This is a genomic window from Phyllobacterium sp. K27, from assembly GCF_054796155.1.
In genome coordinates this window covers 2,000,172-2,230,857 of the sequence record NZ_CM139240.1, presented here as the reverse complement: position 1 = coordinate 2,230,857, position 230,686 = coordinate 2,000,172, and the positions used below count along the sequence as shown (strand labels likewise).

221 protein-coding genes, 4 tRNA genes and 3 pseudogenes (1 of these 228 running past the window's edge) are annotated in these 230,686 nt (G+C 52.2%); 90 read left to right on the top strand and 138 right to left on the bottom strand.

Annotated elements, in window-relative coordinates; genetic code table 11:
* The 5 genes in view from ACYJL1_RS10860 to ACYJL1_RS10840 are tightly spaced (at most 13 nt apart) and all read left to right on the top strand, a layout consistent with a single transcriptional unit that may run on beyond the window.
* A protein-coding gene (locus ACYJL1_RS10860) for a SurA N-terminal domain-containing protein (protein ID WP_460895424.1) crosses the window boundary here: on the top strand, window positions 1-1,690 show its 3' portion. Its footprint begins 197 nt before the window's first position; the window shows 1,690 of its 1,887 coding nt (coding positions 198-1,887); the start codon falls outside the window, past its left edge; its stop codon occupies window positions 1,688-1,690.
* Window positions 1,691-1,703: 13 nt separating this feature from the next.
* The gene (trpD, locus tag ACYJL1_RS10855; RefSeq protein ID WP_460895423.1) at window positions 1,704-2,723 is read left to right on the top strand and encodes an anthranilate phosphoribosyltransferase; all 1,020 of its coding nucleotides are present in this window, start codon (window positions 1,704-1,706) and stop codon (window positions 2,721-2,723) included.
* A 2-nt stretch (window positions 2,724-2,725) separates the two neighbouring features.
* Window positions 2,726-3,541 (top strand): indole-3-glycerol phosphate synthase TrpC, encoded by an 816-nt coding sequence (gene trpC / locus ACYJL1_RS10850; protein ID WP_460895422.1) that lies wholly within the window; start codon window positions 2,726-2,728, stop codon window positions 3,539-3,541.
* Window positions 3,538-4,023 carry a cyclic pyranopterin monophosphate synthase MoaC gene (moaC, locus tag ACYJL1_RS10845; protein ID WP_460895421.1) on the top strand — a complete coding sequence of 162 codons (486 nt, stop codon included), beginning with the start codon at window positions 3,538-3,540 and terminating at the stop codon, window positions 4,021-4,023. Before trpC ends, moaC begins: the two co-directional genes overlap by 4 nt.
* Complete coding sequence (locus ACYJL1_RS10840) at window positions 4,024-5,232, top strand: molybdopterin molybdotransferase MoeA (RefSeq protein ID WP_460895420.1); 1,209 nt, start codon at window positions 4,024-4,026, stop codon at window positions 5,230-5,232.
* Here ACYJL1_RS10840 and ACYJL1_RS10835 read toward each other — a convergent pair.
* The 6 genes from ACYJL1_RS10835 to ACYJL1_RS10810 all read right to left on the bottom strand — a co-directional run bounded on the left by ACYJL1_RS10835 (window position 5,224) and on the right by ACYJL1_RS10810 (window position 11,374).
* The gene (locus ACYJL1_RS10835) at window positions 5,224-6,282 is read right to left on the bottom strand and encodes a Gfo/Idh/MocA family protein (protein WP_460895419.1); all 1,059 of its coding nucleotides are present in this window, start codon (window positions 6,280-6,282) and stop codon (window positions 5,224-5,226) included. The two genes, ACYJL1_RS10840 and ACYJL1_RS10835, sit on opposite strands and share 9 nt — an antisense overlap.
* 87 nt (window positions 6,283-6,369) lie before the next feature.
* Complete coding sequence (locus ACYJL1_RS10830) at window positions 6,370-7,152, bottom strand: ThuA domain-containing protein (RefSeq protein WP_460895418.1); 783 nt, start codon at window positions 7,150-7,152, stop codon at window positions 6,370-6,372.
* A 38-nt stretch (window positions 7,153-7,190) separates the two neighbouring features.
* Complete coding sequence (locus tag ACYJL1_RS10825) at window positions 7,191-8,198, bottom strand: ABC transporter ATP-binding protein (RefSeq protein WP_460895417.1); 1,008 nt, start codon at window positions 8,196-8,198, stop codon at window positions 7,191-7,193.
* A gap of 26 nt (window positions 8,199-8,224) precedes the next feature.
* Window positions 8,225-9,052, bottom strand: a complete 828-nt coding sequence (locus ACYJL1_RS10820) for a carbohydrate ABC transporter permease (RefSeq protein WP_460895416.1) — start codon at window positions 9,050-9,052, stop codon at window positions 8,225-8,227.
* The gene (locus tag ACYJL1_RS10815; RefSeq protein ID WP_460895415.1) at window positions 9,052-9,999 is read right to left on the bottom strand and encodes a carbohydrate ABC transporter permease; all 948 of its coding nucleotides are present in this window, start codon (window positions 9,997-9,999) and stop codon (window positions 9,052-9,054) included. The genes ACYJL1_RS10820 and ACYJL1_RS10815 overlap by 1 nt, the downstream gene beginning before the upstream one ends.
* Window positions 10,000-10,111: 112 nt before the next feature.
* A complete protein-coding gene (locus ACYJL1_RS10810) occupies window positions 10,112-11,374 on the bottom strand; it encodes an ABC transporter substrate-binding protein (RefSeq protein WP_460895414.1) in 1,263 nt (420 codons plus the stop codon).
* Between the two features lie 283 nt (window positions 11,375-11,657).
* Here ACYJL1_RS10810 and ACYJL1_RS10805 point away from each other — a divergent pair, with 283 nt between their 5' ends.
* Both ACYJL1_RS10805 and lexA read left to right on the top strand, forming a co-directional pair.
* Window positions 11,658-12,680, top strand: a complete 1,023-nt coding sequence (locus ACYJL1_RS10805) for a substrate-binding domain-containing protein (protein WP_460895413.1) — start codon at window positions 11,658-11,660, stop codon at window positions 12,678-12,680.
* A gap of 151 nt (window positions 12,681-12,831) precedes the next feature.
* Window positions 12,832-13,548 (top strand): transcriptional repressor LexA, encoded by a 717-nt coding sequence (lexA, locus tag ACYJL1_RS10800; RefSeq protein WP_460895412.1) that lies wholly within the window; start codon window positions 12,832-12,834, stop codon window positions 13,546-13,548.
* Window positions 13,549-13,594: 46 nt separating this feature from the next.
* Here lexA and ACYJL1_RS10795 read toward each other — a convergent pair whose 3' ends face one another.
* Complete coding sequence (locus ACYJL1_RS10795) at window positions 13,595-16,033, bottom strand: ComEC/Rec2 family competence protein (RefSeq protein WP_460895411.1); 2,439 nt, start codon at window positions 16,031-16,033, stop codon at window positions 13,595-13,597.
* Between the two features lie 111 nt (window positions 16,034-16,144).
* Here ACYJL1_RS10795 and gltX point away from each other — a divergent pair, with 111 nt between their 5' ends.
* Entirely contained in the window at window positions 16,145-17,572 is a 1,428-nt protein-coding gene (gltX, locus tag ACYJL1_RS10790; protein WP_460895410.1) for a glutamate--tRNA ligase, read from the top strand.
* Between the two features lie 145 nt (window positions 17,573-17,717).
* Window positions 17,718-19,010 (top strand): citrate synthase, encoded by a 1,293-nt coding sequence (gltA, locus tag ACYJL1_RS10785; RefSeq protein WP_460895409.1) that lies wholly within the window; start codon window positions 17,718-17,720, stop codon window positions 19,008-19,010.
* Between the two features lie 57 nt (window positions 19,011-19,067).
* On the opposite strand, the gene lpxB is transcribed toward gltA, so the two are convergent.
* From lpxB to ACYJL1_RS10715, 14 genes are all read right to left on the bottom strand, one after another.
* Window positions 19,068-20,243, bottom strand: coding sequence for a lipid-A-disaccharide synthase (gene lpxB / locus ACYJL1_RS10780; RefSeq protein WP_460898011.1), 1,176 nt, complete (start codon window positions 20,241-20,243; stop codon window positions 19,068-19,070).
* Window positions 20,240-21,136, bottom strand: a complete 897-nt coding sequence (locus ACYJL1_RS10775) for an LpxI family protein (protein ID WP_460895408.1) — start codon at window positions 21,134-21,136, stop codon at window positions 20,240-20,242. Before ACYJL1_RS10775 ends, lpxB begins: the two co-directional genes overlap by 4 nt.
* Entirely contained in the window at window positions 21,117-21,941 is an 825-nt protein-coding gene (gene lpxA / locus ACYJL1_RS10770; RefSeq protein ID WP_460895407.1) for an acyl-ACP--UDP-N-acetylglucosamine O-acyltransferase, read from the bottom strand. The genes ACYJL1_RS10775 and lpxA overlap by 20 nt, the downstream gene beginning before the upstream one ends.
* Window positions 21,941-22,426 carry a 3-hydroxyacyl-ACP dehydratase FabZ gene (gene fabZ, locus ACYJL1_RS10765; protein WP_460895406.1) on the bottom strand — a complete coding sequence of 162 codons (486 nt, stop codon included), beginning with the start codon at window positions 22,424-22,426 and terminating at the stop codon, window positions 21,941-21,943. Before fabZ ends, lpxA begins: the two co-directional genes overlap by 1 nt.
* Complete coding sequence (lpxD, locus tag ACYJL1_RS10760) at window positions 22,419-23,474, bottom strand: UDP-3-O-(3-hydroxymyristoyl)glucosamine N-acyltransferase (protein ID WP_460895405.1); 1,056 nt, start codon at window positions 23,472-23,474, stop codon at window positions 22,419-22,421. The genes fabZ and lpxD overlap by 8 nt, the downstream gene beginning before the upstream one ends.
* 54 nt (window positions 23,475-23,528) lie before the next feature.
* Window positions 23,529-25,913: an outer membrane protein assembly factor BamA gene (gene bamA, locus ACYJL1_RS10755; protein ID WP_460895404.1), complete on the bottom strand. Its 2,385-nt coding sequence runs from the start codon at window positions 25,911-25,913 to the stop codon at window positions 23,529-23,531.
* 230 nt (window positions 25,914-26,143) lie between these two features.
* On the bottom strand, window positions 26,144-27,280 hold the full coding sequence (gene rseP, locus ACYJL1_RS10750) for an RIP metalloprotease RseP (protein WP_460895403.1): 1,137 nt from the start codon (window positions 27,278-27,280) through the stop codon (window positions 26,144-26,146).
* Window positions 27,281-27,339: 59 nt separating this feature from the next.
* Complete coding sequence (locus tag ACYJL1_RS10745) at window positions 27,340-28,146, bottom strand: phosphatidate cytidylyltransferase (protein ID WP_460898010.1); 807 nt, start codon at window positions 28,144-28,146, stop codon at window positions 27,340-27,342.
* Between the two features lie 17 nt (window positions 28,147-28,163).
* Window positions 28,164-28,883, bottom strand: coding sequence for an isoprenyl transferase (locus ACYJL1_RS10740; RefSeq protein ID WP_460895402.1), 720 nt, complete (start codon window positions 28,881-28,883; stop codon window positions 28,164-28,166).
* A 41-nt stretch (window positions 28,884-28,924) separates the two neighbouring features.
* A complete protein-coding gene (gene frr / locus ACYJL1_RS10735) occupies window positions 28,925-29,485 on the bottom strand; it encodes a ribosome recycling factor (protein ID WP_460895401.1) in 561 nt (186 codons plus the stop codon).
* A gap of 36 nt (window positions 29,486-29,521) precedes the next feature.
* The gene (pyrH, locus tag ACYJL1_RS10730) at window positions 29,522-30,244 is read right to left on the bottom strand and encodes a UMP kinase (protein ID WP_348600307.1); all 723 of its coding nucleotides are present in this window, start codon (window positions 30,242-30,244) and stop codon (window positions 29,522-29,524) included.
* A 98-nt stretch (window positions 30,245-30,342) separates the two neighbouring features.
* A complete protein-coding gene (tsf, locus tag ACYJL1_RS10725) occupies window positions 30,343-31,266 on the bottom strand; it encodes a translation elongation factor Ts (protein ID WP_460895400.1) in 924 nt (307 codons plus the stop codon).
* Between the two features lie 217 nt (window positions 31,267-31,483).
* On the bottom strand, window positions 31,484-32,281 hold the full coding sequence (gene rpsB / locus ACYJL1_RS10720; RefSeq protein WP_460895399.1) for a 30S ribosomal protein S2: 798 nt from the start codon (window positions 32,279-32,281) through the stop codon (window positions 31,484-31,486).
* A gap of 176 nt (window positions 32,282-32,457) precedes the next feature.
* A complete protein-coding gene (locus ACYJL1_RS10715) occupies window positions 32,458-33,243 on the bottom strand; it encodes a cell envelope integrity EipB family protein (protein WP_460898009.1) in 786 nt (261 codons plus the stop codon).
* A 157-nt stretch (window positions 33,244-33,400) separates the two neighbouring features.
* Between ACYJL1_RS10715 and ACYJL1_RS10710 the strand changes: the two genes are divergently transcribed.
* The 4 genes from ACYJL1_RS10710 to ACYJL1_RS10695 all read left to right on the top strand — a co-directional run bounded on the left by ACYJL1_RS10710 (window position 33,401) and on the right by ACYJL1_RS10695 (window position 36,374).
* The gene (locus tag ACYJL1_RS10710) at window positions 33,401-33,865 is read left to right on the top strand and encodes a RidA family protein (RefSeq protein WP_460895398.1); all 465 of its coding nucleotides are present in this window, start codon (window positions 33,401-33,403) and stop codon (window positions 33,863-33,865) included.
* 2 nt (window positions 33,866-33,867) lie between these two features.
* The gene (locus ACYJL1_RS10705; RefSeq protein ID WP_460895397.1) at window positions 33,868-34,587 is read left to right on the top strand and encodes a glycerophosphodiester phosphodiesterase; all 720 of its coding nucleotides are present in this window, start codon (window positions 33,868-33,870) and stop codon (window positions 34,585-34,587) included.
* A gap of 108 nt (window positions 34,588-34,695) precedes the next feature.
* Window positions 34,696-35,880, top strand: coding sequence for a GNAT family N-acetyltransferase (locus ACYJL1_RS10700; protein ID WP_460895396.1), 1,185 nt, complete (start codon window positions 34,696-34,698; stop codon window positions 35,878-35,880).
* A gap of 62 nt (window positions 35,881-35,942) precedes the next feature.
* Window positions 35,943-36,374, top strand: coding sequence for an HIT family protein (locus ACYJL1_RS10695; protein WP_460895395.1), 432 nt, complete (start codon window positions 35,943-35,945; stop codon window positions 36,372-36,374).
* Here the strand turns inward: ACYJL1_RS10695 and ACYJL1_RS10690 are convergent.
* The 5 genes from ACYJL1_RS10690 to ACYJL1_RS10670 form a co-directional block, all read right to left on the bottom strand.
* Entirely contained in the window at window positions 36,369-36,713 is a 345-nt protein-coding gene (locus ACYJL1_RS10690; RefSeq protein ID WP_460895394.1) for an AzlD domain-containing protein, read from the bottom strand. The two genes, ACYJL1_RS10695 and ACYJL1_RS10690, sit on opposite strands and share 6 nt — an antisense overlap.
* On the bottom strand, window positions 36,710-37,468 hold the full coding sequence (locus tag ACYJL1_RS10685; RefSeq protein ID WP_460895393.1) for an AzlC family ABC transporter permease: 759 nt from the start codon (window positions 37,466-37,468) through the stop codon (window positions 36,710-36,712). Before ACYJL1_RS10685 ends, ACYJL1_RS10690 begins: the two co-directional genes overlap by 4 nt.
* A gap of 66 nt (window positions 37,469-37,534) precedes the next feature.
* On the bottom strand, window positions 37,535-40,003 hold the full coding sequence (clpA, locus tag ACYJL1_RS10680) for an ATP-dependent Clp protease ATP-binding subunit ClpA (RefSeq protein ID WP_460895392.1): 2,469 nt from the start codon (window positions 40,001-40,003) through the stop codon (window positions 37,535-37,537).
* A gap of 6 nt (window positions 40,004-40,009) precedes the next feature.
* The gene (gene clpS, locus ACYJL1_RS10675; protein ID WP_460895391.1) at window positions 40,010-40,363 is read right to left on the bottom strand and encodes an ATP-dependent Clp protease adapter ClpS; all 354 of its coding nucleotides are present in this window, start codon (window positions 40,361-40,363) and stop codon (window positions 40,010-40,012) included.
* A 195-nt stretch (window positions 40,364-40,558) separates the two neighbouring features.
* Entirely contained in the window at window positions 40,559-40,891 is a 333-nt protein-coding gene (locus tag ACYJL1_RS10670; protein WP_460895390.1) for a phasin family protein, read from the bottom strand.
* Window positions 40,892-41,175: 284 nt separating this feature from the next.
* Here ACYJL1_RS10670 and ACYJL1_RS10665 point away from each other — a divergent pair, with 284 nt between their 5' ends.
* Both ACYJL1_RS10665 and ACYJL1_RS10660 read left to right on the top strand, forming a co-directional pair.
* The gene (locus ACYJL1_RS10665; RefSeq protein WP_460895389.1) at window positions 41,176-42,510 is read left to right on the top strand and encodes an SPOR domain-containing protein; all 1,335 of its coding nucleotides are present in this window, start codon (window positions 41,176-41,178) and stop codon (window positions 42,508-42,510) included.
* 51 nt (window positions 42,511-42,561) lie between these two features.
* Window positions 42,562-42,831, top strand: coding sequence for a hypothetical protein (locus ACYJL1_RS10660; RefSeq protein ID WP_460895388.1), 270 nt, complete (start codon window positions 42,562-42,564; stop codon window positions 42,829-42,831).
* 224 nt (window positions 42,832-43,055) lie between these two features.
* On the opposite strand, the gene ACYJL1_RS10655 is transcribed toward ACYJL1_RS10660, so the two are convergent.
* Window positions 43,056-43,493, bottom strand: a complete 438-nt coding sequence (locus ACYJL1_RS10655; RefSeq protein ID WP_460895387.1) for a DUF1489 family protein — start codon at window positions 43,491-43,493, stop codon at window positions 43,056-43,058.
* A gap of 72 nt (window positions 43,494-43,565) precedes the next feature.
* On the bottom strand, window positions 43,566-44,966 hold the full coding sequence (locus tag ACYJL1_RS10650) for an L-serine ammonia-lyase (RefSeq protein WP_460895386.1): 1,401 nt from the start codon (window positions 44,964-44,966) through the stop codon (window positions 43,566-43,568).
* A gap of 220 nt (window positions 44,967-45,186) precedes the next feature.
* On the opposite strand from ACYJL1_RS10650, the gene ACYJL1_RS10645 reads away from it, so the two are divergent.
* Window positions 45,187-45,888: a DUF599 domain-containing protein gene (locus ACYJL1_RS10645; protein ID WP_460895385.1), complete on the top strand. Its 702-nt coding sequence runs from the start codon at window positions 45,187-45,189 to the stop codon at window positions 45,886-45,888.
* Here ACYJL1_RS10645 and ACYJL1_RS10640 read toward each other — a convergent pair.
* Complete coding sequence (locus ACYJL1_RS10640; protein WP_460895384.1) at window positions 45,883-47,082, bottom strand: MFS transporter; 1,200 nt, start codon at window positions 47,080-47,082, stop codon at window positions 45,883-45,885. The two genes, ACYJL1_RS10645 and ACYJL1_RS10640, sit on opposite strands and share 6 nt — an antisense overlap.
* Before the next feature lie 196 nt (window positions 47,083-47,278).
* Between ACYJL1_RS10640 and ACYJL1_RS10635 the strand changes: the two genes are divergently transcribed.
* On the top strand, window positions 47,279-48,244 hold the full coding sequence (locus ACYJL1_RS10635) for a heparan-alpha-glucosaminide N-acetyltransferase (protein WP_460895383.1): 966 nt from the start codon (window positions 47,279-47,281) through the stop codon (window positions 48,242-48,244).
* Between the two features lie 4 nt (window positions 48,245-48,248).
* Here the strand turns inward: ACYJL1_RS10635 and ACYJL1_RS10630 are convergent, their stop codons facing one another.
* From ACYJL1_RS10630 to ACYJL1_RS10605, 6 genes are all read right to left on the bottom strand, one after another.
* Window positions 48,249-48,635, bottom strand: coding sequence for a MerR family transcriptional regulator (locus tag ACYJL1_RS10630; protein ID WP_040856683.1), 387 nt, complete (start codon window positions 48,633-48,635; stop codon window positions 48,249-48,251).
* 113 nt (window positions 48,636-48,748) lie between these two features.
* A complete protein-coding gene (mgtE, locus tag ACYJL1_RS10625; protein WP_460895382.1) occupies window positions 48,749-50,161 on the bottom strand; it encodes a magnesium transporter in 1,413 nt (470 codons plus the stop codon).
* Between the two features lie 36 nt (window positions 50,162-50,197).
* Window positions 50,198-51,646 carry an aldehyde dehydrogenase family protein gene (locus ACYJL1_RS10620; RefSeq protein WP_460895381.1) on the bottom strand — a complete coding sequence of 483 codons (1,449 nt, stop codon included), beginning with the start codon at window positions 51,644-51,646 and terminating at the stop codon, window positions 50,198-50,200.
* A 150-nt stretch (window positions 51,647-51,796) separates the two neighbouring features.
* Window positions 51,797-52,393 (bottom strand): anthranilate synthase component II, encoded by a 597-nt coding sequence (locus ACYJL1_RS10615; protein WP_460895380.1) that lies wholly within the window; start codon window positions 52,391-52,393, stop codon window positions 51,797-51,799.
* Window positions 52,390-53,784, bottom strand: a complete 1,395-nt coding sequence (gene pabB, locus ACYJL1_RS10610; protein WP_460895379.1) for an aminodeoxychorismate synthase component I — start codon at window positions 53,782-53,784, stop codon at window positions 52,390-52,392. The genes ACYJL1_RS10615 and pabB overlap by 4 nt, the downstream gene beginning before the upstream one ends.
* A 195-nt stretch (window positions 53,785-53,979) precedes the next feature.
* A complete protein-coding gene (locus ACYJL1_RS10605) occupies window positions 53,980-54,402 on the bottom strand; it encodes an Lrp/AsnC family transcriptional regulator (RefSeq protein WP_122084299.1) in 423 nt (140 codons plus the stop codon).
* A gap of 133 nt (window positions 54,403-54,535) precedes the next feature.
* On the opposite strand from ACYJL1_RS10605, the gene rocF reads away from it, so the two are divergent.
* Both rocF and rocD read left to right on the top strand, forming a co-directional pair.
* Window positions 54,536-55,522 carry an arginase gene (gene rocF / locus ACYJL1_RS10600; protein ID WP_460895378.1) on the top strand — a complete coding sequence of 329 codons (987 nt, stop codon included), beginning with the start codon at window positions 54,536-54,538 and terminating at the stop codon, window positions 55,520-55,522.
* Between the two features lie 24 nt (window positions 55,523-55,546).
* Window positions 55,547-56,755: an ornithine--oxo-acid transaminase gene (rocD, locus tag ACYJL1_RS10595; protein ID WP_460898008.1), complete on the top strand. Its 1,209-nt coding sequence runs from the start codon at window positions 55,547-55,549 to the stop codon at window positions 56,753-56,755.
* A gap of 45 nt (window positions 56,756-56,800) precedes the next feature.
* On the opposite strand, the gene ACYJL1_RS10590 is transcribed toward rocD, so the two are convergent.
* The gene (locus ACYJL1_RS10590; protein ID WP_460895377.1) at window positions 56,801-57,439 is read right to left on the bottom strand and encodes a LysE family translocator; all 639 of its coding nucleotides are present in this window, start codon (window positions 57,437-57,439) and stop codon (window positions 56,801-56,803) included.
* A 422-nt stretch (window positions 57,440-57,861) separates the two neighbouring features.
* Here ACYJL1_RS10590 and ACYJL1_RS10585 point away from each other — a divergent pair, with 422 nt between their 5' ends.
* Window positions 57,862-58,896 carry an LLM class flavin-dependent oxidoreductase gene (locus ACYJL1_RS10585; protein ID WP_460895376.1) on the top strand — a complete coding sequence of 345 codons (1,035 nt, stop codon included), beginning with the start codon at window positions 57,862-57,864 and terminating at the stop codon, window positions 58,894-58,896.
* On the opposite strand, the gene murI is transcribed toward ACYJL1_RS10585, so the two are convergent.
* Genes murI through ACYJL1_RS10570 form a run of 3 tightly spaced genes read right to left on the bottom strand, consistent with a single transcriptional unit; the run spans window position 58,893 to window position 60,841 of the window.
* Window positions 58,893-59,696, bottom strand: a complete 804-nt coding sequence (gene murI, locus ACYJL1_RS10580; protein ID WP_460895375.1) for a glutamate racemase — start codon at window positions 59,694-59,696, stop codon at window positions 58,893-58,895. The two genes, ACYJL1_RS10585 and murI, sit on opposite strands and share 4 nt — an antisense overlap.
* Window positions 59,689-60,555 (bottom strand): RNA methyltransferase, encoded by an 867-nt coding sequence (locus tag ACYJL1_RS10575; RefSeq protein ID WP_460895374.1) that lies wholly within the window; start codon window positions 60,553-60,555, stop codon window positions 59,689-59,691. Before ACYJL1_RS10575 ends, murI begins: the two co-directional genes overlap by 8 nt.
* Window positions 60,542-60,841 (bottom strand): hypothetical protein, encoded by a 300-nt coding sequence (locus tag ACYJL1_RS10570; RefSeq protein WP_460895373.1) that lies wholly within the window; start codon window positions 60,839-60,841, stop codon window positions 60,542-60,544. Before ACYJL1_RS10570 ends, ACYJL1_RS10575 begins: the two co-directional genes overlap by 14 nt.
* On the opposite strand from ACYJL1_RS10570, the gene ACYJL1_RS10565 reads away from it, so the two are divergent.
* Window positions 60,840-62,054: an NADP-dependent isocitrate dehydrogenase gene (locus tag ACYJL1_RS10565; RefSeq protein ID WP_460895372.1), complete on the top strand. Its 1,215-nt coding sequence runs from the start codon at window positions 60,840-60,842 to the stop codon at window positions 62,052-62,054. The two genes, ACYJL1_RS10570 and ACYJL1_RS10565, sit on opposite strands and share 2 nt — an antisense overlap.
* A 157-nt stretch (window positions 62,055-62,211) precedes the next feature.
* A complete protein-coding gene (locus ACYJL1_RS10560) occupies window positions 62,212-63,432 on the top strand; it encodes an aminotransferase-like domain-containing protein (protein ID WP_460895371.1) in 1,221 nt (406 codons plus the stop codon).
* A 62-nt stretch (window positions 63,433-63,494) separates the two neighbouring features.
* Here the strand turns inward: ACYJL1_RS10560 and ACYJL1_RS10555 are convergent, their stop codons facing one another.
* The 3 genes from ACYJL1_RS10555 to recA form a co-directional block, all read right to left on the bottom strand.
* Window positions 63,495-64,106: a hypothetical protein gene (locus tag ACYJL1_RS10555; RefSeq protein ID WP_460895370.1), complete on the bottom strand. Its 612-nt coding sequence runs from the start codon at window positions 64,104-64,106 to the stop codon at window positions 63,495-63,497.
* A 200-nt stretch (window positions 64,107-64,306) separates the two neighbouring features.
* The gene (gene alaS, locus ACYJL1_RS10550; RefSeq protein ID WP_460895369.1) at window positions 64,307-66,964 is read right to left on the bottom strand and encodes an alanine--tRNA ligase; all 2,658 of its coding nucleotides are present in this window, start codon (window positions 66,962-66,964) and stop codon (window positions 64,307-64,309) included.
* A gap of 196 nt (window positions 66,965-67,160) precedes the next feature.
* On the bottom strand, window positions 67,161-68,255 hold the full coding sequence (recA, locus tag ACYJL1_RS10545) for a recombinase RecA (RefSeq protein WP_348600339.1): 1,095 nt from the start codon (window positions 68,253-68,255) through the stop codon (window positions 67,161-67,163).
* Between the two features lie 318 nt (window positions 68,256-68,573).
* Between recA and ACYJL1_RS10540 the strand changes: the two genes are divergently transcribed.
* Both ACYJL1_RS10540 and ACYJL1_RS10535 read left to right on the top strand, forming a co-directional pair.
* Window positions 68,574-69,524, top strand: a complete 951-nt coding sequence (locus tag ACYJL1_RS10540) for a carbohydrate kinase family protein (protein ID WP_460895368.1) — start codon at window positions 68,574-68,576, stop codon at window positions 69,522-69,524.
* 10 nt (window positions 69,525-69,534) lie between these two features.
* Window positions 69,535-70,458 carry a pseudouridine-5'-phosphate glycosidase gene (locus ACYJL1_RS10535; RefSeq protein ID WP_460898007.1) on the top strand — a complete coding sequence of 308 codons (924 nt, stop codon included), beginning with the start codon at window positions 69,535-69,537 and terminating at the stop codon, window positions 70,456-70,458.
* Here the strand turns inward: ACYJL1_RS10535 and ACYJL1_RS10530 are convergent.
* Window positions 70,448-71,110 carry an OmpA family protein gene (locus ACYJL1_RS10530; protein WP_460895367.1) on the bottom strand — a complete coding sequence of 221 codons (663 nt, stop codon included), beginning with the start codon at window positions 71,108-71,110 and terminating at the stop codon, window positions 70,448-70,450. The genes ACYJL1_RS10535 and ACYJL1_RS10530 overlap by 11 nt on opposite strands.
* Before the next feature lie 188 nt (window positions 71,111-71,298).
* Here ACYJL1_RS10530 and ACYJL1_RS10525 point away from each other — a divergent pair, with 188 nt between their 5' ends.
* Window positions 71,299-72,012 (top strand): SDR family oxidoreductase, encoded by a 714-nt coding sequence (locus ACYJL1_RS10525; protein ID WP_460895366.1) that lies wholly within the window; start codon window positions 71,299-71,301, stop codon window positions 72,010-72,012.
* Here the strand turns inward: ACYJL1_RS10525 and ACYJL1_RS10520 are convergent.
* Window positions 71,996-72,703: an ArsR/SmtB family transcription factor gene (locus ACYJL1_RS10520; protein WP_460895365.1), complete on the bottom strand. Its 708-nt coding sequence runs from the start codon at window positions 72,701-72,703 to the stop codon at window positions 71,996-71,998. The two genes, ACYJL1_RS10525 and ACYJL1_RS10520, sit on opposite strands and share 17 nt — an antisense overlap.
* Before the next feature lie 190 nt (window positions 72,704-72,893).
* Here ACYJL1_RS10520 and ACYJL1_RS10515 point away from each other — a divergent pair, with 190 nt between their 5' ends.
* Together ACYJL1_RS10515 and ACYJL1_RS10510 are read left to right on the top strand one after the other, a co-directional pair.
* Window positions 72,894-73,223, top strand: coding sequence for an NIPSNAP family protein (locus ACYJL1_RS10515; RefSeq protein ID WP_460895364.1), 330 nt, complete (start codon window positions 72,894-72,896; stop codon window positions 73,221-73,223).
* Window positions 73,220-73,566: pseudogene (locus ACYJL1_RS10510) on the top strand (antibiotic biosynthesis monooxygenase family protein). The gene ACYJL1_RS10515 and the pseudogene ACYJL1_RS10510 overlap by 4 nt, the downstream one beginning before the upstream one ends.
* A gap of 388 nt (window positions 73,567-73,954) precedes the next feature.
* Here the strand turns inward: ACYJL1_RS10510 and ACYJL1_RS10505 are convergent.
* Genes ACYJL1_RS10505 through ACYJL1_RS10495 form a run of 3 tightly spaced genes read right to left on the bottom strand, consistent with a single transcriptional unit; the run spans window position 73,955 to window position 80,107 of the window.
* Window positions 73,955-76,399, bottom strand: coding sequence for a GcvT family protein (locus tag ACYJL1_RS10505; protein WP_460895363.1), 2,445 nt, complete (start codon window positions 76,397-76,399; stop codon window positions 73,955-73,957).
* Window positions 76,396-78,843 (bottom strand): GcvT family protein, encoded by a 2,448-nt coding sequence (locus tag ACYJL1_RS10500; protein ID WP_460895362.1) that lies wholly within the window; start codon window positions 78,841-78,843, stop codon window positions 76,396-76,398. Before ACYJL1_RS10500 ends, ACYJL1_RS10505 begins: the two co-directional genes overlap by 4 nt.
* A gap of 31 nt (window positions 78,844-78,874) precedes the next feature.
* The gene (locus ACYJL1_RS10495; RefSeq protein ID WP_460895361.1) at window positions 78,875-80,107 is read right to left on the bottom strand and encodes an aromatic ring-hydroxylating oxygenase subunit alpha; all 1,233 of its coding nucleotides are present in this window, start codon (window positions 80,105-80,107) and stop codon (window positions 78,875-78,877) included.
* 151 nt (window positions 80,108-80,258) lie between these two features.
* Here ACYJL1_RS10495 and ACYJL1_RS10490 point away from each other — a divergent pair, with 151 nt between their 5' ends.
* Window positions 80,259-81,170 carry a LysR substrate-binding domain-containing protein gene (locus tag ACYJL1_RS10490; protein ID WP_460895360.1) on the top strand — a complete coding sequence of 304 codons (912 nt, stop codon included), beginning with the start codon at window positions 80,259-80,261 and terminating at the stop codon, window positions 81,168-81,170.
* Here the strand turns inward: ACYJL1_RS10490 and ACYJL1_RS10485 are convergent.
* Both ACYJL1_RS10485 and ACYJL1_RS10480 read right to left on the bottom strand, forming a co-directional pair.
* Entirely contained in the window at window positions 81,157-81,648 is a 492-nt protein-coding gene (locus tag ACYJL1_RS10485) for a thioesterase family protein (RefSeq protein WP_460895359.1), read from the bottom strand. The two genes, ACYJL1_RS10490 and ACYJL1_RS10485, sit on opposite strands and share 14 nt — an antisense overlap.
* A 79-nt stretch (window positions 81,649-81,727) precedes the next feature.
* Window positions 81,728-82,708, bottom strand: coding sequence for a GlxA family transcriptional regulator (locus ACYJL1_RS10480; RefSeq protein ID WP_460895358.1), 981 nt, complete (start codon window positions 82,706-82,708; stop codon window positions 81,728-81,730).
* 78 nt (window positions 82,709-82,786) lie between these two features.
* Between ACYJL1_RS10480 and ACYJL1_RS10475 the strand changes: the two genes are divergently transcribed.
* The 7 genes from ACYJL1_RS10475 to ACYJL1_RS10445 are packed head-to-tail and all read left to right on the top strand — an operon-like array spanning window position 82,787 to window position 89,925.
* Entirely contained in the window at window positions 82,787-83,692 is a 906-nt protein-coding gene (locus tag ACYJL1_RS10475; protein WP_460895357.1) for a beta-keto acid cleavage family enzyme, read from the top strand.
* Between the two features lie 6 nt (window positions 83,693-83,698).
* Window positions 83,699-84,763, top strand: coding sequence for a carnitine 3-dehydrogenase (locus ACYJL1_RS10470; RefSeq protein ID WP_460895356.1), 1,065 nt, complete (start codon window positions 83,699-83,701; stop codon window positions 84,761-84,763).
* A gap of 4 nt (window positions 84,764-84,767) precedes the next feature.
* Window positions 84,768-85,931 carry an acyl-CoA dehydrogenase family protein gene (locus ACYJL1_RS10465; RefSeq protein WP_460898006.1) on the top strand — a complete coding sequence of 388 codons (1,164 nt, stop codon included), beginning with the start codon at window positions 84,768-84,770 and terminating at the stop codon, window positions 85,929-85,931.
* Complete coding sequence (locus ACYJL1_RS10460; RefSeq protein WP_460895355.1) at window positions 85,928-88,003, top strand: acetate--CoA ligase family protein; 2,076 nt, start codon at window positions 85,928-85,930, stop codon at window positions 88,001-88,003. Before ACYJL1_RS10465 ends, ACYJL1_RS10460 begins: the two co-directional genes overlap by 4 nt.
* Window positions 88,000-88,782, top strand: coding sequence for a carnitinyl-CoA dehydratase (locus ACYJL1_RS10455; RefSeq protein WP_460895354.1), 783 nt, complete (start codon window positions 88,000-88,002; stop codon window positions 88,780-88,782). The genes ACYJL1_RS10460 and ACYJL1_RS10455 overlap by 4 nt, the downstream gene beginning before the upstream one ends.
* Window positions 88,779-89,729, top strand: a complete 951-nt coding sequence (locus ACYJL1_RS10450) for an alpha/beta hydrolase (protein WP_460895353.1) — start codon at window positions 88,779-88,781, stop codon at window positions 89,727-89,729. Before ACYJL1_RS10455 ends, ACYJL1_RS10450 begins: the two co-directional genes overlap by 4 nt.
* 49 nt (window positions 89,730-89,778) lie before the next feature.
* Entirely contained in the window at window positions 89,779-89,925 is a 147-nt protein-coding gene (locus tag ACYJL1_RS10445; protein WP_460895352.1) for a hypothetical protein, read from the top strand.
* 79 nt (window positions 89,926-90,004) lie between these two features.
* On the opposite strand, the gene ACYJL1_RS10440 is transcribed toward ACYJL1_RS10445, so the two are convergent.
* The 9 genes from ACYJL1_RS10440 to ACYJL1_RS10400 form a co-directional block, all read right to left on the bottom strand.
* A complete protein-coding gene (locus ACYJL1_RS10440) occupies window positions 90,005-91,666 on the bottom strand; it encodes an ABC transporter ATP-binding protein (protein WP_460895351.1) in 1,662 nt (553 codons plus the stop codon).
* Entirely contained in the window at window positions 91,666-92,490 is an 825-nt protein-coding gene (locus ACYJL1_RS10435) for an ABC transporter permease (protein WP_460895350.1), read from the bottom strand. Before ACYJL1_RS10435 ends, ACYJL1_RS10440 begins: the two co-directional genes overlap by 1 nt.
* A 10-nt stretch (window positions 92,491-92,500) precedes the next feature.
* Entirely contained in the window at window positions 92,501-93,460 is a 960-nt protein-coding gene (locus ACYJL1_RS10430) for an ABC transporter permease (RefSeq protein WP_460895349.1), read from the bottom strand.
* 13 nt (window positions 93,461-93,473) lie between these two features.
* The gene (locus tag ACYJL1_RS10425; RefSeq protein WP_460895348.1) at window positions 93,474-95,063 is read right to left on the bottom strand and encodes an ABC transporter substrate-binding protein; all 1,590 of its coding nucleotides are present in this window, start codon (window positions 95,061-95,063) and stop codon (window positions 93,474-93,476) included.
* Window positions 95,064-95,184: 121 nt separating this feature from the next.
* The gene (locus tag ACYJL1_RS10420) at window positions 95,185-97,188 is read right to left on the bottom strand and encodes a CocE/NonD family hydrolase (protein ID WP_460895347.1); all 2,004 of its coding nucleotides are present in this window, start codon (window positions 97,186-97,188) and stop codon (window positions 95,185-95,187) included.
* A 194-nt stretch (window positions 97,189-97,382) separates the two neighbouring features.
* Entirely contained in the window at window positions 97,383-98,234 is an 852-nt protein-coding gene (locus ACYJL1_RS10415; RefSeq protein ID WP_460895346.1) for an ABC transporter permease, read from the bottom strand.
* Complete coding sequence (locus tag ACYJL1_RS10410) at window positions 98,234-98,947, bottom strand: ABC transporter permease (protein ID WP_460898005.1); 714 nt, start codon at window positions 98,945-98,947, stop codon at window positions 98,234-98,236. The genes ACYJL1_RS10415 and ACYJL1_RS10410 overlap by 1 nt, the downstream gene beginning before the upstream one ends.
* Window positions 98,948-99,065: 118 nt before the next feature.
* Entirely contained in the window at window positions 99,066-99,848 is a 783-nt protein-coding gene (locus ACYJL1_RS10405; RefSeq protein WP_460895345.1) for a transporter substrate-binding domain-containing protein, read from the bottom strand.
* 52 nt (window positions 99,849-99,900) lie between these two features.
* Window positions 99,901-100,719: an ABC transporter ATP-binding protein gene (locus tag ACYJL1_RS10400; protein WP_460895344.1), complete on the bottom strand. Its 819-nt coding sequence runs from the start codon at window positions 100,717-100,719 to the stop codon at window positions 99,901-99,903.
* Window positions 100,720-100,889: 170 nt separating this feature from the next.
* Here ACYJL1_RS10400 and ACYJL1_RS10395 point away from each other — a divergent pair, with 170 nt between their 5' ends.
* Genes ACYJL1_RS10395 through ACYJL1_RS10380 form a run of 4 tightly spaced genes read left to right on the top strand, consistent with a single transcriptional unit; the run spans window position 100,890 to window position 105,185 of the window.
* On the top strand, window positions 100,890-101,762 hold the full coding sequence (locus tag ACYJL1_RS10395; protein WP_460895343.1) for a dimethylarginine dimethylaminohydrolase family protein: 873 nt from the start codon (window positions 100,890-100,892) through the stop codon (window positions 101,760-101,762).
* Entirely contained in the window at window positions 101,759-102,415 is a 657-nt protein-coding gene (locus ACYJL1_RS10390; RefSeq protein ID WP_460895342.1) for a TetR/AcrR family transcriptional regulator, read from the top strand. Before ACYJL1_RS10395 ends, ACYJL1_RS10390 begins: the two co-directional genes overlap by 4 nt.
* Window positions 102,415-103,602: a pyridoxal phosphate-dependent aminotransferase gene (locus tag ACYJL1_RS10385; RefSeq protein ID WP_460898004.1), complete on the top strand. Its 1,188-nt coding sequence runs from the start codon at window positions 102,415-102,417 to the stop codon at window positions 103,600-103,602. Before ACYJL1_RS10390 ends, ACYJL1_RS10385 begins: the two co-directional genes overlap by 1 nt.
* On the top strand, window positions 103,599-105,185 hold the full coding sequence (locus tag ACYJL1_RS10380) for a 5-guanidino-2-oxopentanoate decarboxylase (RefSeq protein ID WP_460895341.1): 1,587 nt from the start codon (window positions 103,599-103,601) through the stop codon (window positions 105,183-105,185). Before ACYJL1_RS10385 ends, ACYJL1_RS10380 begins: the two co-directional genes overlap by 4 nt.
* Window positions 105,186-105,215: 30 nt before the next feature.
* Here the strand turns inward: ACYJL1_RS10380 and ACYJL1_RS10375 are convergent, their stop codons facing one another.
* Window positions 105,216-106,640, bottom strand: coding sequence for an aldehyde dehydrogenase family protein (locus ACYJL1_RS10375; protein ID WP_460895340.1), 1,425 nt, complete (start codon window positions 106,638-106,640; stop codon window positions 105,216-105,218).
* Window positions 106,641-106,918: 278 nt separating this feature from the next.
* Between ACYJL1_RS10375 and ACYJL1_RS10370 the strand changes: the two genes are divergently transcribed.
* On the top strand, window positions 106,919-107,920 hold the full coding sequence (locus ACYJL1_RS10370) for an ABC transporter substrate-binding protein (protein WP_460895339.1): 1,002 nt from the start codon (window positions 106,919-106,921) through the stop codon (window positions 107,918-107,920).
* 40 nt (window positions 107,921-107,960) lie between these two features.
* On the opposite strand, the gene ACYJL1_RS10365 is transcribed toward ACYJL1_RS10370, so the two are convergent.
* Both ACYJL1_RS10365 and ACYJL1_RS10360 read right to left on the bottom strand, forming a co-directional pair.
* The gene (locus tag ACYJL1_RS10365; protein ID WP_460895338.1) at window positions 107,961-110,018 is read right to left on the bottom strand and encodes an oxidoreductase; all 2,058 of its coding nucleotides are present in this window, start codon (window positions 110,016-110,018) and stop codon (window positions 107,961-107,963) included.
* 196 nt (window positions 110,019-110,214) lie between these two features.
* Window positions 110,215-110,299 (bottom strand) — tRNA-Leu (locus tag ACYJL1_RS10360).
* A 228-nt stretch (window positions 110,300-110,527) separates the two neighbouring features.
* On the opposite strand from ACYJL1_RS10360, the gene lipB reads away from it, so the two are divergent.
* On the top strand, window positions 110,528-111,247 hold the full coding sequence (gene lipB, locus ACYJL1_RS10355) for a lipoyl(octanoyl) transferase LipB (protein ID WP_460895337.1): 720 nt from the start codon (window positions 110,528-110,530) through the stop codon (window positions 111,245-111,247).
* Window positions 111,248-111,526: 279 nt separating this feature from the next.
* Here lipB and ACYJL1_RS10350 read toward each other — a convergent pair whose 3' ends face one another.
* On the bottom strand, window positions 111,527-113,539 hold the full coding sequence (locus tag ACYJL1_RS10350; RefSeq protein ID WP_460895336.1) for an acetyl-CoA carboxylase biotin carboxylase subunit: 2,013 nt from the start codon (window positions 113,537-113,539) through the stop codon (window positions 111,527-111,529).
* Between the two features lie 62 nt (window positions 113,540-113,601).
* A complete protein-coding gene (locus tag ACYJL1_RS10345; protein ID WP_460895335.1) occupies window positions 113,602-114,528 on the bottom strand; it encodes a DMT family transporter in 927 nt (308 codons plus the stop codon).
* 182 nt (window positions 114,529-114,710) lie between these two features.
* Between ACYJL1_RS10345 and ACYJL1_RS10340 the strand changes: the two genes are divergently transcribed.
* Both ACYJL1_RS10340 and parE read left to right on the top strand, forming a co-directional pair.
* Window positions 114,711-115,085, top strand: coding sequence for a helix-turn-helix domain-containing protein (locus tag ACYJL1_RS10340; protein WP_460895334.1), 375 nt, complete (start codon window positions 114,711-114,713; stop codon window positions 115,083-115,085).
* 124 nt (window positions 115,086-115,209) lie between these two features.
* Window positions 115,210-117,315, top strand: a complete 2,106-nt coding sequence (parE, locus tag ACYJL1_RS10335; protein WP_460895333.1) for a DNA topoisomerase IV subunit B — start codon at window positions 115,210-115,212, stop codon at window positions 117,313-117,315.
* A 55-nt stretch (window positions 117,316-117,370) separates the two neighbouring features.
* Here parE and ACYJL1_RS10330 read toward each other — a convergent pair whose 3' ends face one another.
* The 4 genes from ACYJL1_RS10330 to yajC are packed head-to-tail and all read right to left on the bottom strand — an operon-like array spanning window position 117,371 to window position 121,284.
* Window positions 117,371-118,207, bottom strand: a complete 837-nt coding sequence (locus ACYJL1_RS10330) for a phytoene/squalene synthase family protein (RefSeq protein ID WP_460895332.1) — start codon at window positions 118,205-118,207, stop codon at window positions 117,371-117,373.
* 27 nt (window positions 118,208-118,234) lie between these two features.
* Entirely contained in the window at window positions 118,235-118,621 is a 387-nt protein-coding gene (locus ACYJL1_RS10325; protein WP_460895331.1) for an Mth938-like domain-containing protein, read from the bottom strand.
* Between the two features lie 2 nt (window positions 118,622-118,623).
* Window positions 118,624-120,891 carry a protein translocase subunit SecD gene (gene secD / locus ACYJL1_RS10320; RefSeq protein WP_460895330.1) on the bottom strand — a complete coding sequence of 756 codons (2,268 nt, stop codon included), beginning with the start codon at window positions 120,889-120,891 and terminating at the stop codon, window positions 118,624-118,626.
* A 57-nt stretch (window positions 120,892-120,948) separates the two neighbouring features.
* Window positions 120,949-121,284 (bottom strand): preprotein translocase subunit YajC, encoded by a 336-nt coding sequence (gene yajC / locus ACYJL1_RS10315; protein ID WP_460895329.1) that lies wholly within the window; start codon window positions 121,282-121,284, stop codon window positions 120,949-120,951.
* A gap of 158 nt (window positions 121,285-121,442) precedes the next feature.
* Here yajC and ACYJL1_RS10310 point away from each other — a divergent pair, with 158 nt between their 5' ends.
* Window positions 121,443-122,306 (top strand): ATP-binding protein, encoded by an 864-nt coding sequence (locus ACYJL1_RS10310; protein WP_460895328.1) that lies wholly within the window; start codon window positions 121,443-121,445, stop codon window positions 122,304-122,306.
* 54 nt (window positions 122,307-122,360) lie between these two features.
* On the opposite strand, the gene ACYJL1_RS10305 is transcribed toward ACYJL1_RS10310, so the two are convergent.
* The 13 genes and pseudogenes from ACYJL1_RS10305 to ACYJL1_RS10245 form a co-directional block, all read right to left on the bottom strand.
* Window positions 122,361-123,614 (bottom strand): peptidoglycan DD-metalloendopeptidase family protein, encoded by a 1,254-nt coding sequence (locus ACYJL1_RS10305; protein ID WP_460895327.1) that lies wholly within the window; start codon window positions 123,612-123,614, stop codon window positions 122,361-122,363.
* Window positions 123,615-123,748: 134 nt separating this feature from the next.
* Window positions 123,749-124,402 carry a protein-L-isoaspartate(D-aspartate) O-methyltransferase gene (locus ACYJL1_RS10300; protein ID WP_460895326.1) on the bottom strand — a complete coding sequence of 218 codons (654 nt, stop codon included), beginning with the start codon at window positions 124,400-124,402 and terminating at the stop codon, window positions 123,749-123,751.
* Window positions 124,399-125,157: a 5'/3'-nucleotidase SurE gene (gene surE, locus ACYJL1_RS10295; RefSeq protein WP_460895325.1), complete on the bottom strand. Its 759-nt coding sequence runs from the start codon at window positions 125,155-125,157 to the stop codon at window positions 124,399-124,401. The genes ACYJL1_RS10300 and surE overlap by 4 nt, the downstream gene beginning before the upstream one ends.
* Window positions 125,158-125,174: 17 nt before the next feature.
* Window positions 125,175-126,458, bottom strand: coding sequence for a serine--tRNA ligase (serS, locus tag ACYJL1_RS10290; RefSeq protein WP_460895324.1), 1,284 nt, complete (start codon window positions 126,456-126,458; stop codon window positions 125,175-125,177).
* Between the two features lie 215 nt (window positions 126,459-126,673).
* Window positions 126,674-127,447 carry a twin-arginine translocase subunit TatC gene (gene tatC, locus ACYJL1_RS10285; RefSeq protein ID WP_460898003.1) on the bottom strand — a complete coding sequence of 258 codons (774 nt, stop codon included), beginning with the start codon at window positions 127,445-127,447 and terminating at the stop codon, window positions 126,674-126,676.
* A gap of 41 nt (window positions 127,448-127,488) precedes the next feature.
* A complete protein-coding gene (gene tatB, locus ACYJL1_RS10280) occupies window positions 127,489-128,085 on the bottom strand; it encodes a Sec-independent protein translocase protein TatB (protein ID WP_460895323.1) in 597 nt (198 codons plus the stop codon).
* A 65-nt stretch (window positions 128,086-128,150) separates the two neighbouring features.
* Complete coding sequence (locus ACYJL1_RS10275) at window positions 128,151-128,378, bottom strand: twin-arginine translocase TatA/TatE family subunit (RefSeq protein ID WP_460895322.1); 228 nt, start codon at window positions 128,376-128,378, stop codon at window positions 128,151-128,153.
* Window positions 128,379-128,557: 179 nt separating this feature from the next.
* Window positions 128,558-129,190 (bottom strand): annotated as a pseudogene (gene scpB / locus ACYJL1_RS10270) (SMC-Scp complex subunit ScpB); the annotation flags it as partial.
* An 82-nt stretch (window positions 129,191-129,272) separates the two neighbouring features.
* A complete protein-coding gene (locus ACYJL1_RS10265; RefSeq protein ID WP_460895321.1) occupies window positions 129,273-130,115 on the bottom strand; it encodes a segregation and condensation protein A in 843 nt (280 codons plus the stop codon).
* 27 nt (window positions 130,116-130,142) lie between these two features.
* Window positions 130,143-131,162 (bottom strand): beta-N-acetylhexosaminidase, encoded by a 1,020-nt coding sequence (gene nagZ / locus ACYJL1_RS10260; RefSeq protein ID WP_460895320.1) that lies wholly within the window; start codon window positions 131,160-131,162, stop codon window positions 130,143-130,145.
* A gap of 78 nt (window positions 131,163-131,240) precedes the next feature.
* Window positions 131,241-133,721 carry an SPOR domain-containing protein gene (locus ACYJL1_RS10255; protein ID WP_460895319.1) on the bottom strand — a complete coding sequence of 827 codons (2,481 nt, stop codon included), beginning with the start codon at window positions 133,719-133,721 and terminating at the stop codon, window positions 131,241-131,243.
* 100 nt (window positions 133,722-133,821) lie between these two features.
* A complete protein-coding gene (gene argS, locus ACYJL1_RS10250; protein WP_460895318.1) occupies window positions 133,822-135,579 on the bottom strand; it encodes an arginine--tRNA ligase in 1,758 nt (585 codons plus the stop codon).
* Between the two features lie 64 nt (window positions 135,580-135,643).
* Entirely contained in the window at window positions 135,644-136,852 is a 1,209-nt protein-coding gene (locus ACYJL1_RS10245) for a deoxyguanosinetriphosphate triphosphohydrolase (protein ID WP_460895317.1), read from the bottom strand.
* A 294-nt stretch (window positions 136,853-137,146) separates the two neighbouring features.
* Between ACYJL1_RS10245 and erpA the strand changes: the two genes are divergently transcribed.
* Window positions 137,147-137,482, top strand: a complete 336-nt coding sequence (gene erpA, locus ACYJL1_RS10240; protein WP_115052915.1) for an iron-sulfur cluster insertion protein ErpA — start codon at window positions 137,147-137,149, stop codon at window positions 137,480-137,482.
* A 194-nt stretch (window positions 137,483-137,676) separates the two neighbouring features.
* Here erpA and ACYJL1_RS10235 read toward each other — a convergent pair whose 3' ends face one another.
* Window positions 137,677-139,167, bottom strand: a complete 1,491-nt coding sequence (locus ACYJL1_RS10235) for a nucleobase:cation symporter-2 family protein (protein WP_460895316.1) — start codon at window positions 139,165-139,167, stop codon at window positions 137,677-137,679.
* A gap of 118 nt (window positions 139,168-139,285) precedes the next feature.
* Between ACYJL1_RS10235 and xth the strand changes: the two genes are divergently transcribed.
* Entirely contained in the window at window positions 139,286-140,065 is a 780-nt protein-coding gene (gene xth, locus ACYJL1_RS10230) for an exodeoxyribonuclease III (protein WP_460895315.1), read from the top strand.
* Window positions 140,066-140,069: 4 nt separating this feature from the next.
* Here xth and ACYJL1_RS10225 read toward each other — a convergent pair whose 3' ends face one another.
* From ACYJL1_RS10225 to ACYJL1_RS10190, 8 genes are all read right to left on the bottom strand, one after another.
* Window positions 140,070-140,864 (bottom strand): tetratricopeptide repeat protein, encoded by a 795-nt coding sequence (locus ACYJL1_RS10225; protein ID WP_460895314.1) that lies wholly within the window; start codon window positions 140,862-140,864, stop codon window positions 140,070-140,072.
* Window positions 140,858-141,208: a hypothetical protein gene (locus ACYJL1_RS10220; protein ID WP_460895313.1), complete on the bottom strand. Its 351-nt coding sequence runs from the start codon at window positions 141,206-141,208 to the stop codon at window positions 140,858-140,860. The genes ACYJL1_RS10225 and ACYJL1_RS10220 overlap by 7 nt, the downstream gene beginning before the upstream one ends.
* A 288-nt stretch (window positions 141,209-141,496) precedes the next feature.
* Complete coding sequence (locus ACYJL1_RS10215) at window positions 141,497-142,762, bottom strand: OmpP1/FadL family transporter (RefSeq protein WP_460895312.1); 1,266 nt, start codon at window positions 142,760-142,762, stop codon at window positions 141,497-141,499.
* 382 nt (window positions 142,763-143,144) lie between these two features.
* Complete coding sequence (locus tag ACYJL1_RS10210; RefSeq protein WP_460895311.1) at window positions 143,145-145,931, bottom strand: valine--tRNA ligase; 2,787 nt, start codon at window positions 145,929-145,931, stop codon at window positions 143,145-143,147.
* A 239-nt stretch (window positions 145,932-146,170) separates the two neighbouring features.
* Complete coding sequence (locus ACYJL1_RS10205) at window positions 146,171-146,317, bottom strand: hypothetical protein (RefSeq protein ID WP_460895310.1); 147 nt, start codon at window positions 146,315-146,317, stop codon at window positions 146,171-146,173.
* Between the two features lie 43 nt (window positions 146,318-146,360).
* Window positions 146,361-147,164: a PopZ family protein gene (locus tag ACYJL1_RS10200; RefSeq protein WP_460895309.1), complete on the bottom strand. Its 804-nt coding sequence runs from the start codon at window positions 147,162-147,164 to the stop codon at window positions 146,361-146,363.
* A 195-nt stretch (window positions 147,165-147,359) separates the two neighbouring features.
* Window positions 147,360-148,787 (bottom strand): TolC family outer membrane protein, encoded by a 1,428-nt coding sequence (locus tag ACYJL1_RS10195; RefSeq protein WP_460895308.1) that lies wholly within the window; start codon window positions 148,785-148,787, stop codon window positions 147,360-147,362.
* 138 nt (window positions 148,788-148,925) lie between these two features.
* The gene (locus ACYJL1_RS10190; RefSeq protein ID WP_460895307.1) at window positions 148,926-149,600 is read right to left on the bottom strand and encodes a protein-L-isoaspartate O-methyltransferase family protein; all 675 of its coding nucleotides are present in this window, start codon (window positions 149,598-149,600) and stop codon (window positions 148,926-148,928) included.
* Window positions 149,601-150,031: 431 nt separating this feature from the next.
* Between ACYJL1_RS10190 and ACYJL1_RS10185 the strand changes: the two genes are divergently transcribed.
* Window positions 150,032-150,583, top strand: coding sequence for a GGDEF domain-containing protein (locus ACYJL1_RS10185; protein WP_460895306.1), 552 nt, complete (start codon window positions 150,032-150,034; stop codon window positions 150,581-150,583).
* Here ACYJL1_RS10185 and ACYJL1_RS10180 read toward each other — a convergent pair.
* From ACYJL1_RS10180 to ACYJL1_RS10165, 4 genes are all read right to left on the bottom strand, one after another.
* The gene (locus ACYJL1_RS10180) at window positions 150,580-151,374 is read right to left on the bottom strand and encodes an APH(3') family aminoglycoside O-phosphotransferase (protein WP_460895305.1); all 795 of its coding nucleotides are present in this window, start codon (window positions 151,372-151,374) and stop codon (window positions 150,580-150,582) included. The two genes, ACYJL1_RS10185 and ACYJL1_RS10180, sit on opposite strands and share 4 nt — an antisense overlap.
* Before the next feature lie 88 nt (window positions 151,375-151,462).
* On the bottom strand, window positions 151,463-152,740 hold the full coding sequence (locus ACYJL1_RS10175; RefSeq protein WP_460895304.1) for a hemolysin family protein: 1,278 nt from the start codon (window positions 152,738-152,740) through the stop codon (window positions 151,463-151,465).
* 310 nt (window positions 152,741-153,050) lie between these two features.
* Window positions 153,051-154,244: a tyrosine-type recombinase/integrase gene (locus ACYJL1_RS10170; RefSeq protein WP_460895303.1), complete on the bottom strand. Its 1,194-nt coding sequence runs from the start codon at window positions 154,242-154,244 to the stop codon at window positions 153,051-153,053.
* Window positions 154,244-154,741 carry an Arc family DNA-binding protein gene (locus ACYJL1_RS10165; RefSeq protein ID WP_460895302.1) on the bottom strand — a complete coding sequence of 166 codons (498 nt, stop codon included), beginning with the start codon at window positions 154,739-154,741 and terminating at the stop codon, window positions 154,244-154,246. Before ACYJL1_RS10165 ends, ACYJL1_RS10170 begins: the two co-directional genes overlap by 1 nt.
* 118 nt (window positions 154,742-154,859) lie before the next feature.
* On the opposite strand from ACYJL1_RS10165, the gene ACYJL1_RS10160 reads away from it, so the two are divergent.
* Both ACYJL1_RS10160 and ACYJL1_RS10155 read left to right on the top strand, forming a co-directional pair.
* Window positions 154,860-155,051, top strand: a complete 192-nt coding sequence (locus ACYJL1_RS10160; RefSeq protein ID WP_460895301.1) for a DNA-binding protein — start codon at window positions 154,860-154,862, stop codon at window positions 155,049-155,051.
* An 83-nt stretch (window positions 155,052-155,134) separates the two neighbouring features.
* Entirely contained in the window at window positions 155,135-155,782 is a 648-nt protein-coding gene (locus ACYJL1_RS10155; protein WP_460895300.1) for a hypothetical protein, read from the top strand.
* A 430-nt stretch (window positions 155,783-156,212) separates the two neighbouring features.
* Here ACYJL1_RS10155 and ACYJL1_RS10150 read toward each other — a convergent pair whose 3' ends face one another.
* The 11 genes from ACYJL1_RS10150 to ACYJL1_RS10100 form a co-directional block, all read right to left on the bottom strand.
* Window positions 156,213-156,632: a hypothetical protein gene (locus ACYJL1_RS10150; protein ID WP_460895299.1), complete on the bottom strand. Its 420-nt coding sequence runs from the start codon at window positions 156,630-156,632 to the stop codon at window positions 156,213-156,215.
* Window positions 156,625-156,810 carry a hypothetical protein gene (locus ACYJL1_RS10145; protein WP_460895298.1) on the bottom strand — a complete coding sequence of 62 codons (186 nt, stop codon included), beginning with the start codon at window positions 156,808-156,810 and terminating at the stop codon, window positions 156,625-156,627. Before ACYJL1_RS10145 ends, ACYJL1_RS10150 begins: the two co-directional genes overlap by 8 nt.
* A 292-nt stretch (window positions 156,811-157,102) precedes the next feature.
* Window positions 157,103-158,422, bottom strand: coding sequence for a hypothetical protein (locus tag ACYJL1_RS10140; protein ID WP_460895297.1), 1,320 nt, complete (start codon window positions 158,420-158,422; stop codon window positions 157,103-157,105).
* A 484-nt stretch (window positions 158,423-158,906) separates the two neighbouring features.
* Window positions 158,907-159,185 (bottom strand): DUF982 domain-containing protein, encoded by a 279-nt coding sequence (locus ACYJL1_RS10135; RefSeq protein WP_460895296.1) that lies wholly within the window; start codon window positions 159,183-159,185, stop codon window positions 158,907-158,909.
* 73 nt (window positions 159,186-159,258) lie between these two features.
* A complete protein-coding gene (locus tag ACYJL1_RS10130; RefSeq protein ID WP_460895295.1) occupies window positions 159,259-159,939 on the bottom strand; it encodes a hypothetical protein in 681 nt (226 codons plus the stop codon).
* A gap of 154 nt (window positions 159,940-160,093) precedes the next feature.
* Window positions 160,094-160,351, bottom strand: a complete 258-nt coding sequence (locus ACYJL1_RS10125; protein ID WP_460895294.1) for a hypothetical protein — start codon at window positions 160,349-160,351, stop codon at window positions 160,094-160,096.
* Window positions 160,348-160,524 (bottom strand): hypothetical protein, encoded by a 177-nt coding sequence (locus ACYJL1_RS10120; RefSeq protein ID WP_460895293.1) that lies wholly within the window; start codon window positions 160,522-160,524, stop codon window positions 160,348-160,350. The genes ACYJL1_RS10125 and ACYJL1_RS10120 overlap by 4 nt, the downstream gene beginning before the upstream one ends.
* Complete coding sequence (locus ACYJL1_RS10115; RefSeq protein ID WP_460895292.1) at window positions 160,524-160,826, bottom strand: hypothetical protein; 303 nt, start codon at window positions 160,824-160,826, stop codon at window positions 160,524-160,526. The genes ACYJL1_RS10120 and ACYJL1_RS10115 overlap by 1 nt, the downstream gene beginning before the upstream one ends.
* Before the next feature lie 50 nt (window positions 160,827-160,876).
* A complete protein-coding gene (locus tag ACYJL1_RS10110; protein ID WP_460895291.1) occupies window positions 160,877-161,494 on the bottom strand; it encodes a hypothetical protein in 618 nt (205 codons plus the stop codon).
* Between the two features lie 507 nt (window positions 161,495-162,001).
* Window positions 162,002-162,075: transfer RNA gene (locus tag ACYJL1_RS10105), tRNA-Cys, on the bottom strand.
* A 195-nt stretch (window positions 162,076-162,270) separates the two neighbouring features.
* Window positions 162,271-162,519: a hypothetical protein gene (locus tag ACYJL1_RS10100; RefSeq protein ID WP_460898002.1), complete on the bottom strand. Its 249-nt coding sequence runs from the start codon at window positions 162,517-162,519 to the stop codon at window positions 162,271-162,273.
* 233 nt (window positions 162,520-162,752) lie between these two features.
* Here ACYJL1_RS10100 and ACYJL1_RS10095 point away from each other — a divergent pair.
* The 4 genes from ACYJL1_RS10095 to ACYJL1_RS10080 all read left to right on the top strand — a co-directional run bounded on the left by ACYJL1_RS10095 (window position 162,753) and on the right by ACYJL1_RS10080 (window position 166,490).
* Window positions 162,753-162,827, top strand: a tRNA-Asn gene (locus ACYJL1_RS10095).
* 245 nt (window positions 162,828-163,072) lie between these two features.
* Window positions 163,073-163,354 (top strand): hypothetical protein, encoded by a 282-nt coding sequence (locus tag ACYJL1_RS10090; RefSeq protein ID WP_460895290.1) that lies wholly within the window; start codon window positions 163,073-163,075, stop codon window positions 163,352-163,354.
* Window positions 163,355-163,924: 570 nt separating this feature from the next.
* Window positions 163,925-165,697, top strand: a complete 1,773-nt coding sequence (locus ACYJL1_RS10085) for an SLC13 family permease (protein WP_460895289.1) — start codon at window positions 163,925-163,927, stop codon at window positions 165,695-165,697.
* A 277-nt stretch (window positions 165,698-165,974) separates the two neighbouring features.
* Window positions 165,975-166,490, top strand: coding sequence for an EF-hand domain-containing protein (locus ACYJL1_RS10080; RefSeq protein WP_460895288.1), 516 nt, complete (start codon window positions 165,975-165,977; stop codon window positions 166,488-166,490).
* A 54-nt stretch (window positions 166,491-166,544) separates the two neighbouring features.
* On the opposite strand, the gene ACYJL1_RS10075 is transcribed toward ACYJL1_RS10080, so the two are convergent.
* Window positions 166,545-166,757, bottom strand: coding sequence for a hypothetical protein (locus tag ACYJL1_RS10075; protein WP_460895287.1), 213 nt, complete (start codon window positions 166,755-166,757; stop codon window positions 166,545-166,547).
* A 35-nt stretch (window positions 166,758-166,792) separates the two neighbouring features.
* Window positions 166,793-167,041, bottom strand: coding sequence for a DUF2171 domain-containing protein (locus ACYJL1_RS10070; protein ID WP_460895286.1), 249 nt, complete (start codon window positions 167,039-167,041; stop codon window positions 166,793-166,795).
* A 129-nt stretch (window positions 167,042-167,170) separates the two neighbouring features.
* Between ACYJL1_RS10070 and ACYJL1_RS10065 the strand changes: the two genes are divergently transcribed.
* Window positions 167,171-168,670, top strand: a complete 1,500-nt coding sequence (locus tag ACYJL1_RS10065) for an NAD(P)H-hydrate dehydratase (protein WP_460895285.1) — start codon at window positions 167,171-167,173, stop codon at window positions 168,668-168,670.
* A 239-nt stretch (window positions 168,671-168,909) separates the two neighbouring features.
* On the opposite strand, the gene ACYJL1_RS10060 is transcribed toward ACYJL1_RS10065, so the two are convergent.
* From ACYJL1_RS10060 to ACYJL1_RS10045, 4 genes are read right to left on the bottom strand one after another with little or no spacing between them, the layout of a single operon-like run.
* A complete protein-coding gene (locus tag ACYJL1_RS10060) occupies window positions 168,910-169,869 on the bottom strand; it encodes a Csu type fimbrial protein (RefSeq protein WP_460895284.1) in 960 nt (319 codons plus the stop codon).
* Complete coding sequence (locus ACYJL1_RS10055) at window positions 169,866-172,295, bottom strand: fimbria/pilus outer membrane usher protein (RefSeq protein ID WP_460895283.1); 2,430 nt, start codon at window positions 172,293-172,295, stop codon at window positions 169,866-169,868. The genes ACYJL1_RS10060 and ACYJL1_RS10055 overlap by 4 nt, the downstream gene beginning before the upstream one ends.
* Window positions 172,267-172,986 carry a fimbrial biogenesis chaperone gene (locus ACYJL1_RS10050; RefSeq protein WP_460895282.1) on the bottom strand — a complete coding sequence of 240 codons (720 nt, stop codon included), beginning with the start codon at window positions 172,984-172,986 and terminating at the stop codon, window positions 172,267-172,269. Before ACYJL1_RS10050 ends, ACYJL1_RS10055 begins: the two co-directional genes overlap by 29 nt.
* A 23-nt stretch (window positions 172,987-173,009) precedes the next feature.
* The gene (locus ACYJL1_RS10045) at window positions 173,010-173,516 is read right to left on the bottom strand and encodes a Csu type fimbrial protein (RefSeq protein ID WP_460895281.1); all 507 of its coding nucleotides are present in this window, start codon (window positions 173,514-173,516) and stop codon (window positions 173,010-173,012) included.
* A gap of 561 nt (window positions 173,517-174,077) precedes the next feature.
* On the opposite strand from ACYJL1_RS10045, the gene ACYJL1_RS10040 reads away from it, so the two are divergent.
* Both ACYJL1_RS10040 and ACYJL1_RS10035 read left to right on the top strand, forming a co-directional pair.
* The gene (locus tag ACYJL1_RS10040) at window positions 174,078-175,340 is read left to right on the top strand and encodes a class I SAM-dependent methyltransferase (RefSeq protein ID WP_460895280.1); all 1,263 of its coding nucleotides are present in this window, start codon (window positions 174,078-174,080) and stop codon (window positions 175,338-175,340) included.
* The gene (locus ACYJL1_RS10035; protein WP_460895279.1) at window positions 175,337-175,696 is read left to right on the top strand and encodes an MmcQ/YjbR family DNA-binding protein; all 360 of its coding nucleotides are present in this window, start codon (window positions 175,337-175,339) and stop codon (window positions 175,694-175,696) included. The genes ACYJL1_RS10040 and ACYJL1_RS10035 overlap by 4 nt, the downstream gene beginning before the upstream one ends.
* A 161-nt stretch (window positions 175,697-175,857) precedes the next feature.
* On the opposite strand, the gene ACYJL1_RS10030 is transcribed toward ACYJL1_RS10035, so the two are convergent.
* Window positions 175,858-176,349: an Lrp/AsnC family transcriptional regulator gene (locus ACYJL1_RS10030; RefSeq protein ID WP_460895278.1), complete on the bottom strand. Its 492-nt coding sequence runs from the start codon at window positions 176,347-176,349 to the stop codon at window positions 175,858-175,860.
* Between the two features lie 150 nt (window positions 176,350-176,499).
* On the opposite strand from ACYJL1_RS10030, the gene ald reads away from it, so the two are divergent.
* A complete protein-coding gene (gene ald, locus ACYJL1_RS10025; protein ID WP_460895277.1) occupies window positions 176,500-177,615 on the top strand; it encodes an alanine dehydrogenase in 1,116 nt (371 codons plus the stop codon).
* Window positions 177,616-177,664: 49 nt separating this feature from the next.
* On the opposite strand, the gene ACYJL1_RS10020 is transcribed toward ald, so the two are convergent.
* The 7 genes from ACYJL1_RS10020 to ACYJL1_RS09990 all read right to left on the bottom strand — a co-directional run bounded on the left by ACYJL1_RS10020 (window position 177,665) and on the right by ACYJL1_RS09990 (window position 184,073).
* On the bottom strand, window positions 177,665-178,138 hold the full coding sequence (locus ACYJL1_RS10020) for a DUF1203 domain-containing protein (RefSeq protein WP_460895276.1): 474 nt from the start codon (window positions 178,136-178,138) through the stop codon (window positions 177,665-177,667).
* An 84-nt stretch (window positions 178,139-178,222) separates the two neighbouring features.
* Window positions 178,223-178,741: a GNAT family N-acetyltransferase gene (locus tag ACYJL1_RS10015; protein ID WP_460895275.1), complete on the bottom strand. Its 519-nt coding sequence runs from the start codon at window positions 178,739-178,741 to the stop codon at window positions 178,223-178,225.
* A gap of 3 nt (window positions 178,742-178,744) precedes the next feature.
* A complete protein-coding gene (gene sseA, locus ACYJL1_RS10010; protein WP_460895274.1) occupies window positions 178,745-179,596 on the bottom strand; it encodes a 3-mercaptopyruvate sulfurtransferase in 852 nt (283 codons plus the stop codon).
* Between the two features lies 1 nt (window position 179,597).
* Window positions 179,598-180,344, bottom strand: coding sequence for an alanyl-tRNA editing protein (locus tag ACYJL1_RS10005; protein ID WP_460895273.1), 747 nt, complete (start codon window positions 180,342-180,344; stop codon window positions 179,598-179,600).
* Window positions 180,345-181,376: a cysteine synthase A gene (locus tag ACYJL1_RS10000; protein WP_460895272.1), complete on the bottom strand. Its 1,032-nt coding sequence runs from the start codon at window positions 181,374-181,376 to the stop codon at window positions 180,345-180,347.
* Window positions 181,377-181,550: 174 nt separating this feature from the next.
* Complete coding sequence (locus ACYJL1_RS09995; protein ID WP_460898001.1) at window positions 181,551-182,894, bottom strand: DEAD/DEAH box helicase; 1,344 nt, start codon at window positions 182,892-182,894, stop codon at window positions 181,551-181,553.
* A 315-nt stretch (window positions 182,895-183,209) separates the two neighbouring features.
* Entirely contained in the window at window positions 183,210-184,073 is an 864-nt protein-coding gene (locus ACYJL1_RS09990; protein ID WP_460895271.1) for a DMT family transporter, read from the bottom strand.
* A gap of 106 nt (window positions 184,074-184,179) precedes the next feature.
* Between ACYJL1_RS09990 and ACYJL1_RS09985 the strand changes: the two genes are divergently transcribed.
* Entirely contained in the window at window positions 184,180-185,592 is a 1,413-nt protein-coding gene (locus tag ACYJL1_RS09985) for an aminotransferase-like domain-containing protein (RefSeq protein WP_460895270.1), read from the top strand.
* On the opposite strand, the gene ACYJL1_RS09980 is transcribed toward ACYJL1_RS09985, so the two are convergent.
* The 3 genes from ACYJL1_RS09980 to ade are packed head-to-tail and all read right to left on the bottom strand — an operon-like array spanning window position 185,568 to window position 189,174.
* Window positions 185,568-186,098: a DUF1697 domain-containing protein gene (locus ACYJL1_RS09980; protein ID WP_460895269.1), complete on the bottom strand. Its 531-nt coding sequence runs from the start codon at window positions 186,096-186,098 to the stop codon at window positions 185,568-185,570. The two genes, ACYJL1_RS09985 and ACYJL1_RS09980, sit on opposite strands and share 25 nt — an antisense overlap.
* Window positions 186,099-186,106: 8 nt before the next feature.
* A complete protein-coding gene (gene ilvA / locus ACYJL1_RS09975) occupies window positions 186,107-187,366 on the bottom strand; it encodes a threonine ammonia-lyase IlvA (protein WP_460895268.1) in 1,260 nt (419 codons plus the stop codon).
* Window positions 187,363-189,174, bottom strand: coding sequence for an adenine deaminase (ade, locus tag ACYJL1_RS09970; protein ID WP_460895267.1), 1,812 nt, complete (start codon window positions 189,172-189,174; stop codon window positions 187,363-187,365). The genes ilvA and ade overlap by 4 nt, the downstream gene beginning before the upstream one ends.
* 250 nt (window positions 189,175-189,424) lie before the next feature.
* Here ade and ACYJL1_RS09965 point away from each other — a divergent pair, with 250 nt between their 5' ends.
* The 11 genes from ACYJL1_RS09965 to ACYJL1_RS09915 all read left to right on the top strand — a co-directional run bounded on the left by ACYJL1_RS09965 (window position 189,425) and on the right by ACYJL1_RS09915 (window position 201,511).
* The gene (locus ACYJL1_RS09965) at window positions 189,425-190,402 is read left to right on the top strand and encodes a tripartite tricarboxylate transporter substrate binding protein BugD (RefSeq protein WP_460895266.1); all 978 of its coding nucleotides are present in this window, start codon (window positions 189,425-189,427) and stop codon (window positions 190,400-190,402) included.
* Between the two features lie 78 nt (window positions 190,403-190,480).
* On the top strand, window positions 190,481-190,942 hold the full coding sequence (locus tag ACYJL1_RS09960; protein ID WP_460895265.1) for a tripartite tricarboxylate transporter TctB family protein: 462 nt from the start codon (window positions 190,481-190,483) through the stop codon (window positions 190,940-190,942).
* Window positions 190,943-190,951: 9 nt separating this feature from the next.
* The gene (locus tag ACYJL1_RS09955) at window positions 190,952-192,454 is read left to right on the top strand and encodes a tripartite tricarboxylate transporter permease (RefSeq protein ID WP_460895264.1); all 1,503 of its coding nucleotides are present in this window, start codon (window positions 190,952-190,954) and stop codon (window positions 192,452-192,454) included.
* Window positions 192,455-192,546: 92 nt separating this feature from the next.
* Window positions 192,547-192,632, top strand: a tRNA-Leu gene (locus ACYJL1_RS09950).
* 143 nt (window positions 192,633-192,775) lie between these two features.
* Complete coding sequence (locus ACYJL1_RS09945) at window positions 192,776-193,534, top strand: competence/damage-inducible protein A (RefSeq protein WP_460895263.1); 759 nt, start codon at window positions 192,776-192,778, stop codon at window positions 193,532-193,534.
* A gap of 70 nt (window positions 193,535-193,604) precedes the next feature.
* Window positions 193,605-194,447, top strand: coding sequence for a universal stress protein (locus ACYJL1_RS09940; RefSeq protein ID WP_460895262.1), 843 nt, complete (start codon window positions 193,605-193,607; stop codon window positions 194,445-194,447).
* Window positions 194,448-194,586: 139 nt separating this feature from the next.
* The gene (gene gpt, locus ACYJL1_RS09935) at window positions 194,587-195,084 is read left to right on the top strand and encodes a xanthine phosphoribosyltransferase (protein WP_115052815.1); all 498 of its coding nucleotides are present in this window, start codon (window positions 194,587-194,589) and stop codon (window positions 195,082-195,084) included.
* Window positions 195,085-195,339: 255 nt separating this feature from the next.
* On the top strand, window positions 195,340-195,771 hold the full coding sequence (locus tag ACYJL1_RS09930) for an NUDIX hydrolase (RefSeq protein ID WP_460898000.1): 432 nt from the start codon (window positions 195,340-195,342) through the stop codon (window positions 195,769-195,771).
* Window positions 195,772-196,332: 561 nt separating this feature from the next.
* Entirely contained in the window at window positions 196,333-200,124 is a 3,792-nt protein-coding gene (locus tag ACYJL1_RS09925; protein ID WP_460895261.1) for a vitamin B12-dependent ribonucleotide reductase, read from the top strand.
* Window positions 200,125-200,381: 257 nt separating this feature from the next.
* On the top strand, window positions 200,382-200,789 hold the full coding sequence (locus tag ACYJL1_RS09920) for an MCP four helix bundle domain-containing protein (protein ID WP_460895260.1): 408 nt from the start codon (window positions 200,382-200,384) through the stop codon (window positions 200,787-200,789).
* 362 nt (window positions 200,790-201,151) lie between these two features.
* Window positions 201,152-201,511: a hypothetical protein gene (locus ACYJL1_RS09915; protein WP_460895259.1), complete on the top strand. Its 360-nt coding sequence runs from the start codon at window positions 201,152-201,154 to the stop codon at window positions 201,509-201,511.
* Here ACYJL1_RS09915 and ACYJL1_RS09910 read toward each other — a convergent pair.
* Together ACYJL1_RS09910 and ACYJL1_RS09905 are read right to left on the bottom strand one after the other, a co-directional pair.
* The gene (locus tag ACYJL1_RS09910; protein ID WP_460895258.1) at window positions 201,508-201,810 is read right to left on the bottom strand and encodes a hypothetical protein; all 303 of its coding nucleotides are present in this window, start codon (window positions 201,808-201,810) and stop codon (window positions 201,508-201,510) included. The genes ACYJL1_RS09915 and ACYJL1_RS09910 overlap by 4 nt on opposite strands.
* A 283-nt stretch (window positions 201,811-202,093) precedes the next feature.
* A complete protein-coding gene (locus tag ACYJL1_RS09905) occupies window positions 202,094-202,561 on the bottom strand; it encodes a hypothetical protein (protein WP_460895257.1) in 468 nt (155 codons plus the stop codon).
* Between the two features lie 245 nt (window positions 202,562-202,806).
* Here ACYJL1_RS09905 and ACYJL1_RS09900 point away from each other — a divergent pair, with 245 nt between their 5' ends.
* Entirely contained in the window at window positions 202,807-203,754 is a 948-nt protein-coding gene (locus tag ACYJL1_RS09900) for a metallophosphoesterase family protein (RefSeq protein WP_460895256.1), read from the top strand.
* 35 nt (window positions 203,755-203,789) lie between these two features.
* Here ACYJL1_RS09900 and ACYJL1_RS09895 read toward each other — a convergent pair whose 3' ends face one another.
* Window positions 203,790-204,053 (bottom strand): hypothetical protein, encoded by a 264-nt coding sequence (locus tag ACYJL1_RS09895; RefSeq protein WP_460895255.1) that lies wholly within the window; start codon window positions 204,051-204,053, stop codon window positions 203,790-203,792.
* Window positions 204,054-204,275: 222 nt separating this feature from the next.
* On the opposite strand from ACYJL1_RS09895, the gene ACYJL1_RS09890 reads away from it, so the two are divergent.
* From ACYJL1_RS09890 to ACYJL1_RS09880, 3 genes are all read left to right on the top strand, one after another.
* Window positions 204,276-204,758, top strand: a complete 483-nt coding sequence (locus ACYJL1_RS09890; RefSeq protein WP_460895254.1) for a hypothetical protein — start codon at window positions 204,276-204,278, stop codon at window positions 204,756-204,758.
* A gap of 310 nt (window positions 204,759-205,068) precedes the next feature.
* Complete coding sequence (locus ACYJL1_RS09885) at window positions 205,069-205,242, top strand: hypothetical protein (RefSeq protein WP_460895253.1); 174 nt, start codon at window positions 205,069-205,071, stop codon at window positions 205,240-205,242.
* A 59-nt stretch (window positions 205,243-205,301) separates the two neighbouring features.
* Window positions 205,302-205,757 (top strand): thermonuclease family protein, encoded by a 456-nt coding sequence (locus ACYJL1_RS09880; protein WP_460895252.1) that lies wholly within the window; start codon window positions 205,302-205,304, stop codon window positions 205,755-205,757.
* Between the two features lie 134 nt (window positions 205,758-205,891).
* On the opposite strand, the gene ACYJL1_RS09875 is transcribed toward ACYJL1_RS09880, so the two are convergent.
* Window positions 205,892-206,065, bottom strand: coding sequence for a CPCC family cysteine-rich protein (locus ACYJL1_RS09875; RefSeq protein ID WP_460897999.1), 174 nt, complete (start codon window positions 206,063-206,065; stop codon window positions 205,892-205,894).
* 137 nt (window positions 206,066-206,202) lie between these two features.
* On the opposite strand from ACYJL1_RS09875, the gene ACYJL1_RS09870 reads away from it, so the two are divergent.
* The gene (locus ACYJL1_RS09870; protein WP_460895251.1) at window positions 206,203-206,325 is read left to right on the top strand and encodes a hypothetical protein; all 123 of its coding nucleotides are present in this window, start codon (window positions 206,203-206,205) and stop codon (window positions 206,323-206,325) included.
* Window positions 206,326-206,674: 349 nt separating this feature from the next.
* Complete coding sequence (locus ACYJL1_RS09865) at window positions 206,675-206,953, top strand: hypothetical protein (protein WP_460895250.1); 279 nt, start codon at window positions 206,675-206,677, stop codon at window positions 206,951-206,953.
* Window positions 206,954-207,375: 422 nt separating this feature from the next.
* On the opposite strand, the gene ACYJL1_RS09860 is transcribed toward ACYJL1_RS09865, so the two are convergent.
* Window positions 207,376-213,330, bottom strand: a complete 5,955-nt coding sequence (locus tag ACYJL1_RS09860) for a tetratricopeptide repeat protein (RefSeq protein WP_460895249.1) — start codon at window positions 213,328-213,330, stop codon at window positions 207,376-207,378.
* A 244-nt stretch (window positions 213,331-213,574) separates the two neighbouring features.
* Here ACYJL1_RS09860 and ACYJL1_RS09855 point away from each other — a divergent pair, with 244 nt between their 5' ends.
* The 3 genes from ACYJL1_RS09855 (at window position 213,575) to ACYJL1_RS09845 (ending at window position 214,644) form a co-directional block, all read left to right on the top strand.
* The gene (locus tag ACYJL1_RS09855; RefSeq protein WP_460895248.1) at window positions 213,575-213,889 is read left to right on the top strand and encodes a hypothetical protein; all 315 of its coding nucleotides are present in this window, start codon (window positions 213,575-213,577) and stop codon (window positions 213,887-213,889) included.
* 22 nt (window positions 213,890-213,911) lie between these two features.
* Window positions 213,912-214,265: a hypothetical protein gene (locus ACYJL1_RS09850; RefSeq protein WP_460895247.1), complete on the top strand. Its 354-nt coding sequence runs from the start codon at window positions 213,912-213,914 to the stop codon at window positions 214,263-214,265.
* An 85-nt stretch (window positions 214,266-214,350) separates the two neighbouring features.
* Window positions 214,351-214,644 (top strand): hypothetical protein, encoded by a 294-nt coding sequence (locus ACYJL1_RS09845; RefSeq protein WP_460895246.1) that lies wholly within the window; start codon window positions 214,351-214,353, stop codon window positions 214,642-214,644.
* A gap of 141 nt (window positions 214,645-214,785) precedes the next feature.
* Here ACYJL1_RS09845 and ACYJL1_RS09840 read toward each other — a convergent pair whose 3' ends face one another.
* Window positions 214,786-215,664 carry a tetratricopeptide repeat protein gene (locus ACYJL1_RS09840; RefSeq protein WP_460895245.1) on the bottom strand — a complete coding sequence of 293 codons (879 nt, stop codon included), beginning with the start codon at window positions 215,662-215,664 and terminating at the stop codon, window positions 214,786-214,788.
* 172 nt (window positions 215,665-215,836) lie between these two features.
* Here ACYJL1_RS09840 and ACYJL1_RS09835 point away from each other — a divergent pair, with 172 nt between their 5' ends.
* Both ACYJL1_RS09835 and ACYJL1_RS09830 read left to right on the top strand, forming a co-directional pair.
* The gene (locus tag ACYJL1_RS09835) at window positions 215,837-216,064 is read left to right on the top strand and encodes a hypothetical protein (RefSeq protein WP_460895244.1); all 228 of its coding nucleotides are present in this window, start codon (window positions 215,837-215,839) and stop codon (window positions 216,062-216,064) included.
* Window positions 216,065-216,572: 508 nt separating this feature from the next.
* On the top strand, window positions 216,573-216,800 hold the full coding sequence (locus tag ACYJL1_RS09830; protein WP_460895243.1) for a hypothetical protein: 228 nt from the start codon (window positions 216,573-216,575) through the stop codon (window positions 216,798-216,800).
* Between the two features lie 40 nt (window positions 216,801-216,840).
* Here the strand turns inward: ACYJL1_RS09830 and ACYJL1_RS09825 are convergent, their stop codons facing one another.
* Both ACYJL1_RS09825 and ACYJL1_RS09820 read right to left on the bottom strand, forming a co-directional pair.
* Window positions 216,841-217,272, bottom strand: a complete 432-nt coding sequence (locus ACYJL1_RS09825) for a thermonuclease family protein (protein WP_460895242.1) — start codon at window positions 217,270-217,272, stop codon at window positions 216,841-216,843.
* A gap of 34 nt (window positions 217,273-217,306) precedes the next feature.
* Window positions 217,307-217,882: a DUF3291 domain-containing protein gene (locus ACYJL1_RS09820; protein ID WP_460895241.1), complete on the bottom strand. Its 576-nt coding sequence runs from the start codon at window positions 217,880-217,882 to the stop codon at window positions 217,307-217,309.
* A gap of 413 nt (window positions 217,883-218,295) precedes the next feature.
* Between ACYJL1_RS09820 and ACYJL1_RS09815 the strand changes: the two genes are divergently transcribed.
* Entirely contained in the window at window positions 218,296-218,529 is a 234-nt protein-coding gene (locus ACYJL1_RS09815) for a hypothetical protein (RefSeq protein ID WP_460895240.1), read from the top strand.
* Between the two features lie 399 nt (window positions 218,530-218,928).
* Here ACYJL1_RS09815 and ACYJL1_RS09810 read toward each other — a convergent pair whose 3' ends face one another.
* From ACYJL1_RS09810 to ACYJL1_RS09795, 4 genes are all read right to left on the bottom strand, one after another.
* Window positions 218,929-219,087: a hypothetical protein gene (locus tag ACYJL1_RS09810; RefSeq protein ID WP_460895239.1), complete on the bottom strand. Its 159-nt coding sequence runs from the start codon at window positions 219,085-219,087 to the stop codon at window positions 218,929-218,931.
* Window positions 219,088-219,550: 463 nt separating this feature from the next.
* Window positions 219,551-220,069, bottom strand: coding sequence for a hypothetical protein (locus ACYJL1_RS09805; RefSeq protein ID WP_460895238.1), 519 nt, complete (start codon window positions 220,067-220,069; stop codon window positions 219,551-219,553).
* A 29-nt stretch (window positions 220,070-220,098) separates the two neighbouring features.
* The gene (locus ACYJL1_RS09800) at window positions 220,099-220,434 is read right to left on the bottom strand and encodes a hypothetical protein (RefSeq protein ID WP_460895237.1); all 336 of its coding nucleotides are present in this window, start codon (window positions 220,432-220,434) and stop codon (window positions 220,099-220,101) included.
* A gap of 32 nt (window positions 220,435-220,466) precedes the next feature.
* Entirely contained in the window at window positions 220,467-220,604 is a 138-nt protein-coding gene (locus ACYJL1_RS09795) for a DUF6966 domain-containing protein (protein WP_460897998.1), read from the bottom strand.
* A gap of 301 nt (window positions 220,605-220,905) precedes the next feature.
* Between ACYJL1_RS09795 and ACYJL1_RS09790 the strand changes: the two genes are divergently transcribed.
* Complete coding sequence (locus tag ACYJL1_RS09790) at window positions 220,906-221,799, top strand: aminoglycoside phosphotransferase family protein (RefSeq protein WP_460895236.1); 894 nt, start codon at window positions 220,906-220,908, stop codon at window positions 221,797-221,799.
* Between the two features lie 219 nt (window positions 221,800-222,018).
* Here ACYJL1_RS09790 and ACYJL1_RS09785 read toward each other — a convergent pair whose 3' ends face one another.
* Window positions 222,019-222,423 (bottom strand): hypothetical protein, encoded by a 405-nt coding sequence (locus ACYJL1_RS09785; RefSeq protein WP_460895235.1) that lies wholly within the window; start codon window positions 222,421-222,423, stop codon window positions 222,019-222,021.
* A gap of 55 nt (window positions 222,424-222,478) precedes the next feature.
* Here ACYJL1_RS09785 and ACYJL1_RS09780 point away from each other — a divergent pair, with 55 nt between their 5' ends.
* Complete coding sequence (locus ACYJL1_RS09780) at window positions 222,479-223,165, top strand: hypothetical protein (RefSeq protein ID WP_460895234.1); 687 nt, start codon at window positions 222,479-222,481, stop codon at window positions 223,163-223,165.
* A gap of 235 nt (window positions 223,166-223,400) precedes the next feature.
* Here ACYJL1_RS09780 and ACYJL1_RS09775 read toward each other — a convergent pair whose 3' ends face one another.
* Complete coding sequence (locus ACYJL1_RS09775) at window positions 223,401-224,225, bottom strand: alpha/beta fold hydrolase (protein ID WP_460895233.1); 825 nt, start codon at window positions 224,223-224,225, stop codon at window positions 223,401-223,403.
* A 434-nt stretch (window positions 224,226-224,659) separates the two neighbouring features.
* On the opposite strand from ACYJL1_RS09775, the gene ACYJL1_RS09770 reads away from it, so the two are divergent.
* From ACYJL1_RS09770 to ACYJL1_RS09760, 3 genes are all read left to right on the top strand, one after another.
* A complete protein-coding gene (locus tag ACYJL1_RS09770) occupies window positions 224,660-225,025 on the top strand; it encodes a hypothetical protein (protein ID WP_460895232.1) in 366 nt (121 codons plus the stop codon).
* Window positions 225,026-225,098: 73 nt separating this feature from the next.
* Window positions 225,099-225,383: a DUF3144 domain-containing protein gene (locus tag ACYJL1_RS09765; protein WP_460895231.1), complete on the top strand. Its 285-nt coding sequence runs from the start codon at window positions 225,099-225,101 to the stop codon at window positions 225,381-225,383.
* Between the two features lie 295 nt (window positions 225,384-225,678).
* Window positions 225,679-225,987 carry a hypothetical protein gene (locus tag ACYJL1_RS09760; RefSeq protein WP_460895230.1) on the top strand — a complete coding sequence of 103 codons (309 nt, stop codon included), beginning with the start codon at window positions 225,679-225,681 and terminating at the stop codon, window positions 225,985-225,987.
* Between the two features lie 93 nt (window positions 225,988-226,080).
* Here the strand turns inward: ACYJL1_RS09760 and ACYJL1_RS09755 are convergent, their stop codons facing one another.
* Window positions 226,081-227,094: a phosphotransferase enzyme family protein gene (locus ACYJL1_RS09755; protein ID WP_460897997.1), complete on the bottom strand. Its 1,014-nt coding sequence runs from the start codon at window positions 227,092-227,094 to the stop codon at window positions 226,081-226,083.
* Between the two features lie 116 nt (window positions 227,095-227,210).
* A complete protein-coding gene (locus tag ACYJL1_RS09750; RefSeq protein WP_460895229.1) occupies window positions 227,211-227,660 on the bottom strand; it encodes a GNAT family N-acetyltransferase in 450 nt (149 codons plus the stop codon).
* A gap of 98 nt (window positions 227,661-227,758) precedes the next feature.
* Between ACYJL1_RS09750 and ACYJL1_RS09745 the strand changes: the two genes are divergently transcribed.
* Window positions 227,759-228,343 carry a hypothetical protein gene (locus ACYJL1_RS09745; protein WP_460895228.1) on the top strand — a complete coding sequence of 195 codons (585 nt, stop codon included), beginning with the start codon at window positions 227,759-227,761 and terminating at the stop codon, window positions 228,341-228,343.
* A 65-nt stretch (window positions 228,344-228,408) separates the two neighbouring features.
* Here ACYJL1_RS09745 and ACYJL1_RS09740 read toward each other — a convergent pair.
* Window positions 228,409-228,929, bottom strand: a pseudogene (locus tag ACYJL1_RS09740) (AAA family ATPase).
* Between the two features lie 100 nt (window positions 228,930-229,029).
* On the opposite strand from ACYJL1_RS09740, the gene ACYJL1_RS09735 reads away from it, so the two are divergent.
* From ACYJL1_RS09735 to ACYJL1_RS09725, 3 genes are all read left to right on the top strand, one after another.
* A complete protein-coding gene (locus ACYJL1_RS09735) occupies window positions 229,030-229,566 on the top strand; it encodes an NUDIX hydrolase (protein ID WP_460895227.1) in 537 nt (178 codons plus the stop codon).
* A 433-nt stretch (window positions 229,567-229,999) separates the two neighbouring features.
* Window positions 230,000-230,512, top strand: coding sequence for a hypothetical protein (locus tag ACYJL1_RS09730; protein WP_460895226.1), 513 nt, complete (start codon window positions 230,000-230,002; stop codon window positions 230,510-230,512).
* On the top strand, window positions 230,488-230,568 hold the full coding sequence (locus tag ACYJL1_RS09725) for a DUF6980 family protein (RefSeq protein ID WP_460897996.1): 81 nt from the start codon (window positions 230,488-230,490) through the stop codon (window positions 230,566-230,568). Before ACYJL1_RS09730 ends, ACYJL1_RS09725 begins: the two co-directional genes overlap by 25 nt.
* Window positions 230,569-230,686: the final 118 nt, after the last annotated feature.

Here is a 230,686-nt window from a genome sequence, read left to right as displayed (position 1 = left end):
GTCGCAGCGCTTCGGTCAACGCCTGACACGCGAACAGGCCGATGCCATCGGTATAAGCAATCAGGTACAGGCACAGCTTGTTGCCGGTGTTCTGCTTGACGAGCAGGCGCGTAAAATGTCTTTGGGCCTTTCAAAAGACCGGCTGGCTCAGCTGGCCGCTGAAGATCCGGCATTTCGGGGCGCAAATGGTCAGTTCAGCAGCGCACAATTTGACGCCGTTCTGCGCAATGCAGGCATGACGCCGCAAAACTATCTGGACAATCGTGCGCAGGTTGCGCGCCGCCAACAAATCGTTGAGGCAGTCGCCGATGGCATCAAGGCTCCGGACACACTGGTAAAAGCCATCGCCATCTATAAAGGCGAATCGCGCACGATTGAATATGTGGCCATGCCGAAAAACTTCGTCTCAAGCGTTGCCGACCCAAGCGATGCGGACCTTAAAACGTATTTTGAAGCTAACAAAGAGATCTACGGCGCACCGCAATATCGCAAGGTCAGCTATGTCAAGCTTGAGGCTTCCGATATCGCAGACCCGGCAACGGTAACGCCGGAAGAGATCAAAGCGGAGTACGAAAAGAATATCGCCCGCTACTCCACACCGGAAACACGTACCATCGAACAGCTGTCCTTTGCAGATGAAGCCGCTGCAAATGCCGGACTGGAAAAGCTCAAATCCGGCATGAGCTTTGAAGATCTGGTCAAGGCAGAGGGGAAAACCATGAACGATGTGCATCTTGGCACATTTCCCAAAAGTGCCCTGCCCGATCAATCCATTGCCGATCCTATCTCTGCGCTTCAAGCCAATGGGATAAGTGATGTCCTGAAAGGGACTTTTGGCCCCGTGATTGTCCGTGTGACTGCGGTGACCCCTGAAGTGGTCAAGCAGCTTCCCGAGGTTGAAAAAGACATTCGTGAGAGTATTGCCCTGGCACAAGCAGCCAATGCTGTGACGGATGTACATGACGCCTATGAGAATGCGCGCGCTGAAGGCCAGACTATGGCCGAAGCGGCCGCAGCGCAAAACCTGAAGATGGTAACGATTGATGCGGTAGACCCAAATGGGCGCGGGCCTGATGAAAAGGACGTTCCAAACCTGCCATTCGATCAAAATCAGATGGCGGCAATTTTTCAGGCGGATGTCGGCTTTGACAATGAGCCATTCAGCCTCGGCACAAATGCCTATCTCTGGTATGACGTGGACAGCATTATACCAGCACGTGAACGGCCTTTGGATGAAGTCAAAGCCAGAGTGATCGAGAACTGGAAAACTGCCGAGCTTGAAAAACAGCTCAATGCGAAAGCTGAAGAGGTTCGCAAACGCGTTGCGGACGGAACTTCACTCGACGCAATCGCAAGTGAGTTCAACTTCACCAAGGAAACCAAGCGTGGCATCACGCGTGAAAGCAAGGATGCTGATCTTGGCCAAGGCGGCGTAGATTCTGTTTTCGATGGACCTCAGGGACTGGTTGGCATGAGCGAATCGGCAAGCGATGGATCGAAGTTGATTTTCAAGGTTACCGAGGCCATTGAGCCCGCCAATGTTGGTCCTGACTCTCTTACAACTGCCGAGAAAGACGCGTTCGGTATGCGTCTTGCTGATGATCTCCTCGACCAGTTGGTAGCGCAATTGCAGACCGTCTATCCGGTGACAGTCAACAAGACAGTCATTGATCAGGCGCTTGCCCGGTAAGAATGTGTGAAGAATGGCTGAGCTAAAGCGTTTTATTGGTATTGCCGCTTCTGGCAAAGCACTTTCTCGGGACGAGGCAGTCGAAGCTTTCGACATCATGATGTCGGGACAGGCCACCCCCGCCCAGATCGGCGCGCTGCTGATGGCGTTGCGTGTTCGCGGTGAAAACATCGACGAGATTACGGGCGCCGTTGCCGCCATGCGCTCGAAGATGCTCAAGGTCGTCACTTCGGTAGATGCAATTGATATTGTTGGTACCGGCGGCGATCAATCCGGATCTTACAATGTTTCGACATGCGCTGCCTTTGTCGCTGCAGGTGCGGGTGTTCCGGTCGCAAAGCATGGCAACCGGGCACTATCGTCCCGCTCGGGTGCCGCCGATACATTGGCTGCACTTGGAATCAATATCGAAATCGGTCCCGAACTTATCGCAGCCTGCATAGAGCAGGCAGGGATCGGGTTCATGTTTGCGCCCATGCATCATCCAGCCATGAAGCACGTTGGCCCGGCGCGCGTTGAGCTTGGAACACGCACGATTTTCAATCTTTTGGGGCCGCTGACAAATCCAGCAGGCGTAAAACGTCAATTGGTTGGTGTCTATGCACATGAATGGGTGGAGCCAATAGCGCAGGTTCTGAAAAATCTCGGCTCGGAGTCTGTGTGGGTGGTGCACGGCGACGGCCTGGACGAAATCACGACCGCAGGAGTGACCAAAGTCGCCGCTCTCGAAAACGGCGCGATCCGCACATTTGAAATCGAACCGGAAGCGTTTGGTCTGAGGCGTGTTGCTCCTCAGGATCTAAAAGGTGGCACAGCCGATGAAAACGCTGTTTCCCTGCTTTCCGTGCTTGATGGCGCACATGGTGCCTATCGCGATATTACATTGTTCAACGCGGGTGCCGGGCTTGTAATAGCCGGCGCTGTGAACGATCTGAAGGCTGGCATTGAGATGGCAGCACATTCCATTGACAGCAGCGCTGCGCGAAATGTGCTAAAGAAGCTCGTCCAAGTGTCAAACAGCAGGACAGCCTGACCATGGTAGATATTCTTCGCAAGATTGAAGCCTATAAGCGCGACGAAATCGCTGCGGCGAAGTCTGCCGTGTCCTTGGAAAATCTCAAAGCGCAGATTGCCGATCAGGATAGCCCCCGCGGATTTCTGGATGCTTTGAAAACGAAACGCGCCAAAGGCGAATTCGCCCTGATTGCTGAAATCAAAAAAGCCAGCCCGTCAAAGGGTCTGATACGCGCAGACTTTGATCCACCCGCTCTGGCAAAAGCCTATGAACGCGGTGGCGCGGCGTGTCTTTCCGTTTTGACCGACGGCCCATCATTCCAAGGTGCGCCTGAATTCCTGAAGACTGCACGCAGCGCGGTGAAACTCCCTGCCCTGCGTAAAGATTTCCTGTTTGATACCTACCAGGTCTATGAAGCGCGGAGCTGGGGTGCAGATTGCATTTTGATCATCATGGCCAGCGTATCGGATGATCTGGCCGCGTCGCTTGAAGACGTAGCCGTTTCGCTCGGCATGGATGTGCTTGTCGAGGTCCACGACGAAGCAGAGATGGAGCGTGCACTGAAGCTGTCATCGCCGCTTTTGGGCATCAATAATCGTAACCTGCGTACCTTTGAAGTTGATCTGGCTGTTTCAGAAAGACTGGCGGCAATGGTTCCGGAATCCAAATTCCTTGTCAGTGAAAGCGGCGTATTCACGCATGACGACTGTCAGCGGCTGGCAAAATCCAATATCGGCTCGTTCCTCGTTGGTGAAAGCCTGATGCGGCAAGCCGACGTAACTGCGGCAACGAAATCACTCCTGTTCGGGAACACATCGCAAACGGATGCGGCATGACAACCGCTAAACTGTCCCATCTTGATGCGACAGGCGCCGCCAATATGGTGGATGTTGGCGACAAGATCGAAACGGTGCGTCTTGCGACAGCCGAGGGTTTCATTTCCATGCTCCCTGAAACGCTGGCGCTGATCCGCAGCGGCAATGCTGCAAAAGGGGATGTTATCGGCACGGCCCGCATAGCAGGCATCATGGCTGCGAAGAAAACACACGAACTCATTCCGCTATGTCACCCCCTGCTTTTGAGCAAAATATCCATCGATATTGAAGATGATGAGGTTTTGCCTGGTCTGCATGTTACTGCGACCGCCAAGCTGACTGGAAAGACGGGCGTTGAAATGGAAGCGCTGACAGCCGTTTCGGTGGCCTGTCTGACGATCTATGATATGGCAAAAGCCGTGGATAAGGGCATGACTATCCAGAACATCCGGCTCTTGCATAAAACCGGCGGAAAATCCGGCGATTGGTCCAGTGAGCGTTGAATGGCTGGACTCCTCCCCGTTGACGAAGCCCTGTCTCGTATCCTCGCTGCCGCCAGCAGGACGGATACGGAAACAGTTGCACTAAGCGAAGCCGGGGGGCGCGTTCTCGCCCAAGATCTTTATGCACAACGGCAACAACCACCATTCGCCGCCTCGGCAATGGATGGCTATGCCGTTCGCGCCGCCGATATTGCTGACGTGCCCGTTACCTTGAAACTGATCGGCCAGTCTGCCGCTGGCCATGCCTTTTCCGGTTCGCTAGGGGCTGGAGAAGCGGTCCGTATTTTCACTGGTGCGCCCGTTCCTGCCGGTGCCGATAGCGTTGTAATTCAAGAAAATACAATTGCTCGCGGTGCAGAAATTGAAATCACAGAAAAGATAGCGCACGGCAAAAACATTCGTAAGGCCGGACTGGATTTCGAAGTCGGTGATCTGCTGTTGAAAAATGGCCGGGTGCTCGATCCTTCAGCACTGGCACTGGCAGCAGCAGCGAACTATCCGGCAGTGCCGGTATATCGGCAGCCAAGGGTTGCAATCCTTGCAACCGGCGATGAACTGGTCAATCCCGGGGAAGCCTTCCGTTCCGATCAGATCATCGCTTCCAACAGTTTTGGTCTGGCGGAAATCATACGGCAAGCGGGTGGCTTGCCTATTGATCTGGGCATAGCAGAAGACCGGCTGGAGGCTTTGAGCGAGGCCATAGACCGTGCGGTAGCGGCTCAGGCGGATATTCTGGTAACGCTCGGCGGGGCTTCCGTTGGAGACCATGATCTGGTCCAGCCCGCTTTGACCGCCAAGGGCATGAAGCTTGATTTTTGGAAGATTGCGTTGCGCCCGGGCAAGCCGCTGATGTTCGGGCAACTGAACGACATGAACATTCTGGGCCTTCCCGGTAATCCTGTGTCCAGCTTAATATGCGGCCGTATCTTCCTGGTACCGCTCATCCGCGCAATGCTGGGGCTGGCGCATCATCCGAATCTGCGTGCGGCGGTTCTGGGATGCGACATGGGCATAAATGACCAGCGTCAGGACTATGTAAGGGCAACGCTCACACGAAATGCTGACGGCACTCTCACCGCCACGCCGTTTCCTTTGCAGGATTCGTCAATGCTGAAATTTTTGAGCGATGCCGAATGCCTTATCATCCGCGAGCCACATGCCCCCGCGCTGAAGGCGGGAACCATGTGCAAGGTGATGTTGCTACGCTAAATTTTCTTCCAGCTTATGCTCCTTACGATCCATTTCCGTGATGGTCGCAAGGTCTATTGCTTTTTGTAATTTTGCCGCGTGGCGGAATGATGGTTCAAGTGTCCTACCCTGCCCAACCGCTTCGACAAAACGCTGATAATTGGTTGAAACAGGCTCGACCTCGATTTCTTTCCATGTTGCCGTCTCAACATCATCACCGAGACAGACCAGAAGTTTCGAGCCGTCGTGCCGGTGTTGAATTTCCAGTGAGCCTTTATCGCCATAAACCCGCAAGCGCAGTTCGTTGACATGCCCAGTCGCCCAGCGACTTGAGTGCACGACACCCAGTGCACCATTGGTAAAGCCGACTGTCATGGTGAAGCTGTCATTCGCGTCCAGATCATATTCGCCAATCCTGTTCCCTTCTGCCTTGTCAAAGGCTTTAAGTCGGCAAAATATTTCGTCAATTTCCGTGTCGGTCGCATAGACCACAAAGTCCAAGATATGGACGCCGACATCACCCAGAGTTCCGTTCGAGCCGTGCTTTTTGGACAGGCGCCAAAGCCAGCGGCTTTCCGTGCGCCATTCGCCCCACATTTTTGCAACGAGCCAGCTTTGCAGATAGGAGGCCTCAATATGCTTGACCTGCCCGATCTGACCGCTGGTCACAAGCTTTCGAGCCGCCTGCAACTGTGCAACATTGCGATAGGTCAGGTTGACCATGCCGACCAGATGCGCTGCTTCGGCAGTATCAGCCATCTCCATCGCATCCTGATGATTGACGGCAAGAGGCTTCTCGCAAAAAACATGCTTGCCAGCACGCAGGCATTGCATGGTCGTGGCATAGTGAATGCTGTCGGGCGTAATATTGGCGACGGAATCGAAATCGCCCCATGCAAGCGCATCGTCGAGCGATGTAAAGGCACGCTCAATATTGTACTTTTCGCGGAATGCTTCGACGCTATTGATATTCACATCGACAGCACCCGCAAGGGTCACGCCCTCTATCTCAGAGAAATTCTTTGCATGGGCATTGGCCATGCTGCCCGTTCCTAGGATCAATAAACGCATTCTTGCGGTCCTTTAAACGCGCGCTGCACTCCCCGAGTGCAAGCGCCGCGATCATCAATATTCATCGTCTGTAACCTTGCCGAAGGCTTAGCGGAAGCCTTCTTCGCCAGCCTCGTGCAAACTTCCGCCCCGAGCCTCGAGTGGTTCCAGCGCCTTTTCCACAGGCACATTCGGAGCTTCCGTAATATGCGGGAACCGATTGGAATTATAAGCCCAATTGACAGCATTCCTCAGGACCAACCCAACCGTTTCATCATGATAGGTAGGATAGGTTTCATGACCAGGACGAAAATAGAAAACATTGCCAGCGCCCTTGCGATAGGTCAGACCCGAGCGGAAAACTTCTCCGCCCTGAAACCATGACACAAAGACAGTTTCCAAAGGCTCGGGAACCGAAAAAGGTTCGCCATACATTTCTTCATTCTCAAGCTCGAAATAGGCTGGCAACCCCTTGGCAATCGGATGTCCGGGATTGACCACCCAAAGACGCTCGCGTTCACCCGCCTCACGCCAGTTCAGGGCACAGGGCGATCCCATCAGCCGCTTGAATATCTTCGAAAAGTGTCCCGAGTGAAGAACGATAAGACCCATTCCCTCCCAAACGCGCTTTGCAACACGCTCAACAATCTCATCTGCAACATCGCCATGCGCACGATGGCCCCACCAGACAAGAACGTCCGTCTCCTCAAGTGCCTTGTCGGTGAGCCCATGCTCGGGCTCCTGCAACGTCGTCGTCTTCACGCTGATGTTGGTATCCTTGCCAATCAATTTGGCGATTTGATTGTGCATACCTTCCGGATAAATTTCGGCAACCGTCTTGTTGATATGCTCGTGAACGTTTTCACCCCAGACGAGCGTACGAATAGGCATGGTTATTTCCTTACTTTAAACTTTGTGCTGCTTTTGCTTCATACCCGGGCTGGGTGGCCCGATTGGTCGAAGCGGTGAACATTGTCGTTAATGGGCGAAACATGGAGCAGATCACCCGGCTGTTGGCGCGCCGACCCATCCTGGCGGACAACCAGCGGCTCCTTTGCGCCAATATCGATATAGAGATAGCTTTCTGAGCCAAGATTCTCGGAAAGGATGAGTTTTCCAGCCCAAGTTCCATCTTTTTCCCGAACTTCGAGATGCTCCGGGCGCACCCCAAGCGTATGCGCTCTATAGGCATCGGCGAATTTTTCCGTCAGGAAGTTCATCTTTGGAGATCCTATAAATCCGGCAACGAAAGTCGATTGCGGTTTCTCGTATAGCTCCATCGGCGTACCGACCTGCTCGACATTGCCATCACGCAACACACAGATGCGATCAGCCAGCGTCATGGCTTCCACCTGGTCATGCGTGACGTAGATCATCGTCGTCTCATGCATTTTCGCGTGGAGCTTGGCGATTTCAAGACGCGTTTGCACCCGCAATGCGGCATCGAGGTTCGAAAGCGGTTCATCGAAGAGAAATACCTTGGGATCGCGCACAATTGCGCGACCGATGGCAACGCGCTGTCTCTGCCCACCTGAAAGCTGTTTGGGCAATCTGTCGAGATATCCGGTGATTTGCAGCATTTCCGCCGCTTCGTTCACCCGGCGTTTGATTTCGTCTGCGCCGCCCTTTGCCAGCTTCAGCCCGAAAGCCATATTGTCGTAAACCGTCATATGCGGATAAAGCGCATAGGACTGGAATACCATGGCAATACCACGCTGGGATGGTGTCAGGCTGTTGACCACCTTCTCATCGAAAGCCAGCGTGCCGGAGGTTATGTCTTCAAGCCCCGCAATCAGGCGCAGAAGCGTCGATTTTCCACAACCGGACGGTCCCACGAAAACCATGAACTCGCAAGGATTGATCTCAAGGTCTACCCCCTTGATAACATCGAAGGTGCCAAAGGATTTGCGTATATTGTTCAAGCGAATAACTGTCATTTTGAAACTCCCCTGAGCGCGAGGCTCTAGCCTTTGACGCCGCCGGCGGTGAGACCGGAAATGATCTTGCGTTGGAAAATTAGCACCAGAACGACCAATGGCACCGTTACGATGACGGATGCCGCCATGATCAGACCCCACGGCACCTCGTGAGCGCTGTTACCGGACAGAAGTGCAATGATGACTGGAACCGTACGTGTTTCTGTTGACGAGGTAAAAGTCAGGGCAAACAGAAACTCATTCCATGCGGCAATGAATGCCAAAAGCCCTGTCGTCACCAGCGCCGGCCACATTAATGGCAGGAATACTTTGGTGATGATGACCCATGGCGTGGCACCATCTACAATAGCTGCCTCCTCAATTTCAATCGGCAAATCCCGCATGAATGTCGTCAGTACCCAGACGGTAAAGGGCAATGTGAAGATCGTGTATGAGAAGATCAAACCCCACAACGTATTATAAAGCCCAAGGAAACGGATAACCTCGAACAGACCCGCCAGCACTGCAATCTGCGGGAACATCGAGACCGAAAGAATCGTCAGCAAGAGCAGCGAGCGACCGCGAAAACGCACACGCGCCAAAGCGAACGCTGCTGTCACCGCCATGAGCAGCGATAAGGCGACAACAAGCCCGGACACGATAAGCGAATTCAGAAGATTGCGGGGGAAGCTTCCCGCTTCAATGACAGTGACATAATTGGCCAGCGAAAACGATGTCGGCCAATATTCAATCGTAAAGAGCGCACTGCCCGTTTTGAAGCTTGTGATGATTGCGTAGTAGAATGGAAACACCGCAAACAGAACGATGAGCACCACCAGTACGTAAAATGCAGTATTCTTGACAGCGACGGGCATTAGCGGTCTCCCCCATCCAGCCGAACCCGACCGACCCAGATAGCCAGGATGGTCATGAGAGCAATGACAACAAACAACAATGTCGATTGTGCCGAACCATAGGCAAATTTGTCGAATTCAATGAGATTTTCACGCGCGAGCACCGACATGGTTTTCGTCTGTGTACTGTTTGGCGTCAGAACATAAATCAGGTCGAAAATGCGCATTGCATCGAGCAGGCGGAAGATAATCGCGACCATCAGGGCCGGTTTGACAAGAGGCAGCGTAATACGGAAAAACTGCTTTACCGGATGCACGCCGTCAATCTTGGCGGCCTCGTAAACATCGCTCGGCACCATTTGCAGGCCGGCAAGGATCAGCAGCGCCATAAACGGTGTGGTCTTCCAAACATCGACAATCAGCACTGCGATCATCGCCGTATCAGAACTTGCGGTCCAGGCAATCGGATTGTCGATGAAGCCAAGGCGCATGAACAGATCGTTGAGAATGCCAAACTGATCGTTGAGCATCCATCCCCACATGCGGGCCGAGACGATGGTGGGTATCGCCCAGGGAATGAGAATAGCTGCGCGTACAATACCCCTGCCCTTGAATTCGGCATTGAGCACAAGCGCGATAATCATTCCGAAAAAGGCTTCAAGCGCCACCGAGATGACCGCAAAGCGCACCGTATTCCAGACCGCATTCCACCAAGCAGGATCAACCAGCAGGCCTGAATAGATCGTGCGTCCGCTTTTAAGCTGAACCCATGAAAGATAATTTTTAAAACCAACCCATTTGGCTCCCCCCATATTTGTGAGCGAGGCATCGGTGAAGGAAAAATAGATGGTACGGATCAACGGCCAGCCGGCAACGATTGCCAGAGCGATGATCATCGGTATGAGGAAAAGTTGAGCCGAACGTGTTCGCTGGCGCAACAAATCCGATCGCAATACTGTTGAGGTCATGTTTGAATTCCTGCCCAGGAAAAACATCGGGATGCGAACTCAGGCAATCGGTGCGAGCTGATTGTCAGGAGGACTCCAACAACTCGCACCGTGCCCTTAAGCTGGTAGAGACCTACCAGCTACCTCCCTGAAGCTCCGCGATTTTGGCTTCAAGTAACTCCAGATTTTCAGCCGCCGTGCCGTTACCGGACAACGTGTCGTGAACAGCGCTCCAGAACATGGAAGAGACCTCGTTATATTTGACCTTTGTTGGAGCGGATGGCCTTGGCACGGCCGTTTCGAACACCGGTTTCCACAATGGGATCAGCGGCTGCGCTGTCGCGATATCCTTGTCATCATAGAGGGATTTAATCGTCGGCAGATGGGAGATATTGATCGCCATTTCCTTCTGCTGCTCGGCGGCAGCAAGGAACAGGGTAAGCTTTATCGCCTCGTCAGGTGATTTCGAGTATTTCGAAACGGCCAGATTCCAGCCACCGAGAGTTGCTGCAGACTTCTCGCCTTCCTTTCCGACCGGAAGCGGCGCTACATCGAACTTACCTTTAACGGCGCTGTCAGCACCTTGGCTCAACGAATAGGCGTAAGGCCAATTTCTCATGAAGACGGAATTGCCCGTCTGCCAGACACCGCGAGATTCTTCTTCCTTGTAGGCCAGTGCACCTTTTGGCGAAATCGTGTCGATCCAGCCTTTGGCGCGATCAATTGCTGCAACCGCTTGCGGGTTATTGACCGAGATCGTACCGTCAGCTTCAACAATCTGGCCACCGCCGGATGATTTTATCCATTCCAATGCATTACAGGTCAGCCCTTCATAGGCATTTCCCTGAAATACAAATCCAAACATTCCTTTGTTTCCGGCCTGACGTTCGCTATCCTGCACTTCCCTGGCGGTCGCAGCCATTTCATCCCAGGTCTTGGGAACGGGCTTATTGTACTTTTCAAGCAAATCCTTGCGATAATAAAGTGCCGGCGCATCCGTATATAATGGCAGGGCTACCAACTTGCCGTCGACCGTCTGGCTCTCAATGATCGATGGGAAATGTTGATCCACAACGTCTTTTGCCGCTTCGGTCAAATCGAGGAATTGCTCCGACAACTGGGGCGCCCAAACGACATCGGTCTTATAGACATCGATATCCGTATTTCCGGCAGCAAGCCAAAGACGATACTGGCCGAAATTATCGGAACTGCTGGATGGCATGGCAACGATGGAAACTTTGTTTCCCGTCTCTTTTTCAAAGCGGTCAAGCTGCTTGCGCAACTCGGCGGTCTCATTGCCAGTTGAGCTATAGACGATAGAAAGATTGGCTGCATAGGCACTGGAAGATAACAGCGCGGTAAGCAATACGCCTGCAAAAACGGAACTCTTCTTCATAAAATCCTCCCAAAAATCTTTGATGGATCACCCTATGCCGGACGGCACACAATCCCAATTGCAAGTCCTCCTCAAACGCGTCAGATGGTCAAATCAACTTATCCAAAGCGCTTTGGATAAAAAGTGTCAAAACGCAAATCGATTGTCAATAAATAGTTTATGAACGCTGGTAATCAGCCAAATAAAATTGTGTAGATCATTTAAAGCGCTTTGAACTATGGTTATACTACGCTGAAACAGACATTTGATTACACGGATCGGAACCTGGTTTGGATCACCCAGCATGAAGCTGAAAGAACTCGCTGAAAAGCTCAACCTTTCCCAGACGACCGTCAGCCGCGCGCTGAATGGTTATCCGGAAGTGAATGAAGCGACGCGCGAGCGCGTCAACAAGGCGGCATTGAAATTTGGCTACAGCGCGAATGCGAATGCGCGGCGTCTTGCCATGGGCCGTGTGGGTGCAATTGGCCTCGTCATCCCTGCAGACTCCAGTCAACGATTCGGTCCACATACGGCAGAATTTCTTGCCGGTCTGGCGGAGCGCCTCTCCCGGGACGAGATTGATTTTTTACTGAGCCCGATTATCGATAATGACGAAATTTCAGTCTATAAGCGCCTCATCTCCAGCAAACGTGTCGATGCGATTATTGTCTCCGGCCCCGTTTTGGTCGACGAGCGTGTATCCATGCTGCTTGATGCAAACTTCCCTTTTGTCCTACATGGACGCACAAATATTGACAGACCTCATGCTTGGCTGGACATTGACAATCAGGGCGCGTTCTATCAGGCAGCAAGCCACCTTCTCGATTTGGGACATCGGCACATCGCCATGATTGATGGCTTGAAGGGCTTCACATTTTCCGAGCATCGAGAACTGGGGTATCGGCAAGCTTTAAATGAACGCGGTGTCGAAGTGGACCCACGCTTTATCGTTCACGACTATTTCTCTGATGAAATTGGCTTTCGTGAAACGCAGCGCTTGCTTTCATGTACACCGCAACCAACAGCTATTATTGCAGGATCGATGATGACGGCTTTGGGCGTCTCGCGCGCCGTCCGCAACAAGGGATATCAGTTGGGCAAGCAGGTATCTCTCATCACCCACGATGACGTCTTCCCCTATCTCAATGCGAGCAACATGGTTCCATCCATGACGACCACACGGTCGTCAATGCGTTCCGCCGCAACAAGGATCGCTGAAATGCTGGTGCGCGTGCTCGATGGCGAACCGGTGGACAATATTCATGAGCTATGGCCTGTCGAGCTCACCGTACGCCAATCCAGTGGCCCTCCAATACGCGGCTAAGCATATTGCTCTCCGTTATTTATCTGATTTTCAGTGTGCGGCGCCTTAAGTAACTGGTTTATACCAGATATTAATCCTTGTGGAACACAACTGGAACATATAGTGTTTGTTCTGGTTTTGTTTTTCCGATTCCACGTTTAAGGATCGCCCTATGCTCACGCGCAAACAACATGAACTTCTGCTCTTCATTCATGAACGGTTGAAGGAAACGGGCATTCCCCCTTCATTTGATGAGATGAAGGATGCATTGGACCTCGCATCCAAATCGGGCATTCACCGTCTGATTACCGCGCTGGAGGAGCGAGGATTTATTCGCCGGCTAGCAAATAGGGCACGAGCGCTGGAAGTCCTTCGCCTGCCGGATTCAATTGCGCCGGGCTTGAACGCACAACGCAAATTTTCGCCAAGCGTTATCGAAGGCAGTTTGGGACGCAATATCGCCCCGCCTCGCCCGCAAGCAAGCACTGCGGACATTGTGGCTGCCAATATGATCAGCATCCCGGTGATGGGACGCATTGCAGCAGGTGTGCCCATCGCCGCAATCCAGAACCAGACCCATATGCTCAACCTTCCGCCAGATATGATCGGTAGTGGCGAGCATTATGCGCTTGAGGTCAAAGGCGACTCCATGATCGAAGCGGGTATTTTCGATGGTGATACTGTTGTCATCAAGCGCGGCGATACGGCAAGCCCCGGTGAAATCGTCGTGGCCCTTGTGGATGATGAAGAGGCCACGTTGAAGCGTTTTCGCCGCAAAGGTGCATCCATCGCTCTTGAAGCAGCAAACCCTGCCTATGAGACCCGAATCTTTGGGCCGGATCGGGTTCAGGTCCAAGGCAAGCTGGTTGGCCTGATACGCCGGTACTAGAAAACGCCAAAAGAACTAAAAAGCCGAGATGATAAGAGGCGCCTGATTACTTTTGTTCACCTGAACGTGGCTCTCTTTTGCTCGCTCGCCGCTCTTCCAGATTTCGTGCGGCACGAGAGTAGATGCGGTGACTATTCCATGGCCGGTTCGGTGTGCCGACTGCATGTTTAATCTCGGATGAAGCCAGGCGTTGCAAAAGTTCTTGTTTTGCCAGGGCCGCTCCAGTCAGTGCAGGATCGGCTTCAAATGAGCCAGGTTGCGAATCTTTGAATCTGATTTCCGTAGCACCCTTGAGCGCCAACATCTGCGCTGTAAGCACCAATGTTTCGGCGTTTGGACAAGTCGCAACCTTCGTGGCAAACGCCAAAATGACGACATGCCCTTCACGGCATGCATCCGCTGCTCTTGTTGCATCATCTGTATAAGCGATAACCAACCCTTTCGGCTCGCGGGCAGTGCAAAGTTTGTCGTTGCACTCAAATTGAGGCCCGCTTGCAAGATCACCCTTCATTGCAGGCTTGATAATTTGCGGCGTTTTATATCCCTGCTGCCAATTATTCAGACTGAACGTACCACCGGCGTGCCTGTTGATTGCTAACTGATCGTCTTCTGTTCTTATAGCGACCAGTTTCCCGTCCTCTGAAATCATGATTGCGGGCTCCGATACCCGACTTGTCAAAACAACGGCCATGACCACAAACGGCAAAGCGAACAGACGCAACCATGTCGAAAGGAATAGAAGAATCAGGAGCGCTATTGCCATGAGAACAAGCGAAATTTCGGGTATCAGTCCGAGATTTCCGCTTGGTGAATGCAAAGCCACAGCTTTTGCTATCGTGATGACGATCTCAATGCCCCATCCCATAACCGTGAACGGAAGCCAGTCCAGGTCAAAAGGCATGGCAAGCATGCCGAGCACTGCGAAGGGCATAACGAGAATCGAAACAACCGGCAGCGCCAAGGCATTCCCGATAAGGCCAAATGGAGCTGTGTTATTGAAATGATATGCGGCAAAGATTGAGCTTGCTGTGCCTGCAACCAGTGAGGTCATGGCGATGCCACCCATATAGGCTGTTATTTTTGACGGAAACAGCCAATTTCCAGCCCTGGCCTTTGTCCGTTGACGTAGGCCGCGTTTGAGTTGGTAACGTGACCACCAGCTATAGAAGGCTATAAGGGCGGCTGTTGCCGAATAGGACATCTGAAAACTTGGTCCAAGAATTTCGTGTGGTGAAACGGCAATCGTAATGCAGGCGGCAATTGCGAGATTGCGCATGGACACCGCTGCGTGGTCAACAGTCAGTGCAAGCAGCATGACCGCAAGCATCACAAAGCTGCGCTGTGCGGCAATATCCGCGCCTGAAAGCAAGAGATAGAATGCCGAGCCGAACAAGGCGATAACCGCCGCAAGTTTTTTGACAGGATAGCGCGCCGATGCACTAGGGAACAAGGCAAACACAGCACGAAGAGAACCTATGATAATCGCCGCCACGAGTGCCATGTGGAAACCGGATATCGACAGAATATGCGCCAGGCCGCTGAGGCGCAGAGCGCTGTTGGTTTCCTCACTGATGCCGTCGCGTTGCCCTGTAATCAGCGATGTTGCGATGTCACCCGGCTCCCCTTTGATGCGGTGCAATATGCGATGCGTCAGCTGCTGGCGAATATTGCTGATCATCAAAAAAGCCGTTGCCCATATTCCGGACTTTGGCGCAATATCGACCTTTTTAGGCAAGCCCAGCAAAAACCCGTTGGCCCCAACGCCGCGATAGTAGTTATAAAAGGCAAAATCATAATTGCCCGGCCGAACCGGTCCAGATTGTGGACGCAGACGGACCAATGCTTTCAGTCCATCGCCGATGCGCAAATCCCGCGGCAGGCGGCGTGCTGAAACTGCAATACGATCCGGCCCAAAACGCAACGAAGGACGTTCCGTTTCTATGACATCAAGGGTCAGTCGCCATCCCCCTTTTGCATCCTTTGCCAAAGCCGAGATGCGGCCGGTCACGCGCGTGGTCACTTCGGAGCCCAGCATGGGTGTCGCCACCCTTATCGTTTCCAGCTTGGCGCAAAGCATGCCAGCGGTGACCGCCATTGCAGCGAGCAATATCAGCCTTATTGTTGGTCTGTTCTGTGCAAGCAGATAGCATCCGACAAGTAACGTGATCCCAAAGACCATCGGACTGAGTCTCGGCTCGCCACTTGCACTGAAATAAATGACAGCTCCAATTCCAGCGAACACTGGCAAAAACAAAAATTTCGTGCCTCGCGCAGCCTCATCACTGATTGCCGCCGGTATCGCATGGGCAAAAGCCTGAAGCTTCCGATCGAAGGACTGTTTGAAAACAGTGATGCCCCTCGTATCAACGCCACGGCCACCCACTGCTTTTGCAGCGGGCGATTTGACAAGTGCCTGCCCTACGCTTTCCGATTGAAACCAGAAGCGCCTTTCGCTCGTTTTCTCGTCGGTTGACGGTTCGGCCATTGATCCCCATTTCTGCCAATGCCCTTGCACGACAGCACCGCTATGGTACATCAACGCCAAATCAATTCGATTGGACGTTCGACTAACAGACCGAACTGCCCTGGAGACCATATGTCATCTTCTGTCATTACCCGTTTCGCTCCCTCTCCCACCGGCTATCTGCATATTGGCGGTGCACGCACGGCTCTGTTCAATTGGCTTTACGCCAAGCATACGGGCGGGAAAATGTTGTTGCGCATCGAGGACACTGATCGCGAACGTTCGTCCGAAGCGGCGGTGGCCGCCATACTTGATGGATTGAAATGGCTTGGACTTGATTGGGATGGCGATGCTGTCTCTCAATTTGATCGTGTTCCCCGTCACCGCGAAGTGGCCGAAGAGCTGGTTGCCAAAGGCAAGGCCTATTATTGCTATGCATCACAGGCCGAACTGGAGGAAATGCGTGAAAAGGCCCGTGCCGAAGGCCGCCCGCCCCGTTATGACGGCCGCTGGCGCGACCGCGACCCGAAAGACGCGCCAGCTGGCGTAAAGCCGGTTATTCGCATCAAAGCACCGCAAGAGGGTGAGACTTTGGTACGCGATCAGGTGCAGGGTGATGTGCGCTTCCCAAACAAGGACCTTGATGATTTCATTATCCTTCGCTCGGACGGCAATCCTACCTACATGCACGCGGTCGTGGTCGACGATCACGATATGGGCGTAACGCATATTATCCGCGGCGATGATCATTTGACAAATGCGGCACGCCAGACCGTTATCTATAATGCTATGGGCTGGGATGTTCCCATTATGGGCCATATTCCGCTTATCCATGGGGCTGACGGCGCAAAACTGTCCAAGCGCCACGGTGCGCTTGGTGTCGAAGCCTATCGTGCCATGGGATATCTGCCTGCTGCCCTGCGCAATTATCTTGTGCGCTTGGGCTGGAGCCATGGCGATGACGAGATCATGTCCGATGAGCAGATGATTCAGTGGTTCGAAATATCCGACATTAATCGCGGCGCATCCCGTTTTGACTTCCAGAAGCTCGAGGCGATTAACGGCCACTATATGCGGATTTCCAGCGATGCCGATCTGGTCAAGGCCATGATCGATATTCTGCCGGAGATCGAAGGTGGCGCTGAGATAATTTCCCGTCTGAATGATACCACCAAGGGACAGCTTCTCGCTGCCATGTCCGGCCTTAAAGAGCGTGCCAAAACCCTTGTCGAACTTGCCGATAGCGCCAAATATCTGTTTACCGAACGACCGCTGCCGCTGGACGACAAAGCCGCCAGCTTGCTTAATGAGGATGGTTTGGCCGTCCTTCAGGGCGTGTTGCCGGATTTGGCTGCAATTACCGATTGGACTGCTGACACGCTTGATGCAGCTATTCGTATTCATGCGGAAAAAACCGGCTTGAAGCTTGGAAAAATCGCTCAGCCATTGCGTGCTGCATTGACAGGAAGAGCTACCTCACCGGGCGTGTTTGACGTACTGGCAGTGCTTGGCCGAGACGAATCGCTCGGCCGGATTGAGGATCAGTTGAAAGGACGATAGTACGGAAGTTTCATCGCATTTTTGCATTGCAACATCGCGCCTTTCCGGTACGGTGCACTGCCTGTAAAAATCACGGAAATAACCTCATTCGAGGAATGATGCTTTTGCGCTGTTCAGCGCAAGTCAAAGCAAGAAAGGAACGGCAATGTCTGAGAACAGCGTAAACATCGATCTCAATGGTCACGAATTCGCTTTACCCATAAAAAAGGGGACCATCGGACCGGATGTCGTAGACATTGGGACTTTATACAAAAACACCGGCGCATTCACTTATGATCCGGGCTTCACCTCGACAGCGTCATGCGAGTCGCAAATTACGTATATTGATGGCGACGAAGGCGTTCTGCTCCACCGTGGCTACCCTATTGAACAGCTGGCCGAGAACGGAGATTTTCTCGAAGCTTGCTATTTGCTGCTTTACGGCGAATTGCCGACAAAGAGCCAGAAGGTGGACTTTGATTTTCGCGTAACGCGCCACACCATGGTGCATGAACAGATGTCGCGCTTCTTCAGCGGGTTCCGTCGCGATGCCCATCCAATGGCCGTTATGGTCGGTTGTGTAGGTGCCCTGTCGGCCTTCTACCACGACTCAACAGATATTTCCGATCCGCATCAGCGCATGGTCGCTTCGATCCGCATGATCGCAAAAATCCCGACGCTGGCCGCTATGGCCTACAAATATCATATCGGTCAGCCATTCGTTTATCCGAAGAACAATCTCGATTTCGCGACCAACTTCCTGCACATGTGCTTTGCCGTGCCTTGCGAAGATTATGTTCCAAATCCTGTGCTTGCACGTGCAATGGATCGCATCTTCATTTTGCATGCTGACCACGAGCAGAATGCTTCGACATCGACCGTTCGCCTTGCAGGTTCGTCCGGCGCAAATCCATTTGCATGTATTGCAGCGGGCATTGCCTGCCTGTGGGGTCCGGCGCATGGCGGAGCAAATGAGGCTGCGCTGACCATGCTTGGCGAGATCGGCACAGTCGATCGCATTCCAGAATATATTGCCCGCGCCAAGGACAAGAACGATCCGTTCCGCCTGATGGGCTTTGGTCACCGCGTTTATAAGAATTATGACCCGCGCGCCAAGATCATGCAGCAGACAACGCGCGAAGTTCTGGCAGAACTGGGTATCAAGGACGACCCACTGCTGGACGTTGCAATGGAGCTTGAACGTATTGCGCTAACCGATGAATATTTCATCGAAAAGAAGCTTTATCCAAATGTCGATTTCTATTCTGGAATCACATTGAAGGCACTGGGCTTCCCCACCACCATGTTCACAGTACTGTTCGCTGTTGCGCGTACTGTTGGCTGGATTGCTCAGTGGAAAGAAATGATCGAAGATCCGCATCAAAAGATTGGCCGTCCGCGGCAGCTTTATACCGGTGCGACACAGCGCGATTATGTGAGCGTTGAAAATCGCAAATAAATGACGACATAAGAAAAAGGCGCCATCCGGCGCCTTTTTCTTTGATATGAGTGGCAATTATCGCTTTACGAGCTCAAGAACCTTTTCCGCTGCAATTTCTCCAGCAGGACGATCCGTTTGCATGAATCGGGCGATCTTATCGAAACTCTCAAGCTGCGCGCTGCGCCGCAAACCTGGCATCAGTAATTGTTCAAGCTGGCGGGCAAGCGACCCTGCGCGCACGAATATGTTGAAATATTCGGGTACAACAGGTTCATCAGCGATAATATTTGGAAGCGCTGCGCTCCATATTTTGATACGCGGCGCAAGGAATGTACGCGCCAACCAGTCTGGTTTGTAGGAGAGCACCGTCGGTATGCGGGCCAAAGCCAATTCCAGGGACACCGTCCCCGATGCGGCAAGTGCCGCATCGGCTTGCGAAAACGCGCGCAGTCGCTCGGCTTCGCCAACAACGATATTGGGGCGAACCGCCCAGTTTGCCGTCAATTCACGGACCATTGCCTCAACCCGCGGCAATGTCGGTATAGTCACATTGATCTTATTGCCGCGGCTCACAAGCAGTTCTGCCGTTTCCCCGAATACCTCAATAAGGCTGGCAATTTCCGACCTTCGCGAACCCGGCAATATCAAAAGATTCTTGATCTCCCGATCACCAAGCCCCGCATCTCGAGCCCGATTTGTCTCCGCAGCTTCCAGCAGTGGTGCATAGGAAACCAGCCTATGCCCGACATAGGTTGATGGAGGACCGTCCAAATCTTTTAATGCCTGCACTTCAAATGGAAGAATAACCAGGACATGATCTATATAGGAACGCATTGCTTTCGCGCGCTCCGGTCGCCAGGCCCATACAGATGGACTGATGTAATTCACGATGGGTATGGAAGGGTCCGCCGCCCGCACCTTGCGCGCCACACGATGCGTAAAATCGGGACTGTCGATAATGACAAGGCAATCCGGCTTCGACGCGACAATTGAAGCAGCAAGCTGTGATATCCGGCGGACAAGCTGAGGCAGTTTGCGTATGATAGCGCTAAGACCGACAAGCGCTATCTCGTGCTGATCAAAAAGACTATCAAGCCCAAGCTCAGCCAGATGATCGCCGCCAACGCCAGTCAGCGTAATCTCTCCATCGTGGCTCTTGCGCAGCGCCCTTACGAGATCGGCACCCAACTGGTCACCAGACTCCTCGCCTGTTATGATAGCCAGACGCAGCGTTTCTCCAGCTTCCATCAGCTTTCCTCCTGCCCAAAAGTCTGGATAAAAAGGCCAGCGGCATTGGCGGCGGCAACGGTGTCTTCGTAGGAAAGAATAAGAGTGCGACCAGCTTCCACCGCAATTCCGTTCAAACCGGCCTTCACCGCATTCTCAACGGTGCTGACACCGATAGCAGGGAGATCCGCCCGAACCTCCTGTTGCGGCTTGGCACATTTGACCAGCACACCACCTTTGCGGTTTATCCGCTTTGCCTGACGCAAATCGGCGACACGTTGCAGCATTGCGTCGGTCCCCTCGACCCCTTCCAGCGCGACCACCCGTCGCCCTACGGCGATAGCTGCCTGACCAATATCCAGTGAACCAATCAATGTCGCAGCCTTGCGCGCCGCTTCAATGTTGTCGCGACCTTCCTGAGTTGGTTTCTTACGTGTAATGCATCCCGGCGCAGGTGCAAGAATATCGGGCACCACTTCGTGAGCGCCAAGCACGCGAAAACCATAGGATTCAATTGTCGAAATAACAGCACGGAGCAGACCATCATCTCCGAGCCTGAATGCGCGCATAAACCGATAGAGCGCCACAAGATTTCCGTTTCCAGGTTTAAGTGCAGCGCTGAACTCCGGCCGGTGCCGGATACCGCCAGCAAGAACAACGTTTGCGATATTCTCCGATTTCAGGATTCTCATCAACCCGCCAAGTTCCACAATGGATATCTCGGCATGTTCACCGGCGTAAAGTTCGGGATCAGCCTCCCCTTTGATTGTTACAATCAAAGGGTTAGCACCTTTCTTTCGCAAACTGGCTGCAACGGCAACCGGCAAAGAACCATTGCCCGCTATGATGGCAGTGCGGCCAAGAATCGGCGCTGAAGTATTTTCCTGTTGTGGTGCTCTAGCTGACGTCACTGTCACTGATCTCGATTGCAGAATCGAGCGGCGGCGTACAGAAGGCGCGCTTTGTGTCCGTGCTGATGAAATCAATCAGGTCAGCCACGGCAGGCGATTCCGGAAATGCGATACGAACGTCATCGGCGCGATTTTTGATCGATTTCGACCGATCGAACAGCATGCGCACAGCATGGCGCAAATTATGGATTTCTGGCCGCGCCATTCCCGAGCGCTTCATCCCGACAATGTTGAGGCCCCCAAGATAGGCATGATTACCGATTGCCATGCCGTAAGGAACGAGATCACTGGCTAAAGCCGCAAGGCCACCAATAAAGGCGTGATGCCCCACCCGCACAAATTGATGAATGCCGGCACCGCCGCCGATGATGACATTGTTTCCGATGGTGACGTGTCCGCCGATCATAACATTATTGGAAAACGTAACATTATCGCCAATGATGCAGTCGTGCGCGACATGGGAGTAAGCCAGAAACATACAATTGTCGCCGACAGTGGTGATGCCTCGGCTTCCATCCGTTCCGCGATGCATGGTGACACCTTCGCGAATAACGCAATTCTTGCCGATCACAAGCGTCGTGTGACCACCCTTATGTTTTGTATTTTGAGGCTCACCGCCAAGCACGGCATTCGGATAGACTCTTGAACCATCTCCAAGCGTGGTCGGTCCCATGATGATGACATGGCTGAGAAGGCTAACACCGTCACCGACAATCGCTTCAGAACCAATATGGCAAAACGGGCCGATGGTTACGCCTTCGCCGATCTTCGCGCCCTGCTCGATGATAGAGGTAGGATGAATGCTCGACATCAAGCCCCGGTCACTTCTTCAACAGGGAAACTGACCATCGCTGCAACTTCAGCTTCAGCTACCTTCACGCCATCCACCTCGGCGATACAAGCATATTTATGAATATTGCCGCGCTGCTTGAGCTTCGTTACACGCAACTTCAATTGATCACCTGGCACGACAGGCTTTCTGAACTTGGCATTGTCGATGGTCATGAAGAAGACCTGGCCCGGCTTACCGCTGCCATTGTTGAACAGTACAATAGCGCCTGCCGTCTGAGCCATTGCTTCAATAATCAGCACACCGGGCATGATCGGGAGTTCGGGAAAATGTCCAGCAAAATGCGGCTCATTAATGCTGACATTCTTGATTCCAGTCGCTGATCTGTCTGCATCAATGTCAACGATCCGGTCTATCAACAGGAATGGATACCGGTGCGGCAGATTGGCCAGAAGTTTCTGGATATCCGCAACGCCAAGGCTTTCTGCTTTTACGGTATCATTCATCTGAACTGCTCTCCTTCTTGGTCCGGGACATGGCGCGAACGCTGGCAATCTCTCGGAACCACTGCTTGAACGGTTGCGCGGGCGCTCCGGCCCACCGCTCACCATCCGGAATATCATTCATAACGCCGCTTGCTGCGGCAATTTCCACGCTCGCCCCAATGGTGACGTGATCCTTAATTCCGACACTTCCACCAAGTCGCGTCATGTCCCCAAGAATAACGCTGCCGGAAATACCGCACTGCGCTGCGATGACGCAATGGCGACCGATTCGCACATTATGAGCAATCTGCACCAAATTATCGATTTTTGTACCTTCGCCAATGACAGTATCCGCCAAGGCACCGCGATCCACGGTCGTATTAGCACCAATCTCTACATTGTCCTGAATGATCACCCGTCCAAGTTGAGGCATTTTGTCGAGACCACCCTTGCCCGGCACATAGCCGAATCCATCCTGGCCGATACGTACACCCGGATGCAAAAGCACCCTGTTACCGAGAAATGAATACTGAACGGAACTGCCCGGTGCAACGTAGCAATCGCGTCCAATCTTGCAACCATTGCCTATAACCACATTGGCGCCGATTACGGTGCCCGAGCCTATGGAAACGTGACTGCCGATAATAGCACCGGGTTCGATTGTCACATCGTCTTCAATTTCAGCCGTTTCGTGAACGATAGCATGAGATGAAATGCCGGTTTGTCCGCTCCACAAATGCGCGTTGACAGCATTCGGATAAAGCGCGCGCCCAATAGCAGCAAATGCTTGCTGTGGATGGCGTGTTACAATGATGGCGACATTTTTGGGTACGCTGGGCCGAACCTCTTCGGTACAGAGAACACACGCAGCATTCAAGCCACTCAAATCCAATGCATTTTTCTTGCTTTCAATGAAAACAAGCGCATCAGGACCGGCATCGTTCAGTGAAGCCAAACGGGAAATGGGCCGATTAGCCAGAGAACTGTCCACAAGAACGCCATTGGTCAGATCCGCGATCTGACCAATGGTTACATTTGACAGTGACTCATAAAAGATCGGATCGGCCATCGACTAACTTTCTCCCCCGGGGAAACTTGCTCCCCCCGGGAGGTCAGCAATCTATCAGAACTTGCTCGACATGCCGAAGTTGAAATTCTGCACCTGATCGCCATCAACTTTCTTGACCGGCACGGCATAGTCGAAGCGCAACGGACCGAATGGCGAAGCCCACATGATGCTGGCACCGACGGATGCACGCCATTCCATCTTTTCGCCTTCTACATCGATACCTTCGCTACCCTTCAAATCACTACCGAACAAGGTCGCCGCATCAGCAAAGAATGCACCACGAATACCAAGACTCTCTGGAATGACAGGCATCGGGAACTGGGTTTCGACGCTGGCATTCAGGTATGTATTACCGCCGAGGAAGCTACCCTTCTTGTCGTCTGTATTGGCGTCACGAGGGCCAATCCCGGCATACTTAAAGCCACGGATCATGTCCTGTGTGTTCTTGAACGTATCGAATACGCGCAGATCATCTCCGCCAAAGCCTTCAATGTGGCCTGCACCTACAGCAACCAAGCCGACAACATCCAACTCATCAAGAAGAGTTTTGTAGTAGCTGGCTTTGACCGTTGTTTTCAGGAAGTTGGCATCACCTCCGATACCTGCATATTCCTGATTAAACTTCGCGTAGATACCATCGCGAGGATTCTTCAGATCATCGATCGTGTTGTAGGTGAGCGACCAACTGACCGAAGATTTAATCCAAGGGCTTTTCTCAGCAGCGTCAGCAAATGCTTTGGATATCTCAGATGGATCATACTCGCCATTTGGTAGCTTGGCATCGTCATCAATCTCATACTCTTCACGCGTGAGATTATAGGCAACACCTGCTGTCAGCTCTTCCGTAATCGGCAAACCGAAGCGGATTGTGCCACCTGTCAGATCTGTCTCATACTTGTCGCGAACGCCTGACTGACGCTTGAAGATATCAAAGCCGGCAGAAATACGCTGACCGAGGAAGTATGGCTCGGTGAACGAAAGCGAGTAGGTGCGATTATTATCGAGACCACCGCCTGCACCGATACGGATATACTGACCGCGGCCAAGGAAGTTACGCTCCGTGATGGAACCTTCCACTGTCGGACCGGGGCTTTCACCACCTGTCGTATAACCACCGCCGATAGAGAATTCACCTGTCGGCTTTTCAATGACGTCAACAACAAGAATGACCTGATCGGGCTGCGAACCGGGCGCAGTCGAGATATTGACGATCTGGAAGAACTCGAGACGCTCAAGACGACGTTTTGCACGCTGAATGAGAACCTGATTGAACGCATCACCTTCGCTCACGTCAAATTCACGGCGAATAACAAAATCGCGGGTCTTTTCGTTACCGCGGATTTCAATGCGTTCAACATAGGCGCGCGGGCCTTGGTCGATTGCATAGGTGACTGAAATCGTGTGGTTTTCAAAGTTACGATCGCCACGCGGCTCTACCTTCGCAAAAGCATAACCCTGACCGGCAACCTTTTCGGAAACCTTGATAATCGAATCTTCAATATCCTTGGCGCTGTAGGTGTCGCCTTCACGTGACTTTACGAGACCATTTAACTGCGAAGTATCAACACCCTCAACAGAACTTTCGATCTGTACGCCGCCAAACGTATACTTTTCACCCTCTTCAACGGTGATATTGATGGTATAATCGTTGGTTTCCGGATCAAGATCAGCAGTTGAAGAAACAACACGGAAGTCCGCATAGCCGCGGTTATAATAAAAACGGCGCAGCGCTTCTTCGTCTGCACGCAGACGATCTTCGCTGTAAACGTCGTTACGGGTCAACCATGACAGTGGGTTGGACTTCTTTGTCGAAATCACGTCACTCAGGCGGCGATTGCCAAATGCCTGATTGCCGACGAAGTTGATTTTGGCAATCTTTGTACGGTCGCCTTCATTAATTTCGAAAACAACATTGACACGCCCTTCGCCCAAATCCATCAAGCGCGAGTTTACAGTTGCGTCGCTGCGGCCAACATTGCGATAGGCTGCGCGGACTGCTTCTGTATCTGCATCAAGCGTTGCCTGATCAAAAGCGGCGCGTGGCTTTAGCTGAACAGCATTTTGCAGCGCAGGGTCTTTGATCTTCTTGTTGCCCTGGAAGATAACCTGGTTCACAACCTGATTTTCATTGACCGTGACAACAAGCGCACCGCCCGATTGGCTGATGCGCACATCGCTGAACAGGCCAGTAGCGAAAAGTCGCTTGGTTGCCGCATCGATATCTGCATTGGAGAATGACTTGCCGGGTGTAATACCAATATTGTCACGCACTGTCTGTGTATCAACACGCGTATTGCCCCGCACTTCAATACGGCTGACAGTTGCCGCCTGCGCTGTAGCCACGCCTGCGACCGTTGTTACGATCGCACCCGAACTGACGAGTGCCGCTGAAATGGCGAGCGCTGACGCCGCACCTACAAATTTTGAACTTGCCGCCATAGGCCTTATGAACCTTCGTTTCTCGTTCTACCCGGGCGAGATCCCGGACTAAGCATTACTCGTACACCGTCATAGCCGGTTTTTATATACACGCAAGGCTTACGGTTAAAAACTGTTTACTTCCCACATAACAGTGGCATCCATGCCACGCCATTCCGCACGTATAGTAAACAGATCATGTCGTTTTGCCATAACACGTCTCAAATTTTCACCAATGTTTAATTTTCAGGTCAGCATGCGAAAAGATCATTGAAGATGACAAATCCCATAAATCCGAGCACCAGGAAGAATCCTGTTCGGAAAAATAACTCCTGTACAGCGGGCTTTACGGGCCTGCCTATAACTGCCTCGGCAGCATAAAAAACCAGATGCCCGCCATCAAGCGGGGGCAAAGGGAAAAGATTGAGGAGACCGATACCGATGGACAGCATGGCGGTAAGCTGGATCAGCCAATCAATTCCCTGACTGGCCGCTTGCCCCGCCATAGTCGCAATCTTGACCGGGCCACCCAACTGGCACTTATCTTCCCTGCCTGCAAAAAACCGGCTGAAGAACTGTCCTGTGCGGGCAATGATAAAGCCGCTTTCACGCACAGCCTGACCGACCGATTCGATCGGCCCATACTCGATGCGGCGAAAATTCCCTGCCTGCAAATTGGTAACAACGCCGATAACAGCGACTTTTACCTTGTTGCCAAGCGCGTCTTCCTGCTCGGAAAGTTCAGGCGTCGCGGTCAGCTGCACCTCTTTGCCAGCACGCTCCACGATGAAACTCAATGAATCTCCGCCTCTTGCTGAGACGTGGCGCTGCACGTCCGCAAACGTTACGACCTTCTCGCCATCAACACTGACAAAACGATCCCCGGGCTGAAAGCCTGCAATGGCCGCCGGGCCGCCGGGCCGCACTTCGGCTACCATGGGATCGGAAACCATCTTCCCATACAGAGCGAAAAACACCGAAAAAATTGCAACAGTGAGCAAAATGTTGAAGGCCGGGCCTGCAAATACCGTTGCGGCACGTTTCCATACCGGTTGCGTATGAAACGCCACAGCACGTTCGGCATCTGTCATGGTCGCTGTATCGGCGGCGGTGGAACTGGTGACGTCCTCATCACCGGCGAATTTTACATACCCGCCCAGTGGAATAGCCGAGAGCTTCCAGCGTGTTCCCCTGGAATCATTAAAGCCAATCAATTCAGGCCCAAAACCGATGGAAAAAGCTTTCACGCCGATACCGCACCACCGGCCCACCAAATAGTGCCCCATCTCATGAACGAAGACGACAACCGTTAAAACGATAAGAAACGGTATGATTGTTCCGACAAGCACGCTTTGAGTGCCAAATACCGTATGCAGCAGGTCTGTCAAATTATCCTCCGGGCCCGCAACGCAATGAATAAGCCAAAAGGCTCCAGCAGCTCAGCCGTCTAGAAAAGTATGTCGTATGGTGTTTCTGGTGTCACCAGAATTGCTCCGATGACGTATAGCAATGCAGCGGCAGCTACAAGCCCATCGACGCGATCCATCACGCCACCGTGACCGGGAATCAACGTGCCTGAATCCTTTGCACCAAACTTTCGCTTCATCCAGGATTCACCAAGGTCACCCAGCTGGGCAATAATTGAGATGAACAATGCAATGAGGGGTAAGGAGATTCCACCACCGGGAGTAATGAACGAAGCGCATGCCACACCGGCGGCAACGCCAGCTGCTGTCCCGCCAATTGCCCCTGACCAGGTTTTATTGGGCGAAAAACGTGGCGCAAGTTTTGGCCCGCCGAGCGCTTTTCCATTGAAATAGGCAAAAATATCTGTTGCCCAGACCACTGCAAACAAAAACAGAATGGCCGCAAACCCATCACCAGTGTCACCGCGCAACAAGGTGAGTGAGATGGCCGGAAATCCCGCATAGATCAGCCCCGCCGCAGGCCAATAACCCGATTGGCGCCCGCCCAACATAGCTATAACCACAGAGCCGACAAATAAAATGAGAAACATTGTCAAAACATGCTGCGTGAATAACAACACGAGCAGGGTGGCAATCAGGAGGGCCCAGGACAAGCCGCCGGTCAAAGCGTTCATCCGGTCCTTCGACATGGATTGCCATTCAAAAAGAATACCGAGCGCAATCACACTGGCAAGCAGGCCAAAGCCGACACCACCTGCCCAAGTGAGAACTACCGCGATGACGATCAGAACAATTGCACTCAGTATGCGCTTTTGCAGATTGGACAGCCCATTGCCGGAAAGTTTCACAGAGCGATGTCCTGTGCCGTAACGCCGCCGAAACGGCGTTCTCGCGATTGAAACGTCTCTATCGCTTCTGACAAATGTGAGGGACGAAAATCCGGCCAGTAACAGGGTAGGAACATAAACTCTGAATAAGCCGCCTGCCAGAGCAAGAAATTGGAAAGCCGCATCTCGCCACTTGTCCGGATAATCAGGTCTGGATCTGGCATCTCCGCCGTATCAAGACGCGCCGATATATCTTCCGCGGTGATTGCAGAGCCCGCAATAATGCCAGCAGCAACATCATCGACCAGCTTTTTCACCGCGCGGGTAATTTCATTGCGCGAGCCATAATTAAAGGCGATTACCAAAGTAAGGCCCTGGTTCTTCTGTGTGAGCGTTTCGGCTTCGGTTAAAAGCCCCAGAATGTCTTTTGCCAGTCCTTCGCGTTCTCCGATAATGCGGACGCGAACGTTTTCCCGGTGCAAATCCGCCAGATCGCGGCGAATGAACAATTTTAGCAGGCCCATGAGATCGGAAACTTCCGAGCGCGGCCTTGACCAGTTCTCAGAGGAGAAAGCAAAAAGCGTAAGGTAGGGAATAGCCATTTTACCGGCAGCGCGGATTGTCTCGCGCAGCGATTCTACACCGGCTTTGTGGCCCGCAGCGCGGGGAAGGCCCCTCGCCTTTGCCCAACGGCCATTTCCATCCATAATGATGGCAATGTGGCGCGGGTTGGACATGGGCTTAAACCTCCGATGAATATTAGAACTGGTGGATAGTTCTAAACCTGCATAATTTCCGCTTCTTTAACAGCCACAACCTTATCCATTTCGGCGATGGTGTCATCTGTCAGCTTCTGAACTTTCTCGGACAACACACGATTATCGTCCTGGCTGATATCGCCGTCCTTTTCGAGCTTCTTCAGCTCGTCCATGCCGTCGCGGCGAACATGACGCGCTGCCACCTTGGCCTGCTCGACATATTGGTGAGCAATTTTAACGAGTTCCTTGCGGCGCTGCTCATTGAGCTCAGGCAAGGGAATGCGCAAATTATTTCCGTCGGTGATCGGATTGAGGCCCAGTCCGGATTCGCGGATGGCGCGCTCCACTTTGCCGACCATCGACTTGTCCCAGACAGATACGGACAACATGCGTGATTCAGGCACGGTAATATTGGCAACCTGGTTGAGGGGCATTTGCGAGCCATAGGCATCGACAGTAATCGGTTCCAGCAGGCTGGCAGAAGCACGTCCCGTGCGAAGTCCGCCCAGATCATGTTTCAACGCTTGCACGGCACCATCCATACGGCGCTTCAAATCGTTCAAATCGAGTGCATCACTCATACTCAATGCTCCTATATTCTTGGGCGATAAGGCTGGTTAGCTATCGGATACGACTGTTGCGCGTCCTTTACCCTGCAACACCTCAGCAAAACCACCTTTTTCGTGGATTGAATAGACGATAATCGGAATGTTGTTCTCGCGTGCAAGAGCGACCGCCGTTGTGTCCATAACCGCAAGGCCGCGATCAAGCACATCCTTGTGGGTCAAATGGTCAAATCGCACAGCATTCGGGTCTTTTTTGGGATCGGCCGAATAAATACCATCGACCTGCGTTCCCTTGAACAAGGCATCGGCGCTGATTTCGGCAGCGCGAAGGGCGGCGGCTGAATCGGTTGTGAAGAATGGATTGCCAGTACCGCCAGCGAATATAACCACCTTGCCCATATCCATATAGGCCGTGGCCAGTCGCTGTGAAAAAGTCTCGCAAAATTCCGGCATGGCAACAGCAGACAGAACAACAGTATCGATACCGAGCTTTACAAGCGATGTGCGAAGCGCCAGCGAATTAATGACTGTTGCAAGCATCCCCATATGGTCACCGGTTACACGGTCACCACCCTTGGAGGCCACTGCAACACCGCGAAAAATATTCCCGCCGCCGATAACGACGCCAACCTCGACTCCAAGCGCCCGCGCCTCAGCAATGTCGCTGGCGATGCGGTCAGCGACCGCAACGTCGATACCAAACCCTTGGTCGCCCATCAGAGCTTCACCGGAGGCTTTCAGCAGAACGCGTTTGTAGACAGCCGTACCAGCCATGGAGTCTCCCTCAGGGTCTTACTAAATTGAATGTAAATTCCGGATACACGAAGGGCATCGCGTTGTCACGCGATGCCCTTCATTTCAACTGTCGATTATTACTTCTTAACAGCTGCTGCAACTTCCGCAGCGAAGTCTGTTTCTTCCTTTTCAATGCCCTCACCCAGAGCAAAGCGGGCAAATGCCGTGATCTTTGCCGGCGCGCCAATTGCCTTTTCCGCATCCTTCAATGCAGCTTCGACAGTCAGGTCAGGGTTGATAACGAATGCCTGCGAAAGAAGCACAACTTCTTCATAGAACTTGCGCAAGCGGCCTTCGACCATCTTCTCAATGATGTTGTCTGGCTTGCCGGACTGGCGAGCGGACTCAGTGAAGACCGCCTTTTCCCGTTCGACAGCAGCCGGATCAACCTCAGCGGCAGTCAAAGCAAGCGGGTTTGTGGCAGCAACATGCATCGCAACCTGACGGCCAAATGCATTTGCTGCATCCGCATTGCCTGCAGTCTCGATAGCAACGAGAACGCCGAGCTTGCCGAGGCCGTCGGAAACGCCATTATGGATGTATGTGGCCACAACGCCTTCGCTGACACTCAAAGCAGCCGAGCGGCGGAATGACAGGTTTTCACCGATTGTACCGACGGCATCCTTGATTGTGTCTACAACCGACTTGCCGGTCGAAGGATAGGTCGCAGCCGAAACTGAAGCCGTCGAACCATCTGTTGTCAGGGCAACATTTGCAACATTGCGAACGATATCCTGAAACGCATCGTTGCGCGCAACAAAGTCAGTTTCGGAATTCACTTCCACAACAACGGACTTCGTGCCGTTTGTTGCTACGCCAACCAAGCCTTCGGCAGCCGTACGGCCGGCCTTCTTGTCAGCCTTGGATATACCCTTCGCACGCAGCCAGTCGACAGCGGCTTCCATGTCACCATTGGTTTCTGTCAGGGCTGTCTTGCAATCCATCATGCCAGCGCCGCTGATTTCGCGGAGTTCTTTTACTTGTGCTGCGGTAATGCTCATTCTAATCGCCTCTTCTCAAAGCAATCCCACGAAAACCGATACGGCTTTCCGTTTGAAACTGCGTGAAAACAAATAGATAAAGTGATTTCAGGATCTGGCGAAACCAAAACCACTTTAAAAACGAAGGCATACTGGTGAACCAGCATGCCAACTACGCGGCGCATCAAGCGCCAGTCGAATCGTTTTTAACCACCCGATAAGACGGGTGTATGAAGCCTCAAGCGGAGGCTTCACCTTCCTGTGCCGGTGTTTCTTCAGCCGCTGCTTCCAGCGCTGGCTCAACAGGAGCTTCTTCCTGTGCACCAACATCGATGCCGAGCGAGCCCTGCTGACGCAGAATGCCGTCGAGTGCTGCCTTGGCAATCAGATCGCAATAAAGCGAGATAGCGCGGGAAGCATCGTCATTGCCCGGGATCGGGAAATCGATCTGGTCCGGATCACAGTTGGAGTCGATCACTGCAACAACCGGAATACCAAGACGCTTGGCTTCCTGAATGGCAATCGCTTCCTTGTTGGTATCGATGATGAAGATAAGGTCCGGAATCGACCCCATGTTCTTGATACCGCCGAGAGCACGGTTGAGCTTCTCGCGTTCGCGGTCAAGGTTCAGACGCTCCTTCTTGGTGAAGCCCTGTGCTTCGCCGGAAAGAAGTTCGTCGAGCTTGCGCAGACGCTGAATGGAATTCGAAATGGTCTTCCAGTTGGTCATCATGCCGCCGAGCCAGCGCGCATTGACGTAATACTGGGCAGAACGGGTTGCGGCATCAGCGATGATGTCCGAAGCCTGACGCTTGGTACCAACGAACAGAACGCGGCCGCCACGGGCAACGGTGTCCGAAACCTTCTTCAGCGCTGTGTTGAGCAGCGGATAGGTCTGGGCCAAATCGAGAATGTGAATATTGTTGCGGGAACCATAGATATATGGTGCCATTTTCGGGTTCCAGCGATGTGTCTGGTGTCCGAAGTGAACGCCAGCTTCCAAGAGCTGACGCATGCTGAAATCAGGCAATGCCATCTTGTATTTTCCTTTTCCGGTTGAACCTCCACGGGAAGAGGCGGGAAACCCGCCACCGGAGGCCATATCGGATTTCTCCCGATATCAACCCAAATCCCGTGTGTGGAATGAAGCGGCTGTTAATGGATAATTACGGCAAACGCAAGGGTGTCCGGCACAAAAGACCTCAACCGCATCTACTTCTTGCACTTCGGTGCATCATACAGCTCCAAATTCACCAGCTTTCCGATCATGGAGAAATCGCCGTAATCCATTTTCAGATCGCGGGTCACACCGTTGCGATACATCTTGAAGTTGATCCGGTAGCTTGGCAGCCCCTCTGCCTTTTCCTTCTCATCGAAGTATGCGATTGACACAGGCCAGGTCGCGTCCTTCGCCAACGGGCCCATGTGCTTTGCCTCGTCATCAGGTTCGGCAATGGCTGATTTGCCGATGACAACCGTCGTTGCCATGATCTTGTTGGCGTCTTCCGAACCATCGAAAAGCTTGGTCTGATAGAAAACCTCGCCAGCAATCGCCTTCTCGATCAATTGCTGCATATGGCGGGTTGGAAATTGGGAAAGATCAAGATCTTCCTTGGAAGCAACCGGCTTCGTTAGTGAGATTTCCGTCTTGTCTTTCAAGAGCGATGCATCACCGCGCACCTCTTTGGTCAGGCTCTGATCGACAAATGTCTTGTTGACGAAGCGAAACTTCTCACCATTTGCGGTTTCGAATGTCGTTGTTTGTTGATCTGTCACCCTTTGCGGCTGCTCTTCCATATCGACGCGCGTCACAAAGCGGAAATTCGTTGTATAACCTTCGCAAGCCGAGCCGTTGAACTCGTAGACCATGCGTCCCGTCAACCCGGTAATGCCGCTGGAATCCTGTGCATTATCCAGTTTCAAGTCATAAATCGCGCGATGAGGAACCAGCGTTGCAGTTCCGGCTGCAAAGGTCATGGTAGAACCACTCAAAGCCATGACGCCGAGACTGCAAACAAGGACGGGTAATACGCGCATTGACAAGATTCTCCACTATTTGAATGTGCATATTAAAAAAACTCTTGGCGGAAGCGAGGCAAAAATCGCAACTTTCATCACAATCAATTGCGATTCCCAAACACAAGGATAATAAATCATGAGCAATCCTGTTGAATCCCGCCTTGCCGAACTCGGCATCACCTTGCCCGTCGCCGCTGCCCCTGCCGCAAATTATGTTCCCTTTTCCCAAACGGGAAACCTTCTCCTGACATCGGGCCAATTGCCATTGGTTGGCGGGAAGCTCGTTCATACGGGATTGCTCGGCGCTGATCTGGATGTGGCTCAGGGTCAGGCTTGCGCTCAGGCATGCGCAGTGAACATTCTGGCTCAGGCAAAAGCCGCGCTTGGTGATCTTGAGAAAATCGTTCGTATCGTAAAGATCACAGTGTTTGTGGCGTCAACACCCGGCTTCACCGAACAGCATCTGGTCGCCAATGGCGCTTCGGATCTTCTCGCGGCAGCCTTGGGTGATGCGGGCCGTCACGCCCGTTCCGCAGTCGGCACAGCGGCCCTGCCCCTTAACGCTCCTGTCGAAATTGAAGCCATTATCGAGGTTCGCTGATTATGCCATCGATTGACTGGTTGAAGCAAACACCGATAGCCCATCGTGGCTTGCATGATTTGAACAATAAGCGCTGGGAAAACACACTGTCAGCTTTTGATGCGGCTGCAAGCGCGGGCTTCGCCATCGAATGCGACGTCCACCTGTCAGCGGATGGCAAAGCCGTTGTTTTTCATGATGGCACCTTGGATCGCACTACAGGCCAAAAGGGCAATATTGATGAACTGACTGCGCAGCAGGCCGGTCAAATCCGTGTCGGGGGAACGAAGGATCACATTCCCACCCTTGCCGAAGCTCTCAAGCTTATCGATGGCCGCGTGCCTATCATCATTGAACTGAAAGGCATTGCCGGACGTGATGACGGCCTGGTCAAGGCTGTCGCAAGCGATCTGGCGGCTTATCAAGGTCAGGCCGCAATCATGTCTTTCGACCACCATCTCATTCGCCTGTTCGGCAAGGATGCGCCGGGCATTCCAGCCGGTCTCACAGCCGAAGGTCTGCGCGACGAGGATATCGAAGCCCACTTCTCCATGCTGGCCTATGACATCGACTTCATTTCCTATAATGTTCATCATCTGGAAAACCGCTTTCTGGAGTTTGTGCGCTCCCACCTCGATTTGCCCTTGATCTCCTGGACTGTGCGCAGCGCGGCGGACAAAGTAACAAGCGATACCCTCGCAGATCAGATCACATTTGAGGGCTTCGATCCTCGCTTGGCATAAGCTTTGCCTTGCCTCTTGTATCGGCAGATCAATCACCTAGCTTAGGGTCAGGACCGGAAAAAATGCCGCTTCCGGTTCACCTTCGCTGATGGAAAGCCAACCCTGCCGATGCAAAATCTTGAACAAGGCAATTTTACCTTGCGTGTCTGCGAAGGCGTCAATGCATTTACGCCTGCCGAATGGTCACAACTGAACCAAACCTCCCGCAATCAACCGGGCTACAATCCATTCATTTCCCATGCCTTTCTCTCTGCGCTTGAAGAGTCAGGCTGCGTGGCCACCAAGGCTGGCTGGCTTCCCCAGTTTTTGCGCCTTGAAGATGAATGCGGCACACTTATCGGTGCTGTTCCCTGCTATCTGAAGAGTCACAGCCAGGGCGAATATGTCTTCGACCACGGCTGGGCCGATGCCTTTGAACGCGCTGGCGGACGCTATTACCCCAAATTGCAGGCAAGCATACCCTTCACGCCTGCCACTGGCCCGCGCCTGCTGGTCAATAGTGATTGGGACAGTGATGCTGTACGAGCAGCTCTGGCAAATGGTCTCCAGCAACTTGCCATCCAACTGAGCGTTTCATCAGCGCATTCCACATTCGTCAATGACACGGATCTTGCATCTTTCAACGAGGCGGGTTTCCTGCATCGCGTCGATCAACAGTTTCATTTCTTCAATGATGACTATGCCAATTATGACGAATTCCTGGACACTCTCGCTTCCCGCAAGCGCAAGGCTTTAAAAAAAGAACGACGGGACGCTGTCGTCAACGGCATTACTATTGAGCGTCTTACCGGCGATCAGCTCACGCCGGAAATTTGGGACGATTTTTATACGTTCTATATGGACACCGGCAGCCGCAAATGGGGCCGGCCCTATCTCAACCGCAAGTTCTATCAGCTGATTGGCGAGCGTATGCCGGATGATATCATGCTTGTCATGGCTCGGCGTGATGGCCGCTATATAGCAGGAGCCATCAATTTTATCGGCTCTGACAGGCTATATGGCCGCAATTGGGGCTGTATCGAAGACCACCGCTTTCTGCATTTTGAGGTTTGCTATCATCAGGCCATCGACTTTGCTATTGAGCGCAAATTGCAGGTTGTTGAAGCAGGTGCACAAGGCGAGCACAAGCTGGCGCGTGGCTACCTTCCCGTCATCACCAATTCCGTGCACTACATTGCCCATGAGGGGTTGCGGCGTGCAGTCAATGATTTCCTCAGGCACGAGCGTGCCGATGTCGCTCTGATGAGCGATGTACTAAGCGAGCATGCGCCCTTCAAGAAATCCGAACAATGAACTTGACCTGCAACTTTGCCTTGATCAAACATCAGACATGACTTTGTAAGGACACGCACAGCATGAGCCAGCAATATGACAACACCAATATATTCGCGCGAATTCTCCGCGGAGAAATCCCGTCTCACAAAGTTTACGAAGACGATAAGACCTACGCGCTGATGGATGTGATGCCACAGGGACAGGGCCATTGTCTTGTGCTGACCAAATCGCCCAGCCGCAACATACTTGATGTAAGTGCAGACGATCTTTCTGCTGCCATCGCCACGACTCAGAAAATTGCCAAGGCAGTCGTCAAAGCCTTCAATGCCGATGGTGTGAACATTGCCCAGTTCAACGAAGCTGCAGCCGGGCAGACGGTTTTCCATCTGCATTTTCACATCATTCCGCGTTTTGAAGGAATAGCGCCCAAGCCACACAACACCACCATGGAAGACAATACCGTGCTGGCAGCCAATGCGGAAAAGATCAGGGCTGCTTTGGCAGACCTATAGAAGCAGGCCTGCAATCAGAATGGCTTCCCCGACGATAACACCGATAATAACCCGTCTGCCGAGATAGAGATAGGCGAGAAATCCCGCCAGGGCGGCGCCTATCCTCAAATATGTGGATGAGTCTGCCAAGGCGCCACTTGGGTAGAGGATCAATTGGGCGATAACGCCTGCGACGAGTGATGTTGCAACAGCGCGCACAACAGTGAGTGCTTCTGAAGCTTCGCTAACGCGTCCGCCAATAAATACGCCGATAAAACGCCAGATATAGGTGGGTAGTGCACCGGCCAGCAGGATGAAAACATAAGGCCACCACCATGTGGAAAAACTTTGCCAAGTCATGTTGAACCGCCCCGCATGCGCACAAGCCGCACATAGATCATAGTCACGAGCCCACCGACAAAGCCTGTCAACAGCAGATCGTAGGCCGGTGCAATCATATGGATCAAAGGAAACAGCAGCAGGCCTGCCACCATGGCAACGTGAACAGAGCGATCACGTGCCGATCCCCATAGTGATGACAGGAAATACATAGGCGTCAGAAAAAACAGGGCAGCAAAGACCAGCGGCGGAAAGCTGGCCGAAAGCCAGTAAACGACAGCAACAACGAGAGCATTGACTGTCGTCAGCGTAACGCCCAGCCCCGCAAAAAATGTCAGGCGCATATCGCGTGGCACATGCTTTAGTTTTTCCATTCCAATCACATAGGCAGTAATCGCTATGAAATGCGCAATGGGAAGAAGCGCTCTTTTTTTGGTTTTGGGTCCACGCACTTCAGGTATGAAAGCCGCAACCATGGGCATCAGACGTATGGACGACAATCCCACTGCAATTGCCGTTGCAATAACCGAATACCCGCCTGAAATAGCACCGATCAAGACAATGTTAGCCGGAAGCGCCCAGATTGTGGCCACCATAAATGTTGCTTGCAACATGGTAACGCCGTTCTCGCTGGCAAAACCAGCGAACCCGACATGAGCCGTCATGAGGATAAGCGCCGGGATGCTTCCGATCAACGAAGCGCCAGCCAGAAACCATCTTAATGGTGTCCGCTCGGCCATCTGTGTTTCTTCGGTGGGGATTCCGGAATCAGCCATGCTTCCAGCGTTAAACAGAACTCTTATGGTCGGCAAGAAAAAGGCCACCCGAAGGTGGCCTTTTCGCTATTTCTTGCGTGGAACCTTTGGCACTGATGCCTTGGGAGTTGCCGGAACAGAACGCTCCTCGCTAACTGCCCCTGCGGAAGCTTTCTCCAGCACTGGCTTTTTAGGTGCCGGCTTCTTTCGTGCCAACGGCTTTTTCTCGACCGGCACTTCCTTCTTCGGCTTCACTACAACCTCATCGGCAATGTAGTCGAGTACCAGTCCGCGTGAACCATCTGGCTTCTCGGCAACAGAAACCTTGACGGTGCCACCCTTCTTGAGCTTGCCGAACAGCACTTCGTCGGCCAATGGCTTCTTGATGTACTCCTGAATGACACGGCCAAGCGGACGCGCACCCATACGATCATCATAGCCCTTGTCAGCCAGCCAGGCGATTGCTTCCTGTTGCAGATCGAATGTTACGCCGCGATCGGCAAGCTGCGCCTCAAGCTGAATAACAAATTTCTGCACCACCTGATGAATGACCGGAACAGGCAGAGGACCGAATGGCACGATCGCATCAAGACGGTTCCGGAATTCCGGTGTGAACAGGCGGTTGATGGCCTCCAGATCATCGCCTTCGCGACGCGAAGAGCCAAAGCCGATTGCTGCCTTCGCCGCATCGGAAGCGCCCGCATTGGTTGTCATGATGAGAATGACGTTGCGGAAATCGATCTGCTTGCCGTTATGGTCTGTCAGCTTGCCATGATCCATGACCTGCAAAAGAATATTGAACAGGTCGGGATGCGCCTTCTCGATTTCGTCCAGCAGCAGCACGCAATGCGGATGCTGGTCAACACCATCGGTCAAAAGACCGCCTTGATCGAAGCCGACATAGCCGGGAGGTGCACCGAGCAACCGCGATACCGTGTGACGCTCCATATATTCCGACATGTCGAAACGCAGGAGTTCCACGCCAAGCGAAGCAGCCAATTGCTTGGCGACCTCGGTCTTGCCGACGCCGGTAGGACCGGAGAATAGGTAAGAGCCGATTGGCTTCTCAGGCTCGCGCAATCCGGCACGGGCCAGCTTGATCGATGAAGATAGCGCTTCGATGGCCAGATCCTGACCATAGACCACACGCTTCAATTCGGCCTCAAGATTCGAAAGGACGGCTTCGTCATCCTTCGAGACGGTCTTCGGCGGAATCCTTGCCATTGTGGCAATGGTTGCCTCGATTTCCTTGACGCCAATCGACTTCTTGCGCTTGGCCTCCGGCAACAGCATCTGGCTTGCGCCCGTCTCATCAATCACGTCGATTGCCTTGTCCGGCAACTTGCGATCATTGATATAGCGCGCCGAAAGTTCCACAGCCGATTTGATTGCCTCCACAGTGTATTTCACCTTGTGGAAGTCTTCAAAATAAGGCCGCAGGCCTTTCATGATCTCGATCGCATCAGGGATCGAAGGTTCATTGACATCGATCTTCTGGAAACGGCGTACGAGCGCCCTGTCCTTCTCAAAGAACTGGCGAAACTCTTTGTAAGTCGTTGAACCAATGCAACGAATTGCTCCTGATGAAAGCGCTGGCTTCAAGAGGTTCGACGCATCCATCGCGCCTCCCGATGTGGCGCCGGCACCGATGATCGTGTGAATTTCGTCGATGAACAGGATCGCACCGGGAAACTCTTCAAGCTCCTTGATGACCTGCTTCAAACGTTCTTCAAAATCGCCACGATAGCGCGTTCCTGCCAGCAATGTGCCCATATCCAGCGAGAACACTGTTGCATCCTGAAGTACGCTTGGCACCTTCTTTTCGACAATGCGCTTCGCCAGACCTTCGGCAATGGCAGTCTTGCCGACGCCAGGATCACCGACATAGAGCGGATTGTTTTTTGAGCGACGGCAAAGAATCTGGATGGTCCTGTTGATCTCCTGATCGCGGCCGATCAATGGGTCAATCTTTCCGGCCTTGGCGCGGTCATTCAGATTGATGCAATAGGCCGTCAGGGCATCCTGCTTTTTCTTTGTCGTTTCATCGGACTCCGAAGCATGTGATTCCTCATTATTGCTCTCGGCGCCCAGCGGCGTACGCGGCTCGGACATGCCCGGACGCTTGGAAATCCCATGGGAAATGTAGTTGACCGCATCATAGCGGGTCATCTGCTGTTCCTGCAGGAAGAAGGCCGCATGGCTTTCGCGTTCAGCAAAGATCGCGACAAGCACGTTTGCGCCGGTCACTTCTTCGCGATTGGACGACTGCACATGGATGACAGCACGCTGGATCACGCGCTGGAAAGCGGCAGTCGGTTTTGAATCTTCATCATAGCCCGTAACAAGATTGTCGAGCTCATGATCAACATAATCGTTCACCGTGCGGGTAAGTTGCACCAGATCGACATTGCACGCGCGCATGACACTGCTTGCGTCCTGATCGTCGATCAGTGCAAGAAGCAGATGCTCCAGCGTGGCATATTCGTGATGATGCTCATTGGCGATTGTCAGCGCCTGATGCAGGGCCCGCTCAAGACTAGGTGAGAAAGATGGCATGAAACCTCACTTTTTCTCCATCACGCATTGCAGCGGATGTTGGTTTTGCCGCGCATAGTCCATGACTTGGGTCATCTTGGACTCCGCAACCTCATAGGTAAAGACACCGCACTCACCGACTCCATGATTATGCACATGAAGCATGATTCTGGTGGCGTCTTCTTTGTTCTTCTGGAAAAAACGCTCCAGAACATGAATGACGAACTCCATGGGGGTGTAGTCGTCATTGAGAATCAACACACGGTAGAGACTTGGCTTTTTCAGCTTTGGTTTTGTGCGGGTAATAACAGCCGTGCCCCGACCGGGACCGTTGCCATTGCCTTTGTCCTCATCCTGCATTCTGGGTGAAAACCTATTCATGTTTTTGCTGCCTGCATTCTGATCGCCATGTGTCGCTCTGTACATTCTATGTAGGTCGCGATGAGCTAATTTTAAGCCCTATCCTGAAGCTTGCAATATCAAGTTACACTTGGCAAAGGCGATTTGCTGCTTCAAGGATAAAAAAAGCCCGCTTGCAGCGCAAGCAGGCACCAAATCAACCGTGTGCGAGCATGTTCATTTTCGCACTTTTACCAGCACGGCCTCATAAGGCTTCACAGCTTCTTTGGCGATATCTGCATAAAGCTCGCCAAATTTGGCAGCCTGCGCCACAAATGCTTCATAGGCGTTCTTCGAAAAAGCGCTGTGCGTGTGGAATGCCTGCTCAACTGAGCGGATTGACGCCAGCTTTTGAACCAGCACCGAGCTGTCTTCGAGTGATTTCCTCGAATAATCGGCAGCTTCACCCGCAATCGCCTGCAATCCTTCGTTCACGGCAGAAACACTGGCCATACTATTGCCCAGAAATTCCTTGCTTCTCTCGTTCAGCGCGCTGAGTGACGTGACCATAATTGAGACCTTTCAAATGAACTTTTGTTGGTGGTAAGGAATTAGTGTGCACTGCACAAAAAGTCAAATTCAAGGAAGGCTCGATTTTAACCTTAAAAATTAATCAAAATCGACAGAAAAACGTGAACCTTCCGGTTACCATAAAGGGTTTGGTAACGCTGATGCAGCTAAAGTCTGCCTATCCGTTCTGATGCTTTTGATCGTCAGTAAATTTCGACGCATATACCGAGCAGGTGTTGATTGTGCTTTACCCGGCCCGCCAGAGTTCAAGATTAATTACAAAAATGGCTTACGCCTTGCTCGCAGTAGCAATTGTATCCGGGTTAAGTTTGGGCAGCGCCACACAGGCCGCAGCGCAAAGCAAGGCTGCCGCAATTGTCGTTGACGCCAATACCGGCAAAACACTCTATTCGTCTAATGCCGATGCAAAGCGCTATCCGGCTTCGCTGACCAAGATGATGACGCTCTACATGCTTTTTGATGCCATGGCCGCAGGCAAGGTTTCGAAATCCACGCCCATCTCTGTCTCAGCTCATGCCGCATCCCAGCCACCCACAAAGATTGGCTTCAAGCCTGGGCAATCGATCAGCGTAGAAGCTGCAATTCTTTCTCTCATCACAAAATCGGCCAATGACGTTGCCTCGGCCGTCGGTGAGCATCTTGGTGGCTCAGAACAGCGTTTTGCGGTGATGATGACCAACAAGGCACGCCAGCTCGGCATGCGCAATACGCAATTTCGCAATGCGAGCGGCTTGCCCGATGGGCAACAATATTCGACAGCGCGTGATCTTTCAGTTCTCGGCATAGCCCTGCGTGAGCATTTTCCGCAATATTACAGCTATTTCTCAACCCGCAGCTTCAGCTATCGTGGCCGCCGCATCGTGGGTCATAATCGTCTCCTCGGCAAGGTGGAAGGCGTTGATGGCATCAAGACCGGCTATACCCGCATGTCAGGTTTCAATCTCACATCCTCCGTCATTAAAGATGGCAAGAAGCTCGTCGCCGTTGTTATGGGTGGATCAAGCGGCAGATCACGTGATGCGCAGATGGAAAAGCTGATTGCACAATATCTTCCTGCCGCATCGCGCCGTGATGGTGGCAATCTGATCGCGTCGCGCAAGAACAGCCAGATCAGCGTGGCGGCGATTGAACTGCCTGAGAATGACAATGTACCCGTGCCGGTCCGGCGCGAAGTTGCTGTCGTTCAGACGGAATCGGAAGAAATTGTCACTGCCTATGCAGCCCCTACCCCAGCCAGTTCTCCCGCAGCGCAGATTCTGCGCCTGCCAACGCCAACGCCCAAAGAGGAAGTGGGTGAAGGTGATTTGTCTGAAGTTGATCCGGTAACGACTGCTTCCGCATCGCCAGGCGGCTGGATGGTGCAGATCGGCTCCACCGGCAGCCCACAGGACGCAAAGGCTCTGCTTTCCAAGGCCATTTCACAGGTCGGCGCTCCTGTCGCAAGCCTGTCGCCCTATACGGAAGTATTCCAGAAGGGTTCCACCACCTATCATCGTGCGCGGTTCGCCGGCATCTCCTCTGCCAAGGCTGCAAACAGCGCCTGCGCCGCCCTGAAACGTCAAAGCTTCAATTGCTTTGCAATAGCACCGCGGCTGTAAGGCTATTTGATTGAAGAAAGCCCAGATTGTTCAGCGTAAAGGGTTCAGCTCATGTCGAGTATCATAGAACAAGATAGCCTATTCGGGTTTGCATCCAAGCCCGCCAAGCCTCGACTGGCTGGCATTGGAGCGTTGCAGCAAGCGGCTCTTCGCCTTGCGGATTTGCGCCGCGGCAACAGCGCCTTTAAAACCATGGATCTCGTCAATGTATTGTTGTGCCAGGCCGCACGCACTCGCCGCGCGGCCCTGCCGCCAGTCCGCCTGCGTTTGCGTTCTGAATGCCGTAATGGCCTGACCGCAGTTCGGCTGCGTCTGTACTGATAAAGTACCCAGCCAACGCGCTGTGTTTATAAGGGTGACAACGATGTTGTGCGCCCTTCGAGAAGCTCAGGATGAGGGAGGTGGGTTGATTGCAGGGCGCCAACTCTTGCAACGCTAGCAAGTTGTCGCTGCAACCCACAAAACTTCCCTCATGGTGAGCTTCCTGAGCTTGTCGAAGGGCGAACCACGCACTAAATCAATGCAATCAGGGTGACGCTAATTTACTAAAGTAGTCCCAGTGAGGCCAGCTCGTTTCGCAGCTCCGGTGGCAACTTGGCACGACCGGACTTGCCTTGCCCCTCATCCAACGGTGCGTCTTCGCTGGTGAGATAGCGCCAGCCCTGAAATGCCCGCCTCGGCTGCCATTCGGTTACGATAATGCGCGGCTCCAACACAAGATTGCAGCGGGAAATTCCCTCATCATCGGTAAAAGTCCGAAGATCGGTCAGACGCTGGCGGCACTGAATATTGCCCTTGATAACCCAATAGAGCGAGCCACCATCCAGAAGCTCTTCTGCACGCTTTGGCACCATGCGGGTGGTATGAAACTGCTCGGCAGGCAGACCTGCGCGGCGGCGCTCATCCAGCCGAAAATCGATCCACGCGGCCAGATCTTCGATTGCCGCACAGCCGACACAGAGTTTTACAAGATTAAGAGCCATGGGCTAGCTTTTTACGCTTCAGGATTGCGCGGTCAACCTGAAGTAGAGTTTCTTCCACAGTGGCGGTCCGACTCAACATTCCACGACGTTGACAGCCAATCCACCAAGACTGGTTTCCTTGTAGCGCTCATTCATATCCATGCCCGTCTGACGCATGGTTTCGATACAGGCATCCAGCGGGACAAAATGCGTTCCGTCACCCTTTACGGCCAATGAAGCAGCCGTGACCGCTTTCACCGCGCCGAGTGCATTACGCTCAATGCAGGGCACCTGCACCAGTCCGGCGACAGGATCACATGTCATGCCCAAATGGTGCTCAAGGGCAATCTCTGCGGCATTCTCGATTTGCTCCGGCGTGCCGCCAAGTACGGCTGCAAGACCGGCTGCGGCCATGGCCGATGCAGACCCCACCTCACCCTGGCACCCAACCTCTGCGCCGGAGATCGAAGCATTGGTTTTGACGATGCCGCCTATGGCTGCCGAGGTCAGCAGGAAATCACGTATACCATCTTGGTCTGCATCCTCGTGGAAATGCAAATAATAACGCAGTACCGCCGGAACGACGCCTGCGGCTCCATTTGTCGGGGCAGTCACAACACGGCCACCAGCAGCATTCTCCTCATTGACCGCCATCGCATAGACAGACAGCCAATCATTGGCGAGCAGAGGATTGATGCGGTTCTGTCGCCACTCTTCCTGAAGGCGATCGTGCAGGTGGCGCGCGCGGCGCTTGACCTTGAGGCCGCCCGGCATAATGCCTTCCTGCTCAAGGCCGCGATCAATGCACGAACGCATGGCCGACCAGATGCGGTCAAGACCCGCGTTTAAATCGGCGCGGCTCATAAACATTTCTTCATTGCGCCGCTTCATTTCAGCGATGGAAAGACCACTTTCCTTTGCCATGCTCATCATCTGTGCCGCATTCTTGAAGGGAAACGGCACCGAATGATCCGCTTTGGGCGCTGTACGCGTCTTGGCTGATTCCAATTCTTCTTCGGTCACAACGAAGCCGCCGCCGATCGAGTAGAAAATCCGACGCAGCAATAACCTGTCATCGACATCATAGGCCTCGAAAGCCATGCCGTTGGCATGCCCGGGCAACGCAGTGCGACGATCCATGATGAGATCCACTGCCGGATCGAAGCGGTATTCGGGATGACCTTCCGGCGCAAGAGTCTTGGTCTGCTTCACTTTTTCAAGCAGGGCATCCATCTCATTCGGATCGACAGTTGCTGGCAGAAGCCCGCAAAGTCCAAGAATTACCGCCCGATCCGTGGCATGTCCAATGCCTGTAAAAGCCAAAGACCCATGCAAATGCACCCGTAGCCTGTGGACCTTTACCCCGGTAGGACGAGGCCACTGGCCATTCTTCACTTCATCAAGAAATTGTCCACCGGCAGTCATGGGCCCCATCGTATGGGAACTCGAAGGACCAATGCCGATTTTATACAGATCGAAAACCGACAGGAACATTAAGTAACCTCAAAAGGTGGAACTCGGAATATTTGATAATGGCTGGTTGGCAGGGAAAGGCGCAGCCAGCCACCGACCTAGCCTTGCATTTATACGACATAGGGTGTGTGGGACGAAAGTCCAAGAGCTATTTAAGTGAGCGATTGTTGACACGAAACGGAACTGCCCGAATAAAGGTCGGGTAATTCTGCATTTTGCATTCTCGGAGACGAACCCGAATATGTCCTATTGGCTCGATGTTTTGGCGCTGCTGTATTTTTTTGCCGTCTGGGCGCTTTATTCGCACACCACAGCCAATGGCTTTGGCAGTAGAAAATCGCTGACATCTGAGATGAACCACGCACGAGGCCAATGGATGGCGACCATGGCAACTCGCGAATTGCGCATGATCGACACCAGCATCATGATCGGCCTGCAACAAGGCACGGGTTTCTTTGCCTCAACTTCTATTCTGGCAATCGGTGGCTGTTTCGGCCTTCTCAATTCTTCGGGCCGGGTTCTGACCCTGTTTCACGAATTGCCGTTCATCAGCGAAACAACGCAGCAACTGTTTGAGACAAAGATTCTCGGTCTGCTCATTCTGTTCGCTTATGCATTTTTTAAATTTGCATGGTCATATCGGCTCTTCAACTACTGCTCCATATTGATCGGCAGTGTGCCTATGGCCCGCGATAGAGGTCCTGATGATCCTCAGGTCGTCGCAGGCATCAACCGCGCCACCGGAATCAATATACAGGCCGGGCAGCACTTCAACAGCGGCCTTCGCGGCATATTCTTTTCCATAGGTTATTTGGGTTGGTTTCTTCACCCTGCGCTTTTCATGGTCACCACAACGCTTGTTGCTTTCGTGCTTTTACGCAGACAGTTCTTTTCAAAGGCGCGGGATGTTCTCATCCGCAACGCACAGGCCGCTGGCCTATAGGCGGCGGGGCAAATATCGCCAGACGAATATCGCTGTGAACACCATCAAAGCCGCCAATGCGATGAAGATCGCTCCGAAGCTGAAGAATGTCAGGATGACCGAATAAAAGAAGGCAGGCAGTATCTCTGAAAAATCGAGATAGGTCCGATAGACAGCGGTCATTTGAGCTCGTTCATGCGGGTGGACAGCGCGAATGAATGTAGCCGAGGCCAATGTATCAAGCGCAACGCAGAAAAATGATCCGGAGAGCAGCATAAGCGCTGCAATCATCGGAAAACTTTCACCAGCAACACCAGCGCCGATCAGCGCAACGGCCAGCAGGATAAACACGCCGGATATGGTTCGCGTCAATCCCTTTGCCATTCCAACCTTCCCCCATAGGATTGATCCGAGAAGAAACAGATTGCCCAAGGAGACCAGCAACCCGCCAGCAAGCGAGCCCTGCCCCGTCGCCACCATAAGGATTGGGCCGTAGACGAAGAAGGTGCTCCAATAGCAGGAGCGGGAAAAAGCAATGAGCCATGCCAGGCGCAACCGAGGCTGCACGATGAAACGGCGCACATTGGCAATCGGATTTGCCGGACGACTGGGGCCTTTTTGCAAGGCCGGATTGTCACTGAGCCGGAAATACCAGAATAGCGTCAGCAAAAGAATCGAAAAACCGATCGATACCAGAAATGGAGCGACCATCCCGATACGTGTGTAAAGAAAAACACCCAAAAATGGCCCGGCGGTCCACGCAAGTGTCGCCGTAGCCATACGCACGGACTCTGCCCGGACAAGTTCGCCTTTCTTGATATGGTCCATAATGTAAAGGCTGAGCGTTATCGAAAGCGTCCCGGCCCCGAAAGTGCGAAGAAACAGCCCTATCGCCTGTCCCGATATTGTATCGAGGGCAAATGCAACGCATCCCAGCATCAAGGAAACCGAACCGGCAGTATACACCCACCGCCTTGGAATACGCACGATGAGCAGCGGGATCGATAAGGTTGAAATAAGCCCGAGCAAGGACATGCATGTATAGAGAACGCTGACGCTGCGTTCACTTTGCAAAAGATCATAGGTCTGGATCGGAACCACACTGGTGATGATCGCACGGGCCATCGATTCGATACCGAACAGAATCGCAAACACCCGCGCTGTCGGACGCTTGGCCGTGTTGATCCAGATGGGATAGCGAACCTGATTGATCACGATAGGACTTTGAGGCTTGATTCGAACGTTGCGGAAAGCATCGGACGAGAATCTATTGGTAGCAGTCAATTTGGCGACATGACATGCAACTTTTGATGGAATTTTTACAATCTGTCATGAGATCGCTGAATCCACATGGATTTTGAGCATTATCTCCAATAGCTTGCAGCAAACTATAGAGATGAGATTCCATCAGATGAGCCAGAACGCTGTTTCAAGTCCTCCGGTCAAAGCGCGTCTCGGCAAACTAGACGTGTTGCGCGGCATCGCCCTTATTGCAATGGCCACCTATCATACCGGGTGGGATTTCGAGTTTTTCGGCTATCTGGAGCCCGGCACGACCGGGCATGGCGCATGGAAGTTCTATGCCCGCTGCATTGCAGCGACATTTCTCGTGCTTGTCGGCTTCAGTCTCGTGCTGGCCCATAGTCGCGGGATTCGCTGGCGCCCCTTTGGTATGCGGCTTGCGCAGATTGTTGCTGCGGCGCTGGCAATCACCATTGCAACCTATCAGTTCACGCCAGACAGCTTTGTATTCTTCGGCATTTTGCATCAAATCGCAGTTGCCAGCCTTCTAGGCCTGCTCTTTTTGCGCTTACCTGCACTCATCATTGCAATTGCTGCTGCCGGAGTCGTTGCCGCGCCTCATTTTCTGGCTTCATCAACCTTTGATGCCCCATGGCTCTGGCCATTGGGGCTTTCAGAGATTGCAATCCGCACCAACGATTTTGTACCGATATTCCCTTGGTTCGGAGCGGTATTGGCGGGAATGGCTCTTGCCAAGACATTCCAGCATTTCAACTTGTTGAAGTTATTTGCGGGCAGCATCAAACCCGCTTGGCTGGACGCAGGGTTGCGGTTCATCGGCAGACATAGCCTTGCCTTCTATCTGATCCACCAGCCCGTCCTTATCGGCTGCGTCTACGTGATTTCGCAGATTTTTCCGCCATCCCTGCCCGCCAGCCGCTATGCAAGTGAATGCGTGCAGAGTTGCCAAGTGACCTATGACAAGGCTCTGTGTGAAAACTTTTGTGGATGTGTCGTGGGCAGATTTCAGGCAGACGGATTATTCGCCGATGCTTTATCGGGGAAACGAAACCCGCAAACCGATCCTCAAATGCAGGAAATCCAGCAGATTTGTCTCAACGACACCGGTCAGTGAAACTTCAGGTATTTACGCCGAGTTCCGCCAGCCGCTCAATGCAACCTTCCTCGACCTGATCGAGTTCCGCCAGCGTTTCTTCAATATCGCGACGTTTCTGGCGCAGCTCACCGCGTTTTTCTTCGACGCGCTTCATCATCAGATGAATTTGACCAAGCTCGCCGGGCGGCGCCTTGTACATCTGGATGATTTCCTGAATCTCGGAGATCGAGAATCCCAGTCGCTTGCCGCGAAGAATTTGCTTGAGCAAATGCCGGTCGGAAGGGCGGAACAAACGTGTGCGTCCGCGACGCACGGGATGGATCAGGCCTTCATCTTCGTAAAAGCGCAATGTTCGGGTCGAAACACCGAATTCCCGTGTCAATTCAGTGATTGAATAATATTCGCGGATGGCAGACACAGATCATATTCTCTCTTTAACCGATTAAATGTTGTGGTCACGAATTTACGTAAAAGTCAATTGAACGATTGTACTCGGTTGAAAACTTTGGTGCATAACGCCCGTCACTTGAAGCCAAACCACCATGTCGCCAGTCCCAGAAACGATGAAAACCCAACCACATCCGTGATCATTGTCACGAACACAGCCGAGGCAATTGCCGGGTCCGCACCCAATCGGTGCAGGAGCAGAGGAATGAGAATTCCGCCAAGAGCGGCGGCGAGCATATTGATGACCATTGCCGAAGCGATGATACCGCCAAGATTAACGCTGCTGAACCAGAACGCCGCGACCAGTCCTATCAACACCGCAAAAATCACGCCATTGATCAGCCCCACGGATGCTTCGCGTCGTATGATGCGGCCAGCATTATAGATATCCATGTCACGCGTCGCCAGCGCACGCACCGTAACGGTCATGGTCTGCGTGCCCGCATTGCCACCCATGGAAGCAACGATTGGCATCAAAACCGCCAGTGCCACCATCTGCTGGATGGTCCCGTCAAACAGACCGATGACAGATGCCGACAGGAATGCCGTGAAAAGATTGACGACGAGCCAGGGCGTGCGCGAGCGCGAGGTTGAAAGGACCGAATCGGAAAGCTCTTCGTCGCCAACGCCGCCAAGCCGCAGAATGTCTTCCTCAGCCTCTTCCTGGATAACGTCAACAATGTTCTCAATTGTCAAAACACCCACAAGGCGCTCGTTCTCGTCCACCACGGCCGCAGACAACAGATCATATTGCTCGAATATCTGCGCGGCTTCTTCCTGATCCATCGTTGCCGGGATCGCGTACCGCGTCTCGTGCATGATATCTTCGATCTTTGTATCGCGGCGCGTGCGTAAGATGCGATCCAGATCAATGGCACCAAGCAGCCGGAACAAGGGATCAATGACAAATATCTGCGAGAAAGATTCCGGCAGATCGTCATTCTCACGCATGTAGTCGATCGTCTGCCCCACCGTCCAGAAAGGCGGCACGGCCACAAACTCGGTCTGCATGCGGCGGCCAGCCGTCTCTTCCGGATAACCCAGCGAACGGCGCAGGCGCACGCGCTCCGTAAAGGGTAGCTGCGCTAGAATCTCGTCGCGGTCTTCCTGATCGAGATCTTCGAGAATGTAGACCGCATCGTCAGAATCCAGATCCTGCACCGCCTCGGCGATCTGCCGGTTCGGCATTGCATCGACGATTTCGAGGCGGACAGCCTCGTCTACCTCGGTCAGCGATGCAAAGTCGAACTCATCCCCAAGCAGCTCAACCAGCGCACGCCGCTGTTCTGACTGCAAGGCTTCAAGCACATGACCCAGCTCGGATTGATGCAGCTTGCCAACATGCGAACGCAGAAACAGCACATCACGATCGGCGATAGCCGCACCAACGCGAGCCAGATAAGACGAGCGCACAGCGCCGTCTTCGCCATAGATGTCCACGTCCTCAACCTCGGACGCGGCATTGCTCAAGCGTTCTGTTTCATCCATTCTGTCCGCACCCGTCTGGTTGGTATCAATCGTGGTTCAGGCAGTGCTGTCTTCCCAACCGCTGATGGCCTTGACCTCGAGAAAGTCTTCAAGGCCCCAATGACCGCCTTCGCGGCCAATGCCTGACTGCTTGTAGCCACCGAAAGGTGCATCTGCGGCGTGACTCGCGCCATTGATGCGGACCATGCCTGCACGCAGCTGTTTTGAGACACGCTTGATGCGCTCAACATTACCGGACTGGACATAAGCGGCAAGGCCATAGGGCGTGTCGTTGGCGATCTCGACAGCTTCCTCTTCCGTATCGAAAGGGATCATCGCCAGGACCGGACCAAAGATTTCTTCGCGCGCAATGGTCATCTCATTGTTCACGTCTGCAAAAACCGTAGGGCGAACATAATAGCCGCGGTTGAAGCCTTCCGGACGTCCGGTTCCGCCCGCAATCAGCCGCGCGCCTTCCTTGATGCCCTGCTCTATCAAGCCCTGCACCTTGTTGAACTGAAGCTCGGATACCAACGGCCCCATGTGATCCCCCTCTTGCGAAGGATCGCCAACCTTGGTGGCTTTGGCTGTAGCTGCCGCAACTTCTGTCGCCTTGTCATAGACGGAGCGTTCGACGAGCATGCGTGTCGGCGCATTGCAGGACTGTCCGGTATTGTTGAAAACATGTGAAACGCCGCGCTTTACAGCAGCTTCCACATCCGTGTCAGCGAAAACAATGTTTGGCGACTTGCCGCCAAGCTCCAGCGAAACCCGCTTGACTGTATCGGCGGCCGCTTTCGTCACTGCAATGCCGGCACGCGTGGAACCGGTGAACGACATCATATCGATACCCGGATGACGTGACATGGCCTCGCCGACAGTCGGTCCATCGCCATTGACGAGGTTGAAAACACCCGCAGGCAAATCAGAAGCATCAATGATTTCCGCAAAGAGCATGGAGGACATTGGTGCGATTTCTGACGGCTTCAGAATGACCGTACAGCCCGCAGCGATGGCAGGAACGACCTTCAGCACCACCTGATTCATTGGCCAGTTCCAGGGCGTAATCAGCCCGCAGACACCAACTGCCTCATAGGCAATGCGTACACTCTTGTTATGCGCGTCGAGCGGACGTTCAAATTCGAAAGCTTTCAGGGCGCGTTGAAATGCCTTGAGGTGCCCCATTCCGGAAGCCGCCTGTTCCTCAAGCGCCATTGTCATGGGAGCGCCCATCTCGGACGATATCGCCTTGGCCATATCGGACAGGCGCGACTCGTAAACAGCGATCAGGCGCTCCAGCCAAGCCAGGCGTTCTTCGCGGGTGCTGACACTCCATGTCGCGAATGCCTTGCGGGCTGCGGTAACGGCCTTGTCCACATCAGCGGCAGAACCCAGCGAGATCGTCGCAAATGCCTGCTCGTCGGCCGGGTTGATTACTTCAAGCTCTTTGGCGACAATCGGAGCTATCCATTTTCCATCAATATAGAAATCGGTCTTGCGAAGCATGATTTGTCTCCTGCTGATTTGCCTTAGAAAAGGCGACTGTAATAAGACCACCCATAATCGGTGAATGTCATATTGTGTGTGTAGCGAGGATAGGCGAAACGGCCAACAGGAATATCGAACAAAGAGGAGAAAATTGCGGCGCCCGCCGATTTATACCTTTATTTGTTCACGATTGAATTGTCGTGCAAGCCGCAGGAAATTCCCAAGCATGGCATGGCCGTACTCCGTTAAAACGGATTCGGGATGGAACTGAACGCCGTGCGTTGGCTGAGTTGCATGGGCCAGCCCCATGATTTCGCCCGAAGCTGATCGCGCATTAATCAATAGTGGTCCCTCCTGCCTTTCATCCTCTACGATCAACGAATGGTAACGCCCTGCTTTGAAGGGACTCGGCAGGCCTTTGAAAACGCCCGTACCATCATGATGGATCGCTGATGAACGACCGTGCATGGGCTCGCGCGCCCGCACAACCCGCGCCCCGAACACTTCGCCAATACATTGGTGGCCAAGGCATATGCCGAGAATGGGAATTTCGCCGCTCAACTGCTCGACAATTGCCATGGATTGCCCGGCCTCGTGCGGTCCGCAAGGACCTGGCGATAGAATAATGGCTTCTGGAGCCAATTGCCTCACCGCTTCGACCGATATGATATCGTTGCGAACGACTTTCGTGATCGCGCCAAGTTCAGTGAAATAGCGCGCAACAGTAAAGACAAATGAGTCGTAATTATCGACGATCAGAATCATGGCGCGTCGTCTTCGAAAACGCTGAAGATGCGCGCTGCTTTATCAAGGGTTTCCTGATATTCGGCAGCCGGATCGGACAAAGCTGTTATCCCGCCGCCAGCCTGAAAAACAGCTTTTCCACCCTGAAACAGCACAGTTCTAATCCCGATATTGCTGTCGCAATTGCCGTTAAACCCCATATAACCCATCGCTCCGCAATAAATGCCCCGCGCCTGCTGCTCGATCTCGGTAATGATCTCCATCGCCCGCAGCTTTGGAGCCCCGGTTATCGACCCTCCGGGGAATGATGCGGCAAACAGATCCACCAAGGATTTGTCTTTGGCCAGTTCGCCGGTCACTACCGACACCAGATGATGAACGCTGGCGTAGGTCTCCAGACCGCAAAGCACCGGCGTCAACACTGAATGCGGACGGCAGACACGCGACAGATCATTGCGCATCAGGTCAACAATCATCAGGTTCTCGGCACGATCCTTTTCAGAACCAAGCAACATGTCGGCAAACCGTTTATCCTCCAGCGGATCGGAAGAACGGGGCATTGTGCCTTTGATCGGTCTTGTCTCGACATGTTTCCCTTTTACAGACAGAAACCGCTCTGGCGAACTAGATGCGATGATGATTTCACCATGATCAAGAAACGCCGCAAATGTAGCTGCATTTCTGCGACGCAATTGCTTGTAAAATTGCCACGGTTCGTAGTTCTCAGGGAGTTTCGCGCTGAAACACTGCGCTATATTCGCCTGAAAGATATCGCCGTCCAGAATATACTCCACAACCTGGCCGACCGCCTGCATATAGTGTTCGCGGTCAAAATTGGAGTTCCAAGCCGCCCGTGGGATTGCTGCCGCCTGCTCCGCTGCTTCGATTTTTGATGCGGTGAGCCAGTTTAAAAACAATCCTGCACGTTCTTCGCTGCGTTTGGCGCGTCCAGTTTCTTCCAGTTCCGGAAATCCGGTTGAAATCAGCCAGACCTTTTGCTCCATATGGTCAAACGCCAGCACGACATCATAAAAATTCCATGCCGCATCCGGCATTACCCCCTGTTCTGGCATTTCAGGCTCTGGCAATTGTTCAAGCAAGCGCCCGAATTCATAGGAGAAATAGCCTATTGCGCCGCCCTGAAACGGCGGCAATCCGGGTTGTTCTTCGGTACGGTATAATTCCAGATAGTGTGAAATAGCGTCCGGAACAGTCCTGTTCACCGGCTCATCATTCCATTTTACACTGCCATTATCGGCAACAAGCCGACCAAAGGGATCAGCTGTCACATAGGAATACCGCCCAAGCGTGTCGTGACGCATGGCGCTGTCGAGAAAGCTCAAACATCCAAGCGCACGCAGGCGTTCGGCAGCATCGACAGGCTCCAGCCATAGAATTTCACAAATATGCAAATGGCTCTCCTGTGCGCTGCAAATGCCTGTTGCTGCAATGATATTATGCGTGGTTCGACAAGCTCACCATGAGGAATGTGAATGATTGCAAAATCTAATTCCATACAATGGCGGAGTTTATAATACAGCTTACCAACCTGCCTCATGGTGAGCTTGTCGAACCACGCACAAGTCATCTGTAGTTATGACAATCCGTCAACTCTTACGCGTCGAAAGAAGAATACTTGTCTCCGTTGAAGTGATTCCGTCAATGTGACGAATATCACGCAGCGTTTTGTCAAAGGCTTCAAGAGTCTCCACCTCAATCTCTGCAACAATATCCCAACGCCCATTGGTTGTATGCATGGCGCGTATTTCCGGGAAACCTTGAAGGCGGCGAATAACCTTTTCGCCGCCCTGCCCGGCTACTTCGATCATGGCGATGGCGCGCACGCCATATACACCAGCACCAGCTTTCAAGGTGATAGTGAAGCCCTGAATAGTGCCATCATTGGTCATCTTGTCGATGCGCGTGCGGACAGTGGCGCGCGATATGCCCAGGATCGTCGCCATCGACGAAACCGGCAGGCGGCAATCATCTCTCATTAGTGACAAGAGCCTGCGATCAACATCGTCCATATCTTCTCAAACCGATCAAAAGCATTGAACAAACTGCACATTATATTGCGCATTTCTATCAAGATGCTGGCTTTTTGTCACCACCAAAAAATGCAACCATCAAGCAGTTCAAATTTCTTAAACGGCGACATTGATGAATATGCATGGCAAATTTGAAGACACTCAAAAACAGAACCTGACCATTATCGGCGCGCCAATCGAAGAAGGCGCAGGTCAACCCGGCGCGCTGATGGGGCCGGCGGCACTTCGCACAGCAGGACTTGTGCGTACGCTCGAAGAGCTTGGCCATGTCGCAAAAGATCGGGGCGATCTGCGTCTGCCAGAGACATTGCCTATTGTTCCCCCGGTTAACGGTCTCGCCCATTATATTGAAGAAATTGCCGCGTGGTCGCGTATGCTGGCGGTCGAAACCTATGACGCGATGAAATCCGGTTCTTTTCCGATCATCCTTGGTGGTGATCACAGTCTTTCCATGGGTTCAATCGGCGGCATTGCACGCTATTGCGAAGAGCAGAACCGCGAGCTTTTTGTGCTCTGGCTTGATGCGCATTCTGATTTCAATACACCAGCCACATCTCCTTCCGGAAACATGCATGGCATGCCCTTGGCACTTTTGTGTCGCGAGCCCGGCCTGGAAGGTGTTTTCAATGATGAGCCTCATGGCTTCGTCAAACCCGAAAATCTTCACCTCTTTGGTATCCGCTCAATTGATAGCACCGAGCGCGTGCTTCTGCGCGAACGGGGCATTGACGTCATCGATATGCGCCAGATCGATGAATTTGGAGTTGCCCCGCTTTTGCGCCGCATTCTCGAACGCGTGCAAAAAGCCAATGGCGTTCTTCATGTCAGCTTCGATGTCGATTTCATTGACCCCTCAATTGCACCCGGAGTCGGCACCACAGTTCCCGGCGGTGCGACCTATCGTGAAGCGCATCTGGTTATGGAAATGCTCCATGATTCCGGGGTTGTCTGTTCGCTTGATGTTGTTGAGCTGAACCCCTTTCTGGACGAGCGGGGCAAGAGTGCTTTGTTGCTCGTCGATCTTGTGGCCAGTCTTTTTGGCCGCTCTGTTTTCGGAAAACCAAATCGCGTTGATCAGGGCATAACCATCAACGTTTGAATACCGCAATAGGAGGATATTTTGCTGCACACAGCCGCCGATCTCATTTCCACCGAATCCCGCCTTGGGGCCCACAACTATAAACCCCTCGATGTGGTGCTGGAGCGCGGTGAAGGCGTGTATGTCTGGGATATTGACGGCAATCGCTATCTCGATTGCCTTTCCGCCTATTCCGCAGTCAATCAAGGGCATTGCCATCCGAAAATTCTGAAGGCGATGACCGAGCAGGCCAGCAAGCTGACATTGACTTCCCGCGCATTCCGCAATGATCAACTTGCTTTGTTTTATGAAGAACTGGCTGCATTGACCGGCTCCCATAAAATCCTGCCCATGAACAGCGGCGCGGAAGCTGTCGAAACAGCAATCAAAGCCGTGCGCAAATGGGGCTATGAGGTAAAAGGCGTTCCTGAAAACAGTGCGGAAATCATCGTCTGTTCAGACAATTTTCATGGCCGGACGATGGGAATTGTCGGCTTCAGTACCGACCCTTCGGCACGCGAGAATTTCGGGCCATTCGCTCCAGGCTTCAAAGTGGTTCCATTTGGCGATATTGATGCCTTCAGCGCTGCTTTGACTCCCAATACCGTGGCTTTCCTTGTCGAACCCATCCAGGGCGAAGCTGGCGTTATTATCCCGCCTAAAGGCTATTTCACTAAGGTGCGCGAGCTTTGCACCAGTAATAATATCACGTTGATCCTTGATGAAATCCAGACAGGTCTTGGTCGTACCGGCGCTCTGCTGGCCGAGGAACATGAAGGCATTGAGGCCGACGTGACCTTGATCGGCAAGGCGCTTTCCGGTGGTTTCTATCCGGTTTCTGCTGTTCTTTCCAATACTGATGTCCTCGGCGTCCTGAAGCCCGGTCAGCATGGCAGCACCTTTGGCGGAAACCCGCTTGCCTGCGCCATTGCCAGAGCCGCGCTGCGCGTTCTCACGGAAGAAGGCATGATCGAGAACTCCCGCATTCAGGGTCAATATTTCCTTGAACAGTTAAAAGGCATTCGCAGCAATATCGTGCGCGAAGTACGTGGCCGCGGGCTAATGCTGGCTGTTGAACTGCATCCTGAAGCCGGTGGCGCGAACCGTTTTTGCTATGAACTGAAAGAGCGTGGCATTCTCGCCAAGGATACCCATGGCGACACAATCCGCATTGCACCGCCCTTGGTCATCACACGGGATCAGGTCAATTGGGCGCTCGAGCAATTCGATGAAGTGCTGACAAGGCTGAACTAAGACAAAGTTCAAACTGCTTTGTGCGAGAAATTGCACAGAGCAGTCTTAGATTGCTGGGCGGTAGGTCGCCAGCTTTAGCCCAAAACCGATGAAAACAACGCCTGTCACTCCTTTGAGCCACCGCTGGAAATTTCCTTGCCGTGTGAAGGCTGTCAGCTTTGAAAACAGAAATACAATTGAACCAAACCATACAATATTAATCATCGAATGCAGAAAGACGAGCAGAAGTGCCGATGCAACGGGATGAGCATTTAGCGGTATGAATTGCGGGAAAACTGCAAGATAGAACATCGATACTTTGGGGTTCAGACCATTCGTCAGCAGCCCTTCCAGGAAGGCTTTCATAAGCGTGCGTTGACGCTTTGCAGGCGCGATCTTAGGTGCAGTTTCGACACCTTTGAAGGCAGCCATGAGGGCTTTGATTCCGATCCAGCACAAATAGGCCACACCAATATATTTGACGATCATAAAGGCCGTCGCAGATTTCATGACGATGATGGAAATACCCAGAATTGACAGGGCGCCATGTATGTAAAATGCCGTAAAGAACCCCGCAATATTGGCGAACCCGGCAGCACGACCGGAAGTCGGCACTGTCTTGGCGATCAACATGCCGTTGGGTCCCGGTGAGGTGACCAAAAGCGTTGCGGTGATCATGAATGCAAATATTACCGACCAGCTCATATGGATCGCAATCCTTTTGCTTGTGCATCACACCAGCAGAGTGCACGCGATTGAAATGGTTTCCCGGGCACCATCGGCATGATCTTTTTCTCTTATCTGGCAAAAGATCGCTGATGAGTCATCGTGAAACTTGTCACGGTGGCATGTTTGAACGGCATTCCAGTCAAAATTCACGCTGCACCTGCAATTTGAAGTGACTTTTCTGCTGATGCTTCCATTTATGCAAAATACACCTGCAAAACCCTCGAAAATTGCGGAAGAAATGCAATCGAGACGGGTAAATTGCGTGTAGCGATTAGTGGTGTCTAGCCGTGTGCGTGAGCGGTATCCTTTTGGTGCCTCGGACACTGAGATGTGCGTTCTTCACAATACGGATTGCCGAGCCTACCTAACGCACAGTTCGAAAAACGAAGAGCACAATCATGGAACTTGGCATTTATACATTTGCAGGCATGAGCCCCGACCCTACAACGGGCGTTGCAATTGATGCTCATCAACGAATGCAGAATCTTCTTGAAGAGATGGAACTGGCGGATCAGGTGGGGCTGGATGTATTTGGCATCGGAGAGCACCATCGCCCGGACTTCGTGATCTCCACGCCCGCCGTCGCGCTTGCAGCCGGCGCTGCGCGTACGAAGAACATTCGCCTCACCAGCGCCGTTACAGTTCTCAGTTCAGAAGATCCAGTGCGGGTGTTTCAGGAATACGCCACGCTTGATCTGATCTCATCAGGCCGTGCTGAAATCATGGCTGGACGTGGCTCTTTCATCGAGTCTTTCCCGCTATTTGGTTACGATCTTCGTGATTATGATCAGCTTTTCACGGAAAAGCTCGATCTTTTGCTAAAATTGCGCGAGAGCACTCATGTGACGTGGCACGGTAAATTGCGGGCACCATTGGAGAATCTCGCTGTATATCCCCGACCAGTCCAAAATCCTCTGCCCGTATGGATTGCCGTCGGTGGAACGCCGGAATCCGTTATCAGAGCCGGCACGCTGGGACTGCCACTTGCCGTCGCGATTATCGGTGGAGAACCGCATCGCTTTGCTCCCTTGGTTGAACTTTATCGGGAGGCCGGAGCCAAAGCCGGGCATTCCCCGGAGACACTCAAAGTCAGCATTAATTCACACGGCTATATCACTGATACTTCACAAGAAGCTTCTGACGGATACTGGCCGTCTTACGAAGTCGTCATGAATAAAATCGGCCGCGAACGTGGCTGGCCACCAAGCAATCGGGCACACTACGAAGCCGGACGAACCTCTCGGGGTGCCCTCTTGGTCGGCTCTCCGCAGGAAATTATCGACAAGATTATGCTGCAACATACCTATTTTAAGCATGATCGCTTCATGTTGCAGATCGATCTTGGAAGTTTGCCGCATGAGAACACGCTAAAAGCAATTGAGCTTTATGGCACAAAGGTTGCGCCAGTCATCCGTAAAGAGCTTGGCGCCTAAATCGTATTCAATCCAAAGCCTTGCAACAAGCGCCGCGTTGGAAAATCCGCTTTGCCAGAGGTGAACACGGCGATATCGTCGCCATGCTCCGGCTCTACGCCATCAACATTGGGCGTAAGCAACGACAAAGCGCGCCTGGCAATAGCCTCGGCTGGATCAAGCCAATCCACAGGCCAAGGAGCAAGGCGTCGGAATACATTGACCAATAGCGGATAGTGGGTACAGGCCAGCACCACGATATCCGTGCGCTTGCCATCCTTTTCGTAGAAGCACGGCATAATTTCATCCAGCAGTGCTGCATCATCAAGCTTATCGCCACGCATGTGCATTTCGGCCATACGGGCGAGCGTTTGACTTCCTACAAGCCGTACATGGCATTTTGTGGCAAAAGACTGAATGAGATCGCGCGTATAGGCACGTTTTACCGTCCCCGGCGTGGCCAGTACGCTAATCAGACCTGAAGACGTCCGTTCAGCCGCTGGTTTTATCGCGGGAACGGTGCCCACAAACGGCACTGCCGGAAATGCCTTGCGCAAGTCGTCAAGCACGAGTGTCGATGCCGTGTTGCAGGGAATGATAACTATTTCAGGGTCATAGGTTTTGATGAAACCATCGAACAAACCAATTATGCGCTGCTTCAGCGCCTCCTCTTCCCAATCGCCGTAAGGAAAACCGGCATCATCAGCGATATAAACAAAGCGGCGATCCGGAATGAGCACCCTGGCCTCGCGCAAGACCGTAAGGCCGCCAATACCGCTGTCAAAAGCAATAATGGGCCTGTCGCCTGTCACATTATTCATCGCTTGATGAATCCTTGTCCGAGGGTTGAGGTTCATTGTCTGATGGCACAGGCTTTTCGCGCTTGCGTCCTTCGGGTGCCCCCGAACCACGCGGAGTCTTTGGACTAAAATAATCGAGGGAAACAACAACGCCGCGCAACAGTCGTAACTCGGATTCAGAAAAACCCGCCCTTGTTAGCACTCCGCGCAGATTATTGACCATGATTTCTTTACGCGCCATCGGACGGAAATAGCCACGAGCTTGAAGTGCATCTTCAAGATGGTTGAAAAACCCCTGTAACTGCTCTTTGGGAGCAGGCTCCAGCTCCGGACCACGAAAAGCGGTATCGGTTTCTTTTGCGAGACCGGACTTCATCCACTCATAGGACATGAGGAGCACTGCCTGCGCGATGTTCAACGAAGAAAAAGCCGGATTGACGGGAAATGTCACAAGCTCATCAGCGAGGCTGATTTCGTCATTGTTAAGGCCGAAACGTTCGCGTCCAAACAGAATTCCGGTTTTTTCATTATTGTTGAAGCGCTGCCGTAATATCTGTCCCGCTTCAACAGGACCGCGCACCTGTTTGAAAGCGTCACGTTCGCGGGCCGTGGTCGCATAAACAAAATGCAAATCCTTGATAGCCGAAGGCAAATCATCAAAAACCTTCGTATTATCAATAATATGGTCGGCACGGCTTGCAGCTGAGCGCGCCTTTTCGTTTGGAAAAGTCTCGCGCGGCTTGACCAATCTCAACTCCGCCAGACCAAAATTTGCCATGGCACGCGCCACCATGCCGATATTTTCCGGCAATTGCGGTTCCACCAGAATAATTGCCGGGCCTTCCGCAATGAGGGTGCGCTGTCTGTCAGTTCCGGCCATTTTCAATCCTTGCTTTGATTGCGCCGTCATAGCCCGCGGTTTTTTCGCGCAAAACCCCAAAAATCTTATTTTGATTACCGGACAAGCATTTTGCGTCATTAAAATTGTTGTTGCGCCCTTCACGCCTCAAAAAGGAAGCGTAGCGCGTTAATGCAGTCAAACTGTTTGCGCGAAACCATGTGCGAGCATCTTTGCGTATCTGTTTTCCAATGCTATAGGGGCGCGAACCCTCAATCAAACCAAAGCTGGCATCCCAAATCCGGCATAAAAGAGGCCCAATATTCATGGCAAAGATCAAGGTTGCAAATCCGGTTGTCGAGCTCGACGGCGATGAGATGACCCGCATCATCTGGCAATATATCAAGGAAAAACTGATCCATCCTTACCTTGATATCGATTTGAAATATTATGATCTGGGTATGGAACACCGCGATGCGACTGACGATCAGGTAACGATCGACGCTGCAAACGCTATCAAGCAATATGGTGTTGGCGTAAAGTGCGCTACCATTACTCCCGACGAGCAGCGCGTTGAAGAATTTGGCCTGAAGAAGATGTGGAAGTCGCCCAACGGCACCATCCGCAATATTCTCGGCGGCGTCATTTTCCGCGAGCCTATCATTGCCAAGAACGTTCCTCGCCTGGTTCCAGGCTGGACGCAGCCTATCATTGTTGGCCGTCACGCATTCGGCGATCAGTACCGCGCGACAGATTTCAAATTCCCCGGCAAGGGCAAGCTATCGATCAAATTTGTTGGCGAAGATGGCCAGACTATTGAGCATGATGTCTATGACGCGCCAAGTGCTGGCGTTGCAATGGCCATGTACAATCTTGACGACTCCATTCGCGACTTTGCCCGCGCATCTTTGAACTACGCGTATAATCGCGGCGTCCCTTGCTATCTATCGACCAAGAATACGATTCTCAAAGCCTATGATGGCCGCTTCAAAGACATTTTCCAGGAAATCTTCGATACAGAGTTCAAGGACAAATTTGCTGAAAAGAAGATCAGCTATGAGCATCGCTTGATTGATGACATGGTTGCTTCGGCTCTGAAATGGTCGGGCGGATATGTATGGGCGTGCAAGAACTATGATGGCGACGTTCAGTCTGACATCGTAGCGCAGGGCTTTGGTTCGCTCGGTCTGATGACTTCCGTTTTGATGACTCCAGATGGTCAAACGGTCGAAGCAGAAGCTGCTCACGGCACAGTGACACGCCACTATCGCCAGCACCAGAAGGGCCAGGAAACGTCGACAAACTCCATTGCGTCGATTTTTGCTTGGACACGTGGCCTTGCACATCGCGCCAAGCTTGACAACAACGCGGAGCTTGATCGATTTGCCAATACGCTTGAAAAGGTCTGCGTGGACACCGTTGAATCAGGATTCATGACCAAGGATTTGGCGCTTTTGATCGGTCCAGATCAGCCTTGGCTGTCAACAACAGGTTTCCTCGACAAGATCAGCGAAAACCTCACAAAAGCAATGGCTGCCTGATAGCGCCAGTTAATCACATGGAAGCCTCCGCCAATAATTGGTGGAGGCTTTTTGTCTAATGAGCCGCCTTCCTCATCAAAACCGAATAAATATACGACAGCATTGTTGACATATTGTCGGTTTTGCAGTCGAGTGCCCGCAGAATGTGGAGGACGAAATGGGCGGTCGCAACGACAGGTATTCAACGCGCATGGATAATATGCGTGCTTCCGAAGTCCGCGAATTGCTCAAACTCCTTGATCAGCCTGGCATTATCTCTTTTGCAGGCGGCATACCTGATCCAGCACTGTTTCCAAAAGATGCGATACAGGAAGCTTACAATGCGATCCTGAGTGAAAACGCCGGTGCAGCGCTTCAATATTCTGTCAGCGAAGGCTATAGGCCACTGCGTGAATGGCTTGTTGATCACATGGCATCACTCGGTGTCGAATGCACGATAGAAAATATTATCATCACCACAGGCTCACAGCAGGCGCTCGACTATCTAGGCAAGCTGTTTATTTCGCCAGGCGACACGATACTTACCACCTGGCCCACCTATCTGGGAGCGCTTCAAGCGTTCAACGCATATGAACCGCACTATGATCGGCTGACACCAGAGGGCGGCACTACAACGCCAGCCGCTTACAAGAAAAGTGCGGAGAAAGTTGGCGGTCAGGTAAAACTTGCTTATCTCACAGCCGATTTTTCCAATCCGACCGGTGAAACAATCGCGCGTAGCGAGCGGGTGAAGCTTATTGAACTGGCTCATGAGCTCGACATTCCGCTCATTGAAGACGCTGCTTATCGATCACTGCGGTTCGACGGGGAGAATGCCCCGTCAATGCTTGCTCTCGATATTGAACGTCAGGGAAACATTAATAAAACACGTGTCATTTACTCGGGCAGCTTTTCAAAAACCTTAACGCCCGGCCTGCGTGTGGGCTGGGTTTGTGCGGCAAAACCCATCATCTCCAAGCTCGTCCTGATAAAACAAGCCGCAGACCTTCATAGCCCGACAATCAACCAGATGGTGATTCATCATGTGGCAGAACGGCATTTTGACCAACAGGTCGACAAAGCCCGTGACAGCTACAGACAGCGACGGGATCACATGTTGGGGGCCCTGCAACGCCATATGCCTGACGGCGTTAGCTGGACAAAACCGGAAGGCGGGATGTTCGTCTGGATGACCCTGCCTGAACACATCGATGGCGCTGAGCTTCTGGCCAAGTCGATAAAAGAGATACAGGTCGCGTTCGTACCCGGATCTGCATTCCATGCTGATGGCAGCAGCAAGAACACCATCCGGCTGAATTATTCTCTGCCAGATGCCCAAGCTATCGAGACAGGCATGGCCCGCCTCGGAAAGCTCATCAAGAGCCAATTGGTTGTCTAATGAGCGTAATTTTAGATTAGACAAATCTGGCTGGCGGGCGTGTCCATTGTTTTAAAGCTCATTTATAAATCAACGCCAGATTTGTCGCCCTCCCCGATAACGACCGTTTCCGCTGAACGATTTACAGACGGACTAGCATGTGGTCCAAGTTTGCTCTTGAGTTTCAGTGCATAACGAAAGGCTTGTGGGCCTACTTTTCCAACTACTTTACCTGACTTGCCAACCAGTTCAAACGCAAAACCATTAGACGAAGCCGCCAGAAACTCTGCTTCACTCAAGGTAACAATGCCATTTGAAAAGACCATACATGGCGCTTGAAAACATGGCTGTCTCGCAAAGCTGCCTTTGGTGAACTCAAGTTGCTTTCCAAAGCTCCATGCTTCCTCAAAGTTGACCCTTTCAAAAGCTGCATAAACCGTTTTAAAGCCGTAGCCCACCTTCGTAGAATAGAATGGCTGCACCTGTAAAAACGAAAATACTGCATAGTACGCTGTAGCAACCGATCCATATGCCGTTTTATCGTTCATATGAACATCATTCACAACACTTGGGGGTGTTAGGCAGGAACTTAAAGCAATCAAAACCAATAATAAACCAAGTATTCTCTTCACAATATCCATTGAAATACTTACGATAACAATATTGATTTCACATATATTATTTAATACAGCCAATCAATGATGAAGCTACAATCTATATAATTAATAAAAATACAGAATAAAAAACATAACAATTGGTATTAATTCAAGGACATTCCAAAGGTTACTGGATAATTCGGATCAGGCAATAGACAATAAGTCTAACTACCAATATATTTCCAATATCAATTGGAAAGTGTACTCCTACTCAAGGCACACTTGGTAGGAGTACTAAGTCAATTCGCCAAAGCTTTGCGTACAGCCGATACTGCCTCTTCGGCCTTTGATCCATCCGGACCGCCAGCCTGCGCCATGTCGGGGCGACCACCGCCACCAGCTCCTCCCAGAGCTGCAGATGCGATACGGACAAGCTCGACAGCGCTGAATTTTCTGACCAGATCATCTGTCACACCTACAACGGCACTTGCCTTTCCATCGTCGGAGACGCCAATAAAAGCAACCACACCGGAACCAACGGTTTTCTTGGCGTCGTCTGCCAAAGGCTTCAGATCGCGCGGATTGACACCGGAAACCACTTTTCCGAGGAAACCAACACCATTAATCGTCTCTGACATTGCACCGCCAGAAGCAGAACCACCCAAAGCAAGCTGTTTTCGCGCTTCGGTGAGTTCGCGCTCAAGCTTGCGTCGCTCATCAATAAGTGCCGTCACACGAGATAATGCGTCCGCGGGAGATGATTTAAGCGCGCCTGCAATCGCCTTGACGCGTTCGTCCTGCTCTTCGAGATAACGACGCGCAGCCTCACCCGTCAACGCCTCCATACGGCGGACACCAGCAGCCACCGCGCTTTCGGAAACGACGCGGATAAGACCGATATCGCCGGTCGCACGTACATGCGTACCGCCGCAAAGCTCAGTAGAATAGCTTTTTCCGGCCTTCTCGCCATGGAGCGCGGTGCCCATCGAGACGACACGCACCTCATCGCCATATTTCTCGCCAAACAATGCCATCGCGCCTTCGGCAATGGCATCATCAACAGCCATCAGCCGCGTAGAAACGGGTGCATTTTGAAGAACGATTTCATTGGCAAGATCTTCTATAGCCGCAAGTTCCTTGTCAGAAATAGGCTTTGGATGCGAGAAGTCGAAACGCAGCCGGTCAGGTGCAACGAGCGATCCCTTCTGCGCTACATGGGTGCCCAGTGTTTCGCGCAAAGCCTCATGCAGCAAATGCGTTGCGGAATGATTGGAGCGAATGCGGGTCCGGCGGGAGCCATCCACCGCAAGCTCTACCGCTGCGCCGACTTTAACCGTACCCTTGGTAATCGTGCCGATATGAACGAACACGCCATCATTTTTCTTTTGTGTATCACTGATGGCGATACTAAATCCCTCACCGGAGATTACGCCCATATCGCCCTGCTGACCGCCGGACTCGCCATAAAATGGTGTTTGATTGACGACAATAGATACAGCCTGACCTTCAGCGGCGCTTTCCACAGTTGCGCCGTTTTGAACCAATGCCGTGACAACGCCCTCAGCCTTCTCGGTTTCATAACCAAGAAACTCTGTCGAGCCCACCTTATCGCGGACGGAAAACCACACAGTTTCCGTGGCAGCATCACCCGAACCTGACCAATGAGCACGCGCTTCCGCTTTCTGCCGCTCCATGGCGGCCGAAAACCCATCCGTATCCACATGGATACCGCGCTGACGCAAGGCATCCTGCGTCAGATCAAGCGGGAAACCAAATGTATCATACAGTTTGAAAGCAGTTTCACCATCGAGACTATCGCCTTCACCCAAAGATTCAGTTGCATCTCCGAGAAGTCCAAGGCCGCGCTCCAATGTCTTGCGGAAGCGTGTTTCCTCCAGTTTAAGCGTTTCCGAAATCAATGATTCGGCACGAACAAGCTCCGGATAAGCCTGCCCCATTTCTCGAATCAAAGCCGGAAGCAGCCGCCACATAAGCGGGTCGCGTGCGCCCAGCAATTGCGCATGGCGCATGGCGCGGCGCATAATGCGGCGAAGTACATAGCCGCGGCCTTCATTGGATGGCAGCACGCCATCTGCAATGAGAAAGCTCGCAGAGCGCAAATGATCTGCAATAACACGATGGCTGGCGCGGAACTTGCCCTCGGCTTTCACGCCGATTGCATCTTCCGACGCGCGGATCAGAGCCCGGAAGAGGTCAATATCATAATTGTCATGCTCGTTCTGAAGCACGGCAGCAAGGCGTTCCAGCCCCATACCAGTATCGATTGATGGCCGCGGCAACTCGATACGCTCTTCTTTCGTCAACTGCTCGAACTGCATGAAAACGAGATTCCAGATCTCGATAAAGCGATCACCGTCCTCATCCGCACTACCAGGAGGACCACCCCAAATATCCTCGCCATGATCGTAGAAAATTTCCGAACAAGGACCACATGGGCCGGTATCGCCCATAGCCCAGAAATTATCACTGGTGGCAATGCGAATTATCCGGTCATCTGAAAGACCCGCAATCTTTTTCCAGTACTCTGCTGCTGCATCATCGGTGTGGTAGACGGTAACAAGCAACTTGTCTTTGGCGAGGCCGAACTCCTTGGTGATCAAATTCCAGGCAAGGGAGATTGCCTCTTCTTTGAAGTAATCGCCAAAGGAGAAATTACCGAGCATTTCAAAAAATGTATGGTGGCGCGCAGTATAGCCGACATTGTCCAGATCATTGTGCTTGCCGCCTGCCCGCACGCATTTTTGCGATGTTGTCGCACGGTTATAGGCACGCTGCTCGACGCCTGTGAAAACATTCTTGAACTGGACCATGCCAGCATTGGTAAACATCAGTGTCGGATCATTACGAGGCACAAGTGGGCTCGAGGCAACAATCTCGTGGCCGTTCTTCTTGAAATAGTTCAGAAATGTCGACCGTATCTCGTTGACGCCACTCATAATTCTCAGCCTCTGATCCTGTATATCCAATGCGGATTTATTATGTTCCCAAAATGAAGGGATAGAACGAAACGCTTGTAACGATGCGTTTTGCTGCTGTCCAGAAAATCCCTTCTCAAGCGACAAACGACAATAAAAAACCCGCAGGCCATGGCGAGCGGGTTTTCAGTCCATCAGGACAATTCAACCTGTCGGATTAACCTTCGGCAGCATCCAAAGTGTCATCATCTTCGGAATCATTAGGACCCTTATCCAGCATCTGCTCGGAAATCAGTCCGGCATTCTGGCGTATTGCAAGTTCGATTTCATTGGCCAGATCAGGATTTTCCTTCAAGAACAACTTGGCATTGTCGCGGCCTTGACCGAGGCGCTGCGAATTATAGGAGAACCATGACCCGGACTTCTCGACCAGACCAGCCTTTACACCAAGATCGACAAGCTCACCCGTCTTCGAAACACCTTCACCATACATGATATCGAATTCAACCTGCTTGAAGGGCGGAGCAAGCTTGTTCTTGACGACTTTCACACGTGTCTGGTTGCCAACGACTTCATCACGCTCTTTCAGCGAACCAATGCGTCGGATATCAAGGCGAACCGAAGCGTAGAATTTAAGCGCATTGCCGCCTGTCGTTGTCTCAGGCGAGCCAAACATCACACCGATCTTCATGCGAATCTGATTGATGAAAATGACCATGCAGTTGGAACGCGAAATCGAAGCTGTCAGCTTGCGCAGTGCCTGACTCATCAAGCGAGCCTGCAGGCCTGGCAGACTATCGCCCATCTCACCCTCGATTTCGGCTCGCGGCGTCAAGGCAGCAACAGAGTCGATGACAAGCACATCAATTGCACCAGAACGAACCAACGTGTCTGTGATCTCAAGTGCCTGCTCTCCCGTGTCCGGCTGGGAGATGAGCAAATTCTCCAGATCAACGCCAAGCTTGCGGGCATAGACCGGATCAAGAGCGTGCTCTGCATCAACAAAGGCGCAAATCCCGCCCTTCTTCTGCGCCTCTGCAATTGTATGCAGTGCGAGCGTCGTTTTACCCGAGCTTTCCGGCCCATAAATTTCTACGATACGCCCCTTTGGGAGACCACCAACGCCAAGCGCAATGTCCAGTGACAATGAACCCGTCGGGACTGTTTCAATCTCAACGACCTGCTCGTTACGTCCCAGCCGCATAATCGATCCCTTACCAAAGGATCTTTCAATCTGCGACAATGCCGCATCAAGCGCTTTAGTTTTATCCACCGAATTACCCTCAACCAACCGCAAAGAATTTTGAGCCATGTTACACTACCCCTGTGATATGCATGAAGTCCGGATGTTCCTGTTTGTGAACTTATTTGTATCTGTTTTGTTCTTATTTTGCAATAGTGTTATGTAGTTGAAATTCATGAGAAAAATAAATTTGATCTGACAATGTTCTCATAGCTGACTGCCGATGCTGTCCACATATTGTTTTGCTCTCTTTAACGAGGCATCGAGCCTCTTGTTAAAACAGACCGTCGAATCGCTCCTGTTATTGCGTCGGGCGATTCCGCGGTCTAGAGATGACAAATGCGGCCACGTCGCAACCTCCAGTTTTGTTCAGGCAAGTTTTCAATCATGGCCACAATTATCAAACCGCTGCTTTTTGCTGTCGGCGGTGCTCATCTCGACCGGCGGGGCCAAACTACAGGACCTTTTGTTCCCGGAGCGTCAAATCCCGGAATTATGCGTGAAGAACCGGGTGGCGGTGTTTTCAACGCTCTGCGGCTGGTGGTGCAGCGCGGCGTTTCAACGGAGATTCTTTCGGTGCGCGGAGCAGACTCCGCCGGAGATGCGGTGGCACAGGCAATAGAATTGGCTGGTATAAAGGACAGTTCCGTCGTGTTCATGGATCGGCCGACCCCAAGCTATACAGCGATCCTTGATGAAAGCGGCGACGTGGTTGCCGCAATCGCCGATATGGCGCTTTACGAGCTCGCCCTTCCGAAGCAATTACGCCGACGCAAGGTGCGCGATGCTATTTCAATGGCCAATGGGATATTTTGCGACGCCAACCTGCCGTCGGAAGGGTTGAAGCGTCTTGCCGATCTGGCTGGCAATCTTCCAATATTTGCTTTGGCGATTTCCCCTGCAAAGGCTGTTCGTTTGCGCCCTGTCTTTCCCAGGCTTGCCTGTCTTTTCATGAATCGGCGCGAGGCCCTGGCTCTTTCAGATTTGAATCAAGATGCCTCCCTTTCTCAAATCCACGCCGTTTTACGTGCCCAAGGTCTTCGCAGTGCAATTATTACCAATGGGGGAGAGGCTGCCCTCGCCTTTAACAGCAGCGAGGCTTTTACGATCCAACCGCCCGATGTTCCCGGCATTGCCGATGTAACTGGAGCCGGTGATGCGATGGCTGGAGGCGCTATTGCTGCATTGATGCGCGGCGAAGCATTTCAGCAGTCATGCCAGGAAGGAATGGCAGCATCTTTGCTGGCACTGCAAGTTCATTCAGCCAGCCCGAAATTTTCACAACAGGAATTCGACCAAGCGCTTGCGCGCATCCCCGACGCAAAACCGCTCGCATAAGGAAACGATGATGACAATCAACTTGAACCCATACACAGACATTTCGAGCGATGTGCAAGATGCGCTCGCAGCAGGAAGGCCCGTAGTTGCCCTTGAAAGCACGATTATTACGCATGGTATGCCCTATCCGGACAATAGCCGCATGGCAGCAGATGTAGAGGCCATCATCACAGAAGAAGGCGCTATTCCCGCCACAATCGCTATCATGGATGGCAGATTGAAAATAGGTCTTTCGGTTGAACAGCGGGAAGCTCTTGCGCAAGTAAAGGAAGCGATGAAGCTTTCCCGCGCGGATCTGGCATTTGCGTTGTCTGAAGGCCGCACTGGCGGAACAACGGTTGCAGCCACAATGCTTGCCGCCAATCTAGCCGGGATCAAGGTCTTTGCCACCGGTGGTATTGGCGGCGTCCATAAGGGGGCTGAAACCAGCTTCGATATATCTGCGGATTTGGAAGAGCTTGGCCGCACACCCGTTATCGTCGTATCGGCTGGAGCAAAGGCGATTCTGGATATTGAGAAAACGCTTGAAGTACTTGAAACAAAAGGCGTGCCAGTTGTCGTCTATGGTTCGCACACAATGCCGGCATTCTGGTCCCGGCAGTCATCACTCAAAGCGCCCCTGCGTCTGGATGCCGCCGAAAGCATTGCCGATTTTCAAAGAGCGCGTGAAGCCATTGGCGTTGTCGGCGGCATGTTGATTGCAAATCCCATTCCGGAAACAAGCGAGATTCCAGCTGAAATCATGGCGGGCTACATCAGCGAAGCCCTGTCCCGCGCCACAAAAAATGGCATTACCGGCAAAGCGGTAACACCATTCTTGCTGTCAGAAATACTGACGATAACCAAGGGTGAAAGCCTTGTGGCAAACATTGCTCTTGTAGAAAACAATGCTCGCCTTGCCGCGAAGATCGCGGTGGCCCTCTCTACTCGGTAAGCGGAGAAATCTGAATCTCGACGCGGCGGTTTTGCGCCCGGCCGGACTCGCTGGCATTGCTGGCGACCGGCTGGGTCGGACCGTAGCCGCGAACGTCGAAACGGCGATTATCGATGCCCTGCTGTGTCAGATAATTGGCAACGGAAAGCGCGCGCCGCTCTGATAGCAACTGATTGTGCTCCATGCTGCCGGTTGAGTCCGTGTGACCTGCGACGTCGACAATTGTCCGGTCAAACTTGCGCAAGACAACAGCGACGGAGGCCAGTGTTGAGAAAAATTCCGGCTTCACCTGATCACGATCAATATTGAAGGTGATGGCGGATGGCATATTCAGGATGATGCGATCGCCGTTACGGGTAACCGATACACCGGTGCCTTGCAGCTGCGCACGCAATTCCGATTCCTGTCGGTCCATATAATTGCCAATAGCGCCACCACCAAGAGCACCAAGTCCCGCGCCGATCAACACGGCATTGCGCTGCGCCCGGCCACTGCCACCGACTGCCAGACCGGCAAGAGCGCCCGCTGCCGTACCTATCAAAGCGCCGCCCGCTGTGTTCGACATTTTCTGCTCGCCCGTATAGGGATCAGTCGTTGTGCAGCCTGCCAAAAACGTCGCCGCAAGACAGGCGATGGCAAATTTCTTAATCATGGAATCAGTCCCCGTTGAATGTGGCAGCGAATATACTACGGATTTGGGCAAAAAAATGCTGCCGATTTCCTATGGCCTGTACACATTAGTCGTTCAATATATTTGAGCAAAGGACAGCCCGAAATTCATTTGCTTCAATGGCGCGGATCGAACATCCTTCCCACAGTCCAACAATCAAGGCAGATACGATGACCGATAAAACACAAGCCCCCGTTGCAATCATAACCGGCGGTGGGCGCGGCATGGGCGCCGCCATAGCCCGCGAATTACATGATCGCGGGTACAGGCTCGCCTTGATGTCGCCATCAGGCAGCGCCGTCGAACTGGCGGCAGAGCTTGGCGGGATTGGTATTAAGGGCTCAGCTGGCGAAGCAAGCGATCTCGAACAGCTTGTGAGCAAGACCGTCGCGGCCTACGGCCGCGTCGATGCGGTCGTCAACCACACCGGCCATCCGCCAAAAGGCGATCTGATTGACATTACCGATGAAAAGTGGGCTGCAGGCAATGATCTGATGGTTCTAAGCCTTGTTCGCATGGCGCGTCTTGTAACGCCCTATATGCTCAAACAGGGAAAAGGTGCGTGGGTCAACATCACGACATTTGCGGCATTTGAACCAAGCTTGGTATTTCCTGTATCTTGCGCTTACCGTGCCGCTGTCGGCGCCTATACAAAGCTTTACGCTGATCGTTATGGTGCCGATAATATCCGGATGAATGCGCTGTTACCCGGATTTATCGACAGTCTGGATCACAAGCCGGGCACCGAAGACAGCGTGCCCATGAAACGGGTCGGCACAATGAACGAAATTGCGAAAACTGCAGCGTTTCTGCTTTCAGACGATGCGGGTTATATTACCGGTCAGAACATTCGTGTCGATGGCGGTATCACGAAACATGTCTAAGCAAGCTGACTCCAAAAGTCTCGCGTAGCTGTCTCTGTCCGTTGGGAGTTACCGAGACAGCTCGTGTACCTTCGATACGTTTGATCCAACCGTGATCGAAGCAGTGGGTACATAGTGCAGCACCAATTGCGCCGGCCAGATGCGGCCTGCGCTCACTCCAATCCAGGCATGGCCGACAAAGAATACGGCTGCTCTTCGCCGCAATCCTCTCAACGTTTATCCCCGCGTTTTCAAACAACCTGACACCGCTTGATGTCACCTCGCCTGCGTCAGTACCGAGATCAAGATGTCCGGCATCAATCAACGCATCTGCGATCGACACGCCAAGATGTCCCGCCAGATGATCGTAACAGGTGCGCCCTGCCCGCAACGCTGCATCGCGCGGGCCAGTTCTGACCGGCTTGCTCACTGCCGTGGGTACAGCCAGCTGCATAATACTTTCAATCATCTGCGCCACTGCCGGTGAAGCAAGGCGATGATAACGGTGTCGCCCCTGTTTCTCCACCTGTAGCAAGCCCGCCTCTGTCATGCGCGTCAAATGGCTGCTTGCAGTCTGGGCCGTGATACCGGCTCGTTGGGCAAGTTCAGATGCTGTGAGCGCGCGCCCGTCCATAAGGCCGGTAAGCATGCTCGCTCGCCCTGGATCACCCGCAAGGGCGGCTATTTCTGCAAATCGTGCATTGTTGGGCATGGCGCTTTCCCGTGTTGTTGCTTGCAAAAATATTGAGCAAAGCAAGCCCATGTTGCTTCGGAAATGGTCGAACTATCAAGACGCATTTTGAAGTCTCCTGACAGATGCACAGACTGCAACAGTTCGATCATGGTCGAAGCATCGACAATCCTGCTTGCTTACAATGAGACAGTCACAAAGGAGCAACGACATGCCTATCACCTGTTTCATCCAATATGAGATAGATCCCTTCCAGAAAGACGCGTTTGAAGAATATGCCCGCAATTGGAACGACGCGATTCCGCGGTGCGGCGCTGATCTGATCGGATACTATGCACCACATGAAGGTTCGGCGACGCTGGCCTATGCGGCATATAATATTGAAAGCCTTGCGGCATACGAACAATATCGCGCCAGACTTATGGCCGATCCGGTTGGACGAGCGAACTATGAATTCGCAAAAGAGAAGCGCTTTATTCGTGGCGAGGATCGGACATTCCTGCGTCTTGTAACTGGTATTAATGGAGAACTGGTCAAATGATCGCGGTGATTTTTGAAGTCGAACCGGCAGAAGGTTGCGACAAGGACTATTTTGACCGTGCCGCAAATCTGCGGCAATACTCGAAACGATGGATGGATTTATTTCCGTGGAACGGTTTCGCAGTCTGGCTGATGAGAACCGCTATCTTTCGCTGTCATTTTGGCGCGATGAAGATTCAGTAGCGGCTTGGCGCAACACCGAAGAACATCGAATGGCCCAAAGTGATGGCCGTGCCGGAATCTTTGCTGATTACCGGCTGAGGATCGCGTCCGTTATACGCGACTATGGATTGCGTGCCCGCGATGAAGCGCCGCTCGATGCGCGAATATATCATCACGCCTGAATGCGAGATCCGTGACTGCGCTGAGCGCAAGCGGGTCCCGGACCACGCATATAATGGCGCTCTGGACGATAGCTCGGAACAACAAATTCACGGACGATACGAAGCGTATCGCGCAGCTGGAAAATCATGGTCATGGTCTTGTGCCTTGGTTCTGCATACCCGATAAATCCGGATAGCGATCAATTAGCTAAAACTTAACTTAAAAAGATGAACGGCTCCTGAATACCTTTGGTTAAAATCATCTGAATTCATGTAAAATTAGCTTTAACCAGTAAGGCAAACTGCAGCGCAACGGGCTGAGATATGCCCGTTTTGCTGGCTTTTCAGGCAAATCACGGCAATCTCGGATTAAACTTTCCCCGCCGCGAAACTGCTCCAATTCGTTAATTTACATTCGCACCCGCTCAGCCTTCGGATCATACATCGGTTTCAGTGAGACTTCGGCCTTTACGCGTATTCCGGCAATCTCAATTTCATAGTTTGATGCCAATATTTGAGCGGCGCTCTCACCCTTTGCGGGAACATAGCCAAGCCCAATCGCGCCGCCCAAAGAATGACCATAATTGCCGGACGTAATTGTCCCAACAATTGATCCGTCACGCACAATCGCCTCATTGTGAAAAAGCAGTGGTTCGGGATCGCTGAGGCGGAACTGCACAAGGCGGCGGTCAAGCCCGGCCTCTTTTTTCCTCAACACCGCATCACGGCCAATGAAATCCCCCTTATTGACCTTTACGGCAAAGCCCAGTCCCGCTTCCAGAACGTGATCTTCATCAGTGATGTCATGGCCGAAATGCCTGAACGCTTTCTCGATGCGGCAAGAATCAAGTGTATGCAGTCCGCATAGGGTCAAACCAAGCTCCCGCCCTGCCTCTTCGATCTGTTCGAAAACATGCGCTGTCTGATCGGTCGAGACATATAGCTCCCAACCGAGTTCCCCGACGTAGGTTACGCGATGTGCACGGGCCAGCCCCATGCCAATTTCAATTTCACGCGCCGTACCGAATGGATTGGCTTCATTGGAAAAATCGTTCGGACTGATTTTTCGGATCAGTTCGCGCGATTTTGGCCCCATGAGACAGAGCACCGATTCTGCGGCAGTCATATCTATGATGACAACAAACTCGTCCTTGAGGTGTTGGCGCATCCACGCCAGATCGCGTTGCAAAGTAGCTCCAGGCACGACAGCCAGGAATGCCGTCTCGGAAAGCCGCGTAATCGTCAGGTCGCTTTCAATTCCCCCGCGATTATTGAGCATTTGCGTGTAGACGATGCGACCAGTTTCGACATCGATCTGGTTGGCACAAAGCTTTTGCAGAAATGCAAGAGCATCGCGCCCTTCGATGCGTATTTTACCGAAGGAGGTCATGTCGAACAGACCGACGCCTTCACGCACGGCCAAATGTTCGTCGCGCTGGTTGTCAAACCAGTTTTGCCGCTTCCATGAATAGCGATACTCCCGTTCCTGGCCTTCTCTGGCAAACCAGTTTGCCCGCTCCCAGCCTGCAACTTCGCCAAAAACCGCGCCTCTCGCCTTGAGGTGCTCATGGATTGGAGAGCGACGTATATTGCGCGATGTGGCCATTTGGCGGTAAGGGAAATGATCCGCATAAAGCAGCCCAAGTGTTTCAGAAACGCGCTCTTTCAGATAGCGCCTGTTCTTTTGAAATGGTTGGGCACGGCGAATATCCACTTCCCAGAGATCGAATGGCGCTTCGCCATCATGTATCCATTGAGCGAGCGCCATCCCCGCACCGCCTGATGATACGATCCCGATAGAATTATATCCTGCCGCAACCCAGTAACCGCCCAGCTCCGGCGCTTCACCCAAATAATAGCGGTCATCAGGTGTAAAGCTTTCCGGACCGTTGAAGAATGTATGGATACCGGCAGTACCGAGCATTGGCATGCGGTTGACGCCCATTTCGAGAATGGGTTCAAAATGTTCAAAATCTTCCGGCAATTGGTCAAAGCAGAAATCTTCCGAAATGCCGTTCATGCCCCATGGCTTGGCAACAGGTTCGAACGCGCCAAGCATCATCTTGCCAGCATCTTCTTTGTAATAGGCGCATTCGTCTGGCACGCGAAGTACAGGCAACCTGCCTAGCCCCTCAATCGGTTCGGACACCAGATAGAAATGCTCGCAAGCATGCAATGGCACAGTGACGCCGGAACTCGCAGCCAGATCACGCGCCCACATTCCAGCGCAATTGATCACAACATCCGTCTCGATTGTTCCCTGTTCCTCGCCCTTGGCCCAAGACACACCCGCAACCCGGCCATTCTTTTTGAGAACCTCAGTGACCTTCACATTCTCGACGATCTTCGCGCCGCGCTGACGTGCACCTTTCGCCAAGGCCATTGCGATATTGCCCGGATCACATTGTCCATCCAGCGGCAGATGCACTGCGCCAACCACATCCGCAATATTAAGATGCGGATACATCTCTTTGACTTCATTAGGAGATATCTCTCGAACGTCGACATCAAAAGCTCGCGCCAGCGAAGCCTGCCGATATATTTCGTGCTTGCGTTCTTCGGTCAGCGCAACTGTGATTGATCCGACCTGCCGCATACCCGTTGCGACTTCCGTCTCAGCTTCAAGCTTGACGTAAAGGTCTGCAGAGTATTTCGCCAGACGCGTCATATTTTGCGAGGCACGAAGCTGCCCGATCAAACCGGCAGCGTGCCATGTCGTGCCTGACGTCAGCTGTTTGCGTTCAAGGAGGACAATATCCGTCCATCCCAGTTTTGCCAGATGGTAGGCGACGGAGCAACCGGAGATACCGCCGCCAATGATAACGGCCCGGGCCTTGGCCGGTAGAGAACTCATGCGCGGATTCTTTCGTTCTTGGGGTCCCAGAGAGGTTCGTCCGGATGGACCGTCGCTTTGTATCGCTCGCCGAAGATTTCCACTTCGATTTCTGTTCCAGGTTTAGTCAGTTCAGTTTTCAACATGCCAAGGGCAATGGATTTATCCACGCGATGGCCCCAGCCGCCAGATGTCGTCTCGCCAACGATAGAACCATTGTGCCACAGCGTTGACATATAGGGGGCGTCACAATCTCCGGCCTCCACTGTGAGAGTAACAAAGCGCTTCTTCACGCCTTGTTGTTTTTCATGTTCAAGCGCAGCCTTGCCGAGAAAGTCCGGCTTTTCCCATTTGATGAAGCGCTCAAGACCGCTTTGTAGGGGCGTATAGTCGGTTGAAAGATCGCCCTTCCAAGCGCGATATCCCTTTTCGAGCCGCAGGGAATCCAGCGCAAACATGCCGAATGGCTTGATCCCGTATTTCTGGCCAGCCTCCCACACCGCATCGAAAATTGCGGCTGTGTCACCCACTTTTGTATGGATTTCCCAACCGAGTTCACCGGCAAAAGACACGCGAACCAATTGGCAATAGCGCCCGGCAATCTGTATCGTCTGATGCGACAGCCAGGATTTCTCAAGGTCCGCGTCACAAAGCTCACTGAACAGCTCGCGCGACTTAGGGCCAGTAACGATCTGACAGGAGAATTCTTCAGTGACATTGCTGATGGCAATGGCGCTATCTTTTGGCAGGTGATTCAGCAGCCAGTCGCGATCATGCCATTCAGCAACACCAGCTGTAATTAAGAAGAACACATTCTCTTCGATCGCCATGATCGACATTTCGGTGACGACGCGACCCTTTTCGTCCGAGAAATAACCAAGACCGATACGTCCGGGCTTAGGCACTATCCCTGTGATCAATGCCGTCAACCAGGCGCGTGCGCCCTCACCGCTCACTTTGAAACGGGAAAATCCCGGCAGATCAAGAATGCCCACTGCATCGCGAACCGTATGGCATTCTTCGCGGATACGTTGTTGCCATGGCCCTTCCCGCGTAAAAGTCTGTGTTGTCTCTTCAGAAACGTCATCGCTCGGCTGTGCGTACCAGTTGGCTCGCTCCCAACCATTATATGCGCCGAACTGCGCGCCCAATCCTGCGATACGATCATGGATTGGCGAAAGCTTTTTATTGCGTCCTGCTGGCCACGTATGCCGAGGAAAATGGATGGCATATTCGTGGCCATAAATTTCCATGCCTTTGGCGATACAGTAATCCTTATCCGTGAAGCCAGTAAAGCGGCGTGGATCGCAGGACCACATATCCCACTCAGTCGCGCCTTCCATTACCCATTCTGCGAGCACTTTGCCTGCTCCCCCGGCCTGTGCAATGCCAAATGTAAACACACATGCCTCAAAAGCATTGGGAACACCGGGCATCGGCCCGATCAATGGATTTCCATCCGGAGCATAGGGAATTGGACCATTGATGATTTTCGAAAGCCCGGCAGTGCCAAGGATCGGCACACGCGCGATTGCATCATTAAGATACCACTCCAGTCTTTCAAGATCATCGGGGAAGAGCTGAAATGAGAAATCATCCGGCATGGGATCATCCGGCGTCGCCCAATGCGCACGGCAATTGCGCTCATAAGGCCCGAGATTCATGCCGTTCTTCTCTTGTCGAAGATAGTAAGAGGAATCGACATCACGCAAGAGCGGTAGCTTTTGACCGTGTTCCCTCGACCATGCTGCAATTTCCGGAATTTCATCAAACAGCAAATACTGATGGCTCATCACCATCATCGGGACATCGCGCCCAAACAATTTTCCAATTTCCTGCGCGCGATAACCGGCTGCATTGACCACATATTCGCAGCGAATTTCGCCCTGTGGCGTGGTGATGATCCACTCGTCATTTTCGCGCCGCGCGCCTGTAACGGGGCAAAACCGAATAATCTTGGCGCCAAGATCACGCGCTCCCTTTGCAAACGCCTGCGTAAGCTGCGCCGGATCAATGTCACCATCATTGGGATCATAAAGCGCACCGGCAAGCTCGTGCGTCGCTATGAAAGGATAGCGGCCATTGATTTCGTCAACGCCCAGCACATCAATATCCATGCCCTGATATCGGCCCATGCTCTTGACACGTTGAAACTCGCGCATGCGTTCCCTGGTATGAGCAAGGCGCAGTGAGCCAGTCACGTGATAATTCATCGGATAGTCAACTTCGGCAGCGAGCCTGCGATAAAGTTCTGCTGAGTAGCGCTGCATATTCATCACGGACCACGAAGCCGAAAAGGTCGGCACGTTACCCGCCGCATGCCATGTGGAGCCTGATGTCAGTTCGTTTTTCTCAAGCAGCACACAATCGGTCCAGCCTGCCTTTGCGAGGTGATAAAGCGACGAAACACCGACCGCCCCGCCGCCTATGATGACGACGCGCGCCGATGTTGGAAAATCAGACATATATAGTCTCCCGCATTGTCATGCTGCTGTTTCAGGCCCGTGCGATTTCATCAAGGTACCATTGGATGTACCGCAACTCGTTATATTCCATTGGTGCGATTGGTCCCGGCACAAAGTAATGCGAACGAACGCCCCGAGCGGTATGCTCGATAATTGTCTTGTCTTCGGCAGTGGTCACCTTCCACAACCAGGTAAGCTTTTCGAGATCGTAATCCTTGCCCTCTTCGGCATCGCCGCGTACCAGCCAGATCAGTTCCATTTCGCATGTATCGACTGTTTTCGGAATGAAACGGTAGATCATGCCGTGGTCCGGGTAGCAGACCAGAAAGCTCGTGCCGCCCAGGTGGATGGATGTTACCCCACCATCAAATTGCGTGAAGCGACCCATTAGTGGGGCAACAGGCGATCCGTCCTCGCTGCCGCTCGAAACGCCATCATAAAGTGCATAGCGGAAGGTATGGATCGCCTCATATCCCTGCGCTGAACTCTGCCAGTGGTCTCCGGTAGCGATGTCGATTCCCAACGCGCAGGTTCGCTGCTCCATGCGCGCATTGAGTTCCACGATCTTTTCTGCTGGCTGTTCCAGCGCATGGGTCTGCGAATATTCCGGATGGGCCGGACCACAGTGGTAACACTCGACATAATTCTCGACGGCGAGCTTCCAGTTGGCGTCAACTGGATAGGTTTCCCGATGTGCCACTTTCGCATCCGCCCAGCCATATTGCCCGCAAGTCGTGCGCAGTGACTGCTCTATGATGGAAAAGTCCAGAGGTTCGTCGGCAAAGCAAATGAAAATCAAACCCTCGCAGACACGCACATGCAATTTCTTCAATCCATGAGCGTTGCGGTCGAAATCCCTGGGCATGAGTCTGGCCGCTCGCAGGCTGCCATCATTGGCATAAGTCCAGGCATGATAGGGGCACACGAAAAAGCGCGCATTGCCTTTTGGCTTTGTGCAAACCTCCGCCCCTCTATGACGACAGACATTGAGAAACGCGTGGATTGAGCCGTCTTCAGTACGCGAAACAATGACCGTCTCCGTATCAATTTTGAATAGCTCAAAATCGCCGGCATTCGGGATGATGCTTGCGTGCCCGATGCAGTGCCAATGACGCCGGAAAACACGCTCTATATCCCGCACATAAATATCCGGGTCCATGTAGAAAGCGCGAACCAGGCCGTGACCGGCCTTATGTTCCGCAATGAGTAGATCAACCTTCTCCAGAGACGGCGCGATTTCTGCAAATGCCTGTTCTGCACCCATTTTATTCTCCGAAAGCATTGTTCCCGGACGCTTGTTTTCTCAAAGTGCGCGTCGCAATTTAGAATGATTCCGCATTGCGCAGCATTCAAGCGATGGTTACTCATAAAGACATGAATTATTTTCACCTGTCCGGATTCGAGGGTTTTCTGCCATGATGTCCAAACCACGGATACCGCCTCTCGGTTCGCTTCGAGCCTTCGAAGCATCAGCACGGCTTTTGAGTTTTCGCCTTGCGGGAGATGAACTCGGTGTGACGCAATCAGCGATCAGCCACCGTATTGCTGAACTGGAAACAATACTGGGCGTAAAGCTGTTTGAACGATTGCCACGCGGCGTTTCACTCACAGATGCCGGAACGTTGTATTATCCCTATATGCGTGACGCGTTCGAAAAGATCGCACGAGGTACGGCTCTGATAAACCGTATCGGCACGACGGACGATCTTGCTATCGAGACCTATGCAACCTTTGCCATCCGCTGGCTCATTCCGCGCTTGACTGACTTTCGCAAGATCAACCCAAATCTGGCGATCCGTATTGGCACAAGCCAGCTGGACTGGGAGTTGAACATTGATAACTCTGACATTGGCATTATCCACACCACCCGTCCGGAGCGCATGAACTTGCATTACCAGCAACTGGTAAAAGCGCAGATGCGCCCAGTATGCAGCCCGGCAGTTGCCGAACGCATTGCCGGATATGATACCGACGCCAAGGCGTTAGGAAAGGTGCCGCGTCTGGCGCTTTATACTGCTCCGGAGGATTGGGATACGTGGCTTGATGCTGCCGGCATTGCCGACATGACGAGAACTGTTACTTTGAAATTCGATACTTATCTTGCAGCCGTCCAATCGGCGCTTGATGGTCAGGGGGTCGCTGTTGCCCCCGACTTTCTGGTCGAAGACGATATCAAGGCTGGCAGACTCGTCGCGCCCTTTTCGCTAAAGGTACCACAACCCGGTGCCTGGTATATGATCTGCCGCAAAGAGCGCGTTGGCGAGACACGGATAAAACAGTTTGAGAACTGGCTGGTTAATCAATTTGCAGGCGCTATTTCTTCTTAATGCCGATTGCCCGACCAACACGTTCAGGCATTGGCAATTTTGAGTGGGCTTCTTTGTAAAACGCAAGCTTCGGCATGACATCGTCGGGGAATGGCACGACCCTTGGGCCGTTCATATCAACATGCAATGACAGGACTTCCGCGGTCGCCGCTACCCATCCATCAACATGAACAATCTCATTATAGGTATGAAGCCGCTTGCCATCGAAATCGATAAGTTGGCTTGTAACCGTGACGAGATGGTCGAGATGAATTTCCTGAACGTAGCAAATATGCACCTCCGCCGTGTATATCGTAAGCTTGCGCTCTGCGGCATATTTCGGCCCAAAGCCCAGTTCGGCCAGAAACTCATCGCCACCACGGTCGAATACGACATTATAATAAGCCATGTTCAAATGGCCATTATAGTCGATCCACTCCTTCTCCATAGAGATCGGTGCTGACCGGTATAATTCTCCGGCTTGATGATTGGTTGGCATCGAGTGCTCCTCATTCTGGAAATTGATTTTGTGGGTTGAAGCATGGATGAGCAATTCATCGCTTTGTCAAAAGCGACTTCTAATGGATAGGCCGGAATGCGCTGGGTGGCTTGCCTTCGAAACTGCGGAATGTACGTGTGAACGCTGCTGCTGAAGAAAACCCTGTTCGTGCGGCAATGTCGGCAAGTGGTGACTTCGTATCGGTGACCAGTCTGCGCGCGATCTTTAAACGCAGCCGGAGATAGTACCGCCCCGGCCCTTCTCCCACAGCTTTAGCGAATATCTTCTCAAGACTGCGAGCGCTGAGTGCGCACCGTTTTGCGATGGCTCCAATCGTTAGCGGCTGCTCAATATGACTTTCCATCAAGCGGATAGCGACAGCGAGCTTTGGATGCACATTGTCCAGCCTGCCGAGAGAAACCAAAGGCTGCGCGTCATTCGAGGCATGCGCTTCGTCATAGATGAATACACTCGCCACATCGAGCGCAACCGACATGCCATAGCGCGACCGGATCAGGTGCAGCATGAGATCGAAAGTGGGAGAAGCCCCGCCACTTGTAAACACAGGGCCGTCAATGACATAGCGGTCCGGCCTGATGTCTGCGTCAGGAAACTCGGCGGTGAATTCCTCCATATCCTCCCAATGCGTTGTCGCCCTGCGACCGGACAATAGTCCGGCTCGCCCGAGCAGCCAGGAGCCAGCTTCGATACCGCCGATCATCTGATAATTATGCAAGGCCCGCCGCAAATTGGCGGTGAATGTCGTGCGGGCAATGTCGGCAGTGCCAAAGCCCCCGACAACCAGCAACATATCGCCCTTTTCTGATGCTTTGAATGGACCTGAAACGGCGATTGGCAGGCCACAGGTGGTCATTGTTGGCTGGCCATCAAGGGAAACGATTTGCCATTTGAACAATGATACTCCCGAAACACGGTTTGCCGCTCGCATCGGATCAATGGTGGACGCTACACACATAAGAGAAGCGCCACTGAAGACCAGAACGGTCACGTTCAATGACTCAGCACTTGGCAGAAAGAGATTGCATACTTCGTTATTCATCAATTTCAATTCGTATATCGCAAAGCATCCATTGGCAATGGAGTCATGATCAAGTCAATCAAGAATGGGAGCAGACAAATGGGACTTACCCCTAACCGCGATGTATTTATTACTTGTGCCGTTACCGGCGCCGGCGATACGACAGGCCGTTCCGACAAGGTGCCGGTTACCCCGCGTCAGATTGCTGATGAATGTATTGCCGCGGCCAATGCAGGTGCCGCGATTGCACATATCCACGTACGCGACCCGAAGACCGGCAAAGGTTCGCGCGATATCACCCTCTACACGGAAGTCGTCGAACATATCAAAGCATCGGGCGTCGATATGGTGCTGAACCTGACTGCCGGAATGGGCGGCGATCTGACGCTTGGGAGCGTCGAGCAACCTATGCCGCCTTCTGCCGATGGAACGGATATGGCCGGCGCCACCGAACGTCTGGAACATGTGGCCACGCTTCGCCCGGAAATCTGCACGCTTGATTGCGGCACAATGAATTTTGGCGAAGGCGACTATGTGATGACCAATACGCCTGCCATGCTGAAAGCAATGGCGGCGCAAATTCAGGCCTTGGGTGTGCGCCCGGAAGTTGAAATCTTCGACACCGGCCATCTCCTGCTCGCCAAATGGCTTTATGATCAGGGTCTGCTCGACGATCCTGTCATGGTTCAGCTGTGTATGGGTATTCCGTGGGGCGCGCCGGACGATATCGGCACATTCATGGCGCTCGTCAACAATCTGCCCTCCAACTGGACCTTCTCGGCTTTTTCTATTGGTCGCAATCAAATGCCTTATACGGCAATGGCGATGCTTGCAGGTGGAAATATCCGCGTTGGCCTCGAAGATAATATCTGGCTCGACAAGGGCGTCTTGGCGACAAACGGCCCATTGGTAGAACGCGCTGTAAAAATTGCTGAAGGCATGGGAGCCCGCATTCTCGGCCCTCAGGAAGTTCGTGAACGCATGAAGCTGACAAAGGGCTGGTAAACGAACATGGCAAGCATACGCAAAGCAGCCGCTGTCGGTGGTGGCGTAATCGGTGCAGGCTGGGTCGCCCGCCTGCTTCTCAATGGGATTGATGTCTCAATATTCGATCCTGACCCGGAAGCGGAACGCAAAGTCAGCGAGGTGATGAAGAATTCGCGGCGCGCTTACAAAACCATGCTGCCGGATGGACTACCCAAGGAAGGCAAACTGACTTTCGCCAAGTCGATTCAAGAAGCCGTAGCCGGTGCAAACTTCATTCAGGAAAGCGTCCCTGAACGGCTTGACCTGAAACACAAGGTGCTGGCCGAGATCGACAAATATGCCGATGTTGATGTTGTCATTGGATCTTCGACATCCGGCATTCTCCCATCCGACATGCAAACATCGATGAAACATCCAGAACGTCTGGTTGTTGGCCACCCTTACAATCCGGTCTACCTTTTACCACTGGTAGAGATTGTCGGCGGCAAACTCACCTCACCGGAGGTGATCGAGAAAGCGCGTGCGCTTTATGCCTCTATCGGCATGAAACCGGTGGTCATCCGCAAGGAGATTGAAGCTTTCGTCGGTGACCGTCTGCTTGAGGCCGTCTGGCGCGAAGCTCTATGGCTGATTAAGGATGACATCACGACCGTTGAAGAACTTGACGACATTATGCGTTACTCTTTCGGCATTCGCTGGGCGCAAATGGGCATGTTTCAGGTCTATCGCGTCGCTGGCGGTGAAGCTGGCATGCGTTATTTCATGGCCCAGTTTGGCCCCTGCCTGTCATGGCCTTGGACCAAGCTGATGGATGTGCCGGAACTGACAGAAGAACTGGTTGACAAGATTGCCAATCAATCCGACGAACAGGCTCACGGCCTTTCCATTCGCGAGCTTGAACGCATACGCGACGACAATCTCGTAGCGATCATGGATGCTCTTTCCAAGCAGAACAAAGGCAAGGGTTGGGGCGCTGGCGCGCTATACAAGGACTATACAAAGCGCCTTTCCAAGCTGGCGCAAAAACCCGCTCTCTCCACAGCAGCAGCCAAGGCCGTGACAAGCAAGCCTAAAAAGAAGAAGGGCTAGAATGATGGATTTTGGTCTTTCGGAAGAGCAACGGCTTATTGTTGAGACGACGCGGGCTTTCGTCGAGAATGAGCTTTATCCGCATGAGATGGAAGTCGAGCGGACCGGCGTCTTGCGGAAAGAACTCGCGCAAGAGCTGAAGCAAAAAGCCATTGAAGCCGGACTCTATGCAGCCAATATGCCGGAATCGGTAGGCGGTGCCGGTCTCGATACAGTTACTTGGTTGCTCTATGAAAAAGAGCTTGGCCGCGCCAATTATGCGCTTCACTGGACCTGTGTCGGACGCCCGTCCAATATATTGCTCGCGGGAACCGACGCGCAGAAGGAAAAATACCTTTATCCCTGTATTCGCGGCGAGAAGTCTGACTGTCTGGCAATGACTGAACCCGGCGCTGGTTCCGATCTGCGTGGCATGAAAGCATCTGCTGTACAGAATAATGGCGATTGGGTGGTGAATGGCACCAAGCATTTCATAAGCCACGCAATGGAAGCTGATTTCGTCATTCTCTTTGTGGCATCGGGCGAGGAAGATACGCCGCGCGGCAAGAAAAAGAAGATCACGGCATTTTTTGTCGACAAAGGTCATCCCGGCATGACCATCCGCGAAGGCTACCGCAATGTTTCACATCGCGGCTATAGCAACGCGATTATCGAATTCGATGATTGCCGCCTGCCGCAAGAAGCCATCCTTGGCGAAGTACACAAAGGCTTTGAAGTCGCCAACACCTGGCTCGGCGCCACCCGTTTGCAAGTGGCGGCCACCTGCTTGGGCCGAGCGGAACGCGCGCTTGGTCACGCAATTGAATATGCTGCCCAACGCCAGCAGTTCGGCCAGCAAATCGGGAAGTTTCAAGGCGTATCATTCAAATTGGCTGATATGGCGACCGAATTGAAAGCGGCAGATCTGCTCACTTTTGAAGCCGGCTGGAAATTCGACCAAGGCACAGTGACAGATCAGGATATGGCTATGGCCAAGCTCAAAGCCACTGAAATGCTGGCCTTTGTTGCAGATGAAGCAATTCAGATTCATGGCGGAATGGGCCTGATGGATGATCTGCCGCTGGAGCGAATTTGGCGGGATGCCCGTGTCGAGCGCATCTGGGAAGGCACGTCCGAGATTCAGCGGCATATCATATCGCGTGCGCTACTTCGTCCCCACGGTGCATGATGACGCATAAATTGGATCGTTTGCTTCGACCCAAAACCATTGCTGTCTTCGGCGGGCTTCAAGCTGCTGAAGTCATCAAGCAATCGCAAAAGATGGGTTTTTCCGGTGAGATATGGCCGGTGCATCCCAAACATGACGAAATATGCGGACTCAAGGTTTATCGCTCCGTCGCTGACCTGCCGACCGGGCCAGACGCGGCATTCATCGGAGTGAATCGCTTTCTCACTCTCGATATTGTCCGTGAGCTACGCAATGTCGGCACGGGTGTCGCCGTTTGCTATGCGTCAGGCTTTCTTGAAGCGGGCGCTGATGATGCTGACGGCGCAAGGTTGCAGGACGAGTTGGTTGAAGCAGCTGGCGAAATGCCGATCATCGGGCCGAATTGCTACGGACTCATCAATTATTGTGATGGCGCTCTGCTTTGGCCCGATCAGCACGGCGGCAGGCGGCTGGAACCAGATGAGCGAGGCGTTGCGATCATCACGCAATCGTCCAATATAGCCATCAATATGACAATGCAGACCCGCGGGCTGCCGATCGCTCATGTCATGACGGCGGGCAACCAGGCTCAGACTGGCCTGCCCGATATGGCGATGGCCTTGCTTGAGGATGAGCGTGTCACAGCGCTTGGCCTGCATATCGAAGCGTTTCAATCAGCACTCAAATTTGAATTGCTAGCAAAGCGCGCGCGTGAACTCGGCAAGCCGATTGTTGCAATGAAGGTTGGCCGTTCAGAGCAGGCACGCGCAGCAACTGTTTCCCATACCGCCTCTCTGGCTGGCTCGGATGCTGCTTCCGATGCTTTTCTGAAGAGATTGGGCATTGCCCGCGTCAATTCGATTGCCTCGTTCCTTGAAACGCTCAAACTGTTGCACGTACATGGGCCACTTGAGGGCAACACACTCTGCTCCATGAGTTGTTCCGGCGGTGAGGCTTCTGTCATGGCGGATAGTGCCGAAGGGCGTGCGGTTCACTTCCCTCCTCTCACATCAGAGCATCGCGCCAAGGTCAAGGCGACGCTCGGACCTCTCGTCGCTGTTGCCAATCCACTCGATTACCACACCTTTATCTGGAACAATGAACCAGCATTGACCGATACATTTACAGCGATGGTCTCCGGCGGATTTTCGTTGAGCTGCCTTGTCCTTGACTTTCCGCGCAAGGACCGGTGCTCGGACATCGATTGGTGGTCGACAGTTCGCGGCTTTGAGAATGCATTGAGGACCAACAAAGCCAAAGGTGCCATCGTGGCCTCACTCTCTGAAAACATTCCGGAAGAATATATGGCGCGGCTCATGGCTAAAGGCATTGCGCCACTTTGCGGAATCGTCGAAGCCTTCGACGCCGCTGAGGCTGCCGCATTCATAGGAAAATCTTGGAAAACATTACCAGCGGAATCGGTGGCGATCCCAAGTGAGAATACAGGTCCGGCAGCTAAACCTGATGAAGCTGAAGCAAAAGCCATTCTGAAAGCCGCGGGTCTGCCGGTTCCTGACGGCCAGCCTTGTGCGACATCTGCTGAAGCCGTAAACGCCGCCAATAAACTGGCCTATCCGGTCGCCCTCAAGGCGCTCGGCATAGCGCATAAATCGGAGCATAACGCGGTTCGACTTAACTTGCAGGATGCCAATACGGTCAAAGGGGCTGCCGATGAATTGATGGGCCTTGGTTCCGGTCTTTATGTTGAGCGGATGGTGAGTGGGGCTGTCGCAGAACTCATCGTCGGTATCATAAACGACCCGCAATTTGGCCCTGTCATGACATTGGGTACAGGCGGCGTCTTGGTCGAATTGCTGCAAGACACGGTAACGCTGCTTCTGCCGTCAAGCCGCAACGATATAGAAACGGCTCTGCGTTCGCTGCGCATGTTCCCGTTGCTTGATGGTTATCGCGGCAAACCGAAGGCTGATCTGGATGCGGCTTTGGACGCCATTATGGGGATCGCTACATTTGCGGTAAAAAATTCGGGGAAAATCATTGAACTCGATATTAATCCGCTGCTGATCTGTGGCGTGGCACAAGGTGCCTGGATCGCCGATGCGCTACTGGTTACAAAGGGAGAACTTTCATGAATGATGTTGTCAGAACGCGGCGCGAGGGAGGCATTCTCGAAGTTACGCTTGATCGGCCAAAGGCCAATGCCATTGACCTGACAACCAGCAGGCTGCTGGGCGAAACATTTAAAAAATTCCGCGATGATCCGGAACTGCGCGTGGCAATCGTTCAAACCGAGGGCGATAAGTTCTTTTGCGCTGGCTGGGATTTAAAAGCAGCTGCAAGCGGTGATGCTGTGGACGGTGATTACGGTGTTGGCGGCTTCGGCGGGCTACAAGAACTACTGGACCTCAACAAACCAGTCATCGCAGCTGTCAATGGCATGGCCGTCGGTGGTGGCTTTGAACTCGCACTTTCATGCGATCTGATTTATGCGTCAGACCATTCGAGTTTTGCGCTGCCGGAAATACGCGCTGGTACGCTGGCTGACGCAGCGACAGTCAAGTTGCCCAAGCGCATTCCCTATCACGTTGCGATGGACCTGCTTCTGACGGGGCGCTGGATGGATGTTGCCGAAGCGCATCGTTGGGGACTGGTCAATGAAGTGCTGCCAAAAGAAGATCTTATGGCGCGCGTTTGGGAAACTGCCCGTATGCTTGAAAGCGGGCCTCCATTGGTTTTCGCTGCGATCAAGGAAGTCGCCAGAGAAGCGGAAAGCATGGGCTTTCAGGAAGCCATGAACTGGATCACAAAGCGGAAATTCCGTACAGTGGATACGCTTTATGCTTCAGAAGACGGACAGGAAGGGTTCAAGGCATTCGCCGAAAAACGCGATCCCGTTTGGAAGGGAAAATGACCACTGACTACTCCGTCCTGATCGACGAGCAGACCTGGGCTTTCATTGAGCGGACCAATAGTTTTTATCCGCCAGATTCTACGGATCATTCCGTTGCCCGGCAACGCGAAGTCTATAATATGATGTGCCGGGCATTCTTTACCGGATATCCAGAAGGTGTTTCCTCGGCAGACGAACTTATCAGTGCTGCAGATCAGCGGATACCAATCCGGATCTACGACAAGTCTGGTAGCGATCCGGAAGCTGTATGCCTCTATTTCCATGGCGGCGGTTTTGTTGTGGGCGGCCTTGAGAGCCATGACGATGTCTGTGCCGAGCTTTGCGATGCAACCGGCTTTCGCATTGTGTCGGTTGATTATCGTTTAGCGCCGGAACATTTGCATCCAGCGTCATTCCTTGACTGCCTTGCGGCCTTTGAACACGTCGCATCCACCTGTGAATTGCCAGTCATTTTGTGTGGCGACAGCGCGGGCGGCAATCTCGCTGCTGCAGTTGCTCACCATGTGCGCCGTCACGAACGTGCTCCTGTTGGTCAGGTCCTCATTTATCCCGGGCTTGGTGGTGAAACAGATCAGGGTTCGTATCTGACCCATGCTCACGCACCAATGCTAACAACGCGCGATACACTCTACTATACTCAAATTCGTGGTGGTGGCTTGGACTGGTCTGCCGATCCGCGCTTTGCACCCTTGAATGATCCGGATTTCACCGGATTGCCCAATACTGTCGTCATTTCGGCAGAGTGCGATCCTCTGTCTGATGATGGCCGCAATTATTGTGATAAAATCAACACCGCCGGAGGAAAGGCAATATGGAACAATGAACCCGGTCTTGTTCATGGTTACCTTCGCGCGCGCCACAGCGTTGATCGTGCGCGAGCGAGCTTCCGGCGGATTACTACTGCCGTCCATCTGCTCGGTCAGGGCCGCTGGCCGGGCCAGCTTTAAAATTAGAGCAAGTTTTGTCTATATAGAGTCATTCTGCCGGAGGGAATTCGTGGACAAGATCAAGGGATTTAGCGAGGTCGATGTTTATCCATCGGACGAAGCTGAAGCCCGATGGAATTGGCGCGAATGCACCCGGCCCTTCGGGTTTCCGGCTGACGGCCACCCACTTTGTCAGGCAGCTTCGTCCGATGGATAAACATCGACCTCGCCACCTTCCGCGTGGATTGTCTCGCCATCCGAGAAACAGAACTGGCTCTATATAAGCAAAATTTGCTCTAGTTCCCAGCGCTGGCCATTCGCCGGGTTTTCATAGCGGTTTCCAGCCAACCCAATTCCATTTCGGGAACCGACGACAGCAGCAAATCCGTATAATCATCAAAAGGTGGCTTTAACACCACGGATTTTGGCCCATAGCGCACCACTTGGCCGCGATACATAACCGCAATGGAGTCTGAGATGGATTTAACCGTTGCTAGATCATGTGTAATGAAGAGATAGGCGACATTTTCGTCCTTCTGCAAATCCAGCAGCAATTTCAAAATGCCGTCGGCAACCAAGGGATCAAGTGCGCTGGTTACCTCATCGCAGATAATGAGTTTGGGTTTCGCCGCCAATGCGCGTGCAATACAAACGCGCTGCTTCTGTCCACCGGATAGCTCCGCCGGATAGCGATCAGCAAAACCTTTGCCCATCTCGATTTTGTCAAGCAATTCAGCTACGCGCTTGTCTCGCTCCTTGCCACGCATACCGAAATAGAATTCTAGCGGTCGGCCTATAATGGTTCCGACAGTTTGGCGCGGATTCATTGCCGTATCAGCCATTTGATAGATCATCTGCAATTCACGCAGATCATCGCGTGTGCGGTTGGCAAGCCGGGGCGGTAATGTTCTGCCCTCAAAAACTATGCTCCCTTCCATCGGCGGTAGAAGCCCTGTGATGACACGAGCGAGTGTTGATTTGCCCGAGCCGGATTCACCGACCACGGCCAAGGTCTGGCCAAGGTGTATATCAACCGAAACTTTGTTGAGCACCTTGACCAATCCGCCACCATAAGCCGCAGTAACACTCTCTACGGAAAGGATGGGCTTGTCGGTGGGGTTCTTTTCTTCGTGCGGAATGTGATGCACGGACACGAGCTCATTTGTATATTGTTGGCGCGGCGCTTTGATTATCTGGTGTGTATCTCCGTATTCCACCTGTTTGCCGTGGCGCAAGACGATGATGTCATCAGCCACCTGTGCAACAACAGCAAGATCGTGCGTAATATAGAGCGCGGCGACATTCGTATCGCGGATTGCATCCTTGATGGAAGCCAGCACATCAATCTGAGTTGTCACATCGAGCGCGGTTGTCGGCTCATCGAAGACGATCAGATCCGGTTCCGAGGATAAAGCCATGGCAGTCATGGCGCGTTGTAGCTGACCGCCTGACACTTGATGTGGAAAGCGCTGGCCGAATGTTTCAGGATTAGGAAGTCCCAGCTTTGTAAAAAGCCCGACAGCACGCTTTTCAGCCTCGGCCTTGGTGCATATTTTGTGAAGAAGTGCAGCTTCAACCACCTGATCCATCAACTTGCGCGCTGGATTGAAAGCGGCGGCCGCTGATTGAGCGACGTAGCAGACTTCGCGGCCACGTATTTGCCGCAAGACCTTGGCGCCACCTTTCAGAATGTCTCGCCCGTTCAATAGGACTTCACCACCGGTAATGCGAACACCGCCACGGCCATAACCCATGCTGGAAAGCCCGATTGTCGATTTGCCAGCACCGGATTCGCCAATAAGTCCAAGAACTTTTCCGCGCTCAACTTTTACCGAAACATCATCGACAATAACAATGTTCTTTGGTGGTTCTCCGGGCGGATAACTCGTTGCTTCAATACGGAGGTTGCGAATATCGAGAAGAAGGCCGGTTTTGTCTTTCAATGGAGCTTCAGCCATTATCCGCGCCCTCCCTTCAGGCTGGTCGTCCGGTTCAGTATCCAGTCGGCAACGAGGTTGACCGAGATGGCGAGTACGGCAATAGCCGCAGCCGGAATAAGTGCTGCCGGAATACCGAAAACAATACCTTCCTTATTCTCTTTCACCATTCCACCCCAGTCGGCAGCTGGCGGCTGCACACCCAGACCGAGGAAGGAGAGTGCCGAAAGGAAGAGGACTGCGAATATGAACCTCAAGCCAAGCTCTGCAATCAAAGGTGTCAAAGCGTTCGGTAATATCTCCCGGAAAATAATCCAGATACGACCCTCGCCTCGAAGTTTCGCAGCCTCGACAAAATCCATGACGTTGATATCAACGGCCACTGCCCGGGCAAGCCGGTAGACGCGCGTTGCATCCAACAGCCCCATGACGAGGATAAGCGTCACGACATTTGTCGGCAAAACCGAAAGCACGACAAGAGCGAAAATCAAGGTTGGGATAGCCATGATCAAATCGACAAGTCGTGACATAAGCTGATCAAACCAGCCTCCCATAACCGCAGCAGCAAAGCCAAGCACCGATCCCAGAATGAACGAGAGCGCCGTTGCCATCGCTGCGATAAAAATGGTGATGCGTGCGCCGTAGATCATGCGGGACAATAAATCCCGCCCAAGATTGTCAGTGCCGAGCAGATATTTTGCCGACATCGGTTCCCACACATCGCCGACGGTCTCACCCACAGGATATGGAGCGACCCATGGCGCAAAGATCGCAGCAAATACAAATACGGCAGTGACCAGAAGCCCGATCCATGCGCTGATTGGAATATTCTTTACATTCAACATTGTGCGGGCCTCACTTCGGATGTCTGAGGCGGGGATTGGAAACAATCGCCACGATGTCAGCAATAATATTCAAGCTGACATAGACAGCCGCGAAAATAAGCCCACATGCCTGCACAACCGGCACATCGCGCTTGGCGACATGATCCACCAGATACTGCCCCATTCCGGGATAGACAAAAATGACCTCGACCACCACGACGCCGACGACCAAGAACGCCAGATTGAGCATGACGACATTGACGATTGGCGCAATGGCGTTGGGAAACGCATGCCGTGTAATGATCTGAGAAGGCGAAAGCCCTTTAAGCTCCGCCGTTTCAATATAGGCAGATTGCATAACATTCAAAATGGCCGCACGTGTCATCCGCATCATATGTGCCAGCACAACCAAGGTCAGCACTGTCACCGGCAGAGCGATGGCGCTGAGCCGTTCACCCAGCGGCATACCTTCATAAACGGTTGAAACACTCGGAAACCATTGTAGACGAACGGCAACGAAGTAAATCAACAGGTAGCCGGTAAAAAACTCCGGCAAGGACGTTGAGGCCAGACCGAGGCCTGAGATGAGTTTGTCCACGAAACCGTTGCGATAGCGGACCGCCAGCAATCCGAGGCCGATGGCCAAGGGGATGGAAACAATTGCCGCCCAGAATGCGAGAAACAAGGTGTTCCACAGCCGTCCCTTTAGAGAGCTTGCAATGTCTTGCCCGCTAGATAGGGCTGTTCCCAAATCACCGGTCAATATGCCGCCAAGCCAATTCAGATAGCGGATATAGGCCGGATCATTCAAGCCCATGTCACGTCGCAGGTTTTCAAGTGCTTGCGGCGTGGCAGATTGGCCGAGGATGGATTGCGCAACATCTCCAGGCAGAATCTGCGTACCTGCAAAAATCAGCACGGAAACTGCAAGAAGCAGAAGGATGCCCATCGCGACGCGCTGGGCCACCAGTTTCAGGACAGGCATACTCATCTCACGCGGCCGATCAGGCGTTCAGCCAGCAACGCGATAACGCGTAACCGCCACTCATCTCCTGATTGCCATCCGGTACCCAACCGCCCACCTTCGCGCTTGTCGCATCGATGAAGTCGTTGAACATTGGAACGATCACTCCGCCCTCATCGCGCACGATGACTGACATGTCGCGGTAGATTGCCTTGCGCTTGGCTTCGTCCAATTCGCCGCGCGCCGTAATCAGCATCTTGTCGAATTTCTCGTTGAAGAAGCGGGTATCATTCCAATCGGCAGTCGAAAGATAGGCCGTCGAATACATCTGATCCTGTGTTGGACGTCCGCCCCAATAGGATTCAGAGAATGGCTGCTTGTTCCAGACTTCCGACCAATAACCATCACCTGGCTCGCGCTTGACCTCAATGGTGATGCCGGCTTTTGCAGCGCTCTGCTGATAAAGCTGAGCCGCATCGACAGCGCCCGGAAACGCAACATCGGATGTGCGAAGCAATATAGGCCCGTCATGACCCGACTTCTTGAAGTGGAAGGCGGCCTTGTCTGGATCGTATGCTCGCTGCTCGATGTCATCTGAGAACAAAGGATACGCCTTGTTGATCGGGAAGTCGTTTCCGACCGAGCCATAACCACGCAGAATTTTCTGCACCATGTCCTCGCGGTTCATGGCGTATTTAAGCGCCAGTCGCAGGTCGTTATTATCGAATGGCGCAGTATTGCAGTGAGCGATAAAGACGTAATGTCCTTTACCGGCCACGTTCTGAATGGTGACACCCGGCACACGCTTGACCAGATCAACAATTTTAGGCTCGACCCGGTTGATCATATGCACCTGACCCGATTGCAGCGCTGAGGTGCGGGCAGTCGCATCATTGATCACGATGATTTCGATTTGCTCGGCATGACCGCGTTTGTCGCCGTTCCAATAATTTTCGAACTTGGAACCGATGTGACGAACGCCTGGCTCGTCGGTTACAACCTTATACGGTCCTGTACCGATGCCGGCTGTCGGCTTGTCTTTGCCGCCATTCGGCTGAATCATAAGATGGTAATCGTCCATCAGGAACGGCAGATCGGCATTGGCCTCTTTGAGTGTAAAAACAACAGTATCGCCATCTTTCTTTACATTCGAGATACCACCCATAACGCCAAGCGCGCCGGATTTGGAATTTGCATCTGAGTGCCGCTCCATCGTCGCGACAACATCGTCTGGCGTCATATCCTTGCCGTCGTGGAACTGCACGCCCTTGCGGATCTTGAATGTCCAGACCTTGGCATCGTCGGATGCCCCCCACTCTTCAGCGAGCTTGGGTTGCAAGGTTCCATCCGGCTGTATTTCAACAAGCTGTTCGCCCCATTGGCGTCCAAACTTATAGGGAACCTGACTCTGCCAGGTTGCCGGATCAAGACTATCCGTCGATGCGCCGCCCTGCATACCAGCTTTAAGCGTACCGCCTTTGACAGGGCCCTCAGCCAAAGCTGCGCTGGTCAGAAGTGAATTGGCAAAAACTGTCGTGACGCCGAGAGCAGCAGCGCGGCCAAGAAAATCACGGCGCGAAAGCTTTCCAAGTGCAACCCTGCGGCTGAGATAGTTGAGTTCATTAGACATTGAATTCCCCTTCTTGTTGTCCAAGACGCTTTGCGTCGTTTGATTTTCTCTAATTATGCGACCCGATAATGATAAATTTCAACCCTTTAGATGTCTCTTGTGACGAAAGTCACCAGCATTATCATATGAACCTTCGATCAATTGTTTCTGCAAAATCCCGCTCGAACACGACATTGTCGTTCTCATAGGCCTCAATGCGGCCTGTCAGATAAAATTTGTTTTTGTCCGAATGCATGCTCGTGAAAGTCTCGGTCCTGACGCGCCAGTTGTCACGTCCCGAAACCTCTGTCCAATGAGTCTCACCGCGGGCGGACAGCGGATCGTCGGCCTGAATCTCCCAGCGCTCACGCGCTATACCGCCGTGGATCAGCCCGTGCTCTTTGTCCCGCGCTTCGCCGAAATCATCTTCAATCAACAATACGATCTTGCCAGTGACCTGATCATGGACAATCGAGCGGCTGTTGGTGCTGTCGCGTAACGTTTCCAGTTGCCATGGCAATGCCGCTTCCGGCTCGGCAAACGTCCATTCGTCACCAGTAGCTATTGCCCGCGATGGAACAAGGATTTTTCCAGACTGAATGATCAGATTGACATGCTCGGGTGAAGGCCAAACCATCGGCCAATACGACGAGGATACAGCAACCCGTAATGTGTGCCCCTCCGGTATACGATAGGCGATGTCATCCAGCTTGAAGCTGACTTCATAGCTCGTGCCTGGCTCCAATGCTTCCGGTTCAGCGTGACTATTGCGATGACAAAGATTGAAAACACCGTAAGTGATGCGCGTTGAGGCGCCGTCCGGATGCACATCGCATAGACGCACGGCAACCATGGCAACAGGCTTGTCGCTCATCAGTTTCAATGTGATTTCTGGCGCGCCGACAATATCTATCGACCGATCAAGTTGCATGTCATAGCAAACAGAAAGCGCATCATCACGGCGTTGATCGCCAGGCATTTCCGGTCCGAGCCAGATCGCACAATATTCGCCGCCCATCATCCCGCAATCCTGAGGTGATGAGACAAGGTGCGAAAATACATCTGACGGCTGTGCTGACAGGCTCTTGTCGCCGTGAAGATAGAATTGCTCGGTTCCAATGGCGGGCGACGGCCATTCTTCTTCCGCAATCCAGCGGCCGGGTCGCTCCGTGTACCAGCTTTTAGGTCGCACAGAATCCATCAGGTAACCGCGATAGGCCGGATCATTCTCCACGCCTGTATCGATGTCCTTGAGCCATCGATCCCACCAGCGCAGAGCCTCCTGGAGGAAGCCGATACGCGGGCCCGGCACGGCAAAATGCGGATATTTATGCACCCAAGGCCCCACGATACCTTTTACCGGCGCAGTAATTCCCGTCATCAATCTGGAGACAGCATTTTTATAGGCGTCGCCCCAACCACCGATCGCAAGAGTTGCGGCCTTGATCCTCGAAAAATCCTCGCAAACGGAACCACGCTGCCAATAGGCGTCACGTGTCTGATGGTTCAGCCAGACCGCTGGCAAAAATGGCTCATTGTGCAAGCGATCGAGCCACATATCCCGCCATTTTTCACCAATCAGTGCTGGATCAGGCGCTCGGGACGAATAGGCCAGCATGGTTGCTCCCCAGCCCAGATTTTCGTTCAGCAGCAGACCGCCCTTGTAGTGAATGTCGTCAGCATAACGGTCATCCGTTGAACAAAGCGTAATAATCGCTTTGAGCGCGTCCGGTTGCATCGCGGCCACCTGAAGCGAGTTAAAACCGCCCCAGGAAATACCCATCATACCGACCCTGCCCGTGGACCAAGGTTGAGCAGAAATCCATTTGATTACCTCGCAAGCGTCCTGCAATTCCTGCTCGGAATATTCGTCTTCCATCAAGCCTTCGGAATCGCCATTTCCGCGCATGTCAACACGCAAGCAGGCATAGCCGTGCCCGGCAAAATATGGATGGGTCAGATTATCACGTGCCGTCGTGCCGTCGCGTTTGCGATAGGGCAGAAACTCAAGAATGGCTGGAACGGGATTTTCTTTTGCATCGTCAGGTAGCCAGACCCGCGCTGAAAGGCGGCAGCCGTCGGGCATGACGATACCCATATCGGCTTGCTCTGTGATCTTATGCGGAAAAGTTTCGACTATTCGCATTACCACCTTTCGCCCTCACACAGATACGAAAACGGGGGTGTGCACCGGGCAGACAGCCCGTGAACAATACAATCCCATTTTCTCGTCTTTGCGAGGCGTTCCCTTATGCTCACACTATGCGCATTTGCCCATGATAACACACTAAACACTTGCGACATAAGTCCCGCCATTTGCGCCAAACATCAGTATATCCATCAGCCGAGGCGAGAAGGAACCAGCCGTTCCAACCGCCTGAACAGGAAGACAATTATTCCAGTTATAACCAGATAGCCCGCCGCCAACAGCAGCAGCGGCTCATAGGTAATAAAGGTGTCCTGCCGGACTCGCGACGCCACTGAATAAAGATCAACCACGGTAATTGTCGCTACGAGTGGCGTGGATTTGAGCTGCAACACCGCCTCACCCGCAAGCGTTGGCAAAGCACGGTGAATAGCTTGTGGAAGCCAGATGCGCCTCAATATCGTGAAGCGCCGCATCCCGAACGCCCGCGCTGCTTCCAATTGGCCCTTGGGCACACCGGCGAAAGCGCCCCGCATGACTTCGCCCTCGTACCCCGCATAAGATAGAGTAAGGGCAAGAACCGCGTAGGGCCATGCCTGCCGCAAATAAGGCCAAAGCTCCGATCCGCGTAGCCATGGATATTGCGGGAAAAGCGAACCCAATCCGTAATAGAGGAGCCAAAGCTGTAAGAGTAGCGGCGTTCCGCGAATAATGGTGCAAAACCAGCGTGCAGGAACAGCAAGAATAGCAGGGCCAGCGGCCTGTGCCAGCCCCAATGGAACCGCTAGCAGAAATCCTAGAGCCACTGTGACGCATAATATCCAGATCGTGCGCCACAGTCCTTGCAAAATGAGGCCGCCGTAATTGGGCAGCCAATCCCAGCGCAAAAAGAATATTGCTGATGCCACCAGGACCAGACCGATCAATATCAGAACAATCCGGTGCGGCTGTCTCCATTCATTCCGCCGCTCAGAATCCGCATCGTTATGGATGGGAAATGTCTCAAGCGGCACTTCAATTTCCGTTTTTGCTGTCAGGTTAGACATTATCGCGCCTCCCTGACAGACGGCATACCGCGTCGCGCCCATTTCTCAATTCTCCCCACGATCACGTTGGAGAAGAGCGTAACGAGCAGATAGAGTACCCCGGCAGCCATAAAGAACAGGAAGTAGGCTTTGGTCGTTCCTGCCGCCTGCCGGGTTTCCAGCGTCAATTCGCTGAAACCGACAACGGCGAGCAGTGCTGTATCTTTGGTCGCTATCAACCAAAGATTGGCAAGTCCAGGCAAAGCGTAGGGCAGCATCGAAGGAAGCGTTATGCGGCGCATCATTAAGGTCGGAGACATGCCGTAAGCACGTGCTGCTTCTATCTCCCCATAAGGGATCGCCTTGATGGCGCCGCGCAAAACCTCGGTCGCATAAGCTCCCTGCACAAAACCGAGCACGACTATACCTGCCACCAATCCGCTAATATCAACGCGTTGATAGCCAGCCATTTCCAGAATGCGATTAATGAGATCAGTGCCCGCATAATAGAGCAACAGGATCAGCACGAGCTCCGGAACCGCCCGGACGATGGTTGTATAAATCCCTGCCAGATCGCGCACCAAGGGCGATCCGTAAAGCTTCCCATACGCACCAAACGTGCCGATTATCAGCCCCATACCAAATGCACCCAGCGCAATTTGCAATGAGTGCATAAGCCCACGAAGCAAGTTACCGCCCCAACCCGGCGGGCTCGGCGAAAGCAATGCCAGCATTTGCCATAGTGCTTCAGGAATGATCGATACGTCGGCCAAGCCGTCCTCGATTCAGCGCTGTCAGCGCAATTCTATAAGAAAATCCGGGCGGCTTAACCCGCCCGGCCAAAAATCGGCATCAGCCGCCATACATATCGAAGTTGAAATACTTCTTTGAGATTTCGTCATATTTGCCGTTGGCACGAATGCCTTTAATCGCGGCATTCAATTTATCCTTCAGTTCCGTTTCGCCTTTGCGCAGACCGACACCGACACCAGGTCCCAACACATCAAGATCGTCGGCAACCTTGCCTTTGATCTCGCAGCAAGCTTTACCTGCATCGGTTTCAGCAAAGGTCTCCAGCGCCAATGCATCTGCTTGCGTTGCGTCAATGCGACCAGCTGCCAAGTCCTGATTGGCCTCATCCTGTGTTTGATATTCCTTGATCTCGGCCGCCGTGTCGGCGAAATGTTTCTTCACATAGACCTGATGGACGGTCGAAACCTGCACACCGATAATCTTGTCTTTAAGCCCTTCCGGCGTTGGCTCCATCTCTACGTCTTTGGAGCCTAGAATAACTGTCGGTGTGTTGTAGTATTTATCCGAGAAATCAATTGTCTTTTCGCGTTCTGCCGTGATCGACATCGAAGCGGTGATGACATCAATCTTCTTCGTCGTCAGCGCCGGAATGATGCCATCCCACGAGACCGGAGTGATAACACAATCCAATTTCGCTTCTTCACAAAGCGCCATGGCAATGTCGACTTCCCAGCCCTGCCACTTGCCCGACGCATCCGGTGAGGCGAATGGTGGATATGGTTCCGCTGCAATGCCAACCTTGATTGTTTCGGCATTTGCCACTCCCAATCCGGCCAGGATAACAAACGCTGCAACTGTTGATTTCAGTAGTGTCTTCATCATTATCTCCACTCTTGCTGTTCCCCGGGATTATTCCCCGCATTATTAATTTTATTTATGAAACTGTCCGTATAAACTGTTTTAAACGCTCGGATTTTGGCGACCCAAACAATTCTTCCGGTGAACCTTCTTCCTCAACAATGCCATTGTGCAGGTACATGACATGGCTAGCCACTTCGCGCGCAAACTTCATCTCATGCGTAACGAGCAGCATCGTGCGGCCTTCCTTTGCCAGATCGGCGATAACTTTCAAAACTTCGCCAACCAGTTCAGGATCAAGCGCCGAAGTTGGCTCGTCGAACAACATAACGCGTGGCTGGATAGCCAGCGCACGAGCGATAGCGCCACGCTGTTGTTGACCGCCGGAAAGATAGGCAGGATAGACATCACGCTTGGCGGACAGTCCGACACGTTCAAGAAGTTGTTCGCCAATGGCGATTGCCTCATCGCGCTTCATGCCAAGAACATGCACGGGGACTTCGATGACATTCTGTAACAGGGTCATATGCTGCCAAAGATTGAAGTTCTGAAAAACCATACCAAGACGGCTACGAATGCGCTCGATCTGGCGACGATTGGCAGGAACCTGTCCGCCCGCCCCGTCACTGACCATTTCAATGTCTTCGCCATTGATTCGAATAACGCCGCTCGTCGGATTTTCGAGGAAATTGATGCAGCGCAGAAAGGTAGATTTGCCAGAACCGCTGCCACCTATCAGTGCAACGACATCACCATCTCGGGCCGTCATGGAGACGCCTTTGAGAACCTCCAGCGAACCGAAGCGTTTATGCAAATTCCACACATGGATGGCTTCAGCTTGCTCGGCTGACTGCGGTTGGAGCGGGTCCGTTGAAACCGCGTCGCTCACCGTCATACGGGAGTTCCAGTCTGTCTTGGTCGTGCAGGATCACTCATGACAATCTCAATTCGCCTCTTTTGTCGGCACAGGTCTAATTTGCCTGAATTAACCGCATCACACCACTTGCGCTCTAATTATGCAAGCGTATAAATACTGGAAGTTACAATTTTTTGAGAGCATTCGGCATGAGCGCATTCGGTTCACAATCCATGGCCCTTCCTCTGAAACGCGTCATCATGCGCCTCCCCGATCGCGTTATGGCCGGTGCTGAACGTGATGTCTGGCACTATGGACCTCAGTTTGATCCACGCAAGGCCTCTGAGCAGCACAGCGTGTTCGCAGATCTGGTTGCAAAGTCGGGCGCCGACATTACCTGGATTCGCGATGGCAATGATGGACTGTCAGATTCCATATTCACACACGATCCATCGCTGGTAACCGACAAGGGCGCAGTTCTTTTACGTATGGGCAAGAGCTTGCGGCTTGATGAAACCGATCTGCACGAGGAAACCTATCGCCAGATGAATGTGCCGGTCCTTGGCCGTATTGAGGCCCCCGGTACTGTGGAAGGCGGCGATTGCGTGTGGGTGGATAGCAAAACGCTGGCAGTCGGGCGCGGCGTTCGCACAAATCAATCAGGCATTGAGCAGCTTGGTTCAATTCTTGAACCTCTTGGTATCACTGTTCTCGGATTCGACCTGCCACTCTGGCACGGTGAAGAAGCCTGTCTACATCTGATGTCAATTATCTCTCCCCTTGCAGAAGATTTGGCATTGGTCCATTTGCCTCTTTTACCGGCCGCTTTCTATCAACTCTTGAAAGAGCGTGGCATTCGTCTCGTTGTAGCCCCCGAAGAAGAGTTCGCGGCCAGCAACGGACTTAACCTCAATGTACTCCCGACCGCTCCTTACGAAGTGATTGCAGTAGCCGGATTCGAGAAAACCAAAGCCGCGATGGAAGCCGCCGGTTGCACCGTTACGACCTTCGACGCTGACGCATTATGCATCGCCTGTGAAGGCGGTCCCACATGCCTCACCAGACCTGTCTGGCGCCAATGAAAACACAAAGCGCCACACGCAAGAGCTTTCGCCGCGAAGGCGAAGACAAGCGCCGCGAGGACCTTATCGCGGCAACACTCGAATGCGTGGCGGAACGTGGACTTGCCGGTGCCACAGTGCGTGAAATCGCATTGCGTGCGGATGTTACCCCAGGCCTGATCCGTTATTATTTCCCGGCCAAAGACGATTTGATCGGGGCCGCTTACAGGGCGGTCATGAGCCGCATGACAGTACAGGCGAGCGATGCGCTAAAGAACGCTGACTCTGATCCTCGGGCCCGTCTTAGTGCATTCGTGACCGCCAATCTTGGCGCGCCAATCATGGACCCATATAATCTTTCGCTCTGGGCGGGTTTTATCGGCCTCGTCCATGCAGACCCTGCAATGGCAGCGGCCCACCGCGATGGCTATCTGGGATTTCGCGACGAGCTGGAAGCACTTATTCGCGACGCCTTGCTCGCCGCCGCCAAGCCTGCTGACGGGCCGGTAACAAGACGATATGCTATTGCTATCAACGCCATCATCGACGGATTATGGCTGGAAGGCTGTTTGGCTGGCGATATTTTTGCCGACGGGGAGTTGGCGGAAACCGGCATTGCCGCTATCGAAGCGGTTCTCGGAATTTCACTTAGCACCAAAGGAGGCGCGAAATGATGCGCTTTGCGTCTGTTACTGATCGTCTGGCCGGGTTGGGCTCTGATAAATGGGCCGTGCATATGCGTGCTCGCGAAATGAAACGAGCCGGTGCCGAGATCATCGAACTGACAATCGGTGAGCCTGACATTCCTACTCCGACCGATATGATGGACGTCGCCGAAAGCGCCATGCGCGCTGGCCGTACCGGCTATTCGAACGGCCGCGGTGAGCCGGCGGTGCTTGCCGAGCTGTCAAAAAAATATACTGCCCGTACAGGTCGGCAGATCGATCCGGATAATATCATGTGCTTTCCCGGCACCCAGACCGCGCTATCGCTGGTTATGCTGGGATTGGCTGAAGAAGGTGATGAAATCATCACCGGCGATCCCCTATACGCGACCTATGACGGCGTTGTACGGGCTACAGGTGCAACCCGCGTTTCAGTGCCCCTCCGCCCCGAAAAAGGCTTTCGTATGCAGGCGGCTGACCTTGAAAAAGTCATAACGCCAAATTCCAAGGTGCTGCTCCTCAACACGCCGCATAATCCGACCGGCGCGGTATTGAGCGAAAACGAAGTGGCCGAGATTGGTGAAGTTTGCCGCAAGCACAATCTCTGGATCGTTTCCGATGAAGTATATGAGTTGCTGATTTTCGACGGCAAGTTTGCGTCGCCCTTGGATAGGCCGGAACTGGCAGACCGAAGCATCGCCGTTGCCTCAATCTCCAAATCGCATGCAGCCCCCGGTTTCCGCAGCGGGTGGTGCGTTGGTCCCAAAGAGTTTACGCAAAAGCTCTTGCCCTTGTCGGAATCGATCCTCTTTGGTGTACAGCCATTCATCGCTGACATGACCGCCTATGCACTCAGCCAGCCCGCTATTGCTGCGGCGACCATGAAATCAAATTTCCTCCGACGCGCTCAAATGATCTCTGAACGCCTTGATGGCGTAGCGGGAATCTCGGCCAAACCACCACAGGCCGGGATGTTCATTCTGGTGAATATTCGCGCAACAGGCCTTTCGGGACAGGATTTTGCCATGCGCTTGCTGGAAGAAGAGCTTGTCGCTGTAATGCCGGGCGAATCTTTCGGTGAAAATCTTTCCGGCTATCTCCGTCTCAGCCTGAGCGTCGCCGAAGACAAGATCGATGCCGCATGCGCCGGTATTGTCCGCCTCGCCTCTCGTTTGCAACAACGGAAATCCGCATGACCACTGTCGGTGAAGCTCTCGTCCAACTGCTGGAATCCTATGATGTTGACACAGTCTTCGGCATTCCGGGCGTTCACACGATAGAACTTTATCGCGGGCTGGCAGGCTCCAAAATCCGCCATATCACCCCGCGCCACGAACAAGGCGCGGGCTTTATGGCCGATGGTTATGCGCGGGCTACCGGGAAGCCGGGAGTAGCATTCGTCATTACTGGACCGGGGATTACTAATACGATCACGGCGATGGGACAGGCACGCGCGGACTCCATTCCGATGCTGGTCATTTCCGGGGTCAACCAGCGCGAGTCACTTGGCAAGGGCATGGGGTTCCTGCATGAATTGCCCAACCAGCGTGCCATGTTGCAAACCGTGGCCATGTTCTCGCATCGCATTGAAAAGCCGGACGAGCTTCCGATTGTTCTCGCCAGAGCTTTTGCTTTGTTCGCATCCCGGCGCCCCGGTCCGGTTCACATCGAAATTCCACTCGATATCATGGCGCTTCCGCTGGACAATGCATCACGTCTGATCTCCGATGCTCCAATTCCTCAGGCATCTACAGAGACAATGGTGGAATTAACCCGCCTATGTCTCAATGCACAGCGTCCAGTGCTGCTTATAGGTGGCGGCGCTAAAGCTGCGGCGGACAGTCTGATAGAACTTTCCGAAAAGCTCGATGCGCCGGTGGTCGCAACCACCAATGCACGCGGCATCATGCACAATCACCCATTGCTTATCCCTGCCAGCCCCAGCCTCAAAGCAGTACGTGAGCTTATCGCCGATAGTGATCTGGTTATCGCGATTGGCACAGAGATGGGCCCGACCGATTATGACATGTATGGCGACGGTGGCTTTCCTGAACTGACACGTTTTGTCCGTATCGATATTGATGCCAGCCAGCTTGATCGCTGGCCAGCGTTCCTGCCAATAGAAGCTTCAGCCAAGGAAACGGTCGAGAAACTGGCAGCTGCATTGCCGGAGCGTCGAAATGCCCAATCCGGCCAAGAACGTGCAAGCAAGGCACGCGAGAGTGCTTGGGCCGACATTGGTGCCCGCACACAGGATCAAGTGCGTTTCTTGAATATATTGCGCGATACATTGCCTAATTCATTGGTCGTGGGTGATTCCACCCAGACCATCTATTCCGGCAATATGTATTACGACCACGACCGCGTGGGCGGCTGGTTTAATGCGGCTACAGGCTTTGGCGCGCTTGGGTTCGGTCCTCCCGCAGCGATTGGTGCTGCATTAGGCAAGCCGGAAACAACGACGATTTGCATTGTCGGCGATGGTGGGTTCCAGTTCGTTCTCGGTGAACTGGGCGCAGCAATCGACGAACACGTCCCTGTCATCTTCATTGTCTGGAACAATCAGGGCTATCAGGAGATTGAGCGGGCAATGGTGGAGGTCAACATTAACCCCGTTGGTGTTCGCCCCTCAGCACCAGACTATATCAAGATCGCCGAAGCCTATGGCCTGCTCTCAAAGCGGCTTGGCAATATCGATGAGCTCCCCCCCGCTTTGTTAACAGCAAAAGCGAGCGGAAAACCCTATCTTATTGAAATTGATGAAAAACTGGTTGGCTAATGGCATAACCGTCAGCCAACCCCGTTCAATTCACGGCCTGTGAATTGTTTTGACTTCCAGAAAGTCCTCAAGGCCGAGTTTTCCGCCCTCGCGTCCATTGCCGGACTGCTTATAGCCACCAAAGGGGCTGCCATAGCGATGCGGGCCACCATTAATGTGCACCATTCCCGCTTTGAGGCGTGATGCAACACGTTCTGCCCGCTTTGCATCACCAGTTTGCACATAGGCAGCGAGGCCATAGGGCGTGTCATTGGCAATCGCGATGGCATCTTCTTCCGTATCAAATGGGATCAACGCCAGAACCGGCCCGAATACTTCTTCCTTGGCGATACGCATATTATTGTTCACATCGGCAAAAATGGTTGGTTTTACAAAATAGCCGGTCTCATATCCCTCCGGTTTGCCAGCGCCGCCAACCAACACGCGGGCGCCTTCTGCAATACCTGCCTCGATCAGACTTTGAACCCGGCCATATTGAACATTGCTGACGAGCGGACCGATGTGATCACCCTCTTCTTCCGGATTGCCAACACGCGCTTGCTTTCCGGTTTCTTCGGCAATCCTGACAACCTTGTCATAGACCGAACGTTGCACAAGCATACGGGTCGGCGCGTCACAAGATTGCCCGCTATTGTTGAAGCACTCAAGCACGCTGCCAGAAACCCGGTCTTCAAGGTCTGCATCCTCGAATACAATGTTGGGAGATTTTCCACCGAGTTCCAGAGTGATACGTTTCACCGTATCGGCAGCATCTTTGCTCACGGCAATACCTGCTCTCGTCGAGCCGGTGAATGACATCATGTCGACGTCCCTGTGCTTTGAAAGCGCAGCACCAACCGATGGCCCATCGCCATTGACGAGGTTGAAAGTTCCCGCTGGAAATCCCGCCTCATGCACCATTTCCGCATAGAGCATTGCGTTGAGCGGCGTGAATTCGCTCGGTTTCAATACGCAGGTGCTGCCAGTCGCCAAAGCAGGGATGACCTTCAGAGCGATTTGATTAACCGGCCAATTCCACGGCGTGATCAGTCCGCAAACACCGATTGGCTCACGCACCAGCAGGTCGCCATTGGGCAAATCTTCACGCATGTGAATACTTTTGAGCGCGTCAATGAATCCCTGAAGATGCCCAATACCAACATCGGCCTGCTGTTGGGTGCTCATTGTAATCGGAGCGCCCAGTTCGAGAGTAATGGTTCGCGCCATCTCGTCATAGCGACGTTTGTAGATTGTCAAAAGTTTCTCAAGCAGTGCCAGCCGCTCGTCCACCGAAGTCTGGCTATAGCTTTCAAAGGCTTTTCTTGCCGCAGCGACCGCGCGGTCGACATCGGCTGCCGTTCCCATCGAAATGACGGCAATCGGCTTTTCCGTTGCTGGATTTAGCACTTCCAGATCATTTGCTTGTAGCGGATCGACCCATTCACCATTGATATAAAACTTACGTTTGTCGAGCATAGATCATCCTCCTGCCGGCTAAGCTTTTGCCCATTCTGACCATCACTCCGACGAAGGCAAGGCCTGCTGTAAGTGAATATAGCTGATGTCGCAGACAATATACGACTTGCCGCATCCAAGCTTCTTGACCGTGTATTGCGGTACTATCCTCGCCCCATGGTTCATTCCTGCATTGAGTACGTGCAATCGCAACCGGGCGCTGCTTACAGCATCGGGTCAATGGCGAATGTCCATAATTTCCAAGCCAAAATTCAAATAAGAAACGAAGGGGTACTTTGATGAAATCACTCTTATTGAGCAGCGTTATGGGATTGGCGCTGCTTGGCGCAATCGGCAATGCATCCGCTGCAGAATGCGGCGATGTTACCATTGCCAGCATGAACTGGCAGTCTGCCGAAGTTCTCGCCAATCTCGACAAGATTATTCTGAACGCTGGCTATGGTTGCAACGCAGAAGTTGTACAAGGCGACACGATTCCCACCCTCACCTCGATGACCGAAAAAGGCCAGCCAGACATTGCGCCCGAAGGTTGGATCGATTTCATGCGGGATATCATGGACAAGGCCGTAGCCGATGGCAAACTGATCTATGCTTCAAAGTCACTATCGGATGGCGGTGTGCAAGGTTGGTGGATTCCAAAATACCTTGCTGATGCCCATCCTGACATCAAGACAATCGATGATGCGCTTAAGCATCCCGAGCTTTTCCCTGCCCCCGAAGACAAGACGAAAGGCGCTGTTTACAACGGACCTCCCGGTTGGGGTGGCACTGTAGCAACCGCTCAGTTTTTCAAGGCGTATGAGGCTGAGAAGAACGGGTTTACGCTTGTTGATACAGGTTCGGCCGCCGGTCTGGATGGCTCGCTGGCCAAAGCATATGAGCGCAAGGAAGGTTGGCTGGGATATTATTGGGAGCCGACAGCTCTCCTTGGCAAGTATCCAATGGTCAAACTGGATCATGGCGTGAAATTTGATGCTGCCGAATGGAAGCGCTGCAACACGGTTGCCGATTGCCCTGATCCGAAGAAAAATGATTGGGAAATCGCCGAAGTGGACACTGTTGTTACCAAAGAGTTCAGTGAAAGCGCCGGACCCATTATGGACTATTTGAAAGCCCGCTCCTGGGACAATAAAACGGTCAATGAGTTGCTCGCCTGGATGACCGACAATCAGGCCACAGGTGAAGATGGTGCGAAGTACTTCCTGAAGAACAACGAGGCTATCTGGACCAAATGGGTCAGCGCCGAGGTTGCGGAAAAGGTTAAAGCCGAGGTTAATTGACCTGGCAATTAAAGGGCAGCGGCTTGATCGCTGCCCATTTTTAAAAACGGATCGCGTATCGCAAGCCATCATAAATTGCCGCATGAATGTTGCGGGCGTGAACAGCGTCCCCAATACGCAGAAGATCGAACTTACCTCCTGAGCGAATCGGAAAAATTGCGCCGCCATTGATGAGCCTGTCATAATCGATCGCGCCGCCATTGCGCGAAAGCGGTTTCAACTCGCGGTAAAGGTCGTCCATGGGCAGGGTGCCATGCTCCACAACCACCTGATCGACCATTCGTTCTTCCCGGTAATCCGGAGCGTAATCCGAGCCTAGTACGGCAATGAGTTGATTGCCGTTGCGCTCGACCGACAATAGTCGGGTGTTGATCGTCACGCGCACACCGTGCTGTTGGAACGCACGCATGTAAGGCACATGATTCATGCCTCCCATTTCTGGCGCAAAAAAGCGCTCCGGGCTGACCAGTTCCAGTTTCGAGCCACCTTGTGCGATGAATTCGGCTGCGCTCATGGCCTGATGCCCGCCATTGTCATCGTAAAGCAGGACATTTTCACCGGGTTTGACAGAGCCAGCCAGAATATCCCAGCTTGACGTGACAAGATCGTCGCCGGCAGCGAGCGGTGGGTTCTGAGGCAGTCCACCCGTGGCGATAACCACTATGTCAGGATCAAGCGTTACAATGTCATTTGCCTCCGCCCATACGTTGTATCGTAGCGGAACACCAAGGCGTTCAAGCTCAGCAAGCCGCCAGTCCACAATGCCGATCATTTCCTTGCGGCGAGGGTTTTTCGATGCGAGCGTCACTTGACCGCCCGCTTGATCTGCCGCCTCCAGAACCTCCACCCTATGACCAGCTTCCGCCGCAACGCGCGCCACCTCAAGTCCCGCAGGACCAGCCCCCACGACGACGACAGACTTGCTCAGATTGGACTTGGAAATTACATGCGGCATTGAAAGCTCGCGGCCAGTCGCCGCGTTATGAATACACAGCGCCTCGCCGCCTTCGTAAATTCGATCAAGACAATAAGTTGCCCCAACACAGGGCCGTATCCGATGCTCTTCACCCGCCATGATTTTGCGTACGATATGCGGGTCCGCAATGTGAGCGCGTGTCATCCCCACCATATCGAGTTTACCTTCCGCAACCGCGTGCCTGGCGGTCGCAACATCAGCAATTCTGGCCGCATGGAACACCGGAAACTTCGTCTCTCTGCGGACTTCGCCGGCAAAGTCGAGATGTGGGGAAGAGCGCATGCCCTGAATGGGTATCACTTCATTCAGGGCCGCATCCGTATCGATATGCCCCCGAATAATGTTCAGAAAATCAAACTTTCCCGATGCTGCAATACGCCGGGCAATCTCCACACCTTCCTGTTTTGAAAGCCCCTGCTCCCAATCCTCATCTGCCACCATGCGGATGCCAACAATGAAATCCGGTCCTAAAGCTTTGCGCACAGCATCAATCACCGCCCATGTGAAACGCAAGCGGTTGTCCAGCGAACCGCCATATTCGTCTTCTCGCCTGTTGGTTGCCGGTGACCAGAAGCCGTCCATGAGATGGCCATATGCTTCAAACTCGATACCATCCAGTCCCGCCGCCTGCATACGTTGCGCAGCAGAAGCATAATCCATGATAATCCGCTCAATATCCCAGTCTTCGGCCTCTTTCGGAAAAGCGCGGTGTGCTGGCTCACGGATTGGCGAAGCGGAGACGACAGGCAGCCAATCGGCCTTGTTCCAACTCGTGCGACGGCCAAGATGCGTCAGCTGTATCATCACGGCAGCACCGTGCTCATGACAATCGTCTGCCAGCTCACGCAACCACGGCACAATCTCATCTTTATAGGCATGCAGATTACCGAACGCGGGTGGCGATTCCCGCGACACAACAGCAGATCCCGCCGTCATTGTCAGCGCAATGCCGCCCTTGGCCTTTTCCGCATGATAAAGCCTGTAACGCCGCTTCGGCATGCCATCTTCGGAATAGGCCGGCTCATGACTGGTCGACATGATACGGTTTTTAAGCCGCAAATGTTTAAGCTGATAGGGTTGCAAAAGCGGATCAACATGTGATGACAATGGATCAGTCCCCATTTATTTGGGTTCATCCTAATCCAGCAATCGACCGATCAGTTTCTCGCTCGCGACCTCTTATGACACGCATCCGCCGTATCTAGGTTGGACTGGCCCAGTAGAAGTGGAGGGCTTTTGAGACCTTACCCCAAAAAGCAATACGGCGCCCGATGGACGCCGTATTATGCTTTAAAAGCAAGTATGTGAAAAAATACTTTGGTGCGGTCGAGAAGACTCGAACTTCCACGTCTTGCGACACAGCGACCTCAACGCTGCGCGTCTACCAATTCCGCCACGACCGCACTGTGGTAGAAGCCGAACATGTCAGCTTGGCGCTAGTAGCAAATAGGTTTCCGGGAAACAAGCCCTATCACGCGATATCTCGGATAGTTTTTCATAAACTTGTCAAAAAGCCGCGCCCATCGCATCCCACTGGAAATTACCTGCGAAAAAGTCCATATGCGCGAGACCCATCCTTGATCTCCCCTCGTGGAGCATGACAGGCAGTCTTAATTGGAATTGTCCACTCTATGAAGTCCAGCCGAGATGAACTCCCTTCCGCTTTTCTGCCGCAAGACGGATCACCGCCGGTGGAGTGGACAGTGGCTGAAGGCCTCACCAATTATGACTTTGCCCTAACCTTCATGGAAGAACGTGTCGCAGCCATCAGAGATGGCACCGCATCTGAGCTGGTTTGGCTTGTGGAGCATCCGCCGCTCTATACGGCAGGCACAAGTGCCAAGGAGACAGACCTGCTTGCGAGTGACCGATTCCCAGTCTACGCAACCGGTCGGGGGGGCGAATATACCTATCATGGCCCCGGTCAGCGCGTGGCCTATGTGATGCTCGACTTGAAACGTCGGCGCGAAGATATCCGCGCCTTCGTTACCGCACTCGAGCAATGGATCATTTCCACTCTCGCTTCTTTCAATGTGAAGGGCGAGCGGCGCGAAGACCGTGTCGGCGTCTGGGTTACCAGACCGGATCGCCCTGCACTGACCGATGGTTCGCCTGCAGAAGACAAAATCGCCGCTATTGGCATTCGGCTGCGTAAATGGGTGAGCTTTCACGGCATCTCCATCAATGTGGAGCCGGAGTTGTCACATTTCGATGGCATCGTTCCTTGTGGCGTACGCGGCCATGGCGTCACCAGCCTTGTCGATCTCGGTCTGCCGGTCGAAATGCATGATCTCGACCGCGCATTGCTTGAATCTTTTGAAGGCGTCTTCGGCCCTATAAAGCGGGCTTAGGAGAACATTCAAATGGAACCAGTTCTGTTTCTCGGATGGCGAGACAATCCATGAGGAAGGTGGCGAGGTCGATGTCTTTCCATCGTCCGAAGCCGCCTGACAACGTGGTTGGCCGCCAGCCGGAAACCCGAAGGGCCGGGTGAATTCGGACCAAATCCATCGGGCTTCAGTCTCGTCCGATGGAAAGGCATCGGCCTCGCCAAATCCCTCGACCTTGTTCACGAATTCCCTCCAGTAGAACGATTCCATTTGGATGTTCTCCGCTCTAGGGTCCGGACCCTAATCAAACTCCATAATAACAGCGTCCACCGCAAGGCTGTCGCCCTGCTTCGCGTTGATGGCGGAAACTGTCAGATCGCGCTCGGCGCGAAGCACATTCTCCATCTTCATGGCTTCAACAATAGCAAGTGTTTCACCCGCCTTAACCTCCTGCCCTTCGCTCACATTTACCGAGACGAGCAAGCCTGGCATCGGGCAAAGCAGAAGTTTGGACGTATCCGGCGGTATCTTGACTGGCATCAGTTTTTCCAGCGCTGCGACGTGCTTTTGCATGGGATGCGCAACCACTGACAAACCTTTCCAGTCAATCCGCATACCGTTGGCAACCGGACGCAACTGCGCCTTCACCGGGCGCTCGTCCACATAACCGTCCCAGACAGCCTCCCCCGGACGCCAATCACTGCGAACAGGAATAAAGTCGCCATTTCGCAAGGAGAATTCGAACTTGACGGGAGGTTTTACTGCGCTGCTGCGAATAATGACTGGCACGTAATCATCGCCGATCCGCACTTCCCATTCGGCATGAATCTGTCCCGAATGCGGGCGAAGACGATCGCCAAGACGGTCAAGCCGCTCTTTCCTTACCAATTCAGCAGAAAGTGCAATCGAAGCGAGAATATTGAGGTCGTCTGACGTCGGCGATATCGGTTGGAACCCATCGGGGAATTCTTCGGCGATGAAAGCAGTAGAAAGTCTGCCTTCCCGCCAGCGGGGGTGTTGCATCAGGGCTGCAAGAAACGGAATATTATGTTCAATGCCGTCAACAACAAAGTTGTCGAGCGCATCTGCCATCGCATCCACGGCTTCCAGCCGTGTCGGCGCCCAGGTGCAAAGCTTTGCCACCATGGGATCGTAGAACATCGAAATTTCTGAACCTTCCGTCACGCCGGTATCATTGCGGATGATTGCTTTGCCTACAGGACCTTCGAGCGGAGGGCGATACCGTGTCAAACGTCCGATTGACGGCAGGAAATTACGATAGGGATCTTCTGCATAAAGACGGCTCTCGACAGCCCAGCCATTGAGCTTCACGTCGCTCTGCTTGATCGCAAGTTTCTCTCCCGCAGCAATGCGGATCATCTGTTCAACCAGATCAATGCCGGTAATGAGTTCGGTTACGGGATGCTCCACCTGCAAGCGCGTGTTCATCTCAAGAAAGTAGAAATTGCGATCCTTATCGACGATAAACTCAACAGTCCCGGCGCTCTGATAATCAACTGCCTTGGACAGGGCGACAGCCTGTTCGCCCATAGCTTTGCGGGTTGCCTCATCCAGAAATGGTGATGGGGCTTCCTCAACAACCTTCTGGTTGCGGCGCTGAACGGAACATTCACGTTCGCCAAGATAGATGCAATTGCCAAAGCTGTCGGCCAGAACCTGAATTTCAATGTGCCGAGGATCAACAATGAACTTTTCGATGAAAATGCGATCGTCGCCGAAGGAATTGCGCGCTTCTGAAGTGGCGCGCTCAAAGCCGTCGCGCACTTCAGCTTCATTCCAAGCTATGCGCATACCCTTGCCACCGCCGCCAGCGGATGCCTTGATCATGACAGGATAGCCGATTTCGCCGGCAATCCGTTCCGCATGTGCGACGTCGACAATTACATCGGGCGAACCGGGTACTGTGCTGACCTTTGCTTCATTGGCAAACTTCTTCGATTCGATCTTGTCGCCCATTGCGATGATCGCGCGTGGTTTCGGGCCAATGAATATGATGCCCTGCTTTTCCAGTTCTTCGCAAAAGGAAGCACGTTCAGATAAAAACCCGTAACCGGGATGGACAGCTTCAGCACCCGTCTCCTTGCAGGCTGCGATGATCTTTTCGGCAACCAAATAGCTTTCGGAGGCAGCAGCCGGCCCGATATGCACGGCCTCATCAGCCATCTCGACATGCACGGCATCGCGGTCAGCATCGGAATAGACCGCTACTGTTGCAATGCCCATCTTGCGTGCCGATTTGATAACGCGGCACGCAATCTCACCACGATTGGCAATCAGAATTTTTTTAAACACTTAGACCTCCCAACAGATCTTTGTTTCTATTGTGAAAAACAACTTTGCTCAACCGCTGCCTATCAATTGTATGCGGGTTTCCGGACTGTGCGTATTTTCCCCTCGCGCCAGATCAGATAAGCACCCGACGCAATGATTATGATGATCCCGACCCATTTTGATGGCGTTGGAAAATCATTGAAAACCAAAAGTCCGATGAGAACAGCCATGACAATTTCAAGATATTGAAACGGCGCCAGCAGTGAGGCCGGTGCAAGCCGCGAGGCTTGCGTGATCAACAGGTGCCCGATTGTCGCTATCAACCCCATCATGAACAGCAGAAACCACGACATGGCATTGCCGGGCATGGCGAATGTCATGTCCTGAACGCCGAAAAGTGCGGCTGGAATGAGGGCAAGCATAACGGTAATCGTTCCACCCACCCCAGCATAAAGCTGCATCACAAGTGGCGTGTCCACGGTACCGTAGCGCCGGTTCAGAATGAGATAGATCGCGAAGACAGCGGCCGTACCAAGCGGCAGCAGCGATACCCAGCCGAATAACGCCCAGCTTGGCTGTATCACAATCAATGTACCGATGAAGCCGATGGCCACGGCGATCCGGCGTCGCCAACCAACCTGCTCTTTCAAAATGAGCGCCGACAGAACGGTCAACATCAGCGGTTCTACGAAAAACACAGCCATGGCATCGGCAAGCGACATGTATTTCACAGCCGCATAAAAGCACAGGCTGCCGACGCCCATGAGGAAGCCTCGAAACAGGTTTCCCCATAGCTTGACTGGCTTCAGCGATTTGAATCCCGTCATGGGGATGATAATAATAATCGTCAAAATGGTTTGGACGACAAACCTGAAAAGTGTGGCCGTTGCCGGGGGCAAGCTATCAAAGACCGAAAGCCACTTGGCGATAGCGTCCATCATAGGCAGGAGGAACATGGCAACAGCCATTGCAGAAACGCCCCGCACCTGTTGTGAGGTCGTATTTTCCATCGCCGTAACCTTTCTGATGAAAGCCTGCTGGTAGGAATTTTGGCATATCTGCTCCGCCAGAAAAAGCAATCTCGCCGTGCAAACAATCGTGCGAAATAGCTGCGAAATTTGACTTTTGGAGCTGTAGATGGTGCAACAAGCCCTCCCAGGATCGAAAAAACAAGAAAAACCGGAGAATCTCCATGAATTTTCGCTCAAACATCATGACTGAAACACCCGACATGGACACTATGGGCGGACGACTGCTGCGCGCTCGCGATGCCAAATCCATGAGCGTTTCGCAAGTTGCCGAGCGTATTGGTGTAAAGACCCAGACAATCCTGGCATGGGAATCAGACCGGTCAGAGCCGCGCGCCAACAGATTGGTCATGCTGGCCGGTTTTCTTGGTGTGACGCCGACATGGTTGATGCATGGAATTGGTCAGGCACCTATGGACACCGCCGAAGATGCAGCCACCATCAATACCGAAATCCGCATACTCAAGAATTATCATGAAAAGCTCGGCAGTCGAATTACCCAGCTGGAAGATCGCATCGCAGCGCTTGAAGCCGCTTAAAATATGGGGATTCACTGTTATCTTTGACGGTGAGCCTTGGAACATATGGCGAACGAGCATCGCGTTTGAATCCGAACCATGCAAAGATCACAAGTGATTCGAAACCATAAAATACTGGCCTGCCATGGATGATACTAACGACCTATTTTCAGCAATCGTGAAAACTGCTCGCGAGCGGCAAGAAGCAGCAGCACCGGCCAAGAAACCCGAAATACCTTCACAGGTTGCGGTGGCTCCCGCCGTTGCGCCTGTCCAGTCAGCTGCGGCTCGAGCACCTGCGCGCGCTGTTCCGGAAACGAGCGGTAACTATAATGCGTCTGACATTGAGGTGCTCGAAGGTCTGGAACCAGTTCGCCGCCGCCCCGGCATGTATATTGGCGGTACGGATGAGCGCGCGCTGCACCACCTTTTTGCTGAAGTCATTGATAATTCGATGGACGAGGCCGTTGCCGGACATGCCAATTTCATTGACATCGATCTCGACGAAAATGGCTATCTGTCAGTAACGGATAATGGCCGCGGCATCCCGGTTGATGCTCACCCGAAATTCAAGGATAAATCCGCACTCGAAGTTATCATGACGACGTTGCACGCAGGCGGTAAGTTTGATTCCAAAGTGTATGAAACATCCGGCGGCCTGCATGGTGTTGGCGTATCGGTGGTCAACGCGCTTTCCGATCATCTTGAAGTGGAAGTCGCGCGTAACCGCCGTCTTTATCGCCAGCGTTTTTCGCGCGGCATAGCGCTTGGCCCGCTTGAAGAAGTGGGCGAGGTGCAGAACCGGCGTGGCACACGTATAACGTTCCACCCGGATGCGGAAATTTTTGGTCAGGAGGCGAAATTCGACCCAGCGCGACTCTACAAGATGGCGCGGTCTAAAGCCTATTTGTTCGGCGGCGTTGAGATTCGTTGGAATTGCGCCCCCTCGCTGCTTGATCCCAAAGACCCGACACCCGACAAGGCAGTTTTCCATTTCCCCGGCGGGCTGAAAGAATATCTGGCCGCCTCGCTCGGCAAGGATTTTCAGGTCACCCGTGAGGTGTTTGCCGGAAAGACTGAAAAGTCAGGTGGGCATGGCTCGATGGAATGGGCCGTCGCCTGGTATGGCGGCGATGGCTTCGTCAATTCTTATTGCAACACCATTCCGACCGGCGAAGGCGGAACACATGAGGCAGGACTGCGCATCGCCCTCACCCGTGGTTTGAAAGCCTATGCGGAACTGACAAACAACAAGCGTGCATCGATTATCACCACCGATGATGTGATGATTTCATCTGCCGCCATGCTTTCAGTCTTTATTCGCGAACCTGAATTCGTCGGCCAGACCAAAGACAAGCTTGCCACGGTCGAAGCGCAACGCCTTGTCGAAAACGCTATCCGCGACCCATTTGACCATTGGCTTGCCGCATCGCCGCAGGAAGCATCCAAATTGCTCGATTGGGTGGTGGATCGCGCGGAAGAGCGGGTGAAGCGCCGTCAGGAAAAAGAGGTCAACCGAAAATCAGCAGTGAAAAAACTGCGGTTGCCGGGCAAGCTGGCAGATTGTAGCCAGAGTGGGGCGTTAGGGGCAGAACTCTTTATCGTTGAGGGTGATTCCGCTGGTGGTTCGGCAAAGCAGGCACGTGATCGTGCAACACAGGCCGTCTTGCCTTTACGCGGTAAGATTCTGAACGTTGTCAGCGCCGGCCGCGAAAAAATGACAGCCAATCAGCAGATTGGTGATCTCATTCAGGCGCTTGGCTGCGGCACGCGGTCAAAATATCGGGATGAAGATTTGCGTTATGATCGTATCATCATCATGACGGATGCTGACGTTGATGGTGCCCACATCGCATCATTGTTGATCACATTCTTCTATCAGGAAATGCCCGATCTTATCCGTAACGGCCATCTGTTCCTTGGTGTCCCGCCGCTTTATCGGATCGCTCAAGGCGGAACAGTGGCTTATGCGCGCAACGATGCTCATAAGGATGAGTTGATGAAAACGCTTTTCACGGGACGGGGAAAGATCGAAATCGGCCGGTTCAAGGGGCTCGGCGAAATGCGTGCCGATCAGCTGAAAGAAACGACGATGGATCGCAAGAAGCGTACTTTGCTTCGTGTTCAGATCGATGAGGAGTGGGCCAACGAAACGCGCCTGGCAGTCGATGATCTGATGGGAACACGCCCCGACGCGCGCTTCCGCTTTATTCAGGATCGCGCTGCCTTTGTGGAAGAGCTGGATATTTAAAGCAAGGTGGCATAATCCCTCATGCGTGGTTCTGCAGCCAAGTTGAATAGTAAATCTAACCTGTCAACGCTCTGAACGCCGTCCATTGGCGGCGGAGTGGTGAAATCTCGGCTATCTCTTTGGAAGCATCAAAACCCTTCGTTTTTAGCTGCTTCAGATAGGCAGGCGTCAACCAAGCAGGTAGATAGGCGGGGTGCAACGATTTTGGCATCCCTTTAGAGCCTGCCTGAAACTTCGCGAAATGGTCCTCAGCCAGCGCAATCATTGCCGTAACAGCGCGCTTTATTGCTTCTGCATCATTGCCATCGAGCAAGGCTTTCGGGGTACACCCCACAGCGGCCAAGACATCCGCCGGAATATAGACCTGTCCACGGCGCCGGTGCAGCGGCAGACTCCGCAAAAGCCCGGTAACAGCTTGAGCAACACCAGCATGTCCGGCCAGATCCGCCTGACCAGCCGCCTGCTCTGCATCAAGGATCAACGAAGCAAGTTGGATCATGGCCGAGGCAGTTTCCCCGCAATAACCTTCAAGATCATTGCGGCTTGGCATGGGATCATCGTAAAAATCGAAAATCCGCGCTTCGCAATAATTATCAAAAGCTGCGTGAGGCAGATTATGGGTTTCGATTGCTTCCAAAAGTGCGGCGGCTACTGGATTGCCCGCTGCTGCCCCATGCTCTGTGCCGCCGATTAAATCGCGCCACCACTGCAACCGGACTTCGCCAGGCAGGGGATCGTGGATCAAATCGCGAATGCGGGCGACTTCAACATTGAATGCATAAAGTGCCGCCAAGGCGCCGCGGCGGGATTCGGGAGCATATAGGACTGACAGATAGCGATCAGGATCGGCGTCCCGCAGCAATTGCATGCAGTGAGTTTCGTTGACATTCATGGCGTGAGATATAACGGGACCGAAAAATTAATCCACCGCAAACAACGCCGCAGCCACGGCGCGATTTTCAGCCAATAGCACATTATAGGTGCGAACTGCCGCGCCGGTGCTCATGGGATCGGAGGATATACGGTGTTTGCGTAAAACCTCCCGCAATTCTTCTGGTAAACGGCGCAACTCCGTGCCCGTGCCAACCAGAAGGATTTCAATTTCTGCTGATTGTTCGAGAACAAGTGCCAAATCAGCAGCAGACGGTATTGGCGTCTTTGGCTCCCAGCCATGGATTCCTGAAGGAAGGCACAAAATTGAACCACGATGCGACATATCCGCAAAGCGAAAGCCGCCATTGCCATACGCATCAATTGGCGCGCGTCCTGGAAAATGCGCATCGCGAATCTCGATACCTTTTGCCACGCTTAAACCCTGCTTTCGTCGGAAATCGGTGCAGGATGCTCCTCCATCGCACGATGCCCTTTCAGGCCAAACAACATCAAGAGCGGGCCAGCAACAAAGATAGACGAGTATGTTGCAACAATAATACCCACTCCTATGGTCAATGCGAAAGAACGCACATCATCACCGCCATAGAGGTAAAGAACGACGAGAGCGAGGAAGGTCGCCAACGACGTTAGAATCGTACGCGATAGCGTCTGATTGATCGATGCATCCAATAGGTCGGAGAGTAAGACTTTATTACCATATTTGCGCAGATTCTCGCGCACCCGGTCATAGATCACCACCGTATCGTTCAAGGAATAGCCGACAATCGCCAGCAAGGCTGCGATGCTCCAGAGATTGAACTCCATCCTGAATACGATGAATATACCAAGCAGCACCAGCACATCGTGGATTGTTGCGAGAATTGCGCCAAGAGCAAAGTGCCACTCAAACCGGAACCAGACATAGGCAAAGATCAATGCGAGACAGAGCACAACAGCTAGCACGCCAGCCTGAGACAGTTCACTGGATACAGAGGGCCCGATGACGTCTACCCGCGGAAGATTATACTCGTCCTGAAACTCGCCGCGAATTTTAACACCAACGGTCTGTTCTGCATCTTCCCCCTCGCCCTGACTTCCAACTGTTATCAACGCTCTGTCGTCGGATTTGAAGCGTTCAATCTTCACGTCGCCTATATTGAGTTCGTCAAGACGGCTGTAGACATCATCAAGATCAATGGCGCCTTCCGATGAATGCATTTCAACCATCGTTCCGCCCTTGAAATCGATACCGAAATTCATGCCAACCATCACGAACAGCAGAACTGCAACCACGCTTGATAGTGCTGAAAAGCTCAGCGTTATTCCACGTAGCTTCATGAAGCCCATCTTTGTATTGTATGGAACCAGCTTGAGCAAAGCGCGAGGCACTTCTTTCGGCTTGGAGCGTTGAACCCAAACCGAAACCAGCAGCCGCGTCAGCGTGAATGTCGTGAATAACGTCGTTACAATGCCGATTGTCACAGTGAGCGCAAATCCATGCACAGGACCGCTGCCAAGTGTGAAGAGCACCAGAGCCGCAATCAATGTTGTGACATTGGCGTCAACAATAGTTGCAAGCGCTCGGGCAAATCCGGAATCAATCGCCTGTATGACCGAGAAACCCGCCCGTCTGTCCTCGCGAATGCGCTCATAAATCAGCACATTGGAGTCGACAGCCATGCCGATGGTGAGAACGATACCGGCAACGCCAGCAAGGGTCAGCGGCGCGCCGAACAATGTCAGCACAGCCAGAATGAGAACGACATTCACTACCAGCGCAATACTGGCGATCACCCCAAGCAATCCATAGGTCAAAATCATGAAGAGGATAACCAGTACCGCCCCAATGAGTGCGGCAATTTTGCCGGATGAGACAGATGCAGCACCAAGGTCAGTACCCACTGTCCGCTCTTCAATGACAGTCACACTGGCAGGCAAAGCGCCAGCACGCATGACAAGTGCCAGATTGCTGGCGCCGGAAAGATCGAAATTGCCGGCTATTTGCCCCATATTGCCTGGTATGGCTTCCTGGATAACAGGAGCAGAGAGAACCTGATCGTCGAGAACGATGGCAAATGACTGCCCGATTCCGGCTGTCGTGGCCTTGGAGAAGCGATCCGCACCCACACTGTCCAGATGGAATGTAATCACTGGCTGTTGCGTGGCGGTATCGATGCCTGCTTGCGCATCGACAAAATTCTGGTTGGTAACAAGTGGTTCTTTCTTGACGAGGTAAGCAACGGGCGGATCGTCAAAAGAATAGACCACCTCATCGTCTTCTGGCGGCGTACCATCGATTGCCTCTTGCACAGGCATCGACGTATCTACCATACGAAAGCTTAACTCGCCCGTGATGCTCAAAATGTCCTTGAGCAGTTGCGAATCGTAAAGCCCCGGCACCTCGATCAGCACCCGGCCATTCCGTTCAGTTACAACATGCGGGTTCGAGTAGCCAAGCTCGTTTAGGCGCCGTGTAAGAACGGCAACAGTCGCATTCGTATCAGGCAGATGTTCTTTATCCACCTGCAGGCGCATGCGTGAGCCGCCTTCAAGATCGAGCCCCAGCGCGAGTTGCTTCTTGGGCAACCAGTCCGGCAGACTGTCCAGCTGATTTTGCGTAAAGGCATTGGGAAGCGAAAGTATTAGTCCGGCAAGGACCACAGCCCAGATGAGAACAGTCTTCCAGCGGCTAAAGTAAAGCATACGGTCGCAACCTCAAGAATCAGAAGGGCGGCTCCAGGGCCGCCCGTCACTTAAGCTTTATTTCTTGTTGTCGGCAACCGGTTCGCCCTTGACGCGAACGTCTGCAACCATGCCGCGAAGGACACGGGCCTTTACGCCATCGCCGATTTCAACATCAAGTTCGCCAGTGTCTTCGTAAACTTTCGTGACCTTGGCAATAAAACCACCGCCGGTGATGATTGTGTCGCCGCGACGAATACTCTTCAGCTGCTCTTCACGCTTCTTCGCGGCGGTACGCTGCGGGCGAATGATCAGAAAATACATGATCACGAAGATCAGAATGAACGGCAGGATGCTCATCAGCATTTCCGGTGCGCCACCAGCAGCCTGTGCATATGCGGGAGTTACGAACATAGGACCTCCAGATAGATCAAATTTGAAACAGTCAGAACCAGCGCAATACAATGTTTAAGCTGGCAAAAGCAACAGTACAAAACCAACGAGGCTGCTTTTCCATTATCGGTCAACATGATAGTGACGACGGGCTGACGAAAACAAGGACCCTGATCGGTATGACGGAAGAACTGCTGAGCGAAAAACTTGACCGCTTGATTGCTGTACTTGAGCGCATGGCGCCGCCTGCTCCGCAACCAATCAATTTGGAAGTTTCCGACTGTTTTGTATGGAACCCTGCCCGCCTCGGTTTCGATCCTGTCAGCAAGGTCAATCGCGTTGATATCTCTCTGATCCGCGGTGTCGACACAGTTCGCGATATTCTCTTTGATAATACCAAACGGTTTGCCGACGGTATGCAGGCCAATAATGTCCTGCTGTGGGGTGCGCGTGGCATGGGCAAGTCCTCGCTAGTGAAAGCCGTGCATGCTTCGGTTAATGCTGATACTCCCGTCGCCGCTCACCCGCTCAAGCTGATCGAAATCCACCGCGAAGACATTGACAGCCTGCCGGCATTGATGAGCCTCATCAAGAACACGCCCTACCTGTTCATTCTTTTTTGCGACGATCTTTCTTTCGACCATGATGATACGTCGTACAAATCATTGAAAGCTGCGCTTGAAGGCGGCGTCGAGGGCCGCCCGGACAATGTAATCTTTTACGCGACATCGAACCGCCGCCACCTACTGCCACGCGATATGATCGAGAATGAGCGTTCGACGGCCATCAATCCATCTGAAGCGGTGGAGGAGAAGGTTTCGCTATCGGATCGCTTTGGTCTATGGCTTGGATTTCATAAATGCAGCCAGGATGATTATCTGGCAATGATCGACGGCTATGCCGCACATTTCGATCTTGTCATGGAAAAAGACCAGCTTCATGCGCAGGCACTGGAGTGGTCCACCACACGTGGAGCGCGCTCCGGCCGCGTTGCCTGGCAGTTCATACAGGATTTGGCCGGACGCCTCGGCAAGAAGCTCTAAACGAAAAAACCCGCATCCTTCGACGCGGGCTTTTTCGATGAACCAATGGAACAATTATAGTTCGAGGTATTTTGTTGGATCGACTGGGGTTGAGTTCTTTCGAACCTCAAAGTGCAGCTTTGGCGTTGTCGCATTGCCGGTCATGCCTGACGAACCCAGCTCTTCGCCACGCTTGACCTTCTGGCCACGCTGAACATTCAGCTTGCTTGCATTACCGTAGACAGTAACCAGACCATTATCATGGCGGACCAGTACCGTATTGCCGAATTCCTTCAAGCCGTCGCCGGAATAGATCACAACACCGCTCTCAGCGGCCTTAATGGGTGTGCCTTCCGGAACCGAAATGTCGATACCATCGCTGCCTTTCCCGTAATTGGCAACGATACGGCCACGCACAGGCCAGCGCAATTGCGTTGCACCCGCAGCGGAGGGCGCGGATGCAACCTGCTTCTCGGCTTCACCGGCGGTCTTATCACTCGCTTGTGGCGGGGTATAAGGCTTGGCTTCCGATCCGGCGGCAGCAGCAGCCGGTGCGACTTGAGCAGGTGCGCTCGCAACAACCTTGGGCTGCTCAACGGGCGGCGTAGCGGCCGTCTTTACCTGATCTGTGCCGCCCTTGGGTTTCATCGTATTGGCAACATTTTGGGCCAGCGATGAATTGGATGGCGGAATGATCAGCGACTGTCCAAGACGAACCGTCGCGTCCTGCATGTTGTTGGCCTGTTTGATCGCATCGATATTCGCGCCGGTCTTGCGCGAAATAGCATGTAGCGTATCACCGGACTGAACCTTGTAGGTGCCGCTTGCCACTGAGGTCGCGATGGGTTTTGCTGCAACCTGGGCGGATGTAGTGGCCGCAGGCATTGTGGCTTCACGTCCATCTGGAGTCTTCAGCGTTGCCGATCCTGCCGGTGCCGTCCGCATGGGCGCTGCCATAGCAACCTGCTCTTGACGCATTGGCGTATTGTTTGCAACGGGAGCAAGTGCCGGGCGTGAAGGCTGCGATGAAACCGGCGGCAACGACGAAGCGCTTTGGCTGCCAACTGGCGGGAGGCTACCGCGCTGAACACCGCCCGATGCCGGTGCACTATTGACCGAGGCAGTGTAGGTTGAATCGACCGGCGTCACAGAACCATTATTCTGGGTCTGCATCACTGTTCTCTGGTTATCACTGTAACCAGAGCTGAAATCTGCACTGGAGAAACGTGACACTCCGGAGCTGCAACCAGCAGCAATGCCGGCAACTGTGAGAATGGCGGCATTGACAGCCAACCGCCGTGACGCTTTGTCTAGTGTACTCAAACGCATCGCTTAATCCCGCCCGTACTCATACAAGAATATTAGACGCATTAGATCGCGTTAATGTTACCCGACCGTTAAAACTTTCAAAAATTTGCAAAAGATTCACCAAACTCGTAAACGGTTGGCTCTGCCGTCACCTGCTAAAGCGCCGAGGAAACCCCTTCTGCCAAGGGTAAGAACCGCACGCGCATCATGTCTTGTTGGTCGAAGCGGCTTCCAATCTTTGTTAGACGCGCAACCGTCTGTTCTCCGTCAACAGGGCCGATCGGTGCCACCAGAATACCGTTGGACGAAAGAAGGTCGACGAAATGCCTCGGCATGGCATCGAACGCGGACCAAACGATGATCCGGTCAAAGGGACCATCGCTCGCAAGTCCCAATCGCCCGTCTGCGTGTTTGATGATGCAGTTTTCGATTTTCAAAGCCTGAATACGCTGCTGGGCAAGCTCAACGAGCGTACGGTAGCGCTCAAGTGACAGGACGCGTCCTGAAAGCCGGGCCATGACCGCAGCCGTAAAGCCGGAACCTGTTCCAATTTCCAGAACCCGATGCGACGGTTCCAGTTCCAGCGTTTTGATTAATTGGGCCTGCAAATCCAGACCTTCGATGAATTCTCCGCATTCGATAGGCAGTATGCCCCGACTATAGGCTACATTCCCAAGGTTGCCGCCCACAAAGCTCATGCGAGGCGTCGCCTCAAGCGCGCCCATCAGTCTCTGATCGCTCAGGCCCAATCTGCGCATACGCAGCACAAAAGCGGCAAAACCTTCACGCTCGGACATGGCTGGTTTCATGTAAATCTTTCCTCAAGAACAGCTCGCATCTCGTGAGAGGTCAGATCAAGCTGCAAAGGTGTTATGGAAATGAAATTGTTGCGAATCGCTGCAACATCGCTGTTCTCGGCAGGAACATCCTTGCCGCGTCCATATCGAAGCCAGTAATAGGGCAAACCGCGTCCATCGTGACGCTCCTCAATCGTCAGCCCGTGCGACAGCTTTCCCTGTACGGTTACACGGGTACCCGCGACCTCAAAAGGCTGACAGCTGGGGAAATTGATATTGACGAGAACACCCTTGGTGAGTTCGACGCCAAGCACCTTTCTGATCACGTCCGGAGCACGCTCTTCCACAATCTCCCATGGCAGGACGCGAGCGCCACCGTCGAGATTATACTCCTGTGACAACGCAATGGATTTGATCCCCAGCAATGTGCCTTCAATAGCACCAGCGATCGTGCCCGAATAAGTAACATCATCCGCAGTGTTCGAGCCGGAATTGACACCCGAAAGGACAAGATCAGGCCGTTCAGGCATCACATGCTTGACACCCATGATGACGCAATCAGTCGGCGTACCGCTCACTGCGAAATGGCGGTCATCAATCTTGCGCAACCGCAATGGGTTGGAAAGCGTCAGGGAATGAGCAAGTCCGCTCTGGTCGGTCTCTGGCGCGATGACCCAAATATCGTCAGAAAGCTGGCGGGCAATACGTTCAAGAACGCTCAGACCTTCCGCATGAATTCCATCATCGTTGGTCAAGAGAATCCGCATCGCCCTACCCCGTTTGTTTACGCCGCTTTTTCGATCCGTGTCAGTCCACCCATATAGGGTACAAGTGCTTGAGGAACTGTAACGCTGCCGTCCTCATTCTGATAATTTTCGACAACAGCTATTAATGCCCGGCCTACAGCAGTGCCAGACCCATTCAAAGTATGAACGAAGCGGGTGGATTTCTCGCCCTCTGGCCGGTAGCGGGCATTCATCCGCCGTCCCTGGAAATCACCACAAACGGAACAGCTTGAAATTTCCCGGTACGATTTTTGCCCCGGAAGCCATACTTCCAGATCATAGGTCTTTTGCGCGCCAAACCCCATATCGCCAGTGCAAAGCGTCATGGTGCGGAATGGCAGATCGAGGCGTTTGAGAACCTCTTCTGCGCAGGAGGTCATGCGTTCATGCTCTTCAACAGAGCGCTCCGCATCAGTAATTGAGACCAGTTCCACCTTCATGAATTGATGCTGACGCAGCATACCGCGTGTATCTCGTCCGGCGGAACCTGCCTCCGATCGGAAACATGCAGTCAACGCAGTCATGCGGATCGGCAGATCACGAATATCGAGGATTTCCTCGCGTACCAGATTTGTCAACGGCACTTCGGCGGTGGGTATGAGATAGCGGCCATCGGTGGTCTTGAAGAGATCTTCGGCAAATTTCGGCAATTGCCCCGTGCCGTAAAGCGTATCGTCATTGACCAATAGTGGCGGGCTGACCTCGGTATAGCCATGCTCCATGGTGTGTATATCCAGCATGAACTGCCCAAGCGCCCGTTCCAGCCGGGCAAGCTGGCTCTTCAATACGGTAAAACGGCTGCCGGACAGACGTGCAGCCCGCTCGAAATCCATATATCCAAGCTTTTCGCCTATCTCGAAATGTTCTTTCGGTTCGAATGAGAAGTTCTTGAGATGGCCAACACGGCGCGTTTCCACATTGTCGCTTTCATCCTTACCTAAAGGCACACTGTCCAGCGGAATATTGGGTAGCACTTCGAGCGCCTCGTTGAGCGCACGTTCCAGCTGACGCTCCTCCTCTTCGGCAGAGGAAAGCAAATGCTTTATATCGGCAACTTCTGCCTTGAGCCGGTCGGCTGTCACCTGATCCTTGGCAGCCATCGCCTTGCCAATTTCTTTGGAGGCCGCATTGCGGCGTTCTTGCAAAGTTTGAGACTTGGCAATGGATTGCCGCCGCTTTTCGTCCAGCTCAATCAAGCGTGACGAGATCGAATCCATTCCACGCTTGGCCATTGCTGCGTCGAAAGCCTGCGGATTCTGGACGATCCATTTAATGTCATGCATGGGAGTAAAGCCATATTGGAGTTAGTGTTGAAACTAAGGGGCGTATATTGCAGGATTGCTGTACGTGGTTCGACAAGCTCACCCTGAGGCTACTGTTTGATTGCAGATGCCAACTATTGCAACATTCAACGATATCCTTGCAACCCACAAATATTCCTCATGGTGAGCTTGTCGAACCACGCTGAATAGTGATGCAAGCCCTTTCTTCAAACAGATCAGGACGAGGTTTCACTCGACTGTGCTTCTGTCTCAGCCGCTGCACGCTTTTTCTCGACCAGACGCGCCATCCAGATGGAAACCTCGTAGAGAAGGATGGTCGGAAGCGCAAGACCGATCTGGCTGACAGGATCGGGTGGCGTGATAACCGCGGCAACGATAAATGCGATCACGATGGCATATTTACGCTTGGACCTCAGGCCTTCATATCCGATCAAGCCCACCCGCGCCAGAAGCGTCGTGACGACCGGCAACTGAAAAACGAGGCCGAAAGCAAATATCAGCGTCATGATAAGACTAAGATATTCGGAAACCTTGGGCAGCAATGAAATTTGCACTTCACCGGCACCGCCAGTCTGCTGCATGGCAAGGAAAAACCACATAACCATAGGCGTAAAGAAGAAATAGACCAGAGCACCGCCCGTAAGAAACAGAAGCGGCGATGCGATAAGAAACGGCAAAAATGCCATGCGCTCATTCTTGTAGAGGCCGGGCGCAACGAATTTGTAGATCTGGGAAGCGATGACGGGGAACGCGATGACGAGACCACCAAACATGGCGATCTTCACCTGCGTGAAGAAAAATTCCTGCGGCGCTGTGTAAATCAATTGCGCCTTTGCAGGATCAAATCCTGCCCAGCCCACTGCCCATTGATAGGGAATAACCAGCAGATTGAACAATTGCTTGCCAAAATGAAAGCAGCCCAGAAACGCGACAAAGAATGCCAGCAGTGCCCAGATAAGGCGACGGCGCAGCTCAATCAGATGCTCCATCAGCGGGGCTGAACTCTTGTCGATTTCTTCGTCAATATTGCTCAAGATTTCGTCCCCGTATCACCGCTCTTTATGCGCGGTTTAGCCGTTTTCCTGACAGGCGCTGCGGCTGCTTTGGCAGCAGTCTGCTTTGTGGCAACCGGTTTTGCTGCGGCTGGCTTGATAGTGGCAGCCTTTGCAGCCATAGCTGGTTTGGAGGCTGACTTTGGCTTGGCAGCAGCTTTCGGCTTTTTCTTCGGTTCATCAAGAGACGGCAACGGCTCCATCACCGCAGGCTGCACCTGGGTGGCACCGGGCGCTGATGGATCAGGAATAGCCAAATTATCCTTCGCCGTGTCAGTCGCGTCTTTCAACGTCGAACGTATTTCTTCACCAATCGTTCTGACAGGATCGAAAACTTTGCGAATGTCATTACGCGGATCAAGGCTCTTGGCATCGTTTATGATACCGCGGACATCATCCAGCTCAGCTTCTTTGAGAGCTTCATCAAACTGCTTGCGAAACTCACCCGCAGTTGCCCGAAACTTGGTTGTTGCCTTGCCGAATGCGCGTAGCATTCTGGGCAAATCTTTCGGACCTACAACCACAATAAGAACGACTGCGATGACCAGTATTTCCGACCAACCGATATCAAACATTCATCATGCTCCAGCCACAACGTGGCCATTCAGCCACGCGCAGGTAAGGCTTGCGCCCGCACCGCTCAAGACTTCTTGGTCTTTTCCTTGACTGAATTCACTGGCTCACTTGTCGTGTTGTCAATGGTCTTGGAATTGTCGGCATCCGCAGTGTCTTCGTCGCTCATGCCGCTTTTGAAGTTCTTGATGCCCTTGGCAACATCACCCATTAGCTCAGGAATTTTGCCCCGTCCGAAGAGAAGCAATACGACCGCAAGCACAATAAGCCAGTGCCAGATTGAAAAACTACCCATTTTACCCTCACATTCGCCCAGTGGTTTGAGCTGATCTAAGCTTTTTCCCTGTGCTTTTCAAACACAAGTCGCTTTTGTTCTTTCACATTCGCGTAAACCCAGCGCAAGCCCGAATTGATTTGCGAGGTACGAATTTTGCCTTAAGGGACTATCCGCCGCAAATGTGGCGAGAAATAATGTTACTCTTGCTCAACCCTGGGCGTCAAAAGGCCCAGCTCCTCCAGATCGATATCTGTCAAAGGATCCTCATCCGCTGTCAGTTCATCCGGATCATTGAACGGTACAGGAACAGCGAAATTGGTTGGCATGCGTGCAGAAAGCAGCCCTGCTCCACGCAATTCATCGATACCCGGCAGATCACGCACTTCCTGCAAGCCGAAATGATCAAGGAATGAGGCCGTCGTTCCATAGGTTATAGGTCGTCCGGGCGTACGGCGTCGACCACGGAATTTGATCCAACCCGTTTCCATCAGTACATCAAGCGTGCCCTTGGAGGTTTCGACGCCGCGAATATCTTCAAGTTCGGCCCGCGTTACCGGCTGATGATAGGCAATGATAGCCAGCACTTCGAGAGCCGCACGCGACAATTTCTTGAGCTGTACAGCCTCGCGGTTCATCAAAAATGCAAGATCGGCGGCGGTACGGAATGCCCACGCCCCACCAACCTGCCGCAAATTTATACCGCGATTGGCGTATATTTCCTGCAGCTCTCCCAGCAACATTGCGACATCGACACCTGATGGCAGCCGCTCCTTGAGCGCCTTTTCGGTTACAGGCTGCGCCGATGCAAACAGAATCGCTTCAACCATCCGCAATGCATCTGATGTTTTTACAGCGGTATTCCAGCTATCGTCAGCCTCTTCGCTATCAATTTTAATGTCGTCATTTGCAGGATCAGCCATTTGCCACTTCCTTCATCGGCTCTTCCGGCCTGTTGCGAAGGTAGATCGGTTTGAAAGCGCCGGTCTGGCGGATTTCCAGATGTCCTTCGCGAACCATTTCAAGACTTGCGGCAAAAGAACTTGCTATGGCCGATGCACGTTCCGCTGGCGTCGCGATAAATTCCAGCAAATATTGATCCAATGTCGTCCAGTCTTTCATCTCACCAACGAGACGCATCAATATTTCGCGGGCATCCTTGAGCGACCAGACTGAACGGCGCGCAATCTGCACATGCGATGTCGCACGCTTCTGGCGCTGTGAGGCATAAGCGGTCAGCAATTCATACAGCGTCGCTGAATAGGCGTTCGTCTGATCAACAATAACTGCTTCCGGCATGCCTCGAGCAAAGACATCGCGGCCCAGACGATTGCGGTTAACCAGCTTCATAGCCGCGTCGCGCATTGCCTCCAGTCGCTTGAGCCTGAATTGCAGGGTTGCAGCGAGTTCTTCACCGCTTTCACCTTCATCGCCTGGAGCTTTGGGAATGAGCAGCTTGGATTTCAGATATGTCAGCCAGGCGGCCATGACCAGATAATCAGCAGCCAATTCAAGACGCAGTGCCTGTGCCTGCCTGATGAACACGAGATACTGCTCGACAAGCGCGACAACAGATATCCGGGCCAGGTCGACGCGCTGATTGCGGGCGAGATGCAGCAGAAGGTCGAGCGGCCCTTCAAACCCCTGAATATCAATGACAAGGGAAGGTTCGCTGGCGGCGCGATCAACCTGGCTCTCCCAAAGCGCCTCCATTGGAGCCGCTTTGTTGCCATTCATGTTTTTTTCGCTAACTGCCAAACCTGTCTCGCTTCCCTATTTCGCGCTTTATGCAACCGCCTCGAACATGCTGCGGAATTCATCCCTGAGCTCTTCTTCACTGGAAGCGTCGGGTGTCCGTTTATATTCTATAGCCTTTATCGCGCGCTCCAGTGCCTTGCCCTCAAGTTCCGGAGTGCACGACGCAACCGCCGTCATCTGCTCCATAATCCCGTGACAATGAAGCACCATATCCAATCCTGCCGCAAAGATTGCTTTTGTTCGATCGAAGTAATCCCCAGAAAGTGCGTTCATGGAGACATCATCGCTCATCAAAAGCCCATCAAAGCCTATATAGTCGCGGATGATCTCCTCGACCACCTTACCGGACGTCGTGGCCGGATATTTGGGATCGACGGCCGAAAAGATCACATGAGCGCTCATCGCCATTGGCAGGTGCGACAGCGCCCTGAATGGCGCAAAGTCATGCTCGGCCAATTCGTCCAGCCCCGTCGTGACCGTCGGCAGCTCATGATGCGTATCCGCAAAAGCCCTGCCGTGACCGGGAATGTGTTTCATCACCGGCAACATGCCGCCCGCAAGCAATCCTTCCGCTGCCGCACTGCCCATGGCTGTTACAATGTCCGGATGCTTGCCATAGGCGCGCGTGCCGATCACATCGTTCGCGCCTTCCACCGGCACGTCCAGCACGGGCAGGCAATCCACATCGATGCCAAGTTTTAACAAATCGAAAGCATGCAGACGTGACAAAAGCCAAGCGGCGCGCAGGCCCTTTTCCTCATTCTTCCGGTAAAGCGCACCCAGAGCCGAACCCGACGGATAATCAGGAGCCAATGGCGGGCGCAAACGCTGCACACGCCCCCCCTCCTGATCGATCAGCACAGGCGCATCATCGCGCCCGACCAGATCACGCAAATGCGCGCACAAGTCTTCGATCTGTGCAGCCTCACTCACATTGCGTGCAAAAAGAATAAAACCCCAAGGGCGCTCATCGCGGAAAAACGCGATCTCATCCGGGGTTAGTTTAAGGCCGGTTGTCCCGGCAATCCATGCTTTTGATTCGCTCATGGGCTGAGTCTACTGCTTCAACGCGCAAAAAGAAAAGGCGACCAGTGGCCGCCTTTTCGCTTATTTATCCTGGTTTGTTTATTGCGTCACAAAGCAGCTTCCGCCTGCCGACTTGTATCTGGAGCACAGGTTAACGGCGTCACTCTTGGAGCCGACTGGGATGCGTACACGATAGTACGTGCCCTTGCCCGCGATCTCAGCCTGTTTGATATCGACACCACGCCCGCCGATCAGGCCAGCATGTTTCTGAGACAGCGTTGCATAAGTCTTCTGCGCGCCCTCGACACTAGGTTGCGAAGCAACCTGTATGAAGTAACTTCCAGCAGCAGGCGCAGCCGAAGCCACCTGTTGCGCCGGAGCATTTCTGGCCGGTACGCGATCGACAATATCGAGAGGCTGTTCGGCCGGACGCGATTCCACGACAGGAACGTTTCTCGGCGTAGCGGCAGCAACGGTTTCCTGGGTAATCTTCTTCGTTTCCACCGGCTTGGCTGCTGCAGCTTGAGCTTTTGCAGCAACAGGTACCGCTGCAGCGGGCGTTACCGGCGCAAGCGCTGGTTCCGGCTCAACCGGATCTCCTCCTGCGAGAGCACCAACAGGATCATCAGCCGACACAGGTCCGGTCGCTGTACCACCAGGGCGCGCCACTGGCGAAGCAGCTGCACCAGTACCTGCCGGTGGTGCATCAGGGCTAATGGAAGCCACCATCGTGCCGTCAGGCTTGACCACCATTGTCTGAACCTTGCGCGGTGCAAGCGCATTATTGCGTTCCGGAGCTGGCTCATTTGCCGCCAAATCCTGGTCAGCAGGATCGATACGCGCATCAACCTTATCGGCGAGTGGCACTTCCCCATCTTCATCGGCGGCAAGATCAACAGGATCTTCTCGCGTTGTTACCAACTGCTCCTGTTTTGGCGCTACCGGAGCGGCCGTTGCATCCTTGTCGAAAACAGCCTTGTCCTGATTTGGAACGACGGCATTGGCCGTTTTTTCCGGTTGAACCTTTATCGGTGCCTTGTCGGCCATAATGACTACGGGTTCTCCGCCTGTCGAACCTGTCCATTTGTACGCAACTGCACCCGCAACAGCGACGAGAACAACAGCGGCAGCAACACCCGGAACGAATAGGGGATTACGGCGCGGCTTGTTTTCGTTCTGCGCATAGACTCCAGCAGCAATGTCGACATCATCCTGACGCGGATCGTAACCGAAATTCGCATCATCCTCAGGACCATGCTGATAGCGGGCCGCCGCAACAGGTGCCTGCGACACAATCCCCGCTACGCCCGCCGCTGCTACACCAGCGGCCGTATGACCGCCCTGATTGTAACGACCTTGTTCGGCTTCACTACCAAAGACATCGGCATAGATGTCGGCATACTCATCCTTTGCAGCCTCCGGCTTCGCCGGTTCCTTGGTCGCTGCAAAATCATTGTGCTGCGTGTCCGATTCGATGGAGCCGAATACTTCGGCAAACTCGCTCTCCAACTCATTGAGACCATTGCTCTGGGGCGCGTCATCTTCATAATTCACCGTTGGAAGATCGAGTGACTCTGTATAATCAACCCGATTTTCTGTAACGGCGATAGTGTCGACATCAGGTGCTTGAACCGGCTTGGCGGCGCGATCAAGTTCGTCCGCATAATCGCTCAAAGCATTGATTTCCGGAAGTTTCGGTGCCCCAACAATGGGAGCCGCGACTGGAACCGCGATCTGTTCTCGCACTGGCGCAAGCTCGTCATCGGCATCCATCGGCACTTCAAAATCATCAAGCGCTGCTATTAGTTCCTGATCATCGAAAGCGTCTTCGATCTCAATGTCGGTGTTTTCCTGTTCAACATAGGGTGCCTGCTGCTCATAAGAAGGCGATGGCGCCGCATAAGCAACAGGTGCAGCAGTCTCCACGGCAGGCTGCTCATGAGCGACTGGAGCCGTCTGTGCATAAGCGACCGGAGCGGGCACCGGCGCCGCTTCTGGCTGCTGATACGCTGTCGCGCGGCTGATAATCGGCGCTGCCTCCGTGCGACCGGCAACATTGGAACGTGAGCCGTATCCCCAGGACGCATTTGCCGATCTCTGGATAACGGGTCTAGCAGAGCCGGCAAGCAATGTTTCCAACTCATCTTCCAAACTTATCGCCGGAGCGGTCGCAACTGGTGCGGCAGGAGTTGGAAATTGGGTATTGGAAACTATACCCTCGCCTGCCTCACTGTCAGCATAAGCCGTTTCCGGCTCATAATCCGCATAGTCAGGCTCTTCATAGGCAGCAACTGGTTGCGCAGGAACATCGTAAGGCTGCTCAGGCTGCGTGGCCGCGAGCCCGCGTTCATGCTGCTGATTGCCATCGGTATCAGCCGAAGCGGATTGTGAGATGACCTCATCGTCGAAGCCTCCCATCAGTTCGCGTTCGAGATCCAAAGCAAAATCATCATTGGACCCGGAAGGCGACTCATCCTGCTCGGGAGTTCCCATAATGCGGGATAGCTCCATCAGGGGGTCGTCATTACCGAATCGCGAATCATCCTGCCGGTTAGAACGCTGAAGATAGTTGTCCGCCATGGCGTTAATCCTGTACTCTCAACTGTGGGACGTCCGAAAACGTCACGCATTGGCCATACCAGCGCAATGTGGGCAAAAGTTGACAGGATTTCTACGCTTTTCAGCGCATTTCAGTCGGGGCGTCCGCACCAATAATTGACAAACCGGACGCCAAAACCTTCGAAACAACCTGAACCAGCCCTAGCCTGGCTTGGGACAAGTTTGGATCGTTAACCTTAATAAAACGTAAGTCCGGATTTTCAGTACCTTTATTCCACTGTCCATGCAGGGAACTTGCAAGGTCATAGAGGTAGAACGCGACCCGGTGCGGCTCCTGATGAAGCGCGGCTGTTTCGATCATGCGCGGGTACTCGGCTAGCTTGCGGATGAGCGCGATTTCGCTCTCATCGGTCAGCAAATGGAAATACTTCGCACTCGCTGCCAGATCGATTTCACCGATACCAAGCTGTTCTATCGCCTGCCGGAATACCGAATGACAGCGTGCAGATGCATACTGAACATAGAATACCGGATTGTCTTTGGAATGTTCCGTAACCTTGGCAAAATCGAAATCAAGCGGCGCGTCATTCTTCCGGTACAGCATCATGAACCGGACAGGATCACGGCCGACTTCCTCAACCACATCCCGCAAGGTTACAAACTCACCGGACCGTTTTGACATGCGTACCGGCTCACCATCGCGGTAAAGCTTGACGAGCTGACAAATCAATACAGTCAGCTTTGCCGTGCCGCCTGAAACCGCACGTGCAAGTGATTCCAGCCGTTTGACGTAACCGCCATGATCTGCGCCCAGCACATAGATCATCTCATCGAAATGCCGGTCATACTTGTCTTTGAAATAGGCGACATCCGCCGCAAAATAAGTGAACTGACCGTCAGACTTCACCAATGGCCGGTCGATATCGTCGCCCACATCTGTTGACCGGAACAGCGTTTGCTCACGATCCTCCCAATCTTCCGGCACCTGACCTTTGGGCGGAGGAAGCTTGCCCTTGTAGACATGCCCCTTCAGCGTCAGATCATTGATGGCCGAGCGGATAAGTTTCGCATTATTGGCGTGCAACGTCCTCTCGGAGAAGAAGATATCGTGATGAACATTGAGCGAAGCCAAATCGTCACGAATCATTACCATCATCGCGTCAATGGTCCGGTCCTTGACGATGCCGAGGCTTTCCTCTTCCGGCATTTCCAGCAATTTCGTGCCATAATCGTTAGCGAGCGCCTTGCCGACAGGAACAAGATAGTCGCCTGGATACAGGCCAGCCGGAATCTCACCAATCTGCTCGCCCAAGGCCTCGCGGTACCGGAGCATGACAGAGCTCGCCAGCACATCGATCTGCGCGCCCGCATCATTAATGTAATATTCCTTGCCGACCTCATAACCGGCAAATGATAGAAGATTGGCCAGCGCATCGCCCACCACTGCGCCGCGGCAATGGCCAACATGCATCGGGCCGGTCGGATTGGCCGAAACATACTCGACATTCACCCTGTGGCCGTAACCAAGCTTTGACCGGCCATAATCAAGACCGGCATCAAGCATCGTGGCAAGTTGCTGCTGCCAATAACTATCTTTCAGTCTCAAGTTGATGAAACCCGGACCTGCAACTTCAACAGAACCGACATCAGGATCATTCTTCAGCGCATCACCGATTTTAACGGCAAGTTCACGCGGATTCTGACCGACAGCCTTCGACAAGACCATTGCCGCATTGGTTGCAATATCGCCATGACTTGCATCGCGGGGTGGCTCGACGCCAACGCGCGACAGATCGACTGCTGCATCATCAGTTGTTTTTAAATCAAGTGCTTGCAGGGCATTCTTAATCCGCGCATCGAAGTCAGCGAAGATGTTCATGACGTCATTCTCATTCGAGGTTTATAGAAAATTCCGAGGCCTCATGGCCAAAGTTGAGCCTGCTCTAGGACAATTCGGGCGTATGGTCAAACAGCCTGCGATGCTCGCGCACAGCATAAGTGTCCGTCATCCCACTTAGAAAATCGGCAACAAGACGAGCGCGGGCGGGCAAATCTGCTTGAATTTGCTCGTCGCGCCAGCCTTCCGGCATCGCTTGTGCGTCATGCATATAGGCTTCAAAAAGCTCTCTCACAATCTTGTCAGCCGATTTGCGCACCCGCAAAACACTGTCGTGAAAATACAGATTCTTATAGAGAAACGACTTCAGCGCCTTCTCTTGCAATCTCATAGACTCGCTGAATGCTACGATGCTTTGTCCAGCATTGTGTATGTCATCTATCGTTTGAGGCTTGAGATGATCAAGGTTGGCCTGCGACTGACGTATCACGTCCTCAACCATGATGGTTATCTGACGCCGGACGATCTCATGTGTCGTGCGGACTTCATCAAGACCGGGATATTTCTGCCCTACAGCACGCAGAATATCGCCTGTTATAGCCACATCCTCCAAAGCATCCAATGATAGGAGGCCCGAACGAAGTCCGTCATCTATATCGTGAGCATTGTAAGCAATATCGTCCGCGATGGCGGCGCATTGCGCCTCCAATGATGCATATTTTGCCAGTTCCAGATCAAACTGAACATTGTATTCAAGGATGGCCGCCGGTACCGGATGATCAATTCCTTGTCCCTGAGTGTCCATTAGCGGGCCGTTATGCTTGACCAACCCCTCCAACGTCTCCCATGTGAGGTTCAGTCCATCGAACTCCGCATAACGCTTTTCGAGGCTGGTCACGATCCGTAGCGACTGCGCATTATGATCAAAACCGCCAAAGTCGCGCATCTTTTCGTCCAGCGCATCTTCGCCCGTGTGGCCAAAGGGTGTGTGGCCAAAATCATGCACCAAAGCGATTGCCTCAGCCAAATCCTCATCAAGCCGCATGGAGCGCGCCAAGGCCCGGGCGATCTGTGCCACCTCAATCGTGTGGGTCAGCCTCGTGCGATAATGATCGCCCTCATGCGCAATGAAGACTTGAGTCTTGTGTTTCAGGCGGCGAAAAGCCGTCGAGTGAATAATCCTGTCACGATCACGCTGAAACACAGTACGCGTCGGACTTTCGCTTTCCGGTACGAGCCGCCCCCTGCTACGCTGCGGGTCACACGCATAAGGCGCCCTCTCCCTGTAACCAAATCCAACACCCTGCATCGACATTATTTCACTTCCTGCCTTCACGCCTCATTTTTCTTGTGCGTGCTTCGACAAGCTCAGCATGAGGAGACAACAGTGATTGCAAGAGCCATTCATGCAAGCACAGATTCTTGCAATCACCCATTCCCTCATGCTGAGCTTGTCGAAGCACGCAGCAGCTATGCCATCCATTACCACGGATGACGTTGACTTCGCGGTCGCCAATTCTTAGCTATGGTGTATGATGAATGGCAAGGCGTGACATGATAATGTCGTACCTTTGAAGCCGGCGGATGCTTCCGCGAAGGAATCTGAAGAATGACCGAAGTTGTAAATGTTTCTGTCTCCGATGCTGCGGCCAAGCGCATCTCGGCAATTTTGAAATCCGATCCCGACAAAACTGCCTTGCGCATCTCTGTCGAAGGTGGTGGCTGTTCGGGCTTTTCCTATAAATACGATCTTGTCGATGCACAGGATGCAGATGACATTGTAATCGAAAAATTAGGAGCAAAGGTTTTGATCGATTCGATTTCCCTGCCTTATATCGGCGGTTCCGAGATCGATTTTGTAGACGACCTGATGGGGCAATCTTTTCAGATCCGCAACCCGAATGCCACGTCCTCATGTGGCTGCGGTACAAGCTTTTCTGTTTGATCGTACGCACTCATCGCTTACTGTTTCAAAGGGCTGTTTCGTGACAGCCCTTTTTTATTGGCACAACGCTGAAAATTTGTCAGGGCGTGGCGAAAATGGTGGGTTTCGAGCAACGAAGCGGAGTATACTTTTGAGTATATGAGCATCGGAGCGCAGAAAAACGCCATTTGCAGCCCGGCCTGGCGAATTTTCCTTTAGGCTTCAGCGCCTTTCGCCGCCTCGCGCAAGTCGTCAACACTGCCTGATGCCCCATTAAAATACCAATTGAGCAGAACTGACGAAACCGATGCCAGCAGAATCCCGGATTCGATCAAGGGGTGAACAGCGTGCGGCATCCACATTTTGAAGTCGGGGGCCACCAGGGGGATCATTCCCAACCCCAGCGACACGGCGACGATGAAAAGATTATTGCGGCTCGACTGGAAATCCACCTTCGACAATATGCGTATTCCCGTAGCTGCAACCATGCCGAACATGACCAGTCCGGCTCCGCCAAGAACAAATTGCGGCAATGACTCTACGAGAGCGCCCATTTTTGGTACCAGCCCGAGTACGACCAGTATCACCCCGGCAGCTACACATACGAAACGGCTTTTAACCCCCGTTACGCCTACCAGCCCGACATTTTGTGAAAAACTCGTATAGGGAAATGTATTGAATACCCCGCCGATCACGGTGCCCAGACCATCTGTGCGAAGTCCGGCTGATAGCATTGGCCGCGTTATTTTCTTTCCCGTCAGATCGCCAAGCGCCAGAAACATGCCGGTGGATTCAATCATGACGACGATCATGACGAGACTCATGGTAATGATGAGGACCGGATCAAAAAGCGGCATGCCGAAGTGAAACGGCGTGATGACCGCAAACCATCCAGCAGAAGCAACTTTTTCGAAACCCATCATACCGAAGCTGGTAGCAACCAGCGCTCCGATGACAATGCCGAGAAGAACGGCAATATTTGCAATAAATCCTTTACCGAAGCGAGCAATGAGCAGGATCGAGATTAGCACAATAGCCGATATCGCAATGTTGGAAGGCGGCGCATAGGCGGGATTTTGCAGCGAAGGTGCCAATGCCAGTCTATCCGGCAATGCTGGCAAAGCCGAACCCGGCGCAGCAGCAAGGTCGGTAACAGTTTTCAGCCATGCCGCATGTTCCGGAGAAATGATTTTTGGGGCTGTAGGGCCAAAAGGATTGCCGAAAACCCAATTGATACCGACCCGCATCAGCGAAACGCCAATGACGAGGATAATAGTGCCTGTCACCACGGGCGGAAAGAAACGCAGCAGGCGGCTCATAAGCGGCGCGAGGAGCATGGCCACAAAACCGGCGCCAATAATCGCGCCAAAAATCAACCGCGCTCCATCCGGCCCGGTATTGGCGTTGGCCATGGCGACCATGGGGCCAACAGCGGCAAATGTTACGCCCATCATCACCGGCAGCTTTATCCCAAACCACTGGGTTGCGCCAAGCGACTGGATAATTGTCACAATGCCGCAAACAAAAAGATCGGCGGAAATCAAAAAGGCCACGTCCGCAGGTGCAAGCTGCAAAGCCCGCCCCACAATCAAAGGCACCGCAATCGCCCCCGCATACATGACGAGAACATGCTGAATTCCCAAGGCTGCAAGACGGGGCACGGGCAAACCCGCATCGACATCATGAATGTGTGAAGGACTGCTCATAAATACCCCCAATGGCTTGACCGGCTAATGACCGGACGAGTATCGTTTTCCCCATGAATGAGAATGGCCTATATTGGTCGCCGCGCAACTGAAAACTCAGCAAAGCCAAGTGTTTCCCATGAAAATTGTCACCTGGAACATCAACGGCGTCAAAGCTCGCATCGAGGTTCTCAAGGCTTGGTTGCGGGAATCCGATCCGGATATTGTTTGCCTGCAGGAAATCAAATCTGTCGATGAGGGTTTCCCGCGCGAAGAGATTGAGGCGCTTGGCTATCATGTTGAGACCAATGGGCAAAAAGGCTTCAATGGCGTTGCCATCCTGTCAAAGACCTCGCCGGAAGAAGTAACGCGGGGGCTTCCCGGCGAGGATGAGGATGATCACGCCCGTTTTATTGAGGCGGTTTTCTCAACTGAAAAAGGCATGTTGCGTGTCGTGTCGCTCTATCTGCCCAATGGCAATCCCATCGATACGGAAAAATTCCCCTACAAGCTGCGCTGGATGGCCCGTTTGGAAAAATGGGCGGAAAAGCGGTTGGCTCTCGAAGAGCCGCTAATCCTGGCAGGCGATTACAATGTCATCGCTGAACCGATTGACGCGCGCAATCCCGAAGTGTGGGTAAATGATGCACTGTTTCAACCTGAAACACGGCAAGCTTTCCGCCGCCTTGAAAATCTTGGTTTCACCGACGCTGTGCGCAGTGTGACCGATGCGGCAGGAACCTATACATTTTGGGATTATCAGGCGGGCGCCTGGCAAAAGAACAATGGCATTCGGATCGACCATCTCATGCTGTCACCGGAAGCAGCCAATCGCCTTGAATCTGCAAGCATAGAAAAACATGTCCGTGCCTGGGAAAAGCCCTCGGATCACGTTCCGGTCGCAATAATTATCGCCTGATAATTCAAAAGTCGCCGGTCCTCACGATATCTCCGGCCAGAACCATGGCCGTGCGGCGGTCCGCCTCATCGGCAATTGAAAAGGCCTGCTCCTGAATGTCGCCGATCCAGACCCGGTCCTTGCCGGTTGCATGTTCAAGCGCCGCTGTCATCATTGCAAGGCCGCGAACAGTCTTGCCTGCCTGAAACAATAGATTGCCAAGCATGGCCTGAGCGCCGGCATGGCCCTTTTGCGCAGAGAGCCGGAACCAGCGTGCTGCCTGATTGGGGCTTGCATTACCGCCCTCGCCGCGCATCAGCATTTTGCCAAGTTCAAATTGTGCGTCGGGATCGCCAAAATTTGACGCTGCCTGCAAATAAAGGTCACGAGCCGCACTTGGATTGGAATTGATCGGAGAATTGGGAATGCCGCGCCTTACATATCCGGCAAGGGCTACAAGCGCATCTGCAACATAGCTTTCATTCTGCGTGCCCTGATCGGCACCTTCCTGAATGACCTGTTCAAACATCTTGTAGGCTTCGTAATCGTCTTCCTTTACACCGTCGCCCTCGGCATACATTCGCCCGAGCTTCCAGTTTGCGCCCTGATGGCCCTTTTCAGCAGCAAAGCGCAACGCTTTGACTGCCTCATCCTTGTGACCATTTTTGTAAGCAGAAAATCCGAACTTGAAGAGAGCAAAGGGGCTGGAATCCTCGTTCATCTCATTCTTGGTATCAAAAGCCATGCAAGGCACGGTCATGGCGCTCAGAAAAAGACCAATTCCCACAATGGGAGCGAGTAAACGATCAGCAATCAGCATGGCAGCTTAATTCCTTCGTTCCGGTTCGCCGTTGTCGCAGCCACAGCGCGCGCCGGAACGGCAGACCGAATTTCAACACCGCCAGCCAACACCATCATGGTGGCTCGCAACGGGATGTCAGAATATCTCAGATCATTTGAGCCATGATTGGGCAGATTTCCGGCAATAGTGCGGCCCTCCAGAGAATTGGCCCAGTATTCAAGTTCCGGAGAAACGGCCGACGATCGCAACTCCAAAATGGCATTGCGATGAGTCACCACCTGGTGGCTGCCTATAGCTTTATGCGAAAGTAGTGTCGCGTCCATCATTACCCCAAACGGTACGCCAGCAAGATTGCCTGACATTTATACCTCTAAAAGGTTACCGCCTTATCGAGGTGCTCCGGGTTTGTGGCGCAAAATGGGCAAATTTGATTGCCGATAGAGCTGTGTGAATCATCCTGGTCACACTGTTGCCGAATCGTCACAAAACGTGATGTCAAAACCTAAAGAAATGATTAAAAATGCTGCCAACGACGACCCCACGCGATAGGGTGACATGCAATTGTTGCTGATACTGGCAAATGGCAGCGCCTATGCAACAAAAAGCCCAGCATCTCTGCCGGGCTCTTTTGCTATCTGTTGTTTAGGAAACTAGAATTTCAACTTGCCTGAGATCGAAAGCGCACTGACGAAGTCATCCCCGAAGTCATACTCTACCGAGTTGCCGCATCCACCGTTTCGTGGGCAATCAGTCTTACCAAATGAACCCGAAGTGAGCATTCCGACTGCCCCGCCAGCACGGATTTCAAAATTCTTGTTCGGCGACCACGAAACGCCGGTCGAAAGCAGCCATGTGTCGGTCTGGGTGGTGAGACCAGTCGAGGTTCCACGATCCCAGCTAACCTGAACCTGCCCGCTCCACTGGTCATTGAACTTGTGACCAATACCGCCGGTTACAGTCCAGCCATCGCGGAACATAAGATCGATCGAAGTGGCGCGAGTTGGTGAATTAACGCTACAGCCTGCGATAGCCTTTGTAGAGGATGGGCAGAACGTCACGACGTCCAACACACTCCAATCGACCCACTTAACCGAACCGAATGCCAACCAACCTGGTGCAATACCTGTCTGAAGCTTGAACTCGAGCGACTGAGGCATCGTAGCTGTACCGTAAACATCGGTCACACGCCCCGCCAGTGGGCTACCGACTGGCGGAAGACCGGTCAGGTCGAGCGTACCGGTAACGTCGCCGAGATCAACCTCCGCGTTGTAGATCAGACTTGCGCGGAACGCGATTTCTGGAATCTCGTAAGCAGCACCAATGCGCCAGCCCACACCATCACCTTCAAGTTCCAGCTTACCATTCCCATCAAAACCGAATGGCTTGCCGGCAGGATTGACTAGACGTTCCTTGAAGCCTTCAACTTCTTGGTAAGACACCCCACCGATAGCACGCAGTTGGCCTTTGCCGACATCAAACTTATAGGAACAAGTCAAACCGTAGTCATGACTCTCGATCTTGGTTTCAATGTTCTCGTTTGCACCAACCCAGTCAGAACCGGGTTTCGTGTGAACGCCCCATGGCTGGCTATACTGCGCAAGACAGTCAAAATCCTGAGTTATGCCGACCTTGACGCCAACGCGCGGAATTGTGTAGTTCTCCGTCTCGCTGACTGATGTCTTTCCACCGCCGATACCATTGGCACCCAGACCGTCTGATGGATCTGTATCCCGCGCGTTTTTGATCTTGCGGTCCGGCATAACGTAAATAACACCAGCTTCCGACGCAAAACGCTCTTCGCTGAACAGTAGATCGTAGTTGTAGCCTCCGCGCTCCAGCCCCCCGGCCTGTGCAGCGGAGGCCACACCTGTCAACAATAGTGCCCCGCCCAACATTGTCGAAATAGTTTTAGGCATAATTCCTCCCCTTAAAGCTTAAATATGTGCCCGAATGTCAGCGTAATTCGGAAAATGTTACCAATACGTAATAGGTAACAAAGCATTCTCGTCGAGCGCAATATCTTTGATTGTGGCCGGTTATCGAAGAAAAACGGGAGATTCTTCAAAAATCGATTTTTTGCGGCAATCGGTTCAAAATTATCGCGGCTTTCGCACTAGTCACAAAGCATTATGCAAAAAACAGGGGGTTTTTTAGCCGAAAAACGTCATTGTTGCGCAAATGCAACGCACATCAAAAATGACAAAATTGGGGCTTTTGATCGGCTGAAATGGGGTGGCCTGCCGCCTTTTTCAAGGGCAAGCCACCCCGAATGTCGTAATCGACGATCAAATACGGGAATCAGCTCGCCTCACGAACGCGCCGTATTGCCACTTCGATTTTACCGGCAGCCTCCTGCAGTTCCGCCAGTCGCTCGCGCTCTGCCTGCACAATCTCCGGCTTGGCATTGGCCACAAATTTCTCATTGCCAAGCTTTTTGCCGATCTTGTCACTCTCATCGGCAATCTTGCCCGCCTCTTTCGTCAGACGCGCAATTTCGGCATTGACATCGATGAGACTACCCAGTGGCAAACATGCTGTCGCTTCACCGATGACGAATTGTGCCGAACCTTTCGGGGCTTCGCTGCTCAATGTTATGGTGTCCACACGTGCCCGCCACTTGATCGCAGCTTCATGGCGCTCCAGCCGAGTCTTGGAGGCTTCATTGGCATCGATGACAACGAGTGGAGCGACCGCTGAAGCAGGCACATTCATCTCGGCACGCACGGAGCGAATGCCCGTTACCAGATCAATCAGCCAGTTGATCTCTGCTGCGGCATCAGCATCAAAGAATAACGAAACAGGCCATTCAGCGTGGCACAGTAGTGTTTCACGTTTTGCGCCCTCGCCCGCTGTATGGGCCCAGAGTTCTTCCGTCATGAATGGCATGAACGGGTGCAAAAGCTTATAGATCTCATCAAGCACATAAGCAGCGCATGCCTGCGCTTCCGCCTTTGCTTCCGCGTCTTCGCCATTGAATACCGGCTTCAAAAGCTCGATGTACCAGTCGCAGAACTGGTTCCATACAAAACGATAGGCAGCGCTTGCCGCCTCATTGAAGCGATAATTGGCTATACCGTCAGTCACCTCGCGTACCGCATTGGTGAGCTCGGTCAGAATCCAGCGGTTAACCGTCAGTCTGGCATTTTCCGGCTTGAAGGATGGGTTACGCGCAACACCATTCATTTCAGCAAAGCGGGTCGAGTTCCAAAGCTTGGTACCGAAATTGCGATATCCTGCAATACGGCTCGTATCCAGCTTCACATCGCGACCCTGTGCCGCCATGATGGCAAGGGTAAAGCGCAATGCATCGGCCCCGTACTCATCCATCAGCTCCAGCGGATCGATGACATTGCCCTTCGACTTCGACATCTTCGCACCGTTCTTGTCGCGGACAAGCGCATGCATATAGACGGTGTGGAAAGGCTCCTTATCCATAAAGTGCAGGCCCATCATCATCATCCGAGCAACCCAGAAAAAGATAATGTCAAAACCGCTGACCAGAACACTGGTTGGATAATAGGTCGAAAGCTCAGGTGTTTTATCGGGCCAGCCGAGCGTTGAGAAAGGCCAGAGCGCCGAAGAAAACCACGTATCGAGCACATCTTCGTCGCGTGTCAGGATTTCCCCCGGTTTCAGGTTCTCCAGGAGGTTCTGCACATGGGCCTTCATCGGGCCTTCATGCGCAAGATAGTGTTGAACCGCTGCGCTGAGCGCTTCTTTCTCTGTACGCTCAACGAAAACCTGACCATCCGGGCCGTACCACGCCGGGATCTGATGCCCCCACCACAATTGGCGTGAAATCGCCCAGGGCTGGATGTTTTCCATCCAGTCATAATAGGTCTTTTCCCAATTTTTTGGCACAAAGTTGGTGCGTCCTTCGCGGACACTGGCAATGGCTGGCTTGGCGAGTTCGCCCGCATTCACATACCACTGATCTGTCAGATATGGCTCGATCGGCACATCGCCGCGATCGCCATGCGGTACGGAATGGGTGTGATCCTCGATTTTCTCCAGATAGCCGCCCTCTTCCATCATGGCGACAATCAGTTTGCGTGCTGCAAAACGATCCTTGCCGTCCAGCGCATGGATGAGCTGATCCAGATGACTCGATTTCTCCAGACCTTCCAGGAAATCATTGTTTTCCTTAAGGAAAATCGATGCATCCGTATTGAGAATATTAATCTGGCGCAGATCGTTGCGTTTACCCACTTCAAAATCGTTGAAATCATGTGCAGGGGTGATCTTCACGGCACCCGACCCAGCTTCCGGATCGGCGTAATCATCAGCAACAATAGGAATATGGCGGCCGACGAGTGGCAGCACCACATCATTGCCAACCAGCGCGTGATAGCGCGCATCGTCAGGATTGACAGCAACCCCCGTGTCGCCAAGCATGGTCTCCGGGCGCGTTGTTGCAACGACAATATATGTATGCGGATTTTCCGGATCGAACGCGACATTTTCCAGCGGATAGCGGAAATGCCACAGATGCCCCTTTATCTCGCGTGACTCGACTTCAATATCGGAAATCGCAGTCAGCAGCTTGGGGTCCCAATTGACCAGACGCTTGTCTTTGTAAATGAGCCCCTGCTTGTAAAGTGTAACGAAAACCTCAAGAACGGCCTTCGATAAGCCTTCATCCATAGTAAAGCGTTCGCGTGACCAATCGCAAGAAGCGCCAAGCCGTTTCAACTGTCCGGCAATGATACCGCCGGACTCCGCTTTCCATTCCCACACACGCTCAACAAACTTTTCGCGGCCCATCTCACGCCGGCTCGGCTGCTGACGCTCCTTCAGCTGCCGTTCGACAACCATTTGCGTTGCAATACCGGCATGATCCATACCCGGTTGCCACAAGACATTCTTGCCACGCATCCGCTCAAAGCGGACCATAATATCCTGAATGGTATTATTCAGCGCATGGCCCATGTGCAACGAGCCGGTCACATTTGGTGGTGGTATGACTATCGCAAAGGGATCTGCGCCCGGCTTGGAACCGGCGCCCGCCTTAAAGGCGCCCGCTTCTTCCCAGCGTTTTGCAATCTCTGGCTCTACGGCCGCGGCGTCATAGGTCTTCTCAAGCATAAAACTATCCGTCATTTTGCGGAAAAAGGATTGTGGGGCAAATTTCGCTCTAGGGTGTAAACCCAATGGCGAGCCTCAAGTCAATGATATCATACGTCCGAACAGAAAAGACCGCCATCTGGCGGCCCTCTATCAATGCGTAGGATGGTCTGACAACTAGAGCAAATTTTGTCTATATAGAGCCAGTTCTGTTTCTCGGATGACGAGACAGTCCACGCGGAAGGTAGCGAGGTCGATGTTTATCCATCGGACGAAGCTGCCTGACAAAGTGGGTGGCCGTCAGCCGGAAACCCAAAGGGCCGGGTGAATTCGAGCCAATTCCATCGGGCTTCAGTCTCGTCCGATGGATAAACATCGGCCTCACTAAATCCCTTGATCTTGTCCACGAATTCCCTCCGGCAGAATGACTCTATATAAACAAAACTTGCTCTAGCGCTTACCGCCTCGGACCACACGTTCAATTTCTTCGCGAACGAGGCGCTCAACCAAGGTCGGCAAATTATTATCCAGCCAGTCTTGCAGCAAAGGCCGCATGATTCCCTGTGCGATTTCATCAAACGACCGCCGCTGCTCACTGCGAACAGCAAATGACAGATCTTCAAATGCGGCGCTAACCTGACGTTCAGTGCTTTCAGAAAGAATCGGCTCCAACGCCTGCGCCAGATCAAGCGACACTTCTTCCTCCATATTCGTCTCGAATTTGTCGACTGCTATGGGCTCTGGTGACTTTGCCGTCGGTGCAGATTCTGCCTCGCTTGACGGCTCACTGAAATGCGCATGCGCCCTTGTCTCCGGTTGTGAAGGCGCTACCTGCTTTTCCGCAACCTGCTCTGCAACGAGCAACTCTTCCACGGCGAGTGCTTGTGGAACAGGTGCGATGGCCTCTGCGGGGGCTTCAACCTCTGGCATATCCGTTTCAAGCGGCTTCGAAGCCACATCAGGCAAAGAAGGCGAAAACATTGGCTCAGGCTTTTTCTGAACGGGCGGCGTAACGGCAATTCCCTGCCGTGGAGCAAGTTCAGCCCCTTCGCTGTCCAAACTATCCTCAAGCTGTAGATTGGATGTCGTTTGAGTTGGCATGTCAGAGTTTACAGCCGATGGCGGTGCGTCATCGGGCCGGGCCGTGTCGCTCTCCTCAATGATGCGGCGTATCGAGGCCAGAATCTCTTCCATGGAAGGTTCGCGCGCCGCGCTTGATAGACCTGCGGATGCGCCGATTGGTGATTGTGCCATGATCAACTTGCCTACTACATCTTGTTTCGGTGCGGTGCAACGAATCTGCATGCAGTGTAGAGGCTGGTTGCCTATTTGAGAATCCCTGAGAGCAATGTTTCGGGCTAACCCACAGACTTTTGATTCGCCCTTTAGAAATGAAATTGGCCGCCGGATATTATCCAGCGGCCAAACTTCTATCCATATAAGGCTCGATTATCGGCTATCAGGCGTACGAAGGCCGATCCACTTGTCTTTCACTGCCTCATAATGTTCTTCCGGCCGGTGTTCAGCCACCTGCAATCCGATTTGTGCCGCTGTCAAACGACCAGCTCCCAACAAAGCGGCATAGCTGGTAACAACCGCATCGCGCTCCGACTGGACCAATCGGATTTGCGCGTCCAGAACATTGGTTTGTTCGTTCAAGACGTCGAGTGTTGTCCGCTGGCCAACTTTACGCTCTTCGATAACACCATTTAAAGCGAGCTGCGCAGCAGCAACAGCCGTTCTTTGGGCAACGATAGATGCCTTGGCCGCTTCCATCTCTGCATAGGCGCCCGCAATAGCCTGACGAACACTATCTCGCGCTACGTCGACTTCGATACGGCGCTGCGCCACGGTTTCTTTACCCTGACGAACGCGGGCCGATGTGCGCCCGCCACTATAAATCGGAACGGTCACCCGAATTCCGGCCGACGCACTTGTCGAATTACTCGTGCTGGTAGCCAGATCGCTTGGGTCGCCCCATATTTCGTCTCGCGTAATCTCGCCCCGCAAACTTACCTGGGGAAGCAACTCACCTTCTGTTGCTTTGACCGTATAGCCGGCTGCATCCACCGCATAGCGTGTTGAAAGAATAGCAGGATGCGTGTTCTCCGCGATGGCGTAAGCCTCGTCCATATTGCGCGGCAGTGACTTTTTGGCAGCCGGTGCACGCTCAAGGCGACCCGGCACATCCCCGACAATCTGGATATAGGTTGCCTCGGCCGTCTTTTCATTTGATTTGGCAAGATTCAGCTCGGCAATTGCTGTCGCCTTCTGCGCATCTGACTGTGCAACGTCGGTACGCGTGCCTTCACCCACATCAAAACGGGCACGCGCCGCACGAAGCTGCTCGTCGAGCGCTTCGATATTCCGCTGCCGAAGAACGACAATCTGACGGGTCAGATAGACATCCATATAGGCTTGCACCGCGGCGAAAAGCTGATTCTGTTCGGTGTTGCGCAAGTTCTCGCGGGCCGCAAGTACTTGTGTTTTTGAGGCTGACACCGTGTTCTTTGTGGTGAAGCCGTCAAAGAGCATCTGATTGACGGTAACGCCGAACACGGCAGTGTTCGCCGTGCCATCATTCACGAACCCTGTGCCTGTCGGCCTCCCCCGTCCATCCAGCCTCGTATAAGTTGATGTGAGGTTTGCAGAAGCAGAGATAGTCGGCCGGTAGCCCGATTTGGCAATCGCGACGCCTTCATCTGTAACGCGAACGCCCGCTCTGGTGGCGTTAAGAGTGGAGTTGTTGTTGTAGGCTTTGGCCATTGCGCCAAAGATTGTCTCAGCCATTGAAGGCGTAGAGGCTAGTACCGTGGCTGACATCAGCGCTGCGGTCAGTAATCGCTTACCCGCTATGAACACTATAAACCCCTTCATGTCTCAATATCAGACCGAACCAATCGGTTCGACGTTGTAATTTCAATACAAGCCAATTTCCAAATTGACCACAGTTGCAAATCCCAATTCGCAAACAAAGTGATCAACCGTTGCACTTATGTCTCACGTGCGACACGCTCAGAACTCGAATTCAGGAACTTTGCCGAAGCCTGGAAGTGGCTTCACTGCCGAATTGAAAGCGCGACGTCCTGATACGATTCCCTCGTTCTTCACGTAAATCATTGATTTTCCGGAGTTCCCACTGCCTTCAACGGCAACGAGTCGCCCCCCATCCTTCAACTGATCGAATAATGTAACAGGAACGTGGTCAACGCTACCCTCAATTATGATTACATCGAACGGCGCTTCAGGCGCGTGACCCTTTTCCAGCGGCCCAGTCAAAACCACAACATTATCATAGCCAAGGGATGACAGGATCGCAGTTGCCTGCCCGGCGAGATTCGCGTCAGACTCCACAGCGATGACCGAGCCGGAGATTCGCGACAGAATTGCAGCCGAGTACCCCGTTGCACAACCGATATCGAGAACAACATCTTCAGGCTGAATATTGGCGAGCTGAACGAGCTTGGCAAATGGCGAAGGCTGCATGATGTAGCGCGCGCCAGCCTCGGCTGTTGCCATGGAAACCATGACATCATCATCAATATAAGCGAGCGGTGCGCGAACACTTGGTACGAATTTCTCACGCGGGACATCCAGGAATGCCTGCAACAGGGGCTTGTTCGTCACATCAGTTGTACGCAACTGGTTATCGACCATTTTGGTCCGCAGGTCTTCGAAATTCAGCACCATATTCCCGAGCTTTCCTAACAACATTAGCAGTGCAATCGCGCTATGCACCCAACAAAGGCGCAAGACGCAAAAGCATTATGAGACTCCGTATAACCTTTTCCGGAAAGCGATTCCAGTATCTGAGGCTACGCAGGACACTTCGCCCGTGCAAAACATGTTATGCGAGTTGAACACGGACCCGGTGAACTCGAAAGCATATCGGAACCAACATGCCAACCCACAAGGGGTGGTGTCAAAAAATGAACTGCACGTCAATTGAACGCTGCGCCGCAAAATATTTCTACTGACTTTCCGATACCGGTTACTTTCGGTTTGTGATAAAACCTTCTTAACCCTATGAATCTTCCTGTGTTGTATCCGATGTCGGCACCTGTCATTCTACACACAGCAAAAATGGAGTCGTTCAAGTGAACGATGGGAACTTTAGGCGAATGATTGAAACCAAGGGATTTGGTGATTTTCCTGTCAGCCAGGACGAGCTTACGGGACTTGCCGACCGCGCTGCACTAGAGGAACATCTCGATAGTCTGTTCGGCTCCTACGCTGATAGTGACTTCGATGACCGGCTGCAGTTTGCAATTCTTTGCATTGATCTGGATGGGTTCAAGCAATTCAACGAAAAATATGGGCGCGCCGAAGGTGATCTTGTATTGAAACTCGTCGCTGACCGCCTTCAAACATGCATGCGCAAGAATGATGTGGTCTACCGTATTGACGGTGATGAATTTGCTGTCGTGTTGCTACAGGTCACAGCCAATGAAGTGGCGAGCGTTGCAGATCGTATCATCGGCAGTGTTTCCCAGCCCTATGACCTTGTCAATGCGGATCCCGCCGCGATCACAGTCACCATCGGGGCAGCCCTTGCGCCGCGCGATGGCGACACACCGGAAAGCCTGCTCTGGTGCGGAGATGCAGCCCTTTATATTGCCAAGAAGGCAGGCAAAGGCATTTATCGTCGTTACTCCGAGCGTCGCTCAAGCTAAAAGAACTCATCAAGCAGTCGATAATACGCCACACGGGTGGGATCAGCCTCAACTCCGTACAATGTAAAGAATGGGCCAACCCATTCGGCTCCTAGGTTGTGCTCAATGCTCCGGCTGGCCAAAGCAAGATCCTGATATCGATCTGCGATGCCGAGGCGTGCGCAATCAACAAAACCGCTAAACTGCGAGCCATCACTCAATATATTCGGTAAGCAGGCATCACCGTGCGTTACCACCAAGTCCTCATCGTCCGGACGCATGGCCACGAGCTTTTCGAATAGTTCAGCTGCACTCGGTCCGACCTCATCAAAATCGGACTCATCCACCTGATTGCCAATCATTCGAGCATGAGCAACTGGAATTCGGTTGTCCAGGCAATGATTGAACGGACAATTGGCTATATCCAGCCGGTGCAGAAGCCGCAGGGAACGGGCGACTATCTCTATAACAGCTTGAGCCGGAATTTCCCCGTTCGATGCAAGATCGCGTCCCGGCACCGCACTCATCAGCAGCCAAAGGCGGCCGCTGTCTTCGACCTGGTCCAAAACATCGGGCACAGCTATACCCTGCCCTGCAACCCACCGTAGCCGCAATATCTCATCGGACAGCTCATTGAACTTTCCGCTAGGGTTGCTTTTGACAAATAATGGTGGACGATCCGCCGCTTCGAGCCGGAACACGAGCGCACCGGATTCTCCAATGGTTTGTGCTATCCAACGATATTCCGCCAGCCGGTTCTGCCAAGCCGATGGCATATCCCGATCGGGGCTGGTTAATTCCGGTAAGGTCATGAAACTTGAACTCGTTTACTGTGAAATATCCCGAATTTAAAAGGACAGGTATGGCTCCTTCCCTTCGCTATCGTTGAGGACGGCGTTGCTACGAAAGCCGGGTGGCCAGAACCTTGTCCACGCGGCGATGATCGAGATCGACCACCTCAAAACGCCAATTGTCGAACTCCATGGCTTCGCCCGTCTGTGGGATTCTCTGCAAACGGTCAATGACAAAACCTGCTACCGTTTCGTACGGTCTCGTCGCGGGTAGATCTATTCCCAAAAGATCCGCCATCTCATCCACGGGCATCCAGCCTGCAAGCAGCCAGGAACCATCCTCCCGCCTCACCGCTTCCGGCTCTGCTTGATCCTCATCCGATGCAAACGCACCTGCAATAGCGTCGAGAATGTCGGCAGGCGTGAGCAACCCTTCGAAGTGACCATACTCATCATGGACCAGTGCCATGGGAACGTCAGAGTCGCGCAGGACTTTGAGTGCAGCCAATGCGTCAAGCGTATCCGGGATGATGGGCGCCTCCCTTATATATTCGCGAATCACAACCATTGATGATGCAACCATTGGTTCGATCATGTCCCGCAACATGATAACTCCGATGACATTGTCCCGGTCACCTTCGAAAACCGGAAGACATGAATGATTTGCGGATATCAGTTTGCGATTCAGTGCCATCGCATCTTCACCAACATCCACCATCTCGACTTCCGTGCGCGGTGTCATGACGGCACGCACGTTTCGGTCGCCGAGCCGGATAACGCCGGAAATCATAGATCTTTCGGCCTCCTCGATCACTCCGGTGTTTCCCGCCTCTGCTACGATCGTCAGAATTTCCTCATCGGTAATCGAACTCTCCGATGCAGTTGAAATGCCCAACAGTCTGAATACGCCCCGAGTCGATGCGTCCAGCGCCCAGACGGCAGGCGCTGCCACCCGCGACAGGATATTCATGGGCCGAGCGATGAAGCACGCAATGCGTTCCGGATTTTTCAGCGCCAAGTGCTTCGGCACAAGTTCGCCAATAATGACAGAGAGATACGTAATAATGCCGATAACGAGCGCGTAGCCGCCTATATCGGCAATATCGGAACGAACACCCAAACCGCTCAGGAACCCACCCATGCGTGTCCCCAGTGTGGCGCCCGAAAACGCACCCGCGACGATTCCAACAAGCGTAATGCCGATCTGTACGGTGGACAGAAATTTACCGGGGTTTTCTGAAAGGGCTATCGCTGCACGAGCTCCGGCAATACCGCGATCTGCCAATATCTCCAGACGGGCTTTTCTGGCTGACACAACCGCCAGTTCCGAAAGCGCAAACACGCCATTGAGGATGATAAGAAATCCGACGACAGCCATTTCAAACATGAAGCAAGAAAATCCCGAAGAAACCAATCTTATAGATCAGTCATTAAGTTTTTGTGCAAAGAAATCAGTCGCTTGGAACGTTGTTTCCTTAGCTGCGCATTCCGCGTAAGCCGAGCAAAGATATCACATTGCACCAGTGTGTAATATGAGTACGTAAGCCACTTTTGTTAGGCTCACTACCAAATAAATGATCATATCGGTAAAAAATGGAGGCCTCGCCCGGAATCGAACCGGGGTGCAAGGATTTGCAGGCTTTCACCTGACATTGTTTTCAAAAGATAATTTGCCGTTATGTCGCAACCATGTCGCACTAACCTATCAGCGCATTGGCTGCTTCCGCCATCTCACTACCGTCATCAGTGCGCGGAAATAGGTGGCCGTACACATCCATGGTCATAACAATCGAAGCATGTCCAAGCCGCTCTTGAACCATTTTGACCGGCAAGCCCAGTCCGCCATCTTCCTTACGATTGATCAGCCAGCTGGCGTAAAAGTGCCGCAGCGAATGAAGCCCTGAATACTTAGCTTTGAGGATCGGCTTGCCGTTTTTGTCGAGTTCTCCCGTATCAACAGTCACCCCTGCCCTAATCATCGTCGGCACCATGCCCTTATTGATTATGTTGGTGTGAGAACGTGGATCACCATCGGGATTGCCGAACACGAGGCCAGATCCATTTGTTTGCTTCAGCTTCTGTTCTTTCAAGGCGTTGATGACCAACGTCGGCACTGGAATGGTTCGAACGCCTGCTTCTGATTTCGGTGGCCCTATCTCTCCAAACTCATCTGCGCGCTGGTTGACGTTGATTTCTTCGCGTTTCAGATCGATGTCCTGCCAGCGCAAGCCACGCAGTTCTGACGAGCGCATGCCAGTGAATACCGCAGTGACCAGCAATGGCCTCCAGTGAGGTTCCAAAGCAGCAACAAAGGCTCTGATCTCCTCGCGGGTAGGAATGTCCACACCGATCTCCAAGCGCCCCTTTTGACGTCTCTCAGAGCGTCGTTCACGGCCTTTCCTGCTTCCACGTATGTCACGCACTGGATTACGTGTCGCAAGCCCTCTCTCGCCAGCATCAGACAGAATTGATCCTACCGAAGTAAGCACCTTTTTCACCATGGCGGCAGAACGCCCGCCCTTGCGCAGCTTGTCTTCAAAATCACGCACTGCCGGAACAGTAAGCTTTGACAGTAGCGTCTGCCCGATCATGGGCGTGATGTGATGTTCCAAATGGCTCTTGCGTTGGTTGATTGTGGATCGCTCTAGGCCAGCGCTTTCCCCAGATGCAATCCATAACTCACCAGCCTTCTCAACAGTAACGCTCGCACTGTCGGCAACATGGACGCCTTCGCGCACCTCAACTTTGGCCGTGGCCGCAAACTGATCTGCTTCCTTCTTGAGCTTGAAAGTTTTCAGACGACGAACACCCTGGCTATCGAAGTAGTCGACAACCCATGAAGTGCTTTCGACGCCTTTGGCATTTGCCCATGTGCGTTTGCGGACGGACATTATTTTTTGTCCTGACCATCATCGGGAAACTCTGGATCCTCGGGAAACACTATCTTTGCGGTAGTTCCATGCTCTTGAAAACTCTCGAATTCTTCCTCGTCGAGATATTCCATGGTGCGATCCTCGGCATCCTGCCGTTCAATCTCATCCCATCGTTCCAATGTTTCTTTCACCTTTTCGAAACCAGCGTCGGGAAAGTCATAGACTCTGCCCGTGACGATTCCTTTGAGCGTGTCCCGCAACTCATTCCCCAGAACGTTTATTGAGTTTTCGTCTATGCCAAATTCTAGTGCTTTGATCATCTTACGAATTTCATCAATCTTCATTTCAAAAGACCAAGGCTCCGGAAATTCGCGCTCTAATATACGAACAATCTCCGTGTTCATGGAGCGACCATGGCGCTCGGCATAAACCTTAATTCTGTCCCTCAATCCAGCCGGTAGGCGGATTTGAAAGCGTTCGGCTAGTTGGCTTGGGTACTTCTGATCGTCACTCATTTCGTATGAATGCAACTTGCACCCAGAAAAAGCAAGAGTGCTACTTGCACCTATGGTTAACGAGTGGTATCGATACAACGTGAGTGCAACTTGCCTCCATAAACGAAAGGAGAACTCCGTGAGTGAAGATCAATCAGAATCCTTGGAACTTGTATGGGGGATTGAATCGATTTCCAAAATTATAGGGAGGACGTTCCGCCAAACCCACTACATGCTTTCGAACGGCCAGTTACCTGCAAAGCAGGTCGGGGAGCGTTGGGTGGCCTCGCGCTCAAAGCTCATCGCCTTTTTCATGGAGGATGCAGCGTAATGGAAACCAGAAATGAAAAAGCCCGGCCAGGATTGCAGTCCTGCCGAGCCACGGTTCTCACCAATCCCTCGCGAGGAAAAGCTATGAACGAGACAATTGATATCATACATGCCGGACGGGCCGCAACTCCCATGATTAGCTGCGATACATCGCTGATGGCCCTACAAGCCCTCATAGGGCAGCACCAAGACCTCTACGCCATGGATGAGTTGACGTGGGACAAGGTGGCTGAAATCGAAGACTCTCCCACGATGCGTGCACTCAAGGTTCCAAGCGTTCATGTTGGACGACGACTTCTAGGACGTGACGAAGACGGGAACGATGTATGGCAGCCGATCCATGCTTATTCCGATGAAGAAATAGATCACCACATAGATCAGCACCTTCATTCAGCATTGCACATGTGCGGCAATCGGGAGGATTGGAAAGAACCTCATCGGGTCGCCTACAACGCCAAGCGTGCTGTTCACAAAGCAAATCTCGCTGCGTTGAAAGAAGCGGCAAAGAAGATTGAAGACGAGTGCGGTTACACCGCTGCGCTGGAGGCTGCTCGCAAAACGAAGTCTTTGGTTGACGATGTCGAGAAACAGGTACTCAGCTTCGTTCCCTCTTCTCTGGCTGCAGCCGCTACTCTGGCGGGGTTTGTCTGTTCAAATCTAGATGGCAAAGCCTACTTCGATGATGATGCAATTCTCGCAACACTGAAGTCCATCGCGGAGGCTTCGTCATGAGCGTGATGATCCGCTAACGCATATGGGTTTTTGCGGTTCACGGCCACATATGCGGATATTCGCACGGTAGGTTCATCGGTCGGTGCGCGGTTCTACGACGCGCTTACAGCCCCTCAACTCCCCGGAGCAAATGCCGCCACAACTGCTTCTGCGGCAAATATCAACGTGAATGGCTCTGGCCAATTACAACGTTCAACTTCATCTTTGCGATACAAGACCGATGTCGAGGACATGGCGGATGAATATCGTGATGCCATCTTGCAAATGCGTCCGGTCAGCGAGTCTGTATGACCGAATGCAGGTGTTGGACCGGATGGAGCGGTTGAAAGGGACCGGCGCCAAGGGATACCGCCGCCGTGAGCTATAGAATATCATCTTATCAATCAGCCCGGTTTCCTCACGGATGCCGGGCTTTTTTTGCGTTGTGACGTTATTTCAGAGCTCGGCGCACCTGCTTGAGGTCCATTGTTGGAACCGCTTTGCAGGTGCCGGTATACGCGATTGTGTGCTCTCCCGTTTCTGTGCTTCCAAGGTCTGCCTCTTCGTCACCGGGAAGGGTAATAGGAGCGTAATAGCGAATATCCATGGCGTTGTTTAAGTAGTTTCCACCGGTCGCTGATACCCTCAAGGCAGCGCAAGAAGCGCCCTTGGTGCAGATGATTGCTTTCTCTTCATCCGCATAAATGAGAGTGCTGCCGCTCTTGTTGTCGCCGCTAGACACGGATTCAAGGTTCACGTCGAACACTTCATGTGAACTCGGAGTACACAGAAACGGCGATTTAGCTATATCTGCCCCTGCAACACCGCTAAATAAACACAAACCGAATAGCCCTGTCAGCGGTCTAATCATCACTGCCGCCTTTTGGGTTTTCAATCGCCCACGCAATTGCCTCTTCTTTTGTCGAAAAGACTGGGCTGACCGGGCCGTCATCATTCCACGCTGCAAAGCCACCAGACTCTTGCATTGAAAAAATGTTATACCCACCATGCTTCGTCATATCGGGCAGCTCGGGTTTGTCATTGGGCATGATAATCTCCGCAAGTTGTGTCTAAAGCCGCTCAGTAGTGTCACATGATCGATCTATTAGAATTCAGCGCCGCTCTCTCCTTCGGGATGGGGCGGCAATTTTGCGTTTTGGTGTAAGCCAGGTGGGTATGTAGGAGCCGTCTCACAGGGCAATAAAAAAACCCCGCAGAAGCAGGGCTTTTTATGCATGGTAAAAGTCGAGAATTCTCACCCACCATTTGACATGTCAATCTCCTAAAGACGACTTATTCAGATACTAAACTACACAGAGGTTAAAAAGTTTCAACACTTTTCTAAAAAGAGCTGTCGTACAGGATCACCTCGCCAGCAGCTATCGAGATGAGCGATGCCCATGGAAGCAATTTATCGTAGTTGTGTTTTGTTGGTAGGATCACGCCAGCCGTGCGCTCCTCTTTGCCGTGAGAGAGAGCATTTCGTATTTTCCTAATAGTCGAGCAAAAATTAGGAATTCCGCTATTGATGAAATCTGCATGGCTCTTGTCGCTCGTAACCAGAGCGTCAATCGAGAAATCACCTTCAAAATCAGTTTTTGAATTGAAGGCATCGATATTTGATGCAATCTCTGCCCACAAAAGTTCTGGGTCCACCGAAGTTTTGATTACATTTTCCATTTTAGCATAGTCGTCGATTCGTGACTTCTTCATAGCTATAATGACATCGTTAGTTATCTGATTTATGTCATCAAGTGCGTGGGGAGTGAGCAGAACTTTTTTTATCGCTAGCTTCGGTGCGCTTTCAACGAAGTAAAATGCGGCATGCTCAATGATGCGGTAAGAATAAAGGAACCTTCTTGATGAATCTGGTTGCTGGCAAGCTTTCCAAAATTGGAGGAGTTGCAGATCCAAAGGCTTGGTATTGATTTTTTCCGGAAATTTTCCGATGCGATAACGATTATGGTTTACAATCGAACCTACCGATGTCTGAGGGGCATGAATCAACACCATAGGACTAAGGTCGTCGTAATATGAAATATAGAAATTAAGCGTCTCAAGGAAGCTGATTAAATCATCTTCTTCTAGAGCAATATTCCTAATCCAAAAAGACCTTGGCACGTCAAAGTTCGATTCAACTTTGATACTGCCTTTATTCCTTTCAAGCTCGATCATGTACCCCCGAAACGATGTTAAATTCCGATAGGCTGACTCAGTTGGCCCCACTTCAACAAAGTTTTTAGCAATGAGTTTTGCCCGCTCGCTCGCTAAAGCGAAGTTGCAATTATAATCAACCCCAGCATACGAAATGCTAAAAGACCGGTCTTTAACTTCATCGAGCCGGGAGCTCACTTTAAAAGCGGTCCATATGACTTCAAGATCGTTCTTATCCTTGTGGAATATAGCAGACAGTCTCTCTGGGAAAAACACATTGGACAACTCTTTTAAAAAGGTTATTGCCGCAGACTTCTCTTGGGGAATTGTGAGTGCGATAGATGTATCCCCCCAGGGTTTAACAATTGCAAGTCGCTTTTCTTTGTCGTTTTTAAGGGATCCGAGTCCCGATTTTGGATTATTCTTTTGAAATTGTTCAACGTATTCTGCACCAACAATCGCAGGTGTAGTCGATAAGCTTTGTTCGTCTGGTACAATAGCGTCCATCGTTCCCCCCTTTGTACTTCACTCATATTTCCACATCATGCTTGCGTCAATCTGCCCAAACTTCTCGTGTGAACGCGCATTTACCGGAACTATTCTGCATTGCGTCTCTCCCTAGAAGTAAGTGCCATAAGTATCGCCCCCTAGATTTGAACATAATGACGACAAACGCGAAGCCGAAGCGATGAGGTGACGGACCGGTTTCTCGATATGGTTTCGTCAAAAGATATGTACGCTATTCATCAAGAGGCTATCAAAGCAGGTTGGGGCTTGCCGGAGGTGCAGCGGGCCATCGATGTTCTTGTGCTGGAAAATGCAAGAGAGTCGGGCGAGGATTTGCCCTGTTAGGTTCAACATAAGGGAGGCTTGGCGCTATGGTGAGTTTTCAACGGGGAAGCGCCAAGCCAGTTGCCGGTCGGGTGGTGGCTTCGGCAACCGCATAAAAATGCGGGAACTCCAAAAAAGTTACGATTTCACGGATTGCTCCTTAAGCCCTGCGCCGCATCTTGCCCTTGCGCCACTTTTCCAGCTTCCCATTTGATACCGGACGGCCAGCTGCTTCGATGTATATGTCCGCTTCCTTCGCGGCTTCAATGAAAGCCATGCGCGCCACGCCGGGCGACATTTCCCCATCGTAGCATTTAACGAGCGCGTGCTTGGCAATGTCGAGCGTTTCGCTATCGGTGCCCGGCCATTCGTTCACAATGAATTCTGCCGCCTGCATGACGGAGGTTACTACCTTCATCTTGCCGATCTGTCGGGTCATTACGGTTACTTCTTTGAAGGCTCTGTCTTCCATGAGTCGGTGAACGACTCTTGCGGCCGATCAGGTCCAGCACTTAATCATCAGTCTCAGGCAAAAGCGGAGGCTTTGGAGGCGCAGGGAGGTTTCGATCGTAGGTAAACCTTTCAATGACCGTTGTGCCGGGCTTCCAGTTGAACGGCGTCTCATCATCCGCAACCCGCGAAAACAGTCTTGTTGCCTCAAAAACGAGGCCAGTTTCAGGGGTGACGTAAAACACCACTTCTGCCTCTCGTGGCCCGCGCCTCCAGTTTGCATTATAAACGTCAACCGTTCGTTCCTCGATGATTTTGCTGTCCAACTTGGAACACGATTCAAAAACGGTAAGCGAACCATCGAGCGGGACGCGTGGACGTTCCAGCCATATTCCATCACCAAGCTGCCAGTATATGAGCCTATCCCGGTATCGTTCCTCCATTAGAAACTTCGACTTTGTTTCGCCCGGCTCCGTTTCAGAGAATGATACCTGATACCGGCCAGAGTTTCGCGTGTTTTCGTAGATATGAGTCAGGGCGCTGCAATCTACTTCCGTTGCCTTAACTTCATTCAATCCAACGAAATGTACCAACACTGCGCTAGCACACCAAGAAATCGCTTTAAGTTTCTTTATCAAGAGCTTTCCCCTTATGCTCTCCACAGTACCAGCTAATTCCATAGCGCCCTGTAAAGCCAAAGCTGCCCCACGCCTTGCAGCCGGGGTGATCGCACCAATGCTCAACAATCTTCTGTGGCGCTTCCATGTTGGATGGTTGTTCTGGCTTGGGTGAGGGCGAAGTTTCAGACATCGGGCTTCTTCATCAATTTCGATAAATGGATATTGACCGAGTGCGCTACATTTTCATCAAGTGCAAGTGTGAGAAGGACCATTCGGATTAACCTCCGTCGCGCTGACCGAACATGATTGCATCGATGATATTCTCAGGTTCATTCGATAGATCATTGAATGCTGAATCTAGCGCAAACCTGTCCCACACCACGCGGCCATCAATCCGCTTCGGTTTTGGCATTCGCCCATCATTCACCAACTGCTCGAACTTTGTTGTCCCCACACCAATATATCTGGCGGCAACTTCACGGGGCATGCCGCGGGGTGGATAGGCAATAGCATCTGGACGGAGGCGGCCCGTCACATCCGTATCACTTTCGTCTTGGTCGGCTCGACCGCCGCCGGCGCATCCTTCGGTTCATAAGGCGAAACTTGCAGCGAACCATCGGCATTCAGCCTGATAGCGACGTTCTGCTCTTTGGCCACGATCGCCGTGGAACGGATTTGAGCCCTGGTCCAATTGAGTTTTTCGGTCATCAGCTTTTCATTTTCTGGTTCAGTCGATGTAATAGAGCGGCTTGGGCGGCTTTGCCGTTGAATGCCGGGGGAGAGCGCGTGTCGATGGCTGGCGTGGGCTCTGTGGGCTTCCTACGGCATTTCTCAACCATGTCTTGAATGCCTTGTCGGGTAACGAAATCCTTGCGCGCAATCTGAATGATTTCGAGGTTGCCCTTTGCTGCTTCGGTACGGAGAGAAGATGGGGTTAGTTCTCCGCGGAATATCTTCTCGCATGCTTCTTTCAGCGTCATCAGACCAAGGTCGTTGGGATTATCGCTCATAAGTACCCCGTGCCTTTATCCAGATCGAACTTCCAATTGAGTTCATATTATTACCCGATCATGCGGGCGTTCCATGCTGGAGCCGAACGCTTTGCTATACCGATGAAATCAAGGACGTCCACGTCTGTTAGGATAACTGCGTCGTACCAATCGAGCTTCTCCGGTAGTACGTTCCAATTCGGAAACATGTGAGGACAATCGCGGATCAATATTTCGACATGTTCGCGATTCTGATGCTTCAAAATATTATTCAGAAGGAGAAGCCTTGAAAGACCGAAGTCCACGACGTGGTTCTTGGCCTCAAGTAGAGCTTCGACAAGCTTTACATGGGAGCGTACAGGCTTGGTTGCGACGGATTGGACGTACCTCTCCCATAAATGATAGATCGGGGCGATCATGGACTTTCGAAAGACCATGGCACAATCGTTTGCCGCCTCGATATCGAATTCCAGAGCGTTCTCATGGCGGTAGACCAAATTCCCCTGGCCCGAGCCGTCTAAATCCTCCCACTGATCAAGATCTTCCCCAGACTCCAAGTATTCCTCCAGCTTTTGCTTAGCGTGGGCTATCTCGGAAGCCAGAGCGCGGGCAGATAATTCAAAATTCGATTTGAGAATGTCCATGCCTCGGTGGAACTTGTAGGCTTCGGTATCGAAATCTAATTTCAAGAGCTGCTCCTAGCCGCAATCGGAGTGGCGACCAGCCACAACGCTCGATCATTTGCAGAGGTTTCTGAGGTCGTCAATCTGAATTGCAGACGTAAGCCATCATCCCCTCAGAGGAGGTTGCAATGCGTGTCATCGCTTTTTGCGGATCGCGAATTTGGTTAGCCTCGCCAGGCCCAAATAGATTGCAAATAAAAGCAGCGCGCCAGGTCCTAGAAAAAAGTACATCAGCACAACGACATGGGTTCTAGTCCATCCCTCGCCCCTGATCGTTTTTAGGACTGCATTGATCATTACGTTCCAGCATCCGCGACGTCATTTATTTGGATATGTGTGCAGAGCGCCGCGAATCGGTCAATGCATGTTGCATCCATGTCGCATGGATTTGCCGTGCGTGAGTGAAAATCGTTGCAAATCAATGGCATCGTGTTGCAGTCAAATGCAACATGAAATCCGTCGAGCACCAATCTAAGTCAAAGCGTAAGTTTTTGATTTTATTATGTAATTTGTTGGAGGCCTCGCCCGGAATCGAACCGGGGTGCAAGGATTTGCAGTCCTCTGCGTAACCACTCCGCCACGAGGCCTCAACTGCAAAATAGCTAATGAAATTAACTACTTAAAGAAGTGACGCATTTTCATTCCGAACTCGGTCACTTGCGGCGTTCTGCATAGTCGTTTTTGTTTTGTGCTGCAACAGCTAAAATGAAGCTTACACATCTGCGCTGCATTCTGCTTAACGAATCGAAATTATCGCCCGGCGCATTGATACGAGGCAGCCATCAGCTTTTATCCCTGCCCGATCCGAATCGGCTGGCTTTCCAGCGGCGCAGAATTTTCACTTCGATCTGGCGGCGCTTGCGCCGAACGATTGCCGAATCCTGTGAAAGCACGACAAGTCCCAGCGGCACCATCCAGAATCCAAGCACCGGCAGAAAACCCAACATACCTCCGGCAACCAATCCTCCACCTAGCGTGCGACGCATTGCCACCGATTGCGGTACAGGTATGTGCCGCCCGAGAATGCGGATGCGCCGATGCGTCCTAGGCCTTTCTGCCTGATCGCCAAGGTTATCGGTCTCTTTAGGTCCGTCGGACACTCAAACTCTTTCTTCTGAATTGCACGAGATAGCCCTGATGTAGGAAGTGTTTTTGCCGATGCCAGCGTTTTATTGTGCACATTATGTAAAAAAAAGTGAAATGGTCCTTTGCAAAAGCGAAACCCTTTTGCTATAGGCCACCTCGCTGATGACTGAAAAGCTATTCCCCGGTAGCTCAGTGGTAGAGCAACCGGCTGTTAACCGGTTGGTCGCTGGTTCGAATCCGGCCCGGGGAGCCAGTCACTTCAAAGGCTTAGCGAGAAATCGCTGAGCCTTTTGCTTTTCTGGAAATGTTTCTCGGCAAAACAGATCACCACTGCCCATCTTAATGAAACAGATGTCACGGTTCCGCAGTTCCGGATATTCAACCTTCACAGCGACATTATGGGTCTCAAGCAAACGCTTTTTGCCGTCATAATCACGTAGACATAGCTAAAAACCAATATAAGGTTACATCATCTTAAGCTCCGTTCTGAGAGATGCGATGCCGTTCGGATCACGCAAAGAAACGCAGTTCACCCCTCATGAGTGGGACATCATGGACCGCGCTCATGAAACAGCCTCCAATATTCTCGGTCGGGATCGCCGACTTCATCCCGATGCAAGCAGGCTCGCGAGAATCGTCATGACGCTGTTTGCCCAAGGTTTACGTGACCCGGAGGAAATTGCTGCCCTTGCCGCTGACCGTGAACTTGGCAATCAGTTGACGGTTGGTATAACGGCTGTAAGGCCCAAGGAGCGCATAGACGATTCAGATTTTGAGTAGTTGTAACCTGATCATGTCGGCGAGATCTCGCAAGACTATAAGTATTAGCATCCGAGAATAATTTAGAATTAATTTTGAAACATCTGCATACGATCAAATCTGTCTAATAAGAAACTCTAACATCGCTTTTTTTAAACAGCCCGATTATCGTCAAAAAACTTTGTTAGTTTATATTTCTTGCGCATACGGGACTGTTTAATGAGACATCAGTGTATTGTAACTGCCGTTCTTATCGGCTTGTTTTGCCTTTTAGGTGCAGTAGCACTTCTTTCCAAAGACGATGTTTCCCCGGTTCAATCGCAAACTGACACTCTTTCTGCCCCGATACCTCCGTCGCAATAACACTCAGCCGGGCGCATCTGGCACTTTTTGCGCTTGTCGCTCACAATGCAGTTCATGGTCCTATATGGCGCGATACATGGCGCGAATTATTCGATCTTGTCAGATGCTATGGAATCACCCCTTTAATCCTTGGCTGGTGGCTTCCGATACAGCAGGATTTTTTCTGTTTTCTGCACTATAGCGGAACAAATTTGCCTTGCCGCGAATTCGATACAAAACGAGACGCTTATGACCACTCAACAAATCCTGTCCTTCACGGTCATCGCTCTCATGATGGCTGCCTTCATATCGGGACGCTTCCGCTATGACGTCGTGGCAATGTGTTCGCTGCTTGTGGCTGTTCTTGCTGGTGTTGTGCCTTATGAAGATGCGTTTCGCGGATTCAGTGATGAGATTGTGATTATCGTCGGCAGTGCGCTGGTGGTCAGCGCCGGCGTGGCACGTTCGGGCCTCATGGAAGCAGCGGTTCAGCGTTTTGTGCCAAGCATATCATCCGTCCGGGCGCAGCTTGCCGTCCTTGTGATCGTCGTTACCATTCTGGCGGCTTTTGTCAAAAATATCGGCGCTCTGGCAATCATGATACCCATTGCCTTCCAGTTTGCCCGCCGCTCTAACGTATCGCCGTCGGTATTTCTGATGCCTATGTCATTTGGTGCGCTGCTTGGCGGCCTGATGACCCAGATCGGCACATCACCGAACATTGTTGTCTCGCGCATTCGCGCCGATATGGTGGGCGAAAGCTTCACGATGTTTGATTTCACCCCGGTTGGAGCAACTCTCGCCGCGGTCGGGATAGTTTATCTGGTCCTGTTTTACTGGCTGGTACCCGAGCGCACCCGCGAAGATATTTCTGCCGATGAAGCAATCGAGATATTGAATTATGTTTCGGAAGCGACCGTTGCAAGAGAGTCGACTGTCATAGGTAAAAGCATGACAGATGTCGTAAAGCCAGCCGAAGGTGGAGCTGTTGTCACCTCCATCATTCGCGGTGAACGGCACGTCACTCCCCTGCCTGATACGAAACTTGCTGAAGATGATGTACTCATTTTGCAAGGAGATCCCAAAGCTCTCCACGCCATCGTCGCGGGTGGAAAGCTCAAACTATCCCGGGATCGTTCTCACTCGGAGTCGGGCGGTCTTGCCGAAATCGATTCTATCGAAGCCGTCGTGGGAGACGCCTCGCCACTGATCGGGCTTTCGGCGCGGCAGTTGGCCCTGTTTGATCGCTATGACGTCAATCTTCTTGCCATCAGCAGGCAGGGTGAACGAATCAAGGATCGCTTGGGCGAAGTCAGATTTCAGCTGGGCGACATCATCGTGCTGCAAGGGCGCGACAGTGTACTTCCCAATCTGTTGCGTGAGTTTGGATGCCTTCCACTGGCCAAACGAACCATATTGCTGGGAAGCATGCGTCGCGGTCTGGTCCCGCTGCTTATTCTGCTGACTGCTATTGGCGTGACTGCTTTTAGCCTTCTGCCGGTATCCATAGCCTTTTTTGCCGCAGCCGTGGCCATGGTGCTGTTCAAGGCGATACCGTTGCGCGAATTGTACACGGCGATTGACGGCCCGATCCTCGTTATGCTCGCCGCACTTATTCCCGTTAGCGATGCTTTGCGAACCACTGGCGGGACAGAATTGATCGGACATTTCCTGACGCAGATCGCCCATCAATTGCCGCCCTTTGCGGCTTTGGCACTGATCCTTCTTGCCGCAATGGCCGTGACACCGTTCCTCAATAACGCTGCAACAGTGCTTGTTATGGCTCCCATCGCCACAAGCTTCGCTACAGGACTTGGTTTCAGGCCCGAGGCCTTCCTGATGGCGGTGGCAATTGGTGCCGGGTGTGATTTCCTCACCCCCATCGGGCACCAGTGCAATACGCTTGTCATGGGCCCCGGCGGCTATAAATTCAACGACTATCCCAAGCTCGGGCTGCCCCTGTCACTCATCATAATGCTGACCGCCGTTCCCACTCTCATGCTGTTCTGGCCGCTGAAATAGCCGTGAAATTACGATATCAATTGCCTTTGAAATCTGTCACAAGCCAATCTGCCCGCGAGGGCAAGGCGCGACTGCTATCAAATTCAGGATAGGGTCGGGCGGGCTGATTGACGTCTCTCCTGCCGCCGCGAAGCAACGTGGCCGCCTTTATTATCCGCTGTGTCACAGCCCTTTACATTACAAAACATTAATCCGCCGATCATCTCCCGTTCATTCTGGCAACGCTACGGTCTGTCCACGGAGCGGATAATCCGCTCACGCTACAGGAGAGAAAAACATGAAACGAATTCTCGCTCTCGCTTTGTCCGGAACCTTCCTGACGGTTTTTGCTCTTGGCGGCGCTTTCGCCCAGACGCAAGCGCCCGAGCAGACTCCGGCAGCCCAGGAGGCCACGCAAACGCCTGGCTTCCAGCATAAATGGGGCGCACGTCTCGATACCAACGATGATGGTGCCCTGGATCAGGCAGAGTTTACAAATGTCGACCGCCTGAAAGAGGCCGACACCGATAAGGACGGCACCCTGTCCAAGCAGGAAATCGAAGCCATGGCGATGAAACGTATCGTTGAACGGCAGGCTCGGCGTATGACCAAGCGCCTCGATATTAATGGTGATGGTGTGGTTACCATTGCCGAGGTCGAGAAGCAGAAGGCCAAACGCTTCGCCCTCATGGATCGTAATGATGATGGGAAAATTGACAAAAGCGAAATGCGCCACGGTCGCAATGGCGGACATGCTCACAAAATGCACCACGGTCAAAGGCATCATGATGAGAACCGGCCTTCAAAAGGCTGATCGTTCCCACATAGCATAAAAACAAACGGTCGTTCATTGAGCGACCGTTTGTTTTTACACGTGCTGGGGCGGCTCGCGCACCTCATCCGGATTTGGCAAAGGCAGCTCATCCGGCAATTGGTCCGGTGTTGGCGGCTCCTCTACCGGTATATCGTCAGGCATTGGATTGGGAAGCGGCGGCGTTTCATCCGGTCGTGGATCCGGCGTTGGATCGACCGGCCGGTTTGTATCCGGACCCGGATCAGGAATTTGTGGTGGATCTGCCAAAGCAATTCTCCTTTTCACGGGTTGCCATGTCTTGGTTATTTTTTGTCCGAGGCTTCTTCTTCAAACATCACCGCCACGTCGGAATTTGCCGAGAGTCGGACCTTGCCACCTTCGACCTCAGCCACAAGTGCGGTTGAAATATAGTGGTGATGGCCTCTATGAGAGCCCTCGCCGCTATCCTTCTTGGTCAGTTTGATACGACCACCTTCAACGCTATCGACAGTCCCAACATGAACGCCATCAGCACCGATGACTTCCATATGCTCTTCAATACTTGTTGTCATGATTTACCTCCTGAGGGTGACAAGGCATTAACGCACGAAACCATCTTTGGATGCATTGTCGGACCAAAGACTTTAACCGTGAGTGTTTAGCGATTAGGCTCTGGCGGAAAATGAGGAAACGCGCGCAAAATGGCAAACGAGATTTTGACTCCGGCGCAAATGAGCCAGGCCGATCAATTAACGATTAAAGCCGGTGTTCATGATGGCTATCGCCTCATGCTTAATGCAGGTAACGCCATTGCACGCCACCTCTTGCACCATCATGGCGATGCAAGCGAATTTCATGTGTTGTGCGGCCCGGGTAATAATGGCGGCGATGGCTATGTTGTGGCCAGCGTTCTTGGCGCATGCGGTGCTGCGGTAAATCTCTGGACAACTGGCGAGCCAAAGCCTGGGACTGATGCGGCGCAAGCAGCGGCTGATTGCCCAATCAAAGCGCGTGACATTGCCAGTTTTAGCCCCTCACCCGCCAGCGCCATTGTCGATGCACTCTTTGGCGCAGGTCTCGACCGTAAGGTGAGCGGGGCGGCAGCTGCCGCAATCAGCCTGGCAAACAAATCCGACTGCCGCCGCATCGCTGTCGACATACCCTCAGGATTAGACGGCCTGACCGGCCAGGTTCTCGGCACAGCCTTTCAGGCAGACACGACAATAACATTCTTCCGTAAGAAGCCCGCTCATCTGCTTTATCCGGGGCGGGCTCTGTGTGGAGAGGTTTTCCTCGTCGATATTGGCATCGCTGAGAGTGTTCTGACCGCAATCAAGCCCCGGTGCTTCGAAAACACGCCCGCCCTCTGGCAAGCGTATCTGCCTGCACTGGAAGAAAACACCCATAAGTACGCGCGTGGTCATGTAGCCGTATTCTCCGGCGGCGCGACATCAACTGGTGCGGCACGACTGTCGGCATTGGCAGCAGCCCGCAGCGGAGCTGGTGCCGTTACAATACTTTCTCCACAAGAAGCGCTTGCAGCCAATGCCGCGCATCTTACGTCGATCATGCTGCATAAATGCGAGACACGGCACGACCTCGCCTCTTTCACGGAAACCCGTAAGGCTGCCGCGTTCGTTCTTGGACCTGCTTTCGGTGTGGGACGGAAAGCACGGGAGTTCGCCTTGACGCTTCTTAGCGAAACGCGAGACGCACTGGTTTTCGATGCAGACGTGATCACGTCTTTCAAGGATGATCGTGAAGTCTTGTTCAACGCCGCTGAAAAGCCCGATAATATCAGGCTGGTGCTCACACCCCATGAAGGGGAGTTCAAACGCCTCTTTCCGGAGCTAGCTGAAATTCCCTCTAAGATGGAGCGTGCCCACGCAGCAGCAAAACTTGCTCATGCAGTTGTCATCTATAAAGGAGCTGACACCGTTATTGCTTCGCCTGATGGCCGCGCTGCCATCAACGCAAATGGCACGCCACTCTTGGCCACAGCTGGCTCAGGCGATGTGCTGGCTGGTTTGACTGCGGGGCTGATGGCACAAGGTATGCCCGCCTTCGAAGCCTCCTGCGCGGCGGTCTTTATCCATGGCGCTGCCGCGCATCATCTGGGCTTCGGGTTGATCGCCGAGGACCTTCCCGCTGCGACGGCAAAAATTATTGGCACGTTAGTCACAAACCGGCCCACTTTCTGATTTCCATTAACCCTGTCTTTACCTTGATCGTCCACCTTGGTCTCAAGCGCGATTTGTACTGCGTACGCGCTCAAGTTTCTTGGTGAATGTCATTATTCTGTCGCAATGAGAGGGTAATGATTGTGTACAGCGAATAGCTTATTTCCATCTTTGACCACGGATGTACTGGCACTGATGTCGAGGTAAGTTTAGGAAGGTCGGGTAGCTCCCGGCCTTTTGCTTTTTAAGAGCCACGCTATTCAATAGGTTACAGTAATCACCACGGTATCGCTATAGAGTCCGGACGATGGCGTGTTCTGCGGTGGAACTGTTGCATAAACAGGGATGTTTTGTGCCAAGCCATTTCCCGTGCCGGCAACAGTATTGGTAGGAATGGTATCACCCCACGGCAAAGTCCGGTTTTCGTCTCGATAAAGCCCGTAAGTCACATACTCCGATCCCACGCCCTTTCTCATGCGCCGCGCAGTCGGGGCAGTGCCATTCTGTCCATTTCCGAGAGACACCGAGTAAGGTGTCGTTGGCGAGCATGTAATGGTTATCGCGCCAGTCGTATCCACGTTGGAACTCAATATGCCGCGGGAGCCAAAATTCACATTGGTAGCGGAGACCAAGCAGTCCTTGGCCACATTCAGGCTGGCGGTAAAGTTTGTCGTTGCCGCTGTTCCGGCTGCGGACGCACATCCATTCCCGTCATTATAGCGATAGCGGAACGTTGTTTGCGCTCCGGAAAAAACCGAACTGTATGTGCCCAGCGGCGCTGTCGTCTGATTTGGAAGTATTTGTCCATAAATCGTCGTCGTTGTGGTTCCTGAACCGACCAGTGCCGGAATATCAACCAGAATGGCAGGCGGCCGCGTAGAAAAAGCCCAATTGTAAGAGCCCCATACCACTTGGCGCGCCGAGTCCTGATAGAACTGAAATTGCAATGCGGCCGGCCCCGTCATCGTGCGTACTCCAGATGGCAGCGTCCCTCCCGATCCCGCATTCAGATTCGGGCAAACCAACACTTGGCGAAACAAGCCAAGCAGTGCCGTACATGTCGATGTAAGCGTCGCAGTCGCGTTGATTGCATTTCCCGGTAATGGCGAACCTGAGAAAGACATGGCTGTGGTTGTGAATGTACAGGATTGCGCCAATGCCGAAGCTGGCATCAGCCCAAACCCGCAGACAAACAGCATTCTCAAAATGAAATTCTTCATTGGCACACCACGTTCTTTATTTTGACCTGCGTTCCCGGCGCAGCTTGATAGGCAAATCTGGCAGTGCAAATGCTGCCATCGGCAAGCTCCACAGTTACGCTGTTTTGCGCCTCCAACCCTGAAATATAAGCTTCTCCATCATAGCCCACCACAAACTCCTCGCCAGCATCTCCTGCCCGCCCGCTCAATCCGGCGTCCAGCGGCTTGCCACCAGTATCGACCAGACTGACAAGCGCAGAGGCAGTGCTCTGGGCTACGTTGAAGTTCACAACAACGCCGCTGCGATCAGCAGGAACCACGATGTCGCGCGTCAAACCTATGCTTGCATCAACGGGCAAATTCGCGGGATCAATGGCCAGCGTGTTGGGTTCATAAGCCCGAAGATCAGGCACCAGTATCCGTCCCCGGCTATTGGTGCGACCCACCGGGCGATTTTCATAACTGACATCGACATCAGGCGCTCCCACATCGACCACGGCAAAGGCATCGTCAATCCTGTTGGTGGCAAATACACCACCGCCGGCAACCGCAATGGCACCCTCAAGCTGAGCCGTGGCACGTACATTATCGTCATATTGCTGCACGCTACCCTCAACGCGTGCATGCTTTCCACGATAGCTGGCAGAGGCATAGCGGTCTGGTGTTGCACCCTCTTTCGTGCGTAGACGCCATCCGTAGCCACCTTCTACCCGTTGTTCCGATTTGGTGATTTCCGCAAACCCAGATGAACCATCATTTGTTTGTTCGTAGCCGGTTGAAACTGAGATATTGTTGTCAAATGGAATGGTCAGCCCCGCGAAAATGCCAAAACTGTCGCTGTTTTCAAGGTCCGCAAAGGCCGTGGCAAAGAACGAACTGTTTTTGAACACTTGCTGGTTGAAGGATGTGCTAACGATGGAGCTTTTATCGCCGGAATCCAGCTTTTGCTGTGTGTAGGAAAAATTCATGCTACTGCCCTCAAACGGCCCCGGCATGGAAAGGGTCGTTTGGATCAGGGATTTGGGCACCCGGGTGCTGACAGCTGGTAACCCGGCAACGCCATAAACATAATTGAGCTGGCTGTCCGCCGTTACCGAGGCAATATCATCATAGTTCCCGAATGAATGCTGAACCCGGCCATAGATTGTGTACCTGTTCTTGTAGGTCATTTCGATGGAGCCATTGAGCAGCAGACCAGTATCTCCATCGTGATGGCTACCGGCAGCGGCCAATGAGGTAACGCCGTAAGCACCCAGCGGAAATGCAACGCCAAATCCGCCATTTATCAGATCGGCACCACCTTCGAGGTGGCCTTCCAACGTCAGCCAGTTGGTCATGCCATAGCGCGCAGTCAGCGCGCCCATGACATCATCATCATAATCGTTTGATTCAGTACCGAAATTCCGTCGTGCAACGCCTATATCGGCGGAAAAATCCCACAGGCCTTTACGCAGCAACAAACTCGACGAATAAAAAGGGACAGTTGTTCGCGTCTCACGGCCTAAAGTATCCCGTAAGACTATCTGCGCCTCGCCCTGCCCTGAGAAAACTGGAAAATTGGTGATCTCAAATGGGCCAGAAGCCACATCGCCACTATAGGTCCGAACGTTCTGCGTATAAACCTCCAGCGTCGAAGGCACAGCGGCTGTCCCCGACAGTACAGGAACAGGCAGCGTTACCAAATCCGACCGCAGGGTAAAATTCCGCTGGATCTGCATGCCGCCAAGAAATACCGGGCGTGTCCATGGCAGTCCGCCGGAAATAAAATCACCTGCACGATAGGTAATCAGTCTTTCGGGGTCAGAAAAACTCCAGGTGGTGTTCAACCGCCGAACTCCCTCAAGCTCTCCGTTGGATAAATTGGCGGTAAATGACTGATTTAGCGTTCCATAAGGGCTGAATAACCGTGCATCGAACCCGCCTGACACGCCTTGAAACGGCTTGACATTGCTCGACATTAAATCATCTGTGCTGGCAAAGAGAGAATAATTCAGCACAGCCCCATATCCGGACTGAGGCTTGGGCCGTTCCTTCTCCGGCCTTGGATTGGCATCGATAACCTTGGCAGACCGCGCAGCATTGTCGGTATAAATATACAGCCGCTGTGTTTCGGCCTCAATCCGGAATTCAACATTGGCCAAACGATTGATCCGGATTGATCCATCCGCATCCAGCGCATTGTCCATCGGCTTCAGACCAACCTCCCGCAATTCCTCTGGTTTTGCTGATAGATCGCCATCGGGCAATTGCCTGAACCCGCCAATCAATCCTGTCGGCTCATCATTGATATAGACTTCCAGATAAAGATCACGTGCCTCCACGCTCTGGGGCGTAGATAATTCAACGGCATCAACTTCAGGTTGTTGAGACTGCCCAATTGATACCATGCACAGACTTATGCCAAGGACGCTGCCAAGTTTAGCGGCCGTTGATCGCAACATCTGCATTGACGGGTCCGGCATCACTGAGAGCTTTAAGCGCAACGCGCCCGGATGAGATTGATTTGCTGGTGCCAATGGGCCACTGCATGCTGGCACCGCCGAGGACATAGCCAACAAGTCCTTCGCGTGCACCAAGTACGCGTCCGCCTTGAGTTAACTGCACTTCAGCCAGTCGGAGCCGTGTATCACCCGTATTGCGGGCGGTTAGCATCAGCGATCCTTTTGTCCTTGCAACGCCCCAAGCAACCTTTGGCGGCGATGCATCCTGCTCTCTGAAGAACACCGGGATCGAATAACGCACGACCAAAGTCACGGTACCCGATTGCTTGCGCGACGGATCAGGCAGTTCATCGACGATCACCCTGTAGCTTTCCTCAGCAACAACAGGCTTCTTCGAAACGCGAACAACCCGGACGGCGTAATCTTTATTACCCGAGAGCTTTGTCGATGGTGGGCTGACCACAACATCGTTCGTCGGATCGAGCCGTTCCACACCATTGGCTTGCGTCCAGCGGAAAACGCGTATCTGTACGTTGATAGAGCGTTTTGCCTCATTTGTGAGGGTCAATACACCTGCGCTACCGGGAGCAACCATATCTATATTTGTCGGGGAAACACGCAGTGAAGCGGCATGGGCAGCGCCAGAAAAAAGCACACAGAGGCTCATGACGCCAATGCTGTAAAGCATGGATCGCACTTTGTTCTCCTTTGTCAAAAAGGTCAGTAGGTAACTTCGATCGCAACCGTATCGGTATATGTTCCGATTGCCGGTGTTGTCTGCGCCGTCACACGACCATAAACCGGGATAGCCTGACTTGCGCCATTGCCTGTACCCGAAACCAGATCCGCAGGAACCGCATTGCCCCAAAGCTCGGTATATGCCGCATCCTTGTAGAGCGTGTAGTCGACCGTAGCGCCGCCTGGCCCGGTCATCTTGCGCGATGCCAAGGTTGCGCCAGCGCCCGCACCAAGACCGAGGCCAACAGTGTAAGGCGTACCATTGGTACATTGAATTGTGAGCGCGCTGCTCGAATCCACGTTTGCGACCAGAAGACCGTGGGAACCAAAATCCAGCGTATCAGCTGATACGACACGACACTCTGCCGTTATCTGAATCTGCACCCCCAGACTACCTGTAGCTACAGCAGCGACAGCCGGACTGCTCAATCCAAGTGCAGCAAAAATTGATGCTGCAATAACTTGGCTTACTCTCATGCCAGAACTCATTCATCCTCCATCCAATTGTATGCGACGAAAATACAATCTGGTAGTTGCTGCGATATGATCCAGTGGACCGGCATTTTCATTCTAAATTCTTATACCTTTAATTTTACTTAGCAAAAAGCCTAAAAATAAATACTGATTACCACAGTTGCTTATTAGCAACTGCCTATAAGCAACTCATATGTAAATGATATTTTCAAAATCCAAAGGTTTACGCGCAAAGTTTCGATAGAGTTCAACCATCAACCGCAACAATTATATGAAAACAACTTATAGTTGACCTACAAATTAGACAAATTACTTCGACTAGCAAATTAATTACTTTTGACGCGATATGTATAATTTAAAGCCAATTTTGTCGTTTTTTGTCTTTTTTTCGCGAAAGCCGATCAGAGCTCGGAAGCATGCGGATGCCACCCGCCCTCCCATTCTGAGATGCAATCCAGTTTACCTTGAGTTTTCGTAGCTGTCAGAGCACGACCGGACTGATCGTCTCGGGAAAAATCTCTTGAACAATTGTTCGTTGAGAGAAATATTGAGTCAGCGAACGGAAAGCTTGGACAGATGACCAATACAAAAAAGACCCTTTCCACTGAAAGCCTGACTCAGTTGAAATGGCTGACGCCCGAAAATGTAGGCGCTGCATTAAAGGGGTTCCCGTTAAAAGTGCAGGCCGCTCTACGCGCCGCAGCCCATCTGCCGCGTGGCACTTTGACCATAACAACACCGGACAAGCAGATATTCAAAGTAGGAGGCAAGCAGAAAGGTCCCGATGCATCATTGATTCTGCACAATTGGAACCTGCCGGGTCGCGCCTTGTCCGGCGGAACAATTGGCGTTGCCGAATCCTATATGGACGGCGACTGGGACAGCCCCGATGTTACCACCTTTCTGGAACTCTTTGTCGTGAACGAACAGGTCGGCGAGGACATTGCAGGTGGTTCAAACTGGTTCATCAACACGGCACAGCGCCTGCGTCATTGGTTGAACGAAAATACCCGACGACGTTCTCGTAAGAACATCTCAGCACATTATGATCTCGGCAATGCATTCTACCGAGAGTGGTTGGACCCCACGATGACCTATTCATCTGCATTGTTTACCGAAGGTGTGAACGATCTGGAAAGCGCCCAGACGGCAAAATATAGCGCCCTTGCCCGTAATATCGGAATTGCACCCGGTTCGCGTGTTTTGGAAATCGGATGCGGCTGGGGTGGCTTTGCCGAATTTGCCGCCCGTGAAATCGGAGCCAAGGTGACCGGCCTGACAATCAGCCGTGAGCAATTCGACTATGCAACCCAACGCATTCAAAAAGCGGGCCTTTCTGACAAGGTTGATATCAGATTTCAGGATTATCGTGATGAGACCGGCAAATATGATCACGTTGCATCCATAGAAATGTTTGAGGCGGTCGGTGAAAAATACTGGCCTGTCTTCTTCTCAAAAGTGAAAGAGTGCCTGAACCCCGGTGGCAGCGCCGGGCTTCAGATCATTACCATTAACGACAAATCCTTTGAGCGTTACCGTAAGCGCCCGGATTTTATCCAGCGTTATGTCTTTCCCGGCGGCATGTTGCCAACACCGTCGAAACTGATAAGTCTCGGCAAAGATTTTGGCCTCGACATGTACCGTGAGAATATCTTTCCTCAGGATTATGCCCGAACCTTGGCTGAATGGCGGGAGCGTTTCTGGGGATCGTGGGACCGGCTGCGCCATCTCGGTTTCGACGGCCGCTTCAAAAAACTTTGGGAGTTTTATCTGTTCTATTGCGAGGCTGGCTTCCGTTCCGAATATATCGATGTGCGCCAAGTCTTCTATAAATCATGACTGTGGAAAATCTGGATCGGCCGTTCGAACGCGTCTGGAGGTTGGCTGATGCCCTCCATTTGCCGGAGCTTGTAAAAAGCACAACTCATGGCACGCCCTCGTTGAAGGTCAGAACTTCGTTCATGGGCCGCATGAAGGATGGAACCAGTTTTGCGATTTATTGTCCGCTGGAAGAAAAACCTCTCCTTATGGAAAGTGCACCCAATATCTATTTCGAAACAGACCACTATAAAGGCTGGCCATACATACTCATTCACCTTGAAGCGATTTCCAACGAAGAGCTCAGTCATCGGATCAAATTGGCTTGGCATGCAAAGGCTCCAGCCAAGCTCAAAAAGGAGATCCCGACAATTTGATTTTTTCAAAGGTCCGCCCGGTCAAGAAACGTGTAATCCGACAGGGTTTTCCACGGCGAGACGACTTGGATAAGGCAATTCCTGCGATTCTTAGCGCAAAAAGCCCGATCTTTACTGTGAAATTTCAACTATGGGATGCAAAATAGTTGCAACGACGCGAGTTACGGATTTGTTGCAATTTCTATCAGGGCTGTTTCGACCCCTAATCCGGTCCTGTCGGCCACTTCCCGAAGGGCAAATGATGAGTTGATCTTGGTGACATGCGGCATAGCGGACAGCCAGAACTTATGAATACGCTCATAATCCTCAAGATCTTTTGCAGCAATGCGAAGAAGATAATCGTATTCGCCTGACATAAGATAACAAACCAGAACATTTGGACATCGACGCACTGCGGTCTCAAACTCCCGCAATTGCTTGTCCGCCTGTCCTGAGAGAGATATATTGACAATTACAGTCACGGGATGGCCAAGCATCTTGTTGGACAACCGTGCATGATATCCACGGATAACTCCGGATTTTTCCAGTATATCCAGGCGCCGCGAACAAGCAGACTGTGAAAGACCGACCTTCTCGGCGAGCGTCGCATTCGACATGCGACCGTCTTTCTGTAGATTATCAAGTATGGCGATATCAATCCTGTCTAGCGACATTATTCGAATAATCCATTGTTAATCGCGATTATTACGCAAGGATACGCGAAAAAACTCCTATCGTCGAGGGTATTTGGCAAGGACATGCGACTGGAGATGTGGTGTTATATTGCTCCCAATATGCAAAGTAGAACAATATGAGGAGGCATTATGCGCGTTGGCTGCCCTAAAGAAATCAAAAACCATGAATATCGCGTCGGCCTCACTCCGGGCGCCGTACGCGAATATGTTGCCCATGGCCATCAGGTCATAATCCAGTCCGGAGCTGGCGCAGGCATTGGCGCAGATGATGGAGCCTATCAGGCCGCTGGCGCCAAAGTAGTAAAGACTGCCGAAGAAGTATTCCAGCAGTCTGATATGATCGTGAAGGTTAAAGAGCCACAACCATCCGAATGGACCCAGCTTCGCGAAGGTCAGCTTCTTTACACTTATCTTCACCTTGCTCCGGACCCAGAGCAGACCAAAGGTCTTTTGAACTCAGGTGTTACCGCTATAGCTTATGAAACTGTCACCGACGAGCGTGGTGGCCTGCCATTGCTTGCACCTATGTCTGAGGTTGCTGGCAGACTTGCTATTCAGGCTGGTGCTACTGCTTTGCAAAAAGCAAATGGCGGTCGTGGTATACTTCTCGGCGGTGTTCCCGGCGTTCTGCCCGGCAAAGTTACCATCATCGGCGGTGGTGTTGTTGGCATCAATGCCGCTCAAATGGCAGTTGGTCTTGGCGCAGACGTTACAATCCTGGATCGCTCGATCCCACGCTTGCGTCAACTCGACGATCTGTTCCACGGCCGTATTCATACGCGTTACTCCACCATCGAAGCCCTTGATGAAGAAGTGTTTTCTGCCGATATCGTCGTTGGCGCGGTCCTCATTCCGGGCGCTGCTGCACCCAAATTGGTGACCCGCGAAATGCTTTCCGGCATGAAAAAAGGCGCTGTCATCGTTGACGTTGCCATTGATCAGGGCGGCTGCTTCGAAACTTCCCATGCCACGACGCATTCCGAACCAACCTATGAAGTGGACGGCGTCATTCATTATTGCGTCGCCAACATGCCAGGCGCCGTTCCGGTGACATCAGCGCAGGCACTCAATAATGCAACCTTGCAATATGGGTTGCAATTGGCAGATCGTGGCGTCAAGGCTCTGATCGACAATCCACACCTGCGCAACGGTTTGAATGTGCATAAGGGCCGCATTACAAACAGCGCTGTCGCTGAAGCGCTTGGTCTGGAAATGTTTGAGGCAAAAGCCGTTCTAGCTGCTTGATTTCGTTAAATATTATCAAAAACCCCGGACCGCTGGTCCGGGTTTTTTTTCATGCCATTTCAATCCGGCATTGGAAGCAATTGTTTCTCGCCGACCGCATGTGAACATAGGCCACATCATCTCGCTTCAGTAATTCCGCCGCCCGATCTGCAATTACGCTGGTCTTGATCACGCCGCCGGTGCCATAAACAATGCGGTCCTGACAGGAATAGCCGCGCAGGATGAAGTCGCTGCTTTTATTGAACATTTCTGGTAGCTGATCTGTCTGTGCATATCGCTCGCATTCATCCGCATGTAGAAATATAGGCCCTGTTTCCGCATAGGGTTGCGGCGCAGGAAATGGCCGATGCGAAAGGATGAGATATTTGTCTCTCGCCTTTACGTTCTGCAAGCAATGCCTGCAAGGCACTCCATCCCCATCCGACAGGTGGGGTTCCGGTTTCTGACCATTGGCATCGGCACCACCAGACTGATAGTGCCGCGCCATTGTCGTTGTCATTGCGATGAATCGAATTGTGGTCATAGCTGTCTCCTCGGTACACCAGAGAAAACACCCTAAATTTCAGTCAAACCACCCGATTCATGCTCCAGGGCAAGCAATATGCAATCAATCCCACGTCTCAATTTCCGCTTCTGCAAAACTGACCGGCTTAAACCCCATTTTCTGGTACATTTGCAGCGCTCGCGGACTATCAAGCGTGTTCGTTTCAATAATGACCCTCTGGGGACTGCTCATCCAGGCGGTGGAGATAGCTTCATTCAGAAAGAATTTTGCCAATCCTAGCCCCTGGAACTCCGGAGTAAGACCAAAATAGAGAATCTCTGCAACGCCGGGCTCTTGATCAATCACCAATTCGAAAAAACCCGCAGGGGAACCCTCCACATAAAGGACGTGGATGTCGACATTGTCCCGATGAATAATTGCGGAAAGCGCCTCGTCATCCAGCTTGCGGTGGACCGACCAATGGTGTGGCTTCCCTACCTGTTCATACAAAAATCGATAAAACGGCAGCGTGATCTTGGTTGCGCGCATTATAGCCAGCTTATAGCTGGCGGGAGTCGGAATCGCGACAGTTGGGCGGTCCGTCATTTCCAGATGCGTCACACGTGTCTTGAGCGTAGGCATTGCTTAAGCTTCGCCTGTGGCGACGGGAGTGTCCTTGGCACCGCCCCATTCAGTCCAGGACCCGTCATAGAGCACATTATCCTTGTGTCCGAGAGATTCAAGTGCAAGCGTAATGACAGCAGCAGTAATTCCTGAACCGCAAGTCGTCACGATGGGGCGCGACAGATCAACGCCTGCATCATCAAGAACCTTCTTCAATCCGTTGATATCTCTCAGGTAACCCTTCTCGACGAGAACAGATGAAGGAATATTGCGTGCTCCCGGCATATGACCGGATCGCAATCCCGCGCGCGGCTCGGGGTCAACTCCGGTAAAGCGTCCTGCAGCGCGAGCATCGGCTATCTGCCTTGCCTCTTCTTGGACAATCGCGACCATATCATTGAAGCTCGTGACTTTCGAGGCATCGAAATCAGCCATAAAAGCTGATGGAGCTACCTTCGTCTCCTCATCGGTAACCGGTCTGCCAGCGTTTTTCCAATTGTCAAAACCACCATCAAGAACGAATACTTTTTTTGCACCCATTGTGCGAAACATCCACCAGACCCGGGGGGACGTAAACACTCCGGGCCCGTCATAGACCACAATGATATCATCATTGGTAATGCCCATGCTGCCGATGGTAGTAGCGAAAGTTTCTGGCTTGGGAAATGTGTGCGGCAAATCAGAGTCAGGGTCAGCCATTTTGTCATGGTCGAAAAAAACGGCGCCCGGAATGTGCCCCGCCTCATATTCGGCCTTGGGGTCACGATTCTGGAACGGAAGATACCAAGATCCGTCAACAATGCTCAGGCCAGGTTGTCCCAACCGTTCCTGAAGCCAGTCTGGTGATACTATGAAAGGGCTTTTCTCGGACATGTTACTCTCCTACGGGCAAAACACCGAAGCGGATGCGAAACCGCCGGTTCTCCTTGCCCTTCTTCTCTATTTTTCCAATGTGGATTTGTCCGATTTCGCCGGTCGTTGCGACATGCGTTCCACCACAGGGTTGTGAATCAATGGAAGCATTTTCACCGATGCAAACCAGCCTGATACGTCCTGTTCCCGTGGGCGGGCGGACATTCTTCGACTTGATCAAGCCAGGGTTTGCAGCGAGTTCTTCATCGGTGATCCAGCGGGTAAAAATGGGATGATTGGCATTAACCAGATCCATCAGCTTCGCCGTCACATCTTCCTTTGTGACACCTGCATCAGGCAGATCGAAATCAACCCGGCTATCGTCTTCACTGACGGCTGCACCCGTTATTGGAAACGGGCACACAACACTCAGTAGATGACATGCTGCATGCATACGCATCAATTTGTAACGGCGATCCCAATCAATGCGGAGCAGCAGTTTTTCACCGATGCTCGGTACAGGCTGCTCAGGCGCAGGAACATGGATGACCTCTTCCTTTGTCTCTCCAGTTACTGTTGCAGCGATAATAATGGCAGAACCATCAGATCGGACAAACAGGCCCGTATCGCCAGGTTGTCCTCCGGAGGTGGCGTAAAAATTGGTGTGATCTGTGAGAATACCGCCACGTTCATTGACCGCGATTACAGTAGCATTTGTTTCTTTCAGATAGGAATCATCACGAAAGAGGATCGTCGTATCATAAGCCATTTAATTACTCTCAAGCGGTATAGAAAAATCAATCTTTGTCTCCATCCATTGCGGCACCGGCAGGTCTTTCGAACGCAGGAACTCAGGATTGAAGAGTTTTGATTGATAGCGATTACCGTAATCGCACAAGATCGTCACGATTGTATGGCCTGGACCGAGATCACGTGCCAAAAGAATGGCGCCAGCAATGTTGATGCCAGATGATCCACCAAGGCAAAGCCCCTCCTCTGTCACCAGATCAAATACGATGTCGAGCGCTTCTGCATCCGGAATCTGATAGGAAAAATCAGGCGTAAATCCTTCCAGATTTGCAGTGACACGGCCCTGCCCGATGCCCTCGGTAATTGAACTTCCTTCAGACTTGAATTCTCCTGTGGTGTAGTAAGAAAACAAAGCTGCGCCAAATGGATCAGCAATGGCAATTTTCACCGCGTCGTTCTTGGCCTTCAGCCCCATGGCAACGCCGACCAATGTGCCTCCTGACCCCACAGCGGAAACGAAACCGTCGACTTTGCCGCCCGTATCACGCCAGATTTCCTGTGCAGTGGTTTCAATATGTGCCTGACGATTGGCAACATTATCGAACTGGTTGGCCCAAATCGCGCCATTCGGTTCAGTTTTTGCCAGTTGCTCAGCCAAGCGCCCGGAGACCTTCACATAATTGTTCGGATTCTTGTAAGGAACAGCCGGAACTTCAACAAGTTCAGCGCCAAGCAGCCGTAAGGCGTCTTTCTTTTCCTGACTTTGCGTCTCTGGGATAACGATGACCGTGCGATAACCAAGCGCCTTTGCGACCATCGTCAGGCCAATTCCGGTATTGCCCGCAGTGCCCTCGACAATCACGCCGCCGGGCCGCAACTGGCCACGCTTTTCCGCATCACGAATAATGTAGAGTGCCGCGCGATCCTTCACCGATTGACCGGGATTGAGAAATTCGGCTTTGCCATAAATCTCGCAACCGGTGAGCTCTGATGCCTTCTTGAGGCGAATTAACGGTGTGTTTCCAATTGCTTCGATCACGGATTTATACATTACCTAGCCCTTCAATATATTGCTCTTAAACCTATTTGTCCGGATCACGCCGTTCAAGCGCATAATCTCACAATCTGCTGCCAAGGGAATAAATCTTTGGCATAAACGAAAAGGCCCCCGGCATTTGATGCCGAGGGCCTCCCCAAAAATCGCGCTGCTTAGGGCAATCTCAAATTATGCAGCTTTGGAACCAAAGCCTTTTTTATTCCGACGGAACGGGCGCTTCTGTGCGGGTGCGCCGCCATCATTGCTCCAGATCTTCTCGCCACGCGCCTCACGTGGCTTGCCACCAGCTGGCTGACCACGATGCGGCTTCTTGTTCTTTGTGGGCGCACCACCATTACCACCTTCACGCCGTGGCGGACGTTGATCGCTGTTTGCGGCACGGGCCGGCAAGCTGGAAAGATCAACAGGCGAATCTGCCATTGGCAGACGCATGCGTGTTACCCGTTCCACAGCCTTGAACTTTGAACCTTCTTCGGCCGGATCGTAAAGCGTGATGGCACTGCCGGATGCGCCGTTACGGCCTGTGCGTCCAATGCGGTGAACATAGCTCTCCGGCTCATCTGGCAAGTCGAAATTGATCACGTGGCTAATGCCGACGACATCGATACCGCGGGCTGCAATGTCAGTTGCAACAAGGATGCGTACGGACCCATCCTTAAAGCCATTCAAAGCGCGTTGACGGGCATTCTGAGACTTGTTGCCGTGGATGGCCGCTACATTGTAGCCGTCCTTTTCCAGAATACGGGTCACCGCGTCCGCACCATGCTTCGTACGTGTAAATACGATAACGGAAGACAGGGTTTCGTCTTTCAGCATGGCCGACAAAACCTGTTTCTTCTGGCGGGTCGGGATCATATGAACGACCTGCTTGATCTCTGCTGCCGTGGTGCCTTGAGGTGCCACTTCAACACGTATAGGATTGCGCAAGAGACTGGCTGCCAAAGTAGCAACTTCCTGAGGCATTGTTGCCGAGAACAGCGCTGTCTGACGGTCGCGATGCGTGCCTTTGGCGATTTTCTTGACGTCATTGATGAAGCCCATGTCGAGCATACGGTCAGCTTCATCAAGAACAAGCCAACGGGTCTCGGAAAGATCAATTCGATTGTCACGTACGAGATCCGTCAAACGGCCCGGCGTTGCAATGAGCACGTCCACGCCAGCCTGCATCTTGTTGATCTGGGCAATACGGGAGACGCCGCCAAGGACGAGCGCGGTCGAAATATGAGCGCCTTTCGCCAATGTGCGGAAGGTTTCTTCAATCTGCACGGCAAGCTCACGGGTAGGAGCAAGCACCAAAGCACGGGCAGTCTTGCCCTTGCGCTTGTCGCCGATGGTGATGATTTTTTGCAGTATCGGCAAGGCAAATGCTGCTGTCTTGCCGGAGCCGGTCTGGGCAATGCCTAGAATATCCTGACCAGCGAGCTGTGCCGGAATAGCCTGTTGCTGGATTGGCTTGGGAGCAATCATTCCAGCTGCGTCAACTGCTTTAAGCAGGATCGCATTGAGGCCCATAGTGGCAAAGCCATTTGTTTCAATAGTTTCCAATTTAAACTCTCATCTTGGCCAGACGCGATAAATCGCGGGCCACATAACGCATCGCAGGGCGCAACCTGCATGCAACATTTTCGGATAAACGACGAGACGCGAAAAGCCCTAAAGGGATCAAGCGACTTGCGCAGCCGTGCCCACCGCGTCATGCGGATGGGGCTCAGACGCCACGAGTCCTGTTTCGGAAGACCGGATTAACCGGCCCAAGCGTCTGATCGGCATATGGGCTCTTCTCGCACAAAAAGCAAACGATTTTATTGTGCGCCGCAAAATGCCGCCCTACTTGGCAAACCGTTTTGCTCCGAAAACGCATGCAATAACAGCAACCGTAACCACAATCATCTGCCAGCCTATAGCCTCCCGCAGCAATGTGGCCGCGATGATCAAACCGAAGAATGGCTGCAGAAGTTGAAGTTGTCCCACCGCAGCGATACCCCCCTGCGCCAAACCCCGATACCAGAAAATAAAACCAATAAGCATGGAGAAAAGCGAAACATAGATCAGTCCCAACCAGGCCGGTTGGCCAATAACCACCCAATCCTGGGGTAGTTGCAACAATGTCAAAGGCAACATAACGGGCAGCGATAGGACAAGAGCCCAGCAGATGACCTGCCAGCCACCGAGCTTGCGTGAAAGTTGCGCTCCCTCAGCGTAGCCCAAACCGCAAGCTATGATAGCACCAAACATCAAAAGATCGCCGGTTAATGATGCCTCCAGATTTTGTGTAAGAGCAAAACCAGCAACCAGCATGCTACCGAGACACGAAAACACCCAAAACATCGGCCGCATGGATTCGCCACCACGCAAAACACCGAAAATCGCGGTTGACAGTGGCAAAAGGCCAATGAAAACAATCGAATGTGCTGACGTAATGTGTTGCAGAGCAAGCGCCGTTAAAAGAGGAAAACCGACGACAACACCCATTGCAGTGACGAACAAATGCCCAAGATCAGACTTTGAGGGCCATTTTTCTTTGAACACCAGCAAAAGCGCCAGACCGAGAAATGCGGCAATAGTTGCCCGCGCTACTGTCAGAAAAATTGGGTCGAAATCTGCCACTGCGGCACGTGTCGCCGGTAACGATGCGCTAAAAATGAGAACGCCTACAAAGCCATTGATCCAACCACTCGTTGTCTTATCCATACCACTCACCTCATTTGAACCTTCTCCTACGCTTTTCACAGATGGATTTTCCAGATACGATCAAGTACAATTTCTATAAATTGTATTGGACCAATGAGCGGTACAGATGAACATCCATCGAAGTGGCGAGACCCGTGTCGAGCAGGTTATGCAGGCAATCAGGCAGCGTATCGCGGCACGCTTGCTGCTTCCTGGTGCACGCTTGCCATCCATCCGGAGTTTCGCCGACACAATGGCAGTGTCAAAATCGACCGTCGTTGATGCATATGACCGACTGGCGGCCGAGGGACTCATTCAGTCACGGCGGGGATCAGGATTCTATGTCGCCGGCCATTTGGCTCCGCTGACTCTTGCCAAAATCGGTCCAAAGCTCGACCATGCCATCGATCCGCTTTGGGTTTCAAAAACCTCACTGGACGCCAGCGATGATATGTTGAAACCGGGCTGCGGCTGGCTGCCTGCTTCCTGGATGCCCGAAGATGGTATTCGCCGTGCTTTGCGGGCAATCGCCAGATCGAATGACTCAGCACTAACAGACTATGCATCGCCGCTTGGGCTACAACCGCTTCGCCAGCTGCTGTCGAGGAGGCTGGGCGAACACGGCATCGACGCACCGGCTAATCAGATCATGCTCACGGATTCGGGAACTCAAGCCATTGACCTTCTATGCAGGTTCTTGATCGAGCCGGGGGATACAGTGATCGTTGACGATCCCTGTTATTTCAACTTTCATGCACTGCTTAAAGCGCACCGTGCCAATGTCGTGAGCGTGCCATATACAACAAACGGTCCAGACCTCGCGCTGTTCGCGCAGGTGCTGGAAGAACATCACCCACGATTATATATTACCAACTCCGCGCTCCAGAATCCGACCGGCGCCGCACTGTCTCCGCTTGTGGCACACCGCGTACTCAAGCTTGCAGAGCAACACAATCTTATAATTGTCGAAGACGACATTTTTGCAGATTTTGAACATGAGCCCGCCCCGCGGCTCGCCGCATTCGATGGACTCAATCAGGTTGTTCACATTGGCAGCTTCTCCAAATCAATCTCGGCATCTGTTCGTTGCGGCTTTATCGCAGCAAGACAAGATTGGATGGAAGGATTGACAGATTTGCGTATCGCCACCTCATTCGGAGGAAACCGCTTGGGTGCGGAGCTTGTGCTTTTCATGTTGAAGGAAGGCGCATACCGTAAGCATATGGATGGAATACGTACTCAACTCGCTCGCAGCATGGGCAATACAATCACACGATTAAAAGCGCTTGGCATAGTCCCATGGACTGAGCCGCGTGGCGGTATGTTGCTATGGTGCAGGCTAGCTGACGGTATCGACGCAGCCGAGATTGCAAAACACGGCTTGAAAGAGGGCATCGTCTTTGCCCCGGGCAATGTATTCAGTCAGTCGCAGACCGCCAATTCCTATATGCGCTTCAACGTTGCCCAATGTAACGATACACGCATATTCGATGTTCTGGCCGAGGCGATAGCTATTCAGATGGCGGCTGCGAGCGCCTGAAGCTTCAAAACCGTGTTCCAGTTGCGAGCAGTGGCAACAACACCCAAAGTTCTTTCGATCTTGGGATGCAGGCGGGCATTCGAGATGCCCTGCGGCGTGTAATAATAAAGCACCCGGTCCCGTATCTGAAATTCGTCAGGACCGTCCGCCTTTGATCGGAGTGCTTCTATTGCCGCCTCATCCGGACTATGCTCCATAAGATATGCGTGAAGCTTGGTTGGTTCAAAGACTGCTTCGGGATATGGATTGTCGGCAATAAGCTTTGCCCATTCGTCGGCGCTGGCAACCAGAATGGCTTTTGAAAAATCAAACTCCTTCAAAACGATCGGAGTGATACGCTTCACAAGTTTCTCTGCCGTATCTGGCGACTTCAGGACCACATTTCCCGTATTGATGTAAGTCCTAACGCCTTCAAATCCCTCTTTCACCAAGGCATTAGCGAGTGGTTTCACCGGCAACAATGTTGGGCCGCCGACTCCACGAAAAAGAATGATCCACGTCGTCATGAATCCTCCTAGATGATCAACCCTGCTATCGTTTCATTGTCGGTAATGTCCTGATATGCCCAACCAGCCTCATCAAACCGTTTGAACAAAATATCGAAATTCTTCCGGTTCTTGGTTTCAATACCGATGAGCACGGAACCGAAATTGCGCGCCGACTTCTTCAGATACTCAAAACGAGCAACGTCATCTTCGGGGCCAAGTAAATCCAGGAATGAGCGTAACGCTCCCGGTCTTTGTGGAAAGCGGAAAATGAAGTATTTCTTCAAGCCTTCGTAGCGCTGTGATCGTTCTTTCAGCTCCGGCAATCTTTCAAAATCAAAGTTGCTTCCGGATATGACCAGCACAATCCGTTTGCCCTTGAGATCAGCTTTCTTGAAATCCTTGAGTGCATCAATTGCTAACGCACCAGCTGGTTCAACGACGATACCCTCGATGTTCAACATCTCCAATATGGTTGAGCTCAGTCTGTTTTCCGGAATCAAAGTAACAGAATCCGGACTGAAGCCTTTGAGAAGTTTGAAATTTTCCCGCCCGATCTCGCCAACCGCAGCACCGTCGACAAAATTATCGACAGCTTCAAGTTTCACCCGCTTCCCGGCCTCAAGACTGCGTTTTAAGCTGGGCGCACCGGCGGGTTCCACGAAGCGAAATTGCGTTTCCCAGCCTAGCTCAGACAGATAGCGTGTCACGCCACCGGAAAGACCTCCCCCTCCAACAGGCAGGATCATCAAGTCAGGTCTGCGCTGATCAGGCAATTGCGCTGCAATCTCATGTGCAACAGTCGCCTGTCCCGTAATAATATCCATATGATCGAAGGGCGGCACCATCACGGCCCCCATCTCCGTTTCGAACGCCCGCGCCGCTGCATAGCACTGATCGAAAATATCGCCGACAAGCCGAATTTCGATGAATTCGCCACCGAAACTGCGTGTCTTGTCGATTTTCTGCTGCGGCGTTGTAACCGGCATGAAGACAACGCCCTTTTTGCCAAAGTGCCGACAAATAAAAGCAAACCCTTGAGCATGGTTACCCGCAGAGGCGCAAACGAACACCGCATCTAGGGATTTGTTTGTGTTCAGATAATGCGAGATGAAATTAAATGCGCCGCGGATCTTATAGGAACGAACTGGCGATAAATCCTCGCGTTTCAACCAAATCTGCGCACCGTATTTCTGTGAAAGATAATGATTGAGTTGAAGCGGTGTTTCGGGAAAAAGCACACGCATCTTGGTGGTCGCTGAAGCGACGGCCTTGGCAAAAGCAGTCATAGAAACAAGTCAACTTTCTCGAATGTTCTGACATCGATAATCCCGACGTCGGAAATACGCAATTCTGGAATGACAACCAGCGCCAACAGAGAATGCTGCATATAAGCATTATTCAGGCTACACCCCATGGCACGCATTGCGTTGACCAGTTTGTCAGCCTTTGCGGCCACCACTTCTGCTCGCTGATCGGACATCAAACCCGCAATAGGCATCTCAACAAGTGCAAGTTCGCGGCCCTTGGAAAATAATACGACACCGCCACCAACCTCACCAAGGCGATTGGCAGCTTTTGCCATATCGTCCTTGTTGGTGCCGACGACAATCATATGGTGGCTGTCGTGAGCAACGGTCGATGCCATTGCGCAGTCGAGCGTATAACCGAATCCTGAAACAAACCCGTTTACAACTGTCCCGGTTCCGCGATGACGTTCAACCAGAGCAATCTGGCAAATATCATTGCGCCGATCCATCTGCACGATTCCATCTGAGACGGACAGATCAGCTTCAAGCGCTTTTGTCGGTGCCTGGTTTTCAATCACACCAATGACTCGCGCCGTTACGTGCTTTCCAGGCTTGGGTGCCGGAATATCAAAATCCTTGGCTTTCAGCTTTTTGCCTAGCTTGATCGTGTTCTTGGCGAATGACGGATAGTCATAGGCTGGAATATCGGCAATCAATTTGCCTTTTTCCGCCAGAAGCGCCCCGCGCGCATAAACGCGATCAATTACAAGATTTGGCAAGTCTGACACGATCAGAAAGTCCGCTAGCCGTCCGGGTGTAATTGATCCGATCTCTCGTTCAAGCCGGAAATGCTGTGCGGTGTTAAGCGTTGCCATTTGGATTGCGGTAACGGGCTTCAGTCCCTGTGCGATTGCGTGCCTTACGACGCGATCCATATGGCCATCATTGACCAGAGTTCCGGAATGACTGTCATCAGTGCAAAGGATGAAATTGCGGGAGTCGAGCCCCTGCTCTGTGACAGCCTTGATCTGGCTTGCAACATCGTACCAGGCTGAACCAAGGCGAAGCATAGCGCGCATACCCTGACGGACGCGGGCCATCGCATCCTCCATTCGCGTGCCTTCATGATCGTCTTCCGGACCACCGGCCACGTAACCATGGAAAGCGCGTCCCAAATCAGGTGAAGCGAAGTGACCGCCAACAGTTTTTCCAGCTTTGACTGTGGCATCAATGCCGCCGCGCATGGTCGCATCATTATTGGCAACGCCGGGAAAGTTCATGACCTCGCCAAGGCCGACAATATTTGGCCAAGTCATCGCTTCGGCAACATCTGCGGGACTGATAGCTGCTCCAGCATTCTCCAAACCCGGAGCAGAGGGCACACAGCTTGGCATCTGCACATGCACATTGATTGGCATGCCAAGCGCCTCGTCATGCATCAGGCGCACGCCTTCCAATCCCAATACATTGGCAATTTCATGCGGGTCGATAAACATTGATGTGGTGCCGTGCGGAATAACAGCGCGGGTGAATTCGGTTACAGTCACCATGCCACTTTCCACATGCATATGCGCATCGCAAAGGCCGGGCACGAGATAGCGACCAGCCGCATCGATGACTTTTGTTTTAGGCCCGATGCAGTGTTCAGCACCATGACCAACAAACGCAAAGCGTCCGGCAATAACGGCGATATCGATACCCGCAATGATCTCTCCGGAGTATACGCTCACCAGACGGCCATTTCGCACGACAAGATCCGCTGCGCGGCGCCCCATAGCAACATCCACCAGCAATGGGGCTGATTGCGTCCAGCTCTGTGGCTTGCTGGCCTTATCCTGCTTCAACATCCAATACCTCATATCGTCTTTTACATATTGCTCATGCATATACGAAAACAGCTTCAAGCACCCCACCTCAAGCGAATTTCTCAAAAATTTATGCGAAGCCCATGAAATACTTGACATACTGGCTACGCTTGCCTCCGATAGAGCGCTAATGAACGTGAGCAGATGTGCCAGACCTCCGAGGAGACCGCCGCATCTGTTCGGTAAAAGAAAGCTAACTCTACTCACAAGCCGTATTCTGGGAGGAATATTAATGCGCAAGATACTCATTTCACTGGTAGCCACTGCGACTTTTGCTTTGGCATCGAGCACTGCGTTTTCGCAAGGCTATCCTGAGCGCAACATCACAATGGTTGTGCCGTTCTCTGCAGGCGGCCCAACTGACACTGTCACGCGCCTGGTAGCTGAAGCCATGTCAAAGGATTTGGGCCAACAGATATTGGTAGAGAATATTGGTGGCGCCGGTGGCACTTTGGGCGCTTCGCAGGTGGCAAAGGCCGAAGCTGATGGATATACATTGCTGCTGCATCATATCGGAATGGCTACCAGTGCAACGCTGTATCGCAAGCTTCCTTACGACACACTGAACGCATTTGAATATGTCGGGCTGGTGACCGAAGTACCAATGACTATTGTTGCCAAGAAAGATTTCGAGCCAACAGACCTGAAGGGGCTTGTTGAGTATGTGAAGGCCAATGCGGACAAGATCAGTCTTGCCAATGCTGGCATCGGCGCGGCTTCGCATCTTTGTGGAATGTTGTTCATGAATGAGATCAAAGTTCCACTTGTGACTGTCCCGTATAAGGGAACAGGACCTGCGATGACCGATTTGCTCGGTGGTCAGGTTGACTTGATGTGCGATCAGACAACCAACACAACCAAGCAGATCAAAGGTGGTACCATCAAAGCCTATGCGGTGACATCGGCAAAACGTCTCGATGCCCTTCCGGATGTTCCAACTGTAGAGGAAGCTGGTCTTCCAGATATGCAGATCGGCATTTGGCACGGCATCTACGCTCCAAAAGGCACACCCACCGAGGTGACGGAGAAAATATCAGCATCGTTGCAGAAGGCCCTAAAAGATCCGAACGTTGTTGCCCGTTTTGCCGAACTTGGCACAGTTCCAGTAACGGATGCCGAGGCGACACCTGCGGGCTTGAAGTCGAAACTCGAAAGCGAAGTGACACGTTGGAAGCCTATCATTGAAGCGGCTGGCCAATACGCGGACTAGTTCAGCATTTACCGGGGCATCATGGTGCCCCGGTCCTTTCATTTTAAGCAACGCCGGCAAACGGCGACGGGGGGATAGATGAAATCCTTGAGTTTTAGCTCACGCGACATTGCATGCGGTATATTGTTTATCTTGGTGGGCCTTTTCTTTGCGATACAGGCCTATGGACTTGACCTGGGGACAGCTTTTCGGATGGGCCCCGGCTATTTCCCGTTTGTGCTCGCCGGAATTCTCATCATCCTGGGCATAATCATTATAATTCAAGGCACACAGATCGAACACGAGCCAATGAGCCCGATCGCCTGGCGTGGAATATTGTTTATTCTACCCGCACCTATTTTTTTTGGCCTGACTATTCGCGGTCTTGGATTCGTACCGTCGCTGTTCTTGACCGCTTTAATTGCAGCTTTTGCCAGCACCAAAATGCGCCCCGGAATGGCACTGCTTCTTGTCGGAGGGCTTACGATTTTCTCTGTCATCATCTTCAGTTACGCCTTGGGGCTGCCATTTCGCCGCTTCGGCCCTTGGCTTGGACAGTGAGGGCGCATCATGGAACTCTTTAACAATCTGGTGCTCGGATTCACCACTGCCGGTGCTCCATGGAACCTCTTCTTCTGCTTTATCGGCGTTATTCTCGGCACGCTTATCGGTGTATTGCCCGGCATCGGCGCAACGGCGACGATTGCCATGCTCCTGCCAATTACCTTTCAGCTGGAGCCGGTATCTTCACTGATTATGCTGGCAGGTATTTACTACGGCGCTCAATATGGTGGTTCGACAACGGCTATTTTGATCAATATGCCTGGTGAATCATCCTCCGCTGTTACAGCCATTGACGGCTATCAAATGGCCCGGAAAGGTAGAGCAGGCGCCGCATTGGCAATAGCAGCGATTGGTTCTTTCTTTGCGGGAACAGTTTCCACCATACTGGTTGCGGTGTTCGCACCACCGTTGACAGTGGTGGCTTTAAAATTCGGTTCTGCCGAATATTTCTCCCTGATGATTGTCGGGCTTGTTTCATCGATTGCCCTTGCTCATGGTTCTGTAGTTAAAGCGATGGGGATGGTCGTGATCGGCCTTCTGCTGGGACTTGTTGGCACCGATATTTACACCGGCACTCCAAGGTTCAATCTCGGTATCTTGGAGCTCTCAGACGGGCTGAACTTTGTAGCGGTCGCGGTTGGTGTATTCGGCATTGCGGAAATTCTCCGCAATCTGGAGAACGAACATGATCGCGACGTCATGATCAAGAAAGTCACCAATCTTTGGCCAACCAAGCAGGATTGGAAGGAAATGACTGCACCGATCTTGCGCGGCACCGCAATTGGTTCTGCACTCGGAATATTGCCCGGCGGCGGCGCCATTCTCGCATCCTTTGCCTCCTATACCGTCGAAAAGCGCATGTCGAAAACGCCCCGAGAGTTCGGCAAAGGCGCTGTTGCTGGTGTGGCTGGCCCCGAATCTGCAAACAACGCTGGCGCACAAACGTCGTTCATACCAATGCTGACACTCGGCATCCCGGCTAATCCGGTTATGGCACTCATGATTGGCGCGATGATCATTCAAGGTATTGTACCCGGGCCAAACGTGGCCACGGAACAGCCTGCGCTTTTTTGGGGTATCATCGCATCAATGTGGATTGGCAATCTCATGTTGATCCTGCTGAACCTTCCGCTGATAGGACTTTGGGTCAAGCTTCTGACCATCCCCTATTATATGCTTTTCCCCATAATCATCGCGTTCTGCTCTATCGGCGTTTACAGCGTCAACTCCAATGTATTTGACCTTTACGCTGTCGCGTTCTTCGGTTTGATCGGGTATGTCCTGGCCAAGCTTCGCTGTGAACCGGCTCCCTTGCTGCTCGGCTTCGTACTGGGTCCACTTCTGGAAGAACATCTGCGACGAGCCATGATTATGTCACGTGGCGATGCGACAACGTTTTTCACACGGCCGATCAGTTTGACACTATTGCTGCTTGCTATAGCAGTGCTTGTTGTTGTGCTTTTGCCCAGCATCCGCAAAAAACGCGACGAGGTTTTTGTCGAAGAATAATCAGTACCGGTCCCTGAATGGCAGTCATGAATGCGATAACTTGCTAAAACACCGTTGACGGAATCGATCGAACCGTTGAAAAGCTTAATCGCGCGGACGTGGTGAAATCGGTAGACACAACAGACTTAAAATCTGTCGGCCATAGGTCATGCGGGTTCAAGTCCCGCCGTCCGCACCAACATTGACCCGGCTTTTCAGCCGGGTTTTTGTTGTTTTACAACGTGTTTATAACCTCGCCCGTCACAGCGAACTGTTTATCCCAAAGGGCTTGCAGCTATACGCTTCGGGAACTACGTTCCTGTTTCCATCAGGAGTATTTCAATGACAAATGATAATAAAATCGTGACGGCCGCAATGCTCGCGATTGGCGATGAACTGCTCTCAGGACGCACCAAGGACAAAAATATCGGCCATCTTGCCGACATTCTGACTGCTGTTGGGATTGATCTGGAGGAAGTACGCATTGTTCCGGACGAACAAAGACGCATCATTGAGGCATTGAACGCTTTGCGCCAGCGTTACGACTATGTGTTTACGTCTGGCGGCATTGGTCCAACGCATGACGACATCACCGCCGATGCTGTCTCAGTTGCATTTGGCGTGCCATGCGAACACGACGCCAAGGCGATGAAAATAATGGGTGACAGTTACGCTGCAAGAGGTATTGAGTTCACAGAAAGCCGCCAGCGGATGGCGAGGATGCCGAGAGGCGCGGTCCATATTGACAATCCGGTTTCAACCGCCCCCGGCTTCAATCTGGAAAATGTGTATGTAATGGCGGGTGTGCCATCCATCTTTCAAGCAATGCTGGACAATGTTATTCCAACATTGCAGGTGGGCACGCAGTTGCGTTCGCAATCGGTGAGTTGTCCATTTGGAGAAGGCTCCATTGCGGTTCCGTTGGGCCAAATACAATCTGAAAACCCCGACACAATCATAGGATCGTACCCAAAATACGAAAATGGTCGTTTTTCAACGGAGCTTGTTGTCCGTGCCCGGGACATGGCTAAGATGACTTCCGCTGTAACTGCGGTGAAGGCCATGATCGCAAATCTGGAAGCAACGCAACTTCCGCGCTAACGCACCGCTCATTCTGGCTGTATACTGTAATCAGCCATGTTTCGATGGCGTAAAGACAATGGAGGCCAAAATGGCATTTCGCACCATCATCGCTTTTATTCGCAGTGAACGGGAAGCAAAACGGGTCATTGGCGCCGCCAGATTGATCGCTTCATCAAGCGAGCGCACCCATATCATTGGCCTTTACACAATTCCCTCACCCATCGTTTATGCTGATCCTACAGGCTTTGCTGACACGACATTGTTCGAGGCGCATGAGCAACGGCATAAAGAAAATGCGGCGGCCATTACTGCCGCGTTCAATGCAGAAATGGCGAAAACGACGATATCGCATGAATTTCGTATTGTGCGCTCAGAAAGCAGCAGTCCATCAGCAGGTGTTACCCAAAGTGCCCTGCGTGCAGATATCATAATTGCCGGGCAACCCGATCCGAGTGATCCTGACAGCGTCAATGATGTTACCGATCCGCTGGTCATGGAAAGCGGACGTCCCGTGCTTTTCGTACCCTACAAAACGCAGTTGCCTGAAAAGATCGATCGTGTGGTCGTCGCATTTAATGGCAAGAGGGAAGCCTCCCGCGCTGCGTTTGATTCCCTGCCCTTGCTGATTAAAGCGGAAAGCGTCGACATTCTTTGGGTCGACCCAAGAAAGTCTAACGATCCCAATGTGGATATTCCCGGCACACCGCTCTCTGATGCGCTTCGTCGTCACGGTGTAAATGTCAATCCGTCAACTATTGATTCCGATGGTGAACCGACGGACAAAATCCTGCGCCGCAGAATTGCAGATAATGGGGCAAATCTGTTTGTTATGGGTGCATATAGCCAATCTCGCCTGAAGGAGTGGGTGTTTGGTGGCGTAACCAGTTCCATAATGAATGACATGCCTTGTCTGACACTGATGTCGCGTTAGCGTGTCATAACACCAGGTTAATTGCACTAAACGTGGGTAAACAATGCAAGCTGCTTGCCATAAGCCTGCTTTTCCCGCTATTGCGAGTTGCATTCCTTGCGGTTTCCCGCTTCCTCGCTTGATCTATGGAGTGCACCCTATGTCCCTGCCCGACAAAGCCTTTCCGGTATCCTGGGACCAATTCCACCGCGATGCCCGCGCATTGGCATGGCGTGTCGCTGGTATGCAGCGTGAATGGCGAGCTATGGTCGCAATTACCAGAGGCGGCCTCGTTCCTGCTGCGATTATTTGCCGTGAACTCGGCATACGCATGATCGAGACGGTCTGCATTGCCTCTTATCACGACTATGATGAACAAGGAGAGCTTAAGGTTCTCAAAGATGTTGACGCGCGCCTTTTGGAAAACGGCGGTGAAGGAATTCTCGTGATCGATGACCTTACCGATACCGGCAAAACGGCTGCAATAGTTCGAGCCATGATGCCAAAGGCACATTTTGCTACGGTTTATGCCAAACCTAAAGGGCGACCGCTCATTGATACATTTGTGACCGAAGTATCTCAGGATACGTGGATCTATTTTCCTTGGGATATGGGCCTGACCTATCAGGAACCCATAACTAAAGGCCATAAGGGATGATGGTTCGACAGATCAACGATCGTCGGACTGCAGAAAATTAAGCAAAACAAAGGAACAATTGGCTCCGTTCATAGTTGTGATCTTTTTGCACTGCTGTTCAAAAAAATGTCACAAGTCGCGTTTAAGCAAAAACTGTAGTCGGTAATCAGTTGCGATTTGCACGAATCGGTTCAGTCTTGCTGATGACAAGAAAGAATGAGTGGAACATTGAATATAGTTTATAAAGATGAGTTGGTGACTGCAAAACGGACCGAGATGCCTGATGGCCGGGTTCGACAGGTTGCTGCGCTCGTTTATAGATTGAAGAAAGATGTTCCTGAGGTTCTTCTGATCACTAGCCGTGGCACCGGTCGCTGGGTCTTACCGAAAGGCTGGCCACAGGTCGGCAAGACTTTTGCATGTTCTGCGGAAGCGGAAGCATATGAAGAAGCAGGGATCAGGGGCGACATCAGTCCATTCTCAATCGGCACGTATTGTTACGAAAAGGACGATATGTGTGAAGGTGAGATTGGTGATTTTATTGTAGATGTTTTTCCGCTGGAGTTTTCCCGCCAGGAAAAGAAATGGCCCGAACGTGGCGAACGACGCCTTGAGTGGGTTAGCCTTGAAGAATCTGCATCACGCGTCGAAGAGCCGGAACTGAAGGCTCTTCTGATGAGCTTCGATCCCTATCGGATTCCTCGCTAAGTTTGCTTGGCTTGGAGTTGTACGGTTTTATCAATACGGCTAATCAGTTCTCCCCGTTATCCACATATGTGACACACAAGATGTTGCGGTCATAAATTTGTCAGAAACTATTTCTTGACGCATACCAGCGAGTCACTTTTTATAGGAGACCGTTGCGTTAGTAGCGTGACCGGAGTGTCAGTAGCCGGTCTTTTTTCCAGTTTGAACAAGGCCTTAGACGCTGTCTCATTGTAGAGACGCGCTTTGTGAATTTGTGACTTGCAAGGGTGAAAAAGATTGTCCACAGGCTTGGATTATTCTCTTGTTAATACTATATTTAGTGTTTGCAGGCAGAATATACACCAGATAATGTGACGGTCCGTAAGAGGCAAGAATCACAGAACAGGCGTCGAGAAGGGCCATCTGGTTCGGAATGAGGCGGCAAGCCGCAACAAGGACGGACGAGGATGCAACAGCCGGTTTCAGATATTGGAACCGGTGACAGTGGGATCGTGTTCTTGGCACGCTAACGCTTCACATAGCGCCGGTTGAACACTATATATAGAGACAAGGACCAAACAGATGCGGATCGAACGGCGTTTCACAAAAGAAAACCAGTCTGCTTACGCGGATCTAGAATTTCGCGTGGCGACAAGTGAAATCAAGAACCCGAACGGATCGGTTGTGTTCCGCCTCGAGAATATTGATGTTCCGGCTCAATTCAGTCAGGTAGCCGCCGATATTCTGGCTCAGAAATATTTCCGTAAAGCCGGTGTTCCCGCCAAACTGAAAAAAGTGGAGGAGAATTCCGTACCGTCCTGGTTGTGGCGTTCAGTTGCTGATGAAGAAGCTTTGGCCCCCCTGCCTGCCGAAGAGCGTTATGGCTCTGAGATGGATGCACGCCAGGTTTTCGATCGTCTGGCCGGCACGTGGACCTACTGGGGTTGGAAGGGCAAGTATTTCGATAGTGAAGCCGATGCCCTCGCCTTCCGTGATGAGCTTGCATATATGTTGGCTACACAGCGTGTTGCGCCCAACTCGCCGCAGTGGTTCAATACTGGTTTGCATTGGGCTTACGGAATTGATGGCCCGGGTCAGGGACACTATTATGTCGATCCCGAAACCGGCAAACTCACCAAATCAAAATCATCCTACGAGCATCCACAGCCGCACGCTTGTTTCATTCAGTCTGTTGCTGACGACCTCGTCAATGAAGGCGGCATTATGGATCTTTGGGTTCGTGAAGCCCGCCTCTTCAAATATGGTTCAGGCACGGGTTCCAATTTCTCTTACCTTCGTGGCGAAGGTGAGAAGCTTTCCGGTGGCGGTCGCTCATCCGGCCTTATGTCATTCTTGAAAATTGGTGATCGGGCTGCCGGTGCAATCAAATCCGGTGGAACCACCCGCCGCGCCGCAAAGATGGTCGTGGTTGATGTCGATCACCCCGATATTGAGGACTATATCGATTGGAAGGTGAAGGAAGAGCAGAAAGTTGCGGCTCTCGTCACGGGCTCCAAGATCGTCAAGCAACACCTGACTGCAATCATGAAGGCCTGCGTCAACTGCGAAGCTGACAATGGTGATTGCTATGAGCCTTTGAAGAATCCGGCCTTAAAGCGCGAAATCAAGGCAGCAAAGAAGAACCAGGTTCCAGAAAATTACATTCAGCGCGTTATCCAGTTTGCCAAGCAGGGTTACACGGATATCGACTTCAAAACCTATGACACAGATTGGGATTCAGAAGCCTATCTAACGGTCGCTGGCCAGAACTCCAACAACTCCGTTTCGCTGAAGGACGAATTCCTGCGCGCCGTAGAAAATGATGGCGACTGGAATTTGACCGCCCGCAAGGATGGCAAGGTCATGAAGACCTTGAAGGCCCGCGACCTGTGGGAAAAGATCGGCTATGCCGCTTGGGCCTCGGCTGATCCGGGTCTGCATTTCAACACAACAATGAACGACTGGCACACCTGCCCCGCTGCAGGTCCGATCCGCGCCTCCAATCCATGCTCGGAATATATGTTCCTTGATGATACGGCGTGTAATCTCGCTTCAATCAATCTGCTGACATATCGCGGAAAAGATGGAAAGTTTGATATTACTGGCTACGAGCACACTGCTCGCCTCTGGACAATCGTACTTGAAATTTCAGTGATGATGGCGCAGTTCCCTTCAAAGGAAATTGCCAAACTATCCTATGAATATCGCACGCTCGGTCTCGGCTATGCCAATATTGGCGGCTTGCTGATGACCTCCGGCATTCCCTATGACAGTGACGAAGGCCGTGCCATTGGCGGTGCCCTCACCGCTATTATGACTGGCATTTCCTATGCAACCTCCGCTGAAATGGCGAAAGAGCTTGGTGCTTTTTCGGGGTATGCGCCGAACGCAGCAAACATGCTGCGTGTCATCCGCAACCATCGGCGCGCAGCACATGGTGAAAAGCAAGGTTATGAAGGCCTTGCTGTAAACCCTGTCGCATTGATTGCAGACCACTGCCCGGACCAAGATCTTGTTACCCACGCAAGATCGGCTTGGGACAAAGCGCTGGAACTCGGCGAAAAACACGGTTTCCGCAATGCGCAGGCCACAGTTATCGCTCCGACCGGCACAATCGGCCTGGTTATGGATTGCGATACAACGGGGATCGAGCCGGACTTTGCACTGGTAAAATTCAAGAAGCTCGCTGGTGGTGGTTACTTCAAGATCATCAATCGCGCCGTTCCGGAAGCTTTGCGCACCCTTGGTTATTCCGAGAGTCAAATTGCCGAAATCGAAGCTTATGCCGTCGGGCATGGCAATCTTAATCAGGCTCCAGCAATCAATCCGGGCTCACTAAAGGCCAAGGGATTTACGGACGAGATTATCGCAACGCTGAACACTGCATTGAAATCAGCCTTCGATATCAAATTCGCAGTTAACAAATGGACCATCGGCGAAGACTTTGCCAAGAATGTTCTCGGCTTCACCGATGAACAACTCAACGATATATCTTTTGAGATATTGCCAGCCCTCGGCTTCTCGAAGAAAGAAATTGAAGCCGCCAATGTGCACATTTGCGGTGCGATGACTTTGGAAGGCGCTCCATTCCTCAAGGAGGAGCATTATCCAGTGTTCGATTGCGCCAATCCTTGCGGCAAGATCGGTAAACGCTATCTTTCGGTAGACAGTCATATTCGCATGATGGCCGCTGCACAGCCATTTATTTCCGGTGCGATCTCCAAGACCATCAACATGGCCAATGAGGCCACTGTTGAAGATTGCAAATCCGCTTACATGCTTTCATGGAAGCTGGCTCTCAAGGCAAACGCCCTATACCGTGACGGTTCAAAACTATCTCAGCCACTGAACGCTTCTTTGCTCGCCGACGAGGACGAAGATGCGGATGATGCAATCGAAGCTTATGTTGAAGCGCCAGCGGCCGCTCGTGCAGTGCAGGTCACTGAAAAGATCGTAGAGCGCATAGTCGAGAAATATGTTCATGATCGTGAAAAATTGCCGAACCGCCGCAAGGGTTACACCCAGAAGGCAGTCGTTGGTGGACACAAGGTTTATCTGCGTACCGGTGAATTTGATGATGGGCGTTTGGGCGAAATCTTCATCGACATGCACAAGGAAGGCGCTGCCTTCCGGGCAATGATGAACAATTTTGCCATCGCAATCTCTCTCGGCTTGCAGTACGGCGTGCCATTGGAAGAGTATGTCGAGGCATTCACTTTCACCAAGTTTGAACCAGCTGGCATGGTTCAGGGCAATGATGCGATCAAGAATGCAACATCGATCCTTGATTATCTCTTCCGTGAATTGGCTGTTTCTTATCTCGATCGTCATGACCTTGCGCACGTCGATCAGTCCGACTTTTCGAATACCTCGCTTGGGCGCGGCATTTCAGAAGGCAAAGCTGAGCCAGTCTCCAAAGGCCTAACACGCGGTGCATCCCTTACGGTTGTTTCGCCTGGCAAGGCCGATCCAAAGGGTTTTAGTAACGCAGGAGGGACAGGCGTCGTTAATGCGCCAAAGGCAGCTGCGTCATCAAATGTCATGACCCTTGCCAGCCGCTCCACAACGGCACTTGCTGCTAAACCTGTCGTTGCTGTCACGGCCCAGGAATCCACCGGCTTCAAACGGGATTACGAAGAGCAGACCAAATCGGAACAAAGCCCATCAACTGCATTATTTGAGGACACCGATGCAGAAGCGGCGGCTGAAGAAGCCAAGGCTGCTGCAAAGAAAGTTATCTCGGATCGCCGCATCAAATCAATGATGCAAGGCTACACTGGCGATAGTTGCTCGGAGTGCTCCAACTTCACGATGGTGCGCAACGGAACATGCCTCAAGTGTGACACATGCGGAAGCACAAGCGGCTGCAGCTAGCTCTCTCAGTTCTGATGTAACCGCTACTGACATGAGTAGCCTAATATGGCCCCACGGCAACGAAAAGTGTCGGCAAAGTAGGTTGATATGTCCCGCTTGTCAGATTTGAACTGCGAAAAGGCTTGAGCACTCAACGCTCCAGCCTTTTCGGTTATCGATGAACCGGCGACTGCGTTGCGCTCTTCAAAACATGCGTGTGTCCGGATTTGGCGGCGGTTAAGCTATCATGTGTCAAAACTCGAAGGCTGGAGGCCAACATGCCGAGAAAGTTGAGCGGAAGCAACGGACGGACAGTAACTATCCCCGATGGTGCGCGCGGCCTGCAAGGAACCGACGGTCATATGGTTGCCATCTCCGCGGGCGCACGTGGTCTGCAGGGTAATGACGGACGCATGGTTGCCATCCCCGCAAACTGGCGAGGACTTCAAGGTAGTGACGGACGCATGGTTGCAATACCTCCGAACGGACGCGGGTTGCAGGGCGCAGATGGCCGCATGGCAGCGATCCCACCCAATGGTCGAGGGCTTCAAGGCTCTGATGGGCGGATGGTAGCGATACCTGCTGATTGTAGGGGCCTCCAAGGACCAGACGGCCGAATGGTCTCGATCAAGCCTGGTAAGCACGGCGTTGCCGATGCGAACGGAAGGATGCGCAACAAACCATAACCTAATGCAGCTTCATCGCTCGAGGTCAGCCCTGAGGCAACCTGACCACTCCTTTGCCCGCACGATAGATCTTTAGCCTTCAGGAAGCGACCACAGCAAGTTACAAAGCAAAACTTCGAATTCAAGTTTCGAAAAAGAGCGATTTACCCAAATTGCAGTCGGGGTATGAACCGCCGCCCCAAAGAAAAGCAATTTTCTCCTAAAAGGCAAAGTTCCTTTTGATTGGATTTGGTAACAGCAGCCGTCGTCAATCACTTCGATCTGACAAAATTTGGCACTGTTAGGTGAATTTAAGTTCTTCCAGATTAAGTCTGTCGAAGTATAGCGCGGCTACAAGCTGCTTCAGTTTTAAGGATGTCCGAATGAATAATCTGCCGGAAGATACTGACGATGGCGAAGACGGTGGTAACGTTGGTGCGGGCGCGATGACTAGCTTGTCCCCATCATATGGTCCTTCACCCAGCAAACGAGGTGACAAATCGTATGAAAGCTTTTCAAAATCAGAAAACGCAACGAAGTCCAGCCATAACAAAACGGAAACGCCAGATCCTATTTCCGAAACTCAGGTTGAAATCGGAGGGTTCATCTATACCATTCGGATGGTTGATGGCGAGTATGAAATTTATGACGAGAACATGGATCTCGTGGGCAAAAGCGATACACTTGAAGGTGCCATTGATATTGCCGCTAATGACGTCAGCCAAAAACGTTTGAAGCCCTAAGTCCCACTTTGGCTTGGGACACCCAACGCCTCGAAATCTAGGAGTATTTCTTTTATTCTTTCTCGTTGGTCGGCGCTGCCATTTTCGGTGATGTATGGGCCCCAATAGCGAATTAGGGTGACAAGTCCCATGGGCGTATTTAGTTTTGATGTTTCCATTAACGACTCAATTACCCTTAGTCTAAATGCAGCTTCTTTCTGAATGCTCCAATCTTTTTTCTGTACTAAATGACCGATTTTGTCGATGCACTGCACATCAAACGGAAAAAGCTCATCGTCAGGTTGCAATGGTCGCGGCATTTGTTACCTCGCTTCGGTACTAATAAATTGAGGGTTCAATTTCGCCGGCGCAAGGTCTTATCTCGGCGCGTTATTTTATAAATCTAAAGGTCCGTCTCTTCATGGGAGCTTTCAATACGGAAGCGGCTAACCGAAATCTTAGCAAGGTAAGTTAACAAGGAGGGGCAAAATTATGTCCAACTCGTCCATTTCAGATTTGAGCGACCCGCGCAAATGGGGCGTCAACGCGAAAACGGGTGAGAATGAGTATGCTCAAGAATCCGAACCGTGTGTTGGCGGATTATCAGTCAGAAGCAGTAGATAACCCCATTTCCCTCAGAAGCATTCTACCTAAATACGAGATCTCAACGCGGCCCTTAAAGCCCCCAGCCTTAGCGTCAAACTCCGGATACTCGCCTTTCTTAACACTGCCGAATCGTCGCTTGAGTAATCCCAGCCGAAGTAGACGTTCGCGCCCCAGCTCATATAGAGCTTCCTGATCTATTGCACTCACAGTGGACTGTAGATGTGCTGAATTTGGCCGGTCTACATTTTTCCAAGCATCCGGGCGATGGCTCTCATAAGTTTGACCATACGCGTCCAGCATCAAAACCTCATCGTCATCAATCTGTGTAAGAATTTCTAGAAGACGCTTACGACGTACAATATCTGCGGCCTCGTGTTTCAGCCCGTTGAACACCAATTCTACAATTTCGGTGATGCGTTTCTCGGTAGTCGAGCGCGCCGCTTCATAACCGCCAGCTTCTACCAAATCAATTTTCTCGACGTTTGAGAGTGCTTTGTCCGCAACAAGTTTCTCTAGGGTTTCAACTTTCTCCGACAGCTGCCGTAAGTAGCTTACTATTCTGTCTTGCCGAAGTTGGGGTATGACGTGGGTGATCAGTCCCCCAACGGCCCTCCAATCAGAGGTACAAAACTAACGGCTCCCCTCGTGGCCGCAACGAGCTTGTCCCGAATATTGTCATCTAGATTATCGTCCATGAGCATTCCCGACGAATGGCAAGCAAATCAAAACAAAGCTACGAACTCACCCTTCACACGAGGAGTACCATTCAGCAACGATTTCTACGCGGGCGTTGCCAAAAGCGTGAAGGTACTCTAGCTGAAGAGTTCATCTGCTTTACGGATGATGCCGCCGTAAATCTTGCGCTTTCGGCACTGACTGGATATCACGTGAACGAACCAAATGAATTTGCTCCGACGTATGCGATCGGTGACGTCCACGGCTGTGCTCGTTTGCTCAAACGTTTACTGTCCGCGATTCGAAAAGATGCCGAAAAACAGGGTACGGTACCGCGGGTCATTTTCCTTGGTGATATCATTGACCATGGACCTGACAGTCGGCTTGCCATGGACCAAGTTTGGCAAACGCTAGAAGATTGGCCAGATTCGCGACTTATCCTGGGGAACCACGACAATTTCTTACTAGACTTTATGACGGCCGACATCATCGATGTCTCGCGGTTCGACGCTTGGGTAGCACGCCAAGGCGGCCTGGCAACTCTGATTTCTTACGGCTTGGAAGATTTTGACTCCAACGATGCAATGGTTGAGTATTTTGGTGACGCCTATCAGACCCATATCGATTTGTTGAAGTCTGCTGACCGCATCATTTTAGACAGAAAGTTCGCGTTCGTTCACGCAGGCATTGATCCGTCGCTTCCAATCGAACAACAAAATACAAGAGACTTAATGTGGATACGCGAGCCATTTCTGCAGTTTCAAGGTTCCCTCTCCCATATTGTCGTACACGGTCACACGCCAAACAAAGAATTCGGGCCGGAAATTAAGTCCAATAGGATCGGGATTGATACCTGGGCCGTTCGCACAGGAAAATTGTCGTGCCTTGCCATTTCTCCAGATCAAGAGAATTTGCGGATCATTGCCGCCTGTGACGACGGTTCTGTTGGTATTATGACCGAAGACTTAGCTCTACCTGAATGAGATTTGGCTCTAAGCTTCCTGACATGAATACGTCTTCAGAAAGCCGCCAACAGTTCCCTGGCCTTGTCTACTGAAGTTGGACCTGTCGTCTCAGCTGCCGCCGCCGCATTACAGAGATCGATAATGGCCTGCGCCCGCTGCATTTCAGCATCGACATCCATCTGCCGCATCCGCTTGTTGTGCAGTTCAATGAGATGCATCCTGACGTGCTGGTCATAGAACCGAGCAACATCACGATCGCAATCTGGGCGTCCAGATTTAAGAGAATGGGCTTTTTTTGATGTGTTTGAAGAATGCATTGCGTGCTCCTGTCGTTTGAAATGCGCTGTCCTAAATCAGTTGGATGGCATCATATCAAAAGCATGCAGTTCTCCCTGTGAGCGTCGGCAGTGGCCTCGCGGAACGCGCATAAATCACGCAGCGTTTAGGAATGCAACACCTTTCATTCATATAATCGCGACTTGCGACAAATGCTCGGGAATCCTTCGGCAAAAATTCAACGCAATATGTGAGGCAACTTTATGAAAAAGAATGACTTGTTGGTCGCCTTTGCGCCACTCTTCCGAGAAGAACCATGCGTAAAATGTGGTGATGGTTGGCTGACGGTTGTTGAGCGCTATCTCTTGGATTTGAAAGCTGCATTGCCTCCGGAAGCGAAGCTAGACAGCATCCGATTTTACGAAAAATACGGAACGCTTAATGTAGATTTGGTTGAGGAATATCCTCTTTCAGACGATGCGCGAACAAAGCTTCGCAGAGCTGAAATTCTTTTGGAAGGGCGCTCAGAGAATATTTGCCAAATCTGTGGCGATAAAGGTAATTTGAGAGAATCGGGCAGCGGGTGGATGTCAGTGAGTTGCGAACAGCATGCACGAGATGGCAAGAAAATGGCACCTCAAAACGCCCGTTGGGGAATCGGTGGAGGATTTTGGGTGGCCTACGATGAAGCGAACGATCTTATCGTTGATATTCAGGGTCCAGTAGATAGTCGTGATGTTTTTTGAACGTTCAACGGCGGTTTCTCTCGATGAACGGGCATTCAACTCTTCCACTACGACAAGCTATGATACTAGATAACTCGTTTTGAATTAGATTACAGGTTTTAATGCTAGATATTGAGTTTCCGCACAACCATTACCGTTGGTGGGCACCTTAGGCTCCCGTGCCAATTCCAGACCTCGTTGATGACTCCCGCATCGCGGCCAGGCAGTCGGCATGCGCGGTCTCATTTCGGCAAAAATGTTGGGCACAGTGCACGGAACGTATTGTGTTTGATGGTGTTGTTCTGGCAGCCTGAGCCAAGGGGGGCGTCCAGTGGACCATTCCAACGATAATGACGACGCGGCCAGAAAGAAACTGCTCGATCAGCAGTTTGATGAGCATGGCTTCAAAGATGCCATGCAAACGCGATATTCACTCGTAGCAAATGACGATGTTGTAAATGATCTGCTGAAACGCCTTGATGAGGCTGAACGAAAGCGGCCGTAATTAGATAGTTTTCCGATGGCTCAGCTATTACAGTTTTGATCCTGCGATTGAATTGGCTCATGCGAAATTTTATAGCTTTCCTCGTATTGTTTACCGCAACCCCTGCCCTAGGTGAAACCTATGCTGGCGGCCGCCTAACTATCATAGACGGGGACACAATCGCTCTGCCGTGCGATCCCGCCAGCGGTTACAAGCGCGGTTGTGCGGAAAAGATACGTCTTCTTGGTATTGATGCGCCGGAGACCTCTAAGCCATCATGCGAGAAAGAGCTGACCACCGGCCTGGCTGCAAAAGAACGTCTCCGCGAGCTCCTGGAGAAAGAAACCATCTCAATCGAACGCAGCGGGCGGAAAGATCAATATCGCCGCTCTCTTGCTAGCTTGAAATTCGAAGACGGGTCTGACATTGGCTCCCTCCTCATAGCCGAAAATCTAGCACTACCGTATAGGTCGGGGGCAGCCGCCAAACTCAACCGCACACAACATTGGTGTGCTCCTGGAATAATTTTTCGGTGAGGCCCCTGCTCCTGATTGGTTCGCATATCAGCCTCTCCATGGTGGCATGGGAGATATCATCCGAACCGCGATGGGCGCTCAAGGCGTTGAAGTTGACGCGATTATTGTGGGGATTATTACACCTAATTCTATTCCTATGAACGTTCGGATTCGCTTGGGGCACGGACAAAAGACAGATCTTTAGGGTCGCTGGCTCCATAACAACGAAAATTGGCTCGACCTGCCGTTAATGACAATAATCTATTTGGACCACCGCGAATAAGGTCAGCGTCATGATCATCTTGACCGTCATCTTCCCAGAAGCACACAGGGCAAATCTCAAAGCCACCACGTTCGTGTAAAGTCGATATTGGCAGCACGGGCACCGATATGCAGACTGTTTAGAATAGGGCTCGAAAACATTCTGGAATACCATGATAGCAACCTTCACCTAAACTGGCGTAAGTTGCTTACCATCAAACTGAACCGCAGTCATGCGCCCGAACAGCTCGATGAGCGCAATGACCTTGCCGGATTTGGTGACTTCCTCAACCACACCGCCGATGTAGCAAAGGGATTGCCCTTGTGAAATCGGGCAAACGCAACAGCCACGAGGCTTAACAGGGCAAGTCTTCGCCGGACTTAATCGCCTTTTCCAGCACCAATGCATCGACAGCGTGCTGCACTTCATGCAAGCCCCAACCGATACTCATGGCACTCACTCCTACAAAAACGACTCAATGCCGTCGGAGCGAAATCAGTTCCCATGGCTCTTCATCAGAGTGTCAAGGTTCCATTACCGCGCCATGTATATAGCGCCACCAAGGCAATGATTCAGCTAACAGATGAGAGGTACTGTAGGATTACACAGTAGAGAATATCGAAATACCTGCCCTATTGCTGTCATCGAAACCGAGCGCGATACTAGAGAGGACATCATGATTTTGTTTACGTACACGTCGGATCATTCGGATGCCGAAAGTCGCTGGAAAGAAGACGGCATCGGGAACGAATTTTTCACCAATTTTGAAGAGGAGCGGCAAGTGGTCCTTGAACTACGGAAGGACGTCGCGGAGGATCCCGAAGAGGATTTGAGGCCGATCCACATCGAGCGGATCGAAATTCTGCCAGTGGCCGGTGAAAACGTTCTGACGCTACTTAACCAGGGAATCGGACCTCTTGTCCGCAACCACGAGATCATAGAAACCATTGACTAATTTCGAGTTCGTCGTCCACATATCAGGAGTTGCGTGACAACGCTTTGAGATTTCGGGGCCCTGCGAGCGACCCCGGAGTCATCAAATTAGAACGTTAGCCCACACGCCTCGCGGATAGCGATCTGAACGGGCGATGGAGGCAAGGCCGGATCAAACTCGCCCGTCGGCTGAGGGCTGCTGTCGCGGAAGACACTCGCGCGGCCATTGTCTAAGGGTCTGTCGAAAAGATGTGCCCGATCTCGAGTAGGTCGGGTATGCTCGACCTACTATCTCGCTTGCCACAGGCTTTGCCGATTATTCGGCTCATTTTGAAGCAGCAAGAATATTTGAGTTGTTAGACTGCTCGTGGGTGGCAATGATGAAGATAAAAATGAATAAGCTGTTCATCATCGACGCTCCGCAGGCAAGCTCTGTCGGCGTCATCAACCCGGCTGTACAGATGCCACTGCGGCCTCTGCCCGGCCCAAAGTCCCCCACAGTTCTGGCACGATATCACAAAGTACTTTGATGTCTCGGTGCAAAGTACGCAATTCTTGGTTTGGCAGATCTGTGAAGGCAAGTTCCGTTACCCAGTCAGCGACACTGTTACACCAATGACTGAGGTCGCTATTTGCTGCCGCAGCTATCATGGCGAGTCTAAACGTATTCTCGGCAGGCCACTTGATAGCGCCGGCGGCCCTCAATCGTCTTACCAGAATACGTAACTCTTCAGCGAGTTCAGGGCTTCGTGCTACCGCCGAAACTGTGGCCAGGCCACTTACCAGAGCGAAAAGGTTCTCGCCGTCGCCGCTTTTCTTGACATAGTGTTTTGCTCGTCGGAGAGCCAGTGCAGCCTGATCTGCGAACCGTTTATTAATCTCGAAAACCAATACTGAATTTATCAGCGAAGTGAACGTTTGCCCATTTATGTCATCAGCGGCGAGTTCCGTGTCAATCATCTCGGCTATATCACTAGGCGGTTCGATCTTCTTCAAAGACCCGCCTTCCAACGGACCAGGGAAAAACGCGTACGGGAATTTGATTTGGCTCCTTATACTTTCTGGTCCTGTCCCCAAAAATAGTTCACGAAACTCTGCCGAAATTAGATTTTTGCTATTGTTCTCTGCGGCGCTGAAAATCCTTCCCAAAAATTCCTGCTTCAATTGGTGAGGTGAGATGAAATCAGGAAACCATTTTGGTTCCAAGCGCAGGTCACAAAGCGTTTGAAAGTAAAACTGCTTTCCGCTGCAACCATGTGCCCATTTAACAAACGTTGGCACGTCGATCATAGAGTGGCCGAGACACCGTTCAATCATCGAGGCTTGGGCCATCGATGCCAGACGACGCCAGAAGGGAGGCTCCGCCTCTAGAATTTTTAATCGTGAAACTTGACCGTCAACAAGAACGGAAAGCGATGAAAACAAGGCGAAACGGCTGGTGTCGGCAGTGATATCGTCTGCGACAATTTCTTGCACTAACCGGGTTATTGGGAGTTCCAATTCCGGAAAGCGCTGAAGATGGGAAAGTCCGAGTTCTATGGCTCCGAGCTGAGAATATCGGTCGCCTTGGATCAAGTCTTCGTACACGTTCAACAACTCGTTGACCGTGAAATTTCTTATGTCGATCAAAGCAACAAGTGAGGAATGAGACGAAAGCAGCAGCGCCTGTTTCAGACCTTTCCGGTGATCCCAACCGATTAGCTGTCCTATATGTTTCTGCGCCGAGCTTGCAACGAAGCCTGCTAAATCATGGTCACAATCACATACGCCCGCTAAATTATGAAAGTAGCGACTATCGGGCGGAACCAGAGATTCCAAGGGAGAACTCCCGTCGTCATTTATCTCAGACCTAATCCGCGCAGATACATGCGAAGGCGTCATCTTTATCTGATTGAATAGTTCATCAACATCGTTGTCTGCCAATTCTGGGCCAGACAATTTTTCGCTCCAAACATTGATCTTGGAAGGGTCAAAATTGTTGTCTTTGACCGTTCGTTCGAAATTGTCCAACCTTGCTGCCCCATCAGGCAAAAACATCCAAAACTCAGGCAAAACCAGCCTCTTCCTGCCGTTGACGAGAACTACCTTGCCCGTCTGTTCGTCAACGATCTGAGGGGTCCACTCTTCCGCGTGACTGTCGCGCAGTGGCACTGGAGCTTTTCCAGAAAGAATATCTCTCAAGGTGCTGTAAAGTACAGACTTGTTGATCGATATGTCGGTACCAGCGAAGCGAATACTGCTGTCTATCTCAAATCCATATTTCGCAACAAACGCTTTACTTTCGAGTAATGCACTCCTTATGGACGAAGGGTAAAAATCTCTCAGCATCCAGGCGACTAAAGCGCTTTTGGTTGTGTTGGGCAGTTCTTCGTCACGGGCTTCGTTCCTCGTAGCCAAGTATTCCAGGCTATGCTCAACAGCAGTCAATATTCGTTCAAAAAGTTGAGGCGCTTCTTCTTGGATCGGCAGCAGAACCATCTCGTCGAGCCATGCCCAGTAACTTTCGTCGTCCAGTCGAGTGGCGGGCTTCAATAAAGATAAAGCAAGGGTTACGAGGCCCTCTTCTGAAAGAGGTTTCGAAGTCTGTGAATTCTGCCTCCAACCTCTGACATCAATGAATGGAAGAAGCCAGTTAGAGAAGGGCTTGGGATCAGTACCTTCTTTGAGATTCCACTGGGCCTGCAAAGCCTGAGAAAAACATCGTTGTACATCAATCAACCAGTTTGACTCTTGGGGCAGTTGTAGTGCCGCGGACATTCGCGTCGCCAATATGGACTCTCTAATTGCCTTTAGATCGCCTGTTTCTACGATTTTACCATCGATACTGCGGGTCGTCGCAAGATGAGAGTTCAATTCGTCAACGTCGACTGGAACGAACATGAAATTCGCTCTTCTCAACCTTGTCCGCAAATCAAGCAAAAATTCTGATTTCATTTCACCTTTTGCGACGAGGACATCAAACAAATCGAGTGTTGTGATCAGCGGTTTGGTTTCTTGCTTCTCGCCAATTTTAGCATGTTGATTGAGGAAACGATCATCAACCACTACTGCGTCAGCGAAACGAGCGACATCCAGAACTGATACTGTCGGGTGGCTGCGCCACATCCCAGAGTCATTAAGATCAGTATCAGGTAGTGGACCAATTTTAACTTTCCCTGACTTTATGCCTTGCGCGAGCGCCTTACGGAGGCCATCAATTGCACTCTGCGCTTCTAAAGCCAGGTTCTGATAGTTCAGCAGGACGTTCACTTCTTTAGTTTCGCTGGGTGAGACCATGACCGTTAGCCCAGCAAGCTTTAACTTATCGAGAACGCCCACTGTTTGAAGATATGTACAAGCCAGATCGTCCAGATAAAGTCTGCTATCATCGGCGATCAATTGTTCATCGGGCCAACGCTGTTCATGAGCGGCCAAGTAGTTGCGAGCGTCGCGTGCTTCACTCTTTGTTAGCACTCCCTTGTCCCACAATTTATCGATTACCGCTCCACAACTGCAGAAATATAGAGACGCAGAACCCATATCAACGGTTTCATCCATCAACGTTCCCACGCGGTGAACTGGGTAGGAATGGACTACAAAGCATTGCTTGCCACTCTCGAGGGAATCCTTTTCAGCTTCTGCGAGGAGTGAAGCCAAGATGTAACCTGCATCAATGGCAAGATCGGGGTCTACCGTGGCAGTAGGTTGAAATCGAACTAGGCTATCGGTCTGTAGCAATGATCGGAGCTTGGTCGCTTCGGCTACCCGGCTTGGTTGGTGGAAATTAATTCTTTGGGATTCATCGAACAGCCACCAAAGAGTTGTGTGAGGTATCCAGATCTCGTCAAACGCGTTGAAAACAAGAGAGACGACATCACATATGGTCAATGTAAGCAGCGAAGTGGCGTCGAAAGCAATTTTGTTCATTTCCGGTCGAAGGCGCGGCCGAGCAGCACTATAGGCGTAGATGTTGGCGCGTCTTCTCGGATCTGGCTCCTGCAAATTTGCAAGAGCCGGCAACAGATAAAGGTCGCAAAGGTTTCTGTTGATTGATTTTGCGGCACCGAATATCGGAAGCTCACCTTTCTTTAGCTGACTCCATACATCCGCTTCCCGTTTTTCCCAATCCGGCTGCCGATCGATCATTTCCTTAAGCGATATCTTTTGAATAGGTCCGGTGTCCGAAGAATTTGCAATGGCGTCCCTCAGCCAACCCGATGCTTCTGCATCAGTTTCCCAGCCAGCCGAACTAGCCAAGGAGTAAGCGCTCATCAGAATACGCGGGTTACGTTCGGATTTCACGACAGCTTGGCGCAACAAATCCTTGCTGCGGCCAGATTGCAAGGCATGGGACAACTGAGCCAATCCGACGATCTCCTCTGGGGAACGGTGGTCAATTTGAAGCCATTCAACTTCCAGGAATGAATTCAAGGATTCCCAGTCGCCGGATGTTATACCGATGTTAATCCACAACTGGCGAAGGTTCGAATTGTCATGTTCGGAACGGGTTTCCTGAACGAGTCGAGCTGCTTCCTGCAGTTTTCCATCGTTATAAAGGGATACCGCCCACAACGACTTTAGGTAGTGAGAATGTTCAATAAATTCTGGATGACGCTGCAGCATCTTGTTCAGGGATGCTGAATCCTTTCTTTCGTTGAGAGCATGCGCCAGCTTTTCCGCTGACATTTGAGAAGGAACTTGTTCGAACATAATTGCCGAATACTCGGCCATTTTCTCCCAATCGCCACGTCTCTCCAGGATTAACACGAGATTGTTCAGAGAATTAAGTGAGGGATTGGTGGCATATTCCTGTAGGCGGGCTTCTACGGCGTCGGCCCCTTCAGATTCAGCAATGACGCGTTTCAGCTCCAATTTGGTTGCTTCGTCTATGCCCTCCTCTTCCAAGCTTTTGAGCTTGCTCTTAGCTGCGAGTGACTGACCGTCACGGGCAAGCATTTCAATTTCGATCCGCGCGACGGAGACTGAGTTGATGTGCTGTAATAATTGGTCACGGTGACGATCAATGTATGCGGCGACGTCACGTTCACTTTTCTGGGAAAATGCCAACGTGAAGCGCGCAAAAGCTGCATCGAATGACAATCCCCCGGTCAAAGCGGTTTGCCTGTCAATCTCCTCCGATATAGCGGTTAAGTCCAATTGCAAACCGAACCTCAGAGCGAAATTCACAAGGCGGAGCGAATTCTGCGGGTTTTCCATACTATCGCGAAGTTTTTCGATCCCGGACGCATACGTGCGAGGATTTCGGAGCTCGAGCCAGAGAGCATAGCCGGAAGAAATTTCTGCGGCTTTGAGCATATCAAATTTATTAGCAATGACCGAAAACTCTGTAAAAAGTGTTTGGGCAGTTTCAAGATGTCTTAGAGCCTCGTCGGTTGACAGCATAGGAAAACTGTCAAGTTCAAACGGCAGCTGTCCTTGGACCAAAATACGGAAATCATTTGGGACTATATGGAGTAAGTGAAGCAGAGCCGCAAAAAAATAGATTGCCGGAGTCGTTTCATAGTCTGCCATCCCCAGAATTTCGACCGCACGCAGTCCATCATCCATAAGGTTTTGGTCTAAGCATTTACTGAGGAAGAGATATTTTCCGTCTGAATCCAGACCGCTAAATTCATAACCGGCGGCATTCAACCAGGCGATAGGATCAATTGTTTTTGCATATAAGCATACAATGAAAAACGCTGCCGTTCTGGCTTCCGGTGTTTCAATCATTGAAAGCTGATTGAGAGCCGCTTGCCATTGATCTTGCGCTCCGGTGACAAATGCTTGCGCGATCGCCCATTCATCCCCGCGGTTAGCAGATGGAATGTGGTCTAATATGCGTTGGGCATCCTCGCGCTTAGCGCTGGAAAGAACGCGAGCACACCAGGACAACGCCGTGGCTTTCAACGGATCTGAAGCGCTGCTGAGATCACCTGCTTGGACTCGTTCGGCTAATTCTTCAGCTACAAGGGCCCCGTTGAAACCTTGAAAAAACCTGCTCTGTTTAAGAGCGCGCAGCTCTCGATCAAGTTCCCCGTCTATAATCCTAACGGGAACCGGCAACGGCGACCGGACATTGGTCTGCAGCCCGTTTTCGCGCGTGTACTTCCATTGTTTCAGTACGGATTCTGGATAAGCCTCATGCTGACCATCAACAATCGCATGGTGTGTCGGACAAAGAATTATCAGATTCTCAACAGAGTTCCGTTGCTTGACAGTGAGCTTTGAATTTGCACGCGGGCCATGGTCACTAGCTGCAGAAATATGAGAAATTGCACCCAGTACAATAGCGTCTGCGCCTTCCTTCCCAGGTTGTATTACGGGATTGGAGCAATCCGGAAAAGCGCACCTGTTCCCACTTAGCGCAAAGAGCTTTTTAATGGTCGGCTGATCATAAGAGCGGGAGCGTTTTGCCATAATCAGGAAGATACGTGAGTCGACTACGGCAATCTACCGTCTGATAGTATCAGGCCATACTACTCCGCTTCAAATTTACGTCGGTATTGTTGGTGTTCTGCCAGTGATCTCCAAACTCTCCTTGGCAGGTGGTCGTTCAAAGGAAATTTGCAAGCGCTTTTACAGCGCGGATGCTTCCGCAAAAACTGCTGTTATCCGCGGGTTGTGTACCCATGGATGATCGAAGCCAACACGGGACTTGCAAATGCACCGTACCCTACCCCCGACGCTCAAGGGATGGCTGATCGAATATACAAACCCATCCTTTGTTCTGAATCTAGTACTCATATTCCTCGCTACAGCAACCTGCCTGATGCTGTATATCAATAGGAACTATGACAAGCTGGTCAGACGTGTTGATTCATACAAGCGTTACGCTCCGCCGGGGTTGCTTCCCAATCAGTCTGTGGGCTTCATTGCCAGTACTCAGGTGCATGGAATGATTGGCGGTGTTCAATTAGGATCAATCGTCGTCACCTTCATATTTGCAGATATTGTCATTTCGCACATTCTGCGATGACCGGAGCAAAAGGAGAAGCGCCATGCCTTGGAAAGTCAGATTTCGTGGGAAAACCTACAGCATCGAGAGCTATTTCGATGAAGATTACATGGCAGAAGTCGAAGCGAATATGACTGACGTTGATGAACTGCCCGGTTCTTTCAATGTCGTATCGCACGGCGAGCAAATTGTGGAGAATATGACCATCGCGGAGTCTGCCGATCCGACTGAATTTCCTTTTGAGGCCACCCGGGCAAATCATCCTCAACTTGGCGAGATTTACATTTTCACTGGCGTTCCGGATGAAACTGAAGGCGAGTTACACGTTCTCTATACCAATGCGGCTGCGAACGATCCTGCTTACAACGAGACAGCATTTGAGGGCGATGGGTCGTGATGGTGACAGTTCGAAGCCGTGCCGGCCGTATCAAGGCCGAAATCTTTTCTGCTATAAGTATTTACAACCGCTGGGGGCAATAGGTATGACCAAGTTTGCAAATCTAGTTTGCCTTGCAATTTTTGTTTTTCTATTCATTACGACGGCTGGCCTTGCACTTCACTTTTCTGGACGACACGACATCCCACATTGGATTGAATTGCTTTTCAACGTTCTTGGTTTCGTTATGATCGGGTTATTTCCATTCAGTATTGTTAGTCTCTTACTTACAATGGGGTGGCCCATATTTGCGCGCGATAGCTTGTTCTCTAAAAATGCAAAAAATTATCCAATTACTTGGCTCGTCTGGCGTGAAGTGCGCAATAAAAAATGGCGCTGACAACGTCCTTGCCGGTGATCAAAACGTAGCGCAGTCCGTCAATCTATTTGTCGAAATCAAAGAAGAAGCCTGATACCTGAAACCCCTAAGCCTGAGGACCCGTCGCATCGGGATGCAAACCATAGGTGCTGAGTGGCTCGGTTATCCCTTCACAAGCAGACCCGCCTCTGTCATTTGGTCCAAGAGACGCTGGGATGACACATGACCATTTGCAGCAGCCTTCTTGAACCATTCGGCAGCTTTGCTGATGCTTTGTTCAACACCGTCGCCTCTATAATAGACCCCACCTATATTGTATTGAGCGAATGCGTCGCCTTGATTGGCCGCTTTCTCAAACAGTTCCAATGCACGTTTATAATCGACGGGTACTGATCGCCCGTCGTGGTGCATGAGACCTAGAGCGTTTTGGCAGTTTGCCAAAAATAATGCTGCACATTTTTCAAACCACGCATAAGCCTTGGCGTCGTCTTTAGTCACACCCCGACCACTAAGATACAGGCTTGCAACGTTGTACATCGATTCCGGCACGCCGCCGTTCGCCGCCTTTTCATACCAGTTGAAGGCAGTAGCATCATTCTTTGCCACCCCAAGTCCAGCGTCATAGGCCGCACCGAGCTTGTGTTGAGCAAGCGGATGATTGCCATCAGTGGCCAATCGATACCAATATAAGGCTTGGCTCCAATCAACTGGCACCCCCTGACCAGTTTCATAAAGCAAGCCTAAATTAAACTGAGCAACGGTATTGTCATTATTTGCGGCCTTTCGATAAAGATCCACCGCCATATCGACGTTTACATCCACACCGAGCCCGCTTTCGTACATGTATCCGAGATTAACCTGAGCTTGCGCTACGCCGTTTTCTGCGAGCGGCGTGAGAAGACGCAGAGCTTCGGCATAGTCTTTCTTTTCCAAAGCGACTCGAGCATCAGCTAGGTCTCTCACGTTAGAAGCAAAGAGATACCAGACAGCACCGCCGAGACATATAACCGCCACAACGATAATCAGGATAAATCTCTTCAAGTCCCCCTCCCCACGTATGCCATACAGTTCGCACTCGATACATAATAGCGTAATTCGGCTGAACGGGTAGTCGCCAAGGAGGCCGGGCGACTGGGCTCCAAGCATTCATTGCTACTTTCGCACATGATATGATCGAGTGACCGTTGAGTGCAACCAAGCCCGGAGATTCAATATGAATGAGAAAAGCATCCCGGAAGATGATGGTCGAGGCCTCGTTATCGAAATTCTGGTGCATGGGGGCCAGGAAAGCGACAACTTTCCCAAATCGATACAAGTGACGAACAAAGAGGGGCAACGCTGTGTCTATGTGCCATTGCGCGCGAAGAAGGGTATGTTCGCAAAGATCAGAGACGAGCTAAACGAACTGTTCGCGAAGGGCTCCACTCGACCCATCCAATGACGAAATCTGTGGTGGCTGAACCATACGCGACGTAGATATCATCGTCAGTCAATAGTTTCTATGATCTCGTGGTTACGGACAAGAGGCCCAATTCCCTGGTTAAGTAGCGTGAGAACGTTTTTGCCGGCCACTGGCAGAATTTCGATCCGCTCGATGTGGATCGGCCTCAAATCCTCTTCTGGATCCTCCGCGACGTCCTTCCGTAGATCAAGGACCACTTGCCGCGCCTCTTCAAAACTGGCAAAAAATTCGTTCCCGATGCCGTCTTCTTTCTAGCGGCTTTCGGCATCCGAATGATCCGACGTGTACGTAAACAAAATCATGACGTCCTCTAGTATCGCGCTCGGTTTTGATGACACCATTAGGACAGGTGTTTTCGAAATCTTCTACTGTGTAATTCTACAGTGCCCATACAGAGCGTGATCATGGAAGCTTGACACTCTGATGAAGAGAGATGGGAACTGATTCGCTCCCTCGGCATTGAGTCGTTTTCGTAGGAGTGAGTGCCATGAGTATCGCATCCCCTAGATTTTCATACGAAAACGAGAAGCAACGGGAACTGGAATGCCGTGAGGCATTGAAGGATCGGTTTCTCGACAGGGTTACATCGAAAGATATGCTTGCTGTCTACCAAGATGCAATCAAGGCTGGTTGGGGTCTGCATGAACTGCAGCGCGCTGTCGATGCATTGGTGCTGGAAAAGGCGATTGAGTCTGGCGAAGATTTGCCTTGTTAAGCACTACATGGCTGTTTGCATTCTCCCGATTTCAGGGGGCTCACCGAAAAATCATTCCTTGAGCACACCAATGTTGTGTGCGGCTGAGTTTGGCTGCTGCCCCCGCCCTATAAGGTAGAGCTAGATTTTCGGCTATAAGGATGGAGCCAATGTCAGACCCATCTTCAAATTTCAGGCGAGCAAGAGAGCGGCGATATTGGTCTTTCCGCCCGCTGCGTTCGACTGCAATTGTTTCTTTCTCCACCAGCTCGCGGAGACGTTCTTTTGCAGCTAGGCCGGTGGTCAATTCTTTCTCGCATGATGGCTTGGAAGTCTCCGGCGCATCAATATCAAGAAGACGTATTTTTTCTGCACAACCGCGCTTGTAACCGTTGGCAGGATTGCAAGGCAGAGCGATAGTGTCGCCGTCAATGATAACTATGCGGTCGCCAGCATAGGTTTCACAAAGGGCAGGGTTTGCGGTAAACAACATGAGGATCACCATGAAAATTCGCATCAATTTGGTGTCACTGGCCAAGACTTAGCAGAGCCTGCCGTGCTTGATTGTTTTCAACATATTGCTTCAACTTTTCGCGGTTCAGGACTGTCCGCTGTCCACTTTCATCAAATGGCTGCTTGAAATCGAACGCCCAGGCGGTTGGGCCGTGATCATGTAAATATTCATGCCGCTGAATTGCTTCAGCCCAGGTGGGAGTGTGCGTCTCCTCTTCCCACCAAGCCACATAGGGAGGCCATTCTGGTTTAAGGAACCAGCTACGGCCATGCTTGAGAGCTTCGGAATGTATCCCAGCGTATGAAAAGGCCATCGGTGAGATGAGATCCCGCCAAAGTGAAAGAGAAGAAGGAGACCAGCCATCCCCTTTCTCTTTATAGAAGCGCGGGTAGACCTGCTTGCCCCAACTTTCAGGGCCGGGTTCATCATCATATCCAGATCGGGCAATGAACCCTTCACTGCTTTCGGCTGCAACGAAATTCAAATCGTTTCTATCGTGAAAGCCCTGGTTTCTTGGATCGGCAGCAGGAGCACGGAAGATCCCGAATGTGTACAGCGCGACGCGTTTTCTGGTGACCTCCCTCTCCAACTCGTTCTCCCGTCTAGCTGGTACAATCTGTAATACACCTCACGCGCAGCAGCACCTTAGAAGTGTAGCGCCGCGCTCCGATGGTTTCAAGATTCCACCACAGCGATACCGTGCCGCCTGACGTGACCCGCGAGGAAATGTGTGATTGCCACGCTGATCTATCTTGCGATAAGTATAAGCCATTGAGATTTAATAGCGCTCCGACAGATCCAAGATGAGCAACAGGCAGTGCTGAAAGCCGGCTACCCCGTCTTGCTCTGGGGCGGACAAGATGGTCCCTATCACGGCCCAATGCAAACATTTGCGCTCACCAATCGGCTTCCTTTTCTTTCGAGTACCGGAGATCATCTCTCGACGTTTTTCCGTCCTGATATCAACGGCATTTGCTCGTTCCTCCATAAGGCACAGTCAACATGCAGAAGCACCTTGTAGCCGTGCGTGAAGAAAAGCTTGGTGAGGATTGGCTGACCCGTTTCATTGCAGGGCGCGATGCCGCTGCAAACTGGTATTCGGGGCAAGGACTGAAAGAGCCATCGACCACAGCAGAATGTCGGTCAGCACTGCTCCAGCATATACGGCGGTCTATCGTCCAGTTGAAGGACGGGTGGATTACATCTGGCCAGGAAAAGTATGGCCACAGTTTATAGGCGGGTTTACTCCCGGTGAATATATGCATGACTATGGCGAACTTCTTCCATAAGCTTGCGGAGCATCAGTCCCAACCGACTTTGCGACGACCATCCTTTCCTATGATGTCCCAAAAGACGGTCACGAGAAGAGTAGCCGTGATAATCGAAAACGATGACGCCATCCGTCACGTAAATGTGGTTGGCCGTGATGGCCAATCTCTTTTGTTGCCTGTGTCTGTCTTTCTCCCTGCCGGTGCGTCTCAACACTCATAAGCTTCCACGCAATACGATCGATCTTGTTGGCGAGAGGCCACACCATTCCTGCATGACACGACTCCAAGGAATGTCATCATCGCTCCTGATGGTTTGCTCTCGGGAATCGTTGATGTGGATGATCTTTGCTTTGGCGATCCCCGATTACGCGAAATATCCCAGAACAAGGCCGATCGGTATCGCGTAAAACGTTGAGCGTAACAGACTGTAATTTGTGGCCCTGACCAGCCGAATGGCGATAAAGGAGAAGAGCAACAGCACAGTTCCGATGAGCATGACATTGAATGCCGCGATGCTTGTCATTCCTATCTGCAGGACCACGAAAATGATAAGTAGCGCCAACAGGAAGATGGCAAAAAATGCTCCGGATTCGGCTGTGTTGTATTCGAGGGTAGACTTGTCGTTTTGCAATCTCCTTCGAACGGACGATCGCAGTTCACGGACGTAGTTGTTTTTTGTACTGCCGACTATCTCGATTAAACTGGATGCGACCAGAACAAACATCAAAGCGGGCAACACGACCACGGCTTTGTCAAAGATGAAAGACGAAGCGAATATGGCCTGCGATTCATTTTTTGATTGCGATAGAGCGCTGCCAGCTATCGCCGACAGTGAGGCAAGAAGTATGGAGTGCGCAATGACCACGAGGTGATAGAGTTTATTTTGTGACGTCGGCAATTTGCGATCTGACATTGCTTAAAAAAAACCCTCTCTCAGCAGCCGCTTACAATCTCGCCTTTTCTGGAACAGTGACCAAACCTCAATGTTAACGAAATCGATTCAGCATTTGAGGGGGGAGTTTCAAGTCATCGTAATCACACTTTTCTCCTTCAATCAGGCTCTTGGCTTTTTCGCTAGTTTTGGCAAAATCAATGCGTCCTTTATTGTCATTGGTTTCAATCAACTCGAATATTGCGGTTTCAGCCCGCACAGAGACACGGCCCATTTTGAAATCGATTGGCGGATCAATATCTGGTGACATAATCATGACCGCATCCAGATTGAACGCGGCAGGCATATCCAAGGTCAAATCCATGATAGTTATAGTCCCGTCGTTTAGCGCTTTGTAATATTGCTTACCAAGCAAATATCCTTTCTGCGTAAAGAACTGTCCGAGCGGATTGTAGCCATTACCGTATCCGTATAGCGCTCCACACCGAAAATGCTTCCATGATCGGGCAGGAAGGTCCACGTAATCTTTCTTGGTCATTTCTTGACTGAGGGCTGGCATGGTCACCAGCAGTAAGGCCATGAGGGCATAAGAAAATGCTCGTCTTGTCATCATTTGTTACCTGACCTTCACAAGCTTCATGTTCACATTTGAACTGGGATTGGGCGCTTTGATTCAAGCAGGCGACTAAGCTGGTGCAAGGATATTCCAGGACAACAGGCGAGTTTCCATGCCATGAAATATTCCGGATGCGGTGATATTATTTTTCGACCCACTTTCACAGGTTCTTTTTGATCCCCATGGTCAATGATAAATTCAAGGTGCTGCACTGTCATAAGACGAAGATGGTGAGAATGCCGATCCAAGCTCTCAAAAGCGTCCAGATCTGCATATTCGTTCTCACCCTGCAACATCTTTAATATGTCAGATGCGAACCCATGCTCAACCAGCCAGTCAATGTCAAAACCCGCTTGTAACATTCTGCCTGCCGCCTTCATTGGAATTGAAATTATCATATTTCTGTAGCGAGTTCTTTCCCGAGTTTCCAAGCTTGAGACCTCAATGTATTAAGCTTTTCATTTTCTGGCACGAGCATGACCAGGTTTTGCTGAAGGATTAAATCATTAAACGACCCCATACCGCCGAACAGGCTGAGAAACGTGTGAACACCCCATGCGTCGGAATTTTCCGCCCGCTATCCTACATTGAGCAATCTTCTTTGCCCAAAAATCACTATCGGTTCTATTCAGTAAGGCCTCCAGCTCTTCGAGAAGGATGCAAAAATGTCGGATATCTGGATGTAGCGCCATGAAGTCCACCTTTGTTGGAACTAGGAGTTTGTTGGAGAGGCGAACTAACCTCGTTATCACCATTAGCACCGAGTTCCGACCGACACTAAAGTCGGTTATTTACCTACAATACAAACCAGGGAGCCCTTACGGGCGCGATCGATGCATAGCGACCAGGTGAACATCGAAGCGGCGGTCGTGCGCGACATGATCTACCATCAGTTTCCTCAGTTTAAAGGTGAGGACATTGTCGCCATGGAGTCCGTGGGTACGGTCAATGCAATTTTCCGCATCGGCTCCAAATATGCGGCACGTTTCCCGTTGCGAATGATGGATCCCGCCGGGTGTATAAGCCTGCTAGAGACAGAGGTGAAGGCCAGCGCTGAATTCAACGAGTATTGCCTCTTCCCAAGCCCGAAGCCCATCGGCATAGGCCGGCCAAACTCAGTTTATCCATTACCCTGGCTCGTACAGACATGGATAGAGGGACAAATTGCTACACCGATCGGATTGAGCAGTTCATCCACGTTTGCGCTCGACCTTGTCCGACTTATAACTTCCCTTCGCGCGGCAGATTTAAAAGGGCGTACATTCGACGGAAGAGGCCGCGGCGGAAATCTTTCCGAGCATGACGATTGGATGGAACTGTGTTTCTTCAAGAGCGAAAATCTGCTTGACGTGGGTCGCCTCCGGCACATGTGGAAGGACTATCGAAAATTGCCATCTCCAAGGCACGAGCTAATGAGCCACAAAGATCTCATTCCGGCAAATCTTTTGGTGGGTGGAGAGCACCTGGTTGGAGTTCTCGACACTGGCGGCTTCGGCCCTGCTGATCCATCGCTCGATCTTGTCGTTGGATGGCATCTACTTGGTCGCGACACCCGGGCGATCTTCCGTCAAGCCTTACAAGCTGATGAACTGGAATGGCGACGTGGCGCGGCATGGGCGTTCCAGCAAGCTATGGGCCTAGTCTGGTACTACCGAGAAACGAATCCAGTTATGAGCGATCTCGGCCGAAGTACAATTTCGCGCCTTCTCGATGATCACGGCGATTAGGCTGTATCTAAAGACCCTCGGCTCCGGGCGAATTGGGCTATAGCTTGTGTGGATTTTCTATTCCGTTGCTGCTCAGAGGCCACTTTCGCCTTGAGTGGTGATGCCTGCTGGCCCATCGTCAGTTTATATCAGGGTCGTCCTCGCAGCCTGCTGCCGTCGCCTATCGGCGGTCTCGGAGGCGGTACCGAAAATGAGGCACCGGGCATAATGAAGAACTTTTTATGCTGTCAAAGTGTGTAGTAGTGTGTCTTTGGGAGTACAACCTTCTCCATCGTGAGTTATGATAGAGACTGTCTCGAAAATGATTTCGATTGTAACTTCATTAAAGGATATCAACCAAAACCTCGGATCAAGCGCCCTCCAACGCATGGTTTCCTCACCGCCAAACACTTCATTGAAAGCCCATGGTTTAATCGGATATCGGCATTCTCGCAGGCCTTCTGCAGTCATCGGCGTCATACGAAAATCGATTACCCCACCAAATTTAAGAACAACATTGCCGCCGCCAGTACGATCTGAAGTTTCGTAGCAAACATACGCGTCGTTTCCATCATATAGCACCGCGGGGTTGGAAACTGTACCCAACTCCGGGAGAGCCTCAATTGGAAATGCTACTTTGATCATGGCAACGCTCAAGTGAGATAAATACTCTGAACACTGTTTGACGCGAGTAGATGCTGTGTCAACAGTTCATACAAAAACGCCGATGACGCCGGGGCTGACCTGTGAGGTGCCGGGGATTGTTACAAGTCTGGAATGCGTTGTTGCCCTTCGCCGAGGTTTGAGCGAACCTCTCAGTAAGACCATGTTTGCCGAACAACGGATGGACCTAATGAACGATCACAATCAGTCGACGCTCAACCTTCGTTCCGTTTTCGATGGTAATGAGGATATTTTGGTTTCTATCGGCCGAGTGACAGCGATTTGGGGAACAATCAGTTCGCTTATGCGGATCCTCTTAGAGCGATATTCGGACGAACCTGAAGTTGATCTAGTCAAATTTCATTCGATGTCAGGTGAAGGCGGGCGAATAAATTACCTCACAACAATTCTTGAACCACACCGATCCAATCAATGGGTTGAACTATCGATTGGTGCACTATCCAAACTTAAGGGCATTATCGGTGACAGGAATATTATCGTTCACGGTGTGCCAGCGAATATCCTAAGAAATCCGCATATTACAGATGGCCCAGGACTATATTTCATTGACCACAGGACAACGGATGAAGAACTGAAGCGCAAACACGCGGCTAATTTTCTGGCTCATCATCTCCCATTAGTGCGGAAATACGGTGGTGAGCTTTGGCATGCTACCCACGGTTGGGCTGATGATGAATTCTTAAAATGGCCAGCGACGACATAAGCCTTCACTTTTCCGGCGTCATTTGCCTCCAACACATTGCCCAATCAGCGTATGCGGGACCTCCCCGCTTTGTAGAGGCAAAATCCGATCTTATGGCTTGTGCCTACGAGCTCGTTCCTATTGATTTTGAACGCCGCGTTGGGTCTCGACCGTAATGGCTAGGAAACCATGGGAATATCTTGATACATGGCTTTCCAATCGCATCAAGTGCTCCTTGGTCGACGCCGGTAGGGCATTAAGCCCGGAAAAATGCAAGCAGGTCCGAGTTGATGATCTCCGCGTGAGTCGTCGGCATACCATGCGGAAAACCTTCGTAGGTCTTCAGTGTCCCGTTCTTCAAAAGCTTTGCCGACAATGGCGCTGAATCGGCATAGGGCACAATCTGATCATCATCGCCATGCATCACAAGCACTGGAACTGTGATCTTCTTGAGGTCCTCGGTGAAATCGGTTTGCGAGAAAGCAACAATTCCATCGTAATGTGCCTTGGCACCACCCATCATCCCCTGACGCCACCAATTATTGATCACTGCATCCGAGGGTTTGGCGTTTGGCCGATTGTAGCCATAGAAGGGACCTGCGGCCACGGCATGATAGAATTCACTACGGCCCGCAGCGAGCTGGGCTTGGAAACCATCAAATACATCCTTTGGCAAGCCACCCGGATTGGCATCGGTTTTCACCATCAGTGGTGGTACGGCACTTAAGATCGCTGCCTTTGCTACCCGGGCTTCGCCGTGGCGCGCGATATAGTGCACCACTTCACCTCCCCCGGTCGAATGGCCGACATGCATGGCGTTTCTAAGGTCAAGTTTTTCGGTCAGGGTGGCAAGGTCATCAGCGTAATGATCCATGTCGTGACCATCACCGACCTGAGCGGAGCGGCCGTGTCCGCGCCGGTCATGCGCGATGACACGAAAGCCGTGATTTACGAAGAATATCATCTGTGCATCCCAATCATCGGCCGAGAGTGGCCAACCGTGACTGAAGACAATTGGCTGGCCCGTCCCCCAGTCCTTGTAGAATATCTCGACGCCGTCGTTTGTGATGACCGTAGGCATATGCTCTCCTTAAGAATGTTGAACGATCTCATGCTGATCCTCGCAATCTCAATTGCGTTTACCCACGTGCTTGGCCGCACTCCCCAAAGCATTTTCATTGAGCGTAACATCAAACATCCCGGCAGAAAATATTGCTCAAATAAGCATATTTGCTGACCATATTCCGGTTCATTCAACCGCATTTCTGAAAAAATGGAAGTGGACGGCGAAACGTTATTGAGAACCGCATGTGTCCCGGCCTCGAAGGCAAAATTGCCTAGAAGAAAGACCAACCAGTGTGACGGAAGAGAATCCAACAGATCTGGCTCGCGCCATTGCCACTTTTCTACGGCAATGAAGCAAAAAGAAGCATAGGTTCTCCTGTCGAGAATTCTCGCATTGCGGACTATCGTAGGTCAGGCAAATCATTGAGAACACTGCTAAGGGGAATTCGAATGTCGGACACAGGCGCGAACAAGGGCCCGGCTACTTGGCGTATCGTCACGGCTGCGATACTTGACTTCATCACTGCGTTTTTCGTGCTAGGCTACGTAGTTGCGACTGTCCTTGGAGGTCGGACTGATACAGGATTTAAACTTGAAGGCTTGCCCGCACTGGTGTTTTTCGTACTGATCGTCGCTTATTTCATCGTCTTCAATCGCTATTTTGGCGGGACAATCTGGAAACATATTCTCCGCGCGCAGCGCGCTGAACGCCGCAGTTTCCCTGCCGGGCATACCGACCAAGTCTGGATGGCGAGTTCTTTGAGAGCAGCGATATCTCGCCTTTCGTCCCCAGCGTCTCGTCATCAAGAATCTTGATCGCTGCAGACTGAACGCTCGTGCTGGGCTTTCTTCGGTACAGCATTCATTATCCAAGTAGCTGGAGGACAAATTGACATCTGAACCCAATGAAGAGTTTTTCCTCCGTGCAGATGCCATCATCGGCATTGCAAATTCACAGATGGGAGAAGCAACTCCTGGCGAGATAAGTTCGTCATGCATGTATGCTACTGCGCGGTTCAATGCCTTCGTAAGTGCGATAGGTCACTCAAGTAGCGCCGAATTGAAAGCCTCAAAAGCTGAGACAATCGACTATTTTGTTAAACAGTATCGCGCAATGCTGGAAGAAAATATCGAAGATTACATTAAGCGTTTTGAAGAACTTACCCAATCTTAGAGGAAACAATTAGATCACCGTCAGCAATCTGTCGCTTTGCGAGTAAATCCCAACTTCATTGTATACTGGGCGCTTTGACTGCCGAGTGTGATTCATCACCTCGAAAGCTCACGAATTGACTGCAAAGCAACATCGTACCTCTGGCTCTGCTGTTACTCCGCCTTCTGCCTTATCAGCTATCTCTTTTATCTTTTTTGCTGAGGCTCTTTTCTCGGTGCATATCATCGCCCTACGGCTTGCTTTCTCGATCTAACAAAACAGATAATTCAAAATTAATTGTAAATTGGAGATATGCATGCCTAAATTTATTGCTACGTACGATCTGCGCGAAACCAACCCGAGCCCCCATTCTACATTCTTGGATCAGGCAACCAAGAATGGCTGGGCGTTGTGGATTCTCAGCGACAAAGACGAATGGTATCGATTGCCAAATACCACACTCGTTGGCGTGTTTGATAACCGACCAGCAGCAGTTGCCGCCTTGAAAGCTACTAGGTCAGCAACAGAAAAAACTTTAGGAAGAGACGTTACGATGGAGAAATGGATCGTCACAGATTATAGCGGTTCGACTTTTGATTCTGATGTTCATCAACCAAAGAAGTGAACGTCTATTCATGGCGGCTGGCTATTCTCCACTTTTTCGGAAGGTACGTTGGCTTCCCATCAACTGGAGGAAAAGAAGTTTCCGGCCTGGAACTCAAAGAAAGCCGGGTACCAGCTTCTCGCGCTCCCATTTGAGCATGTATTCTATCTGCCTGGTTAACCATTTCGTCGTAACAGCTTCGGAACCCCATTCAGCTGTCCTGCTGGCATAATTTCCCATGAGCCAGAAATGCCTAATTGGCACAAACAGGTGTGTTGCCTCAAAATCTATCGGGTTTATCGACCGGATGCCCCGATACCCTTTGATGAAGGCGTGCCACAGCGTGTAATCATTACCGCGAAGCGTCTGAGCCCAAAGGAAAACGGCGAGATCGTAAGCAAGATATCCCGGGCCGCCATCGTCGAAATCAAAGAATATCGCCTGCTCTTTCAAGGGACCAGCCTTGGCAATTCGGGCATTGCCGCCATGACAATCGCCGTGGCAGCTTACCCATGTCAGAGCGTCGATAGCCGTTACGGATGTCGATAATCTTGATGCCAGTTCGGTAAGCGATTCAGCAGAGTCTGTATCAAGGAGTCCCAAGGCCAATACTGAGGCAAGAGGGCGATGGAGCAGATGATCAAGGTCAAGGCGGTATGTTCCGGAATTCAACCGGGGGTATTTCTCAGCGGCATCATGGATTCTGGCCATGGTCACGCCTTGTGCCCGCGCGGCCTCTACTGAGTGATAGCCCGGTTCTTCACCCTCGGCGTACCGAAACAAGACAGCGGATCGTTCTCCTTGTGGTAGTTCCAGTCTGGAAAACAACCTGCCATCCCGGGTCGGGATCGGGGCCGCTACCGGGACGCCCGCTTCATCCAAGAAAGCAAGTAGATCGGTTTCCGACTCTACGTCCTCTGGTCCGCGAGCTCGCCAGCCCGACAAGCGTAATACAGCAAGTTTTTCGCTGTCTGAATGGACCAGATAAGAGTCATTGAAGCCGCGGCGCAGGAAGGTAACATCCAATGATGCTGGCAAAACATAGCGATCTCGAAGCAACGCCTTTATGGCGTCCACGTGCGGCGTCGAATATCGGATTTTGGCGGCGTTGAAAGGAATGTCGGTCATGCCTTTGCTGGACTTCAACCTATCTGCTTTGACTCGGTGACGTGGTCCGTCAATGTCACGGTAACATATGCACCATTTGATATCATCCGCCCACGTTCTCTAATGTGAATTCACATCTATGATCTTCGGATTTGAAAGCCCGTTTTGCTCTGTTCGAAACCGGCATTGGTATAGAATCTGAGAGTGCCGGGGTTGTTGGAGCCGGTCATCAACATGACCTTATAGCAACGATACGTCCACGCATGAGCTATCGCGGCTTTCAGCAACAAGTGGCCAAATCCTTTCTTTCGGTACTGTCCATTCGTCACAACGTTCTCAATCACAGCATAAGGCAAGCCACCTCTTGTCAGATTGGGCACCACGACAATCGTACAGGTTGAGACCACCTTCCCGTCGACAAGACCGATGAAGATCTCACTGCCACGACACCCCGTGAGTTGACGCCATATTTTCACGGCTGAATCTGGTGAGAGATGAGGATCATCCGGATGCAGTTGGCGGTACAGCTCCAGCACATTGGCAAGATCATCTTCAGCGGCGGTCCGAATATCCAGTTCTGGATCCATGTATTGTCTGTCCCTGTGTACAAAATTAGAATTGCCACGCTTGGAGCGTTTCAGCTCATTATGCGAAGTATGCCGTAATGTTGAAGGGGCGATGATCGATGAATGATGTGCCTACATTTGCCACCCACTACTTCTTGGCTTCCAGTAAGCCCTTTCGCAATTTATCGGATGTTCCTGAATCTGAAATTGATGCTGTCATAAGTGATCTTTCAAACGGTGCGGGCGCGCAATCAAAACGCGTGTTTGGCCGTCGTTATATGAAGCTGAGAAAGCTGACAGAAGAGAAACTACGGCGTCTTTTCATTGAAGCGGGCGGCAAGCCGGAACGATTAGCGCCACATTATCTTGTCCTGGGGACTTCCGATTGGTTCAAGGGATTGAGCGCCGAGACGCTTGAACTTCGTATCGGCCTTGACGTGCTGTCCGAAGATATTGTCAGCGCCACGTATGCGGACAGTTTTACTGCGATGGGGTTCGGACCGTTATTCGGGCTGCCATACGAAGAGAAAGTGTATCACAACAGAGTCTTCAAGCTTGCGGATTTGCCTGGATTGATAGCCGAGCATGGGTTGCCGGCCGATCTCATCGATCCAGATTATCAGGGATATGCGAACAGGCCTTTTGAGAAATATATCGAAATTCAGATCTGGTCCGATGATCCGGTCAGACAGTTCCTGGATTGAGATATAATCGGCGCAGATTTTCGATTACCTGCTAATTTCTGCACCGTCGCTCCTCGCCTGAGCCGTCATGGCGTTGTCTGATTTCGGCCAAGTCCGAGCTTTGAAATCAATTCGGCAACTGATCGCGCCACATCCTGCTTTGCAGTATCGACAATGAAGGGATTCTGGCCCCACTCCTCATAATGTCGGCCCACAACTTCTTCCCAGCTCGGCTTTCTCAAGCCTGGAACATCGGTTTTCCGCGTTTCCACCCGTCGGCGATGTTCATCCTTGTCGGAACAGATAACCTCTATTTCAATTGCCGGACCCCTGATCGCCTCGCAACCGACAGCCAGGCATCCCGGGTTACCTTCAAGCAATTTACAGAACCGGCAATGACCGTGTTGCCGAGCGTCAGATTGTCTTCGGCGATCCCATAGGCGACCCTGTATCCGGCTGGGCCGATGTCCGATTTTAGCACGGCAGACGCCCGGATATTTTGCTCGATTGTATCAACGCGCACATGGACCGCCCCTAGTTGCTTTGCCAAGGCACGAGCGATTGTCGTTTTTCCAGTGCCCGGCAAACCGCCTAAAATAATGAGCATGAAGAATGGCCTTCCCTATCAATGAGATACAACTGCTATGGTTGAGGTTATGACATTGAGACCTTCAACTTTTACACCCAACATTCGGCAGAAAGAAATAATGACAATCAAGGATGACCCGACACCCGAAATTCTCGGAACAGAAACAGTCTATTCAAATCCGTTCCTCACGGTAAAGCGCATCCACCAACGCATGCCATTCGGAAATACGGCTACCTACTTTGTCCGTGAAGAGGCTGACGTGGCAGTTTGTCTGCCTGTGACATCGGACGGGCTGTTTGTAATGTTGAAGGAATTTCGTGCAGGACCCGGAAAATATCTGATGGAAATTCCTGGAGGGAGCGTTGATAGAAATGAGGAACCGGAACTCGCCGCCCGCAGAGAGACTATCGAGGAAGTCGGTTACGACGGACAACTCGTTCATTTGGCCACGACTTTTGTCTCTGCGTATTCGACTGCACGCAAGCATATTTATCTGATGCTTGATGCCGTAAAAGTGGCTGAGCCAATATGCGAACCACAAGATCTGGCAGAACCATATCTTCTTGATAAGGAATCTTTCCTGTCAGTCGTCAGTGAAGGAAACTTGACAGACCTCGATGCAGCGCTCGCGGCAGTGAGATACTTAGGTTTGTGATGGAGATGACTTTATTCAGCCGGTTTCCTCAAGCCACTTCGGTAAGGGCGATCTTCACGTGCCTGCCGCGCGCGCCTGATCGCAAAAGATCCATGGTCCGGTTCTCAATTTCTTCTATGTTATCTGACGCTGGCTGCTTCTTCAGAACTCATCCCAAATCGTAGTGGGAAAGCACCTTCGAAAGGCCTAACGATCCAATTCATGTCATTCTCCGCCTATGAGCTTGCGCTACCAAGCACTGACCAGTTCAGGAAGCGCCCTAGATGGACGATCTGCCTGACATTTGTTGCGTCGCAAAAGTCATTGTACTCTCAGATTCAAGACTCGGGATTTCGCAACAAACTCACGTGGAGCATATGCCAGAAATCAAATTGCCGCGAGACGAAACATGCTTTTGAATCGACGCGCCTTACTCGCAATGGGAGTGCTTGGAATGACCGCACCCGTGGCTGCTGGGACAATTCCGCCCAAAGTCCTTTATCAGGGCAATCTCCTCGCCGACTATTTTCAGATTTACCTGCACGACGAGGCCCATCCTGATTTACCCGACGACTACACCAATGAAGCGGTCTCCCGACGCCTCATGGCTGGGCCATATGCCATCATTCTTCACACAGCACGCAATATGACCGTGCCGATCCGCGTCGAATGGCACGACAAACAACCCGCCCTTGATCTCGATGCCTACCAACACGTTGTCGAGACACATTTCGATTGTCCCTCCGGTCAACTCGTGCTGGCTGGGCTGACGGATTACGAGCCCACCGCTCCGCGACTTTCGGTGAACGCGGGAACACTTGGCATGCGTGCGTGCTTTTCCGGTCTCGACACGCTCAGTGAAGATGGTCTTAAAGGAGATGACCACTACGTGGTTCAGCTCTGGCCCGGAGCTGAACCGGAAGGCGTGCGCGTGTTGAAAGCATGGGCCAACGCGGCAGCTCGATGATTCGGATCTCATATTGTCCTTGGTGCGGCACCAAACTTCCAGAAATGACCAACTGAGGCAGAGTGCCAATAAAGCGAAATTGGCGTTGCCAACCACATGTCAGCAGTTTCTTATTCAAGGCAGGGAGTCCTCGACAGCATGGATTATCAATGGACCAAGTAACTAGGCTGCGAC

Coding starts and splice junctions, on each gene's coding strand:
- ACYJL1_RS10045 (WP_460895281.1), bottom strand. CDS start 173,516: ATGAGTTCTGGCATGAGAGTAAGCCAAGTTATTGCAGCATCAATTTTT.
- ACYJL1_RS09745 (WP_460895228.1), top strand. CDS start 227,759: ATGAATGATGTGCCTACATTTGCCACCCACTACTTCTTGGCTTCCAGT.
- ACYJL1_RS10810 (WP_460895414.1), bottom strand. CDS start 11,374: ATGAAGAAGAGTTCCGTTTTTGCAGGCGTATTGCTTACCGCGCTGTTA.
- nagZ (WP_460895320.1), bottom strand. CDS start 131,162: ATGAGCGAATCAAAAGCATGGATTGCCGGGACAACCGGCCTTAAACTA.
- ACYJL1_RS10405 (WP_460895345.1), bottom strand. CDS start 99,848: ATGATGAAGACACTACTGAAATCAACAGTTGCAGCGTTTGTTATCCTG.
- ACYJL1_RS10310 (WP_460895328.1), top strand. CDS start 121,443: ATGACGGAAGAACTGCTGAGCGAAAAACTTGACCGCTTGATTGCTGTA.
- tatB (WP_460895323.1), bottom strand. CDS start 128,085: ATGTTTGATATCGGTTGGTCGGAAATACTGGTCATCGCAGTCGTTCTT.
- ACYJL1_RS10575 (WP_460895374.1), bottom strand. CDS start 60,555: ATGGCCGGAACTGACAGACAGCGCACCCTCATTGCGGAAGGCCCGGCA.
- ACYJL1_RS10330 (WP_460895332.1), bottom strand. CDS start 118,207: ATGAATGTCAACGAAACTCACTGCATGCAATTGCTGCGGGACGCCGAT.
- ACYJL1_RS10305 (WP_460895327.1), bottom strand. CDS start 123,614: ATGCGTTTGAGTACACTAGACAAAGCGTCACGGCGGTTGGCTGTCAAT.
- ACYJL1_RS09940 (WP_460895262.1), top strand. CDS start 193,605: ATGGCATTTCGCACCATCATCGCTTTTATTCGCAGTGAACGGGAAGCA.
- ACYJL1_RS10660 (WP_460895388.1), top strand. CDS start 42,562: ATGTCGAGTATCATAGAACAAGATAGCCTATTCGGGTTTGCATCCAAG.
- fabZ (WP_460895406.1), bottom strand. CDS start 22,426: ATGAATGATACCGTAAAAGCAGAAAGCCTTGGCGTTGCGGATATCCAG.
- ACYJL1_RS10420 (WP_460895347.1), bottom strand. CDS start 97,188: ATGCGAATAGTCGAAACTTTTCCGCATAAGATCACAGAGCAAGCCGAT.
- ACYJL1_RS10220 (WP_460895313.1), bottom strand. CDS start 141,208: ATGTCAGGCAATCTTGCTGGCGTACCGTTTGGGGTAATGATGGACGCG.
- ACYJL1_RS10470 (WP_460895356.1), top strand. CDS start 83,699: ATGGCAAGCATACGCAAAGCAGCCGCTGTCGGTGGTGGCGTAATCGGT.
- sseA (WP_460895274.1), bottom strand. CDS start 179,596: ATGTCCGAGAAAAGCCCTTTCATAGTATCACCAGACTGGCTTCAGGAA.
- ACYJL1_RS10655 (WP_460895387.1), bottom strand. CDS start 43,493: ATGGCTCTTAATCTTGTAAAACTCTGTGTCGGCTGTGCGGCAATCGAA.
- ACYJL1_RS09845 (WP_460895246.1), top strand. CDS start 214,351: ATGACCAAGTTTGCAAATCTAGTTTGCCTTGCAATTTTTGTTTTTCTA.
- ACYJL1_RS09725 (WP_460897996.1), top strand. CDS start 230,488: ATGGGCCAACGCGGCAGCTCGATGATTCGGATCTCATATTGTCCTTGG.
- ACYJL1_RS09830 (WP_460895243.1), top strand. CDS start 216,573: ATGAGTATCGCATCCCCTAGATTTTCATACGAAAACGAGAAGCAACGG.
- rpsB (WP_460895399.1), bottom strand. CDS start 32,281: ATGGCATTGCCTGATTTCAGCATGCGTCAGCTCTTGGAAGCTGGCGTT.
- ACYJL1_RS10820 (WP_460895416.1), bottom strand. CDS start 9,052: ATGCCCGTCGCTGTCAAGAATACTGCATTTTACGTACTGGTGGTGCTC.
- erpA (WP_115052915.1), top strand. CDS start 137,147: ATGACCGAAGTTGTAAATGTTTCTGTCTCCGATGCTGCGGCCAAGCGC.
- ACYJL1_RS10375 (WP_460895340.1), bottom strand. CDS start 106,640: ATGCTCGACAAACGTAAGTTTTATATCAATGGTGAATGGGTCGATCCG.
- ACYJL1_RS09925 (WP_460895261.1), top strand. CDS start 196,333: ATGCGGATCGAACGGCGTTTCACAAAAGAAAACCAGTCTGCTTACGCG.
- rocF (WP_460895378.1), top strand. CDS start 54,536: ATGAATATGCATGGCAAATTTGAAGACACTCAAAAACAGAACCTGACC.
- secD (WP_460895330.1), bottom strand. CDS start 120,891: ATGCTTTACTTTAGCCGCTGGAAGACTGTTCTCATCTGGGCTGTGGTC.
- ACYJL1_RS10475 (WP_460895357.1), top strand. CDS start 82,787: ATGGGACTTACCCCTAACCGCGATGTATTTATTACTTGTGCCGTTACC.
- ACYJL1_RS09955 (WP_460895264.1), top strand. CDS start 190,952: ATGGAACTCTTTAACAATCTGGTGCTCGGATTCACCACTGCCGGTGCT.
- ACYJL1_RS10540 (WP_460895368.1), top strand. CDS start 68,574: ATGGCCACAATTATCAAACCGCTGCTTTTTGCTGTCGGCGGTGCTCAT.
- ACYJL1_RS09775 (WP_460895233.1), bottom strand. CDS start 224,225: ATGCCTACGGTCATCACAAACGACGGCGTCGAGATATTCTACAAGGAC.
- ACYJL1_RS10665 (WP_460895389.1), top strand. CDS start 41,176: ATGGCTTACGCCTTGCTCGCAGTAGCAATTGTATCCGGGTTAAGTTTG.
- murI (WP_460895375.1), bottom strand. CDS start 59,696: ATGAATAATGTGACAGGCGACAGGCCCATTATTGCTTTTGACAGCGGT.
- lpxD (WP_460895405.1), bottom strand. CDS start 23,474: ATGGCCGATCCGATCTTTTATGAGTCACTGTCAAATGTAACCATTGGT.
- ACYJL1_RS10685 (WP_460895393.1), bottom strand. CDS start 37,468: ATGGCTGATTCCGGAATCCCCACCGAAGAAACACAGATGGCCGAGCGG.
- ACYJL1_RS10695 (WP_460895395.1), top strand. CDS start 35,943: ATGAGCCAGCAATATGACAACACCAATATATTCGCGCGAATTCTCCGC.
- moaC (WP_460895421.1), top strand. CDS start 3,538: ATGACAACCGCTAAACTGTCCCATCTTGATGCGACAGGCGCCGCCAAT.
- ACYJL1_RS10505 (WP_460895363.1), bottom strand. CDS start 76,399: ATGAGTTCTCTACCGGCCAAGGCCCGGGCCGTTATCATTGGCGGCGGT.
- ACYJL1_RS10560 (WP_460895371.1), top strand. CDS start 62,212: ATGGGCGGTCGCAACGACAGGTATTCAACGCGCATGGATAATATGCGT.
- ACYJL1_RS10495 (WP_460895361.1), bottom strand. CDS start 80,107: ATGGGTGCAGAACAGGCATTTGCAGAAATCGCGCCGTCTCTGGAGAAG.
- ACYJL1_RS10670 (WP_460895390.1), bottom strand. CDS start 40,891: ATGGTCACGTCACTCAGCGCGCTGAACGAGAGAAGCAAGGAATTTCTG.
- ACYJL1_RS09990 (WP_460895271.1), bottom strand. CDS start 184,073: ATGGATAAGACAACGAGTGGTTGGATCAATGGCTTTGTAGGCGTTCTC.
- ACYJL1_RS10380 (WP_460895341.1), top strand. CDS start 103,599: ATGACCACTGTCGGTGAAGCTCTCGTCCAACTGCTGGAATCCTATGAT.
- ACYJL1_RS09815 (WP_460895240.1), top strand. CDS start 218,296: ATGCAGAAGCACCTTGTAGCCGTGCGTGAAGAAAAGCTTGGTGAGGAT.
- ACYJL1_RS09735 (WP_460895227.1), top strand. CDS start 229,030: ATGACAATCAAGGATGACCCGACACCCGAAATTCTCGGAACAGAAACA.
- ACYJL1_RS10015 (WP_460895275.1), bottom strand. CDS start 178,741: ATGCCTACGCTCAAGACACGTGTGACGCATCTGGAAATGACGGACCGC.
- ACYJL1_RS10090 (WP_460895290.1), top strand. CDS start 163,073: ATGCCGTTCGGATCACGCAAAGAAACGCAGTTCACCCCTCATGAGTGG.
- ACYJL1_RS10835 (WP_460895419.1), bottom strand. CDS start 6,282: ATGCGTTTATTGATCCTAGGAACGGGCAGCATGGCCAATGCCCATGCA.
- ACYJL1_RS10535 (WP_460898007.1), top strand. CDS start 69,535: ATGACAATCAACTTGAACCCATACACAGACATTTCGAGCGATGTGCAA.
- ACYJL1_RS10460 (WP_460895355.1), top strand. CDS start 85,928: ATGATGACGCATAAATTGGATCGTTTGCTTCGACCCAAAACCATTGCT.
- ACYJL1_RS10490 (WP_460895360.1), top strand. CDS start 80,259: ATGATGTCCAAACCACGGATACCGCCTCTCGGTTCGCTTCGAGCCTTC.
- ACYJL1_RS10740 (WP_460895402.1), bottom strand. CDS start 28,883: ATGTCCAACCCGCGCCACATTGCCATCATTATGGATGGAAATGGCCGT.
- ACYJL1_RS10275 (WP_460895322.1), bottom strand. CDS start 128,378: ATGGGTAGTTTTTCAATCTGGCACTGGCTTATTGTGCTTGCGGTCGTA.
- ACYJL1_RS10170 (WP_460895303.1), bottom strand. CDS start 154,244: ATGTCCGTCCGCAAACGCACATGGGCAAATGCCAAAGGCGTCGAAAGC.
- ACYJL1_RS10235 (WP_460895316.1), bottom strand. CDS start 139,167: ATGAGCAGTCCTTCACACATTCATGATGTCGATGCGGGTTTGCCCGTG.
- parE (WP_460895333.1), top strand. CDS start 115,210: ATGGATGATACTAACGACCTATTTTCAGCAATCGTGAAAACTGCTCGC.
- ACYJL1_RS10225 (WP_460895314.1), bottom strand. CDS start 140,864: ATGCTGATTGCTGATCGTTTACTCGCTCCCATTGTGGGAATTGGTCTT.
- ACYJL1_RS10520 (WP_460895365.1), bottom strand. CDS start 72,703: ATGCCCAACAATGCACGATTTGCAGAAATAGCCGCCCTTGCGGGTGAT.
- ACYJL1_RS10180 (WP_460895305.1), bottom strand. CDS start 151,374: ATGACCTTACCGGAATTAACCAGCCCCGATCGGGATATGCCATCGGCT.
- ACYJL1_RS10245 (WP_460895317.1), bottom strand. CDS start 136,852: ATGTCGATGCAGGGTGTTGGATTTGGTTACAGGGAGAGGGCGCCTTAT.
- ACYJL1_RS10710 (WP_460895398.1), top strand. CDS start 33,401: ATGAGCAATCCTGTTGAATCCCGCCTTGCCGAACTCGGCATCACCTTG.
- ACYJL1_RS10150 (WP_460895299.1), bottom strand. CDS start 156,632: ATGATTAGACCGCTGACAGGGCTATTCGGTTTGTGTTTATTTAGCGGT.
- ACYJL1_RS10690 (WP_460895394.1), bottom strand. CDS start 36,713: ATGACTTGGCAAAGTTTTTCCACATGGTGGTGGCCTTATGTTTTCATC.
- ACYJL1_RS10480 (WP_460895358.1), bottom strand. CDS start 82,708: ATGAATAACGAAGTATGCAATCTCTTTCTGCCAAGTGCTGAGTCATTG.
- surE (WP_460895325.1), bottom strand. CDS start 125,157: ATGCGGATTCTCTTGACCAACGATGATGGAATTCATGCGGAAGGTCTG.
- clpS (WP_460895391.1), bottom strand. CDS start 40,363: ATGAATAGGTTTTCACCCAGAATGCAGGATGAGGACAAAGGCAATGGC.
- ACYJL1_RS09930 (WP_460898000.1), top strand. CDS start 195,340: ATGCCTGATGGCCGGGTTCGACAGGTTGCTGCGCTCGTTTATAGATTG.
- ACYJL1_RS09785 (WP_460895235.1), bottom strand. CDS start 222,423: ATGATCAAAGTAGCATTTCCAATTGAGGCTCTCCCGGAGTTGGGTACA.
- ACYJL1_RS09810 (WP_460895239.1), bottom strand. CDS start 219,087: ATGACAAGCATCGCGGCATTCAATGTCATGCTCATCGGAACTGTGCTG.
- ACYJL1_RS10340 (WP_460895334.1), top strand. CDS start 114,711: ATGAATTTTCGCTCAAACATCATGACTGAAACACCCGACATGGACACT.
- ACYJL1_RS10415 (WP_460895346.1), bottom strand. CDS start 98,234: ATGTCTAACCTGACAGCAAAAACGGAAATTGAAGTGCCGCTTGAGACA.
- ACYJL1_RS09960 (WP_460895265.1), top strand. CDS start 190,481: ATGAAATCCTTGAGTTTTAGCTCACGCGACATTGCATGCGGTATATTG.
- ACYJL1_RS09730 (WP_460895226.1), top strand. CDS start 230,000: ATGACCGCACCCGTGGCTGCTGGGACAATTCCGCCCAAAGTCCTTTAT.
- ACYJL1_RS10650 (WP_460895386.1), bottom strand. CDS start 44,966: ATGTTCCTGTCGGTTTTCGATCTGTATAAAATCGGCATTGGTCCTTCG.
- ACYJL1_RS10040 (WP_460895280.1), top strand. CDS start 174,078: ATGACCAATACAAAAAAGACCCTTTCCACTGAAAGCCTGACTCAGTTG.
- ACYJL1_RS10840 (WP_460895420.1), top strand. CDS start 4,024: ATGGCTGGACTCCTCCCCGTTGACGAAGCCCTGTCTCGTATCCTCGCT.
- ACYJL1_RS09985 (WP_460895270.1), top strand. CDS start 184,180: ATGAACATCCATCGAAGTGGCGAGACCCGTGTCGAGCAGGTTATGCAG.
- ACYJL1_RS10525 (WP_460895366.1), top strand. CDS start 71,299: ATGACCGATAAAACACAAGCCCCCGTTGCAATCATAACCGGCGGTGGG.
- ACYJL1_RS10450 (WP_460895353.1), top strand. CDS start 88,779: ATGACCACTGACTACTCCGTCCTGATCGACGAGCAGACCTGGGCTTTC.
- tatC (WP_460898003.1), bottom strand. CDS start 127,447: ATGGAGCATCTGATTGAGCTGCGCCGTCGCCTTATCTGGGCACTGCTG.
- ACYJL1_RS10410 (WP_460898005.1), bottom strand. CDS start 98,947: ATGCTGGCATTGCTTTCGCCGAGCCCGCCGGGTTGGGGCGGTAACTTG.
- ACYJL1_RS09995 (WP_460898001.1), bottom strand. CDS start 182,894: ATGGGCCTCAATGCGATCCTGCTTAAAGCAGTTGACGCAGCTGGAATG.
- ACYJL1_RS10565 (WP_460895372.1), top strand. CDS start 60,840: ATGGCAAAGATCAAGGTTGCAAATCCGGTTGTCGAGCTCGACGGCGAT.
- ACYJL1_RS09860 (WP_460895249.1), bottom strand. CDS start 213,330: ATGGCAAAACGCTCCCGCTCTTATGATCAGCCGACCATTAAAAAGCTC.
- ACYJL1_RS09850 (WP_460895247.1), top strand. CDS start 213,912: ATGCCTTGGAAAGTCAGATTTCGTGGGAAAACCTACAGCATCGAGAGC.
- ACYJL1_RS09800 (WP_460895237.1), bottom strand. CDS start 220,434: ATGTTACAAGCGGGTTTTGACATTGACTGGCTGGTTGAGCATGGGTTC.
- ACYJL1_RS10080 (WP_460895288.1), top strand. CDS start 165,975: ATGAAACGAATTCTCGCTCTCGCTTTGTCCGGAACCTTCCTGACGGTT.
- gpt (WP_115052815.1), top strand. CDS start 194,587: ATGTCCCTGCCCGACAAAGCCTTTCCGGTATCCTGGGACCAATTCCAC.
- pyrH (WP_348600307.1), bottom strand. CDS start 30,244: ATGGCTGGTACGGCTGTCTACAAACGCGTTCTGCTGAAAGCCTCCGGT.
- ACYJL1_RS10030 (WP_460895278.1), bottom strand. CDS start 176,349: ATGTCGCTAGACAGGATTGATATCGCCATACTTGATAATCTACAGAAA.
- clpA (WP_460895392.1), bottom strand. CDS start 40,003: ATGCCATCTTTCTCACCTAGTCTTGAGCGGGCCCTGCATCAGGCGCTG.
- ACYJL1_RS09770 (WP_460895232.1), top strand. CDS start 224,660: ATGTCGGACACAGGCGCGAACAAGGGCCCGGCTACTTGGCGTATCGTC.
- ACYJL1_RS10395 (WP_460895343.1), top strand. CDS start 100,890: ATGAGCGCATTCGGTTCACAATCCATGGCCCTTCCTCTGAAACGCGTC.
- ACYJL1_RS09855 (WP_460895248.1), top strand. CDS start 213,575: ATGCACCGTACCCTACCCCCGACGCTCAAGGGATGGCTGATCGAATAT.
- gltX (WP_460895410.1), top strand. CDS start 16,145: ATGTCATCTTCTGTCATTACCCGTTTCGCTCCCTCTCCCACCGGCTAT.
- mgtE (WP_460895382.1), bottom strand. CDS start 50,161: ATGGATGAAACAGAACGCTTGAGCAATGCCGCGTCCGAGGTTGAGGAC.
- ACYJL1_RS10585 (WP_460895376.1), top strand. CDS start 57,862: ATGGAACTTGGCATTTATACATTTGCAGGCATGAGCCCCGACCCTACA.
- ACYJL1_RS10135 (WP_460895296.1), bottom strand. CDS start 159,185: ATGACCCGACAGATCGGCAAGATGAAGGTAGTAACCTCCGTCATGCAG.
- ACYJL1_RS10435 (WP_460895350.1), bottom strand. CDS start 92,490: ATGTTGAATGTAAAGAATATTCCAATCAGCGCATGGATCGGGCTTCTG.
- ACYJL1_RS09760 (WP_460895230.1), top strand. CDS start 225,679: ATGCCTAAATTTATTGCTACGTACGATCTGCGCGAAACCAACCCGAGC.
- ACYJL1_RS10515 (WP_460895364.1), top strand. CDS start 72,894: ATGCCTATCACCTGTTTCATCCAATATGAGATAGATCCCTTCCAGAAA.
- ACYJL1_RS10590 (WP_460895377.1), bottom strand. CDS start 57,439: ATGAGCTGGTCGGTAATATTTGCATTCATGATCACCGCAACGCTTTTG.
- ACYJL1_RS10700 (WP_460895396.1), top strand. CDS start 34,696: ATGCAAAATCTTGAACAAGGCAATTTTACCTTGCGTGTCTGCGAAGGC.
- ACYJL1_RS10605 (WP_122084299.1), bottom strand. CDS start 54,402: ATGGACGATGTTGATCGCAGGCTCTTGTCACTAATGAGAGATGATTGC.
- ade (WP_460895267.1), bottom strand. CDS start 189,174: ATGTTGAAGCAGGATAAGGCCAGCAAGCCACAGAGCTGGACGCAATCA.
- ACYJL1_RS09835 (WP_460895244.1), top strand. CDS start 215,837: ATGAATGAGAAAAGCATCCCGGAAGATGATGGTCGAGGCCTCGTTATC.
- yajC (WP_460895329.1), bottom strand. CDS start 121,284: ATGTTCGTAACTCCCGCATATGCACAGGCTGCTGGTGGCGCACCGGAA.
- ACYJL1_RS10635 (WP_460895383.1), top strand. CDS start 47,279: ATGAGCCAGAACGCTGTTTCAAGTCCTCCGGTCAAAGCGCGTCTCGGC.
- ACYJL1_RS10175 (WP_460895304.1), bottom strand. CDS start 152,740: ATGTTTGAAATGGCTGTCGTCGGATTTCTTATCATCCTCAATGGCGTG.
- ACYJL1_RS10035 (WP_460895279.1), top strand. CDS start 175,337: ATGACTGTGGAAAATCTGGATCGGCCGTTCGAACGCGTCTGGAGGTTG.
- ACYJL1_RS10430 (WP_460895349.1), bottom strand. CDS start 93,460: ATGAGTATGCCTGTCCTGAAACTGGTGGCCCAGCGCGTCGCGATGGGC.
- ACYJL1_RS10620 (WP_460895381.1), bottom strand. CDS start 51,646: ATGCTTCGCAAGACCGATTTCTATATTGATGGAAAATGGATAGCTCCG.
- ACYJL1_RS09945 (WP_460895263.1), top strand. CDS start 192,776: ATGACAAATGATAATAAAATCGTGACGGCCGCAATGCTCGCGATTGGC.
- ACYJL1_RS10070 (WP_460895286.1), bottom strand. CDS start 167,041: ATGACAACAAGTATTGAAGAGCATATGGAAGTCATCGGTGCTGATGGC.
- ACYJL1_RS09980 (WP_460895269.1), bottom strand. CDS start 186,098: ATGACGACGTGGATCATTCTTTTTCGTGGAGTCGGCGGCCCAACATTG.
- ACYJL1_RS10365 (WP_460895338.1), bottom strand. CDS start 110,018: ATGGGGACTGATCCATTGTCATCACATGTTGATCCGCTTTTGCAACCC.
- lpxA (WP_460895407.1), bottom strand. CDS start 21,941: ATGTCGAGCATTCATCCTACCTCTATCATCGAGCAGGGCGCGAAGATC.
- ACYJL1_RS09865 (WP_460895250.1), top strand. CDS start 206,675: ATGATTTTGTTTACGTACACGTCGGATCATTCGGATGCCGAAAGTCGC.
- ACYJL1_RS10795 (WP_460895411.1), bottom strand. CDS start 16,033: ATGGCCGAACCGTCAACCGACGAGAAAACGAGCGAAAGGCGCTTCTGG.
- ACYJL1_RS10345 (WP_460895335.1), bottom strand. CDS start 114,528: ATGGAAAATACGACCTCACAACAGGTGCGGGGCGTTTCTGCAATGGCT.
- ACYJL1_RS10530 (WP_460895367.1), bottom strand. CDS start 71,110: ATGATTAAGAAATTTGCCATCGCCTGTCTTGCGGCGACGTTTTTGGCA.
- ACYJL1_RS09890 (WP_460895254.1), top strand. CDS start 204,276: ATGAAAAAGAATGACTTGTTGGTCGCCTTTGCGCCACTCTTCCGAGAA.
- ACYJL1_RS09915 (WP_460895259.1), top strand. CDS start 201,152: ATGAATAATCTGCCGGAAGATACTGACGATGGCGAAGACGGTGGTAAC.
- frr (WP_460895401.1), bottom strand. CDS start 29,485: ATGAGTGATGCACTCGATTTGAACGATTTGAAGCGCCGTATGGATGGT.
- ACYJL1_RS10155 (WP_460895300.1), top strand. CDS start 155,135: ATGAACGAGACAATTGATATCATACATGCCGGACGGGCCGCAACTCCC.
- ACYJL1_RS10190 (WP_460895307.1), bottom strand. CDS start 149,600: ATGGTGCTGAATTTCGAAGACCTGCGGACCAAAATGGTCGATAACCAG.
- ACYJL1_RS10715 (WP_460898009.1), bottom strand. CDS start 33,243: ATGGCTTTGAGTGGTTCTACCATGACCTTTGCAGCCGGAACTGCAACG.
- bamA (WP_460895404.1), bottom strand. CDS start 25,913: ATGGCGGCAAGTTCAAAATTTGTAGGTGCGGCGTCAGCGCTCGCCATT.
- ACYJL1_RS09965 (WP_460895266.1), top strand. CDS start 189,425: ATGCGCAAGATACTCATTTCACTGGTAGCCACTGCGACTTTTGCTTTG.
- ACYJL1_RS10390 (WP_460895342.1), top strand. CDS start 101,759: ATGAAAACACAAAGCGCCACACGCAAGAGCTTTCGCCGCGAAGGCGAA.
- ACYJL1_RS09750 (WP_460895229.1), bottom strand. CDS start 227,660: ATGGATCCAGAACTGGATATTCGGACCGCCGCTGAAGATGATCTTGCC.
- ACYJL1_RS10570 (WP_460895373.1), bottom strand. CDS start 60,841: ATGAATATTGGGCCTCTTTTATGCCGGATTTGGGATGCCAGCTTTGGT.
- ACYJL1_RS10385 (WP_460898004.1), top strand. CDS start 102,415: ATGCGCTTTGCGTCTGTTACTGATCGTCTGGCCGGGTTGGGCTCTGAT.
- argS (WP_460895318.1), bottom strand. CDS start 135,579: ATGAACATCTTCGCTGACTTCGATGCGCGGATTAAGAATGCCCTGCAA.
- ACYJL1_RS09910 (WP_460895258.1), bottom strand. CDS start 201,810: ATGCCGCGACCATTGCAACCTGACGATGAGCTTTTTCCGTTTGATGTG.
- lexA (WP_460895412.1), top strand. CDS start 12,832: ATGCTCACGCGCAAACAACATGAACTTCTGCTCTTCATTCATGAACGG.
- ACYJL1_RS09805 (WP_460895238.1), bottom strand. CDS start 220,069: ATGATGACAAGACGAGCATTTTCTTATGCCCTCATGGCCTTACTGCTG.
- ACYJL1_RS10215 (WP_460895312.1), bottom strand. CDS start 142,762: ATGCCTAAAACTATTTCGACAATGTTGGGCGGGGCACTATTGTTGACA.
- ACYJL1_RS09790 (WP_460895236.1), top strand. CDS start 220,906: ATGCATAGCGACCAGGTGAACATCGAAGCGGCGGTCGTGCGCGACATG.
- ACYJL1_RS10055 (WP_460895283.1), bottom strand. CDS start 172,295: ATGCAGATGTTGCGATCAACGGCCGCTAAACTTGGCAGCGTCCTTGGC.
- ACYJL1_RS09920 (WP_460895260.1), top strand. CDS start 200,382: ATGCCGAGAAAGTTGAGCGGAAGCAACGGACGGACAGTAACTATCCCC.
- ACYJL1_RS10500 (WP_460895362.1), bottom strand. CDS start 78,843: ATGTCTGATTTTCCAACATCGGCGCGCGTCGTCATCATAGGCGGCGGG.
- ACYJL1_RS09825 (WP_460895242.1), bottom strand. CDS start 217,272: ATGTTGTTTACCGCAAACCCTGCCCTTTGTGAAACCTATGCTGGCGAC.
- ACYJL1_RS10200 (WP_460895309.1), bottom strand. CDS start 147,164: ATGGCACAATCACCAATCGGCGCATCCGCAGGTCTATCAAGCGCGGCG.
- ACYJL1_RS10195 (WP_460895308.1), bottom strand. CDS start 148,787: ATGAAGGGGTTTATAGTGTTCATAGCGGGTAAGCGATTACTGACCGCA.
- ACYJL1_RS10185 (WP_460895306.1), top strand. CDS start 150,032: ATGATTGAAACCAAGGGATTTGGTGATTTTCCTGTCAGCCAGGACGAG.
- ACYJL1_RS10425 (WP_460895348.1), bottom strand. CDS start 95,063: ATGTCTAATGAACTCAACTATCTCAGCCGCAGGGTTGCACTTGGAAAG.
- alaS (WP_460895369.1), bottom strand. CDS start 66,964: ATGAGTGGCGTCAACGAGATACGGTCGACATTTCTGAACTATTTCAAG.
- ilvA (WP_460895268.1), bottom strand. CDS start 187,366: ATGACTGCTTTTGCCAAGGCCGTCGCTTCAGCGACCACCAAGATGCGT.
- trpC (WP_460895422.1), top strand. CDS start 2,726: ATGGTAGATATTCTTCGCAAGATTGAAGCCTATAAGCGCGACGAAATC.
- ACYJL1_RS09755 (WP_460897997.1), bottom strand. CDS start 227,094: ATGACCGACATTCCTTTCAACGCCGCCAAAATCCGATATTCGACGCCG.
- ACYJL1_RS10815 (WP_460895415.1), bottom strand. CDS start 9,999: ATGACCTCAACAGTATTGCGATCGGATTTGTTGCGCCAGCGAACACGT.
- recA (WP_348600339.1), bottom strand. CDS start 68,255: ATGGCTCAAAATTCTTTGCGGTTGGTTGAGGGTAATTCGGTGGATAAA.
- xth (WP_460895315.1), top strand. CDS start 139,286: ATGAAAATTGTCACCTGGAACATCAACGGCGTCAAAGCTCGCATCGAG.
- ACYJL1_RS10165 (WP_460895302.1), bottom strand. CDS start 154,741: ATGAGTGACGATCAGAAGTACCCAAGCCAACTAGCCGAACGCTTTCAA.
- ACYJL1_RS10455 (WP_460895354.1), top strand. CDS start 88,000: ATGAATGATGTTGTCAGAACGCGGCGCGAGGGAGGCATTCTCGAAGTT.
- ACYJL1_RS10400 (WP_460895344.1), bottom strand. CDS start 100,719: ATGACGGTGAGCGACGCGGTTTCAACGGACCCGCTCCAACCGCAGTCA.
- ACYJL1_RS10440 (WP_460895351.1), bottom strand. CDS start 91,666: ATGGCTGAAGCTCCATTGAAAGACAAAACCGGCCTTCTTCTCGATATT.
- ACYJL1_RS10145 (WP_460895298.1), bottom strand. CDS start 156,810: ATGCCCAATGACAAACCCGAGCTGCCCGATATGACGAAGCATGGTGGG.
- ACYJL1_RS10805 (WP_460895413.1), top strand. CDS start 11,658: ATGAAGCTGAAAGAACTCGCTGAAAAGCTCAACCTTTCCCAGACGACC.
- ACYJL1_RS10000 (WP_460895272.1), bottom strand. CDS start 181,376: ATGTATAAATCCGTGATCGAAGCAATTGGAAACACACCGTTAATTCGC.
- trpD (WP_460895423.1), top strand. CDS start 1,704: ATGGCTGAGCTAAAGCGTTTTATTGGTATTGCCGCTTCTGGCAAAGCA.
- ACYJL1_RS10085 (WP_460895289.1), top strand. CDS start 163,925: ATGACCACTCAACAAATCCTGTCCTTCACGGTCATCGCTCTCATGATG.
- ACYJL1_RS10370 (WP_460895339.1), top strand. CDS start 106,919: ATGAAATCACTCTTATTGAGCAGCGTTATGGGATTGGCGCTGCTTGGC.
- tsf (WP_460895400.1), bottom strand. CDS start 31,266: ATGAGCATTACCGCAGCACAAGTAAAAGAACTCCGCGAAATCAGCGGC.
- ACYJL1_RS10255 (WP_460895319.1), bottom strand. CDS start 133,721: ATGGCGGACAACTATCTTCAGCGTTCTAACCGGCAGGATGATTCGCGA.
- ACYJL1_RS10465 (WP_460898006.1), top strand. CDS start 84,768: ATGGATTTTGGTCTTTCGGAAGAGCAACGGCTTATTGTTGAGACGACG.
- ACYJL1_RS09880 (WP_460895252.1), top strand. CDS start 205,302: ATGCGAAATTTTATAGCTTTCCTCGTATTGTTTACCGCAACCCCTGCC.
- ACYJL1_RS10115 (WP_460895292.1), bottom strand. CDS start 160,826: ATGAGCGATAATCCCAACGACCTTGGTCTGATGACGCTGAAAGAAGCA.
- ACYJL1_RS10065 (WP_460895285.1), top strand. CDS start 167,171: ATGGCAAACGAGATTTTGACTCCGGCGCAAATGAGCCAGGCCGATCAA.
- ald (WP_460895277.1), top strand. CDS start 176,500: ATGCGCGTTGGCTGCCCTAAAGAAATCAAAAACCATGAATATCGCGTC.
- ACYJL1_RS10645 (WP_460895385.1), top strand. CDS start 45,187: ATGTCCTATTGGCTCGATGTTTTGGCGCTGCTGTATTTTTTTGCCGTC.
- ACYJL1_RS10825 (WP_460895417.1), bottom strand. CDS start 8,198: ATGACAGTTATTCGCTTGAACAATATACGCAAATCCTTTGGCACCTTC.
- ACYJL1_RS10120 (WP_460895293.1), bottom strand. CDS start 160,524: ATGACCGAAAAACTCAATTGGACCAGGGCTCAAATCCGTTCCACGGCG.
- ACYJL1_RS09900 (WP_460895256.1), top strand. CDS start 202,807: ATGGCAAGCAAATCAAAACAAAGCTACGAACTCACCCTTCACACGAGG.
- ACYJL1_RS10830 (WP_460895418.1), bottom strand. CDS start 7,152: ATGCCTATTCGTACGCTCGTCTGGGGTGAAAACGTTCACGAGCATATC.
- ACYJL1_RS10705 (WP_460895397.1), top strand. CDS start 33,868: ATGCCATCGATTGACTGGTTGAAGCAAACACCGATAGCCCATCGTGGC.
- ACYJL1_RS10485 (WP_460895359.1), bottom strand. CDS start 81,648: ATGCCAACCAATCATCAAGCCGGAGAATTATACCGGTCAGCACCGATC.
- serS (WP_460895324.1), bottom strand. CDS start 126,458: ATGCATGACATTAAATGGATCGTCCAGAATCCGCAGGCTTTCGACGCA.
- lipB (WP_460895337.1), top strand. CDS start 110,528: ATGAAGTCCAGCCGAGATGAACTCCCTTCCGCTTTTCTGCCGCAAGAC.
- ACYJL1_RS10210 (WP_460895311.1), bottom strand. CDS start 145,931: ATGCTTGAGAAGACCTATGACGCCGCGGCCGTAGAGCCAGAGATTGCA.
- ACYJL1_RS10615 (WP_460895380.1), bottom strand. CDS start 52,393: ATGATTCTGATCGTCGATAATTACGACTCATTTGTCTTTACTGTTGCG.
- ACYJL1_RS09895 (WP_460895255.1), bottom strand. CDS start 204,053: ATGCATTCTTCAAACACATCAAAAAAAGCCCATTCTCTTAAATCTGGA.
- ACYJL1_RS10140 (WP_460895297.1), bottom strand. CDS start 158,422: ATGGACGCTATTGTACCAGACGAACAAAGCTTATCGACTACACCTGCG.
- ACYJL1_RS10060 (WP_460895284.1), bottom strand. CDS start 169,869: ATGAAGAATTTCATTTTGAGAATGCTGTTTGTCTGCGGGTTTGGGCTG.
- ACYJL1_RS10020 (WP_460895276.1), bottom strand. CDS start 178,138: ATGACCACAATTCGATTCATCGCAATGACAACGACAATGGCGCGGCAC.
- ACYJL1_RS10300 (WP_460895326.1), bottom strand. CDS start 124,402: ATGAAACCAGCCATGTCCGAGCGTGAAGGTTTTGCCGCTTTTGTGCTG.
- ACYJL1_RS10005 (WP_460895273.1), bottom strand. CDS start 180,344: ATGGCTTATGATACGACGATCCTCTTTCGTGATGATTCCTATCTGAAA.
- gltA (WP_460895409.1), top strand. CDS start 17,718: ATGTCTGAGAACAGCGTAAACATCGATCTCAATGGTCACGAATTCGCT.